Below are 181,725 nucleotides of genomic sequence, written 5' to 3'. Positions count from 1 at the left end.
GAATATATGGCAGCAATGAACTTTGAAATTCTATCAATTACTATCTTGTAATCGGAGAGAGTCCATATATGGTATTAGATCATTACGAGCTTTTAGAAGAGAGAGAAGGGGATTTAGGCTCGAGCTCCAGTTTCGCTTTTTCCTCTAGATCTGCTGGCAGCTCTTTAACTACCGCAACACCAAGCTCTTTAAACTCAGCGGCCTGTTTGATTAAGTTTCCTTTGCCCATATACAACTGGGAAAATGCCCTTTCATAGCTTTCTTTCGCTTTATCAAGTTGCTTGCCCACATTCTCCATACTATGCAAGAAGTTATTTAACTTGTTATAAAACTTCTCTGCTCGTAGTGCCAGCTCTCTCGTATGCTTACTTTGATCTTCAAAACGCCATAGTTGCTTCACGATATTGAGACTCGTCAATAAAGTCGTTGGCGTCGCAACCAAAACATTATGTTGTAGCGCGTCTTGATAAAGGGTTGGTTTATGCTTTACCGCTTCAACAAATGCCGATTCAATCGGAATAAACATAATAACCACTTCCGGAGAATTGAGACCAGGGAGGCGCTCATAGGATTTACTTCCAAGTTCTTTTATACGCGCTGTAATAGCTTCGCTATGCGCTACGATAGCCTGATTGGCCTCACTGTCAGTTGTTGAATTAATATAACGCGTATAGGCGTTTAACGATGTCTTCGCATCGATGACTAAATGTCGAGATTGCGGCAGATAAACCACCACATCAGGGCGAAACTTTCCTTCATCTGTATTAAAATTAACTTCTCGCTGATAGTCATAACCGGGTCTTAAACCAGCACTATCGAGCACATTTTCAAGCATCAATTCGCCCCAATTACCTTGTGCTTTTTTCTGTCCCTGTAGCGCAGTAGTTAAGCGTTCAGCCTGCTCTGTCATCACTCGATTATTAGCTTGTAGATGGAGTAATTCAGTTTTCAAAGAAGCCCGCTGTTTCAGCTCTTCGCTATGGATTGCCTCCATCTTATCCCTAAAGCCTTTTAACTCCCCTTGGACAGGTTGCAGCAATTGTTGGATTTTTTCTTTACTTTGATGGCTAAAGCGCGCTGTCTTTTCATCAAAGATCTGGTTGGCAAGGTTATGAAACTCTTCTTTTAACTGTACTTTGGCTTGTTCAAGTTGCGCTAGTTGCTGCTCAAAATGGTGTTGCTTTTGCTCTAATAAGGTTTGTAAATTCGCCATTTCAATTTCAAGCCCATGAGCATGGGCTTGAATTTCTTCTTTGGCGTCGAGCTCACGCTGCCAAAGCTGTTGATACTCAGTAGCTTGACGTTGACGTTCGTTAAGGCGGGCTTGCATTTGCTGTACTTGGCCATGACTTTGTAGCTGCTGTTCACGGAGCTCCTGAACTACCTGTTCAGCTTGAACGATTTGAGTACGCAAGGCATATTCTGTTGCTTGTTGAGTATGCAGCTGACTTTTTAATGTACTGCGGATCACCCATACAATAGGAAGGAGGGTAGCTGCACCGCCTGCAAACAGTGCCAAACTATACCATGCAGGCGTTGTTGAAAGCATTGACCAAAGCATATTGAAATCTCATCAGTTGTTCTGCTTTGATAATACCTTAGATATAAATTTCAATCACTTAGTCATTCAGTGATCTGTTGGCCATTATAACGGTACCCGGCGCCATACACCGATTCAACAATTTTAGGGGAATGCTCTAATTCTTTGATTTTTTTTCTAATATTTTTAATATGACTGTCAATAACTCTATCTGAAATATCAAAATTATCTGGCTGAATATGGTCAAGAATTTGTTGTCTTGAGAAGACACGATTAGGCGCATCGTACAACAAAGCAAATACATCAAACTCAACTTTAGTGAGCCCCAAAGTACAACCGCTCAACTTTACACTCAATTCATCACGGTTAACTTCTATCGGCTTTTGGTAGGAATGCGTGTTCACGCAACGACGTAAGATAGCTTTTATTCTCATCACTAATTCAGCTGCGCTAAATGGTTTACAAACATAATCGTCTGCACCAACCTCTAGTCCTTGTAAACGATCAGCTTCTGTGACTTTTGCTGTTAACATAACAATAGGAACTTCGGAGAATGTCCTAATTTGCCGCATACATTCCACACCATCTTGGTTTGGTAGCATGATATCCATTAAAATCGCATCCGGTTGATTTTCGCGTACCCAAGATACCACTTCTGCGCCATCAGCAATATGGAACATCTTAAATCCTGACGCTCTAAAGAACAGTAATACTTGTTCTGCAATATCTTGATCGTCTTCAACGAGTAAGATGTTTGGAGGTGTAGACATAGGGTTTATTTACTCTTTGCTTTTAAACTTTTCAATTGCTGTCGGACTTGACGCTTCAAAGTATCCGACAGTGTGTCATCGAATAACAACATTGTCAGTATACTAGACAAATCCTCTGAACTCGCCACTTCATTTAACAGATCATAATCCGTTTGTGATTGTGTCTCAATAAAGTTTAAGTGTGTAATCGTCGCATCGTAGCAAAGCATAGCATTATCCTAATTGGTCTATGGCGTTTCTCCGTTATGAATATTAAAGCGCGACATTATGGAACAAAAATGGAGTGTGATGATGTTTTTTTCATCAGAAAAAGAAAAGCCAGCTTAGTTAAGCTGGCTTATTACAATCAGTAACAAAGGGGGAAATCAACATACGCCTATTACACCAACATGTTCGCAATAAGCATAATCATAGACCTACGAGGTTTTCATTTAGTTCAATTTTATTTTTAACTTTTTATCAATGCGAGCATTTGTGACTCATCAAATTGGCTCAGGTTAACTCCAGAGTCTGCAAACAAAGCGTCAACTAGCGCCTGTTTGTCTCTTTGCATCTTAAATACCTTTTCTTCGATGGAATTAGCCATAATTAATTTGTAAACAAAGACCGGCTTGTCTTGGCCAATACGATACGCGCGATCAGTAGCTTGATTTTCAACAGCTGGATTCCACCAAGGATCAAAGTGGATCACGGTATCAGCTTGAGTAAGATTCAAGCCTGTCCCACCGGCTTTAAGGCTTATTAAAAAGATGCTGCACTTACCTGAAGTAAATGCTTCTATTGCCTTATCCCTTTGTCTGGTTTGACCGGTTAACATTGTATACTTCAGCTGTTGTTGTTGGCACTGCTCCGCAATGAGATCAAGCACACTGGTGAACTGACTAAAGATGATGATCTTACGACCTTCACTTAATAGTGTCGGCAGGTGCTGTGCAAGCCATTCAAACTTTGCACTGCTATGCTCTGCCAAATCCTTATCCACGAGTTGAGGGTGACAGCAGATCTGACGCAGCTTAAGCAGTGCATCAAGAAACGCCAACTTACTCCTTTCAACGCCATGCTCTTGGAATAAGTTCTGTAATTTACTCTCTACTTGATGCTGCACACCTTGATACAGCCTATGCTGCGACTCTGAGAACTCTAACTCTTTAATAAGTTCTGTTTTATTAGGTAGCTCTTTTACTACTTCTGACTTTGTTCTTCTTAGAATGAACGGTGCAATTAAAGATCTCAGTTCGCTCGCACGAGCACGATCTTGCTCTTTCTCGATAGGGATCTGAAAGTGTTGTTTAAACTGTTGTTTGGTCCCCAATACATCCGGCATTACAAAGTCCAGTAACGACTTTAGCTCAAGTAAATTGTTTTCAATCGGTGTGCCACTCAAACAGAGTTTGAAACGCGCAGAAAGTCCCTTCACGCATTTGGAAATTTGTGCAGTTTCATTTTTGATATACTGCGCTTCATCTAACACGATAGAGTCGAAATCCAACCCTTTGTAATAAGCAACATCTCGTTTTAACAATGGATAAGTGGTCAGTATAAAACGAGCACCCGATAAGTTAGTTAGTGCTTCCTCTCTGTTAGCACCATGAATAATCGTCAAGGGTAGGTGAGGAGCAAAGCGCTTAAATTCATCTCTCCAATTTCCAACTAAGCTAGTAGGGCAGACAATTAAACTTGGTTGTGTCACGAGGGTGTTATGTTGCGCAATAAAGTATGCTATTACTTGTAACGTCTTACCAAGACCCATATCGTCAGCGAGAATACCACCTAGTTGATGACGATTTAGGAACTTAAGCCAATTAACTCCCTGAGCCTGATAATCGCGTAAAGTAAAGCACTGTCCTTCACTAGCCGGAATAACTTCATTTTGTTCAATCGGCTTTTCTAATTCCGCTAAATATTCAAGTAGCTTTTGATCGCTTGACTTGGTTTCAATATGCGCTAGCTCAAATAGCTTTTTAGCGTACGAAAGTGGGAACTTAAACTGAGAGCTGGATAGGTAATAACTAAAGCGAGATTTTAATGTCAGCAATTCATCAAATACGCTGCGACTGATTGCATAAAACTGCTCTCCGATCTCCACATAACGATACTCATGGGCTAAATTGTTTAGCTCGTGAACCGGATGTTTATCCCAGTTTAAAGTAATAGGTTTATCATCCAGCATCACTTTACCCAAAACATGGTGTTGTTTGTCACGTTTAAGAGATAAGATCACTTTCGGAGTAACAACATGACCATTGCCTGGCAGCTCATCCACAACCCAACGTTTACCTTGCAGGTAAGGTCTAACTTCTTTGTTGAACCAATGTATTTCGACACCGTCATCTGTAGGCAGCAAAAAGTCTTCGCCTTCGTGTACAAAGCCCAGTCCTGTAAGCACTTGTTCAAGACGCGATAATTGTTTTTTCGACCCACCTTTTCCTAGTGGCTCAATGGTAAACCTAATTTTGTTTGCACGCTCTGATTTGATCAGTTTGGCGACTGTTGATTGCGGGTTTACGAGTTGAGAAAAACCAGATGGCGGTGCAATAATATCGTCAGTAAAAATATCTTGAAAGCGCGACATCACTTGCTCAAGTTTTTCACCTGTGATCGGTGGCATCGTATGGAGATGGGCAATTTCAGATGCGGTTAATTCAGATTCAATCCTACCAATGAGTAGATTTTCAGTATCCAAATAAACTGGTGGCTCGGTTTTAACTAATCGCCAATGCTCAACACCAGCTAAACGGCTCTTTAGCTGATATTCGTCATTCTCTTGATGCCAATAAAAGTCTAATGTTTGCTTGTGACCCAACTCCAATGGCTGACGATGATTACGATAAAAACAGCGATGTGTATGTATAAGCTGAGTCAGAGCATTAAAGCCCCACGCACCAAACAACTCAAAGTGGCCAGGCGTATTTTGGGAGCGGATCCAACTGAATAAGCGAAAATCACTTTCTAATAATCCGGCGGGAGCAACTTGGCTGTTGAGTTGTTGCTCTGTCAGTGCACGGCCAAGAGGATACAGACCATCTGGACGGTTTGGTGATACTTTAGGGCTTACTAATACTTCATTTGCCCGAGGCTCTAATACAAACAACAACACATTATCAGCGTCAGCTTTATCTGTTTGCTGTAGCTGCGCTAATTCATTAAACCAATCGTTAACTAAAAAAGCTTCGCCAAATCCACCGGAGTGTTCGATTTTTAGTTTCAGCAATACAGCTGCGATATGTCGACACTTAGGATTATTAGAACAAGAGCAATTTGCTTCGACAGAGACAGCACCCTGCTCCTGATTGATTTTGATATGCTGGGTAAACGTATTACCGTAATTGCCCAATACTTGCGCATCAATCTGAGCGAAGTTATCACTATGCTGCAAAAAGCAAACCTGTTCATCTTTAAGATATTCCTTTGCTTTTGCTAACAAGCCGGAATTAAAATATTGACGAAGAAATCGCTCAGATAGCGGAAACTGACTCGCTTGCTCCTGCTTGATTTCTTCAAATAAGGCGAAAAGTTGCTCTTTAGATAACTGCGAAGACATTAAGTGCACGTCAAAATCAAAGTAAAAAGCCAGTATATGAAATTAGTGATATGAGCTAAAGAGCCAAATGCGAGAAAATAGGTAAAAAACGACTGGTTGGAGGTCAAGTGACCATAAAAAGCACCGAGTTGAAGTAAATTTGTCCAACTCGGTATCGGTAACGTTTAATTGTAGCTACTCAGTAGTTTTTGTAATTGTTCCAAACGTTTATCGGTAAGAACACGATTATCAATTTTTACGGTAACATCGCCGCTTTTTAAGTTACGCTGGATCCTAATATAATCGCTTTCGAGCATAGATTCGACTCTTGCCGAATCGCTATTGCCAAATGTTGTCAAAAATTTAGTTATCTGTAGTGCTCTTTTTTCATCTGACATTTCATCGGTCATAAACTCTTGGTTTGATAATCCTGCCAATTGTTCAGCGAAAAACTGAGGCTGTTCTTGCTTCGCTGCAATCAATTTTTTTGCCGCCTCTCTGCCTAAATGGTTTGCGGTTGGATAATACTTTAGTACTTCTACTGGAATGCTTTCAAATGCCTTTAGTGCGTCAGCTACAGCGGTATGAGAAACTCCCTCAATTGCTGCTATTTCTCGATAAGATCCTTTTTTACCTTGTTGGATCAAAGCATGCTTAGTATCGCTATATGCTTTACCCAACTCCCATAAACTAGGCGCAATATACTGATCAGAAGAAACCGCCAGTGTTTTAGCATCTTCCTCGTTAAAATCTTTGGAACTCAGAACAACGTAATCAGCTTCAGCTAATAAACAGGCCTTGCGGCGTCTTGACCCTGATAATACGTGTAACTTGCCATCGTGCCTCCAGCATAGAGCTGGATGCAAATTACGCTTGTCTTTTTTGATTGCAGGTAAAATATCAGCAACTGCTTTTTCGCTTAACAAAGATTGCTCGCGGCGATTTTGTCCAAATACTGTTGTTTTATTCTCAATATCTGAAAATGGAATGATCTCACAGGTCAATACAATCGTGCGATTAGGATCGCTTGGAGCTGGCATTGTAACCACATCACCTACTTTTGCCTGATCCAATAGATCGTCCAAACTACTACCCTCAACAGCGGTTGCAAAAGGGTCTATTCTTGTGTCATTTTTGCGTTTTCTAGCCATTTGTAGATACCTTTTTTATTCTGCTAGCGAAGATTGTGTTGAAGGCCAATTTGAGCGAATAAGCATTTCAAGTTCATCGACTACGTCTTTGATATTTTCTTGTGCTTTAAGTAAAGACTCTCTACTTGCAAGGCTATCAGAAGTCTTTTGATCGAATATCGTATTAAACGACGAGGAGCTTGCGGTGATAGCGGAACTATGGTTGATCGGGTAACTCATTACTTGCCTACCAAATGCACTACGCACATCCTTAACAATATCCCGCTGTGAATGGTTTCCTTTTACGTAATTCGTTACCAAAAATTGCATAAAATCCCACCCCTCGTGACCTAATGCTGCAACAGTGTGATAAATTTCACCGAGGCGTTTTAGATATTTATTGTTTGCATCGAAGTCAACCGCTTCTGGATGAACAGGGATCAACATTGAAGTAGAAGCCATCAGTGCATTGTAGAACATGAAATTAAGTGATGGTGCAGTATCTACAAGAATTATGTCAAACTCATCTTGTACAGGCTCTATAACCTTTTCTTTGAGCTTATGATAGTGTCTTGTTGATTCATAGCTTGAGCTTTCTTTCAATTCGGTAGCAGTTTCATGTTCAAAGTAAAAGTCATCCATACCTGATGGTAGTACTCTAATATTTGGTATGTGGGTTGTCTGAAATGCACTTGAAACTAGATCTTCCCATGTTTCACCTTCATCTAAATCAATACAATCTCTCATTAAATCACCGACTGTGATCGGCTCATGATCGTTTGATGGAAAAAAGCTGGACGAAGATCCTTGAGGATCGAGATCGATGATCCCTATGCGATAGCGTTTAATATTTGTAGTGGCTAAGGCTGCTGCAATATTTACCAAACTCGTTGTTTTTCCACATCCACCCTTTAAGCTATTAATCACGATAACTTGAAGTTTGTCTTTTTCTTTACGTTGGTCTGCACTTACACCTAATACTTCGGCCATAGCGAAGATATTTGATAATGTATAAGCATAATGACCGTTAGCACCTTTCTTAATGTTTATATTGTCAAAGTCACCTTGGTCATGACGTCGTTTGAGTGTTCTGTTATTGACACCTAAAAGATCAGCAGCTGCTTTTTGCGTATAAGTTCGAAGTTCTTTTTCTTCGGTTTTTAAATGAGCGCGATAGTGTTGTATCCGACCAGCAAGAGATTGTTCGGCGACTTCAGCTGTTGCTTTTAACAGTCTGTACGTTGAGAGCGCATTGTTATTTATAGACATACACATTATCCTTCATTTGATGCTAATAATTATAATGTCCATTCAATTTGCTGTAAACACAAAAAAACAAAGACATTTGTAATTTATGTTTACATCTAAGAATAAATAAGAAAGGTTAGATATGGCTAAATATATAGGTATTAAAGGCTAATGTTTAAATTTTAGTATGTATCTATATGTTTTATATGAATTTTATTGTTTTTTTTAGATCACAATATTACTTGGTTAAGATCAGATCTCTTACAACTAACAGATCTGATTTTTACTAACTAGTATTTTATTTTTATAGTTACTCACATCTTACCCACAGGTATATGCTATTTTTTTATTAATGAGATCAATTTTTTACTAAGAAAAATCAGTTGGTTATTCACAGTAGCGGTAAGATCCGATCGTAAAATGTAAGTATAGATCTGATCTCTTCTAAGTAGAGATCAGATCTATACTAATTTAGGTTGTAGTTTTCCACAGGGGCGTGGTGTAGTGGGTCAAAATCAGCAAAAAACTAGATTATTGAGAGGGTTTTTATGGGCTTTTAAGTGCTAGCTTAGTAAAATGTTGATCTGAAAATTGAACCAGTTAGTAAAAAAATGATCCAAACAAAAAAAATGACCTCAGATCACTTTTATACTAACTTTAATCATTAACTTTTCCTGCTGAATATGTTGTTATTAGACGTCATGAAAATTTGGAAGTAAAACAATGAGCCGGAAGGTGAACATCTCTGTTGACAATTTGCCCGATTCACTTCGTGGACAGATCCATGGTGTAGAAAGTGCTATCGATAATGAAAGTTTGGCATTGTTCACTGATAATAAAGATGTTCGGGTATCAATAGAGCATGCAGCTCATGGTTTGAGAGCCTACTCAAATACCTTTAATCATTATGACTTATGGGGTCGTTTTGTTCGCTCTGGTCATAAAAAACTACCATTAGAAGAAGCGCCAAAAAAAACGATCGTTACTAGAAAAATTTCAGAGAAAGTTGATGGGATTTTGTATGAGGGTGAGATAAAAATTACGCCTGCTGTTGTGAGTACGAAAAAAGATGGCGATGACGAGGAGTTTTTGGTCTGGCCTTCTGATCGTGAAGAAAAAGTTGAGCGTGCACTTATTCGTCTTGCTTCAAAAGGGAAAATAGTAAAGATTAATTTTAAGTCCGGTATTCAATATGCTGTTATCTTTTCTATGAATGAACTAGCCCAAGAACTCAAGGCTGTTGGACAGTCGATGCCGTACCCTCAAATTAAGGAGTCACTAGAAGCACTTCAAGGTTCAAAACTTTCTTTTAAATACACCGCAACAGATACTAAGAATCCAAGTATTGATGATTCTTTCTACGAATCGAACATGAACTTTTTGTCTTCACTTCATTTTAGTGGCAAAAAAGGACAGGGTGGAAACATAAAATGTGTAGCTTGTCTTAATGCTTTTGTACACAACATGATTGATAATCTGGAGTATAAAGGTTATTACTTTAATAGTGCGCAAGAGTTAAAACGCGGTTTATCGCGTTGGATGATGTTGCGTCTCTATCACCTTTGGCGATATGCAGCTCCTGGTAAAACATATCATTTTCGTTTGATTTCAATCATGGAAAAGTATGGCTCTATCTATTCTGATGATGAAATTACAGAAAATAAACTAAAAGCCCTACGTCGTGATATGACTACAACAATGAAGGATTTGATCGAAAAAGGGGCTATATCTGAGTACAACATTTCAAATGTTAAAGATGAAAAGTCTGGAAAAATCATCGATTATGTTTATGAAATGCACCCTTCAGCACAATTTTGTGATGAAATTTTAGCGCTTAACAAACACCACAAGCGCATTGAGATTCAGGGTGGTAAGCGTATCGTTGAAAATGCAGAAGTAATAGATGAAGATACATTAGAAGAAATAGTGAAAAAGTAATGTCATACAAAGTGGTATTTGTTCGAAGAATGCCATATAAACATTTAATAAACGCCTCTGCTGATCTCTGTTTTCCAACGGCTACACGATAGAAAACTTTTAACTAATCATATTTAATTAACAGGAATCTGCTTCAAAATAATAGTATTTGGAACAAATAAAAAATCTGAAGAATAGTAGATTCGTTATTCTTCAGATTTTCCCTGAATTTAGTTTTTAAAACTTAAAGTGCGGTTAGCTGTATCCACTATTATTGTTCAGATACAAGTGCTAGTTGGGACGATGTTAATAAATTGCCATCTAAAAAATAACAAACTAGCTTCTCTTATATTTTATCTGCTGTTACGCATTTCGAGCATAAATATTGAAATAAAATTTGCTTCAAGCGCTATAAATTGGTTGCTCACTCATCAAACTTCTTTTTTACTACTAATGCCAATTAGACTTAATACTTACACAATTTGAAAGAATAAATCTGACGCTAACAGCGTTAAAAATTTCTTATTTAGAACAACTAAATAAGAAATTTTGCCTTGCCTATATGGATGTAGGTACCTTAGCGATAGCAGGAGGCGGTAGCGGAGTTATCGACAAGATTATCTCGCCTAAAAATAGACCACTTAATTAAGAAAATTGATCTAAACTTTCATCAACTTGATGTCTAACGCGATTATTATTTTAGTAGATTCAACTTATACTTTGATGATACAAATCTAGGCTGTTAAAGAACACATCATACTAAATGGAGTTATTGCCGCATTCCTGTTATGTTAAATTAGCTGAAAGTTTTGATCATGAAACTTATTCCGCGCATAATCACACATAAATACTGATTAATCACAGCGTTCTAGGTAGATTCTATCAACAAGAAAATTATACTCTCGCTTTCTAGGGTGGTCATCTTTTTCAATAAAATTGGAGAGTTCTCCAATTTTAGTATCAGGGTGTGGGTTTAATAAAATAAAAGGCAGTGCAGCACTGACATGATAACGGTTCGATGCGGTATAACGGACATTTACTTCAGGTGTTACTCGAGTAGGTCTTCTTATTCTTAGCTTTGCACTTTCAGAAAGGCTCGATACACGGTATTTTTCTTGTTCAACTAATTGTTTCCACTTTTCTTGATCTATCATTCTCGGATTAGAATAAATAGAGGAGCGATTAAGCATTTCCAAAGCGGCATCTTTTGTTAGCACTCTAGTCGCATGCTTTTTCATCCAGGTAAAGCGAACAGAAAAAGGCGGCTCTGATTCACAATGAATCTTTCGATAGGCTGCAAGAGTTATTAAATCAGGTACGGCATTATGCACAGCCTCGAACCGCGCATCGTTGTTAGAAATTTCCAAAATCGTATTTTTAAAATTTTCTTTTGCTAAATTAACTTCTGCGACTCTTGATTTTATTGTGTCTCTCGGATCGTTGACAAGTAAAAGACCGGGAAAGCGTTGTAGTAACTTGCCACTCTCACGACCACTTAAAAAAATATCACGGAACGAGTTTATACATTTCTTTTTCGCATCTTCACCGTCTAACTTTAAAATAGGAATCTGCTTAGGTGCGATTTCCTCATCTTGTTTTTTTACTGCTGGTAATTCATAAAAATTAGCTTTGATAATTTCGCTATGCTGTAATTCATGACATAACTGATCAATATGATGTATTAATACATCGAATGTAGAACGGATATTAAATTTATTCATGTATGATGTGTTCTTTTTGAAGTTAGCATTATTATATCAGATCATCAACTATGTAGTATAGCTGTTTGACTATAAGGGTAATTTTGGACTGTACTAGTGATGTATGAAAGATGATTTTCTCATATGATGTGTTCTTGCGTTTACCTTCGGTTGTCGTTTTGCAGCTCTGGAGAATATTGATTTTAAATAAAGTATGATGTGTTCCTTTCATTCCTCGCGATAATATCTCTTTTTACGAAGTAAAGTCAATTCTAATGTAACAACGCTAAATGTATGTTACCGAAAGACCTAGATTGATATTCTTTATGATAATAAGGACAGTAAGGGAATTGTCTTTTAGCGACTAAATGAATTTTTCACAGAAAAGAAGTAGGGTAGCGATCGCTATTGTTTATTTGATAACTCTGAGAAGGTAGAATTATACATTGTCATCAATAAAATATGCTAAACCTGAACGCAAGCAGGTTATGAATAAATCGGGTTATTAATAATTTTTCCTACGTTTTTAGGCCCAAAGTGCTAGAAGATGCAGAATATGTTGTATGATAACAAGATTCGATTTTTCAATGGCGAATGTGAGATTGGTTTTAACTTTTGACTTACTGGAAGATCGAGAAGTAATCCTTGATGGCATTATTGCTATGATTCTTTTTTCTCAAAAAAGTTTTACCAGCTCCAATATCATGTCTTTTACTTATAAGTGACCTAAGAAAGCTTATCAATTCTATGCGATAGGTATAGAAGCCTAAAAAATTAAATGTAATCTGTCTTACATTTCAACTGGGTTGACAATTGACTCAAGTTGATGATTGTAAATCTGTCTGAATAGATGATTGCTTTAGTTAGTGGATCTGACATTTAACCGTTTTACTTATCGGTACTGGTATGTCTAGTGTTTATTGGTAAAACCATGCTGCTGTAGAGATTAGACTAAAAAACCTATCATTCAAAATAATCCCGAAAGAACGTTATAAGATAAAAAATAGAGTTAATACTGCTGTGGCACATTTTAAAATGTTGCTTTCATCTTAATAATTGAATTTTTAAGCTGCGTAGGTAAAGGTGCGCTTTGAAAGGTATCAATCAAGTGGTAACTTTGTTTGCTTGTTTTAAGATTTGCTTAGAGACTTTTTCATAACTAGGCTCAAGCTAAGATTTGATAATTTAGATTATGCTTAGTAAAACTTCCTTTTTATAGCTAGAAATTATACAAACTCAATCTTTCAATAATATTGTAAAAGTAGGTGGAGAAAACTTTTAGAAGTTATCGTATCTAATTTATCAATCAAAAATACCTAAAACGAACTAAAAGCATATTTCATAGTTTGATCTAGTGCGAACAGAATTAAGTTAAATACTTTATCGTCAATCTTAGATTAAAAGTCTTATTTAACATAATAACCCATTCGTTTGAGAAGACGTATCACTCTAAACTTTAATCAAATGAACAATTGATAGACTCTGCTCAAAGAGACGGTGTCTGTAAATAAACACAATATTAAAAAGGTTTATCTTTTGCGCTTGGAGAATTTTTATAAATTTTGCAACAGGTGTTGATTATATTAAAACATTTTTAATGTATGATGTGTTCTTTCCCTTATTAAAATCTATATTTCCCTTGATGAAAATTAGCCGTTAGGGTACTGTTCTAGTGTGTTTACACATATTGGAATGAGGAATTTTAAAATGGCCAATTGGAGCCCAAATAGCTGGAGAGATAAGCCCATCTTACAGCAACCAGAATACCCGGATTCAACCAAATTGAGTGCGGTAGAGAGTGAACTGAATTCAGCACCGCCGTTAGTCTTCGCTGAAGAAACACGTAGTCTATACAAAAGCCTAGCGGATGTATGTGAAGGAAAAGCTTTCATATTACAGGGTGGAGATTGTGCTGAATCTTTTTCTGACTTTAGTGCTGCAAATATTCGCGATACATTCAAAACCCTACTTCAGATGGCTGTGGTTTTAACGTATGGTGGTAAGTGTCCTGTTGTCAAAATAGCAAGAATGGCTGGCCAATACGCAAAGCCACGTTCGGCTGATTTTGAGACTATAGATGGTGTTTCTTTACCTTCTTACCGTGGTGATATCGTAAATAGCTTCGAGTTTACAGAAGATGCTCGTATCCCTGATCCAGATAGGTTGATGAAAGCATATCATCAATCAGCGGCGACACTCAATTTGCTCAGAGCCTTTGCACAGGGTGGTCTTGCCGACCTGCATCAAGTAAACCGCTGGAACATGAGTTTTGTCGCTGCGAATCCTCTAAAAGATAAATTTCAACAACTAGCAGAGCGTATTCAAGAGGCGCTCGAATTTATGGAAGTCTGTGGTATCGATTCCACTGTAGCGCCGAGCCTTAAAGAAACGCCGCTTTATACTTCACATGAAGCGCTATTACTAGGTTATGAAGAAGCGTTAACTAGACGTGACCATCTTTCAGGCGACTGGTATGACTGTTCAGCTCATTTCGTTTGGATTGGAGAGCGAACGCGACAATTGGATCATGCTCATATCGAGTTTTTCCGGGGCATCAAAAATCCAATAGGTGTTAAGGTTGGCCCAGGAATGCAAGAAGATGAATTAATTCAGCTTGTAGACGCCCTCAACCCAGACAACATACCGGGTCGTTTAACGCTGATCACTCGTATGGGAGCAGATGTACTTCCGGAAAAATTACCTAAACTGGTACGTCGAATTCAACAAGAAGGTCGCAAAGTTATTTGGACATCCGATCCCATGCATGGAAACACTGAAAAATCGACGACAGGATATAAAACACGTAGTTTTAATAATATCCTTCGAGAAATCAGTCAGTTTTTTGCGGTTCACAAATCTGAAGGCAGTTACCCTGGTGGTGTGCACTTAGAAATGACAGGACAGCACGTGACTGAGTGTGTTGGTGGTGCATACGGTCTTTCGGATGAAGACTTGTCACAGCGATACAGAACTCAATGTGACCCACGCTTAAATGCAGATCAAGTCTTAGAACTTGGATTTTTAGTCGCAGACTTACTTAAAGACGCAAGAAAAGCAAGATAAGAATTTGTGTTTCAAAAGGCCGCACACGCGGCCTTCTTTTAGTATTTTCTGCGTTTCAAGCCTGTTTCAGAAATTATCTTGGCTGATATTTCTTCAACGGAATATCGCGTGCTATTCAAATAGGGAGTTTTATTGCGCTTAAATAACATCTCAACTTCCTTCACCTCAATACGACATTGCCTTATAGACGCATACTTTGAGTTTGCCATCCTCTCCTGTCTGATAGCAGCTAATCTCTCAGGCTCAATAGTTAAGCCAAAAAGTTTCTTTTTATAATTATCTAAACATTTTGGTAGCTTACCGCTCTCCAAATCTTCTTCTGTCATCGGATAATTCGCAGCTTTAATTCCATACTGTAGTGCTAAATATAAGCTGGTTGGCGTTTTACCACTACGACTAACACCGACTAAAATAATGTCAGCTTCATCGTAATTTTTAATATTTGCACCGTCATCATTTGCTAAAGCGTAGTTAACAGCATCAATTCTAAAGTCATAAGTAGACTCGTGAATACTATGCGTACGGTGTATTCTCGGCACAGGGCAAACTTTTAGTTCTTCACCTACAAGTTCACCCGAATACGATAAAAAGTCATAACAAACACCCTTAGATGAAAGAATAACTTCAGATAGCTCAGGGTTAACAAAAGTAAAGAACACTAATGGTTTTTCTCCTGAAGCTTCAGCTACAGAGTCGATCAAGCTTCTAATTTCATTAGCTTTTTCTATTGTTTCGACGAAAGGAATTGTCTGGTGATTAAACTCAACAGGAAACATAGAAAGCGTAGCATGACCGAACACTTCAGAAGTTATCGCTGTGCCATCGGAAATATAAAATGCAGTTCTCATTTTGATATTATTCATTTAGAAATTGTTTAAAATAAGCCAACGCGGTTTACGAAGGCAGCCATACCGTTGTAGAATGCCTGTGACCTAGTGGAAAGGTCAATTAATCTCTCACATTTAATACAATTTGTTTTGGAGACAGTTCCGTGCAAGACTACGTTCTCTGGTATCAAGAGTTAGGTATGCAGGATGTACCTCGAGTTGGTGGTAAAAACGCTTCTCTAGGTGAAATGATATCTAACCTTGCTAACGCTGGTGTACAAGTACCTGGTGGATTCGCAACAACTGCTGATGCGTTCAATGAATTTCTTGAGCAATCAGGGCTCAATGAAAAAATCCACTCAATCTTAGATACTCTCGATGTTGATGATGTCAACGAATTAGCCAAAGTCGGCGCCCAAATAAGACAATGGGTTATCGATACACCATTCCAACCAGAATTAGATAAAGCAATCCGTGAGGCTTACAGCCAATTACACGGTGATGCAAGCCAAGATGTCTCCTTTGCTGTTCGTTCTTCAGCAACAGCAGAAGATATGCCAGACGCTTCTTTCGCTGGCCAACAAGAAACTTTCCTAAACGTTCGCGGCATTGACGCCGTGATGATCGCTATAAAACACGTATTTGCTTCGCTATTTAATGACCGTGCCATTTCTTATCGTGTACACCAAGGCTATGACCACAGAGGCGTCGCGCTTTCAGCTGGTATTCAACGCATGGTGCGTTCAGACAAAGCATCCTCTGGTGTAATGTTCTCAATCGATACTGAATCAGGCTTTGAAGACGTAGTTTTCGTTACTTCTAGTTATGGTTTAGGAGAGATGGTAGTTCAGGGCGCAGTAAACCCTGATGAATTTTATGTTCATAAGCAAACTCTTGCTAAAGCAAAACCAGCTGTTCTTAAGAGAAATATTGGCTCGAAAGCAATCCAAATGATTTATTCAAGTGATGAATCTCATGGTAAACAAGTTGAGATTGTTGATGTAGACTCAGCACTATCTAACCAATTCTCGATTACCGACGCAGAAGTAGAAGAACTTGCCAAGCAAGCTGTTATCATCGAAAAACACTATGGTCGTCCAATGGATATCGAGTGGGCAAAAGATGGTAACGACGGTAAGCTATACATCGTACAGGCCCGTCCAGAAACCGTTCGTTCAAACGAAGATGCGAACGTAATGGAACGCTTCCAGTTAAAATCAAAATCAGAAATTATTGTTGAAGGTCGAGCAATCGGTCATAAGATTGGCTCGGGCGTCGTTAAAGTTTTGACTTCTATTGACGAAATGGATTCAGTAAAGCAAGGTGACGTACTTGTAACTGACATGACGGATCCTGACTGGGAACCTATCATGAAGCGCGCCTCTGCTATCGTAACAAATCGTGGTGGTCGAACTTGCCATGCAGCAATTATCGCTCGAGAGCTTGGGATCCCAGCTGTAGTCGGATGTGGTAATGCAACTGATTTGATTACTAATGGCGACACCGTAACTGTCTCATGTGCCGAAGGTGACACAGGTTATATCTACAAAGGCGAGCTTGAGTTTGATGTTATTTCTTCTCGCATCGATTCAATGCCTGACATCCCAATGAAGATTATGATGAATGTGGGTAATCCAGATCGCGCATTCGATTTTGCTAAGTTACCGCACGCAGGTATCGGCCTTGCTCGTCTTGAGTTTATTATCAACCGTATGATCGGTATTCATCCTAAAGCACTACTTCATTTTGACAAGCAAGATGCAGAGCTACAGGCTGAAATTAAAGAGCTTATCGCAGGTTATGAGTCACCAGTAGAGTTTTATATCAGCAAGTTAGTTGAAGGTATAGCAACACTTGGCGCTTCATTTGCACCTGAACGAGTTATTGTTCGTATGTCTGACTTCAAGTCAAACGAATATGCAAACCTAGTTGGCGGTCAACAGTATGAGCCGGAAGAAGAAAACCCAATGATCGGTTTCCGCGGTGCATCTCGATATATTTCTGAAGACTTTAGGGAATGTTTCGCTCTTGAGTGTGAAGCGATTAAACGTGTTCGTAACGACATGGATCTAACCAACGTCGAAATCATGATCCCGTTCGTTCGTACTCTAGAAGAAGCAGCCCAAGTGATTGAAATTCTCGAAGCTCATGGCTTAAAACGTGGCGAGAACGGGCTAAAAGTCATCATGATGTGTGAACTTCCATCAAACTGCCTGCTAGCAGAAGAGTTTTTAGAATACTTTGATGGTTTCTCTATAGGTTCAAATGATTTAACTCAGTTAACTCTCGGTCTTGACCGTGACTCAGGTCTTATCGCACACCTTTTTGATGAGCGAAATCCAGCGATCAAGAAACTGCTTTCAATGGCTATTCAAACCGCTAGGGCAAAAGGCAAGTATGTAGGTATTTGTGGTCAGGGCCCATCGGATCATGAAGATTTTGCTGCTTGGCTGGTAGAAGAAGGAATTGATTCTGTCTCACTAAACCCAGATACAGTGCTTGAAACTTGGTTATATTTAGCTGAAAAGTTCACTAAATAACATACCATTAGCCCCAGTTTATTGAACTGGGGCTTTATGCTTAAGCAACTTTTTGCAGCATTTTAATGACCACTTCGCTATCTGTTATTCTCAGCGAATTACTATACTAGCCACTTTTCCAATCAAGTCTTATCGATGTAGATACGAGTAAAAATCATAAAAGTGAACAAACTAATTTATTAATAACTTTCATGTTACTTTCTCCCTATCAACAAAACTGTACAATAGTATCTAAAATAAACTATTTTCATTTTTAACAAACCCAAAAATTCTCAAGTTGTTCATGGAACCTTCGTGATACAATTAATGCAAAGCAAGTAAAATATACCGTCATGATCGAAAATATTAGTCAGCAGGATTCTGCAAGTGAGCTCATAAGCCAGTACCACAAAAAACTCAGTGAATCAGGGTTTTCTGGGGACATAGATAATAGCTATGCCACACGCTTAGTAACGTCAACTGATAATAGTATTTATCAGCAAGTACCTCAGGCCGTCATTTTTCCAAAGTCAAATAGAGATGTACAAGTTGCTTTAGAACTTGCGCAACAGGATCCTTTTCTTTCTCTTACTTTTGGTCCCCGCGGAGGTGGCACAGGTACTAATGGTCAATCATTAACTCCAGGTATAGTAATTGATCTCTCAAGGTATATGAGAGAAATATTAGAAATTAACGAAAAAGAAGGGTGGGTCAGAGTCCAGGCAGGGGTTATCAAAGATCAACTCAATGATTTTCTGAAACCTTATGGCTTCTTCTTTTCACCCGACCTATCAACAAGTAATAGGGCAACTATTGGTGGTATGATCAATACCGATGCGTCAGGTCAAGGCTCTCTCGTTTACGGTAAAACCAGCGATCATATTTTAGGCCTAAAGACTTATCTCATTGACGGTACTGAGCTAAACACTTCAAAGCTTCCAATTGAAAAAGCGGAACTTTTAGCTCAGCAAAATTCAAGAACATCTGATATTTATGCTCATGTAATTGAAGCATGCCGCTCCAATCGCACTCTCATACTTGAAAAGTTTCCAAGGTTAAATCGATTCTTGACAGGTTATGATCTTGAAAATGTCTTTGACGAATCTTTATCTACGTTTGATTTATCAAGAATCGTTGCAGGTTCAGAAGGATCCTTGGCGATAGTAACAGAAGCTAAACTAAATCTAACCAAGATCCAGCCATACAAAACATTAATAAATATAAAATATGATTCTTTTGAATCCGCACTTAGAAATAGCCCATTTTTAGTATCAGCAAATGCCACTTCAGTTGAAACTGTGGATAGTAAAGTACTAGGGTTAGCAAGAGAAGATATTATTTGGCATTCAGTATCGGACTTAATTACAGATGTACCTGGCTATGATATGCAAGGTTTGAACATGGTTGAGTTCAATGGTGAGTCAACACAAGAGATCAATTCGAAGGTAGAGAATCTTTGCAATAGGTTAGATACATTAATTGCAAACAAAGAAGCTGGAGTCATTGGATATCAGTTAATAGATAGCAAAGAAGATATTCTAAAGATCTACGCAATGCGTAAAAAGTCTGTTGGTTTATTAGGTAATGTTAAAGGAAAGCGTAAACCAATCGCGTTTGCTGAAGATACCGCGGTTCCGCCTGAAAATCTTGCTGATTTCATAATGGAATTCCGAGATTTGCTAGATAGCTATAAATTAGATTACGGCATGTTTGGTCATGTAGACGCGGGGGTTCTTCACGTTCGTCCAGCACTTGATATGTTTGACCCAGAGCAAGAACAGCTACTTAGGTCAATTTCTGACAAAGTTGTTGCACTTACTGCAAAATATCGCGGCTTAATGTGGGGTGAACATGGTAAAGGTTATCGTAGTGAGTATGGCCCAGAGTTTTTTGGTGAGCAGCTTTTTAGCGAGCTTAGAAAAATAAAATCTTTATTCGATAAAAACAATCGCCTGAACCCAGGAAAAATATGTACACCTATTGATTCGAACGACCAATTGGTATCGGTTGACGGGCAGAAAAGAACATGGCTTGATCGAGAGATACCTGTACAAGTACAAACAAGTTATGAGCCCCCACTCAATTGTAATGGTAACGGCCTTTGCTTCAACTATGATGAAAACTCCCCCATGTGTCCATCATATAAGGTGACTAAAGATAGACGTCATTCACCAAAAGGAAGAGCTGGTCTTTTTAAAGAATGGTTACGATTACAAAGTAACAAGGGTGTCGATTTAGTATCAGTAGAAAAGCGACTCATTAATGGTGAGAATACAGTCACATGGTGGGAGCGATTTTTAAATAATCGAAATAAAGACGAGTATGATTTCTCCCATGAAGTAAAAGCATCCATGGATGAGTGCTTGGCTTGTAAAGCCTGTACGACCGCTTGTCCAATAAAGGTTGATGTACCTACTTTTCGCGCTAAATTTTTGAATTTTTATTACAGTCGTTACAATCGCCCAATAAAAGATTATTTAGTTGCCAATATTGAGCGCTTGTTACCGGTAATATCAAAATTCCCAAATTTGAGTAATTTAGTTCAAAATAACAGTATATCGAGTTATCTACTTGAAAAGCTTATTGGCTATGTGGATTCACCATTACTAAGTAAAGTTCAACTACATAAATTAGTATCTAAGGAATACCACTATTCTGACGAAGTATTTAACAGGCTTAGTGCTGAGGAAAAGCTACGTGCAATATTTATAGTCCAAGATCCTTTCACCAGTTTTTATGAAGCTGAATTAGTATCGGACTTTATTCAACTCATAAGAAAGCTAGGATATTATCCACTTCTTTTACCCTTCAAACCCAATGGGAAGCCTCAACACGTAAAGGGTCTTTTAAAACAGTTTAAGTCAACAGCGGCAAATGCTTCTGAATTTTTAAATAAGATAAGTGAAAACGGCAGACCTTTAGTGGGATTAGACGCCTCGTTAGTTATGTGTTATCGAGATGAATATAAAGATATACTTCAAGAAAGTAGGGGAGAATTTAATGTACTGTTGGCCCATGAGTGGCTTGCAACTATTGATATTCCAAGTATAGACACGCTAAGTCCATCAAAGTTCAAGCTGTTAAGTCACTGTACCGAAACCACCTCGATGCCCGAATCGAAAAGAGTATGGAAAAGTATTTTCACAAAATTCAATTCTAACTTAGATACACCAAGTACTGGATGTTGTGGCATGGCTGGTACCTACGGTCATGAGTTACAGAACCAAGAAAATACGAGGGCTCTTTATGATGCTTCATGGCGATCGCATATTGAGGAAACTAAAGATGAAGCGATTCTCGCCACCGGCTTTTCCTGCCGCTGTCAGGTGAAGCGTTTTTCAGGTAACAAGCCCAGACACCCAATACAAATACTGAATAGTCTATTGGATTAAGTGTAGAATGTGAGCATTTAACTATTTAATGTTAGGTGCTCACTCTGGCTATATTTTGAAGTGTAAAAATCAATTCACTCCATATTATATTAACTGGAAAGAATCTTTTTAAAATAAACTATAATCAAACATCCTTATTAAACGCTTTATTTTTATCTTAGAACGTTTTCCAAAACCCTCAAAATCACATCCAATTTTTGTCACGATAACAATATTTTTATAAACCAGTTCTAATAAAATTTAAAATATGTCAGGTGAAAATGAATGCTTTGATAAAAATTTCAAAATTCAACTCGGTTTATTAATTTGTAATTCCACCCACAATAGTACGATGTGTTCCTTTCAAAAAGAAATACTCACACATTTTAAATGTATGAAGAAAACTTGACGCTGTAACCTATTTTTAATAGTTCTTGCTCGCAGCTTATAACCAGTAAAGTGTTTAATAAAAATTATACCTATTTTCCTAATTCAGTTGTCTATTCTGAGGCGAGAAAATCTTGGCGATAACCCCGCTACCGCGTCCTGCTATCACCAAGGTACCTACATACGTGTCGGCAAAGCAAAATTTTTACTATTTATTTGTTCTAAATAAGAAATTTTTAATGCTGTTAGCGTCAGATTTACTCCTTCAAATTGAGCAAGTATCAAGTCAATTGGTATTAGTTACTTTTTACCATTATCCTAAAAGGGATAGGGCGCTGAGTTTGTAGTTGCTTAAGCTTATCAATAGATTTATCTGTAAATACATGGCCTTTGGGTAGTAGCAAGATCCCTTGATTGCTATGTAGAGCAAGACCTAAGGTCATCCCTGCTTGTAGCTTATCAGTTGTAATTATATCAACTGTTCCCACACTATCTTCAGCCAGATCGTTATTACTTACGGCTTTTTGCAAGGCATCAACAACTTCGGGGGCATAAAAATTTCCTCTATACGCTTTTATAAGCTCAAGAGAAGTTTGCGTTTTTTCCTCATCTGTACCGTTAGCTTGATAAAAATGATCATAATAGTCTCTCGCCACAGCCAATATTAAAGAGCCAAGAGGGATCTCCTTTCCCTTGAGTCCCTTGGGAATACCTTGTCCATTGTACCTTTCAAATTGGTGATAAATTGCTTCGGCAACATCAGATAAATGTTGTGCAGGCATTAACATAAGCTGTGCGATTGAGGGATGTGTATAATATGTCTTTTTTTGCGCTTCGCTCAGCGTTCTCGGTGGTTTTTTGTAGATTTCAGGATCCATCGCAAGTAAGCCTACCTCAGCAAGATAACCTGACATCATTGTTGTTTCAGCAAGCTCTTTACTTAAATTAAGGCCAGAAGCCATTATTTTACATAATCTAGCAATATTCTTCGCTTTTTTCCCATCAATAAAAGGGTTGGCATTAATAAAGTTATACAGCAACTCAACTGTAGCACGGTGCTCTTTAACTTCTTTTTTATTCGCTTGCTCGAGCTGATTCAATACTTTTCTAATTTGTGCGGTACGTTTTTGTACCAATTCCTCTAGGCTTTCGTTTAGCTCTACTAGCTCCTTATTTTTTGTACTAATTTCTTTAGTAAGCTTTATATTTTGGTTCTTTAAACGAAATTTCTCGGCACACTGTTTAACTGTATGAATTAGAATTTCATTGTCCCACGGTTTTTGAATATATGCGTGGATCCCACTTTCATTTATGGCTTTAATTGTTGATGCCATGTCAGCGTATCCAGTAAGTAAAATACGTTGAGTTTCGGGCTGAATTTGCTTTGCTTGTTTTAAAAAAGTAGCTCCGTCCATATCTGGCATTCTCATATCGCTAACAATGACATCATAAGTATTTTTTTTAATCGTCAACAACGCTTGCTCTGGTTCAGTAAACAATTCCGCTTCGATCCCATTTTGTCGAAACAGCCTGTTTAATGATCGCAGTACATTCTCTTCGTCATCGAGGCATAGAATACGAATGACTTTGTCTGAAGTAGTTGATTGTTCGCTAAAATCCAATGCAATACCTCCAAATTACCTTACTTTTAAACTTAGTAGAAAAACCAAGTAACAACAAGCATGATGAAAAATTCGAATTAATTCCTATATTCCTCTTAGAAATCATTTATACCATTAAGATATATCAATATAAAACATATAGTTAAAGTAAAGATTTTGCATTCTCGCTCAATCAACTATCTATAAATCTCAAATAATCATGACATCGATTATTTCATTATCTGAGAAAGAACTAAGCATTATTTTCAATAGCTTAGTATTACATTTTTAAGTCTAAAACACATGAAATTACGTTTACGTAAACGTCAAACAGGGTGGTAAATTTCTTGTTGCCATATCCTTTTTATGTGTTAGGTTTATGTTGTTATTGTTAACCGAATACAATAAATGGTTGGAGAACCACACCTATGAAACAACATGTAAAGACCTTTAATTTATCCTATATGGCTTCGCTAATTGGTGCTGCTTTTTGCGCTAATTCATATGCTTACAATTGTGACTCACTAGCACAATGGTCACAAGGCACAGCATATAGCGGCGGTGAACAAGTACAAAAAGCACAACATGCCTATGAAGCAAAGTGGTGGACTCAAGCAGATCCCTCTACTAACTCTGGACCTTGGGATGACTGGAAAAAATTGGGACGGTGTGACAGCGTTGTCACCAACAAACCACCTCAAGTTCAATCATTACAGCCAATTGACGGAGCTTCTTTTTCAGAAAATGACAGCGTTGCCATTTCAGTTGATGCAACAGACGCTGATGGTTCGGTTAGTCAAGTCGAGTTCTTTGTTGACGGTACCTCTGTAGGTATTGATACAACAGCAGTAGGTAACAACTATTCTGTTGATTGGTTGGCAACTGCAGGTAACCATACCATTTCTGTTGTTGCTACAGATAATGAACAAGCACGCTCTTCATCATTAATCAGCAATATCATCGTAAACTCAACAAGTAACCAACTACCGACCGCAAATTTAAGTCTTGAAGGTGGGATAACTGATGTCACTGTAAATCAACCAGTCATCATTACTTTGGATGGCTCAGATCCTGATGGTACAGTACAAAAATTAACGTTGCTTGTAGACGGTCAAGTCGTCTCTGAGAGTACTTCAGCACCGGTACAATACACTTGGCTACCGGCGCAACTCGGCACCGCGCAACTTAAACTAGTCGTAGAAGATAACAGCGGTGCAACAGCACAAAGTACATTAACTGTGAATGTTGTTGAAGTTCCTCCAGTTAGTAATAACTGTGTTCCAGCAGGGCTGTACGAAACTCCAAATGCTTCGCCAAATTACTGCAAAATCTATGATGAAAATGGCAGAGAGAAAATGGGTGCCGATCATCCAAGACGAGTCATTGGTTACTTTACAAGCTGGAGAACAGGTAAAAACGGTCAACCAAGTTATTTGGTTAATGACATACCGTGGGACAAGATCACGCATATTAATTACGCATTTGCACATGTAGATGCTAACAACAAGGTTTCAATAGGCAACCCAAATGCCGCTGAAAACCCAGCAACGAATATGACCTGGCCGGGAGTTGCAGGGGCAGAAATGGATCCAACTTTGCCCTATACAGGTCATTTTAACTTACTTAACAAATTTAAAAAGCAGCATCCAGACGTAAAAACGTTGATTTCAGTTGGTGGTTGGGCTGAAACTGGAGGCTACTTTGACGAAACAGGCAAAAGGGTCGCGAGTGGTGGTTTCTACACCATGACAACCAATGCTGATGGTAGTGTGAACCACGCTGGAATTGATGCTTTTGTTGCAAGCTCTATCGATTTTATACGTAAATATGGCTTCGATGGTGTCGATATTGACTATGAGTACCCCTCTTCGATGAACGATTCGGGTCACCCAGATGACTTTGCCATATCAAACCCCCGACGCGCAGCATTGAATCGCTCTTACCAAGTATTGATGAAGAAATTACGTGAGGCACTAGACCAAGCAGGTCAGCAAGATAATACCCACTACTTGCTCACTATCGCGTCTCCTTCCTCTGGTTATTTGTTGCGTGGTATGGAGACCTTCCAAGTCACCAAATACTTAGATTATGTGAATATCATGTCTTATGATCTTCACGGTGCATGGAACCAACATGTTGGCCACAATGCTTCATTATTTGATACTGGTGAAGACTCTGAATTAAAACAATGGAATGTTTATGGCACGAAAGAGTTTGAAGGTATTGGCTACCTGAATACTGATTGGGCTGTTAAATATTTCAGAGGATCAGTTTCTGCTGGGCGAATTAATATAGGTATTCCTTATTACACTCGCGGGTTTAGAGATGTGACTGGCGGTACCAATGGCTTATGGGGTCAAGCTGCATTACCAAACCAAGCGGATTGCCCTCCTGGTACTGGTAGTGGCGACAAGAATAAATGTGGTAATGGTGCAGTTGGTATAGACAACTTATGGCATGACAAAAATGATGTTGGTTTAGAGGTACCAGCGGGTTCGAACCCATTATGGCATGTTAAAAACTTACAAAATGGAGTACTGGGTAGCTACCTTTCAGATTACGGTTTAGACCCTATCAATAACCCAGCGCACCAAATTACCGGCAGTTATACACGCCACTATGATGCGGTTGCAGTTGCACCTTGGCTTTGGAATTCAACTAAAAACGTATTCTTGTCCATCGAAGATGAAGAATCCATGGCTGCAAAAGTTGATTATGTCATCAACCAAGAACTGGGCGGGATCATGTTTTGGGAGCTTGCCGGTGACTTTGACTATGACACCAGCAAAAATGAATATTTTATGGGTTCATCGCTTACCAGCTTGGCGTACAACAAGTTTAACCAAAGTGGTACGCCTTATTCGGTCAAACAGGGTAACAAAACGTTTGTTAAACCAGCTTCTGCTGTCAACGTGTCTTTTGAAGCAAAAGACTTCCCAGCAGGTGATGCAAACTACCCAATTGCTCCAACCTTCGCATTTACCAATAACTCAGGGATTGACTTAACCGGTGCAAAGATTTCCTTCGATGTACCTGTTGCAACATCAGCTATCTTCAAATCGAACTGGAATGCCCAAGAAAAACTTAAGATGGCGGTGGATGTAAATGGCTCTAACGCTGCTGGCAACAACATAGGTGGTTTTGAAAATGAATTCCATCGTTTTTCTATCACGTTAGTCAATGAGTGGGGGAGCACACCTAAGTCATTTGGCCCTGGAGAAACGGTGAACGCCCAGGTTATGTACTATATGCCGATTTCAGGTCCTGTTAATTTTGTCGTTGAGAAGGATGGTAAACGATACGCATTTGCCAGTGAATACAAAGACCTTCCAATAGCAAAGCCAGGAGATGGTTCAACGGATCCGGTGACTTCATGTAAAGGAACCCCTGTAGACCAAATTGTCACCTATCCTACTTTTCCTAAAGGCACCCATGCGGCTCAGGGCGACCTTATTAAAGATGGTAACGCAGTATACGAAGCCAAGTGGTGGAGTAATAAACAACCTTCAACGAGCAGTGATTATACCAAAGTTTGTAACTTATAAATAATGGATGGGGAGGACAGGCTCCCCACTTATTAGAAGGAAATTTAACATGAATAAATTCCAATCTAAGTTTGCATTTATAATGGTTGGCACCTTTTCAACGCTACTGTCCAACAACGCGCTATCTCATGGCTATATGGATTTTCCAAAGGCCAGACAAGCAATATGCCAGTCTCAAGGTGGTTACTGGTGGCCTGATGACGGCTCCAACATACCCAACCTAGCATGTAGGGCAGCTTTTCTAGAGTCAGGACACTTCCAGTTTGTACAAGAGCATGAGTTTTCAGCAAATACCGCCGATTATAACAACCTTGAAGCCGTTAAGACTGTAGTTCCAGATGGTACATTGTGTTCAGCCGGGGACACAAATAAAAAGGGAATGAGTGTTGTGTCGCCCCATTGGCAGAGAACTACGATTGAGCCAAATGCTCAAAACACAGTGGCCATTAGCTTTAGGGCAACCACACCACATAATCCCAGCTTCTGGCAGATTTTCTTAACTAAGCCCAGTTACGACGGAAATACAATGCCACTCAAATGGAGTGATTTAGAGCTCATCAATGAGTTCGACAATATCGACTTTGTTGTAGATCCAGAAGGCAAACGCTTTTACAAAATGGAAATTAATATTCCCGCAGGTCGTGAAGGAGAAGCAGTGTTGTACACCCGCTGGCAACGTAATGATGCCGGTGGCGAAGGATTTTATAACTGCTCAGATATTACCATTAAGTCCACAGGCGCGCCTGCGGATTGGGTTAGCAGTGGTTACTATTTAAAACAAGGACAAAATGCTAACGTTGGCGACAGTATCTGGTTTAGAACATTTGACCAAGCGGGTAACGAGCTAGTAAGCCATAAACTTTCCATCAATTCAACGAATGTCTCGCGCTGGCAAACTGAGCTTGCCTCATACTTAAATAGTAACTTTAGTAACCAACTAAAAATTGGTGTTATGCAGCAAGATGGCGCGATTGTTTTTGACGAAACAACATTGTTGGCCAATCAAGTATTTTTACCAAACGCACAATTTACAAGTAACCTGAGTATTGTAAAGGGGGATACCAATACACCTCCAACGATTAACCCGATAGCAAATATCGTGATTAACGAAAACACGCAAGCAACCGTTCACGCTCATGTTTTCGACGATCAAAACGATCCGTTGAGTTTTACTTGGTCAATTCCTTCACCTTTAACTTATACAGGAGATGGCGACACGATAGTTGTCACCGCCCCAGCCGTTAACACCGACCAGTCAATTGAAGGTTCACTTACAGTCTCGGATGGTAAAGCCAGTACCGCAGCGAGTTTTACTGTCACCATCAAGAATGTAAACGCAGGTGAATACCCACAATGGAAAGCAACTCAAACCTATGTTGCAGGGGACAAAGTAACTTATCAACAACAGAGCTATGAAGCGAAATGGTGGAATCGTAATGAGAAGCCAGGCAGCTCCGCCGTTTGGAAACCAATTTAATTAACCCACACTGGGTACAACATGTAACTACAAAAAGGTTGAAAATATGAAACTTAATAAAATAACTACATATATAGGACTGGCGTTATTAAGTGGGGGAGCACTAGCTGCACCATCTACGCCATCACTTGATTGGAAGCCGCAACAATACTCTTTTGTTGAAGTAAATGTTGATGGCAACGGCTCATACAAGCAGCTAGTTAAAGCCAAAGATGTGGTTAATATTAACATCAAATGGAATGCTTGGAGTGGCTCCGGTGGAGATAACTATAAAGTTTACTTTGACAATATGTTAGTCAATCAAGGAACTTTAACACCGGGAACCAAAAGTGGGGTTGTCGAATTTCCTTATACAAAATCAGGCAGACACCAACTTTATCTAGAGCTATGTGAAGGTACGGTATGTGCCAGAAGTGCAGGCAAAGAAATCGTTATCGCCGACACAGACGGTGCACATTTGGACCCACTACCAATGAATGTTGATCCGAACAACAGAAATAACGGAACAATTCCCGGACGTGTTACCGGTGCTTACTTTGTAGAGTGGGGGATCTACGGTCGCAACTACGATGTAACTCAAATCCCAGCCCACAATCTGTCACACATTTTATACGGTTTTATTCCAATTTGTGGACCGAATGAATCGTTGAAATCTATTGAAAACGGCAACAGTTGGCGTGCACTACAAACTGCCTGTGCGGATTCACAAGACTATGAAGTTGTTATCCATGATCCATGGGCAGCCGTACAGAAATCGATGCCAGGTGTAGACGCGAAAGATCCTATTCGTGGTGTATATTCTCAATTAATGGCGTTGAAGCAGCGTTACCCTGAATTAAAAATCTTACCTTCAATTGGAGGGTGGACACTTTCAGATCCATTCCATGGTTTTACAACTAAAGCAAACCGCGACACCTTTGTCGCTTCTGTTAAGCAGTTCTTGAAAACATGGAAGTTCTATGACGGTGTAGATATAGACTGGGAGTTCCCTGGTGGCGACGGCCCAAATCCAGATCTTGGCGATCCAGTTAACGATGGTCCGGCTTATGTAGCACTTATGCAAGAGCTACGAGCAATGTTAGACCAGTTGGAAGCAGAAACAGGCAGAAAATATGAACTCACATCCGCTATCGGAGCGGGTTACGATAAAATTGAGGACGTAGATTACCAAGCAGCGCAGCAGTATATGGACTACATTTTTGCCATGACCTACGATTTCCATGGGGCGTGGAATAATGATACTGGGCACCAAACTGGGATTTATTGCGGTTCACATCTAAGCACTGATGAATGTAATGGTACAGGTGTTGATGGCAATGGTAATCCTAGGAAAGGTCCTGCATACACTGGTGACCATGCAATACAGTTGTTGCTACAACAAGGAGTACAACCGTCAAAACTGGTTATGGGCGTAGCGATGTATGGCCGTGGCTGGGAAGGTGTAAGTGATGCTAACACGACTATTTCAGGAAATCCGATGACAGCACCTGGTAATGGTCCTTTAAAAGGCTCAACCAATGAAGGGGTATGGGAACCTGGGATAATGGATTATAAAGCGATAGCGGCTAACGCTGTAGGTCAAAGTGGTAATGGTGTTAATGGCTTCGAAGTAGGCTACGACGAACAGGCTCAAGCCGCTTACGTCTGGAACAGAAGCAATGGTAAACTGATCACTTATGATAGCCCAAGAAGTGTCATCGCCAAGGGTCAATATGCAAATACTCACCAACTTGCTGGTTTGTTCGGCTGGGAAATTGACGCTGACAATGGCGACATATTAAATGCGATGTACGATGGTCTTACCGCTGGTGATATTCCAAACCGTGCGCCCACTATTGGCCTTTCAGGTCCAATTAACGTAACAGCGGGGCAATCGGTGAATGTAAGTGCGCTAGCAGCTGATGCTGACAATGATCCGTTAACATACTCATGGACTGCTCCCGCAGCATTAGTCTTGTCTGCAACCAACACAGCGTCAGTCTCTATCACTGCTCCATCAGTAACTCAGCAAACTAGCTATGATTTGTCATTAACAGTAAACGATGGCACTGTTAGCACCAGTAAGACGGTCACTGTAGTTGTCAATCCTGAGGGGGCAAATGAGGCTCCAGCAGTTACGCCGATCGCAAATGTGACGATCAATGAAGGTGATTCGACTACAATTACAGTCAACGCTACTGATCCAGAGGGCGCTGCATTGAGCTATGATTGGTCAGTACCAGCCGAGCTAAGCGTTGTTAGCAATAATAATACGGCAACCCTTACCGCTTCTAGTGTTTCTGCTGATACTACGGTGACGGTAACTGTTACAGTCTCTGACGGTGTCAACAGTGTTATTTCAAGCTTTGATGTAACAGTGAAAGACACGGCAGCACAATATCCTGCATGGGATAGTTCAGCCGTATATGTTGGCGGAGATCGCGTTAGCCATAACGGCGCTCAGTTTGAAGCCAAATGGTGGACTCGTGGAGAAGAGCCTGGAACCGCTGGCGTTTGGAAACGTCTGTAAACTGATTAACTTTAACTTAAACCCTAAATGAGCTTGTTTGCACAAGCTCATTTTATTGTTCACTTACACATTACTCTGCCCAATATTACCGATTTATCACTTTATTTTTTTCGTGAGTCTTTCATAATAACGATATGAGCTTCACAAACGAGTAACGCCTCCTGATAGTAATTTTTCGTATCACCGTATTTATATGTTGCCTGATGATGTTCACGACTCACTCGCAGGCTTGCGCCAACCGGCCTGTGTATAAAGTTGGAATAGGCTCACAGTGGCCACCTTTTGTCATGTATAATCCAACACCATACGGTATTGATATTGAAGTAACAAAGTCAGTTTTTGCTAACGCAAACCTCTGTATCGAATTTATTCAACTTCCTTCATCAGCAAGAGGGATCACCGAGCTAGAAAAAGGACTAATAGATATTCTTCCTTCAGCTAGCTTTAGCGTTGAGCGAGCAAAAGTTGCTTATTTTTCGGCACCTTATAGAAGAGAGAGAATGAGGCTATTCTCAAATAGAGAAATCGGCCCAAACAGTAGTCTAATAGAGCTTTTTTCGTCCGGGCATACGTTTACATCAAATCCTGGGGCTTATTATGGCGAAGAGCTAAAACAAATAAAAAAAATAGAATGGTATGACAAAAGGTTATTTGAAATTTCAAGCCTAGAGCGCAGAGTAGAAATGGTTGCAAAGGGTCGTGTTGATTTTCTGATAGAAGATGAAGATGCGGGATATTATTATATTAACCAGCTTGGCTATCACAGCCTCGTATTACATCCCTATGTTGTCAATGACAATGCTATACATTTTATGCTAGGTCGACATGCCTTTAACCGCTCTGAAATTGATAGGATCAACACAGCTATTAAAAGCCTAAGCGAGACGATAAGCGACATATCAAAAAAATATAGAAAAGACTCGGAATGAATCAAAAACAGATTTTCACAACGCTGCAGCAGACATTTGGCCATTCGACATTACGCCATGGCCAAGCAGAAGTTATAGACCTTATACTAAAAGAACAAAGCACCATTGCTATTTTTGCAACTGGAGCAGGAAAATCATTGTGTTACCAGCTCCCCGCAGTCTTAAAATCGGGTATGTGTGTTGTCGTATCACCATTACTTGCGTTAATGCATGAGCAGCGAGATTATTTATTAAAGATAGGAGTGAAATCCGCCTGCTTGGATAGTACTCAAACTCGTGCCGAAACAACCCAGGTTGAAAATGAGATCATCAGTAACACTCTGAAAGTACTCTTTATTTCAGTAGAAAGATTAAACAGTCAAAAAGCCCGTTTATTACTAAGCCGAGCTCACATTTCTTTTTTAGTCATCGATGAGGCACACTGTATCTCCGAATGGGGACACAACTTTCGCCCTGATTACCTTAAAATTGCCAAATATCGTGAAGAGCTTGGGATCAAGCAAGTGTTATTACTTACCGCCACTGCAACCAACAAAGTCGCCAATGATATGGCATGTAAGTTTAATATTCAGCAGCAGTCGATTGTTCGCACCGGCTTCTATAGAAAGAACTTACATCTGAGTGCGGTGTATATAAGAGAAAAGCAAAAAGATGAATACTTACTTGCGTTTCTTAAAAGGGCAAAAGGAGCCGGGATAGTATATGTAACGCAACAAAAACAAGCAGAAGAAGTTGCTAAAATGATTGTTGCATGTGGCTTTAAAGCAGCTGCATTTCATGCTTCGCTTAAAGCTGAAGATAAAGCACAGATCCAAGCGAACTTTCTGACTGAACCAGATTTAATCGTTGTCGCCACAATTGCTTTTGGTATGGGAGTCGATAAACCGGATGTTAGATGGGTACTACATTATGATATGCCAAAGTCCATCGAGGGTTATAGCCAGGAAGTCGGCAGAGCGGGTAGGGACTCAAAGCCGGCGTACTGTGTTGCGCTAATAAATAACGAGAAAATATCGACACTTGAGAACTTTGTCCATGCAAGCGCATTGGAGTATGCGTCTCTCAAACACCTCTTTACTGAATTATTTTCAGCGCCAGATCAAGACTATCATTTAAATGAGTATGACCTTGCAAACAAAACGAATATAAACCAATTGGTCTTAAAAACCTTGTTAGTACAATTAGAGCTACAAGGCTTATTACAAATTAACTATAGCTATTTTGCAGAGCTACACATTGCGTTTACCCAAACGAAAGAGAAGTTACTTGCTCACTTTTCTGAACAGCGGCAAGTTTTCTTGGATAAGCTATTGAGCTGCTTTGAGTTTAAGAAAAAGTGGGGAGTATTATCGTTAGCGGCATTGGAAAATAATGGGATCTCCTTGTCAAAAGCGCAAGATGCTATTGACTATTTATCGAACCGACAGCTGATCGAGGTGAAAACATCAAAGTATACTTCTGTCTACTCTAAAACGAGTGAATCAATCGACATCGATAAATTAACGGATGAGTTTTATCAACAAGCACAAATTAAAGCGCAAGGTGAACAAGCCAGACTTAAACATTTACTCCAATTTTTTCAACTAACTACCTGCTATCATTACGCTTTGGCAAGCTATTTTGGAGATAGCATGGCTCCGAAACATTGCGGGCATTGTAGCGCATGCGAAGGAAAAGCCATGTTAATGCAGGTGGAGGAAGAACCTCCAATAGATATTGAGTTGATCCGAGAAACGTTGAGAAATGCGTCGCAATTTGCCACACAGAACAGTGTCGACTTTTCAACTCATTTAAAAACACTATTTTTACTTGGCTTAAGTTGCCCGTATTTTACTAGGTTTAAGTTTAGACAATTAACTGGGTTCGGGATCTTGAAAGGCGTAAAATACGATAAAGTGGCAGCCATCATTACAGAACGAAAGCTATAAATGAAAAGCGATATTATAAAATTAGCCAACATTGCAAATAAACCCACTAAGAGAATTTTAGGCCTGATGAGTGGGACTTCTCTTGACGGACTTGACATTGCATTATGTAAAATTACGCATCATGGAAAACGGACAAAGCTTGAAGTAGAAAAATTCAAAACCGTTACCTATAGCCAATCACAAAGGGCGTTATTGAGCCAACACGCATCAGTCCCAAAAGTCGATCTGCGTTCTCTTTGCCAGTTACATACTTGGCTTGGAAGGTTATATGCAGATATGATTAGTGAGACACTACAGTTATGGCAAGAGGAGCATCAGTCCATAGATCTGATAGCAAGTCACGGACAAACTATATATCATTGTCCGGGTCAACCGTTTTATACCGCTTCAAATTTACATAGCACCTTGCAGATTGTAGATGCCGATGTCATTGCCACAAAAACAGGTATAATTACTATTTCTGATTTCCGACAAAAACATATCGCCAATGAACTAGAAGGAGCGCCTCTGGTACAATATGGCGATCATTTACTCTACTCAGATAAAAAAGTCGACCGCATTTTATTAAATATCGGCGGTATATCTAATCTAACTTATTTACCAAAAGCTAAGGCGATAAACGATACCATTAGTAGCGATGTAGGCCCAGGAAACACATTAATTGATCAATATTGTCAACACACTCTTGGTATTGCCTATGACGAAAATGGCAAGATAGCATCGAGTGGAAATGTTAACGATAAACTGCTAATCAAATTAAGCCAACATGCTTTTTTTGATTTGCCACTGCCAAAGTCTACGGGACAAGAGCTATTTAACCGCGCGTATGTACAACGTGCGCTGAGTGAATGTGATCTTTGCCATGAGGATATCATAGCAACTCTTACTGAATTTACCGCTCGTACTATTGCAGAGGCAATAAATCAGCTCACAACAGAACACACTGAACTTTATGTCAGTGGAGGCGGGCTGCATAATGCGTTTTTGATGCAGCGCCTTGGTGGACTTCTCAAAGGCACCATAGTGATTAAAGACTTTGCCAACTTGAACATTGACCCTGATGCCAAAGAGGCAGCTTTATTTGCATTGCTTGCAAATGAAACGTTATCAGGAGAGAAGGAAGCGTTACCCTTTTCAATGGGGAAAATATCTCTACCCAGTTAAATTAACATGGTTACGGCTTAACCTTCTTAGTACCAACTCGCTTAATGTGTTGGCAGCGCGTTTTACAAATGTGCTCCATAAGTTTATAGCTTGTGCTTTGGTTATTTTGTGATTAAAAAACAGACAACACTGCACTCATCGCAGCATTAAACAGCCGTTTAGCGCCATTGACTTCATCGCCGTTTACATCAATTTCAGGATGGCTTGGCGCAATCAAGGCTTCGGCTAGCGTGATAGTAAACTCAGCAGTATTCTTCAAATAATCATGCAATCCAACCAAATTAATTTGCATAGCATACCTATCGGCTTCTAGTGGCTGTTGGATTTTAACGTCTACTATTTTGGTTAGATAAGTGTCAGCGTCAACAGTTAATACTGATTCAGACTTAGCAACACGTTCACCAAGTTTGGTCAAGATCACTTCAACCTTATCACCAATGCGCGCATCTTTGGGAAGCTCGATTGTCAACGACAGTCCATTATCATCAGGTCGCAAAACTGGATTCTCGTAGGGCTGAACAGATCGATATTTTCCTCTTATCGAACTTTCAATTTGTGCCACATTAAAGCTAAAAATACCAAGGTTGCTACTCATTTATTTGCTTCTTCATTAATAAAGACAGGAGTAATTTTCTCAAAATATGATGACAGAATTATGACTTTATACCGTTTTCGTCAATGACATGATTAGCTCTAAGCTATTTAAAGGTTTTGCCCAATCGATATCAACGGTAATAAAAATAATTGAAACATGTGATGATGTGTTAAAAGACATAAAGCTCGATAATTCGAGCCTTATGTCACAGGGTGGCAGGTTGCGATTAACGCACTGCCAACATAATAAGTCCCGGGAAAACAAAAAATGAGCCTAGCACATAAGCAAGTGCTGCCGGTTTGTTACGAGATCCAACATCGGCGATCTTTTCAGCTAATTGCAGTGGTATCTCGCGTAATAACGGCATACCGTAAATAAGCGTTACCGCAAAAACGTTAAACATTACATGTACAAGTGCGATGGTAAGGGCAACTTCTGCCGCAGCACCTGTTATAGAGGTCGCTGCCAAAAGTGCGGTAATAGTAGTGCCAATATTTGCGCCTAATGTGAATGGGTAGATTTGACGGGTCGTAAACACACCACTTCCAGCAAGTGGGATCATAAGGCTAGTCGTCGTTGAAGATGACTGAACCATAACGGTCACCACTGCACCAGAGCCAATTCCTACCAAAGGTCCGCGACCGATAGCGCTATGTAACAACTCTTTAGCTTTACCAACTAGCGCTTTTTTCAGTAGTTTGCCTAAGTAAGTAACGGCGAACAAAATCATCATTATACCGATCACCACCATAGAAACCCCAGCGGCAGTAGAATCTAAAAAGCTTACGGCATCTTTGACCACATTAACCGCTGGCTTAACTAGTGGTTTGATAAAGTTATAGCTCTTTAAAGATAAATCAGCATCGCCTACAAAAACATGTGCAAGACTAGACGCAAACTTTTCTAAGATACCAAACATAATTTCTAACGGCAGGAAAATCACAACGGCCAATAGATTGAAAAAATCATGAACCGTAGAAGCTGCAAAAGCACGTTTAAACTCTTCTTTGCTGCGAATGTGACCTATTGAGACTAAGGTATTGGTGATAGTGGTACCAATATTCGCGCCCATTACCATTGGAATGGCGATACTAATAGGTAATCCACCTGCTACTAATCCAACGATGACAGAGGTCACTGTTGATGAGGATTGAACCAAAGCAGTTGCTAATGCACCAAGTAATAAAGCCACTACAGGATTAGTTGCAAATGCAAATATTTCCTTAGCACCTTCGCTACCACCAGAGGCAAGTTTAAAACCACCACTTACAGTACCTACTGCAACTAAGACTAAGTAAACAAGTAGAATGATAGACAGCCAGTTAAAAAGTTTTGCTGAAGCTGAAGTCTGAGATTGATTAACCATAGTTTCGCTCTTAGAGTAATACGTGTTCTTTCGTTACACTTTTATTTCAGTGGCGCATTAGAACATTCAATTGTTACAGTTATATTTCAGTTTTATGTAACTCAGATTATCTGACTATTTTGCGACCATGTTTCACAAATCTCAGTAAACAGGAGTCTGTAGTTGTTTGTTTTTAATACGTATATTTGATGCTTTTTATTTACAATCTTTTACTTACACACGTTTTATCCATATTTGCTTCATTATTTCAACGTAGCATTGTCAAACAAACATTGTGTATTACTTTATTATGTCCAAACTGCTTACATTAATTTTATTGCTCGTTTCGACACTGGCTAGCGCTAGTATCTCGGCTCCTAAGCAAAACGGGCGTGATACACAAGTTGAGGTCCAATTTAGCGAGATGACCCCCGCACAGTTAAGTCAACAGCTAAATGTAAGCCAACAGGAAGCGTCGATAATCATCAGCCAGCTTTCTAAATATCAACCGTCATTAACAGAGCAGCCATACCAATGGGCTATAATTGATGCAAGCGCACTCGAAACTGGTTACAAACACTATCTTTCTTTCGGATTTGCAAGACTGCCCTGGCTAAGTATTTCCTACGTCAATGAGACTCAGGTATCAGCTATCGCTCAATATACCCTTGACGCTGAGTTTTCAGCCAGAGCAATATCGACTCCCCAGATATACCAGCCATTGACACAGCAAGAACAGGGTAGTGGACACTTCATCGTTCGCTACCAAACTTTTGCAAATGCCGCAGCAGATCTTAAATTACTCGACGATAGAACATTACAAAGTAGCATGCTTAGTAGTACCGTAATCAATGCAACGCTTAGTGGTATTATTGCCGCTGTCTTTGTCATCGTATTGGTAAACTTTTACTTCAATGCAAATGCCGCAAATGCTTATTACTGCGTTTGGACGTTATTATTTCTTTTAATAGTACTGGATATGTCAGGGTTCACTTTTCAGTATTTCTGGCCATCTTATGGCATATTTGCGTCACTATTTTCAGCAGGGTTGATGACTCTAGTTCCTGTCTTCCACCTCTTGTTTATCCGTGAGTTTTTACAACTCGGTCGATTCAACCCCACACTAAATCACTTTTATAAGGCATTTTTGCTGGGCTACTTGTTATTAATCCCAGTAGCAATCCTATCGAAGTCTGTATTTTATAATTTGATTCTGAGTCTAAGTATCATCCCGCTGTTTATCTTTACCGCTTTTTGGTCGTTTCAGCAACGTGCACCTGGGTCGATTACCTTTGCTTTAAGCCTTTTGAACCATGTTGTTTTTGTTAATATCATCGCCATAGGGGGCACGATGTTTTCAGGCTTTATCAATGTCTATCACATTTCCAGTGCGATTAAGTTAGGCTACTTGATAGAGGTTATCCTATTTACTTTTGCTCTAGCCCAACAAAATAAGTCGGCACAAAACAACTTACTCTCGACATTACAAACGCAAGTAAATGCGTTGGCAAATACGGTAAAAACTGAAAAGCAATCTAATCAACGAAATAAACAAGAACTACAAGAAAAGGAACAACAACTATTTACAGATCTGTCTCATGAACTACGCACCCCTTTGACCGTAATGAAAGTACAAGTTGAATCTTTACAATACAATATTGTCGAGAATGTACAGGAAAGTTACAGTAAGTTGATGGATAAAATCGATGAGCTGAATCAGTTCATCAATCAACTTATGCTTGTTACAGATAACGAGAAACTTGCAACTATGCTAAACCTTAGGGACTTTACTATCTGTAAGCTAGTGCATAACGTCCATACTGAAGCTGCAAGTTTATTTGCAAGTAACACGGGGCAACTGGAGGTGAACTATCAGATTTCAGGAGCAGAGAAAGTAGCAATAGATCTAGATGCTATCACAAATTGTATACTCGAAATTTTAGGTAATGCCAAAAAACATGGCGGTGAAAATGTAGCCGTCAAAATGAGCTTTTTTTGTTTGGATAACAACCTAATCATCCGCATTGAAGACTCAGGCACACCACTTTCATATGAAGCACACCAGAAACTTTTTGATCCCTTATATAAATCTCAATCTTCGCGAACAAATTCGGGGAAATCAAAAGGCATGGGTCTTGCGATGTGTAAAAAGGTGTTAGAGGCCCATAGCGGGGAAATAGAGTCTTTCAATAGCTTGTTGGGCGGCCTCAACATCGAGATCAGAATACCGTTAAAATCAGAGCCAGCGTTTGCATAGTACGCTAAATAGCACAAAGCCAATTCTTTATTGTTTACCTCGTGTAACCTATCGCCCTATTTAGTCGGTTTAGACCAACTCAATGTCTATCCGTACACCAAGCCTCTTCAGACAAAAGCAATCCTAAAAAACTCAGCTAAACTTGTTTCTTCTGTGACTTGTGATTTTTACTTGGAGACAAACGCAGCCAAAAAAAGATTTCAAGTAATAGTCCAATCACAACAAAAATAAACAGACCCGACTTATTTCCATAACTGTATGATGCTATAGCACCTACAACTACACCAAACAGAATTAACGTCCGAACTAACAAGTGCATCGTATTTCCTTAACTTATGCCGTACAACTTATGGTCGCTATATATCACCACAATATTGATAAAGAGTAAATAAAGCATTGTCTACAACGGACGTTCCTTTAATCATTTTTGAATTACTATCGACCTTCCTATAAAATGTGCTGTTTGCTTGCCTCTTTCAAGAGCCGTTTAATTAATAGGGGTTAAGGGCAAGTTAGCATTACAATACGATTGTACATAATGATTTAAAGGGGCTTTCACTATGGGCTTTTGGCAAGAAAAAACACTTGAAGAAATGACAACTGAAGAGTGGGAATCAATCTGTGATGGTTGTGGTAAATGCTGCTTACATTCATTTATTGATAGTGATGAGGAAGATGATTCGGAATTTGAAAGCACCGACTTCTTGCGCGAAGGTGAAGAGTTACTTTACACCGATATTGTTTGTCAATATAACGACGCTACAACATGTGGGTGCAGTCGCTACAGTGAACGCCAAATCTTAGTGCCGTCATGTGTACAATTAACTAAAGAAAATCTAAAAGATATATTCTTTATGCCAACGAGTTGTAGCTACAGGCGACTGTACGAAGGCAGAGGTCTCGCTAGTTGGCATCCGCTCAAACATAAAGGTTCCAAACAAGCCATGATAGATGCGGGGATAAGCATATTTGGAAGAGCAATATCAGAATTAGAAGTAGATTTAGAGTCAGATTTTGAGTCCCATATTGTTGACTGGCCTACAAAAGACGTCAACTAAACACTAGACGACAATTGATACACGCTGCGTTTGCAACAGGTGAACGCACAAAATACATATTTTCACGTCCGTTATCGCTTAGCACCATTAAATGTAGTAGTGCTTACAGTATCAAAAAACAGATCTAGACTTCGCCTCAAAGGCGACTTTGAGCTTTCAGATGGTAATCACGATATGGCTACCTTGCTGAGCGAGTAAATATTACGCACATACTTTTTTACTTCATTTTCTCAGCTTGACTGTTAGTTCAGGTGGGTGTCATTGATTTTTTACATGTGGGTGTCATTGATTTTTTAATTCAATATAGGTAGTTTTTTCTGTTCTAATGCTGTAACCACGCATACGCATTTCTTCCTGAAGACCTTTCGGAAATGGGCTTTTTCGATTCATGATAACTCCTCACCTCACGCCGCTGTATGTATACACAACATTATCTGAAATTCTCGGATATCAAGGGAAATATTGAAAAAATTTTTGCGCGTTTACGCATTAATAAATTAAAAATATTATTGTCTATCATAAGGTTGTGTATCCACGATCTGAGATAATAAGTTTGGGAAACGCGCATGCGCACTTTTCCAGATGGTATATTTAGCAGAATGCTGATAAGTTCTTTGCATACTGATAGTTAACTGTGCACGTTTTCACTGGTCCAACGAGGTAAACGCGCATGCGCACGAATAAAATGTTATGTGCCACCATAGATTCAAGGACTGAGTATCAAAATGAGCGATGTTTTAGTATTTAAACTCAGAGAAGAAGATGGCTACTTTGATGCAACACAATTAGAAGATTGCGATTTATCCAAAGTTCCAAGTGATGTCGTCTCACTCTCTCTGGAAAATGCTCCCATTACAGACGATGGTATTTCAAATTTACCTTTTTTGTTCAAAGTAAGATGTATAGATCTCGACTCTACATTAATTACAGATAAATCATTGGAAATCATTAGTCAGTTTAAAACTCTCGAAGAACTATGGATTGAAGACTTAAAAATAACTGACAAAGGCTTTAAGTTATTAGCATTGTTACCAAATTTGAAATATGTATCATTTTGGGATACTGAAGTTTCAGATGATGCCTATAACTATGTAAAAGCGAACCTGCCTAACTTAAAATCAGAAGGTTAGGCACATAACAAGAAAATCAACGAATGGACTAAAAAAGCTTGGCTTAGTTCGTTCCTCACTAAGTATAGCCACGCTCTTTTAGCCCGTTATGTGTACTTCAGAATGGATATTTAATGAAGCATTTCTTTTTATTAACTCTTTTATTTTTCTCTGTTTCTTGTACTAAAATGTAAGTTTAAACCTGACACCCATCACTAATTTGCACCTTCCTAAGATACCGCCTAAGATTTAGGTCTGTACTCAATGGATTGAGGAAACCAAACGATGGCGACTGCCCGTAAAAGACAAATCAGTTTAACCGACACCAAATATTATCACTGTATCTCCCGTTGCGTCAGACGCGCCTTTCTGTGTGGCGAAGATAAACTTACCGGAAAATCATATGAGCACCGCCGGGACTGGGTTGAAGAAAAGCTATTGATGTTGGCTTCCATATTTTGTATTGATGTTTGTGCTTATGCCGTGATGAGCAATCATACCCACATTGTTTTATATGTTGATGACAACAAGGCGAAACGTCTGTCCGATGAAGCGATAGTGATACGATGGCACAAGTTGTTTAAAGGTAATTGGATAAGCCAAAAATTTACTGAAGGTGAGCCACTCAATGAGTCGGAGCAGTTGATATTAGATGAGCTAGTTGATAAGTACAGGAAAAGGCTGGCCGATATTAGCTGGTTTAGGCGAGTACTTAACGAAGACATCGCCCGCCGAGCAAATAGAGAAGATAATTGTACAGGCCGTTTTTGGGAGGGACGATTTAAGTCTCAAGCATTACTGGACGAGGCTGCATTGGCCGCTTGCCTCGCTTACGTAGACTTAAACCCCATTAGAGCCAACATCGCCACAACGCCTGAAACCTCAGACTACACCAGCATCAAAAAACGCATCGACCACGCTAAGCTGGGAAAGCAACCAAAAAACCTACTACGCTTTGTGGGCAGCCCACGAAAACATATTCCAAAAGGCCTGCCTTTTGAACTCAAATCCTATATTGAATTGGTTGAACTCACAGGCCGTTGTATTCGAGACGACAAGCGAGGCTATATCTTTGAATCTCAGCCCATACTCACTCGACTCAATATAGAACCGGAGAACTGGATAAAACTCACAACACAGTTTTCACGTGTATTCCACGGTGCAGTGGGCCGAGAGCGAACAATAACCACTTACTGTGAAACACTGCAAAAACGACGACGAACAAACCTAACAAACTGTGAGCGCTTGTTGGCTTAGTAAAACTCACATTCTCAATTCTCGAATTTCTTAAAGCTGCATTTACAGCGCGTTGTCGTGCGTGATAATCCTGTTTTAGTGTAGAGATACGCTCAAGTGCTAAAAAATAACCTATCGATACACGCTTTTGACCAAAGTGATGGAAGTGCTTTCATACATTTTTACTTGACGTCCTCAGTTTGGATATTAATAGTAATGGGTGTCGCTTATTTTTGCTATCAACTCGAAAATCTATAACTGTTGTATTTCCAACTCTTTGTTGTGCGCGATAAACCAGTTTTAGTGTAGAGGCACGCTCAAGTGCTAAAAAATAACCTATCGATACACACTTTTGACCAAATTGATGGAAGTGCTTTCATACATTTTTACTTGACGTCCTCAGTTTGGATATTAATAGTAATGGGTGTCGCTTATTTTTAGTCTGTAGCTCAAACCCATGCTTACCGTTTAAAAAAACAGATCTAGACTTCGCCTCAAAGGCGACTTTGAACTTTCATATGGTAATCACGATATAGCTACCTTGCTGAGCGAGTAAATATTACACACATACTTTTTACTCATTTCCTCAGCTTGAATGTTAGTTCAGGTGGGTGTCATTGATTTTCGCATTGATTTTCGCTATTACGGTTTTTTAGCCAATGTATGTAGCAAGCGAAAGTTAGCGCTGATAAGGTCACAGGCGTCATGCACATGCAGAGTAAAGAGGCCAAAGACAGGAGAAAACGTGACATTGATACCGAATTGGGCTTGTCAGCATTGTAAGGTAGGTATCTTGCGGCTAATTGGCGTATTCAAGTTAGATGCAACACCGACCAAAGTAGACCGAACGAGTTAGCAGCTTGATAGCTGCTCAAAATCAATTAGTTAACCTGCTTAATTGCTCAGGCTAGCGGCCTCTGTACGCTAAAAAAATATAATTGCTTATTAAGGTAAATTTAGGTGTAATGAATACATAATGAGCGCTGAGCAATGCAGGGAAAGCTTACATAACACTAGCTAAACTGAATACACTAGCTAGGAAAGTGAGAGCCTCCAAAAAGCAAATTCCCTTAGCATAAATAACACCAACTCTGAGACATCGAGCGGGTAGCAGCTCAGTTCAACAAGCGATTATGCAACACAAACTGCGTGTCGCTTATTTTTAAAAGTGTTATATTGCAATCAAGTATCGGAGAAATAATGAAAACTATAGGAATGCTTGGTGGCATGAGTTGGGAATCAACAGCTAGCTACTACAAAGCGATAAATGAGGGAGTAAAATCAGAATTAGGCGGTTTGCACTCAGCGAAAATTTGCCTTTATAGTGTCAACTTTGATGAAATCGAAAAGCTACAGCATCAAGGAAATTGGCAAGAAACAGCGTCAATTTTATCTGCTTCAGCAAGAGCTGTAGAAGCGGGTGGTGCTGACTTCTTAATCATCTGTACTAATACAATGCACAAAGTCGCAAATGAAATAGAAGCGAATATTTCTATCCCAATTTTGCACATCGCAGATGCAACTGCTCAAAAATTAGTATCTGATGGCATAAAGACAGTGGGCTTGCTCGGTACTCGTTTTACTATGGAGCAAGACTTCTATAAACAGCGATTAATTGAAAAATTTGGTATCAATGTCATTGTGCCAGACAGCAGTAGGCGCGATGTGGTTCACAACATTATTTACACTGAATTATGTCGTGGTGTTATCGACTCAAGCTCAAGAGCGCAATACTTAGAAATCGTAGAAAACCTGCACAAACAGGGCGCAGAAGCGGTCATTCTGGGTTGTACTGAGATTGCTTTACTAATTCAGCAAGAGCATACGACAGTGCCACTATATGACACGACAGAAATTCATGCAGCGGCAGCCGTGCAATTATCAATTTCTGAGCATCAGCAATATAACAAACAATTTAAGAGTGATTCCTAACGCTTGGGGTTTTTGACTCTAAACTTGAGTTCAATGTTTTCGGTGGCATGGTTGAGTTACGTGGTAGCGTTACTCACACCTAATTGGGCGTTAGGCATACAAGGAGAATTCGGTGATAAAATTAACTTTAGCATTCATATTCCTTATTTTTTCTTTCTCAATTTCTGCAAATGACAAGTTCACGGCAGAACAATTAATTGAAAAAGCAAAGGCATTTGTATCAGCCAAAAATTCACGTCAACAACCAAATACAACCACTAAAGAAATCGACCATTATATATCTTTATTGTCAGATAACTTTATCGATGAACATGTTAAATTTAAGTTTACGTATACTGATAAAACGAAACTCCGTTCAGACATGGTTGGTAAACTAAAAGATGAAGTTATAAACAGTAATATTGAAATAAAGGAAATCATGGTAGGTGCTAATGTTGTATTTATCAAAATGACTGAAATGGGTAAAGTTAAGCCTGCACATTTAGATAAAACTATTGAATATAGTAAAACTAATATTGTTTCATTAGAATTTAACGAAGCAGGTTTAATAAAGCATATCCGTCGACACCACGGTTAATGTACGCCTAACAAACGCTTTAACCAACAGGACACAAAACAGCAGGCTTGTGCTCCTTCGTCGCAAATTTTAGCCTGCTATTTTGTGCCGTTTACGGCAAGCGTTAGGTGCACTTGGAAATACGGAGTTTAGTTTTAATTTTTGTACTTTTATCAGGTTGCGCAACAAAACCAAATGGCTGCAGTTTCGATCTGAAAGCTTGGGAAAAACCACTTGAGTTACCAGCTTCGTTAAACACAGATTTTAAAGCAGACATTAAAAATTGGCATAAAGCTGATAATGGTGATTTATTCTACTGCAAAAGTTATATCGCAGAAGATATTTGTGGTGCTGAGTTTGAAATTCATTTCAAACAGCAAAACGGTACATATAAGTCCGAGGAAATAATGTGTATGCAATAGCACACCTAACAAACAGTTCAAAAGCGGACAAACTTAGGAGTATTTGTGAATAGATCAATAACCCGAGCCATATCATTGATATTTACAGTTTCATTAATGACAGTTTTAGCTTCCTGTAAAAATTATGATGCCACTAATTTTGAGTCAAATACGAAAGCTGAGATCATTGAATTTATTGATGGAAATGTTGGGCAAGTGGTTTCAATTTCTATTGTAGATTCAGAAAATACTTACCAATATCATTTAGGGGTATTAAGTAATGGGGATACTCCCAATAACCAAACAGTATACGAAATTGGCTCTTTAACCAAAACTTATACAGGCTTAGTTGCTGCTAAAGCTATTCTCGACGGAAAAGTTGAGCTTGATAATGATATCCGTCATTACCTCAAAAGTAATGAATACAAAAATTTGGAGCTGTCCAACCAATATATAACTTTACGACATCTTATGACTCATACTAGTGGGCTTCCACAGGGTTTTGCTTACAGTCGCGAAGATATTGAGCAAGGCACATATTTTGAAAAAATATCAAAATATTCCAGAGACAACTTTTTTGATGATCTCAAAAAAGTGAAACTTCACTCTATTCCTGGTGAGGAATATCAATATTCAAACTCCGGTACTGATTTAGTTGCATATATTTTGGAGTCTGTTTACCAAAAGCCTTTTGAATTGCTCGTTTCTGAAATAATTACAACTAAGTCTGGAGAGCTGGACACGAAATTTAGAGGTACTAACTTTAAGCCGGGTGAAATTACTGTAGGAACGGATGAGAATGGTGATCAAATGCCTTTGGCCAGTGGATATTGGTTTGCTAGTGGCGGGTTAACTTCAAACGTTGAGTCAATCACTCGTTATATGCAACATCAACTATCCTCAGAACCCGAAGTGGCTACTTCTCATCAACTTCTCGATGAGAGTTGGACGGGGCATGGTAAAGCATTTTATTGGTACACAAATAAGTATGATTCGAATGAACAAATGTTATACCAAAGCGGTGGCTCAATGGGCACGTCTAGTTGGCTTACCATTTACCCGAAGAAAAACATCGGTATCTTCATCGTAACAAACTTCGCAGGTAGCAATACTCAACCAGAATTAGAAGCCATTTCAGATAAGATTTTTGACCATTTAACAGCATATAACAAAGCCTTAAAGTCGGATTCGTAACAGTTGGCTCGGTTCCGCTTCACTACACATTTTAGCCAACGATTACTCACCGCTTAAGGCGGCGAAATTGCAACGGGAAAAAGATATTAAGTTGCTATTGAATGGACGAAATTGGCTTATGCGACTATCAGATTTGATTAAGCTCTAACAATCAAGTCTAGCTTACTACAAGTCAAGACTTATTCACATTACACCAAAAACAAGGTCGTAAACTTTATCTTCATATAAATTTATGCTGCCATACTGCTTTTTTAATTAAGCAGTGCAATTGCGTCTGTACATACATTGTTTTTACACTTTTCCTCATTGATGACGCACGCCAGTAAAGCAACGTGCAACTTCTGTTGTTTTATATCCAGTTTCCAACAACCAGTGCCGAAATCGCAGCTCGCCATGATGATGAAAATATTGAAGGCTTTCCCCATAACCCACCAACTTGGTTACGTAAGTTATAGTATTAGATAAAGGTATACCACCGCATAATGCAATTGTTCTGCTAATAAGCCACCTCTCTTCTATGACCCAGTAAACTGGATTCAAAAGCCAAACAAAAATCGGAACGTTCCAACAAATCACTTGTGACTTTCTTGTAACACTGTGTAGAATCAAAGTGAAAATAAACTGGAGTATCACTTGTGAGCGAATTAAATACAAAGCAAACCTTCGTCACAAGCGCGAACGCCGAGAATAACAATTATCGACTTCCGCTTATTGCAATGACAACACTATTCTTCTTATGGGGATTTATCACCGTATTAAATGATGTGCTTATTCCCAGATTGAAGGGAGTTTTTGACCTTAGTTATACTGAAGCCATGCTTATTCAATTTTGTTTTTTTAGTGCCTATTTTATAATCTCGTTACCAGCAGGGCATTTGGTAAAACGGTTCGGATATAAAAATGGAGTGATGACAGGGTTAATCGTCGCATCGCTCGGGTGCATGATGTTCTACCCCGCAGTGGTGGTCCATGAATATTGGATTTTCCTATCTGCATTATTTGTACTTGCATCAGGGATCACTATTTTGCAAGTGTCTGCAAACCCCTATGTGGCAGCTTTAGGCGATCCTAAGACAGCATCAAGTAGATTAAATCTTGCACAAGCACTTAATGCGTTAGGTACAACTGTTGGACCCATTGTTGGTGGCTTTTTATTATTTGGAACCGCAGGAACATTAACAGTGGAAGCCGCTGCAAACGCAGATTCTGTGAAGATCCCTTATTTAATTTTGGCCGCAGCGTTACTAAGCATTGCCATCGTATTTGCATTCCTAAAGCTGCCAATTATTGCAGAGCACACTGAAGCCGTAGATTGTAAAGCAAAAAACCACAAACTTATCCAAGCGCCACATCTTGTCATGGGCGTGTTTGCTATTTTTAGTTATGTAGGTGCTGAAGTTGCGATAGGTAGCTTTTTAGTGAATTATTTCGCACAGCCTGAAATAGCAGGGTTAAAGGAACATGCAGCAGCTAAGCTCATTGGTTATTACTGGGGCGGTGCAATGGTTGGACGTTTTATTGGTTCAGCGGTATTAAAAACAGTTGCCCCATCTAAAGCCGTAGCCTTTAATGCGGTGGTCATTATTTTGTTGCTTGCACTGACAATGAGCACACAAGGCAATATCGCAATGATTGCTGTATTAGCGATTGGTCTATTTAACTCAATTATGTTCCCAACGATTTTTTCTATGGCCATCGAGGGGCTTGGCTCATTGACCAGTAAAGGCTCAGGTTGGCTGTGTTTAGCGATAGTAGGGGGGGCAATTGTGCCTTTATTACAGGGCGTTATCGCTGATAATTTCCATATCCAAATTAGCTTTATCGTACCTTTGGTATTTTATGTCTACATCGCCTGGTATGGTCTAAATGTTATCAAGCTCTCTCAGAAATGGCAGACAAGACTAAATTAATACAGCCTAGCCTAATTTTTTAAGACCCCTTAACAATTAGGTTAAGGGTAAAGGTGAGCTGCGCTATGCTCACCTTTTTATTTTCCCCTCCAATCATCATAGTGACTGAATACGTATTCATAGCCGCAATTCTCGGTAACCTGTAGGAACGTTCCAAAAAATCATAATCGTTTTATGAATAGGCTAGATATCTGTTCTTAAATCTAAACTTAGCGAATTTACTGCCGATAAACAAAGACAAGTCTTAGGATTTTTGATAAAAATGGTGCTATCGGAATTAATACCAATTTGCTTAATTAAGTGGTCTATTTTGAGGCGAGAAAATCTTGTCGATAACTAGGCAAAAATTTTGCTATTTAGTTGTTCTAAATGAGAAATTTTTAACGCTGTTAGCGTCAGATTTACTCCTTCAAATTGAGCAAGTATTAAGTCAAATTGGTATAACTTTCCAATACCATAATAAACAACTAATTAGCTGCGCATACGCCTAATTACTAAAAGAACAAGTTCAACAGGATCATCATGTTTAAAGCGCTAAAGTTCACCACCAAAGTAACCGTAGCAGCCTCTCTTGTACTCGTAATTGTACTTGGCTTGTTTACTATCAACAATTTTTTGGCCATGCGAGATCAAACGCAAACTCGACTCACTCTGGTTTTGCAAGAGATCTCCAGTTCTGTTTCGCAGAATATCGCTAATTGGCTCAATAACAGGCTTGAAATCGTGGTGTCCATCGCCCAAGGGCATAAAGCTGATGACTCAATAGAACAAATAAGAAGAAGATTAAAAACTGCTGATGTCGCTGGGAACTTTAAAAACGTGTTTATCGGAACACCTGATGGTACGTTTGTGTTGGACGATCCAAGCATTCAACTTCCCGCTGATTTTGATGCCACCAGCCGCCCTTGGTATAAGCTCGCAGAACAAAAACAAGACACCGCTTTTACTGCCCCGTATGTTGATGTAACAACAAATGAATTTACGATTTCAGCCGTGGTACCGGTTAAATTTCAAGGCCGCTTTGCTGGAGTCGCTGGCGGTGACATTGACATGTCAACTATCACAAAAATTATCAATGAAATTGACTTTTTAGGATTTGGCTACGGCTTTCTACTTGATAAAAGCGGAAAGATACTTAGTCACCCCAATGCCGAGCTGAATGACAAGCCGATGTCCGACTTGTTCGGCCAGAATTTACCGCTGAGTAGGGAGTTTACGGAGCTTGAAATAGACGGTACAGAAAAGATAGTGTCATTTGTAAAGATGAATGGCATTAAAAACGTTGACTGGTACCTTGGTGTTGTTATCAACAAAGAAATTGCTTATTCATCAGTGTCCTCTTTTAGAAATATGGCAGCTATCTATATGCTACTTGGTGTAATTGCTATTGTTGTGATGCTACAACTATTGCTCAAGTACCTTATGCGCCCTATGTATAACCTAAACGCTGCCATCAAAGATATCGCTCAAGGTGAAGGCGACCTTACCCGCAGGTTGGTGATAGAAAATCAAGATGAGTTTGGCGAGCTATCTGATTATTTCAACCAATTTATTGATAAGATCCATGCTTCAATCACACAAGTTAAAAATACGACTGTGACACTTGAGAATGTAGTAAATAGTCTGGTAGCACAAACACAAGACACGTTATCTATGTATACTGATCAATCTAAACGAACTGACAGTGTTGCTACAGCAATAAACCAGCTTTCTTCAAGCGCACAAGAGATCTCAAGCAGCGCCACTCACGCATCTGAGCTTGCGAGTAATGCCAACAAGCTCTCCGTTGAAAGCCAACATTCGCTTACTGAAAATATCGAAGAAATAGCCGCACTGACGCAAAAAATGTCACAAGCCCAAGAAACCTTAGATGGGTTAGACAAGCTATCAGGTAGCATAGGTCAAGTACTAGAAGTCATAAAAGGCGTAAGTGAGCAAACGAATTTACTTGCTCTTAATGCCGCTATTGAAGCTGCTAGGGCTGGAGAAGCAGGGCGTGGTTTTGCTGTAGTTGCTGATGAAGTAAGACAATTAGCGCAGCGTACCCAAGAATCAACACAAGAAATTGAAAGCACCATCGCGCAGTTACAACAGGGCTCATCATCCGCAGTTGCAGTAATGAAAGCAAGCCTCGAAGACTCCGCTCGAAGTGCCGAAAGGGCGAACGCTTCTGGTACGAAAATGCAAGAAGTAAGCAACTCGATTGATGCTATTGATGGTGTCAATCATGCGGTTGCTAGCGCGACCAATGAACAAAATACCGTGATCCAATCACTTGATAGTGATATTCATCACATAAGCGACTTAAGTATTCAAGGTAGTAACAACCTCACCGCAACACTCGACGAGTGTAAATCATTGAAAGCACAGTTTGATGAATTAGAACAAATGGTGCTCAAATTTAAGGTTTAAACAAGTTTACCCTAAGATGAAAAGCCGCTTAACATAAGCGGCTTTTTTATGATGTTTTTATTACAAATATAGCTATAAACATTCCATTAACAACACAAAGAATACAAAAATCAGTAACTTATATCTAAAGCGTCGAAATCATGACAGCTGTAATAATTATGTATTAGTTGCGCAACATGGTTGTCATTTTCACTATTTAGACTGCCCCCAGTTTTTAAGTAACTAGCAATAATTTATAAGGTGTATGCGATGAAGTGCGTTAACCACTTGCTTATAGCAGGTATGCTAGCGACGGCCTCTGCCGGCGCAACAGAATTAGACCAAGCCATGAATAAAAGCATGGCAATTAATGGATCCGCATTAAAGTCACAGGAAAAGATCGATAATATTGCAGATGACATGCAATCTCGACTGCAAAAATTTAAAACTCTGAACAAAGAGATTGATGGCTTATCTGTTTATAACGCTCAGTTAGAAAAACAAATAACAAACCAACTTGAAGAAATGTCAGCGATTAATACGTCGATGGATCAAGTTTCGGTGATTGAGCGCCAGATTACGCCATTAATGATGCGCATGATCACAGGCTTGCAACAGTTCGTCGAATTAGACGTACCATTCCTTCCCAAAGAGCGTGCTGAACGTATCACTCAACTTAATAACCTGATGGATCGTGCAGATATTTCATCTAGTGAAAAGTTTCGTCGCGTATTAGAAGCTTATCAAGTTGAAGTCGATTACGGCCGAACAATCGAAGCATATACCGCACTATTAGACGTGAATGGACAGGAGCGTGAGGTAGAGTTTCTGAGAATTGGTCGACTTGAACTACTTTACGTCACTAAAGATGGTAGCCAAGCTGGTTTCTGGAACAAAGACAGCCAAGCTTTTGAAACACTTCCAGATACCAACATTAGCCAAATTAATAAAGGCATTCGCATCGCACGCAAACAATTAGCACCAGACATGCTAACGCTTCCAGTTCAAGCTGCTGAGTAATAGGTGAGGCTATCATGAAATTCCTACAACAATTCACTAAACACGCTATTTTCGCAACAACACTTGCGTTGACCGCATCTGCGCATGCTGAGCAGGCATTAGATTTGGATTCACTGCTAAAAACCTTAGAGCAGGGTCAAACGGCACAAACAGCGCAAAACAAGCAACGTGAAGCTGACTTCAAAGCGCAGCAAAACAACCAGATCCAAATGTTGAACACATTAACTGCAGAGCGCAACCAAGCGCTCGCAAAATCAGAGCGTCTAGAAACTAATTTTGAAGAAAACGAGATTAAACTGGCGAATTTAAGTGACACCCTTAGTAAGCGTATGGGAACGCTAAAAGAGCTATTTGGTGTACTTCAGCAAGTTGCTGGTGATAGTTCAAATAAGTTCGCAACATCTGTGGTATCAGCGGAAATTAAAGGTCGTGATGACTACATGACTGAGCTTGCTAAAAAAATGGGTTCAACGTCGCGCCTTGCATCAATCGAAGACATAGAAAAAGTCTGGTTTGAAATGCAACGAGAAATGACTGAACAAGGTAAAGTATCGCGCTTTAATACCGAAGTGATTGTAGCCGGTGGTGCAAAACAGAATAAAGAAGTACTTCGTGTTGGTGCGTTTAACTTAATCGCTGACGGGGAATACCTAACTTACAACAATGATACACAAACCATTTCAGAACTGACTCGTCAGCCAGCGTCTCGTTTCACCTCAACAGCGGGTGAATTACAAGATGCGAAGACCGGTTCTGTCGATTTTGCCCTTGACCCAACAGGCGGTTCAATTCTCGGTCTACTAGTACAAGCGCCAAATACCGAAGAACAAGTACACCAAGGTGGCGCGGTAGGTTACGTTATTTTAGGTGTTGGTTTGTTAGCACTTCTTATTGCAATTGAACGTTTTATATCCCTAATGTTAATGGGCTCAAAAATCAATCGTCAACTTAAAGATAGCGTTGCCCGTGACGACAACCCGTTAGGACGCGTGATGAAAGTAAAAGAACAATACCCAGATGTTGCTTATGACACGCTAGAGCTAAAGCTTAGCGAAGCAATCCTTCGTGAAATGCCAAAGATCACACGTAACCTGACATTAATCAAAATTATTTCCGTCGTCGCGCCGCTACTTGGTCTACTAGGTACAGTGACAGGTATGATTAACACCTTCCAAGCAATTACCCTGTTTGGCACGGGCGACCCTAAACTCATGGCTGGTGGTATTTCTCAGGCACTCGTGACCACCGTACTTGGTCTGGTTGTCGCTATCCCAACGGTATTCCTTTATACCTTATTAAACACTCGTTCTCGTAACTTGCTGCTTATTCTGCAAGAGCAAAGTGCAGGGATCATTGCTGAGCGTAGTGAGAAAGGAGCGTAATCGTGGTTGTATTGCTTGATGCAATTAACGCTTTACGTGAATTCCTTGACACGGGTGGCCAGGTTCTCCTGGTCATCGGCTTCGTAACCTTCGCTATGTGGCTACTTATTCTAGAACGCTTTATGTTTGTGTTCGGAAAATACAGAAGCTACAAAAACGACGTCCTACAAGCTTGGAACTCTCGCGATGAGCGTAACAGTTGGAACGCAGAGCAGATAAGGCAGGCCACTATCTCTCGCGTAGGGATCAAACTCAATGCCAACTTACCTTACATTAATGTCATGGTTGCGCTTTGTCCGTTATTAGGACTTCTTGGTACGGTAACCGGCATGATTGAAGTGTTTGATGTGATGGCAATTACAGGCTCAGGGAGCGCGCGCTCGATGGCATCTGGGGTATCAAAAGCGACTATCCCAACAATGGCGGGCATGGTTGGCGCACTTTCAGGTGTATTTGCATCCACCTATTTACAACGTAAAGCCAAACGTGAAGTTGAATTGTTAGAAGACAAACTGCTACTAGACCATTAGTTGGCAGTGTGAGGAAAGAATTATGAGAGCACCACTTGCAAAAGTATTCCAAGAAGAAGAAGCAGAAGAAATCAATATGACACCTATGCTGGACGTTGTATTTATCATGCTTATCTTCTTCATTGTTACAGCTTCTTTCGTCAAAGAAGCGGGTATTGATGTTAACCGCCCAGAAGCGGCTACCGCAGTGAAAAAGCAAAGAGCCAATATCCTAGTTGCAATTTCAGATACTGGTGAAATTTGGATTAACAAACGCCAAGTAGATATCCGCGCAGTTCAAGCAAACATTGAGCGTCTTAAAGCGGAAAATCCGCAGGGGAGTGTAGTTATTCAAGCTGATAAAAAGGCAACTACTGACACGCTAATTAAAGTAATGGATGCATCACGCGCAGCTGGCGCATTTGATGTTTCAATTGCGGCACAGGAGTCATAGGAATATACCATGCGTTACTTAATTGCTTTAGTAATTGCGGGCATAGTTACCTTCTTTCTCTTCTTGGGTATGCAAGCGCTTATCCAAGGAGGGGAAGGCGCAATGACTGATCCTGTAAAAGGACAAGTGTTAGACTTTGTTCGCCTTAAAAAAGAAGAAACTGTCGAGAAGAAAGAGCGCAAACCACAAAAGCCGCCAACGCCAAAAGAGCCTCCACCACCAATGGAAGCACCACAAACACAGAGTAACAATCTGGATACCAACGCAGGAAGCTTTGACTTTACTGCTAACGTCGATGCTGACGTAGATTTGGCAGGTGGTTTGGCGCTTGAGTCCAGTGATGGTGAATATCTGCCAATCGTGAAAGTTGCGCCGGTATATCCAAGACGTGCGTTATCACGCGGAATTGAGGGGTATGTGATTGTTGAGTTCATTGTAACTAAACAAGGCACTGTGAGAAACCCTGTTGTAGTAAGCGCTGAACCGGAATCAATCTTCGACCAAGCAGCGCTTGATGCGGCATTGAAATTTAAATACAAACCTCGCGTAGTTAACGGTGAACCGGTTGAAGTTGCGGGTGTTCAAAATAAGATTTCATTTCAAATTAATGGCTAACCGTCATTAAGGATTGCGATTATGAAAATGTTTAAAAAAATTACTTTATTAAGTGCATTATTTAGCACAGGGTTAATAATGCCAAGTCTCATTTCAGTCTTACCAAATGTTAATTTGGCAACGGCTTATGCAGACTCAGAAACGAAAACCAAGCGAGTGCCTGCATTACGCGAAAAAGTGTATAGCCAACTAGCTCGTGCGCAAAAACTCGCAGACGACGGTCAAGTAACTGAAGGCTTAGCAGCTCTTGATTCAGTCAAAGAGCGTGCATCCAGTATGAATAGTTATGAAGTTGCTATGATGCACAACTTTTATGGTTTTATTTACTACAACGAAAATCAGCTTGATAAAGCGATTGAGTCATTCCAAGCAGTCATTAAGCAAGAAGCTATTCCTGAGTCATTACGCCTTTCGACCACATTTAGTTTGGCTCAATTGGCAATGGCCAACAATGACTTCAATCTGACTCTAAGGTTTCTTGACGAGTGGAGCGCAGCAACACCTCAAGCCCCTAAAAGCAACTTTTATATTTTAAAAGCACAAGCGCAATATCAGCTAAAAATGTATAATGATGCAATTAAAAATATTAACTCGGCTATTAATATTGTTGAGTCAGAAGGTGATTTACCAAAAGAGAACTGGCTAGTTTTACAACGTGCTATTTATTATTCACTTGGACAGTCTAAAAACGTTGTTAAGGTGCTAGAAAAAATGGTTAACCTTTATGACAAACCTCAATATTGGATCCAATTGGGTGGAATGTATGGGGAAGTAGGTGCAGATAAAAAGCAGCTAGCTACATTTGAAACTGCGAAGCAACGAGGTTTCATTAAATCAAAATCTGACTATATGCAGCTTGCACAGGTATATTTAATGAACTCACTGCCTTATAAAGCCGCTGAAATATTAGATCAAGGAATAAAAGCAAAGGTTGTTGAGGATAATGCCAAAAATCTTACCTTTATCGCCGAAGCATTCGTACAAGCTAGGGAAGATAAAAAATCGCTTCCATATTTTATTGCTGCCACTGAGAAAGTTGAACATGGCAATTTAGATCAACGGCTTGCTGAGATCTATCTGAACCTTGAAAAATACGAAGAAGCGGCTGATTACGCACGTACGGCACTAAATAAGGGCGAGCTAAACTTTGAATCAAATGCTTACGTTGCACTTGGTATGGCACAATTTAATCTGCAAAATTTTGACGCATCCATATTAGCATTTGAACAAGCTGAAAAGCATAAGAAATCGGCAAATCTGGCCAAGCAATGGATTAAATATGTTAAAAAAGAAAAAGTTAATGCCGAGACATTAAAACAAGCATTGTTATGATATTTTTATAATCGCAACACCAAAGCCGCCTTCGGGCGGTTTTTTTATTTATAAAGTTCCATTTTTATTTATGAAGATTTAATTACAACCACTTGGTGTAATCTTCATGTAATAAAACACCATTAATTTAGTCACATCATTTAAAAACAGTAAAAAATAATTTTTTAAAGTCTACTACTTGGAGTTAGCAATGGAACTAAAAAACCTCTTCAGATTCTCTGCAATCGTCGCTGCTATGGCATTAACTGGTTGTGGTGGTGACATCGAAGTTACGCCTACGGTAAACGATAACAGCGTTAATAATTCAAATAACACCAGCAACAATGGCGGCGAAACACCTCCTCCGGTAGCAGAAAACCCATGTACAACACGTACTGTGGGCAGTACTGAAGTTCAAGGTCAATTCCAAGCACCTCACTGTGTATACGGTACCGACTTCGCATCTAAATCGTTAGAAATAGAATCTGATATTTCATTTGCAAAACTTGAAAATGGTGGTGCACATGTATTTAAAGGTGCACTACTAATTGGTAAAGATTGTAATACCGCAACAAGCTGTACTATTTCAGAAACTGGCCCAACACTTGAAATAAAGCCGGGCGCGGTAATGGCATTCACATCAGGTGAATCTGTCGTGCGTATTGCTCGTGGTGCAAAAATTAACGCCGTTGGCACAGCCGCGGATCCTATTCGCTTTACTTCAGCCGCTGAATTTGAAGCGTTTGACCTGGCAGGAATTGGTCCACAGTTCGCTGACTGGGGTGGGATCATGGTAAATGGTTTTGGTATTACTAACGAATGTACAGATGCAGAGCGCAACGCTAATTTATGTAACGCTGACTCTGAAGGTGTAACCAGCTACTACGGTGGTAACAATAATGCAGATAGTAGTGGTCAAATCAAATATGCCCACATTTGGTATGCAGGTTCAGGCCCTCGTGATGGTGGCCCTGGAGACGACTTGAACTCGCTAACGCTAAACGCTGTAGGCTCAGGTTCTAGCTTTGAATTTTTGCATATCCACCAAGGCTTTGACGATGGTATCGAATTCTTCGGTGGTGCAGCGAGCATCAAAAATATCGTCGTAACTGATACGCAAGACGACGCGGTAGACGTAGACGCTGGTTGGCAAGGTAAAGGTCAGTTTATCTTAGTGAAGCACGGTACTATCGAAACTAAACGTGATGTTACTTATGCTGATGACGACGGTAATCCAGTACTTCTACCAGCTGGTACGGTAGGTTTCATGGGTAACAACGGCTTTGAAACTGACGGTGAGAAGGCATCAGGTGCCGATTATAGCCAGGCACCAGCCTCAACACTAAACTTTGCAAATGTCACTGTAATTACTACAGATGGTAACTCTATTCGAGATGATGACGAGTCTCAAGGCATGAAGTTTGACGACGCTATCCGTGGTATGTATTACAACGCACTAATTGTTAAAGCAGAAGCATCGAACGGAACTGAATGTTTAGAGTTTAAAGATGGTGACGCAGCTGCAAATGCTGAAGCTGATACGCTAAATTATGACAGTTCAGTACTTGCTTGTGCAGCAAACTTCAAAAACGGCTCCGATCCACTTCCTGCAGGTGAAGGTAAGGAAGATTGGTTTGTAAATGGTGGTGTAAACCAAATTCTTAATGGTGCGCAAGATGTGTTGGCTGCTGATGGTTTCTCAACAAATTCGAGTTCAACAGCAATCACCGTTGATGCGAATAACCTAAGTGGATTAAATGACGCTTTCTTCACCACAGTTGATTACATCGGTGCAGTCTCAGATACAGACACTTCATCTGAATGGTATCAATGGGCTAAGAAAGCAATTGAGGCTTCAAACGCAGACTAATTATCAGTAATGACCTTAGTTATTACAATTAAGGCGCAGTCATTGCGCCTTTTTTATGATTTTTGGCAGGATTGCATATGGATACTCAAATGAAATTTAAAAAAGTTGCTTTAGCCATAAGTGCGGCAGTTACTGTTGCAACTTCTCTACCGAGTGTGGCGGAAGAAGAACAGGCAATTGAAGAAGTTGTTGCTGTAGGTACTCGTTTGCAAGGCAGTGCTGCAGCAGTAATCGAAGAGCGTAAAAACCAAGCGTTCGTTGCAGATATTTTAGGTGCAGAGCAGCTTTCTCGCACCGGCGACAGTGATGCGGCATCAGCACTTCGTCGTGTAACAGGTCTGACACTCGTTGACGGCAAATTTATTTATGTTCGTGGTCTAGGCGAACGTTATTCTAGTGCACGATTAAATGGTGCCGCTGTACCAAGCCCGGATCTAACTAGAAACGTTATTCCGTTGGATATATTTCCCGCTAGCATTATTGAAAGCCTAGCGGTGCAAAAAGCGTATTCACCTTCAATGCCAGCTGCATTTGGTGGCGGTAACATAGATATTCGTACCAAGTCGGTTCCGTCGGAGTTCACAGCTGGAATAGAATTGGGAATTGGACAAAATATTAATTCCGATAAGGGCTACACCTTTAGTGGAACCGCTGAGGGAATACCACAAGTACTGCAAGATGCTGTAGTAAGGTATCGTGGTAACTTTGACATCGGAGAAGTCGTAGACAAAAACGGCTTTAAGGATCAAGACGGACTCACTCGCGCAGACCAAGCAATAGACATCATAAAAGGCTTTGTTACGTCTCTTCCTCGCGATATTGAAGTGAAAAATGAGTCACTTGATCCCAACTTTGATGTAAAAGCAAACATTGGTAATAGCTTCCAAGAAGATTGGTTTGGTGGCACCGTAGGCTTTATGCTAGCCGGCTCTTACGATAATGACTGGAATTATAGCGACCGAACTACCGGTGTAATTGACGATAGCCTATCCGAAAACTGTACTTCAAAACTTGAAACCGCAGAAGATACTACAAACTCTTGTTATGTCACCCTCAAGGCGTCTGAAGTGACGACTGAGACTGAGCGTATGAATGGTGTACTTAATCTGGGTTATCGCCTCGATCAGCATAACATTTCATATTCTAAGATATATTTAGAAGATAATGAGCGTGAATCTGACCTCTCGGTTTTACAAAGCCCAAATGGTAGTACTGTAAGAACCATTGCAGGGACTGGTGCTGCGCAGCGCTCCCACCAGTTTAATTACGAAGAACGCACGTTAGACATTGATCAAGTGGTTGGCCAACACACCTTCTTGGACTACTGGGGACTAGGTGTAGACTGGCAATACACCGAATCAAAAGCACAGACAGATATTCCAACAGATATCGATTTTAAATTTATCGATAACTACAACGATGATGGAAGCTATAAAAATTCTATTGTAACTGGTGATGATAACCGCGTAACTTACGCGTTTACTGACATGGAAGACAATGTCAAATCGTACAGCGGAAACGTAACTTTACCATTAACCTTTGACGGTATAGAGATAACCCTTAAAGGTGGATATGACTTTATGGATCGTGCTCGTGTTTATAACACCAGCAATTTCGTTGTAAATAACAAAAGCGGGATTTCTATTCCGGTTAATTTTGACAGCTCAGAAATTAACTCGATTACTAGTTACCTAGATAGTGAGTTTATAGACAACAACACCTTCTTATTAACGTTTAACGAACCTCAAGCACCTGCTGCTGACGATTATATTGCAGCTCAAAAAATAGATGCAGGTTACGGCGAATTTGATATTTTCTTTGACAACACTTGGCGGATCAGTGGTGGTATTCGTTATGAAGACTTTAAGCAGGTGTCACTTGCGACATCAAGTTTAATCTTCGATAGAGTCACCATGGAAACCATTTACGACGAAGAGCGTATTCTGGCAGGAACAGTAAACGAAGATAATTTCTTTAATGCTTTATCACTTACTTACCTGTCGGATGGTAACTATCAGATACGTTTTGGTTATGGTGAGACTACCGTTCGTCCTGATTTACGTGAGCTTGTACCTGTTGCTTACTATGATCCATTAACTGACATCCGTACTTTTGGTGTTGCGGGTCTTAAAAGTAGTGATTTAAAGAACTATGATGCCCGTTTTGAATATTATATGGATAATGGCGACAACTTCTCTGTGGCGGCATTCTATAAAGATATTACCGCACCAATCGAGACCATCCTACGCGTCGGTGATGAAGATTACACCGCCACCTTCGTAAACGGTGAGGAAGGCGAAGTATATGGTATCGAAGCAGAGTGGCTATATGACTTATCAGGTGTCGCCAGTGGCTTTTTCACTTCAGGTAACATCACTTTAAGTGACTCAGAAGTATCCATTGATCCGGCGCGAGCAGGAAACTTGACCAACCCAACCAAACGTATGACTGGGCACTCAGAGTACGTAGTCAATATGCAGCTAAACTATGACTCTGCAGATGGCCAGCATAGTGGTTCATTGGTATACAATGTGTTTGGCGAGCGTATTTTGGCTTCAGGTATTGGTGGTCGTGATGATGCGTATGAGCAACCATTCCATTCACTAGACCTTGTTTACACTTGGTATCCCGACTTTAACTCAAAGGTTAAGTTTAAGGTGAAAAACCTATTGAACGAAGACCAAGAAGTCACTCAGTCTGATGTTGTCGTTCGACAAAAAGACGTTGGAACTTCAATTAGCTTGAGTTATAGCTACGAATTCTAGAAGAAAACTAAGCTTACCAATCTAGCCAAGGTTTTTCCTTGGCTTTTTTTGATCTTTATCAAGATTTCTAAATTTTTTCTATTCTTCATCGTTATTTCATAGACTTGATTCTGTAACTTTGTGTATAGTTGGTCTATATACTATAAATATATCCAAATACTTCAGTAAGTTACTATGCTGTTAATATAGTTGTAACAGATAATTAGTAAAATTACTTAAGCGCTTTAAAAACAAAACTATAACTTATTTTGTACCGAGTTCTCATTAACGCTGATGCGTTTAATTAGGACAACCTTTACATGTTGTATCCAAACCCCGCTTTGCGGGGTTTTTTATTCTTAAATATTCACCATTTGTAGCTAGTCCAACTTAAATTCTTTTGCTATGGTAGCCATCTAGACATACGACTCACGCAATAAACCGTATAAACATTATAAAGGCATATAACATGAAAAAAGTAGGACTCGTCGGCTGGCGTGGAATGGTTGGCTCCGTGCTTATGGAGCGTATGCAGCAAGAAAATGACTTCGACAACATAGAAGCGCACTTTTTTACTACCTCTCAAGCAGGTCAACTGGGACCAGTGGTCAATGGGGCTGGCGATCCAAAGCCCCTCAAAGATGCAAGTGATATAGACGCACTCGCGCAGATGGATGTAATCATCTCCTGTCAGGGAGGGGACTATACCAAATCAGTTTACTACACATTGCGTGAGCAAGGCTGGGATGGGTATTGGATAGATGCAGCGTCAGCGCTGAGAATGGAACAAGACAGTATCATTGTACTTGATCCAGTTAACAAAGATGTTATCCAACAGGGGTTAGAACAAGGTGTTAAAACCTTTGTTGGCGGTAACTGTACAGTGTCACTTATGCTATTAGCGTTAGGTGGACTGTTTGAGCAAGATCTCATTGAATGGGTAAGCCCGATGACCTACCAAGCTGCATCCGGAGCTGGCGCGAGGAACATGCGTGAATTAATCACGCAAATGGGAGAGATACACAGTAGCGTTAAGACACAGCTTGACGACCCAAGCTCTGCCATTTTGGAAATCGATAAGATTGTTGCGGATAAAATTAAAGACGACTCATTACCAAAAGATCAATTTGGAGTACCGCTTGCTGGTAGCTTAATTCCTTGGATAGACGTTCCAATGGAGTCTGGTCAAAGTAAGGAAGAGTGGAAGGCACAAGTTGAGGCAAACAAGATCCTGGGCTCATCTAAGCAACCAATTCCTATCGATGGCTTGTGCGTTCGGATAGGCGCGATGCGCTGTCACTCACAAGCACTGACGATTAAACTGCGAGAAAATCGCACCGTCGATGAAATTGAAGCTATCTTGGCTGAACATAATGAGTGGGTTAGGGTAATTCCTAACGAACGCGATATCACAGCCAAAGAACTGACACCTGTAAATGTTACCGGTACGCTAGATATTCCAATAGGAAGAATAAGAAAGCTAAGCATGGGTGAAAAATATATCAGCGCATTCACAGTAGGTGACCAATTGCTGTGGGGCGCAGCTGAGCCACTACGCAGAATGTTAAGAATAATTACCGGATAACGTTTTCGTCACTGAAAACGCTTTGACCAGATTATTACCCTTTGTCTTGATACTTACTCAACTTGAGTAAGTATCAAGACGCTAGTTACTGCCTGCACAACTTTTATATCGTTATCCGTCCCCACTTACTATTCTTAGTGATTATCCACAGCACAGCTTTAAACTGCATTCCTTACCTAAATCGAGCTCTGAAGCAATAATTCCTTTACGATGTTGGTCACAAAATGTCTCACCCTTGTAATGATGGTCTATAGTTACCCTGAATAAACAGTAATCTGCGCTCACAACACGGAGAAATGAAAGGGTATGTTAAACAGATTCTCAATTATGCAGCTCACCTTGATAAGCTCTGTATCTCTACTCAGTTTGCTTGTGCTTTTAGTCGGGAAAAATGTATTTAACAATTTTACTCAGTATGCCAGTGCCGAAAGAGATATTAAATATGTCACCCTTTTAGATGCTATGGAAAAGGTAGCTCATCAGCATGCCGTTGAGCGGGGCCTTAGCGCAGGTTACCTTGGTAATCCGAGCGCTCAAAATAAGAAAAAAGTTGATGAGCAACGGGTCATTGCTGACCAATCAATCGAGACACTAAAGTCGGTAAGTAACACATTGCTGAAAAATGACAAGAGTGTTCACAAATGGCTTCCATATATCTTCGAAGTAGAAAAGAACAAACGACAAATACGCTCGGAAATAGATCGTCAAAATGGAACAAATGCGTTTGACTACTACAGCAAATTGAATCAAGTAGCACTTAACACAGCTGGCCGGATCCAGTCTTATGTTTCGGATAGAACATTGTCTTCAGATTTATCCATTGCATTTTTGATTGCTCAAAGTAAAGAAAGGCTTGGGCAAATAAGAGGAAAAGTAAATGGTGTTTTAGCAAAAAAGGCGATGTCAAACACAGTTAAGGACGACATCGGCTATTTTCGTACGCAGTTAAAAGTGTCATTACATCAACTTGAAACGGCACTCGAAGGAACCCAGCTAGACAATATTCAAGATTTTTTAACAGATCCAGCTGCGATTGAGTTCAACAGAATACTAGATCAACTTGAAAATCAACAACCGCTTGATTTCCAAACTTTACCTTCCAGCGCTCAGTGGTTTAGCAGTGCAACACAGAGAATTACTCAGCTAAAAAGTAAATTAGACAACATATGGGCAGAAACGATTCACGATAGCCAACAAAATAAAGCTGATATTGCGTTTGATAGCATCATAATTTTCAGCCTGTTCATTGTTGTACTCACCGTCATTGCGCTCATTAATTTGCATTTAATCCGTTCACTTCGCTCAGAACTTTCGAAGTTAACCACAATACTTAAACGTGTTGCGGAAGAGGGCGATCTCACTTTGGACATGCGATTGAACACCCGAGATGAGTTAGGTCAGATTTCAGAGTCCATTTATAACACTATTTTTGCGTTCAAAGATCTTATGGTTGGATTGGCAAAGTCCGTTGAGGTTGGCACACATCTTGGGGAAAAAATGCACACAGCGGCATCGAATGTTAACGACGACGCGAAAAAAACGCAGGAAATGGCCTCTAGCATTGCTGTAGCGATTGAAGAGATGGCGACTACTAGCCAAGAGATTGCTAAGTTAGCTCAGGAAACACTCGATGCCAGCGACCAATTAAATAGTGAGTCTACGCAATTATTATCGGACAACCAAAAGAATTTAGAGACGATGCAAACTTTATCAAACAGCATGAATGATGTTGATGTAATGGCTGCAAGCATGGAAAAGCAAGTATCTGAAATTAATACCATTCTTGACTCTATTCGTAGTGTCGCGGAGCAAACCAATTTGCTTGCATTAAACGCCGCAATTGAAGCTGCTAGAGCTGGAGAACACGGAAGAGGATTTGCAGTGGTTGCAGATGAGGTTAGGGGGCTTGCTAACAACAGTAAGCAATCATCAGAGCAAATATCAACATTACTGATCAGCTTATCTGAAATTAGTCAAAACGTCGTAAAGTCAATTAGAGACAATACTCGCCTTACACAAAATACCATGACCGAAGTGGAAGAGACCCGACAAGTATCACTGCGAGTAAATGAGCACAGTTCTCATGTTGAAAAACTTACCATGTCCGTTGCAACAGCAGCATCACAGCAGTCTGAAGTGGCAAATGATATTTCGCAAAATACGGCAGCCGTGCTTGAAGCTGCTAATCATGAATTAGATACCTCAAGAGCATTAAACACACTCTTTAAAGACATGAAGCTCAATAGTGATACATTACAACGAACAATGGATGTATTTAAAATCGATAAAAATTAATCAAACACGGTTTCTTAGCTGTTTAACCGAGCCAATATCGGTTAAACAGCTGAGGAAGTTCAGCTTTAAGTAATTTGGGCTTATTCTTAAACTTTTTGCCCTGCGGGGGAAAGTTCACCACACTATGATAAGGCAGTTCTTCTTGGCTTTTCTCTTCATATAGTAGTCCAGCCACGAGATCTAACTCATCGATAAATGGGTAAGGTAAGTCATCCTTAGTTGCAATAGCAAATTTATTAGCAAGCTCATCAGGCTCTGTTATAAGAATACTTATCGCTTCAGACCCGCGACTAATGATCCAGTTACAAAAATCTAAAAAATCGTATTCGCTATTACAGCCAGCAATTACATAGGCAACTTTCCAATTATCCCAATGCCACAAAGCCCTGAGTTCTTTTGTATATATACCATCAAACTGCGCAAGTTCCTCGCAGCTAAGCGCTGATAAACGTGTTTTTAAATAGTCACAATCTTGTGTATTATTAGGGGCGGTAACTAGCTCCCAGAAGCGGTCAAGTTCCATGTGTTTCATCTAAAGCGTACAAAGCGGCGATTATAGCCAGTAACCTGCGCTGAGTAAACGAACGCAGGCGTCGAGTTTTCAAATACACCAGCCTACGTCACTTGAATATGGCTAGCCTTTTAGTGCCTTATCACCGCGACCAATACCAACGGCACCTGAACGTACCAATTCGATAATATCGCTTTCGTGGCGCAGTAAATCTAGGAAGGATTCAAGACGCTCAGCAGAGCTTACCATCTGCAATAAGTAACTCTGCTTGCCCATGTCTATAATACTGGCTTGAAAAACCTCAGCAACGCGGTTGATAGCAGCCCGAGTTACCTCATCTCTGGCGTATACTTTTACTAATAATAACTCTCTTTCGATATGCTGCATATCCGTTAGGTCAATCACCTTGAGCACATCCACCAGTTTATTAACTTGTTTTGTAATTTGCTCAACAATACGGTCATCACCTTGAGTAGTGATAGTAATACGTGACAACGTTTTATCTGCGGTGGTGCCTACAGTCAAGCTATCTATGTTGTATGCACGCTGAGAAAACAATCCCACAATACGAGAAAGCGCGCCAGGCTCGTTCTCTAATAAAATCGATAGTATTCTTCTCATTATGCTTTTACTCCTTTTTTTAACCACATCTCGTCTATTGCACCTTGCTTGATTTGCATCGGATATACATGCTCAGACTCATCGACCAAAATATCTAAAAATACGAGCCTATCTTTAATTGACATTGCTTTTTCTAGCGCAGAATCAAGCTGCTCAGGTGTGTCTACTCTAATGCCAATATGCCCATAACTCTCGGCGAGCGCGACAAAATCTGGAAGCGATTCCATATACGAGCTCGCATGACGCCCTTCATACATCATGTCTTGCCACTGACGCACCATGCCAAGCGAACGATTGTTGAGCGAAATGACTTTAACTGCCAGACCATACTGCAAGCAGGTAGATAGCTCTTGAATATTCATTTGGATGGAACCGTCTCCGGTCACGCACAACACTTCACTGTTCGGAAATGCCATTTTAACGCCCATTGCAGCAGGTAGTCCGAACCCCATTGTGCCCAAGCCCCCTGAGTTAATCCATTGCCGTGGTGCTTTAAAAGGATAGTACTGAGCTGCAAACATTTGGTGCTGACCTACATCAGAGCAAACATAAGCCTCTCCGTGCGTTAATTGATAAAGTTTTCCGATAACGGTTTGCGGTTTTATTTTGTCTACACCAGGAGTGAAAGCCAAACAATTTTGCGAGCGCCAGTTGGTGATACATTGCCACCAGTCTTCTTGAGCAGCTCTATCTATTCGTTTTTCGCATTTTTCAATACCCCTTAAAAGTTGATCCATAACTGTGTCCAAGCAGCCTACAACCGGTATATGTGCCACAATAGTCTTAGAAATAGACGTTGGATCAACATCAACATGGACAATCTTTGCATTGGGGCAGAATTTTTTGACGTTATTGGTTACTCTATCGTCAAATCGCGCACCAAGTGCCAAAATAACGTCTGCGTCCGCCATCGCTTTATTTGCTTCTAAATTACCGTGCATACCCAACATACCAATAAAATTTGGGTGTTCGCCGCTTATCCCGCCAAGACCCATTAACGTATTTGTGATTGGTGCATTGAGTTTTTCAACCAGCTCGGTCAGTTTTTCAGAAGTATTAGAAAGTATAATACCGCCACCAGAATATATAACTAGGCGTTTTGCTTCTATGATTGCTTCTACGGCTTTTCGGATCTGTTTGGAATGCCCCTTTACACTCGGATTATATGTGCGCATATCAATATCTTGAGGCATAACAAAATCAAAACTCAAAGCAGGATTCAAAATGTCCTTTGGAAGCTCAACAACTACTGGCCCGGGTCTTCCTGAACTTGCTAAATAGAATGCTTTTGCCAACACTTCTGGAATATCAATGGCATTCCGACAGTTGAAACTATGTTTAACGATAGGGCGTGAACAACCAACAATGTCTGTTTCCTGAAAAGCATCGTCGCCAATGAGATTTGATGGAACTTGCCCTGACAATACCACCATTGGGATTGAGTCCATATAAGCTGTGGCAATACCGGTAATGCAGTTTGTTGCCCCAGGACCACTGGTGGCTAACACTACGCCAACTTCACCTGTGGCTCTTGCATAGCCATCTGCCATATGTGTAGCAGCCTGCTCATGTCTCACTAGTATATGTTCAATTTCAGATTGCTGAAAAAGTGCATCGTAAAGATCCAATACTGAACCGCCAGGGTAACCAAATATGTATTTAACCTTTAATGCGCTCAACGCTTTAACTACCAACTCTGAGCCGTTATATTGCTCTGCCATTACCTCATTCCTCGTCGATTGTGCTGCCTGATACTAATTCTTTTAAACAAAAAAAGCCCCGCTGATTGCGGGGCTTGTATATTTCTTTCAACTAATAGCTCCCCGCTGAACTCTAAGAAGAGACCAGTACCACCACGAGAACGATTACTTGAAAAAAGTGTGTCATTGAATAAGCCTTAATTAATAAATTAACTTCAGCCTACACATGATTAGATATAAATTCTACCTTTCTACCTTTCAATTGTTGAAATATTACATTTCAATTTAAAATTTATCTTCATTTGAATTTTTTATTTATATGGCTCTTTCTCTGAACAAATTCGTACAACTGCTAAACTTAACACTCTAACTCGCTTTGGAGTATTGGAATGAATATTTTCAATTTAGGCATGCTGTGCGCAATGCTACTGGTATCCACAGCCGCACCTGCGCAAGTTTTGTATCGAGATCAAGTGATTTACTGGCAGGAAAAGAAACTTGGACGAGCACTTAGTGACTATGAGCGTGGCGTGGTTTTATCCGAGTACATCAAAGGTAAGCCTATCACTCAAGATATAAAGACTCCCTATGCTATAAAAAGTGCATTGGGAGGCATAAGCAAACTTAGCAAGCAATATAATACACCTGCGACGACACAGGTGCTCAATGAAGCTAAAGTGCTCGCTATTTTGGTTGACTTCCCTGACTTACCTTATAATCAAAACCGACTAAATCCGAACGACACAGACATGTACTACGCAAGTTACCCCGTGTCGCACTACCAAGGGCTTTTATATTCAAATAATGGCTACTCAGGCCCCAATGGTGAAGCTCTGCAATCTGCAACACAATACTATCAAGCGGTATCAGGAGGTAGCTTTAAGATAGTGGGTAATGCTTTTGGTTGGGTCAGCGCAGATCAGAATGCCGCCTATTATGGTAGGCAAGAGGGCAATACTCGCGATTTAAGACCCGAAGAACTTGTCTTTGAAGCTGTAACAAAAGCAGTATCTGAATTTAATATTGATTTATCTGAATACGACAAAACCGATCTCAATGATATTGATGGTGACGGCAACAGACTGGAACCTGACGGGGTAGTAGACCATGTGATGTTATTCCACTCAAGCATTGGTCAAGAAGCGGGCGGAGGGGTACTAGATGGTGATGCAATTTGGTCTCACCGCTTTTTCGTCTTCGATGAAAACAATCAACCTAAATCAATCCCTAACACAAGCTATAAGATTTATAACTACACAATCAATCCAATAGACGCAGCCATCGGTGTAGTTGTTCATGAGTTTGGTCATGATTTAGGATTACCAGACGAGTATGACTTAAACTCCAACGACATCGGCGAGCCTGTCGCACTATGGTCGGTCATGTCTTCAGGTAGCTACTTAGGGCAATTAAGTGGTTCACAGCCAACCCAGTTTTCCCCCAAAAGTTTGGAGTTTTTACAACAAAATTACGCAGGTAATTGGATTGCGCAATCAGAATATACACTTGATGATATAAATACTGAGCAAACAATCTCACTGACGGATATTGGTGTAAATGAAAGCACCACAAACCAAATTAAGATCACTTTACCTGCTGAGTTAGAGCCATTTATTGCACCACTTGATGGCAATTATCACTACTATTCAGGTCAAGGTGATAAGTTGAATAATAGTGCCAGCTTCGCCCTTACATTACCAAATGCGGCTGACATTTCGTTAACCATGTTGGCAGACTATAGCATTGAACTAAATTATGATGTTTTCCAAGTTACTATAAACGGACAACCAATCTCAGGTAACACGACCAAAGCAACACATCCAAATTATGCAGGGATCACTAATTACATGGATGGTGAATCATCTGCATTTGGGTCAAATCCCATCACCTTATCTTTCGATCTCTCGTCATATAAAGGCCAAACCGTCACTATTGGGTTATTATACCGGACTGACGCATTTGAAACCCTCAAAGGTGTATTGATAGACAACATCCAAATTATCGCGGACGGTGCACAGGTATACCTTAACACAGCAGAGTCAATAAACGAGCTGCAATACAGTGGCTTTCGAAAAATATCGAGATATAGAGCAACACAAAGTAACGCATACTACGCTCACCTGCGCTCATTTAGGGGAATTGATTCGGGACTTTCGTTGACCGGTTACAACTCTGGGGTATTGTTATGGTATAGCAATAATAACGAAAGCAACAACTCCACATCATTACATCCAGGCTCTGGTGATATGTTAGTGGTTGATCAGGATCAAAACCCAATATACAAAAGCGACGGTGCTTCACTTGCCACCAGTGTCATACAAGTTAAAGATGCAACGCTTAGGTTAGATGAACAAAAGCCTGGGCTTGGCGATCAAAATCTCGCAGCTATCAGCATATTTAATGATACTCAAGATTACTCGTTTACCCAACAGAAAGAGTCTGGTGTTGTTTTACCAGCATTTGGAGTTCAAGTACTGCTAAAATCGATATCAGAGGACGCCAGTAGCGCAGAAGTAAGTCTGGTTTATACTAACGACCCTCAAATAGCGCAAGCACAATCACAAAACACCGTAACTTTTAGTGTAAAAGGGCTTGCGCTAAATGAGTCAGACACTTTTAGTTGGAACTTTGGCGATGGCCAAACAAGTAATGCGCTCTCGCCAACCCATAGCTATCAAAATACCGGGAGCTACTCTGTTTTATTCACAAGAACAAAGATTGACGGTTCAAGCTCTTCATTAAATACAATCGCTAACGTTGGTAATGTCGTCGTATTACCACTTAGTATCAACCAAATTGCCGCTACAGCTAATGGAGAGAGGATCCTCTTTAATGCTGACATCAATGGCGGAAAGCCTCCTTATCAACTTCAATGGAATTTTGGAGATAATCAAACCGCAGCTGTAAATCCGATTGAACACAGCTTTGAGTTCAGTGGCAACTACACTGTCACACTCAATGTAACAGATGCCGATGGAGCCACTGTTAGTAGTACAAAAAGTGTAGATGTTATTGTGCCTTTACAAGTAGATGCAACAGCAACAATCTCTAATTTACAAGCTAACTTTAACGCTAGCGCTAGTGGGGGGGACGGCAACTACCAAGCACAGTGGCAATTTGGTGATGGTATGCAAGGCGTGGGGTTATCAACAACGCATAGTTATGACCAAGCAGGGACATATAGTGTGTTGTTAACGTTATCGGATGGTTTAGGCCAAAGCGTCAATGCAAACGTTGACGTCGTAGTCACAGCACCAATAACACAACCTGACACGATAGACAACACTAATGAAAGTTCATCTGGTGGTGCTATGGGATGGTTGCTCTTGCTAATTGCAATAGTAATGGGACTAAAAAGAAAGCAAAGTTAAGGTAGCATTATAGCTAACATAGATTATTGATAGGGAGATATTCTCCCTATCAATGGCAGCGCTTAAATAATCCGAAGTCAGCTCTAGATTTTTAAACTTCGTCTATATAAGCTAATTTATACTACAGGCGCTCAATAACAGCTTGAGTAAAGTCAGTTGTACCGTGGCTACCGCCTAAGTCACGAGTAGTACGATCGCCGCTCTTAATCACATCAGCAACTGCACTGCGGATTCTTTCCGCTTTTTCTGCTTCACCAAGATATTCAAGCATTTGAATTGACGCCAAAATAACTGAAGTTGGGTTAGCTAAGTTTTTACCTGCGATATCTGGTGCGCTACCATGTACTGCTTCAAAAATAGCGGCATCGCTACCAATATTCGCACCAGGAGCCATACCAAGGCCACCAACAAGACCCGCACAAAGGTCAGATAAAATGTCACCAAATAGGTTTGTCGTCACAATTACATCAAACTCTTCTGGTGTCATCACCAACTTCATACATGTTGCGTCAACAATCATTTCTGCTGACTCAATTTCAGGGTAACGCTCACCAACTTCACGAGCCACTTTAAGGAAAAGGCCTGATGTAGACTTTAGGATATTCGCTTTGTGAACTGCAGTTACTTTTTTACGACCTTCACGCTTTGCTAGCTCGTAAGCAAAAGTCACTATCTTTTCAGCGCCTTCACGCGTGATTTTAGACATTGCTTCTGCTTCGCTACCATCTTCTGATACTACTTGGCCAAGACCAGAGTACATACCTTGTGTATTTTCACGAACAGTAATGATGTCAATATCATCGTAGCGCGCTTTAGTCCCTTCAAAAGACTTAACTGGGCGAACGTTTGCGTAAAGACCAAACTGCTTACGTAATGTTACGTTGATAGAAGTAAAACCTTCGCCAACAGGTGTTGTAAGTGGACCCTTTAGCGTAATTTTATTACGCTCGATTGCCTCTAACGTTGCAGCAGGAAGTAATTCACCTGTTTTTTCTAAAGCAGCCAAACCTGCGTCTACGTATTCGTATTCATAGTCGCAACCTACGGCTTTTAAGATCTCGATAGCTGAATCGATGATGCTAGGGCCAATGCCGTCGCCACGGATAACTGTGATGGTTTGCTGTGCCATGTTTTTTCCTTTATCAAAAGTTGTGATACACCTGAAAAGAATTACAGACTAAGTCTAGTAGAAATTAACAACGGTGTACGTTCGCTTGTTTAAGCCGCGTTTTATAGCAATTAATTAGGTCTTATTCCAGTATGGAATGTAAAAACCACATACATAAGATTTATGCTTGTTATTGATATTATTTATAGAATAAATATCACTCAATAGCTGAGTAAAAACCAACCTCAAGTAGTGCTGCATTAAAATTCTGTGCATTTGCAAAGTGGCTATCGGACAGTATTTGATCAATCAATTGTTTTTGCCACGCCGTAGGAACAAAATTAGGAGAGATAACACTTAACACTGCTAGTTTGATAAAAGTAAAAAGCTTGCATTGCGTATTTGCTTGGGATTTCTTGAGTGTTTCACTGTCTAGCATCGCCTTATGTAGGATGCTTTTATCAAAATAATAATGATTAAATTCAACAAATTTGTCTTGTGCCAACGCTCTAACGCCAAATAAATTGGCCACTGATATCTGCGCTTCTGAGAAATCCCGGGTATGTAATGCTGTGGTATGTTGGATCTCGACGCCTTGCTTCAGCACCAAAAATGCAATGACTGCGGCAAAAGGAGAGAGTAACCGCTCAAATTCTTCACCATAACTATCACCTACGTACAAAGCGATAACTTGACTTATCACTCCATACTTATGAAGTACATCATCGGTGAACGGCGTTTTGTGACGGGCAATGATTTGTTCTAACAATACTCGCTGTGCTAATAAACCGGCAGCATCTAGACCCACCATCGCCAGTGAATGTCGTACCGAAGCGGCTTTTAGATTTTCTCGATTATACTGTTTTGCCGCAACTTGTAACGCTAGAGAAACTGACTCGAATTCACATACCAGCTTTTCTAATGACCGAATGCTTTGAAATTGACTAAAAGAAAGAGCCTTTACCGCCTCTAGCAAATGCGTGTTATCAACACCAAAAGAGGTGGGCTCTGGTGCTTGTGCTCTGTCCCAAACATTGTATAGCAGTTTAGCATCTGAGCTAAACGTAACCCCACAGCGAAAATCAAACGCTCGGCTGGCTTTGGCAAGCTTTTTAGCTTGTCCATTATCAATAATAGCGATGACTTTCTCTTTGTTACATTGAACGACTAAAAGTCCTAGCTCTTTGTTTATGTCACATAATAATCCTGCTGGATGTTTTACCATTGCGTCGGACATTGCGGATAGTACTTTAAGTGCGTAGTGATAGGAAAGCCGAGAATAAAGTAGCTTTATCGCCTTATCGAGTGGAAAGGCTGGCTGTTGCTTTGTTGGCGTGATTAAACTAGCTAGTCGATGCGCTAATGCCACTATCAAAGAAGCATGATCATTAAAACGCTGTGGCGCTTTTGAGATGAGCTTGCTGTCATAGCTTGAAAGTCGCGATAAGACACGAAGACACTGTAGGTCTGGTGTTTTCCCATCACTGAGGATCTGGACTGCCACTTGGTGCCTAACTTTCCAGAGCTTATCTTGCTGAGGATTCAATGGTTTCCCACAAGCTAATTGATCACTTTCTCGCGCCACACATAAATAATCGGCAAAACTGGCAAGTAATAGTTCCTCAGTGATTGCTCTTGAATAGCGCAAACTGTGACAAGCCATACAAATTAGCACATTTTGATTAATTACAAGGTTAGTGTTGTAGCCTAAGTTTTGAGAATATAATCCAAGCTGAGCGTGCATGCTACTAGGTGAATGTTCATAGCAGTCCATATATAGTTGTGCCAGCTTTACCAGAGTAGGGTATATCGACGACCAACGCTCCTTTTGGTAGTAAAGCCGTAATACTTTATGAGTTCCTTGTGTCAAAGCAAATAGCGTTTTACTTGTTACGATCCTAGATTCCATTAACTCTACACTTTATCAAAGGTCACTCTGGCACCTGGGCCCCAAAGCGTCAAAACACCATTTTCAAACAGTAAACCGGTACATTCATCTTCGGTGGTGATACCATCAGGTTTAACCAGCTGAGTCCGATAAAAAACAATTTGCACGACAGTGTTATCTGCTCTTTTCTTCACATAGGTTAAATCAGGACTACCGAGTGTATCCAACACAACATCAATATTCACGGGTTGTTCTAGACTTAAATTCCCGATAAAGCGATTATTAAAAGCCTCTCTGTCTTGCCATATCATTGCCTGAGGATCATCTTTGTAGTAGTTAATAACAAGAAAGACCACAGAAACGTATACCGCAAGGCCTAGAAATATGTACTGTAAAATCTTTCTAATCATCTAACTGCTCAACAAAAATGTATAATCACCAACATACGCTACGTACAGAGATTAAGATATTAACATGCCGTTTCGTCTTAACAGATAATCTGCTCAGTACAGACTAACTAAACAACATGATGTTCGGATAATTTATGCCTTTCTAGCAGCCAGTTTTCACGCTAACTGCGTTGAATTCATTTCCAATAGCCAGCTACTGGCGCTTAAATTCTTCTTACCTACAACATGTAGGAGCCTTAGCGAGAGCAGGACGCGGAAGCGATGTTTCGCAAAAACTCTCTCACTAGACAAGTGAAAAAACAAAACTGTGCTTTAGCAACAATGAGTTAGAATATTCTTTATCCAAATTTCAGGTTAAACAATAATAAATGCAAGGTTTTCTTTAAAAACAATAATTTATAAAGAAAAACATCTTAATCTTTAGCTAATATATCAAAGGTCTTAAGAAATACCTAACGCTTGAGAAAGAATGCAAAACGACACAGTGATGTAGCAATATTTTGCACGCTGGCCTTTGCTCAAAATGGCTCCTTTACGCCACCTAGCTGCACAATTTATATTTCTATTTATATTTATATTACTATCCAACTCTAATATCTTTAAGACTAAACCCTATCTCGATATCTTTTCTTAACGTGACCAATGCCAGACTAGTAATATAGTTTTCAACACCTGCTTCAAGCTTGGCTTTAACAGCGGGCTTTATCTCATCATCTATAAGCATATCATCAAGACGACTGTGCTTTGCTAATAGCTCCTGCGCTGTTTTCACTCCAACCCCAGTCACTCCAGGAATATTATTGGTTTTGTCACCACTCAACGCCCAGAAGATTTCAAGCTTGTTTTGTGTAACTGAAAATCGGCTTTTAATGTCTTCAAGAGAGATTGTTGACTTTTTAAAGTAATCATAAATAGCAATTTCCTCACTAATTAAGGGGAGGAAGCCTTTATCTGTGGAAACAATAATCGCGGAGACATTTGCTTTTGCCGCCTTCGTTGCTAATGTAGCGATAATGTCGTCGGCTTCATCATGTACCGGATTGAAACACTTAATACCTGTATTAGTAAATGCAGTGGCGAATCTGTCGAGATTGCTGCTTAGCGACTCGGGCATGGGCTGTCGGTTTTCTTTATATTTTGAGTAAAAGTGATAGCGCCAGCTTTTGTCGCCATCAAATACAGCCACGGCATGGGTCGCGGCTGATTTCTTAAGCAAGCTTCTTGCGGCTTGCTCTACCCTTTGACAACAGGCTGTAATGTGCGCCTGTTGATGTTCGCTGTGCTTTGGTTCGTTAACAGCATAAATGCGCCTAATCAAGTTAAGCGCATCAATTAACAACAAATTTTTCATTCAATTTAAGCTTTAATTTTATAACAAGGTATATACTTGCTTCCCGGCAATTTCATTCGCCCTTGAACAACAAACGCCCCCAGCAGTTTATCCATATCGGCCATAAGAGACTTATCTCCAGTTAACTCATAAGGTCCATGTTGCTTGATTGCAGTTATCCCTTCATCTTTAACATTACCCGCAACAATACCAGAAAATGCACGCCGCAAATTAGCGGCAAGCTGCTGTTTTGGCTGTGCTAGATGCAGGTCTAGCGCGGACATATTTTCATGTGTTGGCGCAAAAGGGTGCTGAAAGTCATTCTCAATTTTAAGCGTCCAGTTGAAATAGTACGCATCACCTTGTGATTTACGATATTCGCGAACGGTTACCATCGATGCTTTAAGCTTTTTAGCCACTAGCTCCGGATCATCTACAATAATCTCAAACTTAGACAATGCTTCCTTACCCAAGGTTTTTTCAACAAACGTGCTAAGTTCCTCAAAGTAGGCAGCTGACTCTTTTGGACCTGTTAATATAACCGGAAGACACTGCTTCTCATTATCAGGGTGCAGTAAGATCCCAAGCAGGTACAGTAGCTCCTCTGCGGTTCCAGCACCACCAGGAAAAATGATAATGCCATGTGCAACGCGGACAAAAGCTTCAAGGCGTTTCTCGATATCCGGCAAAATAACTAATTCATTCACTATCGGGTTAGGAGGCTCTGCTGCAATGATGCTCGGCTCTGTTAGGCCAAGATAACGATTACTTGAGACACGCTGTTTAGCATGACCAATCGTTGCACCTTTCATTGGTCCTTTCATCGCACCAGGCCCACAACCGGTACAAATATTTAACCCGCGAAGCCCCAACTGATAGCCGACCTCTTTGGTGTATTTATACTCAACTTCATTGATGGAATGGCCTCCCCAGCACACAATCAAATTAGGATCTTTGTTCACCTCTAACGCATCTGCGTTTCTGAGCATATCGAACACCATGTGTGTGATTTCAACCGGGGTTTTATTTTCACCATGATATTTTTGACAGATGAACAGAATGTCCCTGATTACTGAAAAGATATGTTCATGAATGCCAGTAATAATCTTGCCATCAACAAAAGCTGACTCTGGAGGGTTATTCAGCGCAATTTTGATACCACGTTCTCGAGCAAGCAGTTGAATATCAAAATCTTCATATTTATCATAAATTTCAGAGCTAGAGTCAGTATGACTGCCAACGTTAAGTACAGCTAATGCACAGTTTCTAAAAAGCCTATATCTTTCACTGGTGGTAGACTGCTGTAGCAAGTCAACTTCTAATTTTGATAATAAGTTAAGAACCCCTGTTGGGTTTAGCTCTATTTGCATAGGCTTACTCCTTTTTGTTGTGCGAATAGGGTAGTGCCAACTTCTTACAAATTATCCATATTTAATCGCACCACCATTTCCTTTCAACAGCCCAAAGATTTGTGTTATTTGAAGCACAATCTATCACGGCCACTATTTTTCGCGTCATATAGTGCAGCATCAGCTCTATCGAAGGCACTCAAAGTCGTGTCTCCTTTTTTAAACTGTGTTGCACCGAGAGAAATTGTAATTTCAACTTGCTTTTCTTTGAATTTAAACGGAATAGATTTTACAACTTGCCTTACCTTTTCTAGCGGTTTTTGTGCCTGGCTAACGGGCATTCCAGGCATCAATAAGACAAATTCCTCACCACCATAACGAGCAATAAAATCGCTTTTACGGATCGATTTTTTCAAGGCTCTGGCTATCACTTGCAAGGTTTTATCGCCAGCACTATGTCCATATTTGTCATTGATAGATTTAAAATGATCAACATCAATCACAACGAGCGTAACTTCGGTGTCATTGACTTCAAACAAGTGCATTTCATGGGTCAAACGCTCATCAAATGCAGCGCGGTTCGGCAACTTAGTAAGGCTATCGAGTAAACTTTTAAATTTTTGCTCACTCAGCCGCTTTTGATAACTCGACACTTTCGCTTCGAGCATATTAATACGATTATTAATTGCATCGAATGAATCAAGAAGTGCATCTCGCTCATTTTTTTCCAGCTTTTCTCTAGCTATTAAATCTGCGCTTAATAACTTGAGCTCATTATCAACTAGCGCCTTTAGTGCAGTAATAGAACTTGCATTTTGAGTTTGCTCATTGAGATTTTGAATTTTTAGCTCAATCTTACTGTTCAAAGACTTTAATTCTTGTGATGCTGATTTAGACCGAGCTGTTGTTTCAACAATAGAACGGTGCAACTCTTCTAAAGTCTGATTTAATGAAACTAAAAAGCCCTGCGCAGATTGCCGCTCTCGAGCAATGGTCTGAGCAATAATTCTAATTATTTCGGTTGCTGCGCTGTATAGGTTGTCTAAGGTGTCATCCTGAGCGACTCCCTCTCTGATCTCTTTTACTTTGTCGACAGCATCGTCTTCAAAAATAAGTTCGTTGATTAGCGCTTGCAACTCTGCCGCGAGTTGAGGCTGACTGCTCCCTGCGGCAACATCATTGACTTCTGTTTTTGCCTGTAACACAGTTTGATAAATTGAGACCAAGGTCTCTAGTGCTGGAAGATATGCGTTCGTAGAACTGATGTCCTGTAATTCAACGTCTAATAAGTGCCTCAGTTTTCGGCGTGACTCATTTGGTACACCTTTGAGCTTTTGCAAGAGTTTACCACTGTGGCGGATTGAAGCTTGTAACGCCTTTTGATTCGTAGAGTTTATGGCTTCCTGCGCTTTTAATGGTTCCGATATACCGTCAATAAAGGGAGCAAGCTGTTCAAAGTCAACACCTTTATTGAGTGCGATACGAAACTTAGCTAGCTGATTGTCCAGAGAAACATCCTGCCCCTTACAGGCAAGAGAAAGCTTTGCAGCAAACTGAGTTAATAGCTCTACTTGTTGTTTTCTTGCGTCCTCAAGCGTCTTTCTTGCTTCAATGGCTTGTTTTAACTTTTGCTCGAGCATTACGGCGTTATCAGTCACAGATTTCCAGTTATGATTTGATCTCTTAGATACTTAGTCTACAACAAATTTAGCCAATATGCGCATAAATTTATGGCTGTAACATGTCCGACTTTGCTGTTCACTCGTCGATATTACTTCGCCTAGAAGGTCTTGATTTGATAGATTAATCGTATTCATAACTGACATTTAATACGATGAAAAAAAGCCTAATAGTACTTGCTTGTATTACCGCATTACACGCTCACGCCGACGTCAACTATCAAGTCACCATCACGCAGCCGCAGCATCACTTAGCTGATGTCGAAGTGACATTCCCGCATTCAACACAAACCAGTATAGATGTGCAGCTTCCGGACTGGCGCACCGGGCGCTATGAGATATTGAATTTGGCTAACGGCATTCGTTTCTTTGCCGCAGAAGGACACGATGGAAAGGCTCTAAAGTGGGAGAAAACGGATAAAAACACGTGGCGAGTACATCTATCTGAGCCGACAGAACTGAAAGTACAATACCAAGTATATGCCAATGAACTTGGTCTCCGGGCGAGGCATATTGATGACACCCATGCGTTTATTGATGCCTCCGGGTTCCTTATGTTCAGCGAGTCTTTTAGAGCAGAACCCATAAAAATAGACTTAGACGTACCAACGGACTGGCGTTCAGTCTCTGGCATGAACTTTGCCGATTCCAAACACAGCTTTAAAGCTGATAATTATGACATTTTACTTGATTCTCCGATTGAAACCGGCATTAACCAACTACATAAATTTCAAGTAGATGGTCGTCAGTACGAATTGGTGATTTGGGGGGAGGGGAATTACGACGTTGATCTGATGCTGACAGATCTGAAAAAACTGGTCAAAACCGGCACTCTTATATGGCATGACTACCCTTATGAGCGCTACGTATTTATGGTTCATGCAACGAGTGGCGCTCGTGGTGCCACGGAGCACCTAAATTCGACCATTATACAAAGGCACAGAGATAGCTTTAAAGACCGTGATGATTATATCGGCTTTATTTCAACCGCAGCGCACGAATTTATTCACACTTGGAATGTTAAAAATTACCGTCCTGCAGGTATGGTTCCGTATGATTATGTTGCTCCAAATTATACTGATCTGTTGTGGTTAGCTGAAGGTTCGACAAGCTATTTTGAAGACTATTTGTTACTTAGCGCAGGAATAACCACTAATGATGAATATCTCAACATGCTTACCAAGCGCGTTAACCGTCATCTTGACACCCCGGGGCGTCAGGTGCAATCTGTTGCCGCAAGCAGCTTTGATAAATGGATAAATCAAGGTGGCGATCATGGTAGTAACTATAGCACCAACATCTATTCAGAGGGGGCATTAGTCTCGATGGCGCTGGACATCGACCTACTTGAGAAATCAAATGGAAAAATAAGTTACCGTGACGTACACAGCCAGCTATATAAACAACATAAATTACCTAATAGCTTTACAAGTGAAGACGTCAAACGCATTTTAAAACAATTGACTGGACGAGATTATCACGCTTGGTGGGCAAACCATGTGGATAAACCAGCGAACATGGACTTTAATGCGTTATTCGACAAAGTGGGATTAGAATATAAGCATCCCAAATCAGCCAGTGTGATAGCTAACTTTGAAGGAAAAGCAAAACAACAAGGTGAACTTCTGAAGCTACTTCATGTAGCTCGAGATGGTAACGCTTGGCGAGCCGGACTTACTGCTGGAGATCTAATCGTTGCCTTTGATAAGCACCATGTGAGGGATAGTTTGTCGGCAAGCTTAGCGCATTTTGTACCTGAACAAACGGTGAAAGTTGATTTTATTCGTAGGGATAAATTAATGACTACAGAGTTGACACTAAACCGTGGTTACGACAAGCCTAAAAAAATCACCTTCACTGAAACGCCATCAGCACAACAAGCCATGCTATACAAAGCTTGGATGGGCGTCGCACACCCTAATGAGAAAAAATAGCTAACAGCAAAAAGGGCTGATAGTTATCAGCCCTTTATAATTTCTACCTCAGTAAAAAATACTAGGCTTCTACTACATGATGCGAGAGAAGAATCGAGAGCGATTCTTTGAACGACCTCTACGCATAGAAGAACGGATCTGAGAACGAGTGCCAGCTAACCAACTTTCACGGTCAACCTTTGCAGCATCGCCCCGTCTTGCTTCCTCCGTTGCACGGAATCCACAAAACTCACGATACGCTTTTAAATCAAGAGATAATTCTTGTAGCACAAGTTCAATCATAATTGCATCGTCAACATAACCTAATACCGGAATATGGTCTGGCACCATATCTTCAGGTTCGCTGAAGTAGGCTAGCGACGCCATAATCTCACGTTTTTCATCTTCAGGCATTTGCCATTCTTCATCCAATACAGCGTCAATTAACGTCTGTAATGAAATAAGACGAGTACTCACAAACTCGGGAAGGTTAGATTTTTCCATCGTTGCGACTAAATCGCGTGCTTTTGAAATAATTTCAGCATCACTTACATCACCACTTTTTTCAATTGCGGCTTTCATCATTCCACGGAAGTGTTCAAGATCTGAATCAGAGAGTTCAAAGTTGATTTCTATAGACACGTCTGTGCTCCCTCAACGTTGTTATTATTAACGGTTTAAGCAAAAAGTTAAACTTATTGCAATAATCTTAGATACTAGCACATCTCACTCAGATGTCTTCTCAAAAGTTACACTTTTAATACTTATTTTTTCCATATTATGACCTTTGTATAAAAGCTATACCGTGAGTTTTGGAGTCAATAAATTAAAAATACGGTTGATACTGTTTTTGTATTAACTTTCGGTTGGACTTATTGTTAAAAAACTTATTAATTTGAAGTCGCTGTTTTAGCCAAAAGTTACCTTTTTCGTTACGACTTAAAAACTCACGGCCTACTGTACTGTCAAATATTTCGCCATGGTTAACGGGGCAAGGAAAGGCTAATAAAACACTCACTTGCTTTTCCCAAAAGTGTTGATAGTCAATATCAATTGGTCTGCCAAATGGGCGTGCATGCGCAAGTATTTTTTTAGCCCCCTCAAAACTAATAAGTTGTGCTACGGTTCCAGCGGGGACTTTATTGGGGATCACCAAAGAAAGATCGCCGTCTATTCGGTGGGTGGCAATGGCGGTTCGACGATTTTTTTGCGACTGATACAGCTTGATCATATCCCAATCAAAAGGCAAAGCTGATACTTTGCTATCGATTTCTCTTAAGTCAGCCTGTAATTGAAAGTCATCCTCAAACACAAAAGCATAAGGAAGCTGCCTAGCGACAATTTCTTCCAGCACTTTAAGGTGGCTCATGTAACAACCTATTTCACCTACGGTAAGCGCACGGTAATACTGGCGAGCATTTTTTTCCCTACTGTAATGAGTTTCCAGCTCTTGATTGCTTATTGAAGCACCATCTACGGCGCTGATCCGCTCAAAAGAGAGGTTAAATTTATCAAATTGACGAGCGGACTCTTTTAAACGGTCTTTACTAGAATCTAAATTGATGAGAAAGATATTCAAGTCTGTCATGTGTAAGCTGATAGTGTTTGATTGACTTACACAAAGTGTGCTGCGCTTGTATGACAACACAATGACAGACTGGCTTAAACTAGCGAGCGATAAGGCCTATATCACATCAAAATATCAACGTATTAGGTACAATGAAAGCCCCAACCAGGTATCAACATAAAAAATGGGGGTTATTACAGAAATTATTTGTCGCTTATTTCTAAACTCACAACCCATGGGGACTGCTTATCTAGACCTTTACCCAAAGCAATACTTATCGCACTTGTTGTTGATGCTGAGGTGATGTCGGTATGTAAAACTTCACCATTCTCTTGAGAAGATACCATCCAATTGCTACCCAAGCACTGTGTCACCATGCTTTGCGCATATTGATGAATTTTAACTGCACTTTGGTAGTCCTCAAACTGTTCTTGGCAAGTATATATTGTCTTTCCTTTACTGCTTTCGATTATCTGACAAGAGTTACCAACGAGATGTGCCTTGGCTTGCCATGTCTTAATTAGTTTTGCGCCTACCTGTACGCCTTTTAACACTGAAAACCCACTTGAAGAAGCGTCAACTAGCGTCGTGAGTTTTTCACAGCTCGACATATCGTTAACTTTTGCCTGTTGATCTGGTGAAAGCGTTGAACAACCCGTTGTTAGCACACCAAGTAACAATAAAGCCAATGTTTTTATTTTCATCTTTAAATCCATGCTTTTTACCATAACAGTTTTAACCGTAGACGATTAAAATACTACCGTATAATTGTAAAGTCACGAAAAGTGTAGTTCAGTTAAACTGAGTGGGTGTTGATCTATATTCGATTATCTTACATGAATTACCAACGAGGTGTGACTTAACATCCCCATTCCATGCCTTAACTAGTTCTGCGCCCACTTGCAAACCTTTTAATACTGAAAGCCTGCCTGAAGAGAGGTCAACTAGCGAAGTGTACTTTTCACAGATCGACATTCCGTTCACTGTAGCCTGTTGATCTGCCGAAAGTGTTGAACAACCAGTAGTTAGCACACCTAATAACAATAAAGCCAATGTTATTTTTTTCATCTTCAAATCCATGCTTTTTACCGTAGCAGCTTTAACCCTAAACGATTAAAATACCAGCGCATAATTGTAAAGTCACAAAAAGTGTAGGGCAGTTAAACTGAGCTGGTATTGCTCTATATTACAATTATCAGTTTGCAGGTTACAGATGGTTATCTGCAACCTGCAAACAACTCGGTTCAACCGTTACTTGTGTCTAAGTTCGAGGGTATTAACCACCTCACTCAGAGTTAAGCCTTGTCGCTGCAACAGCACAATAAGGTGATAAAGAAGATCAGCAGACTCATTAAGCAGCTCTTCATTGTCATTTTTCATCGCAGCCAGCGCAACCTCAACTCCTTCTTCTCCAACTTTTTGGCAGCTGCGGCTCAAATCTTTTGCAAATAAAGAGGCGGTGTAACTGCTCTCCGGTGAGGCATTTTTTCTTTGTGCAATTACACGCTCAAGCTTTCCTAAAAATGCAAGCTGTGGCATGGTGTCTGCGAAGCAGCTTTCGCTACCTAAATGGCAAGTTGGACCTTGCGCGGTGGCGTAGATCAGTAAACTGTCTTTATCACAATCTGTGTGTACTTCTACCAACTCTAAAACATTGTTTGACGTTTCACCTTTTGTCCACAGGCGTGATTTGGAGCGCGAATAAAAAGTAACAAGCCGTTTGTCTAATGTAACCTCAAGGGCATCTCTATTCATAAAGCCCTGCATTAATACTACGCCTGTCAACGCATCTTGCACTATTGCTGGTATAAGTTCGGATTTTTCGAAATCCACTTCTGCCATGTTTTGTTTATTAATTATCATTGTCGTGCTGCCACATCATTATTTATTAAAAACTGCTTGAGCTTAGGAATTTCGATTACACCTTTGTGAAATACACTTGCCGCCAAAGCTCCATCAACATTCGTTTGTGTAAACACATCAACAAAGTCCTGCATGCTGCCTGCACCGCCAGAGGCGATAAGCGGCACTTTGCACAATTCTCTGATTGCGCTGAGCTGCTCTATATCATAACCATTACGCACACCATCTTGGTTCATACAGTTGAGTACAATTTCTCCCGCTCCGAGCGCTTGTACTTGTTTCACCCATTCTTGGGTTTTGTATCGAGTCCGACTTGCGGCGTTCGGATCGCCTGTTAACTGGTACACTAAATACTCTTGGGTTTGCTTATCATAGAAACTGTCTATACCAACGACTACACATTGTTTGCCAAATTCGTCATGTAACTCTTTAATAAGTTCAGGACGCGCAATCGCAGGGCTGTTAATAGAAATTTTATCTGCTCCTTGCTCAAGCACCCGAGCGGCGTCCGCCACCGACTTAATTCCACCAGCAACACAAAATGGAATCTCGATATGCCTGGCAATCTCAGCGACCCAATTTACGTCTAATAAACGCTTTTCCACACTGGCGCTGATTTCGTAAAACACCAATTCATCAGCACCTGCGGCGCTATAACGCTCCGCAAGTTCAAGAATATCCCCAACTACTTCATGACCTTGAAATTTTACGCCCTTAACAACTTGGCCGTCTTTTACATCTAAACAAGGAATTATGCGTTTTGATAACATGCCAGTGCCTCCTCAACGCTAAATACACCCTCAAGCAGTGATTTCCCAAGTATCACTCCACCCACTTGTTGTTTGGCAAGACGGGCAATATCACCCAGTGAGCTTACGCCTCCAGAAGCCTGAACTTTAATTATGCTATTGTGCTTGGTAATATCGTCATATAAAGAAAAAGAAGGGCCTGCCATAGTGCCGTCCTTACTGATGTCCGTACATAAAAAACCTACTACCCCTTGCTCAACATAAAAATCTAATAATGCAAACAAGTCAGTTTTTGCATCGTTAAGCCAGCCGTGAGTAGCAGGAGACCAACCACTTTCAGTTCTATTAACATCCAGTGCAATAACAAATCTATCAGCACCAAACTCTTTTATCCAAGTAGCAACTTCCTGCTGCTTTTCTACCGCCATCGAACCAATTACGACCTGAGCGGCACCAGCTTCAAGCCACTGCTTTACATCATCAATACTGCGAATACCGCCCCCTATTTGAAACGGAACAGACAACGCTCGAGTCGCGGCTTGGATGGTACGCCATTGCTTTTTGTTCGGATCACGCGCCCCTTCCAGATCCACTAAATGTAGCTTGGTTGCGCCAGCATTTTGATACTCAAGCAGACGTTCTGCTAAATCAAATGGATAAAACTGTGCGGTTTCATATTTGCCTTGATACAAACGAACAATATTGTTCTCTAATACATCTAAAGCGGGAATAATCATTGTTCGTCCTTTTAAATTTGCCAATTAATAAAGTTTTGTAAAAGCTGTGCACCGACTCTGCCACTGCGCTCTGGGTGAAACTGCATGCCGGCATAATTGTCGTTTGCAACAATCGCAGAAAACGCTTGACCGTACTCACCCGAAACCAATGTCGATTGATTGATGGTATGCGCAAAACTGTGCACAAAGTACACTTGGTCTTGTTCGCTGAGTCCTGCAGTGAGCGCGTGAGACTTCACCACACGAAGATTATTCCAACCCATATGCGGCGCTGTTAAATCATTGGTCTCCAATAACTCAACCTTACCCGGAATGCGACCTAGGCAAGCTACGTTGCCTTCTTCAGTCGATTCACAAAGCAGCTGCATCCCTAAGCAAATACCCATCAAAGGCCTCTGATAGTCAGCTATTGCCTTCGTCCAGCCTTGTTCATTTAACCGCTTCATTGCCACATTGGCGTGGCCTACACCGGGTAGAATAGCGCGTTCAAACTCAGATAATTTCTCCGGTGTGGTGATCACTTCCGGTGTGACACCAAGGCGCTCAAATGCAAAGCGCACAGAGTTAATGTTGGCACAACCGGTATTAATAATTGCAATCATAAACACCCCTTCGAACTTGCCGTTTGCTGCGACGCATCCGTTGTAATTGCCATACGTATAGCTCGTGAGAATGCCTTAAATAAGCCCTCAACCTGGTGGTGTGCGTTGCCTTCACTTACACTCAAGATTAAGCTTACCGCCGCATTATCTGCAAAAGACTTGAAAAAGTGTTCAACCATTTGAACATCCAAATCACCGACTTTATCTCTGGTGAAGTTGGCATTCAGTAAAAAAGAAGCGCGTCCAGACAAATCTAGTTGGCATTCTGCCTTACACTCATCCATAGGCAATGCAAAGCCATAGCGAGCGATTTGTGACTTGGTGCCAAGCGCAGTTCTGAATGCTTGACCAAGGGCAATACCTATATCTTCTACTAAGTGGTGCTCATCTATGTGCAAATCCCCTTTGGCTTGAATATATAGGCCCAGATTAGCGTGAGTTCTTATTTGATCTAACATATGGTCAAAGAATCCAAGACCCGTTGAAATCTCGCCATTGGCTTGTTGATCTAAATTTATCGCTACCGAGATCTGAGTTTCTTTGGTATTTCTGACAATTTGTGCACTGCGATTTAATGTGGTTAATTGCGTTACAATCGCAGGCCAGTTATTGTCATAGAGAATACCTTCGATACACAGATTTTCAGCTAGCTGAATATCGGTTTGTCTATCACCAATAACAAATGACTTGCTCAAATCCACTTTACCAGAGCGCATTAACTCCGTGAGTAACCCAGTTTTAGGTTTACGACATTGACAGTTATCCTCATCAAAGTGAGGGCATATCAACACCTCTTCAAAACGGATCCCTTGACTAGTTAGAATTTGCATCATTTTATCTTGAGGCGCATCAAAATCTGCTGTGGGGAAGCTCTCAGTCCCAAGGCCATCTTGATTAGATACCATCACCAGTTTGTAGCCAAAAGCTTGCAGCGATAGCAGCGCTGGGATCACGTTCGGCAACAATGCCAGCTTTTCAAGGCTGTCGACTTGTTTGTCAATCATTGGCTCTTCAATAATGGTGCCGTCACGGTCTATGAATAAATATGGGGCGCTCATGATACTTCCTCAGTGACTTGGCATTGTTTCAGCCAGGTTTCTACTTGTTTTAGTTCTTGTTCGTTGCCGATGGAGATCCGCAACCAATTGTCCTCGCCAAACAGCACAAATGGACGCATTATTAAGCCTTGGCGCATCGCTTGCTGTACAAATTGCTTGTCGGTTAGCTGCAAAGTAACAAAGTTGCCTTCGCCGCATAGTATTGCGTTTACGAACTCGCTGTTTTGTAGCCATTGTATAAGCTTCTTTTTTGCTAGGTTCAAAATAGAGACTTGACGGCGCATCTGCGTTAGCGCATCAGACGTTAGTGCAGTTGCTGCAATTTGCGCTACTACCGTTGAAACAGGGTAGGGTGCGATAACTTTTCTGATCGGCGCTAATAGCGTTTCACTTGCTAACATAAAACCCACACGAAGCCCTGCTAGTGCGAACGCTTTAGATAACGTGCGTAGTACAACGACATTAGGAAATGTTTTGATAAGCTCTACGCAACTCTTATCTTCACAAAACTCAATATACGCTTCATCAACGACGACAATCGCACGGCCTTTAAGCTTATCAGCAAGAGCCGCAACTTTGCGTATTGGTTGTAATGCTCCTGTAGGGTTGTTTGGATTACACACAAATACGAGTTTAGCTTCACCAATTGCAGGGAGTAGTGCATCCGTGTCCTCATTGGCAAGCTGCTCTTGACTTAATTCGTTAATGGCGATGTTATGTGTATCCGCCGTGACTTTGTACATACCGTATGTTGGCGTAAAAATCGCAATACTGTCTTTACTTGGCTCACAGTAAGTTCTTACCAAAAGCTCGATCCCTTCATCGGCACCACGAGTCATCAATACATTACTTTGTTCAACTTGTGCGTAGCGTGCATAACCCTCGATCACAGCTTCTGGTTGTGGATCAGGGTAACGATTTAAGTTATCAAAACGCATTTCAAGTAAACGAGTGTAAGGACTTTCGTTGGCGTTTAGCCATGTGTTCCCTGTCAGTTTTTCACTTTTTGCAGAGCTGTAGGCTTTCAACTTTTCTATATTTTCGGGTAGTGCAATATTAGTCATTATTATTCTCCAGCCTTACTTTAACGGCATTTGCGTGTGCGTCTAACCCTTCAGCTTGAGCTAAAGGTAGAATGGCGGAACTCAAACCACGCAGACCTTCCTTGGTTATGGTTTGTACAGTGTAAGCCTTGTAAAAATCCATCAAATTTAAACTTGAGTAGGTTTTTGAATAACCATAGGTTGGCAATACGTGATTGGTACCAGACGCATAATCACCCGCAGACTCTGGCGTATAGTCTCCGACAAACACTGAACCTGCATTTTTCACAAGTGGTAAGAAGCGCTCAGCCTCCCTAATCTGTAAGATAAGGTGTTCAGGCCCATACTCTGCCGATATTTCAAACGCTTGCTCAACACTCTCGACTAAAATCAGCGTGCTATTTTTAAGTGCGGCTCTGGCGATATCAGCGCGACTAAGGACTCTTAATTGGCGTTCGATCGCAACTTCGGTGTCCTTAATTAACTGAGCCTCAGTCGCTAACAAAATAACTTGAGAGTCCTCACCATGTTCTGCTTGAGAAAGCAGATCTGCGGCAATAAATTCAGGGTTCGCGCCCTTATCAGCAATCACTAACACCTCGGACGGACCCGCAGGCATATCAATTGCCAATCCAGGTACTGATTGACAAAGCAGCTGTTTTGCCATGGTGACAAAACTATTACCTGGGCCAAATATCTTGTTCACTTTGGGCACACTATCTGTGCCTAATGCCATCGCGGCAATTGCACCTGCACCACCACATTCAATAATATCAGTAACGCCACAGAGTTTAGCCGCGTATAAAATCGCAGGGTTTATCTGACTATCACCTTTGACTGGGGTTGCTAATACAATTGTTTTCGCGCCGCTTAGCTGCGCACAAACACCTTGCATTAATACGGAAGAAGGCAGCGGCGCGCTTCCACCTGGCACATATAACCCAACCGCTTCGATCGCTTGAAATCTAAGTTCACAAATAACACCCGGTTGAGTCTCAATCTGCTTACTTTGAGGAGTTTGCAACTGGTGAAACCTTTTGATGTTGCTGTATGCCTGATCAATGGCGTTTTTCAGATCAGATTCTAAAGCAAACTCACTTTGTATGATTTCTGAATCTGATACTCTTATTCTTGGGCTGATACGAGCATCAAACTGCTCAGCGTAGCCAAGCAGAGCTTTATCACCATTTTTCGCAACATTATCGATAATACTCTCAACCGCCGCCTTTACTTTATCACCTACTTTCACCGCTGGGCGACTTAAGCATTCGGCTCGCTGAACACTCGTAGCTGACTGCCAATCAAACATGCTATTACTCCATCATCTTTTCTATTGGCATAACTAGAATAGAGTTTGCACCAAGCGCCTTTAACTCTTCCATGGTCTCCCAAAATAGCGTCTCAGAGCTAACCATGTGAAGTGCAACATATTCGTCGCTTCCGGCTAGTGCAAGCAAAGTAGGTTGACCCGTGCCAGGTAACAGTGCGCAAACTTCATCTAGCTTATTCTTTGGTGCATGCATCATGATGTATTTGCTTTCTTTTGCCTGTTTTACCCCCTTTAGGCGCGGCATGAGTTTATCGATAAGTGCAAGTTTGCTTTGATCAGTAAGCGCAGCATTTTGGATAAGACAGGCGTTAGATTCTAAGATGGTATCGCCTTGCATCAGTCCGTTGGCTTCAAGGGTTGCACCGGTTGATACTAAATCGCAGATAGCGTCAGCAAGTCCTGCGCGCGGTGCCACCTCTACAGAGCCTGTTAACATTACGACACTCGCGTCGATATTTTCACGCTTAAGGTACTGTTTTAATATTTCAGGGTAGGTGGTTGCAATACGCTTACCGTTAAACCAAGCTTTATCTTGTTGCCCAAGTTCTTGCGGCCAAGCTAACGCTAAACGACAAAACCCAAAGTCTAACTTAGCCAGCTTGTTTACCTCAGCACACTGCTCGTTACGAAGGCGCTCAGCTTGCGCCTCTTCTAGAACATTTTCACCTACAATACCGAGGTCACAAACCCCGTCCATCACTAAACCAGGAATATCGTCATCACGTACTCTCAGTACGTCAATAGGCATGTTAGTCGAGTGTGCAATTAAGCGCTGTTCACGCAGGTTTAGCTTTACGCCAAGTTGCTTGAGTAAAGCTTGGCAATCTTTTGAAAGGCGGCCTGATTTTTGGATTGCAATTCTTAAACGGTTACTGTTGCTCATTATTTATTTCCTAATTCTATAAACGAAAAACCCCGAGGCGGAACCTCGGGGCGAAATAAACTTTGACTATACTTTATGTTTCGCCGGAGGTTCCTTTAAGGAATAACCCACCAGCGAAATAACTGACAGGTTATCCCGTGTGATGATGATGGTGATGAAGTGCTGTCAGTGTGTTTAGCATAATGTTACCTTTGTAATATATCTGCTGTTTAAAAAGTTCATTTATAGATAAACATAATAATCTTCTCTTTGGCAACCATTTTTTAATGCAAATTAAAGAATAGCATATAACGGTCGATAATAAGTAAGTTCACCAGTAGGTTAGAGGAGGGATGTATGGACGCATTTAAACCTTTTTTAGGTCCAATTGTAAGACTCGATGTCGCACATAAATCAGCATTTCACGTTGCTGGTGTACAGCATTATAAAATTGAAAAGGTTAAAAAAGATCAAAAAACCGATGTCGAGCTTAGACATCAGACTGCTGAACATAAAAAAACTAAAGAGGACGATGATGAGAAAGACGAAGAAGAAAAATCGCACGAAGAACATAAAGGTGAGAATCTAGATACATGGGCGTGATCGTAAAATGTTTTGTTGCGTCTGTTAGTTTAAACTCACTTCACCTCGGTGCCAATACATTTCCAGAACTGGTAAAGATATTTTTCGTCTTCGCAATACTTAGACCAGAAAAACTACCGCCTTTCAAAAAGTTAGTAACCGCCACCTCCAACCACATTAAAAAAATAAGCCATTTTGTTTATAAAAGTGTAATGCCGTGTAATTCAAATCTAGCATTATCACGCCTATGTTTATAAGCGAAATGGTGGCTAGGATAAAAATTCTAGCCGGTAAATCCATTTTGACTTAAATGAACGAAAGTGATTCGATCATATGGTGAATGTGCAGGACGCCACAAGAGAGGGATCACTAATTTCTTGTAAATTTCATCCGATAGGAGAGGAATGTCATGTCAACATTAGAAGCATCTTCAGAAAGCATTAATGTGCTCATTGTTATTGATACAGAGTACGTGAAAGCGCATTATCCCCACCCAAGCCAAGACCAAAATAATCCCACACCTATAGATCATAACAGTGAGTTTATGATTGCTTCAGATCCCAGAGGTATTGTTAGTGGACAAGGTACCGCGGTACTAAACTTTAGAGCAAACGCTGGGGACAATGTTTCCTTTAGCGGCACGTCGATTTACGGCAACGCCGATGATGCAGTGATTATCTACGGGATCAAACAATTTGGTGGTACTCAGGTATTTAACACGTTTGTGACTAACAGCGTAAATCGCACTGAAGCAGCAGTTCCAAATGTTAATTCCGGCAACAATAATGGTTTACCAGCGGCGCATGTAAGCACAAACTTTATGACGCTGGATTCTAAGGTGCGAAACTCAGGCACTGAAAACTTTCAAGTTCAGTTTGCGTTATATACGCTTAGTTCAGATGGTCAAAGCCAGTCGCTTTTAGGATATTATCAATGGGATCCAACCATCACTGTTAGCTGAGCAAAGTAACTGTTGACCAAAATAGACTTATTTTGTACATATTTAAGCCGTGTAGCTAACTAACCTGAGGTTTGGATAAGGAATGTTCCAACTCATTGTTGCTAAAGCACAACTTAGTTTTCTCCTTATCTAGCCAGAGAGTTTTAGGGAAACACCGCTTCCGCGTCCTGCTCTCGCTAAGGTACCTACATCCTGTAGGCAAGGCGAATTCACTTCCAATAGCTGGCTATTGGAAGTGAATTCAACGCAGTTAGCGCTAAAACTGGCTGCTAGAAAGGCATTAATTATCCGCAGCTCAGGTTAACTAGCACGGCTTTTCCCTCAATCTTTATGCTCAACAAATTTCACTAGGGCCAGTAGCCACCACGTCAAGCCAAAGCTAATTTAACCTGACCGTTCACCATTTTACACTGGAGAAATAACATGCCGTATAAATCAGTAAAGAACCTTATAGCTTGATTCGTTGTAGGTCTGTCTGTGCTCGCGTTAGCCCCTGTGTTTTCCTGATAGTATAGCTGCTTTAGCATTTTATTTAAGCACTGCGCTTCTCCTCATTTGCTTGTTTACCATTTCTTCAGCTAATCACCGCAACTTTTAATTGAAGGCAATCATTGTCGGTGTCGGTATGCTGGTTTTGAATGATTACTTGCGATTTGGTGCTTAGCCACATACAATTTCGCGACCTGTCTGTTTGTAAACTACATTACTTTGGCTGTATCTACGACTTTCTCTTCTACGGGGCCTTTAGCCCAGCACTTCCCAGGCTATCAACCAAGGCAGCCACAAATTGATATGGCCGTAGCAGTGGAAGAAACCTTACAAAGTGGCGGCCAATGCGTCGCGGAAGCTGGTACCGGCACTGGTAAAACATTCGCATATTTGATACCAGCTTTTGAGAGCAAAGGTAAAATCATCGTCTCTACCGGTTCCAAAGCGTTGCAAGAGCAATTATTTCATCGGGATGTACCCACACTAAAAAAGGTACTCACCAGTGGTAAAAATGTAACTTTGTTGAAAGGTAGAAGTAACTACCTCTGTCCATATCGCTTAGCACAGCATGTAAGCCATGTACCAACCGATGATCCAGATGTCATGCACCAGCTTGCTATGGTGGCAAAATTTGCTTCTGAAACACAAAGCGGCGACTTGGCAGATTGTGTCGGTATCGAAGAAGACGCAAAAGTTTTACCTTACGTCACTTCAACGTCAGACAATTGCTTAGGTAAAGAGTGCCCTGACTACGAAGATTGCTATATCCGAAAAGCCAGACTAAAAGCCGCCGACGCTGATGTTGTGGTCATTAACCACCATCTATTTTTTGCTGATATGGCTGTCAAAGACTCCGGCTTTGCCGAGCTGATGCCAACCGCTGATTGTTATATTTTCGATGAAGCTCACCAATTACCAGAGATCGCCAGTGACTATTTTGGTGAAACCATCAGCACCAAAGCACTGCAGGCACTAATCAATGATATCAGAGTTATTTACCGCTCAGACATTCCCGATATGTTACAACTTGGTAAAACACTCAATAAACTCGAAACCAGTGTCGCAGATTTGCGCTTGGTTTTTGGCTCCGATGGTGCTCGAGGTGACTGGCGAGAGGCGCTGGCAAATAAACCAATTTGCGATGCAATGCACCGAGTGATCGGTAATTTAGACTTTCTCTATAAAGTGCTAAAGCTCTGCCTTGATAGAAGTGACAAGATAGAACACCCCTTTGAAAAGGTGATGAGCTTTAAAAATCAGTTTGAACGTGCATTTGACACTAGCCAAACCGGGTTTAGTTATTGGTTTGAAACCACAAGGCGGTTTTTATCTATCCACGTGACACCTCTTGATGTCTCAAGCAAATTTGCCGACATTATAAAAACTACAGAGGCAAGTTTTGTCTTCACTTCAGCAACTTTATCTGTTGATAATTCATTAGAGCATTTTAGTCGTAGCTTAGGGCTAAGTCCGACTTCACAGTTTATTGTGGAAAGTCCTTTTAACTACAAGCACCAAGCATTACTTTGTCTGCCGCGCTATCTCCCAGAAACCCGTGATGACTTAATGCCACATGCCCTGGTAAAGCTTGCCAAGCAAGTGATCAACGCAGCAAAAGGGCGCACATTTTTACTCTTTACTAGCTATCGAGCTATGCACTTAGTCTATGAAGGGCTAAACACCGCATTGCAATACCCGATATTTATGCAAGGACAAGCTTCCAAGCGCATCATATTAGAACAGTTTATTCGCCATGGTAATGCGGTACTGCTGGGCACAGCTTCCTTTTGGGAGGGCGTTGATGTACGTGGTGATACCCTAAGTTGCGTTATGATTGACAAATTACCTTTCGCATCACCAGATGATCCATTACTGCAAGCTCGAATGAGAGACGCTGAGATGCGTGGCTTAGAGCCTTTTGATGCAATACAATTACCTCAAGCTGTTATCGCTTTAAAACAGGGAGTTGGGCGTTTAATTAGAGATGCCAACGATAAAGGTGTACTGATTATTTGCGATAATCGCTTAGTTACGAGAAAATACGGCCAAACGTTTTTAAGTAGTTTGCCTAACATGTCTCGAACTAGAGACTTGAGCAAGGCAATTCGATTTTTAGAGAATATAGACAAAAATGAAAAATAACCTATTGGCCATAGACGCCTCCACTGAAGCACTCAGTATCGCCCTGCATTACGAAGGCAAGTTTATTCGCCATTTTGAGGTTTGCCCACAGCAGCACAGCCAAAAAATATTGCCGCTGGTGGAGAGGATTTTACGCGAAGCCGACATAACCCTTAACGAGCTTAATGGTATTGTGTTTGGCCGCGGCCCTGGAAGTTTTACCGGAGTGAGAATAAGTACCGCAGTGGCACAAGGACTGGCATACTCATCAGGGTTAAAATTAGTTGGTGTTTCTACCTTACACGCCATGGCACAACAGGTATGGATGGAAACCGGTAAAGATAGCGTAGTCTCAGCAATAGATGCGCGTATGGGGGAGATTTACCTTTGCCAGTACAATGGCCTAAACGGTAGAGTTATCCAAGCGACATCAGAAGAAACTGTAATAAAACCCGAAAACATAGACTTTAGTGTAGGCGGTGCGGTAGGTGTTGGAACAGGATGGCAAGCATTTCCTGAGCTTGCTTCGCAGCTTGCCTGTGAGGAGCTCGATAGCATTACACTACCAGACGCCTATTACATGCTATTTATAGCAGATGATGCCTTCACTAATGGATTATCAGTTGATGCTGCCGAAGCACAACCACAATATGTTCGAGACACGGTGACATGGAAAAAGTTGCCAGGCCGAGAATAAAGGCGTATTTTTAAACAAGCACAGTGTATTTAAGAGTTAAGCCGTGAAATTAAATTCAATAGTACAACAAGCTGGTACTTACCAAGTAAAACCACAGCCTAAACAGGCGGTGAGTCCTGCTATTGAAGAGGGAAATACTGCCAAGCTCAACACCGCCCAAATCAAAACCAGCGAAAAGGGCATTGCACTCGTTGAGCAATTTCAAGCGCAGCAACGCTCTACTATTTATGATCGTCCGAATTTTCGCACTGGGCAAGCCATTAGTGAATACAAAGCAATCGCCACGGAAGCAAGGCGAGATGAAATTAAAAATATGATTGGGGTGTCGGTTTACGCGTAATACCTCTAAAGCGTTTGAAGTAAATAAGGTCAGCACATGCTGACCTTATTTGTTTTTAAGCTTATACCAATTATTTTAATTAAGTGGTCTATTTTGAGGCGAGAAAATCTTGTCCGTCACTCCGCAACCGACAGAGGTGTCGTTACTTTTTAATAAACTCAATTAATTTATCGGCGATCGCAGTGTTATTTTGCGAACCAATAAACCTTTCTTTGCCCATACCGTGAGCAAAAACAGGCACATCGATTGCAGTATGACCGCTCGTTGTCCAACCAGTGAACGACGCATCGCTAATTGATTCTTTAACGACCGTACTCAACGCTTTTGGCCCTTGTGACAATGCTTCTTTTACTTTCAGTTCAGTCGCACTATCATACTCAAGCCCCGTCAGAGCTTTCCATGTAGCCTTTACATCTTTTGCATCCACGAGTGCTTTGGCTATCTCACCAGCAGAGCCCTTTACGTTGGCTATCACATCACGCTCCCAGCGATATTGACCATTTGCACCAAGAGTTAAGCCGCCTGTGGAGTGATCAGCTGTCACAACAAGAATAGTATCAGGGTTGCTGTCAACAAACGCTTTTGCAAGTTTGATTGACTCTGCAAAATCATCCATTTCACGCATCGCGCAAGCGATGTCATTTGCATGCCCACACCAATCAATCTGACTACCTTCTACCATTAAGAAAAACCCTTTGTCATTTTGGTTTTCCAATAACGATAGTGCCGTTTGGGTCATTTTCGTTAAGCGCTGTGGCTGTTCATCAATAGCAAACGCTAGACCGACCTCGGCAAATAAACCAATTGCTGGGACTTTATTTAACGTGTCAAGTTTGGATAAATCGTCTACGTATTGATAACCCGCTTCTTTGAACTCGTTAACCAAATTTCTGTCTTCGCGAATAAAGTATTTGGTACCACCACCGAGCATAAGATCGACAGGTAATTTACCTGCTATCTTGTTATCTACATAGTCATTGGCAATTTCGTCGTAGTTGCGACGAGATTCGTTATGAGAAGCAAAGCTTGCTGGAGTTGCATGATTAATTTGCGATGTCGCAACTAGTGCGGTTGTTTTACCTTTCTTCTTAGCAACTTCCAGCATGGTTTCTAAATGCGCTTTGTGAGTATCTACCGCAATAGCGCCGTTGTAGCTTTTTGTTCCTGTGCTCAATGCCGTTGCACCAGCGGCGCTGTCAGTTACAATCGTGTCGTCATCAGGGTAGGTATGCGCCATGCCGACTAAAATGGAGTCAAAAACGGTTGGTTCAACAACTTTTGTTGCAGCATCATCTTTAAAATATCGATATGCGGTTGTGTATGTTGGTCCCATACCATCACCTATCATGTAAATGATGTTTTTTGGAGCTGCAACAGTTGGAGCAGCAACAAGCATTCCTATCACTGATCCTAAAAGGCGAGTCTTAAAATTCATTGTTATTCCCGTGTACATTCATAAAGAAAATGTTTTATCTAAACTTTACTATTACTAAATTAATAACCAATTGTATTGAGCAAAATTTTCTACAAATCAAAGTAGTAAGTTCAAATATGTCACGGTAAGATAATAAATCAATGATGCAACGATGAACACAAAAAGAATTCTTTGATGTCTTTATATGCGATAAAAGAACAAAAAATCGGGCCATTTGCCTACCAAACATGGGGCAGTGGCAAGCAAACTATCATTTACCTCCATGGATGGCAGGATAACAGTAACAGCTTTTTACCGTTTCAACCGTTTTCTGAAGAGTTGTATACTCACATTGCGATTGACTTACCGGGGCATGGCCGCTCAGACTGGAAAAGTGAGGACGCTTTCTATTACTTTATAGACTACGTTTATGATCTAAAAAGTTTTTTAGATCTTACACAGCTAGCCCAGTGTCATTTCGTCGGACACTCGATGGGAGCGATGATAGCGAATCTATTTGCCGCTTGTTATCCAGAACGGTGCCTATCACTTGCCCTTATTGAAGGTGTTGGCATAGTGAATACGCCTGAGCCTGAAACGAAGAAACAACTCATCAACGCTTTTAATTCCCGAGATAAGCTAAAACAATCTACACCCAGAGTGTATCCTGATATAAATACTTTAGCACAGCTACGTTGTAAGGTCAGCGATGTATCCATAGACATTGCGACTTTACTCATGAATAGAAACACCAAACAACATAAGCAGGGCGTCCAACTTACTCTTGACCCTAGACTGAAGCAACACTCCGGTTTTCGCTTTTCAGTGACGCAAGCAAGGTCAGCACTTGAGGGGATTCCTGTACCTACTTTATTAATTTTGGCTGAGCAGGGTTTTGCAATGATTGATAAACAGTACCAACTATTTAAATCATGTTTTGATTCGCTAACAATAGAAAAAGTTTCAGGAGGTCATCATTGCCATATGGAAAACCCCGAAATATGCTGTAAGCTAATTGCACGACACCAAAGGTCGGTGTCAGTTTCTTAAAGCTTTAGATACCGACAGCGCAATACTTGGCTATTGATAAAAAAGGGAGTTCAAAGAATAAACTAATGAAGGAAAGAAATACCATTATGAGCGTTAAAGGCCACGTTTCAACAGCATCTTGATTGTAAATCCTCAAATATTGTGGGAACATGGCGGTTTTAGAGTATTTGCTCAATTGTTAAAGTGCCTTACATCGTTTATGGTTTAGGGTGAATATAAAAATAACGAGAACACAGGAGCTAAGAGTGGAAAAAATCTGGCTGAAGCGCTACCCAGAGGGTATGCCTGAAACTATCGACCCAGAGCATTACAACTCATTGCTTGAATTATTTGAAAAAAGTTTTGCCGATTATGCACAGTACCCAGCCTATTCGAATATGGGTAAAACACTGACTTATCAGCAAGTTGATGAAAAAACAAAAGCAGTTGCTAGTTATATACAAAATGAATTAAAACTTGGTCGCGGCGACAAAGTTGCTGTAATGATGCCGAATTTACTACAAACCCCAATTACGATTTTGGGTGTGCTGCGTGCTGGCTGTACGGTTGTAAATGTCAACCCACTATATACAGTGCGAGAGCTTGAGCATCAGTTGAATGACTCTGAATCAAAGGCCATTTTTATTCTTGCGAACTTTGCTCACACTTTAGAGCAAGCCTTGCCTAAAACGCAGGTTAAACATGTTGTGCTAACTGAAATTGGCGATATGCTGGGCGGATTGAAAAAGCACCTAGTAAACTTTGTTGTGAAGCACTTCAAAAAAATGGTTCCAGATTTTAGCTTGGCGAACACAATCCCTTTCAAGCATGTAATTGCAGCAGATCCTGCAAAATACAACAAACCAGATATTTCGCTTAGCGACCTTGCTTTTTTACAATACACAGGCGGAACAACTGGAGTTTCAAAAGGGGCGATGTTAACGCATGGCAATATGGTTGCTAACCTAGAACAAGTCTCTGGTTGTCTGGACAAAGTGTTAGACAAAGGCAAAGAGGTCGTTATCACGGCTTTACCGCTTTACCATATCTTCGCTTTAACGGCGAATTGCTTAACGTTTATGAAGTACGGCGGTCATAATATTTTGATCACCAACCCTCGTGATATGCCTGCTTTTGTTAAAGAACTTGCAAAATATCCATTTACAGCAATTACCGGCGTAAATACGCTATTTAATGGTTTATTGAACACACCAGGATTTGCTGATCTCGACTTTTCGACCTTGAAAATGTCCTTGGGTGGCGGCATGGCCGTACAACGACCTGTAGCAGAGCGTTGGCAGAAAGTAACCAAATCGAAACTGATGGAAGGCTACGGATTAACCGAATGTGCGCCATTAGTTACTATATGCCCGCACGATTTAGATGCGTATAACGGCTCAATAGGTTTACCAGCGCCAAGTACTGACATTAAGATAATCGACGAAAATGGTCATGAAACCCCTAAAGGTGAGCCCGGTGAGTTGTGCGTAAAAGGCCCACAAGTAATGGCTGGTTACTATAACCGACCGGATGCGACAGCTGAATGTTTAAAAGATGGCTGGTTTGCGACTGGTGATATTGCAACTTACGATGACGATGGTTTCTTCTATATTGTGGATCGTAAAAAAGATATGATTTTGGTATCTGGCTTTAACGTATTTCCTAATGAAATTGAAGAAGTTGTTGCGATGCACGAAGGTGTGCTTGAAGTTGCAGCTGTCGGCGTGCCACATGAAGTAAGTGGCGAGCAAGTAAAAGTTTTTATCGTTAAAAAAGACCCTTCTTTAACAGAAAAAGATATAATTGCGCATTGCCGAGATAATCTAACGAACTATAAGGTACCAAAGTTGGTGGAGTTTAGAGATGAACTACCGAAAACCAATGTAGGTAAAATACTGCGTAGAGCGTTAAAAGAATAACAAAAAAGCCGGCATCTGCCGGCTTTTTTATCGCTAACGATTTACACCGGTTAGCCACATAATTGCATGGGAGTAAAAGTGCAGTATCAAATCATTGAAAGCCAACAAGCGCTAGATGAGTTTGTAGCTAAAATTTCAACCGCAAAAGTACTTGCTGTTGATACCGAGTTTATGCGTCGTCGCACTTTATATCCCGAAATCGCGCTACTACAAATATTTGATGGAACTCATCTTGCTCTGATAGATCCATTAATTGAAATGGACTTTCAGTCGCTTTGGGCTTTATTTGCCAATACCGATATATTAAAGGTGCTTCACTCTCCTTCAGAGGATATTGAGGTCTTTTTGAAATTCGCAGGGTTTATCCCATCGCCAATTTTTGATACTCAGTTTGCACTACAATTATTAGGAGAGGGCAACTGCATTGGCTTTGCAAATATGGTGAAACAGCTAAGCAATGTCGATATTGATAAGAGCGAATCACGAACAGATTGGCTGCGCCGTCCATTAACGCAAAAGCAATTAGATTACGCTGCATCAGATGTTTTTCATTTACTACCATGCTTTCAGCAAATCCTTAGCCAAATCGAAGAAAAACAGCTATTTAACATAGTATTGAAAGAAAGTGAGCTGCTTGCACAAAAACGTAGCTTCCGTCAACCAGATCCACTACTTTATTTAGATATTAAAAATGTATGGCAATTAAAGCCAAGAGATCTCGCAATTTTAATGGAGCTGGCAGCTTGGCGACGTGCAAAAGCTGAGAAAAAAAACTTGGCGCTTAATTTTGTACTAAAAGAACATAATATGGTTGAGATAGCCAAACGCCGTCCAAGTACACTCGGTAGTTTGCGTAATGTGCCTGGGGTTGAGCCTATGGAAGTAAATCGATCGGGTAAGGAAATTCTTGCTTGCATTGAAAAGGGCAAGCAAATTGTCGAGCAAGATTGTCCACAACGCGTAAAGCGGCTCATTGATTTCAAAGGTTATAAAGCCGCATGTAAAGAAATAAAGCTTATCATCACTGAGGTCGCAAAAGAAAACCAGATCCCTGCTGATGTTTTCGCCTCTAAAAAGCAAATCAATCAAGTGATTAGCTGGTCGTGGAAAAAATCCGAGGCAGAAAAAAAGCTACTTATGAAACCTGATCTAGCATTAGGCTGGCGTGCTGAGCTACTTGAAGACAGGCTAAAGAACTGGTGGTAATAAAAAAGGGCTATAAAAGCCCTTTTTTCTATTTATACCAATTTCACTTAATACCGGTTCAATTTGACAGAGCAAATATGACGCTAACGGCGTTAAAAACTTCTCATTTAGAACAAACAAATAGCAAGATTTTTATCTGGTTATCGACTATATTTTCTCGCCTCAAAATAGAACACTTAATTAAGCAAATTGGTATTACTTTTCATCTTCAGGTAGTGTGACATTTAATTCAAGCACAGCTAAATCGTCTTCATTTTGCTCAAACTGAACATTTACCGCATCTGAGTCTACCTTCACGTATTTTCGGATAACATCCAAAATATCCTGCTTGAGCTGCGGCAGGTAGTCAGGCGTTCCTCGTTTGGAACGCTCATGTGCGACAATTATTTGCAGTCGCTCTTTTGCCAACGACGCACTGTTTTTCTTTTCTGAACGAAAATAATCTAGTAAAGACACATTACCCTCCAAAGATCCGTTTGAAGATACCTTTCTTCTCGACCTGTAAAAAACGAAAATCGACGATTTCACCTAACAAACGGCTGATTGCATCGCTATAAGCTTGGCCTGCGTCTGATTCTTGGTCAAGGATCACAGGTTGCCCTGAGTTTGAAGCATTCAATACAGACTTTGACTCAGGGATAACGCCAAGCAAATCAATCGCTAAGATTTCTTTTACATCATCAACTGAGAGCATTTCACCGCTATCAACACGCTCTGGATTATATCGAGTTAGCAGCAAATGTTCTTTTACTGGATCTAAACCTAACTCAGCTCGGCGAGATTTACTTTGTAAGATACCTAAAATTCTGTCGGAATCTCGTACAGAAGATACTTCCGGGTTCGTCGTGACAACAGCTTCATCTGCAAAGTAAAGAGCCATCATTGCCCCAGCTTCAATACCTGCAGGTGAGTCACAAATAATGAAATCAAAGTCTTCTTTCATTTCATTTAAAACTCGCTCAACACCTTCACGTGTCAACGCATCTTTATCACGGGTTTGAGAGGCCGGAAGAATATATAGCTTTTCAACCCGTTTGTCTTTGATGAGTGCTTGGTTGAGGTTTGCTTCACCATTAATGACATTAACAAAGTCATAGACCACACGGCGTTCACAACCCATAATTAAGTCAAGATTTCTTAGACCAATATCAAAATCGACTATGGCTGTTTTATAACCCTTTAGCGCTAAGCCTGTACCAATTGCTGCACTCGACGTTGTCTTACCAACACCGCCTTTACCCGAAGTTACGACAATAATTTTTGCCATCTGATTTATCCTTTGACCAAAGCTGTAATTTTTAATGATTCGTCTTGTTGTGTTATTTGAGCAGCTTGACCCCAGTGTTCGCCTTGTAACGAATCACTGATCCAATAACTCCCATTAATCGACACTAGCTCAGCTTCTAAGCGCTGACAAAATATACTGGTGTCTGGTTGGCCCTGTGCACCAGCGATTGCTCGACCACGCAAAGTACCGTATATATGTACGTTACCATCTGCGATAACTTCCGCTCCATGGCTTACCGCACCTAGTACGATCAAGTCACGGTCTTTTGCATAAATCTGCTGACCACTGCGTACCGTTCCGTTCACAATTTGCGCTGGCAGATACACTTGTTTTTCTACTACTTCAGCCGCTTGAGATTGTGAAGGGGTACTCGGTTGCACATCCCTTGAATAGTTTAGTACAGAAAACCCCGCCTCTTTAGCTGAGTCGTGTTGACTTTGAGTACCGTTACATACACCTACCGGATTGAGCTGTAAATCAATTAGTGTCTGCTTTAACTCTTTGAATTCTACATTTTGTTCCTGAACTTCAGCTAAATTAACCACAATTGGAGCACCCAAAAAGAACTTTGGTGCCTGCGATATTTTGCTATCTAGCTCTTGTCGTAATTTTGTTAAATCTAAAGAAAACAACTGTAGCACAGAGAGTGTAAATAGATTTCCTTTTAGTTCGAATGTTTGTTTTGACATATGCACTCAAATTTCTGTTACAACCGCCGCTAGCGCCTTATTTACTTGACTTTAGCGGGTAGTAAAACTTTCCACAACTTACTAATAGCATGGTATAGTGACCGCCAATGATTAGCAAGAATTTATAGGCTTATAATGCTCACTGCCATATACAAAAGTCCAAAAAAAGCGGATACCTACCTGTTTGTTTCTAAAAGAGATGATTTTTCCAGCGTACCTGCACCTTTAATGGAAACTTTCGGTACACCAATCTATGTCATGATTGTGGATCTTGCTAGAAGAGAAAAACTAGGAATTGCGGATCTAGACACAGTTAAGCAAAAGTTAACAGATGATGGGTTTTACTTGCAGCTTCCACCACACACTGAAAGTTTGTTAGATGAATTTAGAAAGCAAAATGGAGTAACAGACACGTGATAAAAAAAATTTCCTTATTAGTAGCCTCAGTTTGCCTGTCTACCTCAGTCTTTGCCAATACTCAGGCTAAGTTTGATGAATATCTCAATAATTTAAAGCAAGAGGCGATTGATAAAGGCTATTCTCAACAATTAGTTGATGACGCTTTTGCTACCGCTACTTTCAAAGAGAAAGTGATAAAGGCAGACAAAACACAGCCAGAAATTGTTGAAACACTCGAGACATATTTACCTAAACGTGTTCCTGAATGGAAAATCCAACGAGCGCGGAAGCTATATAAAGAACACCAGAGCACGCTAGAAAAAGTTGCAAAAGAATATGGTGTACAAGCTCGTTTTATTGTCGCACTTTGGGGTCTAGAAAGTAACTTTGGTCGTATTCAAGGTGGCTACCCTGTAATTAGCGCACTTGTGACGCTTGCTTTTGACGGTCGAAGAGAAGCCTTATACAAACGTCAATTATGGGCTGCATTAGATATTTTAAAAGATGGCCATATTGATCTAAACAACTTCAAAGGTTCTTGGGCAGGTGCGATGGGTCAAACGCAATTCATGCCAACCTCTTTTACCTCTTATGCTGTAGATTACAATCAAGATGGTCGAAAAGACATCTGGACAACCCAAGAAGACGCATTTGCATCAATAGCAAATTATCTTAAAAGTGTTGGCTGGAATGACAATCTAACTTGGGGTCGCCAAGTGAAATTACCTGAAGGCTTTGACACAAGTTATATTTTAAAACGCGGTACTAAGTCACATAAAGAGTGGCTAGGAGAGTGGCGTAAATCAGAACGTTCTTTACAAGAATGGCAAGCCCTTGGACTGCGCAGAATGGATGGTAGTGATCTACCGAATGTTAATATTAGTGCTGCATTAGTAATGCCTGACGATGCAAATGGCCGTATGTATCTTGCCTATGATAACTACAAAGCATTGATGAACTGGAATCGCTCTTACTATTTTGCGACCAGTGTTGGCTTTTTGTCTGATCGGATCGGTTATCCAAAAATATAAATCGCGCGCTACTCTAGCATTATAAAAAAGGCAGCTTCCAACAAGCTGCCTTTTGGTTGGGCTAATGTATGCAAGTGTCAATAATAAGACAAAGGCTGAACCTTGCCCCAAAAGACTCGGTACGAAAATAATGTGTAGGCAATTAACGTCGGTACGACGACAACCACGCCATATAATAAGAAAGTGAGTGCGGAGGGATCTGCTACGGCATCAAATATAGTCAGCTTTCCTGGCACCACGTATGGATAAAAGCTGTAAACCAGACCAAAGAAGCACAGTAAAAAGATAAAAGCTGAAATAAAGAATGGAAGCCAAGCTCCTGCTTCTGTCGCTTTGGGTAATTTGTGCAATACGCTTTCCAAGACCACAAAAAGTAGCAAACAGATTATAGGTGCAGGTAGCACAATGAGTGCCATCGGTAAACTAAACCAGCGCTCATATATCCATTCATTTATGAGCGGGTTGATGATAGAAACTAAGATCACCCCAACGAAAGCGACACGAGAAAAGTGCTTACACCACTTTATAGCGGCTAGCTGTAGTTGACCTTCACATTTCATAATGAGCCATGCTGAGCCAATTAATCCATATGCGCAAACCACACCAATTCCACTAAAAGCCGCGAATGCGTGGGCTAGCAACGAATCGTCAAAACCTACGACATAGAGCCCTAACATATAACCTTGTGCAAATGCTGTCAGTAACGAGCCAAACTTAAATACTTTATCCCAGCGCCTTTGCCGTTTAACTCGGGCTTTTGCTCTAAAGTCAAAAGCAACACCACGCATGATTAAACCGAACAACAAAAATACAACAGGTATATACAAGGCCTGTAAAATCATACTATGCGCTTGAGGAAACGCGATAAATGCAAGGCCTACTGCCAAGACTAACCATGTTTCATTAGCATCCCAAAATGGACCTATAGATGCGATCATGGTATCGGCTGTTTCTTTGTCATCTAGCGGGATCAACATACCAACCCCAAGATCATAGCCATCTAAAATAGCGTAAACCACAATAGCTAGTGCCATTAACCCTGCATAGATTAGTGATAAATATTCGGGATTAAACACGTGATACCTCCGCTGCAAACTCTTTCATATCATACTCTTCAACTTCAACGGACTTATTCGCAGTGTGAAATAATGTCCTGATATAGGCATAAAGCAATATGGCATATATCGTTAGGTATCCTATGAGCGTGAACAAGACATTTTCTGAAGCGATGTTGGTCACTGCATCTTCTACCCGTAAAATGCCACTAACAATGTATGGTTGACGTCCAATTTCCGTGACGTACCATCCTGCAAGAGTCGCTACCCAGCCCGAAAAGGTCATCGCTACAAGCGCTTTTAGCTGCCACTTGGGTAGCTCGCCCTTTTTCCAAAGCGTAAATCGGGTGACAAACGCGACTAAAATCATCAGCATCCCCATTCCAACCATAATTCTAAAGCCGAAAAAGACGGGCTTAACTGGTGGGTGTTCACCTTTAAATTCGTTAAGCCCTTTAATTTCACCATTAACGTCGTGGGTAAGAATAAAGCTCGCCATATTAGGAATGCCTATTGCAAATTCATTGCGCCTTTCTTCCTCGTTGGGAATTGCAAAGAGTAAGAGCGGTGCACCTTTTTCTGTCTCCCATACGCCTTCCATTGCTGCAATTTTTTGTGGTTGATGTTTGAGCGTATTTAGGCCGTGTAAATCGCCGACAAAAGCTTGTATCGGAGTGAGAAGGGCTGCGACTGTTAAAGCTACAGTCAATGCTTTTTTTGGAGCATGCTTGTCGTCATTTTTAAGTAAGCGATAAGCACTTACCCCTGCTATTAAAAATGACGCAGTTAATGCGCTTGCAAGCAACATATGAAAAAAGCGGTAACCAAAAGACGGATTAAATATAATCGCGAACCAGTCTGTAGGGTATGCTACACCGTCCCTAAGCTCAAAACCTGTAGGTGTTTGCATCCAGCTATTTAAAGACAAGATCCAAAATGCCGAGAGTGTAGTGCCTATTGCAACAATAAAAGTGGACAGTGTGTGGATTTTAGGAGGGACACGCTTCATGCCAAACAGCATTATCCCTAAAAAGGTCGCTTCCATGAAAAAGGCGGTGAGTACCTCATAACCCAAAAGTGGCCCCGCGATATTTCCAACTTTCTCCATAAACCCTGGCCAATTAGTACCAAACTGAAACGACATGGTAATACCACTAACCACACCCAGCGCAAAGGTAAGCGCGAAGATTTTAACCCAGAAGCGATAGGCTCTTAACCAAACCGGATGCTCAGTTAAGTCATACTTGATTTTAAAGAAAGCGAGAAACCATGCTAATGCAATGGTGATCGTAGGAAAAAGTATATGGAAACTAATATTTGCCGCGAACTGTATTCGCGACAACAGTAATGTATCAAGCATGACGCACCTCGCACTTTTAAGACTTACGTAATAATTTATCCTTTAAATCTATTACCTTACTAACTGACGACCCGAGCTTCATTAGTGACTGTAATTGCTCTGGAGACAGCCTTTGTAGCTCAGCAGACCACTTAGTAACGGTTTCAAGTAGGTCGTGAATCGTTTGCATTTGTTGTTGTGCATACACTTCTTCTGGTGAGTTTGCACTATCTAGAATTTGATCTCTCAGTAGAGTAAGGGTAGGGTCTATTTCTCTTTTTCTTCTTTCTTCAAAGACTCGGTTTGCAAGATCCCAAATAGACCCATTTGGAGAGTAGTATTCTTTGCGATCACCAGGAATGTGATGAACTCTAACGAGTTGCCAAGATTGTAATTCTTTGATCCCCATACTAACGTTACCACGAGATATTTTTAACGCATCTGCAATCTCATTCGCTGTCAATGGTTGCTCATTAATAACCAACAAGCCAACCATTTGCCCAATTGTTCTATTAAAACCCCAACGGCTGCCCATTTCACCGCAGTGGAGTACAAAATTTTCTATTTTTGGTGACAAGTTCATACTTTTAAACTTTCAGTAATTATTGAAACTTTAATATATAGTTCACTTTGACTTAGATCAAGCATTAATTATGCTCAATTAGAACAGAGCAAAAGTGAACCTTCTCCTAATATCCACTTTTGTGATCTATTTAACGCAAATAAATAGCAATTTCATATTGTTGTGATTTAATGCGGCATACGATCGTAAGCGGGTGCAACACATGCTCACGTATCGGTAGTTAATCACACAGGGAACCACACATGCTCAAAACACTTTTTGTCATTTTAACTTTATTCAGTAGCGCGGTATGTGCGCAGAAGGTGTCAACTGTCTTAATTTCGATTGATGGCTTTCGATGGGATTATATCGAAAAACATGATGCCAAAAATATCGCAAAGCTCGCCAGCACCGGTGTTCGCGCTACAAAGATGTGGCCGCAATATCCAAGTAAAACGTTCCCAAATCACCTTTCTATTGTCACAGGCTTAAAGCCTCTCAACCATGGTATCGTCGATAATTACTTTTGTGATAAGCAGCGTGAAGCTTGTTATAAAATGGGGATGGGTAAAGTCGATAGTACTTGGATAGCAGGGATCCCCCTCTGGAATTTGGTTAAAATGCACGGGCACAAATCAGCAGCTTACTTTTGGCCAGAATCAGACGCGAGAGTAAATGGCATGACACCTGATTATTACTACCATTACTCAAAAAAAGCGGATTATAAAAATCGTCTCAATCAGATCCATAATTGGTTAAAACTTCCAAAAGCGCAAAGACCCTTATTTGTGGCCAGCTATTTCTCTTTAGTAGACAGTAAAGGACACGAGTTTGGACCTGATCACGACGAAACTAAAAAAGCGGTGCAATATGTTGATTCGCTTATAGGCGATTTCGTCAATGAACTCGCTAAAGACGATATTAAAATCAATTTGGTGTTGGTCTCAGATCATGGGATGGCCGAAGTCTTGCCTGAAAAGTCAGTTTTCATTGATGAGTTAGAGATACCAAAAGGGTGGATGATTAAAAATAGTGGCACCCGTTTGTCCCTATACTCCTATCATGATAAGAATTTAGATATCTCAGTATTAGAGGAAAAACTAAAGGATAAAGCTAAAGGGCGCTTCGAGGTGCTCTCAAAGTCACGAAAAATACAATTGCACGGAGGCACCTCACCTCGTATTGGCGATATTATCTTGCAAGCCAAAGCACCTATTGTATTTATGCAGCAAGGGAAACATAGCTATTATGGAACCCATGGCTATGAGATTACAGACGATATGGCTGCCTTTTTTGTTGCACAAGGACCTGCTTTTAAATCTGGCGTTTCTGTTAAACAAGCAAGTAATTTAGAGGTGTATCCGACACTTGCCCACATAATGGGATTAAAGCCCCTTAATCAGCTTGATAGTAAAGGTGAGAACTTACTCAAGTTAGTCAGGCAGTAGTCGCCTACTTTGTCGCTGAAACAATTAAGGAATACGAGCTAATCCTCAGCTCGTATTCTAGCTATCACGTTAATTTTACAGCTATTGTCCAAAGGTAGATTACCGTCTTAGCTGCGTTAAAAATGTTCAACCGCTTAATATAGCTAACCTGAACCACGGAGAATTAATACCGTTCTAGCAGCAAGTTTTAGCACTGGCAGCGTCAGATTTACTCCTTCAAATTGAGTAAGTATTAAGTCAAGTTGGTATTAGCTTTGCCTACAGCATCTAGGCACATTAGCGAGGGCAGGGCGCGAAGCGACTTCACCCTAAAACGCTCTAGCTGGACAAGGGAAAAATTAAGTTATGGCTTAGTACTGATGAGTTAGAAGACCTCTTATCCGTACATAAGGTGAGCTAGTATCATTTCGATTTTTTTGAGGTTGGAGGGCTTGGCTTTTTATTTGAAAATTGCATCAAACGACGCCCTAATGCGAAGACCACATAAACTAAAACCAAGGAATTAAGGACAATCAATGTATCTTTATCTGTCACAAACATCCAAATTGCCGCCAATGCCAAGCAAGCAAAAGTAAAATGGCCGACTAACGGGTTCGTTTTCTTTTTTTTCATCAGGGGTTCGCTGTATTCATGTTCAGAATATTTTACACCCTATAATGACGACAATTCCAACAATCCGTTAAGAAAACTAAATATTTTTAGCTAACTGGTTATAATGCAAGCATACATCTTTTAGCAAACAGATAAGCTATTGCTCAGATCATAGTTTGATATAGATTAACTGTATCACTCATTTGAATAGCTAAAATGTCATGGACGTACATTAAAGAGAATTTTTAGTGGTACAAATAAATAAAACAACACACTGGCTAGATCTTAAAAAGTTGATACTTATCCTCGCGTCACTTTGCATATTTACCTCACTATTAAACGCCTTGTTTTCCAGTTATCAAGTACAAAAGCAGGTGATGGTAACTGACACGTTGGAAGCGAACCGTGCATACGCTACCAAGCTGGCAGATGTGACAGACCTTTTTTTACAATCTGTTTTGATGCAATTAAAGGCCTCAAGTAATGTGATTGCCCAAAATCTGAATAATAGTGCACAGATCGATAACGAGTTAAAACAAATGCTGGTACGCACCAATAGCTTCGACTCTGTTGTCCTCGTTAGTGCTAGTGGCAAAATAATTGGCGCACAACCAAGCTCTCTGGGGATCACCGGCACCATGCTAAAGAATGAGGTAGAAACCTCGCCGCTTCGTAAACAGACTCCCTATATAGTAGGCCCATTTATTTCACCCGCAGGCAACTTAATGGTTAGCCCAACTCATCCCATATTTGATAACAATGGAAACTATTTAGGCTTTATCGCCGCTGGGATTTACCTCAAAGGCGATAATATTTTAGGTAAATTACTCTCAAATCATCACCACCAAGATAAAACCTATGTTTATGTAACAGGGCCTAATGGCAAGCTTATTTATCATCACGACGATCATCGTATTGGCCAGGATGTCACTGCAAATGAGGTCGTAACTTCATTGACTCGAAAAGGTTCAGGCGCAAACCAGATTATCAATACACAGGGGGTTGAAATGTTGGCTGGATATGCTTCTGTTGAAACTAGCGGGTGGGGAGTTGTAGCTCAGCGTCCTCTCGCGGTTACGATGTCGCAGCTTTCTGACACCATGAGCCATGTACTAAAAACCACTGTTCCATTTACAGTATTTTTGCTTATCTGCGTATTGGGGTTTGGAGGACTAATAGCCAAACCACTATGGCGATTGGCTAAATTATCAGAGCAGGTACAAGATGGGCGTAACATCGACTTCCCGCACGTAGCCACTTGGTATTATGAAGCTACATGGTTATATCAGGCTATGCACGGCAGTGTTAAACATCTAGGAGCGCAAGTACAGCGTTTTGATGATGAACGAAAGCAAGACCAATTAACCCTCTTATTTAACCGCCGGGGGATGGAAAAATGGCTCGAAACAGCATACGAACAGGCGACCCCATTTAGTATTATTGCCCTAGATATTGACCACTTTAAACGCGTGAATGACACCTTTGGCCATCATATTGGCGACACCGTCATTCAAAAACTCGCAGAATTGATGCGTCGCAATGCCAGAGAGCAAGACCATTTATGTCGAAGTGGTGGGGAAGAATTTCTCATGTTTCTGCCTCATGTTGAGATCAGTCAAGCAACCAAAATTGCCGAACGGTTACGTCACTGTACTGAAACCACCGTATTTGCTGATGCCGGACATATTACTATCTCTTTAGGCGTATCACACTGGCCGACATGCTCTGAGGATTTACATCATGCGTTAAAACTTGCTGACAGAAGTTTATATCAAGCCAAAGCTAACGGTAGAAATAGAGTTGAGCAGGCTGTTTTAGCTAATCACAATGCCGCCTAATTTAAAATCTACTATTAAAAAGTGAAATATGCTCCGAATATCGGTAAGATGCTGAGCAATTTTATCGTTACCTTTTTGGAGCTGTACTTTCCATGGCAAAAACATTGAAAGTTCCTCATACCTTAGTGTTACTTTTGGGTATGATGCTTATTGCACTAATATCTACTTGGGTTATCCCTCAAGGCTTTTTTGATACTGCGACTACAGAGTCAGGTCGACAAGTTGTATTACCTGGTACTTACCATATTGCACAAGAATCTGTACAACTCACCCCTTGGGACTTGTTAAAAGCAATTCCCCGTGCTTTTGCAGCAGCGCAAGATGTAATCTTCTTTGTAATGATTGTGGGTGGTGTACTTGCCATAGCTCGTGCAACTGGCACAGTAGACGCATTAATTGGAAGGTTATTGGAAAAACATGGAGATAAGCCGCAAAAGCTTATTTTTATGGTTGTGTTTTGCTTTGCTATTGCTTCGAGTGCGATTGGTACCGCTGGCGAGTATATCCCATTTGTACTTATTCTCGTTGCGCTTTGTAAAGCAATGAAACTTGATGCAATGACGGCTGTGGGCATGATAATTGCCGGTTATGGTATAGGTTATGGCGTCTCAGCGTTTAATCCGTTTACCGTGTTAATTGCACAACAAATTGCCGAGGTTCCTGTTTATTCAGGTATTTGGCTGCGCTTCGCTATTTTTGTTCCTTTTGTATTGATCGGCTTTCATCATGTCTGGAGCTACACTAAAAAAGTTCAATTAGATCCAAACGCTTCGATGATGAAAGATGTTCCGTGTCCGTTAGCTGGACAAACACAACCTAGTTACCCACAGCTTAACGGCAGACACCAAGCCGTGCTTGCTACATTTATCATCACTCTTGTATGCGCGGTTTGGGGCATAGCAACGCAAGGCTGGTATCTTTATGAGCTAGGCGGATTGTTTATTGCTTGGGGTATCATTATTTCTATTTTAGGTAAACTTTCAGCTGATGAAGCTGCAAACCGCTTTATCGAAGGCGTTTCTGATCTTGTCACAACCGCTGTATTAATTGGTGTTGCCCGTGGTATTGCTTTAATTCTGGAAGACGGCCAAATCCTTCATACTATAGTGAATGGGTTATCGACACCTCTGTCTTACGTTGCAGCTGAAATTTCTGCAGTCGGGATGCTACTTATCCAAACATTGTTAAACATGTTTATTCCTTCTGGATCAGGACAAGCCTACGTGACTATGCCATTGATGGTACCTGTTGGTGACTTAGTTGGTGTGCCTAGACAAGTTGCCGTATTAGCCTATCAATTTGGTGATGGCTTCTCTAACATGATAGTGCCAACTAATGCCGTACTTATGGGTATTTTAGGAATGGCTGGCGTCCCGTATACACACTGGTTTAGATTTTGTTTACCATTGATGGCTAAGTTAATGTTTGCTGCGGCTACTGTTTTAGTGCTTGCAGTCATGTTTGGCTATGGACTTGATGTACAGCCACAGTTAGTTAGCTAATTCCAAAAGTAAATCAGGTAATGCAAGCTGCATTACCTGATCCTACAGTCAGCTTGCTCATCGCAAGTGATATTTTTCCAAACACCTTCTTCAAATAACATTTTCAGCGATTTCTTCATATCAACTGGCTTAATGAAGAGAGCTATTTTAGGCATGAAAATCTTGGCGATAACTCCGCTACCGTACCCTGCTATCGCCAAAGTACCTAGCTCAGTAGGCAAGGCAAAAATTTTGCTACTTAGTTGCTCTAAATAAGAAGTTTTTGACGCAGGTGGCGTCAAATTTACTTCTTCAAATTGAGCTACTACTAGGGTTATTTGGTATTACACGGCTGGCGCTAAAAGGCCTAACCCCTTGCAAGCAAAGCACACTAATATACAGCTCGCGCCTGATATACTAAAAACGAGCACAAGCATTAAGACTAGATGATAGAAGTATAACGTCATTAAAAACCTAAAATTTTAAGGCAAACATAAGCCACTTAAAGCAAATTTATTGATCTGCATTTATATTGTCTGTAGTTTTATAAGCTACTATTACCTACTAAACAAAAAAAGTTGCCGCTATCTTTAGCCAAACAGAATGTTATGAATTTAACCTTTAGCCAATTTTACAATTTGACTTCTACTTCCCAACGGTATCAATTTGCATTGAACCAACTGCATCAACTGTTTGATGCGGATCATTGTTTTGTAGGCAAGTTTATTGATGACGATACCCGTGTAAAAACACTAATGTATCTACAAAAAGGTGAAGAAGTTGACAATATTATCTACGACCTTGAGGGTACACCGTGCTCGGATGCTAAAGCCAGTAGTGATGTCTGCAACGTAACATGTGGCCTACAACAGCTATATGAACAAGATGATATTCTCCGTGTACTTTGTATTGAAGGGTATCTTGGCGTTACCTTGCGAGCACTAGATCATAAACCTATTGGTATTTTGGTCTGTATGTTTAATAAAGAAAAGGTAATAACAACGGAGCAGAAAGAGTGGTTTCAAGAACTTGGCCACCTAATAGCGACTGAGCTAAGCCATAACATCGAATTGACCAAACAAGGGCTGCTCCTTAAACAACTAGCTAAGGGCGAGCAAATTGCAAACTTATCGACTTGGACATGGCAACTTAAACAGAATAAACATTACTTTTCCACGCACCTAAATAACCTATTAAAATCTCATACAACAGCTCCTACATTGTCGTTGCTATTAGAGAAATTAACACCTGAGGATAGTGAGCGGGTCAAAAACGCATTAAACAAGGTAAAGTCTGGTGAAATAAGGTATGTGGATTTACAAGTCTCATTAACAACGCGTGATGACCATAGTGGTTTACTGCGAATTATTGGTCAGGTTGAAAATGACCCGCATCATGGTGACGAATTGGCGTTTACCGCGACAATCCAAGATATTAGTTATATATCTTCGCTCAATAAGCAACTTGAATTAACCAACGTTGTATTTGAACATGCAACAGAAGCCATTATGATCACCAATAGCAAAAATAAGATCATTATGGTAAACCGCGCATTCGAAAGACTAACTGGTTACACCGGCTATGAATTAATAGGTCAAGATCCAGCAGTATTGTCATCTGGAAAGCAGGATAAAGCTTTTTATGAGTCAATGTGGTCATCGCTTTATACACATGGCCACTGGAAAGGTGAAATTCAAAACCGCCGCAAAAATGGCCAAATTTATCCAGAAGAGCTGACACTGAGTGTAGTAAAAGATGAACGCGGTGAAATAGCCAACTATGTCGGAATATTCCGAGATATTACCGAATGGAAGCGGAACGAGTCACAACTTACTTTTTATGCTAATCATGAACCACTTACGGCCTTACTAAATCGTCGTAGCTTTATGCAGCGTTTAGAGGAGAAAATTTCTGGTTCTAGAAGCAATAACACAAGTTGCTCATTATTATTTATTGGACTCGATAGATTTAAAGAAGTCAACGACGTGTTTGGTCCCGAAATTGGAGACAAGGTTCTTATATCAGTCGCAAAGAGGCTCAAAAATGCCGTGCGGCAAAATGATATTATCGCAAGATATGGCGGTGATGAGTTTGCATTATTACTTAGCCATAGTGATGTAGAGAGTGCATTAAAAGTTGCTGAAAAGTTATCACAAAAATTATCTCAACCATATGTATTTAGTGAAATAACAATAGAATTGACTTGCTCAACAGGCGTAGCGCAACTTGAGGCTGGCTCTCGGATCACCGCAGCTAACTTGCTAAGAAATGCAGCACATGCACTCAACAGTGTGAAAAAAACAGAGCGAGGTCAAGTTGCACTCCATAATGCCACCATACAAAATGCTTATCTGAACAAAATAAAACTCAAAGATAGATTGAAACAAGCATTGAAAGAGAAAACGCTTACTGTCTACTATCAACCTATCGTGAACGCAGATACTCATCATATTACCAAGTTTGAAGCGCTTGTTCGCTGGTTTGATGATGAGTATGGAATGGTATCGCCAGGCACGTTTATCCCCATCGCGGAAGAGTTTGGACTGATACACTTAGTTGGTCAATTTGTGCTCGAAAAAAGCTGCCAAGATTTAGCGCAGATCCATAAAGCAGGCTTTTCGGATGTGGGAATTTCAATCAACCGCTCGGTAAGTGAATTTAAAGCCAGTATTAATCAAGTAAAGTTAATCACCAGTGCCATTGAAAATGCCCAAATTCCCTATGATTCAATCACGATTGAAGTGACAGAATCTCTGGCGACAAACCGCTATACTTGGAGAACATTAAATGAGTTGAGAAAGCATGGAGTAAAAGTATCACTTGATGACTTTTGCACCGGTTACTCTTCTTTAAGTAACTTGATTGAAAACCAAGTGGATTATCTAAAAATTGATAAGAGCTTTGTCGACAGCTTGATGTCGGATTTAAACAAGCAAGTTATGATAGATTGCCTGATCAAACTTAGTGACAAGTTAGGTATTGACGTCATAGCTGAAGGTGTGGAGCACCTAAGCCAACTGGAGAAATTACGAGAGCTAGGCTGTCACCACATACAAGGGTTTTTCTACAGTCCGGCAAAGCCAATCGAAGCATGTTTAACACTCTTACAAACCAATGCTTTTGTTGAATTTGCTGGTGCAGAGCGTGAAACAGCAGCTGAACGATAAATGAGGTGTTGTTAGCTGCTCTTCATTAGGGTAATACGCTGCTTTTAAATAAAGAAATACCGTGTATCCGCCCAATAATCAATAACGAGTCTACACTGATACCACAACGTCAACATGACACAACGCGGTTATACTAAGCCTGAAATTTTTATGTATTCAATCTGTTAATTAATACCAATTTGACTTAATATTTGTTCAATTTGAAAGAGTAAATCTGACGCTAACATCGTTAAAAATTGCTTATTTAGAACAAATAAATAGCAAACTTGCCTACAGGAAGTAGGTACCTTGGCGGTAGCGGGGCTATCGACAAGGTTTTCTCGCCTCAAAATAGACCTCTTAATTAAGAAAATTGGTATAACAGACAAACTCGATGACTTTAACACCGAGCTTGCGCCACATGGCTTTGATCTTATATCCGTTTTGGAGTAATCGATAGTGTGGATTGGGAATATAATATAGAAGCGCCAGTGAGGATAGGGGATTTACCTCATCGGTAAATCCTCTGGTTAATTGCAACTGTTCTAAAGTAGCGGTTTAATAAGCGCCGTGATTGCTGTGATATGATCATCACGATCATTAAGCGCTGGAATGTAGCGGTATTTGTCACCACCTGATGACTCAAAAACCTCTCTGTTCTCAACTTCAAGTTCTTCCAGTGTTTCTAAACAATCAGCACTAAAAGCGGGACTCAATATTGCCACATCTTTTACTCCTTGACTAGGAAGGCTTTCTAACGTTTTGTCAGTATATGGCTGCAACCATTCTGCCTTACCAAAGCGACTCTGGAACGTAGTTATCACTTTATCTTTGTCTAACGCCAGCTTTTCAACCACAAGGCGGGTCGTTTGTTGGCAAAAACAGTGATACGGATCACCCCTATCTAAGAATAGCTTCGGAGTACCGTGATATGAAAATACCAATTTTTCTGGCTCTCCATGCACTTCTAAATCTTCTTTAATAGAGTTCGCCAGTGATTCTATGTACAGAGGGTGTTTGTGATACCCATTTATGAAGTGTAGCTCGGGGACCCAACGCCATCCTCGCAAGACTTTAGACACCTGATCAAAGGTTGAACCCGTTGTGGCGCTGGAATATTGTGGATATAGCGGTACGATAATAATTCGAGTCACACCTTTATTTCGCAGCTTTTCCAAGCCGGATTCTATGGAAGGGTTTCCATAACGCATCGCCAGTTCGACTTCTATATCGTTAAAGCCTTCATCACGAAGTTGCTTCTCGATCTTAGCAGTTTGGGCTTTACTAATGGTGATGAGCGGTGAGCCTTCGTCGGTCCAAATAGACTGGTAGGCGTGGGCTGATTTCTTTGGACGAACCCGAAGGATGATTCCGTGCAAAATCATCAGCCAAATCAACCTTGGAATTTCAACGATGCGTGGATCAGAGAGAAACTCAGCAAGATAGACCCTAAGGGCTTTTGCAGTAGGTGCATCAGGGCTACCTAAGTTGGTTATCAAAATCCCTGTTTTGGAGTTAAATCTACCTTCATGTGGGTTATCAGTAATTGCTGAAAAGCGAGACACCAAACGCTCCTTAGGTTATTATTCAAGTGCTATTATTTTACAAGAAAGCTTGTACGTGAGTAAGCCCAATTTAGATCTAAACTCGATCAAATCAATTTGCGCCGCGAAATCTCTCACACTATAGTTGTAATTATCGTTAATTAATCCCTTCTCTATTGCTATTCAGTGTGTGAGGGCGTATTTTCCTGCATTCACAAAAGGAAAATAAAATATCTGTAGTTTTGGAATATTTAAATGAGAACCAACCACCCAATAACTCAAAGAGAAAAAACGTTTTCTCGTGACGTAAAACTGATTTCTGTCACTGACCTAAAAGGCAATATTATTGACTGTAATCAAGCATTTATCGACATTAGCGGCTTTTCGCGTGACGAGTTAATTGGTCAGCCTCACAATCTTGTTCGCCATCCAGATATGCCGCCTATTGCTTTTGCTACAATGTGGAAGCAGCTTAAAACTGGTAAGCCGTGGATGGGGATCGTAAAAAACAGATGTAAAAATGGCGATCATTATTGGGTAGACGCGTACGTGACTCCAATCACTGAAAATGGCCAAATTGTTGGTTATGAGTCAGTGAGAAGCTGCCCTGATAGGTCAACTGTTGAACGTGCAAGCCAGCTATATAGCAGCGTAAACAGTAACAAAAGCGGTGGCATAGGCCTGCCGAAACTACGGATCATCTGGCCTGTTTTCAACATTATCTCATCATTATTGCTGTGGTATTTTGTTTCCGAGTCCGCCGGATTCTTCTGGCTAATGGCAAATATGCTCGGATACTCAGCTTATGCAACTTGGCGCGATAAAGAGCAACTAAAGCGCTTAGAGTCTGAGCTTGCTCATAGCTTTTGCGACGAAATTTCACAACAAGTTTACTCCACTTGGGATGGCACGATGGCGTCTATCCAAGTACGCTTAAAAAGCGAACGCGCCCATCTTGACACTATCCTTACCAGAGTAGAGCATGCCGCGCAAAACGTTTCAAAAGGTGCACATACTGCCAGTAACGAAGCACAAGCAACCTACGCAGACCTACAAAAGCAACAATCTGAAACCGAGCTTGTAGCAACAGCAATGAATGAAATGACTACAACTATTAATGATGTCTCAAATAGCGTTCAGCTGAGCGCCAAAGATGCACAAAATTCATTGGAGTTGACGTCTCAGACAGAGCAAATCGCCAACAAAACCAAAGTCGCATTTAGCGACCTGAGTAACACAATCTCGGATATTCGCAGCTCCGTTGAAGGCGTTTCTAAACAAACTGATAAAATAGCGGCAGCCGCACAAATTATCGAACAAATTGCAGAGCAGACGAATTTGTTGGCACTAAATGCCGCCATCGAAGCTGCAAGAGCAGGAGAGCAAGGTAGGGGCTTTGCCGTAGTCGCAGACGAGGTAAGGCATCTAGCACAGCGTACTCAAGAGTCAACAAAAGAGATCCACGCTATCATCGAAGAGCTAACTAGCAGCACACAAGCATCTGTTAATATCGCTCAACAAGGTCAGGAAGAATCTCTTCACGGTATTGATCAGCTGAACCAAAGTACTGACATGCTTCAGCAAATTACTCAAGCTGTAATACAGATAAGTGATATGTCCATGCAAATTGCAACATCAGTTGAACAGCAAGCAACCGTATCAGACGATATTAACCAACAGGTAGTCAATATTGCTCAACTTGCAAATAATAGTCTAGATAGTGCAGATAAAGTGCATCAAGAAAGTAAAGATTTAGAGTCAATTGCAAAAGAGATGCACGAATTAATTGTACGATTCAAGCGTAATTAGCCGTGATAATATGAACATCCATATGCCACACATTAAGTAATGTGTGGCATTTTGTTACGCTAATTTAACCTCTGAGTAAGTATTCCTCTTCGTTTTTCCCGTAGCCATACCTGTTGTAACACTCGTAGAAACAGTAGGTTAGACACCATTTTTAATTTTTTGTAGCAGCAGTTCTAGATTGTATTGATTAGGCTATATTTTTCGTTTTAGCCCAGATTTTGCTCGCTCTTTAATATTGGTTTGAATATAAATTTGGTCTGTAGTTGCAATTTTTGCATGCCCAAGATCTTCTGATAGGTGCTTAAGCGGGCGATGCTGTGCGTCGTGAGTCGCACCAGTGTGCCTCAACCAATGTGATGTTGCGGCTTGTAATTGCTCTGATTCTTCTGTGAATCCATCCTCTTTTAACTTATCTACTGCCAAATCAAAGCTCTGCTGAACTATACGGCGTAATTGGCGAACATTCATACCACCTTGTCCGCGTAACTTATGGATAATCGGATATGGCTCATCAACACGTGGGAGGGCACTTAAACCTCGATAGTGGCGATAGCGTTTTAAGTAACCAATAAAATCTTCGCTTAATGTCACGTCTCGCAACTTATTACCTTTACCCATGATCCTGAGATACCAAAAGTCATCTTGATCTTGCCAAAAGTGGCTCATAACAGGAGACCAATGAGGGCGATCTGACAGTTCAGAAATACGTAAATATAAACCTTTTAAACACGCAAGAACGAAAAGGTTTCGCTCTAAATCCGGCTGTTGCTCACATAAGTCACGGGTGACTCCGAATACGTATTCCCACTGTAGATCACTCAATGTGTCGGGAAGGTTTATTTGTGACTGTACAACCAAGTAGGGACTATTTTTCTTTACCACAGGAACAAAATTGGTGAATGATTTTTCCTCCAAAATTGCAAACTTATAAAACACGTTAAGTGCCGTAAACATTGCAGCCAATGTCTGTTGGCTCGCACCATTTTCTTTTAGAACAAAAGGGCGCCAATTCTCATTAACTCTACGGATCCCTTGGTCTTGTTTGTAGCGCCATTGAACAGAAGTTTGCGTCCATGCTTTGTCCGGCTCAACAACAAAATCAACATATGCTTCAACATCTTCACGTTTTAAATCAAATACAGACTTTTGTGCTATCAGCCATGACCACAAATAAAAACGCTCAAGCTCATTACGGAACCGATTAAAAGTAGCCTCTGATTTACGACCATAAACATATAAAAACTGAAATAGAAACTGCAGTTCCGCTTCAACAGGCAAAGATTTATTATGCACGACTAAGAATTTAGCCAACTCTGGATATTCATGTGCTAACGTATTATCTTCTAGATGCGCGATTTGATACCTAAGTTGCTTAAAAGTATCGACTAAAGGCAGAACCATAAAAAGTCCGATATTGGTTAGTATTGGACATATTATAGTAACGATAACACGCTTAATGCAACCCAAAAAAACAACCCATAATTTACGTTATGTTAAATGGATGAATATGAGGCATTTTTCCTTCTACTGTTCGCAACGCGCGCTGTATTCTTATTATCTTGGTGTAAGGGGTTGTTCATTTCTAGATTTGAATATGGATCGGATTCCAACGAATGGATGCTCTGAAGCCCCTATTAAATCTAGACCTCAGATAATTTCGCTTTAAATCCTTAAAATCTCATCAGGCATTTGTTTTTAGACAAAACCTGATCGTTTTGCCTCATTTCGCGATCATTCCTGCTCATTGTACGTTTAGAATTAGATCGAAATTCGCCGTTTTAAATTGAGTTTAAACGACCTTTAAACTGACATTAAACACGGTTTAAATCTTGTTTAAAGCAACTACGCGATTAAAATCACTGCCAATCTGCACTGTTACCATCACGCCATCAATGGCCAGTTTGACCACGCTTTTATTAAACGAAATGAACTCGCCAGTTTGTACAATACGCATCAACTCAGATGCTTTCTCAAACCCCAATAAATTGATAGCTGTCATCAGTACCGAGTGTTCAATGACGATGAGCGTACTCTTGGTTTGTGGTGCTACCTTTATTATATGGTCGAATACTTTGCTTTGCATGTGGCCAAGCGTAAATGCGGTTCCTGAGTCTGCCTTGTTTAATACTTGCTTTGCAGCTGCGGTAGCCATTTGCTTTTTGAAATGACTTTCACCTTGGTTGATGATCTCATTAAAAATTGGCGTGGCTACTTCACGTAAATTGTTATCCAAGCGCCCTAGCATTTCGCCCGTGGCTTTGTCCGCGCCCAACCATGCTTTGCCTGGATTGTAGTTCCAGCCTAAATCAATACCCGTTAGCTTTTCTAGTTCTTCACCAGTTTGTGGATCAGCCACTTTAAAGGGTTTTAATAATGGGTCGACTACATTGTCCGGCGTCACGGTTAAGCCCATGCGTTTAATATCAGCATCACTCAGACTTACAACTTTACAGCGGCACATCCATCCGTTTGGTGGATAATGCGAGTCCCAGAACTTATGATCTAATGGTAGTAATATATAGTGCCACTTTTGATGGTCAGCTCTTACACGCTGATCACCTGCAGTTAAATATAGGAGATACGGGCGTCTATGCTTTATTCGTTCCTGTTGTTGCCAGCGCCCAGCTGCTCGCGCTGTATTTTTGTTATTTTGGTAGATAACACGAGTTCGCCAGCCGCGCTTACCATTATATGACCAGCCATGTTTTGCAACTACCTCATCAAATCGCTTTCGAAAGGATGTGATCGTTTCACCTTGCTCAATAGATGCTACTACTGACTTATATAGGTCATCCAACAACTCTGTTTTTGTAGCACCTGCAACTGTAAATGCTCGTGCGTGAATATGGCCTTGTAAGTCTTTATATGACTCGGTGGGTATTTGGATTTTTTGTTTGAGGTTGGAAATGGCCTCATCGAATTTAACGAGTTGGCCATACTGGGGAGATAAACCTGGCATATGTGCCCTACTTACTCAGCAATTTATTGGTTTTATCCTTGGAGCCAAGGCTTGAACCATAGAAAAACTGCAGGATTGCACCAAGTGTGGTACCGAGTAAAAAGCCTAAAATGGTATCGGCATAGCGCCTTGCGGGCTCTGAGATGTCAATAAAAGTAATGCAGCCTATATAAATGAAGGTTGCGACCGTTAAAAACCACGCGTACTGGTAAACAAATCGTTTTGCCATTTTGTCATCTTGATCTAGCGCTTTGTTCTGCATATTCCGAGCGCTATCTAAATTTTTGTATGCCAGCTCGGCTAAGCTTTCTTCCTTATTTAGCACCGCAAGCCTAAGTTGGTTTTGTAACTCGCCACTTTTGCTTATCTTATCAAACGCCTTTGTTGCATCGCCTTCGCCTGTAAGCGTTTGCGCCATATCTACCACTTTTGTGGCTACCTCTGCGCCATTATCACCACCAATCCATTGGCCTATCTTTTTATCCAGGCCAGTTAGCTTAGCTAGGCCCAAAGCAATCGTAATTGGTTCCATAACTCACCTCACAGCTTGGCTATATCAAGCGAAACGGCGTTGTCGTTACCGTGATCATCTTGCTTGTAAAAGCGAATAAAGCGCACACTATCTATTACGTTTATTGACTCAGCCAATATGTCCATTGCACGATGCCATTTGCCTGTTTCATCAACGATTTCCAAGCGGCGTAAACCTAAAATACGCTGCGGATTTACTTTGCCCTGCTTGTCAGTAGAGAACGCTTTTTTGACGACAGCTTTAATATTTTGATTACTACCTTCTGACCATTCATCTAGACACTGGAATATTAACTCTGTAGCTAGCTTTTCCTCTGGACCTAGCTCGATACGCTCTAGAGACTGTATGCTTACGGCAAGCTTATTATCGAACGAGCGCAGCGTTACATTGCCTTTCTTACCACCCAGATTAACGTCGTATTCTTGGGCAAGGAGCTCCATAAAATTATCGGCTTGCTCCATCTGCAAACGCTTAAACTCGGCAAGCTCTTTTTGCTGTTTTTCAGCCAACGCTACGGCCTGTTTTACAAACTCGTCTTTAATAAGGTCGGTTTGCTTAATATTGGCGATGGCGACTAAGTTGCCCTTGCCGTCTTTCATGTAACCATTAGGTATATCAGTCATCGTTTATCTCCGAAGAATTAGCTTCATCCATCCCTTGTAAAAACTCTAGTTCAAACGCTTTACTGGCTACGTCGGCCAGTGCGGTACCACTGAGGTTTGGGAATTCATAAAGGATTTTGTCTTTTAGTTCGTTTAGGCTTGCTGAGTGCTTGGTAAACTCAAATATCTTGGCAATTTCAACATCGGTTGCCTGGTCAAACTCATCAAAGGGGTTCACATCCATGTGGTTATCCTTCGCTGCAAAATCCTGTTTTGCAGCCGTGGCAATTCCAGCGCCATCGTCCCTTACTTCTAACACCGCCTGACCTTCCTGTGGCTTTGGTACTCCTAGTGTTTTATAGGCGTGATCTTCCGTTACTTTTATCAACTTGGCGGTTTCTCTAATGACATTAACCGCGTCGAGGTTGATCTCTTTTTTGTCTCGCCAAATGTATTTCGGGGGCTCGCCACCATCAAAGTTAACGTGATGAATAGCCTCTAAAATTTGATTGCGATAACTCGATACACGTGCCCTATCCGCCCGTTGGTTTTCGCCAGCTCGCTTAGCGTGCGTTTCGCTCGCCGCACGTGCGCCAGACTTTTGCTCGGTTGCTAACGTTTGTGAAGTGAGTGCTTTGCTCATCTCAGCATTGCACATATCTATCAGCTGTTTTTGTACGGGCTCACCGCTTAGCTTGCTTTCGATGATCTCAATGGATGAATCATCCGGTATGGTCGCGATACCATCGGTAATGAGTTTTGCTAACCCATCAATTAGCTCATCCACTTGGTCATCCGTTTTGCCGACAGGGTGCTTGCCAACAGGAAATGGGACGCCAAAACGCTCGCAAAGTTGTACAAAAAACTTAAAACCACCATGCTTAAACATCCATGGCCAAAAACAGCTACTCAATAGGGCTACACCGTACGGGTTCTTAGCGCTCGGCATGTGCCGAACACACGTCCAGCGCTGGTCTACCAACTCCTCGCCATGCGGGTTGTCACGGGTTTTGAGTAGTAGTTCGTGGTCGGGGGTAAACACGAATCTGCTTGCTGGCCACATCTCAATTTTGTTTGGTAGCCAAGTGTTGTCTGCCTTTTCATACGCGCCGAGGTGAGTCACGGCAAACCCATGCAAAATAGCGCTGTAGTTGTGCCAGTCTACGTCCATCCATTCGGTGTTTATTGCAGGCTTTCTTGCCATTAGCGTCTTTGCTAGCTCATAGCTTTTTTTACTCGCTGCATCATCACCGCCGGGCACCAATTCGGCCGTAAACGCAAACATGCCAGAGCACAGAGTGCGTAGCTCACCAATTACATGTGCATCAGCGGCAATTTCGTCATAAATTAGGGCGCTTTTGCCAGCTTTACGCAGTATTGGGTCTGGGTTTGGTAGTTCACGCATCATGGCCCATTGATTTGGGTCACTTTGGCTCATGTTGAACATTTTTTGCAGGGCTCTATAACCCCGATAACTTAAATGAGGTTTAGACATGGTAGCCCCCTATTGATTTAGTCACTTTTTTGCTGCGTACTCTGGGCATGCCACCTGCACCCGTGCTGGCAATCATCCATAAGATGGTGAGCGCACAGCTCAAGTCGTAGTGGTGTGTACTTTGTTTATCAGGCCAGTTTTCTAGCTCATCCATAACCAGTGGGCATTTTGAATTAAACGCAATTTGGGCAGGTACGTTGGTCACAAAGGGCTCCAATCCCTCTATACGTTCTTCCTGGCTTACTGTTGCGGTTACACCGCGAAGCGGCAGTGCAATACCTTCGTCTAATCCGCGTTTTATGTAGTCTTGACGCATGTATTCAAAGGCATTGTTATTCTCAAACCCCCACACTAAACAGTTGTATTCACGCTGTAGGCGTATCAGGTCATTAAGTAGCTTGCTCGTGCCTCGCACCTTGCGGCTTTCGTACTCAACATGTAGCTTGCCCAGCTCTTTACAAAACAGGCCAACCAGCAACGCGCTAGGGTCTGCCCCTGCTGTTTTACCCATGCTTGGGTCGCATGCGCCGTACGGCGTCCAAAGATTTAGTCGGTTTACCCAAAATTCAAATTGAAAGAAGATCTGCTCTTCATCGCTCTTAGCGATCCCCTGCATTTCACGGTTAAACTCGCGCTTGTTTGACGCCCACATCACCATTAAGTCATACAGGCTGCGCACGCTAGACCAGGATGTTTTTGAGCCTTTACTCATTTGGCGCTTTTGCTTAATCCAAAACTTAAACGATGGTTTATCTTCTTTGGCTACAGCTTGGCCTTTTGCTGCCGCTTTTTTCTCGAACTCTTTGTCTTTAAAAAGCATCAAATCACGGCATTCTTCCCATAAGTCCATACGCTCAGGGAATTGCTCAATGGCTTTAAAACGATGTACCAAATGACCAGGTGCGTTTTCAGCACGTGAGATTGGGTCGTCGCTGTTTAGAACTGTGTTTACGCCAAGGAATTTCACTGTGCCGTCAGGTGGGCCAAGGTATTGCACAGCGGCTTCTAAAAATCCCCAACGTGAATCTCGCTCAGTGGCTGAGCGGGCTTCTTTATCCGTAATAATGTCATCGGCCATGAGTAATTTGGGGCGGCTAGCGCCGTGGAATGCACCACGAACAGACTGCTCAGCCCCTCGGCTTTCAAAGCGTACGCCTTGCGCGGTAACAAACTCGCCAATCTTCCATGTGGGACTGGTTTGGCAAACCTCTGGAAAGTCCAAGAGCAAATTATTGTTCTGCAGTAACTCAGTTTTTACCACTTCCAATGTTTTGGCGGGCATTTTGGCTTCAGCGCCAAACAAAATGGCGTAATCAATAAAGAGCGCGGGCTTTGGTAAATCCAACTCTTTGCAAACATCATCGTCTTGTAGCAGAGCCAATACCGCCACATAGACGGGCGATATTTTCACGCCCAGTGTTGATTTACCCTCACCACGAGGCGCAACAAACCAGTTTTTCCAGCCGTTGGTTAGCTTTAGGGCCTCAGGGAACCAGTTCATAAAATAACGCTGAAACTCGCTAGGCTCTTGCCCCTCGTCCAACCACATATGGTGCGGAAAATATGTATACACAAAAAACTCAAAGTCCCCGCTGAGCACGCGCTTACGTCTTGCCTTTATTGCCTCTGGGCTTGGGTCAATGTCACGCTGCTTAGCCTCAATGTCTAACCGAAGGCCTGCGGTGATCTGCTCAAGCTCTGCCAGAAACTCTTTACTATTTAAGTCGCCCATCAGTCATCCATAATGTTGACAAGCTGTGGGCCAAACGCAGTTAAAATCACAACCAGTTGCGGGGAAAAGTCAGGGTGGTGCTTGCTTACAAAGGCGGTCAGTTTCTTGATCACTTCTACCGCCACTGTGCGGCGCTCAATGGTTTTGTTACCTCCGCTTAGCTTCATAACTTTGCTATACATGTCACTTAGCTGAGTGAGCACTTTTACTCGCTCTGCTGGCGTCATAGCGGTTTCTGGGTCTCTGAGTAGGCTAAACGTTTCACTGGTTTGAATGGTAAATTCTTCAATAAAGTCTTGAGTAAACTCCCCTGCTGGCCCTACCGCTTTTCTGGCTGCTGTACGGGCTAAATCCCAGTCATCGCCACTGGCTTTGGCTTCGGCTTTCCAGCGTCTTGCTGTGCCGTCTGCCACTTTATGTTTTACAGCCGCAACAGATAGCGCCAATAGCTCATTAACATAGCTGTGGCGTACTGCATTTTTAATATCAGCAGAGTGCGCCATATCAACCTCCGGTTTTAAGCTTTAGCAGCTCAACGGCAATAGCAACCGCAAGGCCAGCACCACCGCCAAAGCCAGCAATTTTAATACGGTTATTGGTTACGTGAGATTCAACTGTTTCGACCCGCGCTTCTAAGCTATCAACACGCTTTGTGAGGTCTTTTTTAATCTCAGTAACTTCTTTGAGTATTGCGGTCTGTGTGGCCTGGATCTGGCCAATAGATAGGAATAACTGGTTTTCTTGCTCTGGGGTCATAGGTACCACTCCCCAGAGGCCATTTGCTCGGCAAGCTCATCAGCACGTTTGCCGACTTGCACTGCCCAACGTGAGTTAAGCATTTCATGGGCCGCTAGCTCCCAGTCACCGTCTTCAACCGCTCCAATTGTGTTTTTAAAATTGAGCAGGCCAGTAATGCCTAGGTTAAAGGCCATGTTAATAAGCACGGCTTCGCGTGCCGGATTACATTTTGTGGTATTAATGTTGTTGCGAACGGCTTGGGTGAACTCTTTAATGTCATTGCTGAGTAAATAATCCGACTCGGCTTCAGAGATGCCGCGCTGCTCTAAGTTCCTACCAACACCTATTGTGGCGTACCCTGCAGGGCAGTTGTACACCTTTAGCCGCTCGCCTTCGTGCCGTTTTAATTGGTTAAATAGGTTAAAGTCCATGGGCAGTCCTACGCTTGAGTTTAGTTTTAACTTTTACAAAGCACTCAGGCACAGGTTTAGGTGGTTTTACGGCACGTTTTTTAGCAATCAGTGCTTTCACACTATTGCGTAACAGCTGTAAATATCGTGGCTCACAGGTTGCAGCAATCGCTTGCTTTTCTTCACGCGTTTTTGCTGCAACGATTAGCTCCGCCAACACCCACACAGGCAATGATTTTGCTTTGCTCATGGGGTGATGATCGCGTAATCATCAGAGGCCAAACATATGGAAAGTAGTTTTCAACGGGGGGAATAAAGCGGTTAAATTAGGCTAAATTAAAATCGGCCATACTGCAATACTGGCCGTTTAAATTAGGTTTAAAGGGAGTTTAAAGCGAGTCTAAAAACGGTGCGCTCATAAATTAACTAGCTCCCGTAAAAGTTAAGTGATCAATTGAAAAGCAACCCGACTTACCCCTGAGCTTAACGACGACTTCTCCGCTATACATTGTCCAAGCCTTGCTCGTTGTATTCACCGACTCACCTCCTCTCAACGCTATTACCGACTGATAAATAAAGCAGCTGCCAACAGGATATTTGCTATTGAATTGTTCCGCTGTCATCTTGCTCATAAATCCTCCAAACCAATATCAAGGCGAGGTAAGTTTGCGAATAGTTCATCTGGTTCAGTAACTACGCCACGCAGCTCTGAATAGTGTACTTTATTGCCCGACACAGCTTCGTATTTCTCACCAACCAAACGGGCTAAGTCACTCTGGTCAATTTCAACCACACCGTAAACATCGTTTGTTGCTACGCGTGCGTCCTTCCAAAGTACAATTACAAAAGTATCCATTAGTTCTCCAACTCTCTCTTAGCCTCGGCCAGCTCTTGCTCTAGTGCAAATAGCGGTAAACCGAGGCTTTTTCGTTGTTCAATATGGCTGTTTAGTAGGGCTATACCCTCTTTAAACATCCACTTTTTAATTGGTTTTGCACCTGCCAGTTGCTTGGCTGTTAGCAAAACAAAGTTATCGCTACGCACGCTTGGCCTCCGCATGCACACCGTGGCCTTCAGCAAACGTCACTTTCCAAAATACTTGGTTACAATGATTGCATGTTGATAGCGTGTCCCAGTTGTATTTGGTGTTATTTTGCTGTGTGCGAAGCTGTGCTTTACAGTGTGGGCAGTTAAAGTCATGTAATGCCACGCCTGCTGCCTTCAAGTGTTCATAGTATTGCTGTGCTTTATCCATTATTAGCTACTCCCTCTTCACAAAGACTAAAGCGTGTTATCCCCCATAAACTCTTTGTCTCTGGGTATATTGGCGGCATTGGTAGGAAACCATTCGGGCCACGTTTTACCGCCGTAGCCGGTTTATCTGGTGGGATAGATGGGCCACCATTTCGTCCCGCTAGGCTCTCACTCTTTTCCAATAGGTGGTCACAGTCTGCAACTACACCAAGCACAAAGCCGAGCGCGACCAAGCCAACATAAACCAGCTGTTTAACTGCTAAGTTCATAACTTAAACTCCATCTGTTGCTCCCTGTAAGCGTTGTGTTCGTTTAGGATTTTCATGATCCACTGCCTTGTAATGCCAAAGCGTTTAACCAGAGCTTGAATGGTCACGCCGTTTTTAACCTCTTCAACTATCACTTGGTCGCGTAGCTGTATTAGCACCTTGTTTAGCATCGGCACTTGGTACTGAGTCTCTGCATAGTTCGCCAGCGCTAAGCACATCTCCTCGCCAAATACCTTTACAAAGTGGCTCTCAGGGTTGGCTGCTTTTGGTATGTAAAACATCTGGCCCTGGTGCTCACTAAGTAGTTGAATGGTTTTTTCAACGCCTAGTACCTTTACAAACTGCCTAATGCCTGCAGGCAGCGCCCGTAAGTCAATATTTAATTTACTCATCAAATAGGCCCTCTACACTGTATTCGCGCTCAATAGCACGCCTATCTTGCAATGCCTCTAAACGATGGCGAGCTCGGCTTAGCGCTATATCCTTTTTACTTGGCTTGCGAGCGGTTAAGTTTTCGGTGAAGCGTTCACGGTTTACTACAATCGTAAATTCGTTAAAGCTGTTGCTGTTTGCCATTGCCTTGCCCTCTTGCTAACCAGCCTTTGAGTATTTCAATCAGCTGTTGCCAGTTGTCGCTGGCGTCTTGTAACGGCACGCCACCAGTGTGCTTTTTACAAAACGTCTCGCATGCTTGTTTGCTGTCTACCTTTACCAATCCCGCTTTGGCCAGTAATCCCCAAAGGCGGTAAATATGGCGCAGTGCTGAGGGCATACGCTTACGTCTTCGTGTTGTTGGGCTCAAGGCTCGGTAGCGCTTCAGTAGCACTTTGCGCTCGTCGGTTGTGAGTTTGGTGCAGGTAGACACGCGAAACTTGCTCACCTCCAATACATTTTGCCGGTGGGCATCATCACTAATGTTTGCGTAGTGCTGTGCGGCTTTAATTTGCTGGACTAAAGTCATGCTACCTCCTCGATTGTAAAGTCTGGTAACAAGCTGAATTTAATGATTTTTACATCCCATGGTTTGTCGTCACTGGTATGTAAACGGGCAATATCTGAATAATGCAAGGTAAATTCGTTGGTAAAACTTACCGATGATTTTACCTTTTCTAATTGCTTACATTCGTATAGCTTTATACCTAGCAGTATGGCAAACGCCGCTTTGATGTTGCCGTTTACGCTGTCGAGAATAATGCCTTGAGGGTCGTGCTTGCAGATTGCCGCCAACATTTGGGTGTTGTTTTTGGTATCGCTAAACGCAAATTTGGCGCTAAAAAAACCTTCGTTTACTTCGATTGAAAATGCCATAGTGTTTGTTCCTGTTGTTTAGCCTTGTTGCAGCAAGGCTGATTACTTTTGTGTTTTGTTTTAGCTCTCTAGCCAAGTGAGTGTACGGTTTACAATGAAACGATATCTTTCAGAGGTCTTTAGTTCGTTTGCAAACTCAGTGGTACAAAGAAGTACCATTCCTACATGAGCGGCATCGGCAATTGCCGCTAGTTGCTCTAAAGTGTTTGAACGACATCTATCAGCGTTGTAGATGGTAAAAACGAATTTTGAGTTGGTGAGTGATTTGATAATTCTATTGCGTTCAAGGTGTTCGCTTTCGTCTGGGGCTAATCCAAGATGCAGCAGCAAAAAGTCCGTCATGTTCGTGCTCGCGACTAGGTCTTTTCCATCAATGACCATTGTATTTTCATTGTTTTTGCAGTGCGCTTCGAAATACGCTTTGTATTGGTTAACGTCCAAATTTGTAGATACCACCGCAAAACGGCCAGTTGCTTTAGCTTGTTCAAAAGCGGAGTCATAAAGTGTTGATATGATAGTCATGTTAAGTCCTTAAATAGTGGGTTTGTTTAACACTGCCGAGCAGATGGAGTTCACCATCAACTTGTCGACTTTTTTGTCAGGGTTTTTGCGGGTATGCGTGAGGATGTGAGGCAGCACGTTTTCAACTAAAAAGCGCGCGTTACCCTCAACGCGTTTATGTAGCCACTTCCAAAACTCCTCACTGTTATCTGCCAGCTTTAATGTGTTTTGGGTTAATGACTCAAATAACGATTTAATGTCTTCAACTGGTAGCTCGCCCACGGGGCGCGGCCAAAAACAAACGCGGCTAGAAATAAGCTCGTAGCGCTCTTCACTTTGTAGTTTGTCTACCAATTGAATATTGCCGATGAGTACTACGCCCACGTAGGCGCGGTCTGATATTGTGCGCAGCGGATCAAGCGCATTGGGTTTACACTTGTCGGCCTCGTCTAAAATAATGAGCCCGCCACGGTCTCGCAGCGTGTCAGAAATCTTCTCGCGTAGCTTTTTGTTCCCACCCGTTTTAGGTATGCCCAGCTGCAAGGCCAAGTTTTCAAGTACTTGCGTGGATGAGGTATCTTCGCAGCCGTATACCAGCAGTACATCGTCGTGCGACTCTTTATAGCGCTCAGCGCCGGTGGTTTTACCAATACCAGCTTGGCCGCTAAACACCGTAATACGGCGGCGCTCTCGGGCCTGCTCGCACGCCATTTTAATTAAATGGGGTACGCTGGTTTCTACGTAAGGCACTTCGCCGTAGCGAATGCGGATAGGCGCAACCTCTGTGGCTGACGCCTCTGGCACCTCAACTTCTGTAGGCTCAATTAAACTCCAAATTTCATGTAAAAATTTACTCGGTGATGCGCCATACTTGCCGTTTAGCAATTGGCTTACTGTGGCTGTGCTTTTACGTAAGCGGCTGGCAAGTGTGCTACTTGTTACGCCTTGGCCTTGTAGTTCTTTGTCGCTCATGCGCTTTTTAATGCGAGCAAGCAATATTTTGTCGTCTTCGCTGTAGGTATTACTAATGGGCGCATCAGGCATAAATTGCTCAGCGTCAAAGTCACCAAAAAAACGGCTCCACAGTGCATCAAGCACCTTTTTTGGGTCTACTGGGCTTTTGCCACTGAGTATTTTGCTCACGTTATCCAATGCCCAACCATTGCAGTACTCAGCAGGTTGCACATTAAACAGCTCAATCTCATTGTTCAGAATGCGGGTTTGCATTTGTTGTAGTGGGCTATAGTGCTCCGTAAAATTCATTACTCGTCCTCCAGTTCAAAAAACTCAGCCATAGAAATGCCTGCCGGCTCCTCTATTTCCACAGCAAAGTCATTAATATTTAGGTCTATGGTTTGCGGTTCTTGGTGTGCTATTTCTGGTGTGGCTGCCGCTAGCGCCTCAACCGAGGCTACGTCTACCACTCGGGTCTCAGCCGCTTGCGCTTCAATTTCGCGTTGATGTTTTGCCAAGCGTTTAAGGCGGTTTTGGGTGCGCTCTTGCAAGCGTTGCTCAATGCGTGACTCAGGAATGGCTGACACTTTGGTTTTAAGCCGCGCCGTCATTAAATACTCACCTGTTGGCTCGTATAGCTTGATGGCCTTGTCGGATTTCATACTAAAACCCGCTACCAATTGTTGGCCGTTAAACTGGTGCAAATAGTCTGCCGCGTATATGCGCTTGTGTAGCTTAATTTGGCCTCGGCGAACGTTGATCTTTGCTTTGGGTAAAAAGTCAAAGTCCACGGTAATAGGCCGCTCTTGTAACAGGTTTTGTTCCCACACTTGGTTACGAGTAAAGTTTGGCTCCTCGGGGTGAGGTGCATTGTTGTAGTGCTCTAAAAACGCCTTAAACTCGGTTATCCATTGCTCAAGCGTGGGCAGCTTACGCTTGCCTTGCTTAATTTCTTTAAGCACTAACTTCTTAAAGTTTTCGTCATGGCTACGGCCGCAGTACGTTTCAAATCGTCTGCCTACGTGTTCTTCCATGTGCCTAAAAAATCGTTCAATCCACTTTGCCCGGGCGTTACCGGGTATGGCAAAAATGGTGTCTATGTCGAGTTGAGCATACACCCCGCAGCACTCGTCATTCATCATGTTTGACTTATAGCCAGAGCCGTTATCCACATACAAAATGGCGGGCACGTGTTGGTATGTTTTAATTGACTCTACTAGTGCGTTAAGTGTGGCCAGTGAGTTTTCAGCCTCGCTTAAGTCCCACGACACAATTTTACGGCTGCGCACATCTTGAAACGCAGTTAGCTCGTATCTAAACGGTTGCCCGCTGTTATGGTGCGCCACGTATACATCTATAGTGTGGCCGTCGCCGTTATACACAAAGCCAGATGGAATGTGCGCTGTGGTGCGTAACTTAAAGTCTTTGTGTTTTTCGCGGTAAAGCTTAGTGCCCATGCGATACGGGCTTTGCGGGCCTAGCTCGTGCGGCATTGAGTTTATAAAGCGACGTACCTGAAAGTCTTGCGCGTCATACCCTTCGTCGCGTAAGTCTTTTGCTACCAACGCAAAAGACGGCGAGTTTGGGCAGTGGTAAAACTCCAGTGCTCGGGCGGCCCATACCGGGGCTTGGCTTACTCGCCCCTTGTGGTTAGGTAATAGCCCCTCAAGGCCATTGCTTTTGTAGTCTTTGCACCAGTTGTAAATGGTGGCTCTACTTGGTAGCTTACCCAAGCTGGTTAATGCCTGGTGCAACGCCGGCGATATAGTGCCATTTGCAAAAGCCGCTTTTAATGTCTCTAAGGCTTTGTCTAGCGCTTTGCTACTGTTCAACAAATGCTTTACCACAGCCGCCCTAGTCTGTGCGGTTTTGCGTGCTGTGTCTGGTGCGCTTTGCCAGTCAGCTTTTGTCATTACGCTAGGTAAGTTTTTAAATTTAGCTACGGCAGGGTGCATTATTTGTCTCCTTTACTTAGGCGGAACGACTCCAGTAAGCGCTCGCGTTCGGTGTCTACGTATTGCCATTCGGCGTCGTCGAATTTGGGTAAGTTATCAATGCCTTGTACGTGCTCACCAAACTCCATATGCAGTTGGCTGAGCATGGTGCCTATTTGGGTGTAGATGCTGGCGTAGGCGTGGTGTACCACTTGCGCTGCGCTAATGCGGTCTGTTAAATCAAGTGATCGCAGCTCGCATAGCTGTCTAACGCCTGCTTGGGCCTGTTGCAGAGCATCGTTTAGTAGCTCGGTGGTGCAAATAGCGTCTTTGCGGATCTCGCTTACAAACACCGGCATATCAAATCGCGTGGTTGGCACTTTGCGCAGGCGCTCGTGCTCTAGCTCGTTGATGGTGTGCGCTAGCGTGTCTTCTAGCTCTGACTTTTTGTCGATAAGCTCTGCGACTTGTTCTCGAATGTTCTTACTTGCTGTTTCTGCTAGTACCTCATAGTCTTCGTCGTCTAGCTCTTTAAGTGTTTCAATAGGTACTTTTGTAAGTTCAGTGAGCTGTTTTTGAGACATATTCAAAACGGACACCGTGTCCGTTTTGCTTTTCGGCAATGTAAGGAGCATTTTTGCTATGGCCATTGAACGCCTCGCGGTTCTTTCATGTACTCCACGATTTGCTAGCTCTATTTTTAATTGGCCATGTGGTACAGCTGCCTTTACCTTTAAAAGAATAAAGCCCATTTCCGCAGCATCCGTAAACTGGCGGTTTGCAAGAAAAGTGATGCGTTCCATACACTCATCAACACTCGAAGGCATTACAATATGTAAAGCACTTGCCCGAAGTTCAACTTGGTGCATAATCTCTTCTGCAGACTCATCGCCTACCATGGCGGCTAGCTCTTTGCTCATTGCAACCCCCAAATTTTAGATAGATCTTGGTCTTTGATAGTCATGTGAATACAGGCCTTAGTTCTTAATTGTGAGTTCTTCTAGGAGTGCTTGTTTTTGGTGTTTAAGCTGTTCGATTTGTACATCGTATTCAGCAGACTGCTGCAGCTTTTGGGCTCTTAGGTCTACGGCTTTGTACATAAGAGGGCCAAGTAGAATATTCGACGGCTCCATGCTTTTAAGTGCCCAGCATAATGCTGGCAGCAGGTGAATAGGCATGTGCATTGTTTGGCTTGGTGCAAACCACTTGTTTAACTTTGTTTCGTCAACTTCTACTTCTAGCACTTTGAGTGCTTGATTCATTCGAGCAGCTAGCCCTGCTCTGGTATATCCACAGCGGCGCATACAGGAATTAACGGTGTGAACAAATTGGTGATACACATCGCAATCAGGTGGAATATCTGAGTCTAAAATATCTGCTAATAGGTCGGTTGCAGTCATGGTAAGAATCTCCCCAAATTAACCTAGATTTAATTGGCACTTAAAGTCATGCTTGGTTTAGGTACTGGCTTACCGGCTTTAATGGCTGTTATGATCTCTAATTTTCTAATACTTCTATCTTTAGGACCTCTTTTTCCTTTTGCTGAGTATGTGTCTCCAAAAACTTCAGCTAGTTCTTTGTTAAGAGATAAGCAGATGGCCCTCGCTACCCTTTCTGACTTGACCAATCCCTTAGCAACGTTTGTCACATGCGGAGCTGAAACGCCTTTAGCCTCTGCTATATCTGCAAGCTTCACATCTAAACGAGCTAGCTCATTCTTAATTGCATCGAATGTCATTTTCTTATCAGTCATGATAAATTTAGCCTTATGTTTAATTTGTTTTGGTAAATATCGTTACCACCAGTTCAAGAAAAAGGTTAGCGGTAATTTAATTTACCGTCAAGCGGTAACGAAACTTATTTTATTTAATTTAAAAGGTGTTGACGGTCACTATGGTTACCGATAGTATTTTAGAGACGGATGTTGAAGAGGTGATTTGTCGGTTACAGCACAAATTTGGTGTAACGAGTAATAGAGCCCTTTCGGAACAACTTGGTCTATCGCAAAGTGGGATTGCAATGGCCAAGAGAAAAAGGTCATTACCGTATGCAGCCATTGTCAGTGCGTGTATTAAAAGGCAAATATCCTTAGACGATGTGTTTGGTATTGAAGCGTCAAAAACAGCTGTTAATAGCTCTACAAAGAAAGATCTGGAATCAACTTGTGGCGATGTTGCTAGTGAAGGAAATAGTCTGAATGTTGAAGATGCTAAAGCAGCAAATACCCTTGTTGAGAAAATTCTTGACGACTTAATGTTTACTAAAAGTTTACCAGCAGACAAAGAGCTCTTTATACGTGCTAAGTTACGACCTGTTTTATTCGATAAAGTTTTCGAGTATCAATTTAACGAGGTTATGGTTAAAACTGTCGCGGAGGGAGCTTTAGTTATGCTGTAAGGAAATCACATGAAAATTTTATCAGGACTAACGCTCATTTTGGCTAGTTGTATTTTTAGTACTCAAGCATTAGAACCACTAGAAGACCGTGCAGTAGTACAACGGATGAATACTGATCTGCTGTTACCAGACGGTAGTACCTTAAACGTTGATGTCTCATTTGATTGCGGAAGTGATTACCATAACACCGCAGTTATGATAATGAGTGATTCAGGTGCGATGTTGCTAGCAGCTGCCTATACACACTTATATGGAGAAAAGTATGGTCAACAGGTAATTGATGCTTGGAATACAAAGAAAAATAAAGATGACCCAAGAAAACCAACTTACCTTTTTGCTATTGCACCACGTGAAAAAGAATTTGCGTGGAGAAATAAGCCAAATCAAAATATTCACAACAACTTAACTTATGATACACTTGGTAAATATATAAGTGATCGTCAACTTGCTAACAAAACGGAGTCCTTTGAGGACGCTCAGTTTATTCCTGTCCTAGCTGCTGGCTGTGGGACGAAAATTCACAACCCTCAAGTTGCGCAATAATTAGGAAAGCGGCTTTGTTACTGAGCCGCATATACACGGAAATAAAAGCTATGCGTGCTTTAAAATATTTGCTTGCGTTCATTTTTCAATGTATCTGCTATAAGTCCATAGCATTGGATCTGCAGCATCTCAATACTGTTGCTCAGGATGAAGCTAGCTTTATGTACCTTTCATCACATGATGGCATATATCGTTACGATGGTGAGCACTCCCTAAATCTTAGTAGTTTCACTGAGTTGCCCAGAGGGATGGTTAAAGATGTACAAATATCAGATAACTCTAAACTATTGGTTGCACTGTACCAAAATGGTGATTTATGGACTCTCGATCTTGAAAGTTTAATAGTAGAAAAAATTGCAAATATTAACGCTTATAAGTTAGCTGTTTTAAAGGATAAAGTTTATGCGATGGAGGAAAATCAACTTACTGAGTTTGACTTAGTAAGCTCCACATCTAAGCCTATATTTGCTAATAAAAGAAAACTTTTAGACATAGACGCTGGTTTCGGAAATCTATACGTCATTACTCATGATGGATTGTTTATGGTTAGTGATATTGGTCCTAGCCTTTTAGATAATGAGAGTATAAATAAAGGTGAAGTTGAAGCTACACCTCATGGGGTTGTCTATACCAAAAATTCACAGTTGTTCTATTACTCTTTATCGCAAGGCGTGACAATCACAAATTCTGATATCGCCAACCCAGAGAACTTAACTTTCCAGTTGCCATACTTCTTGTATTACACGGAAGGTGGACAAGTGAATGAAATAAAATTGTCTACCCTAGAAGTTAGCAGGAAGAATATTGCAAATAACACCCACTCATACATTAATCTTTATTCAGATAAGAACGATGTATTATGGGGCCTCACTATGAACAAGCTCCTCAGAGTTGATGGTCAAAATAAAATATTGGATGTCAATCTAGACTCACAGTATAACTCTATTGAATATGTTAACGGTGATATTTGGTTAGGTACTAGTAAAGGTGTCTATAAGTACACTCATTTAGGGCTTGAAAAGCTATCTTGGCTCAATGAACTTTTGCCAAAACAGAGATACGATATCACCGCCATCAAAGTCTTTTCTGGTTATGTTGTTATCGGAACTAGCGCTGGTGCATACCAAATTAACATCTCTAGTAAAACAGTTAGGCAGTTGACCTCAAGTTATATCATCAATGTGGCATTGGTTGATGATCAGGTGGTGCTAGCAACTAATGAAGAGGGGGTTATTCGATATGACAGCAACTATCAAGTGCTAGGAAGCAGCAGCTTAAACAGTGTCCTCCCCTCTTTAGAAGTGCTTAACATTGATAAGTTTAACGGTACAACTTATGTTAGCACTTCAAAGGGCTTAATGGCATTTGACGAAACGCAAAATGGAAAACTAGTTTTCAATGAAAATGTGCTCGTAACAGATGTCGAGAAATTAAACGATGCAATCTATCTGGCTACGTATGGAAAAGGACTTTTTAAAAGAGTTGAAGGTGTATGGAAAAGCATACCGTCACCTAAGTTCATTATCGAGCTGAACGTATTACAAAATAAAATGTATTTGCAAACTAACAATGGCATACATAGTTTAGATACAGACTTAGGTTTTACGGTTGCGGTTCAGGGAACGCTAGATCATTCTTTTAGTACAAATAGCATACGGCATATTGGCAACAAAATTTTTGCAGTTAGTGATCGTGGGCTTTTGACTATTTTCAATGATGATGGAGTCGAGCCTACACCAGCGACTATCGTTTTTACTCAATCTAACGCTGGTACAAGCCCTAGTTCTTATATCGGTTCACTTGAGGGTAACTGGCTCAATATTGCTGTATCTGCGTTTGACTATTATTCAGAACGAAAAGGCGACTATCAATACCGATTAGACAATGGAAAATGGATTACCCTAAACTCCCCAATGCTCCAACTTAACGGCCTTAAAGAAACGTATCATAAAGTCGACTTTCGTTATGTTAAAGGTAATAAAGTAAGTACTGTAACAAGCTATGAGTTTAGGGTACCTATAGCTTGGTATGCCACAAATGCTGCGCTATTTACAGCAATTGGCTTACTAATCCTATTTGTAGGATTGGGTGTAAGCATACTGTACTTTTGGGTTCAGAGCTTCCACAAAGTTTATAGGAAAAACCAAACTCAATTCCAACAGTCTCGTGTAACTCAAGCTGTTGTGAACCTAAATGCAGCCAAATCGCTTTGTGGTGGTAATGACACTATGCTTTCTGAAGGTCTAGTTAAAATTCAAGATACACTAGATTCGTTGGAGCCGATTGCACATAGTGGTGCCAGTCTTGGAGATAATACGTTAGCTGCAGGCTTAAATCTTTTACAAATCCAAGCGTCTATGCAAGCTGCTATGGATATCAAATTTAAATTTGCACTGGGTGATACCCGACTCGAATCTCAGTTAGAACGGGACATATATTCAATTCTCTATCATTCTATTAAGAATGCTATTGAACATTCAGATGCAACTGCAGTGCGAGCCAACCTGCTGTTACAGCGAGAGGGAATAGAAGTGAGCATTGAAGATAACGGTACAGGAATACCATTTAAAGCTAGGCTGCACTTTGGGGCTGGCTTCTACACAATGAGACAAATAGCAAAAGCGTACAAAACTAAGCTGAAGATTAAAACAGGCCGCAATGGTACCTGCATCTTAATGAATTTCCCACTCATTGAGGCTAAGAGCAAAAAGCCTGTTAATCAGCAAGTAGCTAGCTTTTAATGGGTGTAAGAGCCAGCTACTTACACCTAACTTGCTACCCCAATTTTTGTTTAGCTTCAGCGACCCGCTTCTGCCAATCCCCTGCCCATCCTTGTTCGTCGGCTTGTTGACATAACTCGATCACCTTTTGCCATTCCTGCTGCTTTTTATAAATGATCGCTAATTGATAATAACCGCGATGCGCAGGTATATAAAACGGCGTTTCCCTTGGTGGCATCCCCCACTCGTCTAACCGTTTTAACATGGCTTTATGTTCGCCTTGCATCGAGAGTATGGCCTTGGCCGAGTTGTCTATTTGCTTTTGGCAATAGAAAATAGCCCTTTGCAGGTTGTTACCTTGCTTGCGGTGTTTGTAGTAAAACTTAACCGCGCGACCGTACAAAAAGTGTAGGTCGGTAGAGCTGGTGTATGGGGTTACTGAGTCTTCAGCTTTGTTTAGGATCTTTTGGCAGAGCTCAAAGTCACCTTCTTTGCTTAGGAACCAACCCGCTAAGGTTTGCAAGAACCTAACTTTGGTGGTTGATGTGCTGTGGACTTTGCCTTCGTCAATCTTGTTGCTACCACCCAGTGGGTCGTAATGGTCGTGTATGCGCTTTCGCTCGTATGGCTCTATCTCATTGAGCCACCATCGCTCTAGGCCAAAAAACTTAATCAATCCCTGTGGTGCCGCTTCCTGTTTTGGCTCTACAAACTTGAATACGCTTTCCATGATTTATCTCCTTTATATCTAGCGTTTTATCATTATAGTTTGTCTGGCGTAATTACAACTCAAATAGCAAGCTTAAATTTTGCGGCTCTAGGTCTTTTAACGGACATTGGCATATCTAGTTTTAAAAAATAGTCATTGTTTTATTTGTTTTGTATTGACAAAACAATTTAAGAAGGCTATATTTTAACCATACCAAGACGGTACACCGACCTAGCGGAACTAGGAGTAAGAGGAAATTCAAATGGAAATTATCATCAAAGAAACATCGGCAATCGAAACTCTGTCAATCATCGATCCAGCAACAGGTTGTTGCTACATTCAAGACTTTATCGGTAACGAGGACGGCCTTGGCTCAGAGTCGCATCAATTTCACTACGATGACGAAAGTGGAAAATACGTTTGCTCTCAAGAAACGTTTGATTGGTGGTCAAAGGTAGTGAATGACAATCAAGCGCTTAATTACCGCATTGCTGAGCTGTGTGAAATTCACGATGCGGTGGATGTCTATGAGGTTGTAAATTCTAACCCTTCAAACGACCTTGAAGATTTAGCCTATCACGTTAACGCTTGTTTAGATCAAGCGTTCGGTGAAGAACAATAAGCTTTTAATAGCCCAGCTTTGCTGGGCATCTCTGGAGTATTAAACAGTGCAACAAAAAACAATGATTTCAATACCCGAAACGGTTTCATTTTCTGAATTGAAATTGAGTCGTTCGTCTAACGGAGTAGTTTTTGATTGGCAGCCTATCATCGCCATTTGCGAGGCGTCTGGTGTTGATCCAGATATGTTTCGCCAATCGCAAGAAGACAACGTAAGCGCACTTATTATTCAGTGGTATGCTGCTCATAAATCAGCTGGCGGTGAACCAGATGATGTTGCTGAAGAATTGATAGCTGAAGTTATGCAAGAAGATCAGCTCGGAGGCGGGTTTAGTCATCTACCTGGCAAAGCATGACGGCTAAACATGGTAATACCGGTAATAAAAACGCGATGAAAGCGCCTAGTGAGAAGGCTGATAGTACCATTCAAATTCGCTGCAAGATTGAAGACAAGACGCTTATCGTTCGCAATTTGAAGCATGGAGAAAGCCTTGCCTCGTTTATAATTGGGCTATGTGTTGCAGAAGCCCAACGTCGTCAAGATGAAGCTGACAAACGTGATACGAGTAAAGACTGATTATACTGCGCGTTTACGTTATTTTGATTGCCAGGGTATGTGGTTGTTAGCTCACCCTATTACACTGATGGCATACTCCACACATCATCTGCTATTTCTTTAAACCCCAAAGCCTCGCAAAAGGCTTTGGAGTTTTTATTTACAGACTCCAGCGCAATATGCTCTATGCCGTATTGAGTGCTGTGCGCTTTTAAGAACTTGAGCAAATCTGTACCGTGACCTTTGCGTGATTGGTAAAAGCCAATTCGAGCAAGTACCAGAGTGTTAGGTAAGTAAGGTTTGTAATCTGGCTTATATCTTATGTATAGATCTACTTTTTTGTTCCAAGCATGGATTCTATTGTCGAGTACACAGACTTCACTTACTCTACGTTTGTAGTTAAAACGGGCTTTTAGGTAGCTGTTTAGCTGCTCGTTAAACTCGTGGATTTCTTTTTTCATGGTGTTCTACTCAATTAATATTAAAAATAATGACAAAACTAATCCAATAGACTTGCTATTGAATCTAAATACAATTCTATTTTGTTCGAAAAGCAATCAATAAAAGGATAGTTAAATGAGTAGATATAATAGTAGTTCTGATACAGCAGGTGCCTTTACCTTTATTATTTTGGCGATAGGTGGCTTTCTCACTTGGGAGTTTTCACAGCTGGCCAATTTGCCTTGGGATGTTGGTGCAAAAGTTTTTGGCTTTTGTTTGTTAAGTCTTGTGCTGGCTGGTGCTGCGCGTTATTTATTTGGGCAATCAAACAGCGCCATTGCTATATGGCCACTATTTCTCCTTGGCGTTTATTGGTCTTTTTTCCCAGCATTTAATTACTGGGGAGGACTGACCGAGGACTCTGTTTTAAGATATGTTGCTGAGGAACCGTGGTACACATTATGGTATGTAAAAGCACTAATCTCAGTTGCTATTGTAGTTGGCGGTTATTGGCTAGATAGTAAATTGAACGAGTGGTTTTAGTTTAGTTGGGAGGTTTGCGTTTAATCGCCCCTCGCTCAGGGGGTATTTTTTCTTACAAAGTAAGTTTTGTAGACAGCCTTACCCTTTTTTTAAAAATAACGCCTCAAATGCGCTCTAACGGGCGCTAACTAATTTGCAGTAGACTGATTCGTCTCAAAGTGGTTTAAACAAATTTAAACGCCGTTTAAACGTGTTTTAAACATGGTTGCGGTTGAATGTGTTGGGTTGGTTTGTGAGTGGATGGTAAAAAGCGCGGTAAGAGTTACCGCGCTTTGTTATCCTCTTGGCTATCATCTTTTTTCGGTGGCGGTGGATTGTTAATGAAAAATTCGTACATATTGGTTACGCGGTAGATACCTAATATAGCTTCTAGGGTTGCTGTTATAGAGTAACTGAATATCAAATATGAAAAGAACCACCAAACCCAAACTGGCCAGATGCTAAGGGGTATAAAGGTGTTTATAAAGTAAAAGGTATAAGCTTTATTTACTAGGGCTACGACGATGGCCATTACTTGTAGCACTAAAAAGTGAACAAAAGTGGTATTGATGTCACAGAATGGTGTTGTAAAGTTTGGGTTGGTTTCCTCTGCCAAGAACTTTCTAAATTTGTCATCACCTATGGCCATCCACAGAGCGAACCCACCTAGTGAAAAGCCCAATAAATTTGGGACAAAAGCTATTACATCATCCCACCAGTATGGACGTGACCATATTGGCCACAGAATAATGTTAATAATTATTGCAGCCCTAAAGTAAGGGGAGGCGAGCAGCTTCTCGCATCCACCGTAGGCTTTCCAGTAACGTATTATTATATTGGATTCATTCATCGCCTGAGGTTTCTTAAATAGTCAATCGCTTGATACGCGAGTTCTTTAAATGAGTTGTAGTGGTCTATTATATTATCATTAAACGAATCACTCATAGAAAAAGGGCGATCTGTTGTCGTTATGACTGTTCTTCTTTGCCCCTCATCACGCCCTTTAACAGTGAGAGTACCATTTCTCGCGGCTATTCTAGACAACTCCTCGAGCTCGTCATCCATTTCAATTTGCTGCCCGTTTATTGCTTTGTATTCTTCTTTCACTGAATTTACGTTCAACTTGTTGTAACGAGCGAGTAACTTACGTTCAGCATCTTCTATAGAATTAGGTCGAGTAATTGTTAGCTCGATCGCTCTCTTAAACTTTAAGTTTATAGCAGCCTCAACAGCCTCGTGTTGTGGTAGGTGCGTTACGTTAACTTCATTGAATGTATCTAAAAGCTCTTGCTGATTAAGTAGACCTTTAAAGAAGTCTGTTGCACTAGTTGACCCTAAGCTTTTTTGATCTTGATATTTTGAATACACTAAAATATGGTCTTGTGGGAAAAATATGAAACTAAAGCGCACTCCTAACGGTTTAAGGTAGTTGATTTTTTCAGCTTTTTCTCGTTCTTCTTCATCTGCAAATTGACCAGTTCTAGAATCAAACCAATCGGAACCTGGAGGTATGTCTGTGTATTTAATTATATCTCCATAAAGTGGTGCTATCTTTTCGCCTGCCGGAACTTTCTTCATTTTATGCAATTCAGAAAGAGAAGCATATGTAGTTCCCTTAACGTGTATAGGTCTATCAAGCGCCTTTGCAGCTTTAAATAGTTCAACATATTTTTCTGGATTATGTGGGTGCATAGTAATATTGATTGCACCAACTTCTACTTTTTTGATCATGAATTCCCTGTAAATATTAAGTTAAATGTTGCTAAACTATGCTCTACAAGGCCTAAAGTCAATAAGTGTTGCTTATATAGATAGTACATAGTCATCATGATTTACCAGATATGCTCAACGGCCTCGTCTGCCGTCATGTCTGGGCTTAATGTGTCGAAAATGCTGTCTATTGAGTTTTGATTTATTGCATTAAATATTCTGTCTCGTTCATCCCAGCAGCGGTCTATGTCAGCTTCCAGTTCTATACCAAAATCCATTTCTACATCGTCACTAAAGCGAGTAATGATTGACACCTTAGGTACGGTGCCGTCGTTGGTGTCGTGCGTTGATTTTTTAACGAGCACTTGAAAGCCATTAGACTCAAAAAGTTTTGCAAATTGGTTCATTGGGACCTCTTAAAAAGTTGTTGATCGTTTTTTACAGCCTGTTTAGTCTAAATAACTGGTGCAGTTGCACACTATGTAAACCAGTTTCCCTACTCCCTCCCCGCTATTCCATCGCTAACCTAGCTCCAAGATTTAAACGTGAGCAAAGGCAATGGCGCAAAAAAGACCCAACACAAAACTCAATTGGTTTGAAATTTTTAGAGCCGGTGAACATACCGACTCAAACGGCAAAACGGCGGAGTTTAGCCAAACAGACCTACAAAGCGTGGTAAGCAACTTTAAAAAGCGCAGCTCGCCTTTGGTGGTTGGCCACCCTAAAACAGACGACCCGGCGTGGGGTTGGGCAGAGGAGCTAAAAATAGAGGGCGACACGCTTTACGCTAAAGCGGAGGAAGTGGATGCGGACTTTGCTGAAGCGGTTGAAAAGGCCCGCTACCCTAACCGCTCTGTGCGCCTACGTAAAACCGACAATGGTTACGAGCTCGGCCATATTGGATTTTTAGGCGGTAAGCCCCCTGCGATTGACGGCATGCAGTGGCTGTTTAGCAAAGATGAAGACGGTGAAGCCGTTGTGCTTGAGTTTGCTGCCAGTGACCGAATTGAACAAGTCGCCCTCGATGGCGCGCAAGGCTTAGTGCGCCTTGTTACCAACCTTAAAACCTTTATTACAGACCGATTTGGTGCCGAAGAAGCCAGCAAAGTTTTTGCCGACTGGGAAGCTGAGCATATTCAGCAGCAAGTGACGTTGGCAGAGCATGAGCGCCATCAAGAAAGCATAGCTAACCCGCAAAGCGAGTTTGCAGCCCCGCAACAAGAGGAAACCGAAGTGAGTGACAAAAAACCAACCGAAAAAGAACAGGCATTGCAGGCCAAACTGGACGCGGCGAATAAACAAAACGCTGAGCTCCAGTTTAATCAGCGCAAGTCAGCGGCACAAAAGTTTATTGATAACACGCTCAATGGTGGTAAAGCGCCGCGCATAACCAACACCGAAGGCTTAGCGGAGTTTATGGCACACCTGGAGCAAGATGCTGAGCAAACATTTGAGTTTGCGGCGGCTGATGGTGACAAAACCAGTAAGCCGGTTGATTGGTTTAAGGGCTTTTTGCAAGCGTTGCCAGAGCAAAAAGGCTTAACCAAGGACTTTAGCAAGGACGACAAAGAAGAACCGGGCGACCTTACTGCTGAGCAACTGGCCACCAAGGCGGTTGAGTTTCAAAAGTCGGAAGCCGACAAGGGCCGCACAATCTCTATTAGCGCGGCAATGGATCATATTAAATCGGAGGCAAGCTAATGGCCATTCCTGGATTAATTCGTAATTTTGCGGCCACAGGCGAAATAAAACCTAACCGAATTGTGGCGGTATCTGTAGGTGACTTTATGGCAGCCGCTGCTGCAGGTGTTGGCGATAATGCGCTGGGCGTAACAGAGCAAGGCACAGACAACCACTTACGTGTGGATGTGGTGATGGACCAAATTGCGCCCGTTGAGCTAGGGGGCGATTTTGCCGGTGGCGAGTGGGCGGTAAGCGACGCTGATGGCCGAGCCATTCCATTTGATAAAGCAACGTTTGCTGAAGACGACACCATTAACGTGGTGGGTAAAGTGCTCGAAGCAGGTGACGCCGGCACTATCGCTGACATTCACGTTACCCCATTTTTAATTGTTAAGTAAGGACTGAGTTATGAGTAATGGCATGCCATTTACCCCAGACACCCATCAAACGGCGATTGCAATTGCGTACCATAACCGTGCGTTGATCGCCAACACCCTGATGCCATATTCGTCTGTAAATCGCCGCGAATATAAATGGGGCGAGTACGAGAAGGCCGCAAAGTTTACGCTACCAGATACTAAAATTGGCCGTAAGTCTGGCCCTAACCAGGTTGAGTTTACGTTTAATGACCAAACAGGCTCAGTGACTGATCACGGGTTAGCGGATGTTGTTCCCAACGATGATGTAGACAACGCACCAGAAGGCTATAGCCCACTAAGCGTGGCTACCGAGAATTTAACCGATTTAATCTTATTAGGCCGTGAAGTACGCGTAGCAGAAAAGTTTGCAGATCCAACTAACTTTGGTAAGCACCATAAACTCAGTGCCGCTGGTTTTAAACATATTGATGACCCTGATTTAGATATTTTGCCATGGTTGCTTGAGCTATTAGACGAACCACTCATGCGCCCTAATGCCATGACCATGTCTTTTAAAGTGGCCACCAAGCTTAGAACCAACAAACGGATGATTAAAGCGTACAACGGTTCGTTAGGCGATGAAGGCTTAGTGCCTTGGCAGTTTATTAAAGACCAATTAGAGATTGAGCATATCAATATTGGTCAAGCCCGTATTAATACCGCTAAAAAAGGTAAGTCGCCAGTATTTGAACGAGCCTGGCGTGACAACCTCGCCTTTACATATCACGACCCATTAGCTGGCTTTGAAAACAAGCGTATGACTTTTGCGTTGACCGCTCGATACAAAAGCCGAGTGTCGGGTAATCGTAGTGTGTCTGCTGGGTTACATGGTGGTACTGAGGTAATGGTAGGTGAGTCAGTCGAAGAGCAAATTATTGCTAAAGATTGTGGCATGCTACTAACCGATGTGCTAACACCAGCACCTTAATTTCCAAACTCCTTAATGTAGAACCAAAGGCGGGCAACCGCCTTTTATGAGGTCACTATGTTTGTATCTGCCACCCATATTATTAGTTTACTTGGTATGTCTACCCTGCTGCAGTGTGCAACAGGCCGGTTAGAACCAAACTACGATAACCCCATGACTGCTGAAGACATTAACGCGGCATTATTGGGTGAGCCCGTAGGCGAGAATCAAATACAAATTGCCAGTTGGTTTAATGGGGCCGCCGCCAATGTAAATGCGGTGATAATGGGTTATGTAGCTAAATATGATTTGTCAGAGCGCGAAGTCGCAGATTCTTTACTTCCGGGTATTGCATCAGAGCTAATGTGGTATGAGCTAAGCAATAATCCGGGAGATGTACAACTGGCCCGTAAAAAGGCTGCACTGCAGATGCTGGATAAAATCAATGCTGGCACCATTCAAATTAAAAAACCGATACCAAAAAGCCACGGCACAATGCGCACCGCAAAGCCTACCTCAAACTTTGATTGGAGCCGGTTCTAATGGCTGGGGTGTTTGTTGAGGTCTCTGGTGATGCGCTCGACATTCTGCAGTTGCTGCGCCACAAGAGCGGCGACCCAACTGACATCCTAGACGACATCGGTGCATTTTTAGATCAGGACGTAACCACACGATTTTTAAACGAGCTTGCGCCAGACGGTACCAGATGGGAGCAGTCTGAAGCGGCAAGAACTGGTAAAGGCCGAGACCCAGCATTGCCTGGTTTAACACTCACAGACAAAAGCGGTTTGGTGGGCTCGGTAACGCACAAGCCTGAGGGTGATGAGCTGATACATGGCTTGGGGGAAGAATACGCCGCCATTCACCACTTTGGTGGTAAGGCTGGCCGTAACCACAGTGTTACCCTGCCCGCTCGCCCCATTATTGGTATAGAGCAAACACAAGCCAGCACCATTGTTGAAATGGTGACCGGGTGGCTAGTTTAAACGAGGTTTAAATGCAGTTTAATTTTGATTTAAACAATGTAGAGCGGATTTTACGGCAGCTTAATTTACGCGTAGGAGCCGCTGCCGATTTTAACGAGGTGCGCAATAACCCCATTCAAACCGCCTCTGTATTTGTGCTGCCGTTAGACGATGACTATGCGCCAGAAGACGCGGTAACAGGCCAGCAGATTTATAACATAACAGAGCTGTTTGCCGTGATGATTGTAATACCGTGCCATGGTGGCAACCAATACGCTAATAACCAAATTGCAGAGCTGCGCAACAAAATAAAAGCTGCGCTTGCTGGCGTTAAATTTGGCGACTGGCAACCCATAGCACCCCACAGAGGCCGAATTGTGGAGTTTAACAGTACGACTAATACCTTAATTTACCAGTGCCAGTTTAAAGTGACTGGCTATGTAACCGTAAACGCGAGGCCCATGCCATGACAAAACCTAAACCAACCGAAACCAAGCCGTCAGAATCAACACAAAAAGTAACACGAGATGTGGCAAACAATGCCCTTGCTCTACTGGCTGAAAAACGCCGTACGCAGGATGTAAGCGGTTCATACAAAGTTGAGGGCAACACTCTCCTGCCAGGAGGTGAAGCATGAGCAGCTGGCGATTTAAAGACAAGTTACTTTTAGTAGATGCCCTTGGCACAACGCTAACAGGCCAACATGCGGTGTATGCAAGCGAAGTGGAGTTTGCCATTGAGTCTGAAACCGAGGCAGATGAGCTTGAAACCGCACACAGTGGTGCAAGCTTGGATGTGATTTTTGGTAAGCACGTAACGCTGAATTTTAAAACGCCACTCTCAATGTGTGGCACACCCGGGCAAGCCCCTGCCATCGCACCACTGTTACTGGCTTGCGGGTTTGTGCAAGTGGCCGATGCGACCAGTGTGACGTATGCATTAGGCAATGCGAGCAAAGCTAAAGCTTTAGTGCGCTTTGGGCAAAACACCCATGAAATCAGTGAAATGCTAGGCAATGTGTCGCTCAATTTAGAAAAAGGCATACCTAAGCTTAACTGGCAGTTTAAAGGCTTGTTTAGCCCTCCTGTGCAATCGGCCGCAGCCCCAGCTGTTGACTGGAACCGCTGGCAACGGCCAGAGGTGCTGGGCGTTGAATGTGCATCGGCTTTTATCCTTAATGAGGTGTCGCACGTGCTGCATAAGCTCACGGTGGATGTTGGTAATAATGTGATCTTCGACCGTGCTATTAACCATGAGGCCATTATGCTCACCGGGCATGAGTCTAAAGCCCAAATGACGGTAAGCGCTGATAGTTTGGGGAATTTCAACCCATTTAACGACATTGGTAAGGTGCAGCACTTTGAGTTTAGCCACGGTACCACAGCCGGTAAAAAGTTTACGCTCATTGGCCGCTACCAACTCCCTACACCTAAATACACCAATTTAGACAGTGAGTTAACGGGCTATGAGCTCGATGGCAAACTGGTGCCAAGTGGCGCTGGTTACGATGAACTAACGTTAGTATTTGAGTGATCCAAATGAAATTAAAGAAATTAGAGCAACTAAAAAACGCAACCATCCTAGCCCCCATCAACTTTGAGTTTGGCGGTGTGGATTTTAAGTTTGACGCCAAGATTAAATTGATACCAGAAGCTGAGATGACCAAATTGGTCGATGGCAGCAAAAAAGATGACGCCATTGTGCGCGAGTTACTGATTGGGTGGGACAACTTTGTGGATGACGGTACCCAAGTCACCTTTAGCGGCGAGGTACTTGATGAGCTGTTAGGTTACGGCGCTATCGCCGGGCGGCTCTCGATTGAATGCGTAAACGCACAATATCGCGTACAGGAAAAAAACTAGTCGACGTTGCTAGGTGGTATGTGGGTGACCTAGCAACCAGTAACCCAATTTTAGATGACGACGAAGCGCACTTTGGTGCGCCAAGTAAAACCAAGCCACAGGCCGACTCGCTGTATGTACTCCCTGAGAACTGGGCGGCGGTATTGGCGCTGAGCACTGCCGGCACCCAGTGGCAGTTGTGTAAGCAAGGCATGGAGCTCGCCCTAGACTATGCCCGGGCAGAAGTGGCTTGGCGCTACGCAGACATAACACTCACACCAACGGATTTTAGCAAGCTGCAACAATTAGAGCGGTTGATAGTAGGATTAATAAGGCGGCCCGATGAAAAACCAACTGAACCTGGCGTTACGCTTAAAGTATGATGGTCGAGCGGTTACATCAGGGACCGCCAGAAACCTACGAGATTTAAACCAATTACCTCAAGCTCTAAATCGGCAGGTAGCGGCTAACCAACGCTTAGGCGCAAGCCAAGGACAATTGATGCGCCAGCAGTCTGCCATGGGCAGTCAGTTGGGCCTGTTAAGCTCTGGCTATGACCAGTTAGCGGGCAGTATTGCCTCTATTGTGAGCCTAGGAACGGCTGCTATGTTTGTGCGAGATACAGGCAATGCACAGCTTTTAGACACGCGGTTACAAGGACTTACTGGCTCTGCTCAAGAGTACAATGCCGTTCAAAACTATTTGTTTGCGACTGCAGATAGACTCAATACCAAGTACACCACCCTCACGACCTCTTACGCAAAGCTTTTAAACTTACAAGAGTCTGGTCTGCTCACGCAAAATGAAGGTATAAAAATACTCGAAGGCTATGCAAATGCCGCTGCTAAAACAGGTTCAAGCGCAGTGCAACTAGAGCAAAGTCTATTTGGTTTAGAGCAAGGTATGGGTAACGGTGTTATTCGTGCTGAAGAGTTTAACCAAATAACAGATCCAATGCCTGGTCTACTACAAAAAATTGAAAAAGCAGCAGGACTGGCCGGTGGTGGCTTGCGCAAAATGGTGAACGATGGCCAAGTCACCAGCCAAATGTTTAAGCAGTATCTAATTAAAGCGTTTGATGACTATGCCGGTGCAGCTGAGGCGACTGAGGGTAAAATCAATGCCTCGTTTGCTGAAATGGGGAACGAGTACCAACGCCTCATACGCCACTACGAGCAACCCGTAAACTTTGCAGTAACTACAGTGGTGAGTAGCATTACCGAGGCAATGCAAGCGCTACGAGAGAACCAAGAGATTGTAGACGGGCTAACCACATCGGCCACCCTACTTGCGGTTGTGATTGGGAGCCGCTTAGCTGGTAACGCGTATCGTTCAGCGGCCGCATTTACAACTAACGCAGTTTCAACGCACAAAGCGCTCCAGGCACAAGTACAACTTGCAGCACAGACCAAACGCAACGCTGCTATTGAGCTACAACATTCTGTACAACAGCAGCAAGCCGCCCAGCGCCAACTAGCCATGGCACGCAATACCGTGATGCGAACCAATGCAATCCATAACTTAGCGCTAGCCAATCAACGTGCAGCCGCTGCACAAGCAGTACATACAGCAGCCACCACCGCGTATACAGCCGCAGCAACCCGAGCGAGTTTTGCAACTCGGGCGCTAACTGGCGCAATGGGGTTATTGGGTGGCCCTGTTGGCCTTGCTGTTACAGCTGGTTTAGCAATAGCTTACTTTGCTAACCAAAGTGACGAGGCCAGTACCAGTAGTAAAAAGCTAAAAGTGCATTTATATGAGCTTGGTGATGCGTTTGACTCGGTAGGCAATGCGTCCAGTGTTGCCCAAATCAAGCGCGCACAAAAAGAGGCAGCAAACTATACCAAGAACATTGAGGAAGCGTACACCAAGCTAGCAACTCTTAAAAAACGTCAATCTCAATCTGGTAGTGACCGTAGTAAGTTTGTCTATGCTCAACAAATAACACAGGTCGAGCGTTATATCACTGCGCAATCTAAGCTTCGCGCTGAAAAACTAAAACTAGCTAGTGAGGCGGCAAACCTGAATAGCAACCTCAATAGCATTGACTGGAAAATGCTGGAGGAAAATGCCACCTCAACAAGTTCCGCGTTACCTGAAAACATTCAGCGCTTGCAGCTGAGTTTGCTGGATGAAGAAGCGCGCTTAAAGGCAAGCCATGAAAAGCGCCGGCAAATGGTAATTGCTGCACGTGAAAGTGATGCTGCCAATAAAGCAAAATACGATGCGATTTTAACGCAATTAGACGTAAAGCACACTGCAGACGTCAAAGCCCTGGCACAAAAGCGTGAGAATGACAAAACCCGTATACAAAACCAAGCAGAAGAAAAACGCCGTAATGATTTACGCGCAGCGCTTGAAAACCGTATAGCACAAATTAAGGGCCACGCTAACCGTGAAGCGCTTGCAGCCTATGAAAATGAGCTGGCGGTTGAGCAAGCTAGGCAACAGGCTCGCATCGATGCAGCACGCAGAAAATCCATTGGTTTAGCGGCCAATGACGAGTCAGGCGAAATTAAATATAACGCCGACAATCAAATCCGCGACATCGAGCGCCAACAAGAACTGTTAGCAGCTGAGGGATTCCACTCAGAAGTTGAGAAGCGCGAATGGGATCATCAAGAGCGCTTGATGCAGTTGAAGACCAAAAACACTGGGGCTCTTCAGCAGCACCTAGTGCAATTTGCCAACTGGGAGAAGAAAAACGCCGCTGAAAAGTCTGACGCAGTTCAGGGGTTAGGCGCTGCTGGATTAAAAGCACTTGGCCAACAAAGCAAAACCGCCTTTAAAATGTATAAGGCTTTTGCCATTAGCCAGGCATTAATTAAAACCTATGAATCAGCAACCAGTGCATATGCGTCTCTTGCTCCTATTCCAATTGTGGGCCCTGCCCTTGGTGCGGCTGCAGCAGCTGCCGCCGTGGCGATGGGATTACAACAAGTTCGCCAAATTAAGTCGCAACAGCCGGCTGCGGGTATTGCCCATGGTGGTTTAGATTACGTACCAAACGAAAGCACTTACCTATTACAACGCGGTGAGCGGGTATTATCGCCTAAGCAAAACATTGAGGTGAGCGCCATGGCACGCCACTACAATGCGGGAAACAGAGCACAATCAGGTGGTGGCAACGTAAGCTTTAACATTACCAACCACGTGATCGTCCAGGGCGCAACAGATGAAGCCAGTGCACAAAGAACCGGAAATGATGTAGCAAATCAAATTAGAGGGTTGATCCTGCAAGACATTCAAGAAAATGGTGTTATTATTCAAAGCATTCGACGTGTGGCTTAGGAAGAAAGGAAAAACATGTATACCGCAGGACTAACACTTTTTATTATTTTCGCAATTGGTGCATCAATATGGACTAAAAGAAAATATCCTAATGCGAAATCAAGCATCTCTAATATCGTCTTCTTGGGTCTGCTACTTTCGTTTTCCTCACTTACCCTGTTTGTATATGAAATAAAATTCGGTATTGATTTAAATAATACTCGTGATTTCGAGCAATGGGAAAGCGTAGCTGTCTATCTTAACAATATGCTACAACCTATCTTACTTAGTGCAAGCATATTTCTTCTCTACAAAACTTGGCAAACAAGTGAAACTGAATTGAGGGAGACTAGGAAAGTACTGAACTCACAAACCGAATTACTGTTGTTCGACAAATTAACTGAGAACTTAAAGTACTTTACTGAGCCACTACTCAAAAAGTTGAATTCAAGAATTGATATTGATAATGGATACTTAAAGCAATATGTTGATGAATTGGTAGAGCTAGGAAAATTTGAAAGTTCTTCTTGTTTTTGGCCCACCGACTCCTACCATGAATCTGAGCTCATACATACTATGGGTGGTGAAGACAAAGTCAACTTGCTCAATGGTGTTGTAGAACCGCCAACATTTGGGTACGAGATCGCTACTATCTCGCTTTCGTCTGTGTTGCCAAACAGTACCCAAGAACAATATAGTGAAGTGCTCGGTGCACTAAGACTAAGTGGAAATCGCATTGCTATGTATAGCTTACTATCTAATAATGAAATAGTTGCACCAATTGACAAAGTAATCCTGTCCTTAATTAGGTATATCTCAACTATTCAAACTAAAGAACTCCAATTGATAATTTTAAAAAAACTTAAAGAGGTTACTAGTTCGACCTCATCCTTTGAACTCCTTTTAAGCTTTTATAAAACGCGCTTATTGACTTCTAGAGAGGTTAATGCTTCCGATGAATTGAAAAATACAGTGTGTTATTTGTATGATTCAGGTGTGTTTGAAATTCGATGTATTAATGACGAATTATTAGAAACTATCAACCTTAAATTGGATCCCATGTAAACCACTTTCCACCCTCCCCTTGGCTCCATTAGTTTTTACACTCGCTCTAACGATTAGAACACGAGCGATGAGAAATAATGGAGCATCTGCCGCTACCTAAGCCCCCAAAATCTTGCGTTTTTAGACTGGTACCTAATAGCCAGCTACACATCAATAAAGCCAATAATGCCTCAGAGGTGTTTGATAACGAGGGGGCATATTGGGAGTTTGATATAGAACTTACCAATGTGCCTGAAGCCGATGCCCTTGAGCTCGATGGCTTTTTAGCCGGTTTACGTGGCAGTGTTGGACGGTTCTTGATGCACGACTACCGCCGTGAGCAGGAGCATTTAGATACCATCGCGTTTGTTAGTGGGGGTTATCAAGACGGTGCATCGCTTGCTGTTACCAATTTACCACCCGGGCGAATTTATGCGCGAGCTGGAGAAAAAATTCAAATAGGCTCTGGTGCAGCCGCTGAGCTAAAAATACTGACCGAAAATGTACTCCCTGCTGCGACTGGCGCGACTACGTTACGATTTGAGTCGCCAATGCGCCGCATACCTGCTCATAACTCCCCCGTTTATTTTGTTCGCCCTGCTGGCGTATTTAGGTTGATTGATAACAAGCAAGGCTTGGCCGATGCCCAGTATAAAAATGGCGTGGTAACCAGCTGGCGTATTCGTGGGCGGGAGGCGTTTTAATGGAGGCGGTAGAAAGCTCACTTATTGCGCAGTTAGGCCGTGGCAACCCTCGCTATTTTGTCGACCTTAAATTTAAATCAGGCAACTTGCGATTACATACCGGTGTGGGTGAACGCCGCTTTTTAAATCAAACTTGGTATGGCTTAGGTGCCCTTGGCAAGGTCAGTGAGATACCCGCTAATGACAACAACTCAGTGAGCAACATTCGCCTTACCCTCACTACCCCGAACCCTGAAATTTTAGGCGAAGTAGCCGCCAATGACCCGGTTGGCGTAGAGGTGGATATTTGGCTTGTTGTCGTGGATGAGCATTACCGTGTTGAGGGTTTTCAGCTTATTGAAAGTGGCAGTGTAGCGACTTGTGATAGCGAGCGCGGTGCGCTTTCAAAGGTTGAGTTGACGGTGACTGGTGAGTCTCAACGGTGGCAGCAAGCTCGATTGCATCAACGATGGAATGACGCAACACAAAAAGCGCTATACCCAGGGGATGAGTTTTTTAATGAGCAAGCCGCCGCGAACAGTACTTATTTGCCAGACACACAACCTGGTCGCCGTATTGGTGGGGGTCGCTATGTCCAAAAACACTAAGTTGCATGCGTATTTGGAAAGCTGCTGGCGAAAGCAGTTTAAGTTTGGCGAGTTTGATTGCTGCTTATTTGTGGCTGATTGGATATGGGCATATCACGGGTTCGACCCAGCGCCCGAGCGCGGCGCTTACACCACGTTTAAACAGGGTTTAAACATTGTTAAAAGCGGCTTTAAACATACTTTTGAAACCCGTTTAAACGTAAAACCCATTGATAAAAATTACGCAGGTCGTGGCGATATTGCTTTGTGCTCACACAATGACGAATTAGTTGGGGGTATTATTGGCCTTGGCTGTGTTTACTGTGTCTCAGACACAGGTGTGACTACCCTGCCCTTGGATGTTGTCACTTATGCCTACTCATTGGAGGATGTCCATGAGTAAAGTGGTAGAAGTCGTTGGTGATGTTGTCGGCGGTGTATTAGATGTTACTGTCGGCGCGTTATTTGGCGGCTTAGTTGATACGCCAGACCAGCCGGAACCAGATGTCGCCACACTAGCAAAGGGCTTACAAAAAGGCATAGACCAACCAAGGCGTATCACCTTTGGCCGCGACCGTGTGGGGGGCGTGATTGCGCACCAAGCAACCAAAACACGAGACGAAAAAGAGTTCATACAACTCATTATACTAATTAATGGCGCACCAATTGATGCCCTCGAAGATGTGTACATTGCAAACAAACCAATAAGTAGTTACCCCAGCGCCTCATACAACTATGCTGTTGCTGATGGCCGCCACACCAAAGCAATTGCGATGGCAGTACAAAAGATGGCGGGTTGGACAAATAAACACATAGGCCACGACCAGGCACACATATTTTTAGAGCTTGAAAACAATCGAGAGATATACCCCGATGGTGTTAGCGACTGCGAGTTTTTGATTCGTGGCGCACGGGTATGGGATCCGCGCGATGCGAGTCAAGACCCAGACGATAGAAATACATGGCAGTGGTCACAAAATGCCGTGCTATGTACCCTACACTACGTGAGATTTTATGGCGCTAACCAAGTGCCGGTTAGTCACCTGCCTATGATTTGGTGGATAGCTGCGGCTAATGTGTGTGATGAAGAGGCGGAATACACCGATAGCCAAGGCTTAACTCATAAAGAGCCCCGCTACACAATAAACGGTACCTTTGCATTTACGTCTCGACCACTTGAGGTTTTGCAGCAACTTGAACGCAGCTTTGCCGGCAAAGTATTTAGGCAAATGGGTCAGTGGTATGTGCGTGTTGGTGCCTGGTATGGTGCACCCACCTACACCGTTACCATGGCGGATGTGTTGGGCGATGTAAAAATTAAATGGCACGCGGATTTGCGCGAGCGTGCCAATACTGTACGGGCACAGTTTGTTGACCCCAAACAAAACTATGAGCGTACAGATGCACCGCCTGTTATTGCACAGTCTTATTTAGAGCAAGATGCCCAGCCGTTAGAGCAAACGCTATCACTCCCCTTTGTGCGCAGTAGCGCTACCGCTCAGCGACTTGCAGCAATACAGTTAGAGCAAACACGCTTAGGTGCCCTTGAGCTGCCGCTTAGGCACACAGGCCTACGTGCAGCAGTTGGGCGCACCATTAAGGTTAATATACCCGAGTATCACATCAACGATAAAATTTATCGTGTAATAGACCGCCGATTTAGGCTCGACCGTGGTGTGACTATACGCTGTATTGAGGATGGCCCGGGACTTTGGGCGGATGGCATGGTGCCAGGTGTTGAGGATTTAACACCCAATACGGATTATGTGCCAGGTCGACTATTGCCAGTTGAAGCATTGTCGGCAGACACCCGGGAGGATGGTTATGTAGTGCTGCGCTGGGAGTACAGCACGATTGAGGCGGTAGAGCATTTTAACGTTGTTATACAACGAGTGGTTGATGGACAAACACAAAAGGTGCACTCACAACGAGTCAATTATATTGAGGCAGTATTACCTCCATTACAAGTTGGCCAATACCATGCCCTAGTGACAGCGGTTAACGTGCTGGGTAAAGCAAGTTTGGTTAACACCCTGTCGTTTGAGCTACAGACTCCAACCACTCCAACAATTACAGTTGATACCACTGACAATAGCGCAACGCTCACTGCTGATGTTGGTGATGTGATTGGTGTACAAGTCGAGTGGGTATGGCTTGGCCTTGCCGATGAGCCTAACCCAGTACCTGTGGTGCAAACCCCTATCTTTACCAAAAATAACCTGGCACCAGATACACACTACGCTGCTAAGTGTCGAGCAGTAACCCATAAAAATAAAAGTGCGTGGGCTGATGTTGCTGTACGCACAAAAAGAGCAACGACCCCTGTCGAACTATATGATGTTGTTTTTACTCTATCCCAACAACCAATGTGGACCGCATTAGCGACATCTTGGCTACCACCCCTAACCGAAAATGCTGTCTCGATAGCTGCAATTGAACGGATCTCAAATCAGCGAGTATCGCATTGTGATGTAACTATACGACTAGAGCCGAGTAATGGTCTACTCACTGCGGAGGTAAGTGATGTAACTGGGGATATTGAACTCATAATTGATGGTGATGGCAGTAATCACCTAACAATCACAGCAACTTACGCCGGCATTATAAGTCGCCAGTCATTTAATGCCACAGGTGTCACTGTTGGTGATATTAAAAAAATCAAAGATAATTTAGATGCTGTTGATACCATTGCAGAGTCTATTTTGTCTCAAGCAATAGCAAACCATGCAGCGCTTGAGGCTAATTTACAGTCTCGGGGTGAGTTTAATCAAAAGGCCAATGAGATAATTGCCCGTATTGATGAGGATGGTGCTGTTACCCAAGAGCAGATAGTCTTATTACAATCATCTTTGGGAGCAGCAAACTCAGCTCTTGATGAGCTACAGCGCACCGTAGCAACAGGTGATACAGCGCTCAGTGAGCGTATTTCGCAGCTTAGCGCGATTGTTGGCGATAATCTGTCACAAATTAACCAAGTTGAGCAAGCTCTTGCAACTGAGGCAGAAGCCGCTGCACAGCGAATGGCAAGCATTGAGTCTAGCGTTGGCGATAACGTCAGTAAAATTGCTCAAGTAGAGCAAACTAGTGCGACACAAAACGAGGCCAACGCTGCACGCTTTAGTGCAATAGAGTCAGGCGTTGGCGATAACGTCAGTAAAATTGCTCAAGTAGAGCAAACCAATGCAACACAAAACGAGGCTAACGCCGAGCGTTTTAATGCGATAGAGTCAAGTGTTGGGGATAACACAGGCAAAATAGTCACGGTTGAGCAAACCATGGCGAGTAGTGATGCAGCCCTAAGCACACGTATTGAGCAACTGCACTCACAGGTAGACGATAATTTTGCCCACTTACAGCGCTATTATTACACCGCAGTAGACACTGACAGTGCCATATCAGCATCTAAGGTTGAGCTACAAACGCAAATGGATAACAACCTTGCCTACCTTAACAACCAGTTTTATACCAAATCTGATACTGATGGGGCTATATCTAGTGCTATCACTACTCTATCTGCACAGATTGACGGCCAAGTAACGGCAGTAAACCAGCGGGTAAATAGTGCTGAGAGTGACATCTATGGTAACTACAGGGCAATTAATGCTCTGCAACAAACTGCTGGTAGCTTAGATAGTGGACTCAGCGCACTTAATTACCGTGTTGGCAGTGTTGAGACTACAGCTGATGGCAATGCTAATGCCATACAGGGTCTTACGAGCCGCGTCAGCAATGCGGAAAATGATGCTGCGAGTGCACATTTAACGCTCAGCGCTCATGCAAATCACTTAGGGCAGCTACAGGCCCGTGCAGAAATTGGCGTGAGTTACAATGGCTTTGTCACAGGTATGGATGTGACACCAGGTAAGGTGAGGTTTAAATCAGATGTTTTTGAGCTACACGGCAATAATGGTAAAGCTGTTTGGTTTGACCTTAATGATGCAACATTTGTTTTCGACGGACTTGGTAACTTTAATCAAGGGCTATCTAGTAACTACCTCAATGCGTACATCAACGTAGGCCGCTCGGGCTTTGTTAAGCAATCTGGCCAAGTAAAGCTTGGTGTCTACTCTACTTTTATAAATGTTAACAATGGCTATATAGGCTGCCGAGCAAGGAGAGTCACATTTGATGGCTCTGGGTTTAGCGGCTCTCGCTCTGTCACGTTTAATGCCACCGGCGTATTCATTAGCAACACGTCTACATTTCAGTCTAACACCACTGTCCGCGCTCAAGGTGGGGGTGGAGCTAATCACGACTTTTACGCCTTTAATGGAGCCTATGGCCCATTTACGGGAGCACATGAGGTGCTTATTGATGCCAATGCTCAACCAGAGGTTGGGGATTTAATCAAGAATAAATCACATCTACATAATGCCAATGTGTCTAACACAATGTCATTTGCCAGCATAACGGCCGAAGCATATGACAACGCCGTAATAGGAGCGTTTGTTGGTAAACGAGATTTATCCCAGCAACAACCAGCTGGGCTAATGAACCTAGAGGAGTGGCATCAGCTGGCATACAACTACGATCTAGCGTCGGTAAATGCCCTTGGAGAAGGCATGATAAATGTTTGTGGTCAAGGTGGTGACATCAAGATTGGTGACTTGCTTTGCTCAAGCTCTACCCCTGGTAAGGCGATGAAGCAGCCTGACAATATCGTTAAAAGTTATACCTGCGCCAAAGCTTGGCAACCAGCAAGCTTTGATACCCCAGCTGATGTTAAACAAATTGCTGTCGTTTACTTAGGAGCATAACTATATGGCATACAATGTTGGATCACTTACTCTCTCACAAGGGAGTAGCACAATTACAGGTAACGGGACTTATTTTGTGCAAGTGGCACAAGCTGAACCTGCCGATCTGCTTTACTTCGTCATTGATCAAAAACAAATCGTATTGCAAGTTGTTAGTGTTGTTGATGACACAACGCTAAGAGTAAAACAACTCGACGGCCGCGCATTTAGTGCCCCAGATAGCATTGCAAATATAAAGTACGCACTTATACAAACGTTTACCACATCATTACCAGCAAAACTGGCTCAGCGGGTTGCGGCAACACAGGCGCAGTGGTTTACCAGAGAGCAACAGATGACAGGATGGTTTGAGTCAACGGATGATGCCTACCCTATTACCAATTACTTAGGCAACGAGTCTTTAATACCAACACCTGATTTTATTCGCCGGCTGGCGGAGGTTGGAGCTGATGCAAGCGAACAATTGGGTATGCTCACAGATGACATTGCGCAATGTCAGAGCCAAGTGGCGAATTTAGCGCCGAGACTGACGCAATTTGATGCCGATTACTTATCGGCTCAGCAACTACATGCCAATGTAGAGATTAAACACAGTGAGGTCGCTGCTGCACACAGTGCAGTTAATACACATAAATCCAGTATTGATGCTATCGCCCAAGAGATAAGTACACATCATGATTTAGTTAGTCAATATAAACAGCAGGTTTCGGCGGACAGCGAGCTGGTGGCGTCTCACTTACAAATGGTAAGTACACATAGTACTAATGCCGCTGCGTCAGCTGATAATGCAGCGCAAAGCGAAGTAAACTGTACTGTATCCCTCAATGCAGTTAAAGCAGTTGAAACATCAATAAACCAGAGTGTTAATAATGCTGTGGCTGAACTTACAGAGGCAGCCTCTGCCGAACAGCAGACGTTGTCCCAACTTGCAGCGTCGCACACCTCTCAATACAACGATGTGCACGACGAGGCAGTTCTACAGATTGAAACACTTGAGACTAACTTAACGCAAAGTGTTGATAATGCTGTGGCTGAACTTACAGAGACAGCCTCTGCCGAACAACAAGCGCTGTCCCAACTTGCAGCGTCGCATGCCTCTCAATACAACGATACACATAACCAAGCGCTCCAACAGATTGACACGCTTGATGCTAACTTAACGCAAAGTATTGATAGTGCTGTGACTGGAATTACAGAAACAGCCACTGCCGAACAGCAAGCGCTGTCCGAACTTGCAGCGTCGCATGCCTCTCAATACAGCGATACACACACCCAAACGCTCCAGCAGATTGAAGGGGTTGAAGCCGCGATAAAACAAGAAGCAGAGTCGTTGCGAAGCTACTTGAATAACGGGATAAGTGACCTGGTGGATGACGTTAGCAGAGCACAGGAATTAGCCAATATAACTCGGCTTGAGTGTGATGCGTACGCATCATTGTCAGCTTTATTGGTTAATAAGCAAGCAGCCAATATCACCCAAATAAAAGGCGCATTTAGTGCAGTCCTGACGAATACGCTAAACCAATCACATATAGATCACATATAGACGCAATTGAAAGGTAATAAAATGTCGTATCAAGAGCTTAGCGCGGCCATAGAGTCGCTAAATGCAGTAAGACAGAAGCACCAAGAAGTCATAAACAAATACGAGCAAGCTGATGTTATGTTCAGGGCTAACCACCAAGCGATGGTGGATTGGCTCAACACTTTTGGTCACGTAGAGTTTAATGATTTGGCTGGGCAATCTCATCAAGTGCCTACTATGCTCTCATTAATTGAGCAAGTGCAGAGTGTTAACCCAAGCCCACATACGATGACAAAGTCTCACTTTGATGGACTTTGTATCCATCGCAAAAGTCTTTATAGCGGCTCAGGCGTGGTCAATTGGGGGGCTAATATCCCTTTATCAAGTTTGAGCACTGGGTATATAAATAAATGCACATATGCCAGATATGATGCAAAGTATAAAAATCAATTATTAATAGGTTACAAGCAGGAGCCTGCCGAACAACCCCAATATGTAGTAGATGGTGTGTTAATCACGCTCAACGATGGTGTTGCTAGAGACGCAACTGGTGGCTATGAAAGCAACAGAATGTGGAAACAAATTCCAATGCCCGAAGCGCCTGATGCGACAAAAACAATAGACTACCTCTCTGGAGTGGTGACAGCTTATGATAATGTCGAGGACGCATTTGCGGCTGAAACCAACGACATAAAAGTCATCAAATCCCGTAAAGATTATATTTTTTTAGAGGTATGGCACGAAAAAATATCCAACAAAGACATTGTTTACCCATTGGGTAACGTGCAATATCTTGCAACTGACTATAAAGGTATCGCCCTAAATGCAAACTTAATAGATCCCAAATATAGTGCTTTTGGGGATTGGGATACCCAGACCACAGGATATGGCGCAAAGTGGTCAACACTAACTACCTCGCAAAAAGCTATCCTGTTAGGCGAGTCAAAGCACAATATTTACTTTGACCCTGATAGCGGGGTTTATATACAAGTAAGATATAGAGTTAGAGTAATTAAGGGAGTATCGGATGAGTGGCGGTGCTATGCCGGCTATACCCATGGCGGTAATAATATTATGCGGCATGTAAGGACAGGCACACCTTTTGATTTGATGATAAAGCCCCGTGGACAATCTATTTCGACAGTCGATTACTTTACGGATGGTACCTCTGATGATGTGGCTTATTGCGGGCACACAGCCCGATTTGCAAAAATGCCAACTCGCAACAATTTGCCCATTATTAAAGGGCAATTTTGTATTACTAGATACAGATCATCAGGCGAGGATAAGCGCACAAATTATGGATATAAAGGTCGATGTTTTGCCCTGCCTATTGCTCTTGTGCAGAGGTATAACAAAGGTGCCTACCATCCAAGTTATAACCCAATGGGCACAGCAGGATTTAAGAGATTATCTCAATCTAACGGTCATGAGTACTGGTATTCAGCGACGGCACACCAGCCAAATACTCCAAAAGATTGTTTTTTACATGCTGCCGATAGCGGTAGCGTAAGCACAGGCCTCTCTGGTCGAGAGGGGAAATTTCTTTACCACGATGTAATTTACGAGGGTCTTGCTGAAAACCTTATTTTTGACGTCAATAAGCAAGGCGACTTGTTAGAGGATGGTCTTAAACGAGCCATATCAAATGAGCTTTGTAGCCAAGATATGCTACCTATATTGTGCGTATCAGGTGTCTTTACAATTAGTATGATTGAGAGTAACGATAACAATACTCTAGAGATAGAGATTGACGCAACTGGCGACTCAACCCATGAATTTTCATACCGTTATAATAGCGATACAGTTTATGTTTGCGGTCAAGATGGCGAGATTATCCCAATACATTTGGGGTCATCAGCCTATGAGCATATAGCTGTACACCTAGGCGCTGACCGAAGCTTTATAAAGTTAGGAACAGACCCTTATATTGACACCGTAACAGAGCTGTTGGCTCTGGTGGGTAAGACCTGCCGCTTGGTATGGTCAGGCCAAAGCGTGCAAACTTACCCTGACGGCTCTTTAAAAGAGCCAGTAACCTCCCCACCGCTGCCAGAACAACAATGGTTTTTGCCATCGTCTCATATTTTATACCAAGGTGTGTCTGCAACTCTTGGTAAGATGACGATGTATGATGTGGTAGGTAAACCAGCAAAGATTGCAGCATACTTTCCAAATGGTCTTGTCGGTGCTTTTATTCCCAAATTGCCCGACGGCACTAATCAATCTTTTCCACTGTCACGAAAGGCCATGGATTTTGGAGAGATCTCTTACCTTCAAAGCACAGGTGATGGATGGGTCAAACAACAAGTGCCTTTAAGTTATGAAGAAAATAGCATCACGATAAGTTCATTACACTCGGATGCGGTAGTGCTAAATTGGTATACTTCATCGGCGGCACAAACAACTAAGTCTTGGTGTAAGAGCGTCATCAATGTATCCCCCATGATATATGTCACAAGTTCTAACAAGCCAGAGATGGGCTGCATTTTACATCAAGGTTTATTTGGCTCGGTTCCAACAGGCTCTGGCCAAGAGCACTTAAGTGTCACGTCTCACGCACTTAAGTCACAAGACAGATATGATGTTCCAGCAACACATTCAAATATAAATATCGAGACAACATCGGGACCAGCCCTTAAAACGATTTACAGCACATTTGAACTGAATGGCTTTTTATACCTTCAATTTAACGCGACCGAAACAAAGTCAGTCAGTGGTTCTTGGGGAGACGATGGCAAGATCGAAATTGTGGACAACGAGAAGCTGTCATTGCATTGGTCTGGCGCGTATCTAAAGACAGTTTGTCACCAGAGTAAATTTCCAATAGGCATTGCATAGCTATATGCAAAGTTGTTGGAGGCTTTATTTAACATAACGACGGGCTTAAATGCTCGTCTAAAATCAATTGTCTTTTTATCTAAATTCTAGCGCCGCGTTACACTTGGTAGATAACTTGAGTTCACCCACCTCGTTTACCAATGTACGAACACCCATTCTTAGTTACAACTTCATCAAAACATTTTCTAACAGGTATAATCTTCTCGCCTTGGTCAATAGGGGTTACCACTGAACTACATAAATCATCTAAAAGCTGTGTTTTTGTTGCACTTGCTTTTGTAAACACCCGAGTATGAATGTGCCCCACGAGATCCTTGTGTGATTTTGTAGAAATTTGGATTATTTGCTTTAGATGTAAATTGGCTTCATCAAACTTAATGGGTCGACCATACTGGGGTAAAATCTAGGCATGAACACTCTGCTTAAACTTGCTTAACAAGCTGTTGGTTTTGTTTTTTGAACCTTGGCTTGAACCTAAGAAAAAGCTGAACATTCTAGCAAGAGCTTTCGCTAAAATATTTCAAATCTTACGCGGTCAGACATCACACATGTTATGGGAAGTGGGCTGTGTGGCCACAACGTTTCAATGCTACCATATATTTCAACACCTTAGAGTGAACGTTCATTTATAAAAAAGCGAGGGACTCCCCTCGCCTTTATTTTAACGCTGCTGCATTAATGATTATTCGCAATTAGCGACATAGGTTAAATCGTTAATATGCTCCGGTGCGTCCATGACATAAGTCGCTTCGCCTGTATTCGCATCTAGCGTATAAAGTTTTGCATCCTCACCTTTGTTACGCCCAGACACATATAATGTGCCATCGCTACTCACTGCAAGACCCGAAGCCCAATTTATGCCATGCTCACCCACTAAGTCTAACGTCATGGCTCCTTTGTCAAGCACATACAAGGCTTTGCCTGTTAACACATAAATTAGATTCGTGTCAGCTGAGTATGCAATATCGCCATGTGAGAAGTCATCACCTGCATAGCTTAATTTGCCTAGTACCGTTTTTGCACCACTTTGTAAGTCAAACTCGTACAAGTACGTTTTACTGCTTGAAAGGAGCTTTGTACCATCTGGGGTAACCGCTGAGCGGTAAATCGGCCAAGAAACGGTATTGGCTGCGAGCGTTTGCTCGGCGCTATCTAGCGAAACTTTCCACAGTGATGAAGCTTTGGTCGTACCGTTAGTCTGCTCCATAAAATATAGCTCACCGTTGTGCGCTGCAATGTTAGAGGCGGTGTTATCGACGCCTTCTACATATGAATACGTACCACCACTAGTATCAAAGTGATATACATAACTATTGCTCTGTTCGCCGAAGTTGTTTATGCCATAAACACCCACTTTACAACCCGTCGTTGGCGCTGGTGTCTGTGCTTCTTCTGTCACAACAACGTTGTCGAGTAACGCACCTAAAGAGTCTGAACGACCCATTCCTTGAAACCTTAGTTGAGTAACCTCACTTGATGCAACGACCGTATATTCAAACTTCTGCCACCCTAATGTGTTGGCATTCATAGTAGTTAAAGTTGTATCTCCAAACCATACTCTGGCACGGTTTGTCGAATTATCTCCTTCAACCCTTGCTGAATAATAAAAACTTACTTTGTATTTGTTACCAGCAGTCGTCGCAAGATCTTGGTAGATGGTATAGTTGCCCGTCGAGTCGAGCTCAACGTGGTTACTGCCATCTTGCGAGTTTATAAAACTAATGGTTGATTTTTGAATTTCTAGCTGAGCACCAGCTATCGTCCATCCGTCAATCTCGTCCACTAACCCCCAAGTTCCTGTCAACACCGAGTTATTTTCAAACGACCCATTACTAACTAAGTTTGGCGAGCCTATTGTGGCAAAGGGTAAAATAATTAGCGCTGAGTATAATAGAGCTGTTCTCATAATAAATCTCCGTTAAAGTACCTGTATGTTGACTGCACAATACATGCCAACACAAACAGTAAATAACTTAATATTTATCAAAAGCTTATGCTATTTATTTGTATCTTTTCTCTTGAAGTTTCATGTTTATTTGCAGAATGCAATTACGGATTTTCATTTTACGAAAAGTGGTTTTTTAGCGTATGCACATCCTATATCAATATTGAATAGACCAATGGAGCAAAGTTATTCATACCGGCAAGAGAATAAAACGTAATAGATCAACATTCTTTTAGTAGGTGTGTCGTATCGGTTACTGCTCTGACGTAAAAACAAAAAAGCGAGGGACTCCCCTCGCCTTTATTTTAACGCTACTGCATTAATGGTTATTGGCAATTAGCGACATAGGTTAAATCGTTAATATGCTCCGGTGCGTCCATGACATAAGTCGCTTCGCCTGTATTGGCATCTAGCGTATAAAGTTTTGCATCCTCACCTTTGTTACGCCCAGACACATATAATGTGCCATCGCTACTCACTGCAAGACCCGAAGCCCAATTTATGCCATGCTCACCCACTAAGTCTAACGTCATGGCTCCTTTGTCAAGCACATACAAGGCTTTGCCTGTTAACACATAAATTAGATTCGTGTCAGCTGAGTATGCAATATCGCCATGTGAGAAGTCATCACCTGCATAGCTTAATTTGCCTAGTACCGTTTTTGCACCACTTTGTAAGTCAAACTCGTACAAGTACGTTTTACTGCTTGAAAGGAGCTTTGTACCATCTGGGGTAACCGCTGAGCGGTAAATCGGCCAAGAAACGGTATTGGCTGCGAGCGTTTGCTCGGCGCTATCTAGCGAAACTTTCCACAGTGATGAAGCTTTGGTCGTACCGTTAGTCTGCTCCATAAAATATAGCTCACCGTTGTGCGCTGCAATGTTAGAGGCGGTGTTATCGACGCCTTCTACATATGAATACGTACCACCACTAGTATCAAAGTGATATACATAACTATTGCTCTGTTCGCCGAAGTTGTTTATGCCATAAACACCCACTTTACAACCCGTCGTTGGCGCTGGTGTCTGTACTTCTTCTGTCACAACAACGTTGTCGAGTAACGCACCATAAGAATCAGAAGTACCAACTCCTTGAAATTTGAGTTGTGTTGAGCTTGATGTCGCCTCTACAGTAAACTCGTATTTTGACCATCCTCGTGTCGTCGCATTCATTGTTGCCAGCGTATTTTCGCCAAACCAAGCGCGTGCAAGATTTGTTGAGTTATTATCTACAACACGAGCCGAGTAATAAAAGCTCACTTTGTATTTTTTACCAGCTGTAGTCGGTATGTCTTGATAAATCGTGTAATTAGCCGTTGAATCAAGCTCTAAATACTGATCCCCGTCTTGTGCGTTAATGATACCAAGACTTTGCTTTTGGATCTCAAACCTTGCTCCGTCTCGACTCCAGCCCTGTAAGTCATTAAACAAAGCCCAATTGCCAGAAATACTACCTGATGTTTCAAATGAACCATTGATGACTAAATTATCAGCAGCATTGGCTGACCCAACTGCTAACAACATCGCACCTGCAATAACGCTTAATTTCATACCTACTCCAAACCACAAGCTGAATTTGTAAATTAAATGTTTACAAAAACCAAAATAACATACTACCATTGTCGTACTTTTCTACTCCATGGTCAATGAGCAATCAAAAAACCAGACTTAATCATTTATTTAATCCATTTCCACTCATAAAAAACAATACTTTTTAACTAGAGTGTTATGGGTGCGATTGAAAGTAACACTACCATTTCAAAGCATGCGTTCATTAAACTCGGGGTTGTTAAACATAGAAGGGGGTCTTTAATAATTTACCGTGCAGCTTCGTGTATTTTCTTGGTTACAATAATGAAAGTCTAAATAGTAGCTGTCTTGTGATGGCATTTTTCCCAATTTAATGGCGTGATACAGCAGCTCAGCTCCCTTGCGACCCATTTCAAACGGGTTTTGACCAATGTTTATTGTGGACAAGCGGTTTTCTAAGGCTCTCAACTGTATTTCTTCAGTATCAGCCGAAATAATTACGGCTTTTTCCCTGTACGGAGTCAACTTCGTTATATATTTTGGATGAAACTGAGCAAAACCTGCTACCGCTAAAAAAATAGGCGGTTTCTCATACTGCATTAGTGCCAATAGTTGGCTAAGAGCATCGTCACGCTTGCCCATCGTATATAGTGGGCAGCGCTCAAACTCAATCCAGCCATGCTCGCCTTTAAGTGGCTCTATACTTGAGTGCTCAGATAGTGCATACCTGACACCGTTCATTCGCTTATCTAGGTTTGGTGTTGAGTGGTGCCCTGTTTGTATGCAGATTTGTTGTGGCTCGCTAGACTTAAATGCTTTGGCGGCCTCACCTAACGCAACACCGAACGAAAAATTATCGGTACCTACATATGCGAGGCGATAACTTTTATGTGCTTCCAGTAAATCTGAATCAAAGGTTATTACTGGTATATTAAGCTGCTTTGCTTTTTTCAGTGAACGCGAAACCAAGAAATCAGAATCAGTCGTGGAAATTAATAACCCATCTACTTTTTGCGATAATAAGTCATTTATCACTAAGCTTTGTGTTCTAAAGTCCTGATAATCATCAGCACCATCGTAAATACATGTCAAGTCAACATGACGACGTGCAAAATGAACACAGCCTTTGAAAGATTGCTCATAAAAGCTGTCGTTTTTAGTCTTACCAACGACGGCAATGGTTATGCTGGCGTACGCGTTCTGGCTCATAACTAATAGGCTTATCAAGCCTATTGCGATTACAATAAAACGCTGTACTTTATGAGTTAACTGCATGTTTCGAGTGGACTATTTTTAATCTCTACAGCAAGCATAACCGATATTTTAGACAACGCAACCCTCAATAAACCGGCATATAAAACAAGCAACAGGATGAACAATTAATGCAATGCCTAGGCTAGTCGCCCTACTCATCTAGAAGCACTTCAATAACGAACAATTCACAGAACGCTAAGCATTGCAGGTTTATTTTAATTATTGGCGTTCGTAAACTCTCTGTCTTTGGGTTTACTATCCAAATGTCCGCTATAGCGGGTTGCTATCAACGCCATCATGCTTATCACTGCACCGACCCAAGCGGTATCTTGCAGTGACATGCTGTCAACAATCTGCCCCCCAAGAATAGATCCAAGTGCGATCCCTATGTTAAATGCCGCAATATTAAAACCTGATGCGACATCAACCGCCTTAGGAGAAACCTGCTGAGCCAATTGCACAACATAGACCTGTAACCCAGGCACGTTACCAAAGGCAAAAGCTCCCCATAATACGACCGTTATTATCACACCGACTTTGGACTGCATAGTGAAGGTAAGTGCCAACAACACCAGGCTAAGCATGGTAAAAATAATGGTAAGCGCACTGACAGCACCCTTTTTATCAGCTAGTTTACCACCATAAATATTCCCGACTGCAACAGAAACGCCATACACTAGCATGACAAGGCTTACCGCAGTAGAACTAAACCCAGCTTGTTGTTGTAATATGGGAGCCAGATAGGTAAAAGCGGTAAACGTGCCACCATACCCCAATATTGTGATTAAAAACACAAGGAGTAGCCTAGGCTGTGCAAGCACTTTTACTTGCTCTGAAAACCTTGCGGCAGGCGCTTTTTCAAGATTTTTAGGAATAAGCAATACGCAACCAACGAGTGCGATAAAACCAAGCCCAGCCACAATTAAGAACGTCGCCCGCCAGCCAAATATTTGCCCTACCCATGTACCTAACGGCACCCCGGTGACTAAAGCAACGGTCAGGCCTGTAAACATAATAGCAATTGCGCTAGCAGCGCTTTCTTTGGCCACTAAACTAGCTGCAATTGTCGCACCAATAGAGAAAAACACCCCATGTGCAAGCCCAGTTAGAACACGAGCAATAACTAACCTTTCATAACTTGGAGCTTGCCAAGCGATAAGGTTACCGAGAATAAATAGCACCATTAAACTGATAAGCAACCGCTTTCTCTCCCATGTGTTTGTAAGCGCAGTTAATAGTGGAGCGCCTATCGCTACGCCTATCGCGTAAAGGCTCACTAATAAACCTGCGCTAGGCAAAGACACGTTCAAATCAGCAGAAATGGTTGGGACTAACCCAACGATGACAAATTCAGTGGTTCCAATAGCGAATGCACTGAGGGTCAGTGCGAGTAAAGCAAACGGCATAGTGTACCTTTTGTGCCAAGATTAAATAGTTGCTGTAGTGTGCGTGAAGTTTTATTTGCCAAAAACAGTAAAAATGACAAAATACTTTTGTCAAAATTGAAAAGGTAACCCAATGGCTGTGAATTCAAAATCAGAAGATCTCGACGCTTTCGTTAGTGTGGTAGATACAGGAAGCTTCTCATCCGCTGCCAATTTGATGGATCAACAAGTTGCAAAAGTATCTAGAGCTGTAACCCGCTTAGAAAAGTCATTGAATGTAACGTTATTAAATCGTACCACGCGGCGTATCGAGTTAACTGAAGAAGGAACACTATTTTTGAACTATGCGCGCCAAGCGCTGAATACGCTTGCCCAAGGAGAAGAAGCGTTGCGGCTTCTGCGATTTTCCCCTGCAGGGAGGCTAAGAGTAGATGCTGCCAGTCCATTTGTGCTCCACCAGCTTACCCCTTTACTTAAAGGCTTTAATAATGCTTTTCCTGCAATTAATCTTGAAATTACCAGTCATGATAGCATTATTAATTTGCTGGAATACAAAACTGATATTGCAATTAGAATTGGCGATTTACCTGACTCTAACCTCCATGCTCGCCTATTAGGGCGCAGTAAATTACATCTAGTCGCAAGCCCTGACTATCTTGAAAAGCTTGAAAACCCAAAGAATGAGCCTCTTGAACTTGCTGATCATCGCTTAATTGGCTTTACTGATGCGCCGCATCTCAATCATTGGCCACTACACACACCACAACAACTAAAGTTTTCCATAAGTGCGTCGAGTGGCGAAACTGTGCGACAACTTTGTATTGCTGGCCACGGTATCGCACTTTTATCTCACTTTATGGTCTGTGACGATATACGTTCAGGTAAACTGGTTGAGGTATTTCACGAGCGCATTGTTTCACCTAATAGACGAGAAACAGTGCAAGCTGTTTACTATCAAAATAGTGCCGTCTCATCGAGGGTTTCTGCATTTTTAGATTACATTACCCCTAGACTGCAACTTTGATTATCAAATTAAACAAGTTACAAATTCAGTATGTACACTATAGATCAATCAATGTGTTTCATTTTAATCTACAATCACAGCTCGCTATGTGTTGAAAATACAACCGCGAGCCATGAAAGCCTATCGCTCAAAATCCCTATTGTAGAGACTAATTCTGTCACAGAGATAGTGTATGATGCCTAGCTCAATCCAAGGAGCATTATCGTGTCACAAATATTCTCATTTACTATCGTACTTACTTTTCTGATTTGCACATTTCATGCTTCAGCAACTTCCTTTTTAGCTTTTGGCGATATGCCATACACACAGGTAGACCATGAAATGCTGACATCAACAGGGGTGTTACATAAGTTAGCGAATGCGACTGAGCATGACTTTATCGTCCATGTTGGTGATATGAAGTCTGGCTCGCTTTCATGCACGAATGAATTACTGCGCAGCAATTATGCTCTGATTTCTAATGTGAGTAGCAAACCCTTTGTCTACACACCTGGGGACAATGATTGGACAGACTGCGATCGTGAAACACTCTCGCCAAGATATGATGAGCTAGAAAGGCTGAACTTTATTCGCGATAACTTTGCAGTCCAAAGCCCTCATTTGCCACAATTTAAGCGCCAACTCACTCTACCAGAAAATCAGGCATGGGTAGTTGATGATGTACAGTTTTTAACCTTGCATATCCCTGGTACCAATAACGGCCGTAGGCAGATTTTACTTTCAAATAAAAAAGTGGCGTACAAAGCATCCCAAAGTCGTGATGAAGAAAATATAAAATGGCTGAATAGCTTGCTATCTTCAACGCGTAAAGCGGCGGTTATATTCATGCAAGCCGACCTATATCAGTCACAAAAATACTCTGGACACTGTAACAAAACAACCAAAGCCAAGTGCGATGGCTATCAACTATATCGCGAAACATTTGCACAATATGCAGCAAGGCTTAGCTATCCACTATTGCTGATCCATGGCGATACCGGTGAATTTTGCTTTACTAAGCTTGCAAACAACCTGTGGCGGCTCAATGCACCGGGAGATTTTCAGTTTTTAGATATTGCAAAAATCACTGTTACTGACGACAAAAATAAGCCGTTTTCGGTTTCGGCATTACACTCAAAGGCAAAGGTTGCCAAATGTAAGGGGCTGTAAAGCCCCTTTACTGTATGAGTCTAAGGTTATAATAACAGCTCTTGTTGCTTACTATGGCTTTCAAACTGCTCTTGCTGCACAGTGTCTACAAAGACCCACTCACTTTCTATTTTCTCTTTGCTGATATTAAGTGTTAAGTAACCGCGCTGATGAATATTGGCATATTCAAGGTCATCTACTAACAATGTTAATACCTCAGCAAACTGTAACGCCTGCTCATCGCTCAATTGCAAATAGTGCTCAAGACCAGGAGAGCTCACCGAGGCCGTTGCATATTCATAGCCGCAAACCTCTCCCTTGGTATTACATAATTTACCTGACCACGCATTATGTGTGTCACCCGCAACAACGACTAGGTTTTTATTAGCGGCTTTTGCTGTCTGTAAAATAACTTCACGCTCAATCGGGTAGCCATCCCACGCATCAAGGTTGTACGGTGCAGTAAAATCTACTCGTGCTTTTTCTTGGACTGTTAGGGTCGGATCGCCCGCTAATAATCGTGTTTTTATTTGCGCAAGCTCAGATAGTTGTGCTGACATCTGCGCAGAAGGGTTTGCTAATGACATGAGTAACTCAGCAGGGATCATCATTTTGGTCATTAATACCTGCTGTCCCAGCACTTGCCATTTGGCAGATGAAGTTTTCATATTATCGGTTAACCACGTAAGCTGTTCGAGGCCTAACAGTTGTTGCGTCGGTGCAGTGAGATCAGCTTGAAATCCAGTTATATCAAGTTGACCGCTTAAGGGGTCAACATAGTTTTGGTAATCTAAAGATTTTGCTCGACTTTCGTGGCGTGTGTCTAGCATATAGAGTGATAGTAAATCACCAAATTCAAACTTTCGATACAGACTTTCTAATTGCCCTTTGACCATGGGGCGTACTGGCATCCACTCATAATACGCTTGTAGGGCAGCAAGCTTACGGTCAGAGTATTTTCCCTCACCTTCATTATGATTTTCAGCGCCATCTAAATAGGAGTCGTTACAAACTTCATGGTCATCCCACACTGCAATAAAAGGCGTATTAGCATGGAGTGCTTGTAAACCAGGATCAGTACGATACTTTGCATATCTCAAGCGATAATCATCTAACGAAATGATTTCTTCTGCATTATCTGACTCTAACCCTCTGCCCATTTGCATCGCATTATCAGTCGCGTAGCCGCCCATACCATATTCGTAAATATAATCACCTAAATGCAATACAGCGTCTAGGTCATTACGCTTTGCAGCTTCTGCGTAAACATGAAAGTACCCAGCAGGATAATTTGCACAAGACATAACCGCCAATTTAACTTGGTTTACGTCATTAACAGGTAAGGTTTTGCATCTACCGATTGGTGAATGGATTTCTGTGGTCACAAAGCGGTAAAAGTATTGGCTATTTGCGCTTAGATCACTAAGATCGACCTTCACCGTATAATCGTTTTTCGCCTGTGCCACTAGCTGATGGCTTTGTAACAGCACCCCAAAATCCTGAGATTCAGAAACTTGCAAAGTGAGTGCAACACTACTTGGGTTGCCTTGCGGCGTTACGCGAGTCCATAGGATAACTTTATCTGATAACGGGTCGCCACTGGCAACACCATGGTCAAACGCCACGGTAAAATCATTGCTTGCTATATCCTTACTATCACTACTGCCACATCCGGTTAGCGAAACACTCACGGTTGCTGCCCCAATGCCAATCAGTGCACTTTTGATAAAATCTCGACGGGTAAAACTTGCCATTATTCTCGTTCCTTAACTACACAGTGCACCTTAGGCCCTATTCACCTTCTTATATAAATAGATAACAAAGATGCACTGACTAACTTTTTGAACTGACAAGCTTAATGGGGCATTATGACAGTTTTAGGACTGGTCTTATCTGTTTATTGCTCCATGGCAACCACGCTACCTCGTCCTTGACGTTTTGCCTCGCTCAGCGCTTCCTCAGCGCGGTGGATCATTGCTTCTACCGAGCTTTGAAGACCGCAAAACTCCACTACCCCGAACGAACTAGTAAGCGCGATGTTTTTATCACAAGCCACCTCAAAGGCTTGCTGCACAATAAGATTTTTAGCACGAGTCGCCAACAATGAGGCACCTTCAAGAGCAGTATTGGGCAATAACAGGGCAAACTCAGTACCATTGATCCGCGCTATTATGTCGGTTTCTCTTAACATTCCATTAAGTAGGGAACTAAATTCAACAAGTACCCTATCCCCTGCGGCATAACCATATTGCTCATTAATTGTTCTAAAATGATCAATATCGGTAATAATTAGACTAAAAGGAACTCGGTAGCGCTCATATAACTTAATTTGACCATCAAGCTTTTCACTAAGTTGTCTGCGACTAGCAACCCGTGTCATCGGATCGATCTGAGACACAAAGTCGAGCTCGTTTTGCAAATGCGCTCGTTCACTCTCAAGCACCTTAATCGCGGTAATATCTTTACCGTATATGAGGTAAGCATGGGAACTTAACGGGAGGCACTTTACACTAAAAAACACGCCAGTCAGGGTATCAATCTCCAACTCGGTAGCGCCCTGATCTTGGTTGCCCTTCAGACTTAAAAACCAGTCAGCCAATTCATCGCCGTCAATTCTGTCCTCAAAAACACTCCCCTGATCAGATGAAAATAGCGCCTCTATTGTATTGCCAATTAACGACTTGTTGTGCTTACCAAGCAATGTTGCCATCGTATCATTACAAAAGGTTATCACATTCTGTTGGCTCACTATCGCTACTGCATCTTCACTTTTGTTCAGCGCTTCAATCAGTGTCATTTCTAAATGGTTTTCGCTCAAAATAATGGTTCTCCCTTGGCTTTTCCATACTGTAAAACAATTTATTTAATTTATCTTCTATCTCAGATAAAGCGCTCTCTTATTTTGGAATACACATCAATCAACATTTATTGATTCTAATTTGGCACCAATTATTTTCCCAATTACCTGTATTTAACGCAACAAATGAAACGTATAGTGTGCGTCATATACACAGGAGGCACTATGTTCAAACCAACCAGACTTGTCACACTCATTTCTGCTTTACTCTTACTCAGCGCATGCGGTGGATCAGAGCAAGCGATAACTAACGCTCCACAGTTACAACCTATCGATGTAGCTGCCACACCACAGATAAATGTTGCCGATTGGCACACTTATACAACGCGTCTTGCTTCTCCCAATGAGGTCGCGTTACGCGCCCGCGTAACTGGCGTTGTTCGAACGGTAAATTTTAAAGAAGGTGATACTGTTGAAAAAGGTGAGGTTCTTTTTGAGCTTGATGACCGTACTTTTTTAGCTGACGTGGCCAGCCTTGCTGCGCAAGTAACTCGAGCAGAGGCAGCGCTTTCGCAAGCGAAAAGTGAGTCTGCTCGAGCTCTTCGTCTTAGTAAACAAAAAGCCATATCCACTGAAGAAGTAGACGCTCGAGTTTCACTTACGGCACAGCGTCAGGCTGAGTTAGATGCCTTAAGAGCCTCTTTTAAGTCTGCACAACTTAATTTGGAATTTAGCAAGGTCACGGCTCCTATTAGCGGAAAAATTTCATTTGCTGAAGTGACCCAAGGCAATACGATCCGTGCAAATGACACGCTACTCACAACGATTGTCGCGACCGACAAAATGTATGCGTATTTTGATATTGATGAACGCACATGGAACAGCCAATTTGCCACAGTAACCGACACAGATAAATTACCAGTTAAACTTCAGCTTTTAGGTAGCCAGGCACAGCCAATTATCGGCCAGCTAGACTTTATTGACAATGCTATCGATAACCACTCAGGCACCCTAAAAGTAAGAGCCTCTTTCGATAATAAAAATGGTTTGCTACGTCCAGGGTCGTTTGCTCGTGTGAGTTTATCATCCGGAGAACTTAATAACCGCGTAATAATACCTGATAAAGCTGTTGGTACAGATCTTAAAAATCGTTTTGTGCTTGTCGTAAACGATGCTAACACTCTTGAATATCGGTTAATCACGCTGGGTAATCGCTATGGTGAGTTTCGTGCGATTGAGTCAGGACTGAGCGCAGGTGAGCGCATTGCAGTCAATGGCCCTGCTCGGGTGGGCCCTGGAATGCCCATAAGTCCAAACAATATAACACTGACGCTTCCCGAATCCATTTCAGCTCAAGTCGTTGCAATGACCGAGATTGAGTCAACACAAGGACTAAATTAACAATGAAATTTTCACATTTTTTCATTAAAAGGCCTATCTTTGCCGCAATGATGTCACTGGTGATCCTTATCGCCGGTGCCATCTCCTTGTTTCAGCTGCCGGTCAGTGAGTATCCTGAAGTCGTACCTCCGACTGTTGTAGTGTCAGCAACTTACCCAGGCGCTAACCCCAAAGTCATTGCCGAAACCGTAGCAACGCCTTTAGAGCAAGAGATCAATGGGGTTGAGAATATGTTATACATGTTTTCACAAGCGACTAGTGACGGCCGACTGACACTCACCGTTACGTTTGCACTAGGCACAGATCTAGATAGAGCACAGGTTCAGGTACAAAACCGTGTAAACAGCGCGACGCCCAGATTACCAGAAGAAGTGCAGCGCCTTGGTGTAGTCGCAGAAAAAGCTTCTCCAGATCTTACTATGGTCGTGCATTTGGTGTCACCCAGCGGCTCCCATGACACGAGTTACCTTTCAAACTACGCGGATATTTATGTTAAAGACCAGATAGCACGACTACCTGGTGTTGGCGACGTACAGCTGTTCGGTGGAGGAAAATATGCGTTGCGGATTTGGCTAAACCCCGAACAATTAGCTGAGCGTAACCTAACTGCCAGCGATATAGTTAAGGCGATAAAACAACAAAACCGTCAAGTTGCGGCAGGCTCATTAGGTGCACAACCGACCACCAATGATAACCAATTTCAAATACTGTTGAACGTAAAAGGCCGCTTGGCTGAGATAAACGAGTTTGAAAACATTATCGTTAGTGTATCTAACGATGGAGCAATCACTCGATTACGAGATATAGGTAGAGTCGAGCTTGGACAAGATAATTATGCGTTACGTGCACTATTAGATGGAAACGAGGCTGTTGCGATGCCTATTTTCCAGCGCCCAGGCTCAAATGCTATCGAGCTTTCTGATCAGGTGCGTGAAACCATGAAATCACTTGCGACACGTTTTCCTGAAGGAGTCGAATACGATATTGTGTATGACCCAACAATCTTTGTACGCGGCTCTATAGATGCGGTTATCTCAACCCTTCTAGAAGCCATTGTTTTAGTTGTATTGGTGGTTATTTTATTCCTACAGACATGGCGCGCATCTATCATTCCTCTTGTCGCGGTACCAGTATCGTTAGTGGGCACTTTTGCTGCCATGCAGTGGCTTGGCGTCTCCATTAACACCCTCTCCTTATTTGGTTTAGTACTTGCAATTGGTATTGTCGTCGATGATGCTATCGTTGTTGTAGAGAATGTAGAGCGTAATATTGAAAACGGTCTTGCACCTTTCGAAGCCACAAAGCAGGCGATGTCTGAAGTAACAGGCCCGATTATTGCCATCGCGCTAGTGCTGTGTGCCGTATTTATTCCCACCGCATTTATTACAGGACTATCGGGGCAGTTTTACAAACAATTCGCCCTTACTATTACTATTTCTACGTTAATTTCCGCTTTTAACTCTTTGACATTATCTCCAGCGCTTGCTGCGTTACTGCTAAAACCACACGGTGCCAAGCCTGATAGGCTCACTGTGATATTGAATAAACTATTTGGACAGTGGTTATTCAAGCCATTTAACCGATTTTTTGACAAAGCAGCACAAGGCTATGTCGCGCTTGTAAAAAGGCTGATCCGCTTAAGTGCTATCGTGCTAGTCATTTATCTAGGGTTGATTTTTGCCACAACAAAACTGTTTGATACCATCCCTGGAGGCTTTATACCGCAACAGGATAAACAATACCTCGTTGCTATCGCTCAGCTCCCAGATGCAGCCAGTTTAGATAGAACAGAGGCTGTTGTTCGTGAAATGGAACAAATTGCATTAAATACACCAGGCGTATTGCACTCTGTGTCATTTCCGGGGTTATCTGTTAACGGCTTCACAAACAGCCCTAACAGTGGCATTGTATTTGTCACTCTGGATAAATTTGAAAATCGCACTACACCTGAGCTTTATGCTTCCTCAATCGCAGCAAAGTTAAATCAGCAATTTACTGTCATAGATGAAGCATTTGTTGCCGTATTTCCACCGCCTCCTATTCAAGGTCTTGGCACAACTGGTGGTTTTAAATTGCAAATTGAAGACCGTGCTAATCTCGGATTCGAAAAGCTATTCGCAGATCTGCAAGCTGTAATAGCCAAAGCTCAGCAACAACCTGAACTGATGGGACTTTATTCTAGTTTTCGGATCCAAGTACCACAAATGGATATTGACATCGACCGTGAACAAGCAATGGTGCAAGGGGTGCCGCTTGAGGAAGTATTTAACGCATTACAGATCTATCTTGGCTCGATGTATGTTAATGACTTTAACTTGTTTGGTCGTACATACCAGGTGACAGCACAAGCTGACGCTAACTTTAGAGCAGATCCTGCACAAATATTGTCGTATAAAGTCAAGAACAACTACGGCCAGATGGTGCCGCTTGGCGCGGTATTAAAGGTAACGCCAACCACGGGTCCTGATAGAGTTATGCATTACAATGGTTATCCAACAGCAGAATTAAATGGTAGCCCAGCTCCAGGTTTTTCATCGGATCAAGCGCAAGTTGCGATTGAAGCGGTGTTAAATGAAACCTTAAGTGAGGGTATGGCGTTTGAATGGACCGAAGTAACCTATCAACAAATTCTAGCTGGTAATGTGATGATTTATATTTTCCCGTTAGTCGTCTTATTGGTATTTATGGTCTTAGCTTCACAGTATGAGAGTCTAAAATTACCTTTTGCAATTATATTAATTGTGCCTATGACGATTTTGTCTGCGCTGGTCGGTGTCTGGTTGACAGGTGGTGATAATAACATCTTCACACAAATTGCATTGATCGTACTGGTTGCTTTAGCCTGTAAGAATGCCATTTTAATGGTCGAGTTTGCTAAAGAGGAATATGAGCAAGGAAAAACAAATTTAGCGGCTATTATTGAGGCATGCAAATTAAGGCTCCGCCCAATTCTGATGACATCTATTGCGTTTACAGCTGGTGTCGTTCCTTTAGTTTTAGCGACGGGTGCTGGCGCTGAAATGCGAGAAACAATGGGAATTGCGGTATTCTCTGGCATGATTGGTGTAACGTTATTTGGCTTATTGTTCACGCCAATATTTTTTATGGCGATGACCAAACGCTTTCATATTTCTGCCAGCCACCAGACAAAAGCGGCTCACCAGCAGGTTGAAACCGACGTCAATTAGTCTGAAGGTAAGTAGTAATCATCTTAAAGGTCTCCAAGGAGGCCTTTTTTATTCCCTCAATCTAAGGAGCTGAATTAAGAGGTCTATTTTGAGGCGAGAAAATCTTGTCTATAACTTCGCTACCGCGTCCTACTACCGCTAAGATACCTATATCCATGTAGGAAAGACAAAATTTTGCTATTTAGTTGTTCTAAATAAGGGATTTTTAACGCTATTAGCGTCAGGTTTACTCCTTCAAATTGAGCAAGAATTAAGTCTAATTGGCATTATAGTGGAAAGATAGATTTTGATTAACGTATTCAACGGCAGTGTCCAGATCGACAAACAGCACTTGCTCTATTGGCTCTGGCATCCCAATTTCTTTTCGAAGCTTTTCCATTTGGCGCTTTGCAATCGCTGAATTTAGTACATAACCTGCACTTACACACCCTAGTTGCAGGCACCGTTTGGCGACATTAACCAATAAATCATAGGCTTGCGGTGTAGCGGCTATCGCTTTTTCTGAATAACTAACATAACCCCATGCTGGCACCGCAATTTCATCACGACATTGTTCCATCGTCCGAGAAAAGAAATGGATCATGGATTCATTAATATTGCCTTCAAAGCAGGCAAATAGGATATTTTTTTCAGTCCAAAGGGTGACCCTACCGCAACGAGTCTGAAAACTGTATTTTGACATTAGCGCCCACCAACTCCTTTCAACAGCTGTGAATTATATCTTAGTCAACAAAGGTTAAAAAAGAGTTTGCACTACTTTTTTAACCTTCCACTTGATAAATGCTTGCTAAAATCAGGGTTCTGCAAGCTGCTTCTTCGTTGCTTCTGACTCTTCTTTGCGGTAATTGTTATATGATAATCCCATAAACTGTGGCAAAGTCGCGCTAATTGCAAGTGATGATAGTGTACCAACTGCTATGCCACAGCATAGCGCCATGGCAAAACTACTCAACCCGGCTCCTGCGAGCCACCATATTGACAGTACAGTTGCTAATGTTGTCAATGAGGTAATTAACGTACGACTCAACGAATCTTTTATCGCTTGATCAATGACTTTTGCCA

The 181,725-nt window shown here is 41.8% G+C and carries 156 protein-coding genes and 1 pseudogene (1 of these 157 cut by a window edge); 78 read left to right on the top strand and 79 right to left on the bottom strand.

Annotated features, from left to right (window positions below; translation table 11 throughout):
- Window positions 1-82: 82 nt before the first annotated feature.
- From rmuC to HUZ36_RS05765, 6 genes are all read right to left on the bottom strand, one after another.
- Window positions 83-1,561: a DNA recombination protein RmuC gene (gene rmuC / locus HUZ36_RS05790; RefSeq protein WP_176032317.1), complete on the bottom strand. Its 1,479-nt coding sequence runs from the start codon at window positions 1,559-1,561 to the stop codon at window positions 83-85.
- Window positions 1,562-1,623: 62 nt separating this feature from the next.
- Window positions 1,624-2,310: a response regulator gene (locus HUZ36_RS05785; protein WP_147389151.1), complete on the bottom strand. Its 687-nt coding sequence runs from the start codon at window positions 2,308-2,310 to the stop codon at window positions 1,624-1,626.
- A gap of 5 nt (window positions 2,311-2,315) precedes the next feature.
- On the bottom strand, window positions 2,316-2,519 hold the full coding sequence (locus HUZ36_RS05780) for a hypothetical protein (RefSeq protein ID WP_125251280.1): 204 nt from the start codon (window positions 2,517-2,519) through the stop codon (window positions 2,316-2,318).
- A gap of 239 nt (window positions 2,520-2,758) precedes the next feature.
- Window positions 2,759-5,851, bottom strand: coding sequence for a DEAD/DEAH box helicase (locus tag HUZ36_RS05775; RefSeq protein ID WP_176032316.1), 3,093 nt, complete (start codon window positions 5,849-5,851; stop codon window positions 2,759-2,761).
- A gap of 164 nt (window positions 5,852-6,015) precedes the next feature.
- Window positions 6,016-6,981 (bottom strand): ParB N-terminal domain-containing protein, encoded by a 966-nt coding sequence (locus HUZ36_RS05770; protein ID WP_128730448.1) that lies wholly within the window; start codon window positions 6,979-6,981, stop codon window positions 6,016-6,018.
- 15 nt (window positions 6,982-6,996) lie between these two features.
- Window positions 6,997-8,229 (bottom strand): AAA family ATPase, encoded by a 1,233-nt coding sequence (locus HUZ36_RS05765; protein ID WP_128730449.1) that lies wholly within the window; start codon window positions 8,227-8,229, stop codon window positions 6,997-6,999.
- 702 nt (window positions 8,230-8,931) lie between these two features.
- Here HUZ36_RS05765 and HUZ36_RS05760 point away from each other — a divergent pair.
- Window positions 8,932-10,146 (top strand): replication protein A, encoded by a 1,215-nt coding sequence (locus tag HUZ36_RS05760; RefSeq protein ID WP_125251284.1) that lies wholly within the window; start codon window positions 8,932-8,934, stop codon window positions 10,144-10,146.
- An 833-nt stretch (window positions 10,147-10,979) separates the two neighbouring features.
- Here the strand turns inward: HUZ36_RS05760 and HUZ36_RS05755 are convergent.
- The gene (locus HUZ36_RS05755) at window positions 10,980-11,846 is read right to left on the bottom strand and encodes a DNA replication terminus site-binding protein (RefSeq protein WP_147391100.1); all 867 of its coding nucleotides are present in this window, start codon (window positions 11,844-11,846) and stop codon (window positions 10,980-10,982) included.
- 1,686 nt (window positions 11,847-13,532) lie between these two features.
- Between HUZ36_RS05755 and HUZ36_RS05750 the strand changes: the two genes are divergently transcribed.
- Entirely contained in the window at window positions 13,533-14,888 is a 1,356-nt protein-coding gene (locus HUZ36_RS05750; protein ID WP_125251286.1) for a class II 3-deoxy-7-phosphoheptulonate synthase, read from the top strand.
- Between the two features lie 38 nt (window positions 14,889-14,926).
- Here HUZ36_RS05750 and ppsR read toward each other — a convergent pair whose 3' ends face one another.
- The gene (gene ppsR, locus HUZ36_RS05745; protein WP_128732017.1) at window positions 14,927-15,736 is read right to left on the bottom strand and encodes a posphoenolpyruvate synthetase regulatory kinase/phosphorylase PpsR; all 810 of its coding nucleotides are present in this window, start codon (window positions 15,734-15,736) and stop codon (window positions 14,927-14,929) included.
- Between the two features lie 143 nt (window positions 15,737-15,879).
- Here ppsR and ppsA point away from each other — a divergent pair, with 143 nt between their 5' ends.
- Window positions 15,880-18,255, top strand: a complete 2,376-nt coding sequence (gene ppsA / locus HUZ36_RS05740; protein ID WP_176032315.1) for a phosphoenolpyruvate synthase — start codon at window positions 15,880-15,882, stop codon at window positions 18,253-18,255.
- Window positions 18,256-18,587: 332 nt separating this feature from the next.
- Window positions 18,588-21,626: a D-2-hydroxyglutarate dehydrogenase YdiJ gene (ydiJ, locus tag HUZ36_RS05735; RefSeq protein WP_176032314.1), complete on the top strand. Its 3,039-nt coding sequence runs from the start codon at window positions 18,588-18,590 to the stop codon at window positions 21,624-21,626.
- A 662-nt stretch (window positions 21,627-22,288) separates the two neighbouring features.
- On the opposite strand, the gene HUZ36_RS05730 is transcribed toward ydiJ, so the two are convergent.
- Window positions 22,289-23,614, bottom strand: coding sequence for an HD domain-containing phosphohydrolase (locus HUZ36_RS05730; RefSeq protein ID WP_176032313.1), 1,326 nt, complete (start codon window positions 23,612-23,614; stop codon window positions 22,289-22,291).
- 407 nt (window positions 23,615-24,021) lie between these two features.
- On the opposite strand from HUZ36_RS05730, the gene HUZ36_RS05725 reads away from it, so the two are divergent.
- The 6 genes from HUZ36_RS05725 to HUZ36_RS05700 all read left to right on the top strand — a co-directional run bounded on the left by HUZ36_RS05725 (window position 24,022) and on the right by HUZ36_RS05700 (window position 35,145).
- Entirely contained in the window at window positions 24,022-27,138 is a 3,117-nt protein-coding gene (locus tag HUZ36_RS05725; protein WP_176032312.1) for a glycosyl hydrolase family 18 protein, read from the top strand.
- 49 nt (window positions 27,139-27,187) lie between these two features.
- On the top strand, window positions 27,188-28,615 hold the full coding sequence (locus HUZ36_RS05720; RefSeq protein WP_176032311.1) for a lytic polysaccharide monooxygenase: 1,428 nt from the start codon (window positions 27,188-27,190) through the stop codon (window positions 28,613-28,615).
- 46 nt (window positions 28,616-28,661) lie between these two features.
- Window positions 28,662-31,124, top strand: a complete 2,463-nt coding sequence (locus HUZ36_RS05715; RefSeq protein WP_176032310.1) for a glycosyl hydrolase family 18 protein — start codon at window positions 28,662-28,664, stop codon at window positions 31,122-31,124.
- Between the two features lie 203 nt (window positions 31,125-31,327).
- Window positions 31,328-32,053, top strand: a complete 726-nt coding sequence (locus tag HUZ36_RS05710) for a substrate-binding periplasmic protein (protein ID WP_128731029.1) — start codon at window positions 31,328-31,330, stop codon at window positions 32,051-32,053.
- Window positions 32,050-33,981 (top strand): RecQ family ATP-dependent DNA helicase, encoded by a 1,932-nt coding sequence (locus HUZ36_RS05705; RefSeq protein ID WP_176032309.1) that lies wholly within the window; start codon window positions 32,050-32,052, stop codon window positions 33,979-33,981. Before HUZ36_RS05710 ends, HUZ36_RS05705 begins: the two co-directional genes overlap by 4 nt.
- Window positions 33,982-35,145, top strand: coding sequence for an anhydro-N-acetylmuramic acid kinase (locus HUZ36_RS05700; RefSeq protein ID WP_176032308.1), 1,164 nt, complete (start codon window positions 33,982-33,984; stop codon window positions 35,143-35,145).
- Window positions 35,146-35,257: 112 nt separating this feature from the next.
- Here HUZ36_RS05700 and HUZ36_RS05695 read toward each other — a convergent pair whose 3' ends face one another.
- Together HUZ36_RS05695 and HUZ36_RS05690 are read right to left on the bottom strand one after the other, a co-directional pair.
- The gene (locus tag HUZ36_RS05695; protein WP_176032307.1) at window positions 35,258-35,740 is read right to left on the bottom strand and encodes a hypothetical protein; all 483 of its coding nucleotides are present in this window, start codon (window positions 35,738-35,740) and stop codon (window positions 35,258-35,260) included.
- Between the two features lie 226 nt (window positions 35,741-35,966).
- Complete coding sequence (locus HUZ36_RS05690) at window positions 35,967-37,106, bottom strand: Na/Pi symporter (RefSeq protein WP_125251298.1); 1,140 nt, start codon at window positions 37,104-37,106, stop codon at window positions 35,967-35,969.
- 289 nt (window positions 37,107-37,395) lie between these two features.
- Here HUZ36_RS05690 and HUZ36_RS05685 point away from each other — a divergent pair, with 289 nt between their 5' ends.
- From HUZ36_RS05685 to HUZ36_RS05590, 22 genes and pseudogenes are all read left to right on the top strand, one after another.
- Entirely contained in the window at window positions 37,396-39,342 is a 1,947-nt protein-coding gene (locus HUZ36_RS05685; RefSeq protein ID WP_176032306.1) for a sensor histidine kinase, read from the top strand.
- Window positions 39,343-39,902: 560 nt separating this feature from the next.
- Window positions 39,903-40,400 carry a YcgN family cysteine cluster protein gene (locus tag HUZ36_RS05680; protein WP_125251301.1) on the top strand — a complete coding sequence of 166 codons (498 nt, stop codon included), beginning with the start codon at window positions 39,903-39,905 and terminating at the stop codon, window positions 40,398-40,400.
- Between the two features lie 725 nt (window positions 40,401-41,125).
- Window positions 41,126-41,530 carry a hypothetical protein gene (locus tag HUZ36_RS05675; protein ID WP_176032305.1) on the top strand — a complete coding sequence of 135 codons (405 nt, stop codon included), beginning with the start codon at window positions 41,126-41,128 and terminating at the stop codon, window positions 41,528-41,530.
- Between the two features lie 264 nt (window positions 41,531-41,794).
- A complete protein-coding gene (locus HUZ36_RS05670) occupies window positions 41,795-42,766 on the top strand; it encodes a transposase (protein ID WP_176032304.1) in 972 nt (323 codons plus the stop codon).
- 616 nt (window positions 42,767-43,382) lie between these two features.
- A pseudogene (locus tag HUZ36_RS22000) lies at window positions 43,383-43,601 on the top strand (IS91 family transposase); the annotation flags it as partial.
- A gap of 344 nt (window positions 43,602-43,945) precedes the next feature.
- A complete protein-coding gene (locus HUZ36_RS05665) occupies window positions 43,946-44,677 on the top strand; it encodes an aspartate/glutamate racemase family protein (protein WP_176032303.1) in 732 nt (243 codons plus the stop codon).
- Window positions 44,678-44,789: 112 nt separating this feature from the next.
- Complete coding sequence (locus HUZ36_RS05660) at window positions 44,790-45,254, top strand: nuclear transport factor 2 family protein (protein WP_128731023.1); 465 nt, start codon at window positions 44,790-44,792, stop codon at window positions 45,252-45,254.
- 113 nt (window positions 45,255-45,367) lie between these two features.
- The gene (locus HUZ36_RS05655; protein ID WP_128730763.1) at window positions 45,368-45,655 is read left to right on the top strand and encodes a hypothetical protein; all 288 of its coding nucleotides are present in this window, start codon (window positions 45,368-45,370) and stop codon (window positions 45,653-45,655) included.
- 45 nt (window positions 45,656-45,700) lie between these two features.
- The gene (locus tag HUZ36_RS05650; RefSeq protein ID WP_176032302.1) at window positions 45,701-46,828 is read left to right on the top strand and encodes a serine hydrolase domain-containing protein; all 1,128 of its coding nucleotides are present in this window, start codon (window positions 45,701-45,703) and stop codon (window positions 46,826-46,828) included.
- A 332-nt stretch (window positions 46,829-47,160) separates the two neighbouring features.
- Entirely contained in the window at window positions 47,161-47,283 is a 123-nt protein-coding gene (locus HUZ36_RS21830) for a hypothetical protein (RefSeq protein ID WP_286037151.1), read from the top strand.
- Window positions 47,284-47,463: 180 nt separating this feature from the next.
- The gene (locus HUZ36_RS05645) at window positions 47,464-48,738 is read left to right on the top strand and encodes a sugar MFS transporter (RefSeq protein WP_176032301.1); all 1,275 of its coding nucleotides are present in this window, start codon (window positions 47,464-47,466) and stop codon (window positions 48,736-48,738) included.
- A gap of 522 nt (window positions 48,739-49,260) precedes the next feature.
- Entirely contained in the window at window positions 49,261-51,150 is a 1,890-nt protein-coding gene (locus HUZ36_RS05640; protein WP_128731556.1) for a methyl-accepting chemotaxis protein, read from the top strand.
- Window positions 51,151-51,399: 249 nt separating this feature from the next.
- Window positions 51,400-52,149, top strand: a complete 750-nt coding sequence (locus HUZ36_RS05635; RefSeq protein ID WP_125252894.1) for a DUF3450 domain-containing protein — start codon at window positions 51,400-51,402, stop codon at window positions 52,147-52,149.
- Window positions 52,150-52,163: 14 nt separating this feature from the next.
- Window positions 52,164-53,531: a MotA/TolQ/ExbB proton channel family protein gene (locus tag HUZ36_RS05630; protein ID WP_176032300.1), complete on the top strand. Its 1,368-nt coding sequence runs from the start codon at window positions 52,164-52,166 to the stop codon at window positions 53,529-53,531.
- A gap of 2 nt (window positions 53,532-53,533) precedes the next feature.
- Window positions 53,534-54,061 carry a MotA/TolQ/ExbB proton channel family protein gene (locus HUZ36_RS05625; protein ID WP_125252896.1) on the top strand — a complete coding sequence of 176 codons (528 nt, stop codon included), beginning with the start codon at window positions 53,534-53,536 and terminating at the stop codon, window positions 54,059-54,061.
- A gap of 22 nt (window positions 54,062-54,083) precedes the next feature.
- Window positions 54,084-54,494, top strand: coding sequence for an ExbD/TolR family protein (locus HUZ36_RS05620; protein ID WP_010378708.1), 411 nt, complete (start codon window positions 54,084-54,086; stop codon window positions 54,492-54,494).
- Window positions 54,495-54,503: 9 nt separating this feature from the next.
- Window positions 54,504-55,109 (top strand): energy transducer TonB, encoded by a 606-nt coding sequence (locus HUZ36_RS05615; protein WP_125252897.1) that lies wholly within the window; start codon window positions 54,504-54,506, stop codon window positions 55,107-55,109.
- A 21-nt stretch (window positions 55,110-55,130) separates the two neighbouring features.
- Entirely contained in the window at window positions 55,131-56,441 is a 1,311-nt protein-coding gene (locus HUZ36_RS05610; protein ID WP_176032299.1) for a tetratricopeptide repeat protein, read from the top strand.
- A 190-nt stretch (window positions 56,442-56,631) separates the two neighbouring features.
- Window positions 56,632-58,290, top strand: coding sequence for a hypothetical protein (locus HUZ36_RS05605; RefSeq protein ID WP_176032298.1), 1,659 nt, complete (start codon window positions 56,632-56,634; stop codon window positions 58,288-58,290).
- 77 nt (window positions 58,291-58,367) lie between these two features.
- Window positions 58,368-61,055: a TonB-dependent receptor domain-containing protein gene (locus HUZ36_RS05600; RefSeq protein WP_125252900.1), complete on the top strand. Its 2,688-nt coding sequence runs from the start codon at window positions 58,368-58,370 to the stop codon at window positions 61,053-61,055.
- 448 nt (window positions 61,056-61,503) lie between these two features.
- Window positions 61,504-62,619: an aspartate-semialdehyde dehydrogenase gene (asd, locus tag HUZ36_RS05595; protein WP_147389544.1), complete on the top strand. Its 1,116-nt coding sequence runs from the start codon at window positions 61,504-61,506 to the stop codon at window positions 62,617-62,619.
- Between the two features lie 306 nt (window positions 62,620-62,925).
- The gene (locus HUZ36_RS05590; protein WP_176032297.1) at window positions 62,926-64,914 is read left to right on the top strand and encodes a methyl-accepting chemotaxis protein; all 1,989 of its coding nucleotides are present in this window, start codon (window positions 62,926-62,928) and stop codon (window positions 64,912-64,914) included.
- Between the two features lie 22 nt (window positions 64,915-64,936).
- On the opposite strand, the gene HUZ36_RS05585 is transcribed toward HUZ36_RS05590, so the two are convergent.
- The 3 genes from HUZ36_RS05585 to HUZ36_RS05575 form a co-directional block, all read right to left on the bottom strand.
- The gene (locus tag HUZ36_RS05585) at window positions 64,937-65,437 is read right to left on the bottom strand and encodes a DUF4240 domain-containing protein (RefSeq protein WP_125252903.1); all 501 of its coding nucleotides are present in this window, start codon (window positions 65,435-65,437) and stop codon (window positions 64,937-64,939) included.
- Between the two features lie 111 nt (window positions 65,438-65,548).
- Window positions 65,549-66,046 carry an acetolactate synthase small subunit gene (gene ilvN, locus HUZ36_RS05580; protein ID WP_125252904.1) on the bottom strand — a complete coding sequence of 166 codons (498 nt, stop codon included), beginning with the start codon at window positions 66,044-66,046 and terminating at the stop codon, window positions 65,549-65,551.
- Window positions 66,046-67,767, bottom strand: coding sequence for an acetolactate synthase 3 large subunit (locus tag HUZ36_RS05575; protein ID WP_176032296.1), 1,722 nt, complete (start codon window positions 67,765-67,767; stop codon window positions 66,046-66,048). The genes ilvN and HUZ36_RS05575 overlap by 1 nt, the downstream gene beginning before the upstream one ends.
- 368 nt (window positions 67,768-68,135) lie before the next feature.
- On the opposite strand from HUZ36_RS05575, the gene HUZ36_RS05570 reads away from it, so the two are divergent.
- A complete protein-coding gene (locus HUZ36_RS05570; RefSeq protein ID WP_176032295.1) occupies window positions 68,136-71,117 on the top strand; it encodes an immune inhibitor A domain-containing protein in 2,982 nt (993 codons plus the stop codon).
- 121 nt (window positions 71,118-71,238) lie between these two features.
- Here HUZ36_RS05570 and HUZ36_RS05565 read toward each other — a convergent pair whose 3' ends face one another.
- The 6 genes from HUZ36_RS05565 to HUZ36_RS05540 all read right to left on the bottom strand — a co-directional run bounded on the left by HUZ36_RS05565 (window position 71,239) and on the right by HUZ36_RS05540 (window position 78,860).
- Window positions 71,239-72,246: an isocitrate dehydrogenase gene (locus HUZ36_RS05565; protein WP_128731546.1), complete on the bottom strand. Its 1,008-nt coding sequence runs from the start codon at window positions 72,244-72,246 to the stop codon at window positions 71,239-71,241.
- Window positions 72,247-72,442: 196 nt separating this feature from the next.
- Window positions 72,443-74,134 carry a hypothetical protein gene (locus tag HUZ36_RS05560; RefSeq protein ID WP_176032294.1) on the bottom strand — a complete coding sequence of 564 codons (1,692 nt, stop codon included), beginning with the start codon at window positions 74,132-74,134 and terminating at the stop codon, window positions 72,443-72,445.
- A gap of 5 nt (window positions 74,135-74,139) precedes the next feature.
- Window positions 74,140-74,523, bottom strand: a complete 384-nt coding sequence (locus HUZ36_RS05555) for a DUF3192 domain-containing protein (RefSeq protein ID WP_125252909.1) — start codon at window positions 74,521-74,523, stop codon at window positions 74,140-74,142.
- Window positions 74,524-75,103: 580 nt separating this feature from the next.
- Window positions 75,104-75,874 carry a flap endonuclease Xni gene (gene xni, locus HUZ36_RS05550; RefSeq protein ID WP_128731544.1) on the bottom strand — a complete coding sequence of 257 codons (771 nt, stop codon included), beginning with the start codon at window positions 75,872-75,874 and terminating at the stop codon, window positions 75,104-75,106.
- 5 nt (window positions 75,875-75,879) lie between these two features.
- The gene (ppnN, locus tag HUZ36_RS05545; RefSeq protein WP_147389828.1) at window positions 75,880-77,223 is read right to left on the bottom strand and encodes a nucleotide 5'-monophosphate nucleosidase PpnN; all 1,344 of its coding nucleotides are present in this window, start codon (window positions 77,221-77,223) and stop codon (window positions 75,880-75,882) included.
- A 104-nt stretch (window positions 77,224-77,327) separates the two neighbouring features.
- Window positions 77,328-78,860, bottom strand: a complete 1,533-nt coding sequence (locus HUZ36_RS05540; protein ID WP_125252912.1) for a GGDEF domain-containing protein — start codon at window positions 78,858-78,860, stop codon at window positions 77,328-77,330.
- Window positions 78,861-79,036: 176 nt separating this feature from the next.
- Between HUZ36_RS05540 and HUZ36_RS05535 the strand changes: the two genes are divergently transcribed.
- Window positions 79,037-80,815, top strand: coding sequence for a M61 family metallopeptidase (locus HUZ36_RS05535; protein WP_176032293.1), 1,779 nt, complete (start codon window positions 79,037-79,039; stop codon window positions 80,813-80,815).
- 72 nt (window positions 80,816-80,887) lie between these two features.
- Here the strand turns inward: HUZ36_RS05535 and HUZ36_RS05530 are convergent, their stop codons facing one another.
- The 12 genes from HUZ36_RS05530 to hisG form a co-directional block, all read right to left on the bottom strand.
- The gene (locus tag HUZ36_RS05530; RefSeq protein WP_147389832.1) at window positions 80,888-81,436 is read right to left on the bottom strand and encodes a YkvA family protein; all 549 of its coding nucleotides are present in this window, start codon (window positions 81,434-81,436) and stop codon (window positions 80,888-80,890) included.
- 184 nt (window positions 81,437-81,620) lie between these two features.
- A complete protein-coding gene (locus tag HUZ36_RS05525) occupies window positions 81,621-82,382 on the bottom strand; it encodes a glycosyltransferase family 25 protein (RefSeq protein WP_176032292.1) in 762 nt (253 codons plus the stop codon).
- A 182-nt stretch (window positions 82,383-82,564) separates the two neighbouring features.
- Window positions 82,565-83,065, bottom strand: coding sequence for a hypothetical protein (locus HUZ36_RS05520; RefSeq protein ID WP_176032291.1), 501 nt, complete (start codon window positions 83,063-83,065; stop codon window positions 82,565-82,567).
- Window positions 83,066-83,153: 88 nt separating this feature from the next.
- The gene (locus HUZ36_RS05515) at window positions 83,154-83,429 is read right to left on the bottom strand and encodes a hypothetical protein (RefSeq protein ID WP_176032290.1); all 276 of its coding nucleotides are present in this window, start codon (window positions 83,427-83,429) and stop codon (window positions 83,154-83,156) included.
- 183 nt (window positions 83,430-83,612) lie between these two features.
- Window positions 83,613-84,224: a bifunctional phosphoribosyl-AMP cyclohydrolase/phosphoribosyl-ATP diphosphatase HisIE gene (gene hisIE / locus HUZ36_RS05510; RefSeq protein ID WP_147389840.1), complete on the bottom strand. Its 612-nt coding sequence runs from the start codon at window positions 84,222-84,224 to the stop codon at window positions 83,613-83,615.
- Window positions 84,221-84,994 (bottom strand): imidazole glycerol phosphate synthase subunit HisF, encoded by a 774-nt coding sequence (gene hisF, locus HUZ36_RS05505; protein ID WP_147389842.1) that lies wholly within the window; start codon window positions 84,992-84,994, stop codon window positions 84,221-84,223. The genes hisIE and hisF overlap by 4 nt, the downstream gene beginning before the upstream one ends.
- A complete protein-coding gene (locus HUZ36_RS05500; RefSeq protein ID WP_176032289.1) occupies window positions 84,976-85,710 on the bottom strand; it encodes a 1-(5-phosphoribosyl)-5-[(5-phosphoribosylamino)methylideneamino] imidazole-4-carboxamide isomerase in 735 nt (244 codons plus the stop codon). Before HUZ36_RS05500 ends, hisF begins: the two co-directional genes overlap by 19 nt.
- 11 nt (window positions 85,711-85,721) lie before the next feature.
- Window positions 85,722-86,312, bottom strand: a complete 591-nt coding sequence (gene hisH / locus HUZ36_RS05495; RefSeq protein WP_176032288.1) for an imidazole glycerol phosphate synthase subunit HisH — start codon at window positions 86,310-86,312, stop codon at window positions 85,722-85,724.
- On the bottom strand, window positions 86,309-87,370 hold the full coding sequence (gene hisB / locus HUZ36_RS05490) for a bifunctional histidinol-phosphatase/imidazoleglycerol-phosphate dehydratase HisB (RefSeq protein ID WP_176032287.1): 1,062 nt from the start codon (window positions 87,368-87,370) through the stop codon (window positions 86,309-86,311). The genes hisH and hisB overlap by 4 nt, the downstream gene beginning before the upstream one ends.
- Entirely contained in the window at window positions 87,367-88,434 is a 1,068-nt protein-coding gene (gene hisC / locus HUZ36_RS05485) for a histidinol-phosphate transaminase (protein ID WP_176032286.1), read from the bottom strand. Before hisC ends, hisB begins: the two co-directional genes overlap by 4 nt.
- A complete protein-coding gene (gene hisD / locus HUZ36_RS05480; protein ID WP_176032285.1) occupies window positions 88,427-89,722 on the bottom strand; it encodes a histidinol dehydrogenase in 1,296 nt (431 codons plus the stop codon). Before hisD ends, hisC begins: the two co-directional genes overlap by 8 nt.
- A gap of 4 nt (window positions 89,723-89,726) precedes the next feature.
- Window positions 89,727-90,626: an ATP phosphoribosyltransferase gene (gene hisG / locus HUZ36_RS05475; RefSeq protein WP_176032284.1), complete on the bottom strand. Its 900-nt coding sequence runs from the start codon at window positions 90,624-90,626 to the stop codon at window positions 89,727-89,729.
- A 336-nt stretch (window positions 90,627-90,962) separates the two neighbouring features.
- Between hisG and HUZ36_RS05470 the strand changes: the two genes are divergently transcribed.
- The 5 genes from HUZ36_RS05470 (at window position 90,963) to HUZ36_RS05450 (ending at window position 95,795) form a co-directional block, all read left to right on the top strand.
- Window positions 90,963-91,208 (top strand): hypothetical protein, encoded by a 246-nt coding sequence (locus HUZ36_RS05470; protein WP_176032283.1) that lies wholly within the window; start codon window positions 90,963-90,965, stop codon window positions 91,206-91,208.
- A 388-nt stretch (window positions 91,209-91,596) separates the two neighbouring features.
- Window positions 91,597-92,148 (top strand): inclusion body family protein, encoded by a 552-nt coding sequence (locus HUZ36_RS05465; RefSeq protein WP_102058090.1) that lies wholly within the window; start codon window positions 91,597-91,599, stop codon window positions 92,146-92,148.
- A 792-nt stretch (window positions 92,149-92,940) separates the two neighbouring features.
- The gene (locus HUZ36_RS05460; protein ID WP_252096025.1) at window positions 92,941-94,779 is read left to right on the top strand and encodes an ATP-dependent DNA helicase; all 1,839 of its coding nucleotides are present in this window, start codon (window positions 92,941-92,943) and stop codon (window positions 94,777-94,779) included.
- On the top strand, window positions 94,769-95,455 hold the full coding sequence (gene tsaB / locus HUZ36_RS05455) for a tRNA (adenosine(37)-N6)-threonylcarbamoyltransferase complex dimerization subunit type 1 TsaB (RefSeq protein ID WP_176032281.1): 687 nt from the start codon (window positions 94,769-94,771) through the stop codon (window positions 95,453-95,455). Before HUZ36_RS05460 ends, tsaB begins: the two co-directional genes overlap by 11 nt.
- Window positions 95,456-95,498: 43 nt before the next feature.
- Window positions 95,499-95,795, top strand: coding sequence for a hypothetical protein (locus HUZ36_RS05450; RefSeq protein WP_176032280.1), 297 nt, complete (start codon window positions 95,499-95,501; stop codon window positions 95,793-95,795).
- Window positions 95,796-95,937: 142 nt separating this feature from the next.
- Here the strand turns inward: HUZ36_RS05450 and HUZ36_RS05445 are convergent, their stop codons facing one another.
- Window positions 95,938-97,230, bottom strand: a complete 1,293-nt coding sequence (locus HUZ36_RS05445; protein WP_176032279.1) for an alkaline phosphatase — start codon at window positions 97,228-97,230, stop codon at window positions 95,938-95,940.
- 174 nt (window positions 97,231-97,404) lie between these two features.
- On the opposite strand from HUZ36_RS05445, the gene HUZ36_RS05440 reads away from it, so the two are divergent.
- From HUZ36_RS05440 to rnd, 3 genes are all read left to right on the top strand, one after another.
- On the top strand, window positions 97,405-98,259 hold the full coding sequence (locus HUZ36_RS05440; RefSeq protein WP_176032278.1) for an alpha/beta fold hydrolase: 855 nt from the start codon (window positions 97,405-97,407) through the stop codon (window positions 98,257-98,259).
- Between the two features lie 245 nt (window positions 98,260-98,504).
- The gene (gene fadD / locus HUZ36_RS05435; RefSeq protein ID WP_176032277.1) at window positions 98,505-100,157 is read left to right on the top strand and encodes a long-chain-fatty-acid--CoA ligase FadD; all 1,653 of its coding nucleotides are present in this window, start codon (window positions 98,505-98,507) and stop codon (window positions 100,155-100,157) included.
- Between the two features lie 78 nt (window positions 100,158-100,235).
- Window positions 100,236-101,363 carry a ribonuclease D gene (gene rnd, locus HUZ36_RS05430; protein WP_176032276.1) on the top strand — a complete coding sequence of 376 codons (1,128 nt, stop codon included), beginning with the start codon at window positions 100,236-100,238 and terminating at the stop codon, window positions 101,361-101,363.
- Between the two features lie 195 nt (window positions 101,364-101,558).
- Here the strand turns inward: rnd and minE are convergent, their stop codons facing one another.
- The 3 genes from minE to minC are packed head-to-tail and all read right to left on the bottom strand — an operon-like array spanning window position 101,559 to window position 103,340.
- Entirely contained in the window at window positions 101,559-101,819 is a 261-nt protein-coding gene (gene minE, locus HUZ36_RS05425) for a cell division topological specificity factor MinE (protein ID WP_128731523.1), read from the bottom strand.
- Between the two features lies 1 nt (window position 101,820).
- On the bottom strand, window positions 101,821-102,630 hold the full coding sequence (gene minD, locus HUZ36_RS05420) for a septum site-determining protein MinD (protein WP_128731522.1): 810 nt from the start codon (window positions 102,628-102,630) through the stop codon (window positions 101,821-101,823).
- A gap of 5 nt (window positions 102,631-102,635) precedes the next feature.
- Window positions 102,636-103,340 carry a septum site-determining protein MinC gene (gene minC / locus HUZ36_RS05415; RefSeq protein WP_128731521.1) on the bottom strand — a complete coding sequence of 235 codons (705 nt, stop codon included), beginning with the start codon at window positions 103,338-103,340 and terminating at the stop codon, window positions 102,636-102,638.
- Window positions 103,341-103,475: 135 nt separating this feature from the next.
- On the opposite strand from minC, the gene HUZ36_RS05410 reads away from it, so the two are divergent.
- Entirely contained in the window at window positions 103,476-103,757 is a 282-nt protein-coding gene (locus HUZ36_RS05410) for a YcgL domain-containing protein (RefSeq protein WP_125252937.1), read from the top strand.
- Window positions 103,754-104,770 carry a lytic murein transglycosylase gene (locus HUZ36_RS05405; protein ID WP_176032275.1) on the top strand — a complete coding sequence of 339 codons (1,017 nt, stop codon included), beginning with the start codon at window positions 103,754-103,756 and terminating at the stop codon, window positions 104,768-104,770. Before HUZ36_RS05410 ends, HUZ36_RS05405 begins: the two co-directional genes overlap by 4 nt.
- Window positions 104,771-104,847: 77 nt before the next feature.
- On the opposite strand, the gene HUZ36_RS05400 is transcribed toward HUZ36_RS05405, so the two are convergent.
- From HUZ36_RS05400 to HUZ36_RS05390, 3 genes are read right to left on the bottom strand one after another with little or no spacing between them, the layout of a single operon-like run.
- Window positions 104,848-105,846 carry a cytochrome d ubiquinol oxidase subunit II gene (locus tag HUZ36_RS05400; RefSeq protein ID WP_176032274.1) on the bottom strand — a complete coding sequence of 333 codons (999 nt, stop codon included), beginning with the start codon at window positions 105,844-105,846 and terminating at the stop codon, window positions 104,848-104,850.
- Window positions 105,839-107,185, bottom strand: coding sequence for a cytochrome ubiquinol oxidase subunit I (locus tag HUZ36_RS05395; RefSeq protein WP_125252940.1), 1,347 nt, complete (start codon window positions 107,183-107,185; stop codon window positions 105,839-105,841). The genes HUZ36_RS05400 and HUZ36_RS05395 overlap by 8 nt, the downstream gene beginning before the upstream one ends.
- Window positions 107,186-107,201: 16 nt before the next feature.
- Complete coding sequence (locus tag HUZ36_RS05390; RefSeq protein WP_125252941.1) at window positions 107,202-107,747, bottom strand: GbsR/MarR family transcriptional regulator; 546 nt, start codon at window positions 107,745-107,747, stop codon at window positions 107,202-107,204.
- A 242-nt stretch (window positions 107,748-107,989) separates the two neighbouring features.
- On the opposite strand from HUZ36_RS05390, the gene HUZ36_RS05385 reads away from it, so the two are divergent.
- The gene (locus tag HUZ36_RS05385) at window positions 107,990-109,174 is read left to right on the top strand and encodes an alkaline phosphatase family protein (RefSeq protein WP_176032273.1); all 1,185 of its coding nucleotides are present in this window, start codon (window positions 107,990-107,992) and stop codon (window positions 109,172-109,174) included.
- 402 nt (window positions 109,175-109,576) lie between these two features.
- Here HUZ36_RS05385 and HUZ36_RS05380 read toward each other — a convergent pair whose 3' ends face one another.
- Entirely contained in the window at window positions 109,577-109,786 is a 210-nt protein-coding gene (locus tag HUZ36_RS05380; protein WP_147390881.1) for a hypothetical protein, read from the bottom strand.
- Between the two features lie 227 nt (window positions 109,787-110,013).
- Here HUZ36_RS05380 and HUZ36_RS05375 point away from each other — a divergent pair, with 227 nt between their 5' ends.
- The 3 genes from HUZ36_RS05375 (at window position 110,014) to HUZ36_RS05365 (ending at window position 116,251) form a co-directional block, all read left to right on the top strand.
- Window positions 110,014-111,603 (top strand): sensor domain-containing diguanylate cyclase, encoded by a 1,590-nt coding sequence (locus HUZ36_RS05375; protein WP_147390882.1) that lies wholly within the window; start codon window positions 110,014-110,016, stop codon window positions 111,601-111,603.
- Between the two features lie 92 nt (window positions 111,604-111,695).
- Window positions 111,696-113,105 (top strand): YfcC family protein, encoded by a 1,410-nt coding sequence (locus tag HUZ36_RS05370; RefSeq protein WP_128731515.1) that lies wholly within the window; start codon window positions 111,696-111,698, stop codon window positions 113,103-113,105.
- A gap of 587 nt (window positions 113,106-113,692) precedes the next feature.
- Window positions 113,693-116,251, top strand: coding sequence for a bifunctional diguanylate cyclase/phosphodiesterase (locus tag HUZ36_RS05365; RefSeq protein ID WP_176032272.1), 2,559 nt, complete (start codon window positions 113,693-113,695; stop codon window positions 116,249-116,251).
- A gap of 524 nt (window positions 116,252-116,775) precedes the next feature.
- Here the strand turns inward: HUZ36_RS05365 and hemH are convergent.
- Window positions 116,776-117,795, bottom strand: a complete 1,020-nt coding sequence (hemH, locus tag HUZ36_RS05360; protein ID WP_176032271.1) for a ferrochelatase — start codon at window positions 117,793-117,795, stop codon at window positions 116,776-116,778.
- Between the two features lie 234 nt (window positions 117,796-118,029).
- On the opposite strand from hemH, the gene HUZ36_RS05355 reads away from it, so the two are divergent.
- Complete coding sequence (locus HUZ36_RS05355; protein WP_128731513.1) at window positions 118,030-119,583, top strand: methyl-accepting chemotaxis protein; 1,554 nt, start codon at window positions 118,030-118,032, stop codon at window positions 119,581-119,583.
- A gap of 192 nt (window positions 119,584-119,775) precedes the next feature.
- On the opposite strand, the gene HUZ36_RS05350 is transcribed toward HUZ36_RS05355, so the two are convergent.
- The 25 genes from HUZ36_RS05350 to HUZ36_RS05230 form a co-directional block, all read right to left on the bottom strand.
- Complete coding sequence (locus tag HUZ36_RS05350; RefSeq protein ID WP_125252949.1) at window positions 119,776-120,984, bottom strand: tyrosine-type recombinase/integrase; 1,209 nt, start codon at window positions 120,982-120,984, stop codon at window positions 119,776-119,778.
- 421 nt (window positions 120,985-121,405) lie between these two features.
- A complete protein-coding gene (locus HUZ36_RS05345) occupies window positions 121,406-122,542 on the bottom strand; it encodes a phage head morphogenesis protein (RefSeq protein WP_176032270.1) in 1,137 nt (378 codons plus the stop codon).
- A gap of 7 nt (window positions 122,543-122,549) precedes the next feature.
- Window positions 122,550-123,074 (bottom strand): hypothetical protein, encoded by a 525-nt coding sequence (locus HUZ36_RS05340; protein WP_176032269.1) that lies wholly within the window; start codon window positions 123,072-123,074, stop codon window positions 122,550-122,552.
- A gap of 8 nt (window positions 123,075-123,082) precedes the next feature.
- A complete protein-coding gene (locus tag HUZ36_RS05335) occupies window positions 123,083-123,697 on the bottom strand; it encodes a DUF3164 family protein (RefSeq protein WP_176032268.1) in 615 nt (204 codons plus the stop codon).
- Window positions 123,690-125,171, bottom strand: a complete 1,482-nt coding sequence (locus HUZ36_RS05330; protein WP_176032267.1) for a phage portal protein family protein — start codon at window positions 125,169-125,171, stop codon at window positions 123,690-123,692. Before HUZ36_RS05330 ends, HUZ36_RS05335 begins: the two co-directional genes overlap by 8 nt.
- Window positions 125,164-126,903: a hypothetical protein gene (locus tag HUZ36_RS05325; RefSeq protein WP_176032266.1), complete on the bottom strand. Its 1,740-nt coding sequence runs from the start codon at window positions 126,901-126,903 to the stop codon at window positions 125,164-125,166. The genes HUZ36_RS05330 and HUZ36_RS05325 overlap by 8 nt, the downstream gene beginning before the upstream one ends.
- Window positions 126,903-127,406, bottom strand: a complete 504-nt coding sequence (locus HUZ36_RS05320; RefSeq protein WP_099643316.1) for a DUF1804 family protein — start codon at window positions 127,404-127,406, stop codon at window positions 126,903-126,905. Before HUZ36_RS05320 ends, HUZ36_RS05325 begins: the two co-directional genes overlap by 1 nt.
- Window position 127,407: 1 nt before the next feature.
- The gene (locus HUZ36_RS05315) at window positions 127,408-127,659 is read right to left on the bottom strand and encodes a hypothetical protein (RefSeq protein ID WP_176032265.1); all 252 of its coding nucleotides are present in this window, start codon (window positions 127,657-127,659) and stop codon (window positions 127,408-127,410) included.
- Entirely contained in the window at window positions 127,656-128,072 is a 417-nt protein-coding gene (locus HUZ36_RS05310) for a glycoside hydrolase family protein (RefSeq protein ID WP_176032264.1), read from the bottom strand. The genes HUZ36_RS05315 and HUZ36_RS05310 overlap by 4 nt, the downstream gene beginning before the upstream one ends.
- Window positions 128,062-128,301: a hypothetical protein gene (locus HUZ36_RS05305; protein WP_176032263.1), complete on the bottom strand. Its 240-nt coding sequence runs from the start codon at window positions 128,299-128,301 to the stop codon at window positions 128,062-128,064. The genes HUZ36_RS05310 and HUZ36_RS05305 overlap by 11 nt, the downstream gene beginning before the upstream one ends.
- A gap of 172 nt (window positions 128,302-128,473) precedes the next feature.
- A complete protein-coding gene (locus HUZ36_RS05300; RefSeq protein ID WP_176032262.1) occupies window positions 128,474-128,683 on the bottom strand; it encodes a hypothetical protein in 210 nt (69 codons plus the stop codon).
- Window positions 128,680-128,907 (bottom strand): hypothetical protein, encoded by a 228-nt coding sequence (locus HUZ36_RS05295; RefSeq protein WP_176032261.1) that lies wholly within the window; start codon window positions 128,905-128,907, stop codon window positions 128,680-128,682. The genes HUZ36_RS05300 and HUZ36_RS05295 overlap by 4 nt, the downstream gene beginning before the upstream one ends.
- Complete coding sequence (locus HUZ36_RS05290) at window positions 128,907-129,095, bottom strand: hypothetical protein (protein ID WP_176032260.1); 189 nt, start codon at window positions 129,093-129,095, stop codon at window positions 128,907-128,909. Before HUZ36_RS05290 ends, HUZ36_RS05295 begins: the two co-directional genes overlap by 1 nt.
- Complete coding sequence (locus HUZ36_RS05285; RefSeq protein ID WP_176032259.1) at window positions 129,088-129,306, bottom strand: hypothetical protein; 219 nt, start codon at window positions 129,304-129,306, stop codon at window positions 129,088-129,090. Before HUZ36_RS05285 ends, HUZ36_RS05290 begins: the two co-directional genes overlap by 8 nt.
- A complete protein-coding gene (locus HUZ36_RS05280) occupies window positions 129,299-129,574 on the bottom strand; it encodes a hypothetical protein (protein WP_176032258.1) in 276 nt (91 codons plus the stop codon). Before HUZ36_RS05280 ends, HUZ36_RS05285 begins: the two co-directional genes overlap by 8 nt.
- Window positions 129,571-129,966 (bottom strand): Mor transcription activator family protein, encoded by a 396-nt coding sequence (locus HUZ36_RS05275; protein WP_176032257.1) that lies wholly within the window; start codon window positions 129,964-129,966, stop codon window positions 129,571-129,573. Before HUZ36_RS05275 ends, HUZ36_RS05280 begins: the two co-directional genes overlap by 4 nt.
- Complete coding sequence (locus HUZ36_RS05270; protein WP_176032256.1) at window positions 129,959-130,150, bottom strand: hypothetical protein; 192 nt, start codon at window positions 130,148-130,150, stop codon at window positions 129,959-129,961. Before HUZ36_RS05270 ends, HUZ36_RS05275 begins: the two co-directional genes overlap by 8 nt.
- The gene (locus tag HUZ36_RS05265) at window positions 130,128-130,535 is read right to left on the bottom strand and encodes a phage protein GemA/Gp16 family protein (RefSeq protein ID WP_176032255.1); all 408 of its coding nucleotides are present in this window, start codon (window positions 130,533-130,535) and stop codon (window positions 130,128-130,130) included. The genes HUZ36_RS05270 and HUZ36_RS05265 overlap by 23 nt, the downstream gene beginning before the upstream one ends.
- A complete protein-coding gene (locus HUZ36_RS05260; protein ID WP_176032254.1) occupies window positions 130,532-130,882 on the bottom strand; it encodes a hypothetical protein in 351 nt (116 codons plus the stop codon). The genes HUZ36_RS05265 and HUZ36_RS05260 overlap by 4 nt, the downstream gene beginning before the upstream one ends.
- Window positions 130,883-130,942: 60 nt before the next feature.
- Window positions 130,943-131,404, bottom strand: a complete 462-nt coding sequence (locus HUZ36_RS05255; protein ID WP_176032253.1) for a hypothetical protein — start codon at window positions 131,402-131,404, stop codon at window positions 130,943-130,945.
- A gap of 9 nt (window positions 131,405-131,413) precedes the next feature.
- Complete coding sequence (locus HUZ36_RS05250) at window positions 131,414-132,646, bottom strand: AAA family ATPase (RefSeq protein WP_176032252.1); 1,233 nt, start codon at window positions 132,644-132,646, stop codon at window positions 131,414-131,416.
- On the bottom strand, window positions 132,646-134,292 hold the full coding sequence (locus tag HUZ36_RS05245) for a Mu transposase C-terminal domain-containing protein (RefSeq protein WP_176032251.1): 1,647 nt from the start codon (window positions 134,290-134,292) through the stop codon (window positions 132,646-132,648). The genes HUZ36_RS05250 and HUZ36_RS05245 overlap by 1 nt, the downstream gene beginning before the upstream one ends.
- Window positions 134,292-135,191: a hypothetical protein gene (locus HUZ36_RS05240; RefSeq protein WP_176032250.1), complete on the bottom strand. Its 900-nt coding sequence runs from the start codon at window positions 135,189-135,191 to the stop codon at window positions 134,292-134,294. Before HUZ36_RS05240 ends, HUZ36_RS05245 begins: the two co-directional genes overlap by 1 nt.
- Before the next feature lie 57 nt (window positions 135,192-135,248).
- On the bottom strand, window positions 135,249-135,671 hold the full coding sequence (locus HUZ36_RS05235) for a hypothetical protein (RefSeq protein WP_176032249.1): 423 nt from the start codon (window positions 135,669-135,671) through the stop codon (window positions 135,249-135,251).
- A 29-nt stretch (window positions 135,672-135,700) separates the two neighbouring features.
- A complete protein-coding gene (locus tag HUZ36_RS05230; RefSeq protein ID WP_176032248.1) occupies window positions 135,701-136,024 on the bottom strand; it encodes a hypothetical protein in 324 nt (107 codons plus the stop codon).
- A gap of 140 nt (window positions 136,025-136,164) precedes the next feature.
- Between HUZ36_RS05230 and HUZ36_RS05225 the strand changes: the two genes are divergently transcribed.
- Genes HUZ36_RS05225 through HUZ36_RS05215 form a run of 3 tightly spaced genes read left to right on the top strand, consistent with a single transcriptional unit; the run spans window position 136,165 to window position 139,952 of the window.
- Entirely contained in the window at window positions 136,165-136,668 is a 504-nt protein-coding gene (locus HUZ36_RS05225; RefSeq protein ID WP_176032247.1) for a hypothetical protein, read from the top strand.
- A gap of 9 nt (window positions 136,669-136,677) precedes the next feature.
- A complete protein-coding gene (locus HUZ36_RS05220; RefSeq protein ID WP_217704593.1) occupies window positions 136,678-137,211 on the top strand; it encodes a hypothetical protein in 534 nt (177 codons plus the stop codon).
- A gap of 14 nt (window positions 137,212-137,225) precedes the next feature.
- Window positions 137,226-139,952 (top strand): sensor histidine kinase, encoded by a 2,727-nt coding sequence (locus HUZ36_RS05215; RefSeq protein WP_176032246.1) that lies wholly within the window; start codon window positions 137,226-137,228, stop codon window positions 139,950-139,952.
- A 34-nt stretch (window positions 139,953-139,986) separates the two neighbouring features.
- Here the strand turns inward: HUZ36_RS05215 and HUZ36_RS05210 are convergent, their stop codons facing one another.
- Window positions 139,987-140,661: a hypothetical protein gene (locus HUZ36_RS05210; protein WP_176032245.1), complete on the bottom strand. Its 675-nt coding sequence runs from the start codon at window positions 140,659-140,661 to the stop codon at window positions 139,987-139,989.
- Between the two features lie 241 nt (window positions 140,662-140,902).
- Between HUZ36_RS05210 and HUZ36_RS05205 the strand changes: the two genes are divergently transcribed.
- Genes HUZ36_RS05205 through HUZ36_RS05195 form a run of 3 tightly spaced genes read left to right on the top strand, consistent with a single transcriptional unit; the run spans window position 140,903 to window position 141,838 of the window.
- The gene (locus HUZ36_RS05205; protein ID WP_176032244.1) at window positions 140,903-141,262 is read left to right on the top strand and encodes a hypothetical protein; all 360 of its coding nucleotides are present in this window, start codon (window positions 140,903-140,905) and stop codon (window positions 141,260-141,262) included.
- 46 nt (window positions 141,263-141,308) lie between these two features.
- Entirely contained in the window at window positions 141,309-141,617 is a 309-nt protein-coding gene (locus tag HUZ36_RS05200) for a hypothetical protein (RefSeq protein WP_176032243.1), read from the top strand.
- Window positions 141,614-141,838: a hypothetical protein gene (locus HUZ36_RS05195; protein WP_176032242.1), complete on the top strand. Its 225-nt coding sequence runs from the start codon at window positions 141,614-141,616 to the stop codon at window positions 141,836-141,838. The genes HUZ36_RS05200 and HUZ36_RS05195 overlap by 4 nt, the downstream gene beginning before the upstream one ends.
- A gap of 59 nt (window positions 141,839-141,897) precedes the next feature.
- On the opposite strand, the gene HUZ36_RS05190 is transcribed toward HUZ36_RS05195, so the two are convergent.
- Complete coding sequence (locus HUZ36_RS05190) at window positions 141,898-142,278, bottom strand: GNAT family N-acetyltransferase (protein ID WP_176032241.1); 381 nt, start codon at window positions 142,276-142,278, stop codon at window positions 141,898-141,900.
- A 115-nt stretch (window positions 142,279-142,393) separates the two neighbouring features.
- On the opposite strand from HUZ36_RS05190, the gene HUZ36_RS05185 reads away from it, so the two are divergent.
- On the top strand, window positions 142,394-142,801 hold the full coding sequence (locus tag HUZ36_RS05185; protein ID WP_176032240.1) for a hypothetical protein: 408 nt from the start codon (window positions 142,394-142,396) through the stop codon (window positions 142,799-142,801).
- 262 nt (window positions 142,802-143,063) lie between these two features.
- On the opposite strand, the gene HUZ36_RS05180 is transcribed toward HUZ36_RS05185, so the two are convergent.
- From HUZ36_RS05180 to HUZ36_RS05170, 3 genes are all read right to left on the bottom strand, one after another.
- Window positions 143,064-143,630, bottom strand: coding sequence for a hypothetical protein (locus HUZ36_RS05180; RefSeq protein ID WP_176032239.1), 567 nt, complete (start codon window positions 143,628-143,630; stop codon window positions 143,064-143,066).
- Entirely contained in the window at window positions 143,627-144,511 is an 885-nt protein-coding gene (locus HUZ36_RS05175) for a DUF4747 family protein (RefSeq protein WP_176032238.1), read from the bottom strand. The genes HUZ36_RS05180 and HUZ36_RS05175 overlap by 4 nt, the downstream gene beginning before the upstream one ends.
- A 101-nt stretch (window positions 144,512-144,612) precedes the next feature.
- On the bottom strand, window positions 144,613-144,897 hold the full coding sequence (locus HUZ36_RS05170; RefSeq protein WP_176032237.1) for a hypothetical protein: 285 nt from the start codon (window positions 144,895-144,897) through the stop codon (window positions 144,613-144,615).
- 151 nt (window positions 144,898-145,048) lie between these two features.
- On the opposite strand from HUZ36_RS05170, the gene HUZ36_RS05165 reads away from it, so the two are divergent.
- The 18 genes from HUZ36_RS05165 (at window position 145,049) to HUZ36_RS05080 (ending at window position 165,012) form a co-directional block, all read left to right on the top strand.
- Entirely contained in the window at window positions 145,049-146,191 is a 1,143-nt protein-coding gene (locus HUZ36_RS05165) for a hypothetical protein (protein WP_176032236.1), read from the top strand.
- Window positions 146,191-146,571 carry a DUF2190 family protein gene (locus HUZ36_RS05160; protein WP_176032235.1) on the top strand — a complete coding sequence of 127 codons (381 nt, stop codon included), beginning with the start codon at window positions 146,191-146,193 and terminating at the stop codon, window positions 146,569-146,571. The genes HUZ36_RS05165 and HUZ36_RS05160 overlap by 1 nt, the downstream gene beginning before the upstream one ends.
- A gap of 10 nt (window positions 146,572-146,581) precedes the next feature.
- Complete coding sequence (locus HUZ36_RS05155) at window positions 146,582-147,520, top strand: capsid protein (protein ID WP_176032234.1); 939 nt, start codon at window positions 146,582-146,584, stop codon at window positions 147,518-147,520.
- A 57-nt stretch (window positions 147,521-147,577) separates the two neighbouring features.
- Entirely contained in the window at window positions 147,578-148,042 is a 465-nt protein-coding gene (locus HUZ36_RS05150; RefSeq protein WP_176032233.1) for a DUF1320 family protein, read from the top strand.
- On the top strand, window positions 148,042-148,485 hold the full coding sequence (locus HUZ36_RS05145; protein ID WP_176032232.1) for a phage virion morphogenesis protein: 444 nt from the start codon (window positions 148,042-148,044) through the stop codon (window positions 148,483-148,485). The genes HUZ36_RS05150 and HUZ36_RS05145 overlap by 1 nt, the downstream gene beginning before the upstream one ends.
- A gap of 11 nt (window positions 148,486-148,496) precedes the next feature.
- The gene (locus tag HUZ36_RS05140) at window positions 148,497-148,934 is read left to right on the top strand and encodes a phage tail terminator protein (protein ID WP_176032231.1); all 438 of its coding nucleotides are present in this window, start codon (window positions 148,497-148,499) and stop codon (window positions 148,932-148,934) included.
- Entirely contained in the window at window positions 148,931-149,101 is a 171-nt protein-coding gene (locus tag HUZ36_RS05135) for a hypothetical protein (RefSeq protein WP_176032230.1), read from the top strand. The genes HUZ36_RS05140 and HUZ36_RS05135 overlap by 4 nt, the downstream gene beginning before the upstream one ends.
- Window positions 149,098-149,997, top strand: a complete 900-nt coding sequence (locus tag HUZ36_RS05130) for a hypothetical protein (protein WP_176032229.1) — start codon at window positions 149,098-149,100, stop codon at window positions 149,995-149,997. Before HUZ36_RS05135 ends, HUZ36_RS05130 begins: the two co-directional genes overlap by 4 nt.
- Window positions 149,998-150,002: 5 nt before the next feature.
- Entirely contained in the window at window positions 150,003-150,326 is a 324-nt protein-coding gene (locus HUZ36_RS05125; protein WP_176032228.1) for a hypothetical protein, read from the top strand.
- On the top strand, window positions 150,287-150,688 hold the full coding sequence (locus HUZ36_RS05120) for a DUF1799 domain-containing protein (RefSeq protein WP_217704592.1): 402 nt from the start codon (window positions 150,287-150,289) through the stop codon (window positions 150,686-150,688). Before HUZ36_RS05125 ends, HUZ36_RS05120 begins: the two co-directional genes overlap by 40 nt.
- Window positions 150,648-153,596 (top strand): tape measure protein, encoded by a 2,949-nt coding sequence (locus HUZ36_RS05115; protein ID WP_176032227.1) that lies wholly within the window; start codon window positions 150,648-150,650, stop codon window positions 153,594-153,596. The genes HUZ36_RS05120 and HUZ36_RS05115 overlap by 41 nt, the downstream gene beginning before the upstream one ends.
- A gap of 15 nt (window positions 153,597-153,611) precedes the next feature.
- Complete coding sequence (locus HUZ36_RS05110; protein WP_176032226.1) at window positions 153,612-154,640, top strand: hypothetical protein; 1,029 nt, start codon at window positions 153,612-153,614, stop codon at window positions 154,638-154,640.
- Between the two features lie 77 nt (window positions 154,641-154,717).
- Window positions 154,718-155,323 carry a hypothetical protein gene (locus HUZ36_RS05105; RefSeq protein WP_176032225.1) on the top strand — a complete coding sequence of 202 codons (606 nt, stop codon included), beginning with the start codon at window positions 154,718-154,720 and terminating at the stop codon, window positions 155,321-155,323.
- Window positions 155,323-155,910 carry a hypothetical protein gene (locus HUZ36_RS05100; RefSeq protein ID WP_176032224.1) on the top strand — a complete coding sequence of 196 codons (588 nt, stop codon included), beginning with the start codon at window positions 155,323-155,325 and terminating at the stop codon, window positions 155,908-155,910. The genes HUZ36_RS05105 and HUZ36_RS05100 overlap by 1 nt, the downstream gene beginning before the upstream one ends.
- Complete coding sequence (locus HUZ36_RS05095) at window positions 155,894-156,292, top strand: DUF6950 family protein (RefSeq protein WP_176032223.1); 399 nt, start codon at window positions 155,894-155,896, stop codon at window positions 156,290-156,292. Before HUZ36_RS05100 ends, HUZ36_RS05095 begins: the two co-directional genes overlap by 17 nt.
- On the top strand, window positions 156,285-160,646 hold the full coding sequence (locus HUZ36_RS05090; RefSeq protein ID WP_176032222.1) for a phage tail protein: 4,362 nt from the start codon (window positions 156,285-156,287) through the stop codon (window positions 160,644-160,646). The genes HUZ36_RS05095 and HUZ36_RS05090 overlap by 8 nt, the downstream gene beginning before the upstream one ends.
- 4 nt (window positions 160,647-160,650) lie before the next feature.
- Window positions 160,651-162,192 carry a hypothetical protein gene (locus HUZ36_RS05085; RefSeq protein WP_176032221.1) on the top strand — a complete coding sequence of 514 codons (1,542 nt, stop codon included), beginning with the start codon at window positions 160,651-160,653 and terminating at the stop codon, window positions 162,190-162,192.
- A gap of 21 nt (window positions 162,193-162,213) precedes the next feature.
- A complete protein-coding gene (locus HUZ36_RS05080) occupies window positions 162,214-165,012 on the top strand; it encodes a hypothetical protein (protein ID WP_176032220.1) in 2,799 nt (932 codons plus the stop codon).
- 682 nt (window positions 165,013-165,694) lie between these two features.
- On the opposite strand, the gene HUZ36_RS05075 is transcribed toward HUZ36_RS05080, so the two are convergent.
- The 4 genes from HUZ36_RS05075 to HUZ36_RS05060 all read right to left on the bottom strand — a co-directional run bounded on the left by HUZ36_RS05075 (window position 165,695) and on the right by HUZ36_RS05060 (window position 171,146).
- The gene (locus HUZ36_RS05075) at window positions 165,695-166,918 is read right to left on the bottom strand and encodes a DUF642 domain-containing protein (RefSeq protein ID WP_176032219.1); all 1,224 of its coding nucleotides are present in this window, start codon (window positions 166,916-166,918) and stop codon (window positions 165,695-165,697) included.
- A 365-nt stretch (window positions 166,919-167,283) separates the two neighbouring features.
- On the bottom strand, window positions 167,284-168,507 hold the full coding sequence (locus HUZ36_RS05070) for a DUF642 domain-containing protein (RefSeq protein ID WP_176032218.1): 1,224 nt from the start codon (window positions 168,505-168,507) through the stop codon (window positions 167,284-167,286).
- A 258-nt stretch (window positions 168,508-168,765) separates the two neighbouring features.
- On the bottom strand, window positions 168,766-169,695 hold the full coding sequence (locus HUZ36_RS05065) for a substrate-binding domain-containing protein (protein WP_254879474.1): 930 nt from the start codon (window positions 169,693-169,695) through the stop codon (window positions 168,766-168,768).
- A gap of 260 nt (window positions 169,696-169,955) precedes the next feature.
- Entirely contained in the window at window positions 169,956-171,146 is a 1,191-nt protein-coding gene (locus tag HUZ36_RS05060; protein ID WP_176032216.1) for an MFS transporter, read from the bottom strand.
- 112 nt (window positions 171,147-171,258) lie between these two features.
- Between HUZ36_RS05060 and HUZ36_RS05055 the strand changes: the two genes are divergently transcribed.
- Window positions 171,259-172,149: a LysR family transcriptional regulator gene (locus HUZ36_RS05055; RefSeq protein ID WP_128732522.1), complete on the top strand. Its 891-nt coding sequence runs from the start codon at window positions 171,259-171,261 to the stop codon at window positions 172,147-172,149.
- A gap of 204 nt (window positions 172,150-172,353) precedes the next feature.
- Window positions 172,354-173,298 carry a metallophosphoesterase gene (locus tag HUZ36_RS05050; RefSeq protein ID WP_176032215.1) on the top strand — a complete coding sequence of 315 codons (945 nt, stop codon included), beginning with the start codon at window positions 172,354-172,356 and terminating at the stop codon, window positions 173,296-173,298.
- 26 nt (window positions 173,299-173,324) lie between these two features.
- On the opposite strand, the gene HUZ36_RS05045 is transcribed toward HUZ36_RS05050, so the two are convergent.
- Both HUZ36_RS05045 and HUZ36_RS05040 read right to left on the bottom strand, forming a co-directional pair.
- Window positions 173,325-175,031, bottom strand: coding sequence for an alkaline phosphatase D family protein (locus HUZ36_RS05045; protein ID WP_176032214.1), 1,707 nt, complete (start codon window positions 175,029-175,031; stop codon window positions 173,325-173,327).
- 143 nt (window positions 175,032-175,174) lie between these two features.
- Entirely contained in the window at window positions 175,175-176,095 is a 921-nt protein-coding gene (locus HUZ36_RS05040; protein WP_254879473.1) for a sensor domain-containing diguanylate cyclase, read from the bottom strand.
- Window positions 176,096-176,299: 204 nt separating this feature from the next.
- Between HUZ36_RS05040 and HUZ36_RS05035 the strand changes: the two genes are divergently transcribed.
- Window positions 176,300-177,475, top strand: a complete 1,176-nt coding sequence (locus HUZ36_RS05035) for an efflux RND transporter periplasmic adaptor subunit (RefSeq protein WP_176032213.1) — start codon at window positions 176,300-176,302, stop codon at window positions 177,473-177,475.
- A 2-nt stretch (window positions 177,476-177,477) separates the two neighbouring features.
- The gene (locus HUZ36_RS05030; RefSeq protein WP_176032212.1) at window positions 177,478-180,663 is read left to right on the top strand and encodes an efflux RND transporter permease subunit; all 3,186 of its coding nucleotides are present in this window, start codon (window positions 177,478-177,480) and stop codon (window positions 180,661-180,663) included.
- 256 nt (window positions 180,664-180,919) lie between these two features.
- Here the strand turns inward: HUZ36_RS05030 and HUZ36_RS05025 are convergent, their stop codons facing one another.
- Together HUZ36_RS05025 and secF are read right to left on the bottom strand one after the other, a co-directional pair.
- Entirely contained in the window at window positions 180,920-181,345 is a 426-nt protein-coding gene (locus tag HUZ36_RS05025) for a hypothetical protein (protein ID WP_176032211.1), read from the bottom strand.
- A 111-nt stretch (window positions 181,346-181,456) separates the two neighbouring features.
- On the bottom strand, window positions 181,457-181,725 hold the end of the coding sequence (secF, locus tag HUZ36_RS05020) for a protein translocase subunit SecF (protein ID WP_176032210.1). It continues 643 nt past the right edge of the window; 269 of the gene's 912 nt are visible here — the last part of the coding sequence; its start codon lies beyond the right edge, outside the window — the gene reads right to left on this strand; its stop codon occupies window positions 181,457-181,459.

Source organism: Pseudoalteromonas sp. McH1-7, assembly GCF_013366255.1.
Taxonomy (GTDB): domain Bacteria; phylum Pseudomonadota; class Gammaproteobacteria; order Enterobacterales; family Alteromonadaceae; genus Pseudoalteromonas; species Pseudoalteromonas peptidolytica.
Note: the sequence above shows the minus strand (reverse complement) of the source record. Positions and strands in the feature narration are given on the sequence as shown.

What these genes read in the sequence shown, in the direction of transcription:
- HUZ36_RS05500 (WP_176032289.1), bottom strand. Translation starts at nt 85,710, where the DNA reads ATGATTATTCCCGCTTTAGATGTATTAGAGAACAATATTGTTCGTTTG.
- HUZ36_RS05350 (WP_125252949.1), bottom strand. Translation starts at nt 120,984, where the DNA reads ATGGTTCTGCCTTTAGTCGATACTTTTAAGCAACTTAGGTATCAAATC.
- HUZ36_RS05110 (WP_176032226.1), top strand. Translation starts at nt 153,612, where the DNA reads ATGTATACCGCAGGACTAACACTTTTTATTATTTTCGCAATTGGTGCA.
- HUZ36_RS05190 (WP_176032241.1), bottom strand. Translation starts at nt 142,278, where the DNA reads ATGAAAAAAGAAATCCACGAGTTTAACGAGCAGCTAAACAGCTACCTA.
- rmuC (WP_176032317.1), bottom strand. Translation starts at nt 1,561, where the DNA reads ATGCTTTGGTCAATGCTTTCAACAACGCCTGCATGGTATAGTTTGGCA.
- HUZ36_RS05710 (WP_128731029.1), top strand. Translation starts at nt 31,328, where the DNA reads ATGATGTTCACGACTCACTCGCAGGCTTGCGCCAACCGGCCTGTGTAT.
- hisD (WP_176032285.1), bottom strand. Translation starts at nt 89,722, where the DNA reads ATGTTTGATTGGCAGTCAGCTACGAGTGTTCAGCGAGCCGAATGCTTA.
- HUZ36_RS05770 (WP_128730448.1), bottom strand. Translation starts at nt 6,981, where the DNA reads ATGGCTAGAAAACGCAAAAATGACACAAGAATAGACCCTTTTGCAACC.
- HUZ36_RS05515 (WP_176032290.1), bottom strand. Translation starts at nt 83,429, where the DNA reads ATGAAAAAAATAACATTGGCTTTATTGTTATTAGGTGTGCTAACTACT.
- HUZ36_RS05535 (WP_176032293.1), top strand. Translation starts at nt 79,037, where the DNA reads ATGAAAAAAAGCCTAATAGTACTTGCTTGTATTACCGCATTACACGCT.
- hisF (WP_147389842.1), bottom strand. Translation starts at nt 84,994, where the DNA reads ATGTTATCAAAACGCATAATTCCTTGTTTAGATGTAAAAGACGGCCAA.
- HUZ36_RS05045 (WP_176032214.1), bottom strand. Translation starts at nt 175,031, where the DNA reads ATGGCAAGTTTTACCCGTCGAGATTTTATCAAAAGTGCACTGATTGGC.
- HUZ36_RS05695 (WP_176032307.1), bottom strand. Translation starts at nt 35,740, where the DNA reads ATGAGTAGCAACCTTGGTATTTTTAGCTTTAATGTGGCACAAATTGAA.
- HUZ36_RS05205 (WP_176032244.1), top strand. Translation starts at nt 140,903, where the DNA reads ATGGAAATTATCATCAAAGAAACATCGGCAATCGAAACTCTGTCAATC.
- HUZ36_RS05100 (WP_176032224.1), top strand. Translation starts at nt 155,323, where the DNA reads ATGGAGGCGGTAGAAAGCTCACTTATTGCGCAGTTAGGCCGTGGCAAC.
- HUZ36_RS05440 (WP_176032278.1), top strand. Translation starts at nt 97,405, where the DNA reads ATGTCTTTATATGCGATAAAAGAACAAAAAATCGGGCCATTTGCCTAC.
- HUZ36_RS05445 (WP_176032279.1), bottom strand. Translation starts at nt 97,230, where the DNA reads ATGAATTTTAAGACTCGCCTTTTAGGATCAGTGATAGGAATGCTTGTT.
- HUZ36_RS05725 (WP_176032312.1), top strand. Translation starts at nt 24,022, where the DNA reads ATGAAACAACATGTAAAGACCTTTAATTTATCCTATATGGCTTCGCTA.
- HUZ36_RS05665 (WP_176032303.1), top strand. Translation starts at nt 43,946, where the DNA reads ATGAAAACTATAGGAATGCTTGGTGGCATGAGTTGGGAATCAACAGCT.
- HUZ36_RS05225 (WP_176032247.1), top strand. Translation starts at nt 136,165, where the DNA reads ATGGTTACCGATAGTATTTTAGAGACGGATGTTGAAGAGGTGATTTGT.
- HUZ36_RS05235 (WP_176032249.1), bottom strand. Translation starts at nt 135,671, where the DNA reads ATGACTGCAACCGACCTATTAGCAGATATTTTAGACTCAGATATTCCA.
- HUZ36_RS05785 (WP_147389151.1), bottom strand. Translation starts at nt 2,310, where the DNA reads ATGTCTACACCTCCAAACATCTTACTCGTTGAAGACGATCAAGATATT.
- HUZ36_RS05255 (WP_176032253.1), bottom strand. Translation starts at nt 131,404, where the DNA reads ATGACTATCATATCAACACTTTATGACTCCGCTTTTGAACAAGCTAAA.
- HUZ36_RS05680 (WP_125251301.1), top strand. Translation starts at nt 39,903, where the DNA reads ATGGGCTTTTGGCAAGAAAAAACACTTGAAGAAATGACAACTGAAGAG.
- HUZ36_RS05760 (WP_125251284.1), top strand. Translation starts at nt 8,932, where the DNA reads ATGAGCCGGAAGGTGAACATCTCTGTTGACAATTTGCCCGATTCACTT.
- HUZ36_RS05620 (WP_010378708.1), top strand. Translation starts at nt 54,084, where the DNA reads ATGAGAGCACCACTTGCAAAAGTATTCCAAGAAGAAGAAGCAGAAGAA.
- hisG (WP_176032284.1), bottom strand. Translation starts at nt 90,626, where the DNA reads ATGAGCAACAGTAACCGTTTAAGAATTGCAATCCAAAAATCAGGCCGC.
- HUZ36_RS05285 (WP_176032259.1), bottom strand. Translation starts at nt 129,306, where the DNA reads ATGGATAAAGCACAGCAATACTATGAACACTTGAAGGCAGCAGGCGTG.
- HUZ36_RS05105 (WP_176032225.1), top strand. Translation starts at nt 154,718, where the DNA reads ATGGAGCATCTGCCGCTACCTAAGCCCCCAAAATCTTGCGTTTTTAGA.
- HUZ36_RS05355 (WP_128731513.1), top strand. Translation starts at nt 118,030, where the DNA reads ATGAGAACCAACCACCCAATAACTCAAAGAGAAAAAACGTTTTCTCGT.
- HUZ36_RS05175 (WP_176032238.1), bottom strand. Translation starts at nt 144,511, where the DNA reads ATGATCAAAAAAGTAGAAGTTGGTGCAATCAATATTACTATGCACCCA.
- minC (WP_128731521.1), bottom strand. Translation starts at nt 103,340, where the DNA reads ATGTCAAAACAAACATTCGAACTAAAAGGAAATCTATTTACACTCTCT.
- HUZ36_RS05470 (WP_176032283.1), top strand. Translation starts at nt 90,963, where the DNA reads ATGGACGCATTTAAACCTTTTTTAGGTCCAATTGTAAGACTCGATGTC.
- ilvN (WP_125252904.1), bottom strand. Translation starts at nt 66,046, where the DNA reads ATGAGAAGAATACTATCGATTTTATTAGAGAACGAGCCTGGCGCGCTT.
- HUZ36_RS05365 (WP_176032272.1), top strand. Translation starts at nt 113,693, where the DNA reads ATGAATTTAACCTTTAGCCAATTTTACAATTTGACTTCTACTTCCCAA.
- HUZ36_RS05585 (WP_125252903.1), bottom strand. Translation starts at nt 65,437, where the DNA reads ATGGAACTTGACCGCTTCTGGGAGCTAGTTACCGCCCCTAATAATACA.
- HUZ36_RS05060 (WP_176032216.1), bottom strand. Translation starts at nt 171,146, where the DNA reads ATGCCGTTTGCTTTACTCGCACTGACCCTCAGTGCATTCGCTATTGGA.
- HUZ36_RS05640 (WP_128731556.1), top strand. Translation starts at nt 49,261, where the DNA reads ATGTTTAAAGCGCTAAAGTTCACCACCAAAGTAACCGTAGCAGCCTCT.
- HUZ36_RS05090 (WP_176032222.1), top strand. Translation starts at nt 156,285, where the DNA reads ATGAGTAAAGTGGTAGAAGTCGTTGGTGATGTTGTCGGCGGTGTATTA.
- HUZ36_RS05120 (WP_217704592.1), top strand. Translation starts at nt 150,287, where the DNA reads ATGCGTAAACGCACAATATCGCGTACAGGAAAAAAACTAGTCGACGTT.
- HUZ36_RS05330 (WP_176032267.1), bottom strand. Translation starts at nt 125,171, where the DNA reads ATGTCTAAACCTCATTTAAGTTATCGGGGTTATAGAGCCCTGCAAAAA.
- HUZ36_RS05690 (WP_125251298.1), bottom strand. Translation starts at nt 37,106, where the DNA reads ATGGTTAATCAATCTCAGACTTCAGCTTCAGCAAAACTTTTTAACTGG.
- HUZ36_RS05280 (WP_176032258.1), bottom strand. Translation starts at nt 129,574, where the DNA reads ATGAACTTAGCAGTTAAACAGCTGGTTTATGTTGGCTTGGTCGCGCTC.
- HUZ36_RS05170 (WP_176032237.1), bottom strand. Translation starts at nt 144,897, where the DNA reads ATGAACCAATTTGCAAAACTTTTTGAGTCTAATGGCTTTCAAGTGCTC.
- HUZ36_RS05030 (WP_176032212.1), top strand. Translation starts at nt 177,478, where the DNA reads ATGAAATTTTCACATTTTTTCATTAAAAGGCCTATCTTTGCCGCAATG.
- HUZ36_RS05335 (WP_176032268.1), bottom strand. Translation starts at nt 123,697, where the DNA reads ATGACTGATATACCTAATGGTTACATGAAAGACGGCAAGGGCAACTTA.
- HUZ36_RS05340 (WP_176032269.1), bottom strand. Translation starts at nt 123,074, where the DNA reads ATGGAACCAATTACGATTGCTTTGGGCCTAGCTAAGCTAACTGGCCTG.
- HUZ36_RS05260 (WP_176032254.1), bottom strand. Translation starts at nt 130,882, where the DNA reads ATGGCATTTTCAATCGAAGTAAACGAAGGTTTTTTTAGCGCCAAATTT.
- HUZ36_RS05605 (WP_176032298.1), top strand. Translation starts at nt 56,632, where the DNA reads ATGGAACTAAAAAACCTCTTCAGATTCTCTGCAATCGTCGCTGCTATG.
- HUZ36_RS05305 (WP_176032263.1), bottom strand. Translation starts at nt 128,301, where the DNA reads ATGAGCAAAGCAAAATCATTGCCTGTGTGGGTGTTGGCGGAGCTAATC.
- ydiJ (WP_176032314.1), top strand. Translation starts at nt 18,588, where the DNA reads ATGATCGAAAATATTAGTCAGCAGGATTCTGCAAGTGAGCTCATAAGC.
- HUZ36_RS05390 (WP_125252941.1), bottom strand. Translation starts at nt 107,747, where the DNA reads ATGAACTTGTCACCAAAAATAGAAAATTTTGTACTCCACTGCGGTGAA.
- HUZ36_RS05385 (WP_176032273.1), top strand. Translation starts at nt 107,990, where the DNA reads ATGCTCAAAACACTTTTTGTCATTTTAACTTTATTCAGTAGCGCGGTA.
- HUZ36_RS05080 (WP_176032220.1), top strand. Translation starts at nt 162,214, where the DNA reads ATGTCGTATCAAGAGCTTAGCGCGGCCATAGAGTCGCTAAATGCAGTA.
- HUZ36_RS05765 (WP_128730449.1), bottom strand. Translation starts at nt 8,229, where the DNA reads ATGTCTATAAATAACAATGCGCTCTCAACGTACAGACTGTTAAAAGCA.
- HUZ36_RS05180 (WP_176032239.1), bottom strand. Translation starts at nt 143,630, where the DNA reads ATGAATGAATCCAATATAATAATACGTTACTGGAAAGCCTACGGTGGA.
- hisIE (WP_147389840.1), bottom strand. Translation starts at nt 84,224, where the DNA reads ATGATAATTAATAAACAAAACATGGCAGAAGTGGATTTCGAAAAATCC.
- HUZ36_RS05715 (WP_176032310.1), top strand. Translation starts at nt 28,662, where the DNA reads ATGAAACTTAATAAAATAACTACATATATAGGACTGGCGTTATTAAGT.
- HUZ36_RS05570 (WP_176032295.1), top strand. Translation starts at nt 68,136, where the DNA reads ATGAATATTTTCAATTTAGGCATGCTGTGCGCAATGCTACTGGTATCC.
- HUZ36_RS05310 (WP_176032264.1), bottom strand. Translation starts at nt 128,072, where the DNA reads ATGGACTTTAACCTATTTAACCAATTAAAACGGCACGAAGGCGAGCGG.
- HUZ36_RS05685 (WP_176032306.1), top strand. Translation starts at nt 37,396, where the DNA reads ATGTCCAAACTGCTTACATTAATTTTATTGCTCGTTTCGACACTGGCT.
- xni (WP_128731544.1), bottom strand. Translation starts at nt 75,874, where the DNA reads ATGAAAAATTTGTTGTTAATTGATGCGCTTAACTTGATTAGGCGCATT.
- HUZ36_RS05345 (WP_176032270.1), bottom strand. Translation starts at nt 122,542, where the DNA reads ATGCCAGGTTTATCTCCCCAGTATGGCCAACTCGTTAAATTCGATGAG.
- HUZ36_RS05035 (WP_176032213.1), top strand. Translation starts at nt 176,300, where the DNA reads ATGTTCAAACCAACCAGACTTGTCACACTCATTTCTGCTTTACTCTTA.
- HUZ36_RS05565 (WP_128731546.1), bottom strand. Translation starts at nt 72,246, where the DNA reads ATGGCACAGCAAACCATCACAGTTATCCGTGGCGACGGCATTGGCCCT.
- HUZ36_RS05140 (WP_176032231.1), top strand. Translation starts at nt 148,497, where the DNA reads ATGCAGTTTAATTTTGATTTAAACAATGTAGAGCGGATTTTACGGCAG.
- HUZ36_RS05145 (WP_176032232.1), top strand. Translation starts at nt 148,042, where the DNA reads ATGGCTGGGGTGTTTGTTGAGGTCTCTGGTGATGCGCTCGACATTCTG.
- hisB (WP_176032287.1), bottom strand. Translation starts at nt 87,370, where the DNA reads ATGAGCGCCCCATATTTATTCATAGACCGTGACGGCACCATTATTGAA.
- HUZ36_RS05210 (WP_176032245.1), bottom strand. Translation starts at nt 140,661, where the DNA reads ATGGAAAGCGTATTCAAGTTTGTAGAGCCAAAACAGGAAGCGGCACCA.
- HUZ36_RS05700 (WP_176032308.1), top strand. Translation starts at nt 33,982, where the DNA reads ATGAAAAGCGATATTATAAAATTAGCCAACATTGCAAATAAACCCACT.
- HUZ36_RS05320 (WP_099643316.1), bottom strand. Translation starts at nt 127,406, where the DNA reads ATGGCGCACTCTGCTGATATTAAAAATGCAGTACGCCACAGCTATGTT.
- HUZ36_RS05460 (WP_252096025.1), top strand. Translation starts at nt 92,941, where the DNA reads ATGGCCGTAGCAGTGGAAGAAACCTTACAAAGTGGCGGCCAATGCGTC.
- HUZ36_RS05705 (WP_176032309.1), top strand. Translation starts at nt 32,050, where the DNA reads ATGAATCAAAAACAGATTTTCACAACGCTGCAGCAGACATTTGGCCAT.
- HUZ36_RS05635 (WP_125252894.1), top strand. Translation starts at nt 51,400, where the DNA reads ATGAAGTGCGTTAACCACTTGCTTATAGCAGGTATGCTAGCGACGGCC.
- HUZ36_RS05325 (WP_176032266.1), bottom strand. Translation starts at nt 126,903, where the DNA reads ATGGGCGACTTAAATAGTAAAGAGTTTCTGGCAGAGCTTGAGCAGATC.
- ppnN (WP_147389828.1), bottom strand. Translation starts at nt 77,223, where the DNA reads ATGCAAATAGAGCTAAACCCAACAGGGGTTCTTAACTTATTATCAAAA.
- HUZ36_RS05125 (WP_176032228.1), top strand. Translation starts at nt 150,003, where the DNA reads ATGAAATTAAAGAAATTAGAGCAACTAAAAAACGCAACCATCCTAGCC.
- HUZ36_RS05165 (WP_176032236.1), top strand. Translation starts at nt 145,049, where the DNA reads ATGGCGCAAAAAAGACCCAACACAAAACTCAATTGGTTTGAAATTTTT.
- HUZ36_RS05675 (WP_176032305.1), top strand. Translation starts at nt 41,126, where the DNA reads ATGAGCGATGTTTTAGTATTTAAACTCAGAGAAGAAGATGGCTACTTT.
- HUZ36_RS05150 (WP_176032233.1), top strand. Translation starts at nt 147,578, where the DNA reads ATGTTTGTATCTGCCACCCATATTATTAGTTTACTTGGTATGTCTACC.
- HUZ36_RS05720 (WP_176032311.1), top strand. Translation starts at nt 27,188, where the DNA reads ATGAATAAATTCCAATCTAAGTTTGCATTTATAATGGTTGGCACCTTT.
- HUZ36_RS05155 (WP_176032234.1), top strand. Translation starts at nt 146,582, where the DNA reads ATGAGTAATGGCATGCCATTTACCCCAGACACCCATCAAACGGCGATT.
- HUZ36_RS05370 (WP_128731515.1), top strand. Translation starts at nt 111,696, where the DNA reads ATGGCAAAAACATTGAAAGTTCCTCATACCTTAGTGTTACTTTTGGGT.
- HUZ36_RS05075 (WP_176032219.1), bottom strand. Translation starts at nt 166,918, where the DNA reads ATGAGAACAGCTCTATTATACTCAGCGCTAATTATTTTACCCTTTGCC.
- HUZ36_RS05315 (WP_176032265.1), bottom strand. Translation starts at nt 127,659, where the DNA reads ATGACCCCAGAGCAAGAAAACCAGTTATTCCTATCTATTGGCCAGATC.
- HUZ36_RS05195 (WP_176032242.1), top strand. Translation starts at nt 141,614, where the DNA reads ATGACGGCTAAACATGGTAATACCGGTAATAAAAACGCGATGAAAGCG.
- minD (WP_128731522.1), bottom strand. Translation starts at nt 102,630, where the DNA reads ATGGCAAAAATTATTGTCGTAACTTCGGGTAAAGGCGGTGTTGGTAAG.
- HUZ36_RS05525 (WP_176032292.1), bottom strand. Translation starts at nt 82,382, where the DNA reads ATGACAGACTTGAATATCTTTCTCATCAATTTAGATTCTAGTAAAGAC.
- tsaB (WP_176032281.1), top strand. Translation starts at nt 94,769, where the DNA reads ATGAAAAATAACCTATTGGCCATAGACGCCTCCACTGAAGCACTCAGT.
- HUZ36_RS05610 (WP_176032299.1), top strand. Translation starts at nt 55,131, where the DNA reads ATGAAAATGTTTAAAAAAATTACTTTATTAAGTGCATTATTTAGCACA.
- HUZ36_RS05750 (WP_125251286.1), top strand. Translation starts at nt 13,533, where the DNA reads ATGGCCAATTGGAGCCCAAATAGCTGGAGAGATAAGCCCATCTTACAG.
- HUZ36_RS05575 (WP_176032296.1), bottom strand. Translation starts at nt 67,767, where the DNA reads ATGGCAGAGCAATATAACGGCTCAGAGTTGGTAGTTAAAGCGTTGAGC.
- HUZ36_RS05615 (WP_125252897.1), top strand. Translation starts at nt 54,504, where the DNA reads ATGCGTTACTTAATTGCTTTAGTAATTGCGGGCATAGTTACCTTCTTT.
- HUZ36_RS05600 (WP_125252900.1), top strand. Translation starts at nt 58,368, where the DNA reads ATGGATACTCAAATGAAATTTAAAAAAGTTGCTTTAGCCATAAGTGCG.
- HUZ36_RS05085 (WP_176032221.1), top strand. Translation starts at nt 160,651, where the DNA reads ATGGCATACAATGTTGGATCACTTACTCTCTCACAAGGGAGTAGCACA.
- HUZ36_RS05300 (WP_176032262.1), bottom strand. Translation starts at nt 128,683, where the DNA reads ATGAGCAAGATGACAGCGGAACAATTCAATAGCAAATATCCTGTTGGC.
- HUZ36_RS05755 (WP_147391100.1), bottom strand. Translation starts at nt 11,846, where the DNA reads ATGAATAAATTTAATATCCGTTCTACATTCGATGTATTAATACATCAT.
- HUZ36_RS05135 (WP_176032230.1), top strand. Translation starts at nt 148,931, where the DNA reads ATGACAAAACCTAAACCAACCGAAACCAAGCCGTCAGAATCAACACAA.
- HUZ36_RS05160 (WP_176032235.1), top strand. Translation starts at nt 146,191, where the DNA reads ATGGCCATTCCTGGATTAATTCGTAATTTTGCGGCCACAGGCGAAATA.
- HUZ36_RS05115 (WP_176032227.1), top strand. Translation starts at nt 150,648, where the DNA reads ATGAAAAACCAACTGAACCTGGCGTTACGCTTAAAGTATGATGGTCGA.
- asd (WP_147389544.1), top strand. Translation starts at nt 61,504, where the DNA reads ATGAAAAAAGTAGGACTCGTCGGCTGGCGTGGAATGGTTGGCTCCGTG.
- HUZ36_RS05095 (WP_176032223.1), top strand. Translation starts at nt 155,894, where the DNA reads ATGTCCAAAAACACTAAGTTGCATGCGTATTTGGAAAGCTGCTGGCGA.
- HUZ36_RS05130 (WP_176032229.1), top strand. Translation starts at nt 149,098, where the DNA reads ATGAGCAGCTGGCGATTTAAAGACAAGTTACTTTTAGTAGATGCCCTT.
- HUZ36_RS05185 (WP_176032240.1), top strand. Translation starts at nt 142,394, where the DNA reads ATGAGTAGATATAATAGTAGTTCTGATACAGCAGGTGCCTTTACCTTT.
- HUZ36_RS05775 (WP_176032316.1), bottom strand. Translation starts at nt 5,851, where the DNA reads ATGTCTTCGCAGTTATCTAAAGAGCAACTTTTCGCCTTATTTGAAGAA.
- HUZ36_RS05590 (WP_176032297.1), top strand. Translation starts at nt 62,926, where the DNA reads ATGTTAAACAGATTCTCAATTATGCAGCTCACCTTGATAAGCTCTGTA.
- HUZ36_RS05395 (WP_125252940.1), bottom strand. Translation starts at nt 107,185, where the DNA reads ATGCTTGATACATTACTGTTGTCGCGAATACAGTTCGCGGCAAATATT.
- HUZ36_RS05465 (WP_102058090.1), top strand. Translation starts at nt 91,597, where the DNA reads ATGTCAACATTAGAAGCATCTTCAGAAAGCATTAATGTGCTCATTGTT.
- HUZ36_RS05630 (WP_176032300.1), top strand. Translation starts at nt 52,164, where the DNA reads ATGAAATTCCTACAACAATTCACTAAACACGCTATTTTCGCAACAACA.
- HUZ36_RS05245 (WP_176032251.1), bottom strand. Translation starts at nt 134,292, where the DNA reads ATGCACCCTGCCGTAGCTAAATTTAAAAACTTACCTAGCGTAATGACA.
- HUZ36_RS05560 (WP_176032294.1), bottom strand. Translation starts at nt 74,134, where the DNA reads ATGGAATCTAGGATCGTAACAAGTAAAACGCTATTTGCTTTGACACAA.
- HUZ36_RS05065 (WP_254879474.1), bottom strand. Translation starts at nt 169,695, where the DNA reads ATGAGCCAGAACGCGTACGCCAGCATAACCATTGCCGTCGTTGGTAAG.
- HUZ36_RS05025 (WP_176032211.1), bottom strand. Translation starts at nt 181,345, where the DNA reads ATGTCAAAATACAGTTTTCAGACTCGTTGCGGTAGGGTCACCCTTTGG.
- hisH (WP_176032288.1), bottom strand. Translation starts at nt 86,312, where the DNA reads ATGATTGCAATTATTAATACCGGTTGTGCCAACATTAACTCTGTGCGC.
- HUZ36_RS05220 (WP_217704593.1), top strand. Translation starts at nt 136,678, where the DNA reads ATGAAAATTTTATCAGGACTAACGCTCATTTTGGCTAGTTGTATTTTT.
- HUZ36_RS05670 (WP_176032304.1), top strand. Translation starts at nt 41,795, where the DNA reads ATGGCGACTGCCCGTAAAAGACAAATCAGTTTAACCGACACCAAATAT.
- HUZ36_RS05265 (WP_176032255.1), bottom strand. Translation starts at nt 130,535, where the DNA reads ATGACTTTAGTCCAGCAAATTAAAGCCGCACAGCACTACGCAAACATT.
- HUZ36_RS05555 (WP_125252909.1), bottom strand. Translation starts at nt 74,523, where the DNA reads ATGATTAGAAAGATTTTACAGTACATATTTCTAGGCCTTGCGGTATAC.
- HUZ36_RS05780 (WP_125251280.1), bottom strand. Translation starts at nt 2,519, where the DNA reads ATGCTTTGCTACGATGCGACGATTACACACTTAAACTTTATTGAGACA.
- HUZ36_RS05410 (WP_125252937.1), top strand. Translation starts at nt 103,476, where the DNA reads ATGCTCACTGCCATATACAAAAGTCCAAAAAAAGCGGATACCTACCTG.
- ppsR (WP_128732017.1), bottom strand. Translation starts at nt 15,736, where the DNA reads ATGAGAACTGCATTTTATATTTCCGATGGCACAGCGATAACTTCTGAA.
- HUZ36_RS05275 (WP_176032257.1), bottom strand. Translation starts at nt 129,966, where the DNA reads ATGAGTAAATTAAATATTGACTTACGGGCGCTGCCTGCAGGCATTAGG.
- HUZ36_RS05240 (WP_176032250.1), bottom strand. Translation starts at nt 135,191, where the DNA reads ATGAGCAAAGAGCTAGCCGCCATGGTAGGCGATGAGTCTGCAGAAGAG.
- HUZ36_RS05380 (WP_147390881.1), bottom strand. Translation starts at nt 109,786, where the DNA reads ATGAAAAAAAAGAAAACGAACCCGTTAGTCGGCCATTTTACTTTTGCT.
- HUZ36_RS05230 (WP_176032248.1), bottom strand. Translation starts at nt 136,024, where the DNA reads ATGACTGATAAGAAAATGACATTCGATGCAATTAAGAATGAGCTAGCT.
- HUZ36_RS05270 (WP_176032256.1), bottom strand. Translation starts at nt 130,150, where the DNA reads ATGGCAAACAGCAACAGCTTTAACGAATTTACGATTGTAGTAAACCGT.
- HUZ36_RS05520 (WP_176032291.1), bottom strand. Translation starts at nt 83,065, where the DNA reads ATGAAAATAAAAACATTGGCTTTATTGTTACTTGGTGTGCTAACAACG.
- HUZ36_RS05295 (WP_176032261.1), bottom strand. Translation starts at nt 128,907, where the DNA reads ATGGATACTTTTGTAATTGTACTTTGGAAGGACGCACGCGTAGCAACA.
- HUZ36_RS05070 (WP_176032218.1), bottom strand. Translation starts at nt 168,507, where the DNA reads ATGAAATTAAGCGTTATTGCAGGTGCGATGTTGTTAGCAGTTGGGTCA.
- hisC (WP_176032286.1), bottom strand. Translation starts at nt 88,434, where the DNA reads ATGACTAATATTGCACTACCCGAAAATATAGAAAAGTTGAAAGCCTAC.
- HUZ36_RS05055 (WP_128732522.1), top strand. Translation starts at nt 171,259, where the DNA reads ATGGCTGTGAATTCAAAATCAGAAGATCTCGACGCTTTCGTTAGTGTG.
- HUZ36_RS05250 (WP_176032252.1), bottom strand. Translation starts at nt 132,646, where the DNA reads ATGAATTTTACGGAGCACTATAGCCCACTACAACAAATGCAAACCCGC.